The organism is Ruegeria sp. AK11 (assembly GCF_056541095.1).
Window position 1 is genome coordinate 224525 of sequence record NZ_JBQFXU010000003.1, and the last position, 179408, is coordinate 403932.

194 protein-coding genes, 2 tRNA genes, 1 other RNA gene and 1 riboswitch (1 of these 198 cut by a window edge) are annotated in these 179408 nt (G+C 57.3%); of the genes, 96 read left to right on the forward strand and 101 right to left on the reverse strand.

Annotation, left to right across the window (positions count from 1 at the left end):
- The 7 genes from hmgA to ACR0D9_RS10730 all read left to right on the forward strand — a co-directional run.
- Window positions 1-1205, forward strand: the 3' portion of a protein-coding gene (hmgA, locus tag ACR0D9_RS10700; protein ID WP_267365046.1) for a homogentisate 1,2-dioxygenase. The gene continues 151 nt to the left of window position 1, outside the view; the window shows 1205 of its 1356 coding nt (coding positions 152-1356); its start codon lies off the left edge, out of view; it ends in the stop codon at window positions 1203-1205.
- Window positions 1206-1420: 215 nt separating this feature from the next.
- Window positions 1421-2677 carry a fumarylacetoacetase gene (gene fahA, locus ACR0D9_RS10705; protein WP_480483799.1) on the forward strand — a complete coding sequence of 419 codons (1257 nt, stop codon included), beginning with the start codon at window positions 1421-1423 and terminating at the stop codon, window positions 2675-2677.
- An 87-nt stretch (window positions 2678-2764) separates the two neighbouring features.
- The gene (locus ACR0D9_RS10710; RefSeq protein ID WP_480483800.1) at window positions 2765-3715 is read left to right on the forward strand and encodes an MBL fold metallo-hydrolase; all 951 of its coding nucleotides are present in this window, start codon (window positions 2765-2767) and stop codon (window positions 3713-3715) included.
- 134 nt (window positions 3716-3849) lie between these two features.
- Complete coding sequence (locus ACR0D9_RS10715; RefSeq protein WP_480538753.1) at window positions 3850-5460, forward strand: FAD-dependent oxidoreductase; 1611 nt, start codon at window positions 3850-3852, stop codon at window positions 5458-5460.
- Between the two features lie 5 nt (window positions 5461-5465).
- A complete protein-coding gene (locus ACR0D9_RS10720; protein WP_209506076.1) occupies window positions 5466-5663 on the forward strand; it encodes a DUF2783 domain-containing protein in 198 nt (65 codons plus the stop codon).
- A gap of 11 nt (window positions 5664-5674) precedes the next feature.
- Entirely contained in the window at window positions 5675-6313 is a 639-nt protein-coding gene (gene maiA / locus ACR0D9_RS10725; RefSeq protein WP_480538755.1) for a maleylacetoacetate isomerase, read from the forward strand.
- 86 nt (window positions 6314-6399) lie between these two features.
- Complete coding sequence (locus ACR0D9_RS10730; RefSeq protein WP_480473946.1) at window positions 6400-6735, forward strand: DOPA 4,5-dioxygenase family protein; 336 nt, start codon at window positions 6400-6402, stop codon at window positions 6733-6735.
- Here ACR0D9_RS10730 and ACR0D9_RS10735 read toward each other — a convergent pair.
- Entirely contained in the window at window positions 6732-8360 is a 1629-nt protein-coding gene (locus ACR0D9_RS10735) for an acyl-CoA synthetase (RefSeq protein WP_480507306.1), read from the reverse strand. The genes ACR0D9_RS10730 and ACR0D9_RS10735 overlap by 4 nt on opposite strands.
- Before the next feature lie 221 nt (window positions 8361-8581).
- Here ACR0D9_RS10735 and ACR0D9_RS10740 point away from each other — a divergent pair, with 221 nt between their 5' ends.
- Window positions 8582-9973 (forward strand): aminotransferase family protein, encoded by a 1392-nt coding sequence (locus ACR0D9_RS10740; protein ID WP_480487218.1) that lies wholly within the window; start codon window positions 8582-8584, stop codon window positions 9971-9973.
- 92 nt (window positions 9974-10065) lie between these two features.
- Here the strand turns inward: ACR0D9_RS10740 and ACR0D9_RS10745 are convergent, their stop codons facing one another.
- The 6 genes from ACR0D9_RS10745 to ACR0D9_RS10770 form a co-directional block, all read right to left on the reverse strand.
- The gene (locus tag ACR0D9_RS10745; protein ID WP_480538757.1) at window positions 10066-10656 is read right to left on the reverse strand and encodes a YeeE/YedE thiosulfate transporter family protein; all 591 of its coding nucleotides are present in this window, start codon (window positions 10654-10656) and stop codon (window positions 10066-10068) included.
- A 4-nt stretch (window positions 10657-10660) separates the two neighbouring features.
- On the reverse strand, window positions 10661-11209 hold the full coding sequence (locus ACR0D9_RS10750; protein ID WP_480538759.1) for a YeeE/YedE thiosulfate transporter family protein: 549 nt from the start codon (window positions 11207-11209) through the stop codon (window positions 10661-10663).
- A gap of 224 nt (window positions 11210-11433) precedes the next feature.
- Window positions 11434-11799: a 50S ribosomal protein L20 gene (rplT, locus tag ACR0D9_RS10755; RefSeq protein WP_039523695.1), complete on the reverse strand. Its 366-nt coding sequence runs from the start codon at window positions 11797-11799 to the stop codon at window positions 11434-11436.
- A gap of 15 nt (window positions 11800-11814) precedes the next feature.
- Window positions 11815-12015 carry a 50S ribosomal protein L35 gene (gene rpmI, locus ACR0D9_RS10760; protein ID WP_010443552.1) on the reverse strand — a complete coding sequence of 67 codons (201 nt, stop codon included), beginning with the start codon at window positions 12013-12015 and terminating at the stop codon, window positions 11815-11817.
- A gap of 183 nt (window positions 12016-12198) precedes the next feature.
- Complete coding sequence (locus ACR0D9_RS10765) at window positions 12199-13749, reverse strand: alanine/glycine:cation symporter family protein (protein ID WP_480483806.1); 1551 nt, start codon at window positions 13747-13749, stop codon at window positions 12199-12201.
- A gap of 13 nt (window positions 13750-13762) precedes the next feature.
- Window positions 13763-14200: a universal stress protein gene (locus ACR0D9_RS10770; protein ID WP_209506060.1), complete on the reverse strand. Its 438-nt coding sequence runs from the start codon at window positions 14198-14200 to the stop codon at window positions 13763-13765.
- A 208-nt stretch (window positions 14201-14408) separates the two neighbouring features.
- Here ACR0D9_RS10770 and ACR0D9_RS10775 point away from each other — a divergent pair, with 208 nt between their 5' ends.
- Window positions 14409-14843 carry an Lrp/AsnC ligand binding domain-containing protein gene (locus ACR0D9_RS10775; RefSeq protein WP_480483856.1) on the forward strand — a complete coding sequence of 145 codons (435 nt, stop codon included), beginning with the start codon at window positions 14409-14411 and terminating at the stop codon, window positions 14841-14843.
- Window positions 14844-14875: 32 nt separating this feature from the next.
- On the opposite strand, the gene pyk is transcribed toward ACR0D9_RS10775, so the two are convergent.
- On the reverse strand, window positions 14876-16321 hold the full coding sequence (gene pyk, locus ACR0D9_RS10780) for a pyruvate kinase (RefSeq protein ID WP_480483807.1): 1446 nt from the start codon (window positions 16319-16321) through the stop codon (window positions 14876-14878).
- A gap of 143 nt (window positions 16322-16464) precedes the next feature.
- Between pyk and ACR0D9_RS10785 the strand changes: the two genes are divergently transcribed.
- The 3 genes from ACR0D9_RS10785 to ACR0D9_RS10795 all read left to right on the forward strand — a co-directional run bounded on the left by ACR0D9_RS10785 (window position 16465) and on the right by ACR0D9_RS10795 (window position 17931).
- Window positions 16465-17202 (forward strand): N-formylglutamate amidohydrolase, encoded by a 738-nt coding sequence (locus ACR0D9_RS10785; RefSeq protein WP_480538761.1) that lies wholly within the window; start codon window positions 16465-16467, stop codon window positions 17200-17202.
- A gap of 86 nt (window positions 17203-17288) precedes the next feature.
- Complete coding sequence (locus ACR0D9_RS10790) at window positions 17289-17528, forward strand: DUF6868 family protein (protein ID WP_480483809.1); 240 nt, start codon at window positions 17289-17291, stop codon at window positions 17526-17528.
- 88 nt (window positions 17529-17616) lie between these two features.
- Window positions 17617-17931, forward strand: coding sequence for a DUF1244 domain-containing protein (locus tag ACR0D9_RS10795; protein WP_267365127.1), 315 nt, complete (start codon window positions 17617-17619; stop codon window positions 17929-17931).
- A gap of 43 nt (window positions 17932-17974) precedes the next feature.
- Here the strand turns inward: ACR0D9_RS10795 and ACR0D9_RS10800 are convergent, their stop codons facing one another.
- The 3 genes from ACR0D9_RS10800 to dgcN form a co-directional block, all read right to left on the reverse strand.
- The gene (locus tag ACR0D9_RS10800; RefSeq protein ID WP_480538763.1) at window positions 17975-18835 is read right to left on the reverse strand and encodes a D-amino-acid transaminase; all 861 of its coding nucleotides are present in this window, start codon (window positions 18833-18835) and stop codon (window positions 17975-17977) included.
- A gap of 10 nt (window positions 18836-18845) precedes the next feature.
- On the reverse strand, window positions 18846-19811 hold the full coding sequence (dgcA, locus tag ACR0D9_RS10805) for an N-acetyl-D-Glu racemase DgcA (RefSeq protein WP_480483812.1): 966 nt from the start codon (window positions 19809-19811) through the stop codon (window positions 18846-18848).
- Between the two features lie 75 nt (window positions 19812-19886).
- Window positions 19887-20888, reverse strand: coding sequence for an N-acetyltransferase DgcN (dgcN, locus tag ACR0D9_RS10810; RefSeq protein WP_267365121.1), 1002 nt, complete (start codon window positions 20886-20888; stop codon window positions 19887-19889).
- A 295-nt stretch (window positions 20889-21183) separates the two neighbouring features.
- Between dgcN and ACR0D9_RS10815 the strand changes: the two genes are divergently transcribed.
- A complete protein-coding gene (locus ACR0D9_RS10815; protein WP_480483813.1) occupies window positions 21184-22146 on the forward strand; it encodes an L-malyl-CoA/beta-methylmalyl-CoA lyase in 963 nt (320 codons plus the stop codon).
- A gap of 51 nt (window positions 22147-22197) precedes the next feature.
- Here the strand turns inward: ACR0D9_RS10815 and ACR0D9_RS10820 are convergent, their stop codons facing one another.
- Complete coding sequence (locus ACR0D9_RS10820) at window positions 22198-22776, reverse strand: PA14 domain-containing protein (RefSeq protein ID WP_480487229.1); 579 nt, start codon at window positions 22774-22776, stop codon at window positions 22198-22200.
- Window positions 22777-22895: 119 nt separating this feature from the next.
- Complete coding sequence (locus ACR0D9_RS10825) at window positions 22896-23348, reverse strand: Lrp/AsnC family transcriptional regulator (protein WP_480507284.1); 453 nt, start codon at window positions 23346-23348, stop codon at window positions 22896-22898.
- Between the two features lie 73 nt (window positions 23349-23421).
- On the opposite strand from ACR0D9_RS10825, the gene ACR0D9_RS10830 reads away from it, so the two are divergent.
- Both ACR0D9_RS10830 and ACR0D9_RS10835 read left to right on the forward strand, forming a co-directional pair.
- Window positions 23422-24018 carry a LysE family translocator gene (locus ACR0D9_RS10830; protein WP_267366163.1) on the forward strand — a complete coding sequence of 199 codons (597 nt, stop codon included), beginning with the start codon at window positions 23422-23424 and terminating at the stop codon, window positions 24016-24018.
- Window positions 24019-24203: 185 nt separating this feature from the next.
- Window positions 24204-25166, forward strand: a complete 963-nt coding sequence (locus ACR0D9_RS10835; RefSeq protein WP_480538766.1) for an acetyl-CoA carboxylase carboxyltransferase subunit alpha — start codon at window positions 24204-24206, stop codon at window positions 25164-25166.
- A gap of 3 nt (window positions 25167-25169) precedes the next feature.
- On the opposite strand, the gene ACR0D9_RS10840 is transcribed toward ACR0D9_RS10835, so the two are convergent.
- The 3 genes from ACR0D9_RS10840 to ACR0D9_RS10850 all read right to left on the reverse strand — a co-directional run bounded on the left by ACR0D9_RS10840 (window position 25170) and on the right by ACR0D9_RS10850 (window position 27787).
- On the reverse strand, window positions 25170-26300 hold the full coding sequence (locus ACR0D9_RS10840; protein WP_480538767.1) for a lytic murein transglycosylase: 1131 nt from the start codon (window positions 26298-26300) through the stop codon (window positions 25170-25172).
- A 113-nt stretch (window positions 26301-26413) separates the two neighbouring features.
- Window positions 26414-27061, reverse strand: a complete 648-nt coding sequence (locus ACR0D9_RS10845) for a GntR family transcriptional regulator (protein WP_480473964.1) — start codon at window positions 27059-27061, stop codon at window positions 26414-26416.
- Between the two features lie 30 nt (window positions 27062-27091).
- Window positions 27092-27787: a M48 family metallopeptidase gene (locus tag ACR0D9_RS10850; protein WP_480483820.1), complete on the reverse strand. Its 696-nt coding sequence runs from the start codon at window positions 27785-27787 to the stop codon at window positions 27092-27094.
- A 100-nt stretch (window positions 27788-27887) separates the two neighbouring features.
- Here ACR0D9_RS10850 and ACR0D9_RS10855 point away from each other — a divergent pair, with 100 nt between their 5' ends.
- The 7 genes from ACR0D9_RS10855 (at window position 27888) to ACR0D9_RS10885 (ending at window position 31753) form a co-directional block, all read left to right on the forward strand.
- A complete protein-coding gene (locus ACR0D9_RS10855) occupies window positions 27888-28214 on the forward strand; it encodes a TIGR02300 family protein (RefSeq protein ID WP_267366159.1) in 327 nt (108 codons plus the stop codon).
- A gap of 143 nt (window positions 28215-28357) precedes the next feature.
- Window positions 28358-28433, forward strand: a tRNA-Ala gene (locus tag ACR0D9_RS10860).
- A gap of 784 nt (window positions 28434-29217) precedes the next feature.
- Window positions 29218-29559, forward strand: a complete 342-nt coding sequence (locus ACR0D9_RS10865) for a hypothetical protein (RefSeq protein WP_480487238.1) — start codon at window positions 29218-29220, stop codon at window positions 29557-29559.
- A gap of 95 nt (window positions 29560-29654) precedes the next feature.
- A complete protein-coding gene (locus ACR0D9_RS10870) occupies window positions 29655-30086 on the forward strand; it encodes a c-type cytochrome (protein ID WP_480483822.1) in 432 nt (143 codons plus the stop codon).
- 10 nt (window positions 30087-30096) lie between these two features.
- A complete protein-coding gene (locus ACR0D9_RS10875) occupies window positions 30097-30438 on the forward strand; it encodes a copper resistance CopC family protein (protein WP_480483823.1) in 342 nt (113 codons plus the stop codon).
- Window positions 30435-31307, forward strand: coding sequence for a copper resistance D family protein (locus tag ACR0D9_RS10880; protein ID WP_480538769.1), 873 nt, complete (start codon window positions 30435-30437; stop codon window positions 31305-31307). Before ACR0D9_RS10875 ends, ACR0D9_RS10880 begins: the two co-directional genes overlap by 4 nt.
- A gap of 11 nt (window positions 31308-31318) precedes the next feature.
- Window positions 31319-31753 (forward strand): c-type cytochrome, encoded by a 435-nt coding sequence (locus tag ACR0D9_RS10885; RefSeq protein ID WP_480483825.1) that lies wholly within the window; start codon window positions 31319-31321, stop codon window positions 31751-31753.
- Between the two features lie 338 nt (window positions 31754-32091).
- Here the strand turns inward: ACR0D9_RS10885 and ACR0D9_RS10890 are convergent, their stop codons facing one another.
- From ACR0D9_RS10890 to ACR0D9_RS10915, 6 genes are all read right to left on the reverse strand, one after another.
- A complete protein-coding gene (locus tag ACR0D9_RS10890; protein ID WP_480483826.1) occupies window positions 32092-32751 on the reverse strand; it encodes a DUF2461 domain-containing protein in 660 nt (219 codons plus the stop codon).
- A 12-nt stretch (window positions 32752-32763) separates the two neighbouring features.
- Window positions 32764-33108: a TfoX/Sxy family protein gene (locus ACR0D9_RS10895; RefSeq protein ID WP_480487243.1), complete on the reverse strand. Its 345-nt coding sequence runs from the start codon at window positions 33106-33108 to the stop codon at window positions 32764-32766.
- Complete coding sequence (locus ACR0D9_RS10900) at window positions 33108-33329, reverse strand: MAPEG family protein (RefSeq protein ID WP_480487245.1); 222 nt, start codon at window positions 33327-33329, stop codon at window positions 33108-33110. Before ACR0D9_RS10900 ends, ACR0D9_RS10895 begins: the two co-directional genes overlap by 1 nt.
- Before the next feature lie 24 nt (window positions 33330-33353).
- Window positions 33354-33740 (reverse strand): VOC family protein, encoded by a 387-nt coding sequence (locus ACR0D9_RS10905; protein WP_480483829.1) that lies wholly within the window; start codon window positions 33738-33740, stop codon window positions 33354-33356.
- 68 nt (window positions 33741-33808) lie between these two features.
- Window positions 33809-35044 carry an RNA polymerase sigma factor gene (locus ACR0D9_RS10910; RefSeq protein ID WP_480487247.1) on the reverse strand — a complete coding sequence of 412 codons (1236 nt, stop codon included), beginning with the start codon at window positions 35042-35044 and terminating at the stop codon, window positions 33809-33811.
- Window positions 35045-35047: 3 nt separating this feature from the next.
- The gene (locus ACR0D9_RS10915; protein ID WP_480483831.1) at window positions 35048-35419 is read right to left on the reverse strand and encodes a YciI family protein; all 372 of its coding nucleotides are present in this window, start codon (window positions 35417-35419) and stop codon (window positions 35048-35050) included.
- A 227-nt stretch (window positions 35420-35646) separates the two neighbouring features.
- On the opposite strand from ACR0D9_RS10915, the gene ACR0D9_RS10920 reads away from it, so the two are divergent.
- Complete coding sequence (locus ACR0D9_RS10920) at window positions 35647-37869, forward strand: HEAT repeat domain-containing protein (RefSeq protein WP_480538771.1); 2223 nt, start codon at window positions 35647-35649, stop codon at window positions 37867-37869.
- Between the two features lie 99 nt (window positions 37870-37968).
- On the opposite strand, the gene ACR0D9_RS10925 is transcribed toward ACR0D9_RS10920, so the two are convergent.
- On the reverse strand, window positions 37969-38874 hold the full coding sequence (locus ACR0D9_RS10925) for a LysR substrate-binding domain-containing protein (protein ID WP_209598847.1): 906 nt from the start codon (window positions 38872-38874) through the stop codon (window positions 37969-37971).
- A gap of 178 nt (window positions 38875-39052) precedes the next feature.
- On the opposite strand from ACR0D9_RS10925, the gene ugpB reads away from it, so the two are divergent.
- From ugpB to ACR0D9_RS10950, 5 genes are all read left to right on the forward strand, one after another.
- A complete protein-coding gene (gene ugpB, locus ACR0D9_RS10930) occupies window positions 39053-40363 on the forward strand; it encodes a sn-glycerol-3-phosphate ABC transporter substrate-binding protein UgpB (RefSeq protein ID WP_480538772.1) in 1311 nt (436 codons plus the stop codon).
- Window positions 40364-40426: 63 nt separating this feature from the next.
- Window positions 40427-41308, forward strand: a complete 882-nt coding sequence (gene ugpA, locus ACR0D9_RS10935; protein WP_209505975.1) for a sn-glycerol-3-phosphate ABC transporter permease UgpA — start codon at window positions 40427-40429, stop codon at window positions 41306-41308.
- 20 nt (window positions 41309-41328) lie between these two features.
- Window positions 41329-42165 (forward strand): sn-glycerol-3-phosphate ABC transporter permease UgpE, encoded by an 837-nt coding sequence (gene ugpE, locus ACR0D9_RS10940; RefSeq protein ID WP_267365578.1) that lies wholly within the window; start codon window positions 41329-41331, stop codon window positions 42163-42165.
- Window positions 42166-42168: 3 nt separating this feature from the next.
- Window positions 42169-43224: a sn-glycerol-3-phosphate ABC transporter ATP-binding protein UgpC gene (gene ugpC / locus ACR0D9_RS10945; RefSeq protein ID WP_480487253.1), complete on the forward strand. Its 1056-nt coding sequence runs from the start codon at window positions 42169-42171 to the stop codon at window positions 43222-43224.
- The gene (locus ACR0D9_RS10950; protein WP_480483835.1) at window positions 43224-44159 is read left to right on the forward strand and encodes a glycerophosphodiester phosphodiesterase family protein; all 936 of its coding nucleotides are present in this window, start codon (window positions 43224-43226) and stop codon (window positions 44157-44159) included. Before ugpC ends, ACR0D9_RS10950 begins: the two co-directional genes overlap by 1 nt.
- A gap of 73 nt (window positions 44160-44232) precedes the next feature.
- Here ACR0D9_RS10950 and ACR0D9_RS10955 read toward each other — a convergent pair whose 3' ends face one another.
- Together ACR0D9_RS10955 and ACR0D9_RS10960 are read right to left on the reverse strand one after the other, a co-directional pair.
- Window positions 44233-45918 carry a tryptophan halogenase family protein gene (locus ACR0D9_RS10955; protein ID WP_267365576.1) on the reverse strand — a complete coding sequence of 562 codons (1686 nt, stop codon included), beginning with the start codon at window positions 45916-45918 and terminating at the stop codon, window positions 44233-44235.
- Between the two features lie 65 nt (window positions 45919-45983).
- The gene (locus tag ACR0D9_RS10960; RefSeq protein ID WP_480538774.1) at window positions 45984-47510 is read right to left on the reverse strand and encodes a malonate--CoA ligase; all 1527 of its coding nucleotides are present in this window, start codon (window positions 47508-47510) and stop codon (window positions 45984-45986) included.
- Window positions 47511-47790: 280 nt separating this feature from the next.
- Here ACR0D9_RS10960 and ACR0D9_RS10965 point away from each other — a divergent pair, with 280 nt between their 5' ends.
- From ACR0D9_RS10965 to ACR0D9_RS10975, 3 genes are read left to right on the forward strand one after another with little or no spacing between them, the layout of a single operon-like run.
- On the forward strand, window positions 47791-49317 hold the full coding sequence (locus ACR0D9_RS10965; protein WP_480538776.1) for a DUF4153 domain-containing protein: 1527 nt from the start codon (window positions 47791-47793) through the stop codon (window positions 49315-49317).
- A 13-nt stretch (window positions 49318-49330) separates the two neighbouring features.
- Window positions 49331-50023, forward strand: a complete 693-nt coding sequence (locus tag ACR0D9_RS10970) for a response regulator (RefSeq protein WP_480538778.1) — start codon at window positions 49331-49333, stop codon at window positions 50021-50023.
- Window positions 50008-51540 (forward strand): sensor histidine kinase, encoded by a 1533-nt coding sequence (locus ACR0D9_RS10975; RefSeq protein WP_480483838.1) that lies wholly within the window; start codon window positions 50008-50010, stop codon window positions 51538-51540. Before ACR0D9_RS10970 ends, ACR0D9_RS10975 begins: the two co-directional genes overlap by 16 nt.
- A gap of 366 nt (window positions 51541-51906) precedes the next feature.
- Here ACR0D9_RS10975 and ACR0D9_RS10980 read toward each other — a convergent pair whose 3' ends face one another.
- Together ACR0D9_RS10980 and ACR0D9_RS10985 are read right to left on the reverse strand one after the other, a co-directional pair.
- Window positions 51907-52464: a DUF3604 domain-containing protein gene (locus tag ACR0D9_RS10980; RefSeq protein ID WP_480483839.1), complete on the reverse strand. Its 558-nt coding sequence runs from the start codon at window positions 52462-52464 to the stop codon at window positions 51907-51909.
- Complete coding sequence (locus ACR0D9_RS10985; protein ID WP_480483840.1) at window positions 52461-53321, reverse strand: DMT family transporter; 861 nt, start codon at window positions 53319-53321, stop codon at window positions 52461-52463. The genes ACR0D9_RS10980 and ACR0D9_RS10985 overlap by 4 nt, the downstream gene beginning before the upstream one ends.
- A gap of 146 nt (window positions 53322-53467) precedes the next feature.
- Here ACR0D9_RS10985 and ACR0D9_RS10990 point away from each other — a divergent pair, with 146 nt between their 5' ends.
- A complete protein-coding gene (locus ACR0D9_RS10990) occupies window positions 53468-54826 on the forward strand; it encodes an aminotransferase-like domain-containing protein (RefSeq protein WP_480538780.1) in 1359 nt (452 codons plus the stop codon).
- Between the two features lie 83 nt (window positions 54827-54909).
- Here the strand turns inward: ACR0D9_RS10990 and ACR0D9_RS10995 are convergent, their stop codons facing one another.
- Both ACR0D9_RS10995 and ACR0D9_RS11000 read right to left on the reverse strand, forming a co-directional pair.
- A complete protein-coding gene (locus ACR0D9_RS10995; protein WP_480492723.1) occupies window positions 54910-55311 on the reverse strand; it encodes a VOC family protein in 402 nt (133 codons plus the stop codon).
- Window positions 55312-55417: 106 nt separating this feature from the next.
- Window positions 55418-55894 carry a cupin domain-containing protein gene (locus tag ACR0D9_RS11000; RefSeq protein WP_480538782.1) on the reverse strand — a complete coding sequence of 159 codons (477 nt, stop codon included), beginning with the start codon at window positions 55892-55894 and terminating at the stop codon, window positions 55418-55420.
- Window positions 55895-55984: 90 nt separating this feature from the next.
- Here ACR0D9_RS11000 and ACR0D9_RS11005 point away from each other — a divergent pair, with 90 nt between their 5' ends.
- On the forward strand, window positions 55985-56560 hold the full coding sequence (locus ACR0D9_RS11005; RefSeq protein WP_480483844.1) for a hypothetical protein: 576 nt from the start codon (window positions 55985-55987) through the stop codon (window positions 56558-56560).
- Window positions 56561-56894: 334 nt separating this feature from the next.
- Here the strand turns inward: ACR0D9_RS11005 and ACR0D9_RS11010 are convergent, their stop codons facing one another.
- Window positions 56895-57227 carry a GlcG/HbpS family heme-binding protein gene (locus ACR0D9_RS11010; RefSeq protein WP_480483845.1) on the reverse strand — a complete coding sequence of 111 codons (333 nt, stop codon included), beginning with the start codon at window positions 57225-57227 and terminating at the stop codon, window positions 56895-56897.
- 737 nt (window positions 57228-57964) lie between these two features.
- Here ACR0D9_RS11010 and ACR0D9_RS11015 point away from each other — a divergent pair.
- The 8 genes from ACR0D9_RS11015 (at window position 57965) to ACR0D9_RS11050 (ending at window position 64240) form a co-directional block, all read left to right on the forward strand.
- Window positions 57965-59281 carry a tyrosine-type recombinase/integrase gene (locus tag ACR0D9_RS11015; protein ID WP_480538784.1) on the forward strand — a complete coding sequence of 439 codons (1317 nt, stop codon included), beginning with the start codon at window positions 57965-57967 and terminating at the stop codon, window positions 59279-59281.
- Entirely contained in the window at window positions 59278-60192 is a 915-nt protein-coding gene (locus ACR0D9_RS11020; RefSeq protein WP_480538786.1) for a hypothetical protein, read from the forward strand. Before ACR0D9_RS11015 ends, ACR0D9_RS11020 begins: the two co-directional genes overlap by 4 nt.
- A gap of 91 nt (window positions 60193-60283) precedes the next feature.
- Window positions 60284-60484, forward strand: a complete 201-nt coding sequence (locus ACR0D9_RS11025) for a helix-turn-helix transcriptional regulator (RefSeq protein ID WP_480538788.1) — start codon at window positions 60284-60286, stop codon at window positions 60482-60484.
- A gap of 279 nt (window positions 60485-60763) precedes the next feature.
- Entirely contained in the window at window positions 60764-61012 is a 249-nt protein-coding gene (locus ACR0D9_RS11030; protein ID WP_480538790.1) for a hypothetical protein, read from the forward strand.
- Between the two features lie 478 nt (window positions 61013-61490).
- Window positions 61491-62021 (forward strand): hypothetical protein, encoded by a 531-nt coding sequence (locus ACR0D9_RS11035; RefSeq protein ID WP_480538792.1) that lies wholly within the window; start codon window positions 61491-61493, stop codon window positions 62019-62021.
- 373 nt (window positions 62022-62394) lie between these two features.
- On the forward strand, window positions 62395-62640 hold the full coding sequence (locus ACR0D9_RS11040; protein WP_480538794.1) for a hypothetical protein: 246 nt from the start codon (window positions 62395-62397) through the stop codon (window positions 62638-62640).
- Window positions 62641-62716: 76 nt separating this feature from the next.
- Window positions 62717-63442 carry a hypothetical protein gene (locus ACR0D9_RS11045; RefSeq protein WP_480538796.1) on the forward strand — a complete coding sequence of 242 codons (726 nt, stop codon included), beginning with the start codon at window positions 62717-62719 and terminating at the stop codon, window positions 63440-63442.
- A 42-nt stretch (window positions 63443-63484) separates the two neighbouring features.
- Window positions 63485-64240 (forward strand): hypothetical protein, encoded by a 756-nt coding sequence (locus tag ACR0D9_RS11050; RefSeq protein ID WP_480538798.1) that lies wholly within the window; start codon window positions 63485-63487, stop codon window positions 64238-64240.
- A 113-nt stretch (window positions 64241-64353) separates the two neighbouring features.
- Here ACR0D9_RS11050 and ACR0D9_RS11055 read toward each other — a convergent pair whose 3' ends face one another.
- Complete coding sequence (locus ACR0D9_RS11055; RefSeq protein ID WP_480538800.1) at window positions 64354-64851, reverse strand: hypothetical protein; 498 nt, start codon at window positions 64849-64851, stop codon at window positions 64354-64356.
- A complete protein-coding gene (locus tag ACR0D9_RS11060; RefSeq protein ID WP_480538802.1) occupies window positions 64835-65776 on the reverse strand; it encodes a hypothetical protein in 942 nt (313 codons plus the stop codon). The genes ACR0D9_RS11055 and ACR0D9_RS11060 overlap by 17 nt, the downstream gene beginning before the upstream one ends.
- 206 nt (window positions 65777-65982) lie before the next feature.
- Between ACR0D9_RS11060 and ACR0D9_RS11065 the strand changes: the two genes are divergently transcribed.
- Together ACR0D9_RS11065 and ACR0D9_RS11070 are read left to right on the forward strand one after the other, a co-directional pair.
- A complete protein-coding gene (locus ACR0D9_RS11065) occupies window positions 65983-66576 on the forward strand; it encodes a hypothetical protein (protein WP_480538804.1) in 594 nt (197 codons plus the stop codon).
- A gap of 467 nt (window positions 66577-67043) precedes the next feature.
- The gene (locus ACR0D9_RS11070; protein ID WP_480538806.1) at window positions 67044-68054 is read left to right on the forward strand and encodes a reverse transcriptase domain-containing protein; all 1011 of its coding nucleotides are present in this window, start codon (window positions 67044-67046) and stop codon (window positions 68052-68054) included.
- A 273-nt stretch (window positions 68055-68327) separates the two neighbouring features.
- Here the strand turns inward: ACR0D9_RS11070 and ACR0D9_RS11075 are convergent.
- From ACR0D9_RS11075 to ACR0D9_RS11090, 4 genes are all read right to left on the reverse strand, one after another.
- Window positions 68328-68404: transfer RNA gene (locus tag ACR0D9_RS11075), tRNA-Arg, on the reverse strand.
- Window positions 68405-68468: 64 nt separating this feature from the next.
- Window positions 68469-69851: an ATP-binding protein gene (locus tag ACR0D9_RS11080; RefSeq protein ID WP_480484751.1), complete on the reverse strand. Its 1383-nt coding sequence runs from the start codon at window positions 69849-69851 to the stop codon at window positions 68469-68471.
- An 18-nt stretch (window positions 69852-69869) separates the two neighbouring features.
- Entirely contained in the window at window positions 69870-71288 is a 1419-nt protein-coding gene (locus tag ACR0D9_RS11085) for a dihydrolipoyl dehydrogenase family protein (protein ID WP_480538808.1), read from the reverse strand.
- A 3-nt stretch (window positions 71289-71291) separates the two neighbouring features.
- Window positions 71292-72023, reverse strand: coding sequence for a TVP38/TMEM64 family protein (locus tag ACR0D9_RS11090; protein WP_480487299.1), 732 nt, complete (start codon window positions 72021-72023; stop codon window positions 71292-71294).
- Between the two features lie 296 nt (window positions 72024-72319).
- Here ACR0D9_RS11090 and rpmH point away from each other — a divergent pair, with 296 nt between their 5' ends.
- Genes rpmH through yidD form a run of 3 tightly spaced genes read left to right on the forward strand, consistent with a single transcriptional unit; the run spans window position 72320 to window position 73136 of the window.
- Entirely contained in the window at window positions 72320-72454 is a 135-nt protein-coding gene (gene rpmH / locus ACR0D9_RS11095; RefSeq protein WP_005980833.1) for a 50S ribosomal protein L34, read from the forward strand.
- Between the two features lie 26 nt (window positions 72455-72480).
- Window positions 72481-72906, forward strand: a complete 426-nt coding sequence (gene rnpA / locus ACR0D9_RS11100) for a ribonuclease P protein component (protein ID WP_480538810.1) — start codon at window positions 72481-72483, stop codon at window positions 72904-72906.
- On the forward strand, window positions 72903-73136 hold the full coding sequence (yidD, locus tag ACR0D9_RS11105; protein WP_209505895.1) for a membrane protein insertion efficiency factor YidD: 234 nt from the start codon (window positions 72903-72905) through the stop codon (window positions 73134-73136). Before rnpA ends, yidD begins: the two co-directional genes overlap by 4 nt.
- Here yidD and ACR0D9_RS11110 read toward each other — a convergent pair.
- Window positions 73133-74068 (reverse strand): alpha/beta fold hydrolase, encoded by a 936-nt coding sequence (locus ACR0D9_RS11110; RefSeq protein ID WP_480538812.1) that lies wholly within the window; start codon window positions 74066-74068, stop codon window positions 73133-73135. The genes yidD and ACR0D9_RS11110 overlap by 4 nt on opposite strands.
- A gap of 114 nt (window positions 74069-74182) precedes the next feature.
- On the opposite strand from ACR0D9_RS11110, the gene ttcA reads away from it, so the two are divergent.
- The 8 genes from ttcA (at window position 74183) to ACR0D9_RS11150 (ending at window position 82144) form a co-directional block, all read left to right on the forward strand.
- On the forward strand, window positions 74183-75076 hold the full coding sequence (ttcA, locus tag ACR0D9_RS11115) for a tRNA 2-thiocytidine(32) synthetase TtcA (RefSeq protein ID WP_480484755.1): 894 nt from the start codon (window positions 74183-74185) through the stop codon (window positions 75074-75076).
- Between the two features lie 44 nt (window positions 75077-75120).
- Window positions 75121-76677 (forward strand): putative bifunctional diguanylate cyclase/phosphodiesterase, encoded by a 1557-nt coding sequence (locus ACR0D9_RS11120; protein ID WP_480484756.1) that lies wholly within the window; start codon window positions 75121-75123, stop codon window positions 76675-76677.
- 126 nt (window positions 76678-76803) lie between these two features.
- Complete coding sequence (yidC, locus tag ACR0D9_RS11125) at window positions 76804-78633, forward strand: membrane protein insertase YidC (RefSeq protein ID WP_480484757.1); 1830 nt, start codon at window positions 76804-76806, stop codon at window positions 78631-78633.
- On the forward strand, window positions 78630-79367 hold the full coding sequence (locus ACR0D9_RS11130; protein ID WP_480484758.1) for an MOSC domain-containing protein: 738 nt from the start codon (window positions 78630-78632) through the stop codon (window positions 79365-79367). The genes yidC and ACR0D9_RS11130 overlap by 4 nt, the downstream gene beginning before the upstream one ends.
- Complete coding sequence (gene yihA, locus ACR0D9_RS11135) at window positions 79364-80017, forward strand: ribosome biogenesis GTP-binding protein YihA/YsxC (protein WP_480484759.1); 654 nt, start codon at window positions 79364-79366, stop codon at window positions 80015-80017. Before ACR0D9_RS11130 ends, yihA begins: the two co-directional genes overlap by 4 nt.
- 60 nt (window positions 80018-80077) lie before the next feature.
- A complete protein-coding gene (gene argB / locus ACR0D9_RS11140; protein ID WP_209505885.1) occupies window positions 80078-80941 on the forward strand; it encodes an acetylglutamate kinase in 864 nt (287 codons plus the stop codon).
- A 22-nt stretch (window positions 80942-80963) separates the two neighbouring features.
- Complete coding sequence (locus ACR0D9_RS11145) at window positions 80964-81650, forward strand: ferredoxin (protein ID WP_480538814.1); 687 nt, start codon at window positions 80964-80966, stop codon at window positions 81648-81650.
- On the forward strand, window positions 81647-82144 hold the full coding sequence (locus tag ACR0D9_RS11150) for a SixA phosphatase family protein (RefSeq protein ID WP_480538816.1): 498 nt from the start codon (window positions 81647-81649) through the stop codon (window positions 82142-82144). The genes ACR0D9_RS11145 and ACR0D9_RS11150 overlap by 4 nt, the downstream gene beginning before the upstream one ends.
- A gap of 44 nt (window positions 82145-82188) precedes the next feature.
- Here ACR0D9_RS11150 and ACR0D9_RS11155 read toward each other — a convergent pair whose 3' ends face one another.
- The 17 genes from ACR0D9_RS11155 to rplO form a co-directional block, all read right to left on the reverse strand.
- On the reverse strand, window positions 82189-82980 hold the full coding sequence (locus ACR0D9_RS11155) for an amino acid ABC transporter ATP-binding protein (RefSeq protein WP_480484762.1): 792 nt from the start codon (window positions 82978-82980) through the stop codon (window positions 82189-82191).
- Window positions 82981-82992: 12 nt separating this feature from the next.
- Window positions 82993-84297, reverse strand: coding sequence for an amino acid ABC transporter permease (locus ACR0D9_RS11160; RefSeq protein WP_480538818.1), 1305 nt, complete (start codon window positions 84295-84297; stop codon window positions 82993-82995).
- A 1-nt stretch (window position 84298) separates the two neighbouring features.
- Window positions 84299-85567 carry an amino acid ABC transporter permease gene (locus tag ACR0D9_RS11165; RefSeq protein ID WP_480474035.1) on the reverse strand — a complete coding sequence of 423 codons (1269 nt, stop codon included), beginning with the start codon at window positions 85565-85567 and terminating at the stop codon, window positions 84299-84301.
- A gap of 128 nt (window positions 85568-85695) precedes the next feature.
- Complete coding sequence (locus ACR0D9_RS11170) at window positions 85696-86712, reverse strand: amino acid ABC transporter substrate-binding protein (RefSeq protein ID WP_480474036.1); 1017 nt, start codon at window positions 86710-86712, stop codon at window positions 85696-85698.
- Between the two features lie 205 nt (window positions 86713-86917).
- Window positions 86918-87625, reverse strand: a complete 708-nt coding sequence (locus ACR0D9_RS11175; protein WP_480484764.1) for an ATP12 family chaperone protein — start codon at window positions 87623-87625, stop codon at window positions 86918-86920.
- Window positions 87626-87628: 3 nt separating this feature from the next.
- Window positions 87629-88300, reverse strand: coding sequence for an HAD-IA family hydrolase (locus ACR0D9_RS11180; protein WP_480487312.1), 672 nt, complete (start codon window positions 88298-88300; stop codon window positions 87629-87631).
- On the reverse strand, window positions 88297-89340 hold the full coding sequence (locus ACR0D9_RS11185) for an RluA family pseudouridine synthase (protein WP_480487339.1): 1044 nt from the start codon (window positions 89338-89340) through the stop codon (window positions 88297-88299). The genes ACR0D9_RS11180 and ACR0D9_RS11185 overlap by 4 nt, the downstream gene beginning before the upstream one ends.
- Before the next feature lie 185 nt (window positions 89341-89525).
- The gene (locus ACR0D9_RS11190) at window positions 89526-90836 is read right to left on the reverse strand and encodes a replication-associated recombination protein A (protein WP_480484766.1); all 1311 of its coding nucleotides are present in this window, start codon (window positions 90834-90836) and stop codon (window positions 89526-89528) included.
- A 3-nt stretch (window positions 90837-90839) separates the two neighbouring features.
- Window positions 90840-92225: a trypsin-like peptidase domain-containing protein gene (locus ACR0D9_RS11195; RefSeq protein WP_480538820.1), complete on the reverse strand. Its 1386-nt coding sequence runs from the start codon at window positions 92223-92225 to the stop codon at window positions 90840-90842.
- Between the two features lie 65 nt (window positions 92226-92290).
- Window positions 92291-92698, reverse strand: a complete 408-nt coding sequence (locus ACR0D9_RS11200; protein WP_480538822.1) for a hypothetical protein — start codon at window positions 92696-92698, stop codon at window positions 92291-92293.
- Window positions 92699-92807: 109 nt separating this feature from the next.
- Window positions 92808-93230 carry a 50S ribosomal protein L17 gene (rplQ, locus tag ACR0D9_RS11205; RefSeq protein ID WP_480474043.1) on the reverse strand — a complete coding sequence of 141 codons (423 nt, stop codon included), beginning with the start codon at window positions 93228-93230 and terminating at the stop codon, window positions 92808-92810.
- Between the two features lie 175 nt (window positions 93231-93405).
- Window positions 93406-94422, reverse strand: coding sequence for a DNA-directed RNA polymerase subunit alpha (locus tag ACR0D9_RS11210; RefSeq protein WP_480474044.1), 1017 nt, complete (start codon window positions 94420-94422; stop codon window positions 93406-93408).
- A 114-nt stretch (window positions 94423-94536) separates the two neighbouring features.
- Complete coding sequence (gene rpsK / locus ACR0D9_RS11215) at window positions 94537-94926, reverse strand: 30S ribosomal protein S11 (RefSeq protein WP_170462414.1); 390 nt, start codon at window positions 94924-94926, stop codon at window positions 94537-94539.
- Window positions 94927-94941: 15 nt separating this feature from the next.
- Window positions 94942-95310 (reverse strand): 30S ribosomal protein S13, encoded by a 369-nt coding sequence (gene rpsM, locus ACR0D9_RS11220; protein WP_209505862.1) that lies wholly within the window; start codon window positions 95308-95310, stop codon window positions 94942-94944.
- Window positions 95311-95511: 201 nt separating this feature from the next.
- The gene (locus ACR0D9_RS11225) at window positions 95512-96156 is read right to left on the reverse strand and encodes an adenylate kinase (protein ID WP_209505861.1); all 645 of its coding nucleotides are present in this window, start codon (window positions 96154-96156) and stop codon (window positions 95512-95514) included.
- The gene (gene secY, locus ACR0D9_RS11230) at window positions 96153-97517 is read right to left on the reverse strand and encodes a preprotein translocase subunit SecY (protein WP_209505860.1); all 1365 of its coding nucleotides are present in this window, start codon (window positions 97515-97517) and stop codon (window positions 96153-96155) included. Before secY ends, ACR0D9_RS11225 begins: the two co-directional genes overlap by 4 nt.
- Window positions 97518-97627: 110 nt before the next feature.
- Window positions 97628-98101 (reverse strand): 50S ribosomal protein L15, encoded by a 474-nt coding sequence (gene rplO / locus ACR0D9_RS11235; protein ID WP_480484771.1) that lies wholly within the window; start codon window positions 98099-98101, stop codon window positions 97628-97630.
- Window positions 98102-98421: 320 nt separating this feature from the next.
- On the opposite strand from rplO, the gene ACR0D9_RS11240 reads away from it, so the two are divergent.
- The 20 genes from ACR0D9_RS11240 to rpmD all read left to right on the forward strand — a co-directional run bounded on the left by ACR0D9_RS11240 (window position 98422) and on the right by rpmD (window position 109610).
- Window positions 98422-99456, forward strand: coding sequence for a fatty acid desaturase (locus ACR0D9_RS11240; RefSeq protein WP_480538824.1), 1035 nt, complete (start codon window positions 98422-98424; stop codon window positions 99454-99456).
- Between the two features lie 327 nt (window positions 99457-99783).
- The gene (locus tag ACR0D9_RS11245) at window positions 99784-100788 is read left to right on the forward strand and encodes a hypothetical protein (RefSeq protein ID WP_480538826.1); all 1005 of its coding nucleotides are present in this window, start codon (window positions 99784-99786) and stop codon (window positions 100786-100788) included.
- A gap of 235 nt (window positions 100789-101023) precedes the next feature.
- Window positions 101024-101866 (forward strand): 50S ribosomal protein L2, encoded by an 843-nt coding sequence (rplB, locus tag ACR0D9_RS11250; protein ID WP_170531634.1) that lies wholly within the window; start codon window positions 101024-101026, stop codon window positions 101864-101866.
- A gap of 3 nt (window positions 101867-101869) precedes the next feature.
- Window positions 101870-102148, forward strand: a complete 279-nt coding sequence (gene rpsS, locus ACR0D9_RS11255; protein WP_005980699.1) for a 30S ribosomal protein S19 — start codon at window positions 101870-101872, stop codon at window positions 102146-102148.
- A gap of 3 nt (window positions 102149-102151) precedes the next feature.
- The gene (gene rplV / locus ACR0D9_RS11260) at window positions 102152-102532 is read left to right on the forward strand and encodes a 50S ribosomal protein L22 (RefSeq protein WP_209505855.1); all 381 of its coding nucleotides are present in this window, start codon (window positions 102152-102154) and stop codon (window positions 102530-102532) included.
- Window positions 102532-103242 (forward strand): 30S ribosomal protein S3, encoded by a 711-nt coding sequence (rpsC, locus tag ACR0D9_RS11265; protein WP_209505853.1) that lies wholly within the window; start codon window positions 102532-102534, stop codon window positions 103240-103242. Before rplV ends, rpsC begins: the two co-directional genes overlap by 1 nt.
- 12 nt (window positions 103243-103254) lie before the next feature.
- Window positions 103255-103668: a 50S ribosomal protein L16 gene (gene rplP / locus ACR0D9_RS11270; RefSeq protein ID WP_267364819.1), complete on the forward strand. Its 414-nt coding sequence runs from the start codon at window positions 103255-103257 to the stop codon at window positions 103666-103668.
- A gap of 146 nt (window positions 103669-103814) precedes the next feature.
- Window positions 103815-104435: a 2OG-Fe(II) oxygenase family protein gene (locus ACR0D9_RS11275; RefSeq protein ID WP_480538828.1), complete on the forward strand. Its 621-nt coding sequence runs from the start codon at window positions 103815-103817 to the stop codon at window positions 104433-104435.
- Between the two features lie 149 nt (window positions 104436-104584).
- On the forward strand, window positions 104585-105088 hold the full coding sequence (locus ACR0D9_RS11280; protein WP_480538830.1) for a hypothetical protein: 504 nt from the start codon (window positions 104585-104587) through the stop codon (window positions 105086-105088).
- A gap of 203 nt (window positions 105089-105291) precedes the next feature.
- Window positions 105292-105498: a 50S ribosomal protein L29 gene (gene rpmC, locus ACR0D9_RS11285; RefSeq protein WP_209505847.1), complete on the forward strand. Its 207-nt coding sequence runs from the start codon at window positions 105292-105294 to the stop codon at window positions 105496-105498.
- A gap of 4 nt (window positions 105499-105502) precedes the next feature.
- On the forward strand, window positions 105503-105733 hold the full coding sequence (gene rpsQ / locus ACR0D9_RS11290; RefSeq protein ID WP_209505845.1) for a 30S ribosomal protein S17: 231 nt from the start codon (window positions 105503-105505) through the stop codon (window positions 105731-105733).
- Between the two features lie 75 nt (window positions 105734-105808).
- A complete protein-coding gene (rplN, locus tag ACR0D9_RS11295; RefSeq protein ID WP_005621870.1) occupies window positions 105809-106177 on the forward strand; it encodes a 50S ribosomal protein L14 in 369 nt (122 codons plus the stop codon).
- Between the two features lie 2 nt (window positions 106178-106179).
- Complete coding sequence (rplX, locus tag ACR0D9_RS11300) at window positions 106180-106491, forward strand: 50S ribosomal protein L24 (protein ID WP_480474055.1); 312 nt, start codon at window positions 106180-106182, stop codon at window positions 106489-106491.
- Window positions 106484-107044, forward strand: a complete 561-nt coding sequence (gene rplE, locus ACR0D9_RS11305; RefSeq protein ID WP_480484777.1) for a 50S ribosomal protein L5 — start codon at window positions 106484-106486, stop codon at window positions 107042-107044. The genes rplX and rplE overlap by 8 nt, the downstream gene beginning before the upstream one ends.
- A gap of 19 nt (window positions 107045-107063) precedes the next feature.
- Complete coding sequence (rpsN, locus tag ACR0D9_RS11310) at window positions 107064-107369, forward strand: 30S ribosomal protein S14 (protein ID WP_142639784.1); 306 nt, start codon at window positions 107064-107066, stop codon at window positions 107367-107369.
- Between the two features lie 13 nt (window positions 107370-107382).
- Entirely contained in the window at window positions 107383-107775 is a 393-nt protein-coding gene (gene rpsH, locus ACR0D9_RS11315) for a 30S ribosomal protein S8 (RefSeq protein WP_209505841.1), read from the forward strand.
- 11 nt (window positions 107776-107786) lie between these two features.
- The gene (rplF, locus tag ACR0D9_RS11320) at window positions 107787-108320 is read left to right on the forward strand and encodes a 50S ribosomal protein L6 (RefSeq protein ID WP_039523384.1); all 534 of its coding nucleotides are present in this window, start codon (window positions 107787-107789) and stop codon (window positions 108318-108320) included.
- An 11-nt stretch (window positions 108321-108331) separates the two neighbouring features.
- Complete coding sequence (gene rplR, locus ACR0D9_RS11325) at window positions 108332-108691, forward strand: 50S ribosomal protein L18 (protein ID WP_010437103.1); 360 nt, start codon at window positions 108332-108334, stop codon at window positions 108689-108691.
- A 148-nt stretch (window positions 108692-108839) separates the two neighbouring features.
- Complete coding sequence (gene rpsE / locus ACR0D9_RS11330; RefSeq protein WP_480474056.1) at window positions 108840-109409, forward strand: 30S ribosomal protein S5; 570 nt, start codon at window positions 108840-108842, stop codon at window positions 109407-109409.
- A 12-nt stretch (window positions 109410-109421) separates the two neighbouring features.
- Window positions 109422-109610 carry a 50S ribosomal protein L30 gene (gene rpmD, locus ACR0D9_RS11335; RefSeq protein WP_267364815.1) on the forward strand — a complete coding sequence of 63 codons (189 nt, stop codon included), beginning with the start codon at window positions 109422-109424 and terminating at the stop codon, window positions 109608-109610.
- A 101-nt stretch (window positions 109611-109711) separates the two neighbouring features.
- Here rpmD and ACR0D9_RS11340 read toward each other — a convergent pair whose 3' ends face one another.
- A complete protein-coding gene (locus ACR0D9_RS11340; protein WP_267364814.1) occupies window positions 109712-110143 on the reverse strand; it encodes a MarR family winged helix-turn-helix transcriptional regulator in 432 nt (143 codons plus the stop codon).
- A gap of 77 nt (window positions 110144-110220) precedes the next feature.
- Here ACR0D9_RS11340 and ACR0D9_RS11345 point away from each other — a divergent pair, with 77 nt between their 5' ends.
- The 3 genes from ACR0D9_RS11345 to ACR0D9_RS11355 all read left to right on the forward strand — a co-directional run bounded on the left by ACR0D9_RS11345 (window position 110221) and on the right by ACR0D9_RS11355 (window position 111450).
- On the forward strand, window positions 110221-110589 hold the full coding sequence (locus tag ACR0D9_RS11345; protein WP_171638091.1) for an antibiotic biosynthesis monooxygenase family protein: 369 nt from the start codon (window positions 110221-110223) through the stop codon (window positions 110587-110589).
- 21 nt (window positions 110590-110610) lie between these two features.
- Complete coding sequence (locus ACR0D9_RS11350) at window positions 110611-111072, forward strand: hypothetical protein (protein ID WP_480484780.1); 462 nt, start codon at window positions 110611-110613, stop codon at window positions 111070-111072.
- 165 nt (window positions 111073-111237) lie between these two features.
- Window positions 111238-111450, forward strand: a complete 213-nt coding sequence (locus tag ACR0D9_RS11355) for a DUF1127 domain-containing protein (RefSeq protein WP_480538832.1) — start codon at window positions 111238-111240, stop codon at window positions 111448-111450.
- 281 nt (window positions 111451-111731) lie between these two features.
- On the opposite strand, the gene ACR0D9_RS11360 is transcribed toward ACR0D9_RS11355, so the two are convergent.
- From ACR0D9_RS11360 to rplJ, 15 genes are all read right to left on the reverse strand, one after another.
- Entirely contained in the window at window positions 111732-112028 is a 297-nt protein-coding gene (locus ACR0D9_RS11360; RefSeq protein ID WP_170609990.1) for a 50S ribosomal protein L23, read from the reverse strand.
- Window positions 112025-112642 (reverse strand): 50S ribosomal protein L4, encoded by a 618-nt coding sequence (rplD, locus tag ACR0D9_RS11365; RefSeq protein WP_480474058.1) that lies wholly within the window; start codon window positions 112640-112642, stop codon window positions 112025-112027. The genes ACR0D9_RS11360 and rplD overlap by 4 nt, the downstream gene beginning before the upstream one ends.
- The gene (rplC, locus tag ACR0D9_RS11370; RefSeq protein ID WP_171638102.1) at window positions 112639-113364 is read right to left on the reverse strand and encodes a 50S ribosomal protein L3; all 726 of its coding nucleotides are present in this window, start codon (window positions 113362-113364) and stop codon (window positions 112639-112641) included. Before rplC ends, rplD begins: the two co-directional genes overlap by 4 nt.
- An 18-nt stretch (window positions 113365-113382) precedes the next feature.
- Complete coding sequence (gene rpsJ, locus ACR0D9_RS11375) at window positions 113383-113697, reverse strand: 30S ribosomal protein S10 (protein ID WP_008756422.1); 315 nt, start codon at window positions 113695-113697, stop codon at window positions 113383-113385.
- Window positions 113698-113872: 175 nt separating this feature from the next.
- Complete coding sequence (locus ACR0D9_RS11380; RefSeq protein ID WP_480484782.1) at window positions 113873-115600, reverse strand: amidohydrolase; 1728 nt, start codon at window positions 115598-115600, stop codon at window positions 113873-113875.
- A gap of 240 nt (window positions 115601-115840) precedes the next feature.
- Window positions 115841-117016: an elongation factor Tu gene (tuf, locus tag ACR0D9_RS11385; RefSeq protein ID WP_480538834.1), complete on the reverse strand. Its 1176-nt coding sequence runs from the start codon at window positions 117014-117016 to the stop codon at window positions 115841-115843.
- A gap of 60 nt (window positions 117017-117076) precedes the next feature.
- Window positions 117077-119194 (reverse strand): elongation factor G, encoded by a 2118-nt coding sequence (gene fusA / locus ACR0D9_RS11390; protein ID WP_480484702.1) that lies wholly within the window; start codon window positions 119192-119194, stop codon window positions 117077-117079.
- Between the two features lie 18 nt (window positions 119195-119212).
- Entirely contained in the window at window positions 119213-119683 is a 471-nt protein-coding gene (gene rpsG / locus ACR0D9_RS11395; protein ID WP_039529242.1) for a 30S ribosomal protein S7, read from the reverse strand.
- A gap of 15 nt (window positions 119684-119698) precedes the next feature.
- Window positions 119699-120070, reverse strand: coding sequence for a 30S ribosomal protein S12 (rpsL, locus tag ACR0D9_RS11400; RefSeq protein ID WP_005621086.1), 372 nt, complete (start codon window positions 120068-120070; stop codon window positions 119699-119701).
- Window positions 120071-120505: 435 nt separating this feature from the next.
- The gene (locus ACR0D9_RS11405; protein ID WP_480538836.1) at window positions 120506-121375 is read right to left on the reverse strand and encodes a DMT family transporter; all 870 of its coding nucleotides are present in this window, start codon (window positions 121373-121375) and stop codon (window positions 120506-120508) included.
- A gap of 138 nt (window positions 121376-121513) precedes the next feature.
- On the reverse strand, window positions 121514-122293 hold the full coding sequence (locus ACR0D9_RS11410; protein ID WP_480508591.1) for a hypothetical protein: 780 nt from the start codon (window positions 122291-122293) through the stop codon (window positions 121514-121516).
- A gap of 211 nt (window positions 122294-122504) precedes the next feature.
- Window positions 122505-126746, reverse strand: coding sequence for a DNA-directed RNA polymerase subunit beta' (rpoC, locus tag ACR0D9_RS11415; protein WP_480488900.1), 4242 nt, complete (start codon window positions 126744-126746; stop codon window positions 122505-122507).
- Window positions 126747-126852: 106 nt separating this feature from the next.
- Window positions 126853-130989, reverse strand: coding sequence for a DNA-directed RNA polymerase subunit beta (gene rpoB / locus ACR0D9_RS11420; RefSeq protein ID WP_480488898.1), 4137 nt, complete (start codon window positions 130987-130989; stop codon window positions 126853-126855).
- Between the two features lie 250 nt (window positions 130990-131239).
- Complete coding sequence (gene rplL / locus ACR0D9_RS11425; RefSeq protein WP_209507787.1) at window positions 131240-131617, reverse strand: 50S ribosomal protein L7/L12; 378 nt, start codon at window positions 131615-131617, stop codon at window positions 131240-131242.
- A 79-nt stretch (window positions 131618-131696) separates the two neighbouring features.
- Window positions 131697-132215 carry a 50S ribosomal protein L10 gene (gene rplJ / locus ACR0D9_RS11430; RefSeq protein ID WP_209507785.1) on the reverse strand — a complete coding sequence of 173 codons (519 nt, stop codon included), beginning with the start codon at window positions 132213-132215 and terminating at the stop codon, window positions 131697-131699.
- Between the two features lie 447 nt (window positions 132216-132662).
- On the opposite strand from rplJ, the gene ACR0D9_RS11435 reads away from it, so the two are divergent.
- The gene (locus ACR0D9_RS11435; protein ID WP_480488896.1) at window positions 132663-133433 is read left to right on the forward strand and encodes a class II glutamine amidotransferase; all 771 of its coding nucleotides are present in this window, start codon (window positions 132663-132665) and stop codon (window positions 133431-133433) included.
- A gap of 57 nt (window positions 133434-133490) precedes the next feature.
- On the opposite strand, the gene rplA is transcribed toward ACR0D9_RS11435, so the two are convergent.
- Together rplA and rplK are read right to left on the reverse strand one after the other, a co-directional pair.
- Complete coding sequence (gene rplA / locus ACR0D9_RS11440; protein WP_209507781.1) at window positions 133491-134189, reverse strand: 50S ribosomal protein L1; 699 nt, start codon at window positions 134187-134189, stop codon at window positions 133491-133493.
- A 1-nt stretch (window position 134190) separates the two neighbouring features.
- The gene (gene rplK, locus ACR0D9_RS11445; protein WP_010440985.1) at window positions 134191-134640 is read right to left on the reverse strand and encodes a 50S ribosomal protein L11; all 450 of its coding nucleotides are present in this window, start codon (window positions 134638-134640) and stop codon (window positions 134191-134193) included.
- Window positions 134641-134777: 137 nt separating this feature from the next.
- On the opposite strand from rplK, the gene ACR0D9_RS11450 reads away from it, so the two are divergent.
- Window positions 134778-134990, forward strand: coding sequence for a hypothetical protein (locus ACR0D9_RS11450; RefSeq protein WP_480484696.1), 213 nt, complete (start codon window positions 134778-134780; stop codon window positions 134988-134990).
- Between the two features lie 97 nt (window positions 134991-135087).
- On the forward strand, window positions 135088-136299 hold the full coding sequence (locus tag ACR0D9_RS11455; RefSeq protein WP_480484695.1) for a peptidoglycan-binding domain-containing protein: 1212 nt from the start codon (window positions 135088-135090) through the stop codon (window positions 136297-136299).
- A 281-nt stretch (window positions 136300-136580) separates the two neighbouring features.
- Here ACR0D9_RS11455 and ACR0D9_RS11460 read toward each other — a convergent pair whose 3' ends face one another.
- From ACR0D9_RS11460 to ACR0D9_RS11495, 8 genes are all read right to left on the reverse strand, one after another.
- Window positions 136581-137690 carry a sugar-transfer associated ATP-grasp domain-containing protein gene (locus ACR0D9_RS11460; RefSeq protein ID WP_480538839.1) on the reverse strand — a complete coding sequence of 370 codons (1110 nt, stop codon included), beginning with the start codon at window positions 137688-137690 and terminating at the stop codon, window positions 136581-136583.
- A gap of 156 nt (window positions 137691-137846) precedes the next feature.
- Window positions 137847-138380: a transcription termination/antitermination protein NusG gene (gene nusG / locus ACR0D9_RS11465; protein WP_209507773.1), complete on the reverse strand. Its 534-nt coding sequence runs from the start codon at window positions 138378-138380 to the stop codon at window positions 137847-137849.
- Window positions 138381-138575: 195 nt separating this feature from the next.
- Window positions 138576-138773, reverse strand: coding sequence for a preprotein translocase subunit SecE (gene secE, locus ACR0D9_RS11470; protein WP_170427365.1), 198 nt, complete (start codon window positions 138771-138773; stop codon window positions 138576-138578).
- Between the two features lie 99 nt (window positions 138774-138872).
- The gene (gene ccoS / locus ACR0D9_RS11475; RefSeq protein WP_209507770.1) at window positions 138873-139031 is read right to left on the reverse strand and encodes a cbb3-type cytochrome oxidase assembly protein CcoS; all 159 of its coding nucleotides are present in this window, start codon (window positions 139029-139031) and stop codon (window positions 138873-138875) included.
- Window positions 139032-139036: 5 nt separating this feature from the next.
- Window positions 139037-141214, reverse strand: a complete 2178-nt coding sequence (locus ACR0D9_RS11480) for a heavy metal translocating P-type ATPase (protein ID WP_480538841.1) — start codon at window positions 141212-141214, stop codon at window positions 139037-139039.
- Between the two features lie 3 nt (window positions 141215-141217).
- Window positions 141218-141676 (reverse strand): FixH family protein, encoded by a 459-nt coding sequence (locus tag ACR0D9_RS11485; RefSeq protein WP_209507766.1) that lies wholly within the window; start codon window positions 141674-141676, stop codon window positions 141218-141220.
- Window positions 141677-141678: 2 nt separating this feature from the next.
- A complete protein-coding gene (ccoG, locus tag ACR0D9_RS11490; RefSeq protein WP_267363520.1) occupies window positions 141679-143106 on the reverse strand; it encodes a cytochrome c oxidase accessory protein CcoG in 1428 nt (475 codons plus the stop codon).
- A gap of 102 nt (window positions 143107-143208) precedes the next feature.
- Window positions 143209-144084 carry a LysR family transcriptional regulator gene (locus ACR0D9_RS11495; RefSeq protein WP_480538843.1) on the reverse strand — a complete coding sequence of 292 codons (876 nt, stop codon included), beginning with the start codon at window positions 144082-144084 and terminating at the stop codon, window positions 143209-143211.
- 100 nt (window positions 144085-144184) lie between these two features.
- Between ACR0D9_RS11495 and ACR0D9_RS11500 the strand changes: the two genes are divergently transcribed.
- A complete protein-coding gene (locus ACR0D9_RS11500) occupies window positions 144185-144343 on the forward strand; it encodes a hypothetical protein (protein WP_480484690.1) in 159 nt (52 codons plus the stop codon).
- 152 nt (window positions 144344-144495) lie between these two features.
- Here ACR0D9_RS11500 and ccoP read toward each other — a convergent pair whose 3' ends face one another.
- The 4 genes from ccoP to ccoN are packed head-to-tail and all read right to left on the reverse strand — an operon-like array spanning window position 144496 to window position 147906.
- Window positions 144496-145359 (reverse strand): cytochrome-c oxidase, cbb3-type subunit III, encoded by an 864-nt coding sequence (gene ccoP / locus ACR0D9_RS11505; RefSeq protein WP_480488888.1) that lies wholly within the window; start codon window positions 145357-145359, stop codon window positions 144496-144498.
- Complete coding sequence (locus ACR0D9_RS11510; protein WP_209507756.1) at window positions 145356-145541, reverse strand: cbb3-type cytochrome c oxidase subunit 3; 186 nt, start codon at window positions 145539-145541, stop codon at window positions 145356-145358. Before ACR0D9_RS11510 ends, ccoP begins: the two co-directional genes overlap by 4 nt.
- A 12-nt stretch (window positions 145542-145553) precedes the next feature.
- On the reverse strand, window positions 145554-146282 hold the full coding sequence (gene ccoO, locus ACR0D9_RS11515; protein ID WP_209507754.1) for a cytochrome-c oxidase, cbb3-type subunit II: 729 nt from the start codon (window positions 146280-146282) through the stop codon (window positions 145554-145556).
- 16 nt (window positions 146283-146298) lie between these two features.
- Complete coding sequence (gene ccoN, locus ACR0D9_RS11520) at window positions 146299-147906, reverse strand: cytochrome-c oxidase, cbb3-type subunit I (RefSeq protein ID WP_480488886.1); 1608 nt, start codon at window positions 147904-147906, stop codon at window positions 146299-146301.
- A 201-nt stretch (window positions 147907-148107) separates the two neighbouring features.
- Between ccoN and ACR0D9_RS11525 the strand changes: the two genes are divergently transcribed.
- Window positions 148108-148947 (forward strand): universal stress protein, encoded by an 840-nt coding sequence (locus tag ACR0D9_RS11525; RefSeq protein WP_480538845.1) that lies wholly within the window; start codon window positions 148108-148110, stop codon window positions 148945-148947.
- A 40-nt stretch (window positions 148948-148987) separates the two neighbouring features.
- Here the strand turns inward: ACR0D9_RS11525 and ACR0D9_RS11530 are convergent, their stop codons facing one another.
- Both ACR0D9_RS11530 and fnrL read right to left on the reverse strand, forming a co-directional pair.
- Window positions 148988-149242 (reverse strand): GlsB/YeaQ/YmgE family stress response membrane protein, encoded by a 255-nt coding sequence (locus tag ACR0D9_RS11530; RefSeq protein WP_209598278.1) that lies wholly within the window; start codon window positions 149240-149242, stop codon window positions 148988-148990.
- A 73-nt stretch (window positions 149243-149315) separates the two neighbouring features.
- Window positions 149316-150059, reverse strand: coding sequence for a transcriptional regulator FnrL (gene fnrL / locus ACR0D9_RS11535; RefSeq protein ID WP_267363531.1), 744 nt, complete (start codon window positions 150057-150059; stop codon window positions 149316-149318).
- Window positions 150060-150120: 61 nt separating this feature from the next.
- On the opposite strand from fnrL, the gene hemN reads away from it, so the two are divergent.
- The gene (gene hemN / locus ACR0D9_RS11540; protein WP_480538847.1) at window positions 150121-151476 is read left to right on the forward strand and encodes an oxygen-independent coproporphyrinogen III oxidase; all 1356 of its coding nucleotides are present in this window, start codon (window positions 150121-150123) and stop codon (window positions 151474-151476) included.
- A gap of 213 nt (window positions 151477-151689) precedes the next feature.
- Window positions 151690-153618, forward strand: coding sequence for an elongation factor G (locus ACR0D9_RS11545; RefSeq protein ID WP_480538849.1), 1929 nt, complete (start codon window positions 151690-151692; stop codon window positions 153616-153618).
- A 24-nt stretch (window positions 153619-153642) separates the two neighbouring features.
- Here the strand turns inward: ACR0D9_RS11545 and ACR0D9_RS11550 are convergent, their stop codons facing one another.
- From ACR0D9_RS11550 to ACR0D9_RS11570, 5 genes are all read right to left on the reverse strand, one after another.
- Window positions 153643-155220 (reverse strand): ABC transporter ATP-binding protein, encoded by a 1578-nt coding sequence (locus ACR0D9_RS11550; protein ID WP_480538851.1) that lies wholly within the window; start codon window positions 155218-155220, stop codon window positions 153643-153645.
- Complete coding sequence (locus tag ACR0D9_RS11555) at window positions 155217-156323, reverse strand: ABC transporter permease (protein WP_267363535.1); 1107 nt, start codon at window positions 156321-156323, stop codon at window positions 155217-155219. The genes ACR0D9_RS11550 and ACR0D9_RS11555 overlap by 4 nt, the downstream gene beginning before the upstream one ends.
- A complete protein-coding gene (locus ACR0D9_RS11560; protein ID WP_209507735.1) occupies window positions 156324-157418 on the reverse strand; it encodes a microcin C ABC transporter permease YejB in 1095 nt (364 codons plus the stop codon).
- Between the two features lies 1 nt (window position 157419).
- The gene (locus ACR0D9_RS11565) at window positions 157420-159324 is read right to left on the reverse strand and encodes an extracellular solute-binding protein (RefSeq protein WP_480538853.1); all 1905 of its coding nucleotides are present in this window, start codon (window positions 159322-159324) and stop codon (window positions 157420-157422) included.
- 170 nt (window positions 159325-159494) lie between these two features.
- The gene (locus ACR0D9_RS11570; protein ID WP_480538875.1) at window positions 159495-160007 is read right to left on the reverse strand and encodes a c-type cytochrome; all 513 of its coding nucleotides are present in this window, start codon (window positions 160005-160007) and stop codon (window positions 159495-159497) included.
- A gap of 120 nt (window positions 160008-160127) precedes the next feature.
- Between ACR0D9_RS11570 and ACR0D9_RS11575 the strand changes: the two genes are divergently transcribed.
- Window positions 160128-160961 (forward strand): prephenate dehydratase, encoded by an 834-nt coding sequence (locus ACR0D9_RS11575; protein WP_209507731.1) that lies wholly within the window; start codon window positions 160128-160130, stop codon window positions 160959-160961.
- A gap of 118 nt (window positions 160962-161079) precedes the next feature.
- Here the strand turns inward: ACR0D9_RS11575 and ACR0D9_RS11580 are convergent, their stop codons facing one another.
- Genes ACR0D9_RS11580 through nudC form a run of 3 tightly spaced genes read right to left on the reverse strand, consistent with a single transcriptional unit; the run spans window position 161080 to window position 163074 of the window.
- A complete protein-coding gene (locus ACR0D9_RS11580; RefSeq protein ID WP_480538855.1) occupies window positions 161080-161595 on the reverse strand; it encodes an N-acetyltransferase family protein in 516 nt (171 codons plus the stop codon).
- On the reverse strand, window positions 161585-162052 hold the full coding sequence (locus tag ACR0D9_RS11585; RefSeq protein WP_480538857.1) for an SRPBCC family protein: 468 nt from the start codon (window positions 162050-162052) through the stop codon (window positions 161585-161587). Before ACR0D9_RS11585 ends, ACR0D9_RS11580 begins: the two co-directional genes overlap by 11 nt.
- A gap of 38 nt (window positions 162053-162090) precedes the next feature.
- The gene (gene nudC / locus ACR0D9_RS11590) at window positions 162091-163074 is read right to left on the reverse strand and encodes an NAD(+) diphosphatase (protein WP_480538859.1); all 984 of its coding nucleotides are present in this window, start codon (window positions 163072-163074) and stop codon (window positions 162091-162093) included.
- 183 nt (window positions 163075-163257) lie between these two features.
- Here nudC and ACR0D9_RS11595 point away from each other — a divergent pair, with 183 nt between their 5' ends.
- The 3 genes from ACR0D9_RS11595 (at window position 163258) to rsgA (ending at window position 166452) form a co-directional block, all read left to right on the forward strand.
- Window positions 163258-165126, forward strand: a complete 1869-nt coding sequence (locus ACR0D9_RS11595) for a bifunctional 2',3'-cyclic-nucleotide 2'-phosphodiesterase/3'-nucleotidase (protein ID WP_480538860.1) — start codon at window positions 163258-163260, stop codon at window positions 165124-165126.
- Window positions 165127-165166: 40 nt separating this feature from the next.
- Window positions 165167-165265, forward strand: an RNA gene (gene ffs / locus ACR0D9_RS11600) — signal recognition particle sRNA small type.
- 158 nt (window positions 165266-165423) lie between these two features.
- Window positions 165424-166452, forward strand: a complete 1029-nt coding sequence (gene rsgA / locus ACR0D9_RS11605) for a ribosome small subunit-dependent GTPase A (RefSeq protein WP_480488868.1) — start codon at window positions 165424-165426, stop codon at window positions 166450-166452.
- 35 nt (window positions 166453-166487) lie between these two features.
- On the opposite strand, the gene ACR0D9_RS11610 is transcribed toward rsgA, so the two are convergent.
- A complete protein-coding gene (locus tag ACR0D9_RS11610) occupies window positions 166488-167345 on the reverse strand; it encodes an alpha/beta hydrolase family protein (protein WP_480488866.1) in 858 nt (285 codons plus the stop codon).
- 132 nt (window positions 167346-167477) lie between these two features.
- A riboswitch (cobalamin riboswitch) is annotated at window positions 167478-167696 on the forward strand.
- A 90-nt stretch (window positions 167697-167786) separates the two neighbouring features.
- Between ACR0D9_RS11610 and ACR0D9_RS11615 the strand changes: the two genes are divergently transcribed.
- On the forward strand, window positions 167787-168194 hold the full coding sequence (locus ACR0D9_RS11615) for a hypothetical protein (RefSeq protein WP_480484675.1): 408 nt from the start codon (window positions 167787-167789) through the stop codon (window positions 168192-168194).
- On the opposite strand, the gene ACR0D9_RS11620 is transcribed toward ACR0D9_RS11615, so the two are convergent.
- Window positions 168186-168698, reverse strand: a complete 513-nt coding sequence (locus tag ACR0D9_RS11620) for a protein-tyrosine phosphatase family protein (protein ID WP_480488864.1) — start codon at window positions 168696-168698, stop codon at window positions 168186-168188. The genes ACR0D9_RS11615 and ACR0D9_RS11620 overlap by 9 nt on opposite strands.
- 172 nt (window positions 168699-168870) lie before the next feature.
- Between ACR0D9_RS11620 and ACR0D9_RS11625 the strand changes: the two genes are divergently transcribed.
- The 3 genes from ACR0D9_RS11625 to recR all read left to right on the forward strand — a co-directional run bounded on the left by ACR0D9_RS11625 (window position 168871) and on the right by recR (window position 171832).
- A complete protein-coding gene (locus ACR0D9_RS11625) occupies window positions 168871-170634 on the forward strand; it encodes a DNA polymerase III subunit gamma/tau (RefSeq protein ID WP_480484673.1) in 1764 nt (587 codons plus the stop codon).
- 189 nt (window positions 170635-170823) lie between these two features.
- Window positions 170824-171177, forward strand: coding sequence for a YbaB/EbfC family nucleoid-associated protein (locus ACR0D9_RS11630; RefSeq protein ID WP_209507712.1), 354 nt, complete (start codon window positions 170824-170826; stop codon window positions 171175-171177).
- A 61-nt stretch (window positions 171178-171238) separates the two neighbouring features.
- The gene (gene recR, locus ACR0D9_RS11635; RefSeq protein ID WP_480538862.1) at window positions 171239-171832 is read left to right on the forward strand and encodes a recombination mediator RecR; all 594 of its coding nucleotides are present in this window, start codon (window positions 171239-171241) and stop codon (window positions 171830-171832) included.
- Between the two features lie 29 nt (window positions 171833-171861).
- On the opposite strand, the gene ACR0D9_RS11640 is transcribed toward recR, so the two are convergent.
- A protein-coding gene (locus ACR0D9_RS11640; protein ID WP_480538864.1) for an IS630 family transposase occupies window positions 171862-172820 on the reverse strand; the annotation gives its coding sequence in 2 pieces (ribosomal slippage) (window positions 171862-172476 and window positions 172479-172820; 957 coding nt in all).
- Window positions 172821-172908: 88 nt separating this feature from the next.
- Complete coding sequence (locus tag ACR0D9_RS11645) at window positions 172909-173577, reverse strand: hypothetical protein (protein ID WP_480538865.1); 669 nt, start codon at window positions 173575-173577, stop codon at window positions 172909-172911.
- A 195-nt stretch (window positions 173578-173772) separates the two neighbouring features.
- Between ACR0D9_RS11645 and ACR0D9_RS11650 the strand changes: the two genes are divergently transcribed.
- Complete coding sequence (locus tag ACR0D9_RS11650) at window positions 173773-174261, forward strand: hypothetical protein (RefSeq protein WP_480538867.1); 489 nt, start codon at window positions 173773-173775, stop codon at window positions 174259-174261.
- On the opposite strand, the gene ACR0D9_RS11655 is transcribed toward ACR0D9_RS11650, so the two are convergent.
- Window positions 174258-174887, reverse strand: coding sequence for a ribonuclease T2 family protein (locus tag ACR0D9_RS11655; RefSeq protein WP_480538869.1), 630 nt, complete (start codon window positions 174885-174887; stop codon window positions 174258-174260). The two genes, ACR0D9_RS11650 and ACR0D9_RS11655, sit on opposite strands and share 4 nt — an antisense overlap.
- 130 nt (window positions 174888-175017) lie before the next feature.
- On the opposite strand from ACR0D9_RS11655, the gene ACR0D9_RS11660 reads away from it, so the two are divergent.
- Window positions 175018-175779, forward strand: coding sequence for a DUF1013 domain-containing protein (locus ACR0D9_RS11660; RefSeq protein WP_480484669.1), 762 nt, complete (start codon window positions 175018-175020; stop codon window positions 175777-175779).
- Between the two features lie 51 nt (window positions 175780-175830).
- Window positions 175831-176220 (forward strand): hypothetical protein, encoded by a 390-nt coding sequence (locus tag ACR0D9_RS11665; protein WP_267363610.1) that lies wholly within the window; start codon window positions 175831-175833, stop codon window positions 176218-176220.
- Between the two features lie 54 nt (window positions 176221-176274).
- Here ACR0D9_RS11665 and ACR0D9_RS11670 read toward each other — a convergent pair whose 3' ends face one another.
- A complete protein-coding gene (locus ACR0D9_RS11670; RefSeq protein WP_480488856.1) occupies window positions 176275-177306 on the reverse strand; it encodes a permease in 1032 nt (343 codons plus the stop codon).
- A complete protein-coding gene (locus ACR0D9_RS11675) occupies window positions 177299-177607 on the reverse strand; it encodes an ArsR/SmtB family transcription factor (RefSeq protein ID WP_209507696.1) in 309 nt (102 codons plus the stop codon). The genes ACR0D9_RS11670 and ACR0D9_RS11675 overlap by 8 nt, the downstream gene beginning before the upstream one ends.
- 133 nt (window positions 177608-177740) lie before the next feature.
- On the opposite strand from ACR0D9_RS11675, the gene pdxR reads away from it, so the two are divergent.
- The gene (pdxR, locus tag ACR0D9_RS11680; RefSeq protein WP_267363605.1) at window positions 177741-179201 is read left to right on the forward strand and encodes a MocR-like pyridoxine biosynthesis transcription factor PdxR; all 1461 of its coding nucleotides are present in this window, start codon (window positions 177741-177743) and stop codon (window positions 179199-179201) included.
- Window positions 179202-179408: the final 207 nt, after the last annotated feature.

A 179408-nucleotide genomic window follows, 5' to 3' on the forward strand; every position in this document is an offset into this window, starting at 1 on the left:
ACTACGGGCTTTACGGTGAACAGCTGAGCGGCACGGCCTTTACCGCCAACCCGCCTGAACGCACCTGGTGCTATCGTATTCGCCCGTCGGTAAAGCATTCGCACCGTTACGAAAAAATCGACTTGCCCTATTGGAAATCGGCCCCCTGCATCGACCCGGATGTGATCAGCCTGGGCCAGTATCGCTGGGATCCGGTGCCGCATTCCGATGAAGGTCTGAACTGGATGACCGGGATGCGGACCATGACGACGGCGGGGGACGTGAACACCCAGGTTGGCATGGCCTGCCATATCTATCTGGTCACCGAATCCATGGTCGACGACTATTTCTTCTCGGCCGATTCCGAGTTGCTGGTGGTGCCACAGGAAGGACGCCTGCGCTTTGCGACTGAACTGGGAATCATTGACCTTGAGCCCAAGGAAATCGCGATCATCCCGCGTGGACTGCTCTACCGGGTTGAAGTTCTGGAAGGCCCGGCACGCGGCTTTGTGTGCGAGAATTACGGCCAGAAGTTTGAACTTCCGGGTCGCGGTCCGATCGGGGCCAACTGCATGGCCAACCCGCGCGATTTCAAAGCTCCGGTCGCTGCCTATGAGGATCGTGAAACCCCGTCGACCGTGACGATCAAATGGTGCGGCCAGTTTCATACCACTAAAATCGGACACAGCCCGTTGGATGTGGTGGCGTGGCACGGCAATTATGCACCCTACAAATACGATCTGCGCAACTATTGCCCGGTTGGCGCGATCCTGTTTGACCATCCCGACCCGTCGATCTTTACCGTTCTGACGGCACCCTCTGGCCAGCCCGGCACCGCAAATATCGACTTTGTCCTGTTCCGCGAACGCTGGATGGTGATGGAGGATACGTTCCGCCCGCCCTGGTATCACAAGAACATCATGTCCGAGCTGATGGGCAACATCTACGGTCAATACGATGCGAAACCGCAGGGCTTCGTTCCCGGTGGCACCAGCCTGCACAACATGATGATCCCGCATGGCCCCGACAGGGAAGCCTTTGACAAGGCGTCCTATTCCAATCTGGGGCCGGAAAAGCTGGACCAGACGATGTCGTTCATGTTCGAAACCCGGTTCCCCCAGCACCTGACACCGTTTGCCGCCAATGAGGCACCGCTGCAGGACGACTATATCGACTGCTGGACATCGCTTGAGAAGAAGTTCGACGGCACACCGGGCAAGAAATGACCCTCAGACCGGGTTCGCCAGACGGCACCCGTCCTGACGGCGATGAACATACCCATTCCGGTTGCAGACGTCTTGTCGCCGCAACCGGAAAACAAAGACGGGACCCTGGCAGTCGACATGCTGCAACTGCGCCCGCTGTGGGCTTTGGCGCCTGTCTATTCGGGGTTATGATCGTTTCGAACCACGTACCAAATATAGCAAAATAGGGGCAAAATATGCCTTTGATGAAGTCCTGGGTGGCCTCGGCCAATGACGCGGCGCATCCGTTTCCACTGAACAACCTGCCTTACGGTGTCTTCTCGACCGAAGGCAATGATCCGCGCTGCGGCGTGGCCATCGGTGACATGATCCTCGACGTTACCGCCGCCGAAGCCGAGGGGTTAATCACCCTAAGCGATGAGCCGCTGTTCGATCTGCCGTTCTGGAACCCTTTGATGGAGGAAGGCCCCGCCGTCTGGGCGGCCCTGCGTGAGCGGCTGATCAGCATTCTGGCCGAGGGCTCGGACGAGCAAAGCAAGATCGAACCGCTGCTTGTACCGCAGGCCGAAGCCCAGATGCACTTGCCCTTCGCGGTCAGCGAATACACCGATTTCTACGCCGGGCGAAACCATGCCTTCAACGTGGGCACCATGTTCCGTGGCCCGGAAAACGCGCTGCCGCCGAACTGGTTGCACATTCCGATTGGCTATAACGGACGGGCGTCCTCGGTCGTGGTGTCCGGCACGGATATCCGCCGCCCGTGGGGACAGCTGAAATCCCCCGATCAGGACCTGCCCGCCTTCCTGCCCTGCCGCCGCTTTGATATCGAGTTGGAGATGGGCGCCATCGTGGGCACGCCCTCGGATGGCCCGATAACCGTGCAGGAAGCTGACGACCATATCTTCGGCTACGTTCTGCTGAACGACTGGTCGGCACGTGATATACAAGCCTGGGAATACCAGCCGCTGGGCCCGTTTCAGGCCAAGGCAACCGCAACCTCGATCAGCCCCTGGATCGTGACCAAGGCTGCACTCGAGCCGTTCCGCTGTGACACGCCAGCCCGCGAGTTCGCGCTGCTGGACCACCTCAAGGATTGCGGCCCGATGCTGTATGACATCGATTTGGCCGTCTCCATGGCACCCGAAGGCCAAGACGCCACGACCATCGCGCGAACCAACTACAACCAGATGTACTATTCCGCCGCGCAACAACTGGCCCACCACACCACATCGGGATGCCCGATGAACACGGGCGACCTGCTGGGGTCAGGCACCATATCCGGCCCAACCAAGCCCGAACGCGGATCACTTCTGGAACTCAGCTGGGGCGGGAAAGAGCCGCTGACGCTGGACACAGGTGAAACCCGAAGCTTCATCGAAGACGGCGACACGATGACCCTGACCGGCGCTGCCAGGGGCGACGGCTATACTATCGGGTTCGGCGACTGTACCGGCACCGTTCTGCCTGCACTCAACTCCCCATTCGAACGATGACGCACTGAGCTTCATCTTTTTCCAAATACTCCCGCCGGAGGCATCCAACCCCTGCCTTCCGCGCAACCGCAAAAGGACAAAACCAAGATGGCCAAAGCATTCGCGTCCCAGGGGGACATGTCGGAAAAGAAAATCTCGTTCACTGAAGTGGGCGAAGGGCTTTATGCCTTTACCGCCGAGGGCGACCCGAACTCGGGTGTGATCATTGGCGATGACAGCGTGATGATCGTCGAGGCGCAGGCGACCCCGCGCCTGGCCAACAAGGTGATCGAATGCGTGCGGTCTGTGACCGACAAGCCGATCACCCATGTGGCGCTGACCCATTACCACGCTGTGCGGGTCTTGGGTGCCAGCGCTTTTGGCGCGCAACAGATTCTGATGTCCGACATGGCCCGTGCCATGGTGGTGGAACGCGGTCAGGAAGACTGGGACAGCGAATTCCAGCGCTTCCCGCGCCTGTTCGAAGGGCATGAAAGCATCCCCGGCCTGACCTTGCCCACCACCACCTTCAGCGACACGATGACCGTTTATCTGGGCAATCGCCGGATCGACCTGATGCATCTGGGGCGCGCCCATACCGCCGGTGATATCGTCATCCACGTGCCAGACCAGAACGTGATGTTCACCGGCGACATCGTCGAATATCACTCGGCCTGCTATTGCGGTGACGGGCATTTCAACGACTGGGGAGACACGCTGGACGAGATCAAGTGGTTCGATGTCGACGCCATCGCACCGGGTCGCGGCGATGCGCTGGTTGGCAAGGACATGGTCAATGCCGCCATCGAAAACACTCGCGATTTCGTCGAAAGCACCTACCGCCCGGCGGCCAGGGTTGCGGCGCGCGGTGGCAGCCTGAAAGAGGCATGGGATGCAGTCCGCGCCGAATGTGACCCGAAATTCGCCAGTTACGCGATCTACGAACACTGCCTGCCGTTCAACGTCGCCCGCGCCTACGACGAAGCCCGTGGCATCGACACACCCCGCATCTGGACCGCACAGCGCGATCTTGAGATGTGGGAGGCCCTGCAGGGGTAAGGAAAAACGACCCAGTTTGATCCAGATCGTTTTAGGCGGCGGGATTCAATGAAACCATATGCCAAAGGCTTCGGCACATGTTGCCGGGGCACAGGACATGCAGCACTTTGGCGCATCTGCTTGGGGGGAAGCCCATGAACAAGATCTTTGAAACTCCGCTTTACGGCTATGAACGCAGTCCGGATCAGGACAGCCCGACGCCAGTTCGGCGCAAGGTTATCGTGATCGGCGCGGGCCCGGTTGGTCTGGCCGCCGCGATTGATCTGGCGCAGAAAGGGGTTGACGTCGTGGTTCTGGACGAGAATGACAAGGTCAGTTTCGGCAGCCGCGCCATCTGTTTCTCGCAACGCACGCTGGAAATTGCCGACCGGCTGGGATGCGGGCGCCGACTGGTCGACAAGGGCGTCCTGTGGGATCGGGGCAAGGTCTTCTTCGATGATCGGCAGGTCTATGACTTCAACCTGCAACCGGATGAAGGTTATGCCAACCCTGCCTTCATCAACCTTCAGCAATACCATTTTGAGAACTATTTCGTTGAACGGGTCCGCGAGTTGCAGGCAGAAGGCGCACCGATTGAGATACGCGGGCGCAACAAGGTCGAGGCGATTGGCACGCATGACGATCACGTGCGGCTGGAGGTCGAGACGCCTGAAGGACCTTACACAATCGAAGCCGATTGGCTGATTGCCTGTGATGGCGCGACATCGCCCGCCCGGCGGATGTTGGGCATTGATTTCGAAGGACGGATATTTGAAGACAACTTCCTGATTGCAGACGTGATCATGGATGCGGATTTTCCGTCTGAACGCTGGTTCTGGTTCGATCCGCCGTTCAATCGCGGGCAATCCGCGTTGTTGCACAAACAGCCCGACAATGTGTGGCGCATCGACCTGCAACTGGGTTGGGACATCGACAAGGAACGCGAAAAGCGCCCCGAGAACGTGATCCCCCGCCTCAAGGCGATGCTTGGGGATGATGTCGAATTTGAGCTGGAATGGGTCTCGATCTATACGTTCCAGTGCCGTCGCATGGAAAGCTTCCGCAAGGGCCGTGTCCTGTTTGCGGGCGACAGCGCGCATCAGGTCAGCCCCTTTGGCGCGCGCGGGGCCAATTCCGGCCTTCAGGACACCGACAACCTGTGTTGGAAACTGAAGCTGGTTCTGGACGGGAAAGCACCTGAAACTCTGCTGGACAGCTACAACGCCGAACGCGTGTACGGGGCGGACGAGAACATCCTGAATTCCAGCCGGTCGACCGATTTCATCACCCCGAAATCCGAGATGTCGCGGATCCTGCGCGATGCGGTACTGGACCTGAGCGAGCATTATGACTTCGCGCGCCCGCTGGTGAATTCTGGCCGCCTGAGCCAGCCCTGCACCTATGATGGATCTTCGCTGAATTCTGCGGACGCGCTGAACGGCCCCGCCGGAACGCGCCCGGGTTCGGCCTGTCCAGACGCTCCGCTTGGTGACGAGTTTCTGCTGCCCAAGCTTGCAGGCAAGTTCACGCTTTTGACTATCGATGCAGACGCCCCAGATACCCTGGAAGAAGATGGGATCGAGGTCACGCGACTGGCGCTGTCGGTCAAGGATGATATGACGCTGGCCCTCAAACGCCGCTATCTGGGCGACGCGACCAGCGCAGTCTACCTGATCCGCCCGGACCAGCATGTGGCCGCCCGGCGTGACAGTTACGAAGAAAACACCTTCCGGCACGCGATCCGCAGAGCCTGCGGTAAGGAGTAAGCCCCATGTCAGACCTGATCCTAACCCCGAACATCAAAAACGCCGATGACTTCTATGCCGAACTTCTGGCCGCGCATGAAGGCCTGGAAAAAGCAGACAGCGACGCGCTGAATGCGCGGCTGGTACTGGTGTTGGCCAACCACATCGGTGACAGTACGGTGCTGACGGACGCCCTTCGCGCTGCCGCTTTGACTGACAGTTGACAGGCCCGGACGTGAGCGACGTCGTCCTTTATGACTATTGGCGATCCTCGGCCAGTTACCGGGTGCGGATCGCCCTGAATCTGGCCGGGATCGCGTATCGCCCGGTTGTTGTCGATCTGGTGGGCGGCGCACAAAAGGGCGATGAACATATCGCCCGAAACCCGCAGGGCTTTGTGCCGGTTCTGGATATTGACGAGCTGCGGTTGACGCAATCGCTGGCCATCCTCGACTATCTGGACCGGACCCGGCAGTTGAACCTTCTGCCTGATGATCCGGCGGAACGTGCGCGTGTTCAGGCGCTGGCTTATGCGATCGCCGTCGACATCCACCCAGTCTGCAACCTGTCGGTTGCGCGCTATGCCACGACCCTAAGCCACAACGCCCCCGACATGCCCGGCGACTGGATGCGGCATTTCATCCAACCCGGGTTGCAGGCGTTCGAAACCATGTTGGGGGATTTCGAACAGACCCCCTATTGTGTTGGGTCAAAGCCCGGTCTCGCCGACCTCTGCCTGATCCCGCAGATCTATAACGCACGCCGGTGGCAGGTTGATCTGTCGGATATGCCCCGCCTGCTGCGGGTTGAAGAGGCCTGCGCCGATCACCCCGCCTTTGTCGCGGCGCATCCCGACGCACATGCGCCGCACTAAACCTGCACAGACCCTGTTTGCATGTGCAGCTAGGTTTTTATCGTTTTGAGCCTTAGCTTTGAGCCAACAAAGCAGATGAGGTTTCTATGCCCGAGATCACCGGCTATCACGCCCATATCTATTTCGATGCCGACACGCAGGACACCGCGCAGCAGGTCTGTGAAGAGGCGACCCGCCTGTTCCCTGTTCAAATGGGCCGGATGCACGCCCGAAACGTCGGCCCCCATCCGCGCTGGAGCTGCCAGCTGGGCTTTGCCGCTGGGGCGTTCGATCAGGTCATCCCATGGCTGATGCTGAACCGGCAGGGTCTGACGGTCTTCACGCACCCGGAAACCGGTGAACATCTGGAGGATCACCGCGACCGCGCGATCTGGATGGGTGAGATGCTGGCGTTGGACCTGTCGATATTCGACAATCTTTAACCCAGCGCCCGTGCCTGATCCCGCAGAACAAATTTCTGCACCTTGCCGGTTGATGTCTTGGGCAGGGTGCCGAACACCACCGTTTTGGGTGCCTTGAAGTGGGCCATGTGGTCGCGACAGAAGGCGATAAGCTCTGCCTCGGTTGCGGCTGCGCCGGGTTTCAACTCGACAAAGGCGCAGGGCGTTTCGCCCCATTTCTCATCGGGACGGGCCACCACGGCGGCCTCCATCACCGCCGGATGCTTGTAGAGGATGCCTTCGACCTCGACAGATGAGATATTTTCGCCGCCCGAGATGATGATGTCCTTTGAACGGTCCTTGAGCGCGATATAGCCATCGGGGTGCATGACACCCAGATCACCGGACGCGAACCAGCCACCGTGAAAGGCCTTGTCGGTAGCGTCGGGATTCTTGAGGTATCCTTTCATCACCACGTTGCCCTGCATGAATATCTCACCCATGGTTTCGCCATCAGCCGGAACCGGTTCCAGCGTTTCCGGGTCGGCCACCATCAGTCCGGACAACGCTGTATAGCGCACCCCTTGCCGCACCTTGAGGGCCGCGCGGTCTTCAGGCCCTTTGCTGTTCCATTCGTCTTTCCATGCGCAGACAACCGAAGGCCCATAGGTTTCGGTCAGGCCATAGACATGCGTGACCTCGACACCCATCGCCTCCATCGCTTCGATCACGGCCGCAGGCGGCGGGGCACCTGCCGTCATCACCTTGATCTGGTGGTCAAAGTCCTTCAACTTATCCGGAGCGTGGGCCAGCATGTTCAGAACGATCGGCGCACCGCAGAAATGGGTCACTTTCTCGTCCCGGAAAGCAGCATAGATCGGTTCGGCCCGCACCGCGCGCAAGCAAACGGAAACACCTGCATTGGCTGCCATGGCCCACGGGAAGCACCAGCCATTGCAGTGGAACATCGGCAGGGTCCAAAGATAGACCGAATGCTTGGGCATATCCCAGTCCAGCAAATCCGACTGTGCGTTCAGGGTCGCGCCGCGATGGTGGTAAACCACGCCCTTGGGGTTGCCCGTGGTGCCCGAGGTATAATTCAATGTGATCGCGTCCCATTCGTCCGCTGGCAGTGACCAGTCAAACGCGGGGTCGCCTTCGGCCAGCAGGGCATCATAGGTCAGGCGGCCCAGCTTTTCACCGCCGTCGAAGGTGGGGTCTTCGATATCGATGACCAGAATGTCATGATCGACCTGTTGCAGCGCATCTTTCACCACATCCGAAAACTCGGGGTCGACCAGCAGCGCCTTGGCTTCGGCATGGTTCAGGATGAATGCGACAATCGGCGCATCCAGCCGCGTGTTGATTGCGTTCAGAACAGCGCCCGTCATGGGCACGCCAAAATGCGCCTCGTACATTTCCGGGATGTTGGCCGCGATTATCGAAACGGTATCGCCCCGTCCAATCCCACGCGCTGTCAACGCACTCGCCAGACGCCGGCAACGGGCATAGGTTTCAGCCCAGGAATACCGGCGATCCCCATAAACCACGGATGGATAATCCGGGTAGACCTGCGCCGTCCGTTCAATGAACGTAAGGGGCGACAGGGGTGTGTAATTTGCCCGGCATTTGTCCAAATGACGCTCGTAGATATGTGTCGCTGCCATCCGCTGTCCTCCCGAAACGCAGTTTGGGCGAATTGAGCACAAAGTTCGCGTTCTGACAAACCCGTAGAAATACGGCGGCAAAACTGACTGGCGATACGGGATGATACGATCTGGCCCTATCTACATCCGGGCTTTCGCGGTGATCTGAAGCATCTTAAACACATGCCGGGATGAGGCATTTCCATATCCCGTGCACCGCTTCCTCACTGAAAGGACATGTCATGGACGGCACGTTCAACGAAAACGATCTTTCCCGCGTGGTCGAGGCCGACCGCGCCCATATCTGGCACCATCTGATCCAGCATAAACCCTTTGAAACCAATGACCCACGCATCATTGTCGAGGGCAAGGGCATGCGTGTCTGGGACCAGAAAGGCAAAGAGCACCTGGATGCGGTTTCCGGCGGCGTCTGGACCGTCAACGTCGGCTATGGCCGCGAATCGATCTGCAAGGCGGTTTACGACCAGCTGATGAAGCTGTGCTATTTCGCCAATTCGGCCGGTTCGATCCCGGGTGCGCTGTTTGCCGAGCAACTGATCGACAAGATGCCGGGCATGAGCCGCGTCTATTACACCAACTCGGGATCCGAGGCGAACGAGAAGGCGTTCAAGATGGTGCGCCAGATCGCGCACAAAAAATACGGCGGCAAAAAAACCAAGATCCTTTACCGTGATCGGGACTATCACGGCTCGACGCTGGCGACCATGTCGGCAGGCGGTCAGGACGAGCGCACAGCGCAGTACGGTCCCTTCGCACCTGATTTCGTGCGCGTGCCGCATTGCATGGAATATCGCAAGCACGAGCTGGACGGCGCACCCGAAGAGAATTTCGGCGAATGGGCCGCAGATCAGATTGAAGCCGTCATCCTGCGCGAAGGCCCCGATACCGTAGGTGCGCTGTGCCTTGAGCCTGTAACAGCGGGTGGTGGTGTAATCGAAGCGCCTGAAGGATACTGGCAACGCGTGCAGGAGATCTGCAAGAAATACGATGTGCTGCTGCATATCGACGAGGTTGTCTGTGGCGTGGGCCGCACCGGCACGTGGTTCGGCTACCAGCAATACGGTATCAAACCCGATTTCGTGACCATGGCCAAGGGCGTAGCGTCAGGCTATGCCGCGATTGCCTGCATGGTCACCACCGAGGAAGTCTTTGACTTGTTCAAAGACGATGCCGCGGACCCGATGAACTATTTCCGCGATATCTCGACCTTTGGTGGGTGCACCGCCGGTCCGGCAGCGGCCATCGAGAACATGCGCATCATTCAGGATGAAAACCTGTTGCAGAACTGCACGGACATGGGCGCGCGTATGACGAACAACCTTCTGGCGCTGATGGACAAGCACAAGGTCATCGGCGATGTGCGCGGCAAAGGCCTGTTCCTGGGGGCCGAACTGGTTGTGGATCGTGGCACCAAAGAGCCGGTGGACGAGAAACTGGCGCAGGCGGTTGTGGCCGACTGTATGGCGCAGGGTGTGATCATCGGCGTGACCAACCGCTCGATCCCCGGTCGCAACAACACGCTGTGCTTCTCGCCTGCGCTGATAGCTACAGCCGATGACATTGACCAGATCACCGACGCGGTTGACGGCGCGCTGGGGCGTGTGTTCGGGTAAGATCACCGATATTGGCTAAAAAGAAACCGGCGCGTGTTGCGCCGGTTTTTTTTGTCGGGATGCTGGTCGTGAATGTGTACGTTCAGCCGTGATTATTCGGCCGCAACACCAACCTTTTCGCCGGTTGCGATCAGGCTGTCCGGAAGAACGAAAGCAACCAGAACAAAGACGGCACCCAGTGCGATACCGAGAATATCGCCGGACATTAACAAAACACCCTCGTAAGCGGATCCCGGAACTGTACCCAGGGTGACTTTGCCGCCAGCAATTCCATCGAGCAGACCCGTGGCCTTCCAGGCCGGATATGTCGCCATGTAGGCCGCAGCACCCAACAAACCACCGACGATGAAGAACAAGGCGTCACGGCGACCGGACGCAGCGGCGCAGACCCCTGTTCCCGGACAGTAGCCCGATGCAGCCCAGCCCGCACCCAGTAACAATCCGCCAATGAAGACACCAACATAGGCCGATTTCACCGACATATGGCCGACATCCACAAACCCCAGCATCTGCCCGCCGAACATGAGGATCGAACCGGTTCCGATTGCCAGGAGGATCGTTTTCATCAGGTGGAGTCGACGCAGTGTCAACATGCGCACAATCCAATTTGGATTCGCCGCGCCAATCCGGTCAAGTACGGCTCCGAAAGCGGCACCAATGATGATCGCAAGAATGATTTCCATCGCCTTATCCTTTCCGGTAGATCAGCATTGCCGTGGGAATTGCCGCCGCAAATGCCCCGGCTGCAAAGATGTAACCTGACAGGGCTGTCTGCATCATACCGGACATCATGTGACCGGATGTGCACCCACCCGCCAACCTGGCGCCATAGAGGACGACAAAGCCGCCCAATAGCGCGACCAGGTTTCGGGCCAAGGGCGTATCGCCATAGTTTTCGCGCCAGATCATGGGCAGCTTGCCCTCACCGCGTTCCAGACCACCGCGCGCCTTGACCGACAAGAACGCCCCCGCGGCCATAGCCAAAACGAAAACAAAGCTGTAATTCAACGGATTGGATACGTATTTGGCGTATTTACCATTGGATTTCGCCATGTATGCGTTGGTTGAACTGTAACCGTCATCCGTCTGCGTCACGAATTCTGAATTGACGGTGTCCGCGATAATTCCGTCAAGGATGACGAATTGGGTCGAAACACCGATCGGCTTCACCAGAAGAACTGCCCCGAAGAACACGAGCCCTAGCAGAACACCTCCAACTTTCCAGTTTAGTGTCATGATTTCACCCTTCTCACTTATATTCATAAAATCATATATAATGTGATCCGGGGATTGTTACATGATCTAGATCAAACCGGTCATGCCTGAAACTGGTTGGCGTCATCCCAATGCAGAAGGGGTGGATGTCCTGATCCAAGAAGCGCCTGGAATGCGCCGCATGTTGCAACAAAAAAGACCGCCCCAAGGGGACGGCCTTTCTTTCACTGTCTCTTTTCAGAGGTTCAGGCAGCCAGAGCAGCCTGAGCTTTGGCGACGATCGCGCCGAACGCTTCCGGTTCGTGCACGGCCAGGTCGGCCAGAACTTTGCGGTCCACTTCGATACCGGCCAGGTTCAGACCGTTGATGAAGCGGGAATATGTCAGAGCCTCGTCATGGCTGCGCACAGCAGCGTTGATCCGCTGGATCCACAGCGCGCGGAAGTTGCGCTTGCGGTTCTTGCGGTCGCGGGTCGCGTACTGGTTGGCCTTGTCGACGGCCTGAGTTGCGACTTTGAAGTTGCTCTTGCGACGACCATAATAGCCTTTTGCGGCCTTGATGATCTTCTTGTGACGGGCGTGAGTTACGGTTCCACCTTTAACGCGGGACATCTCTTACATCTCCTCTTAGCGGTCGTAGGGCATGTAGCCCTTGACGATCTTTGCGTCGGGGGCGGACAGGGTGGTGTTGCCACGGGCATCGCGGATGAATTTCTTGGTCCGCTTGATCATGCCGTGCCGTTTGCCGGCCTGGCCAGCAAGGACCTTACCGGTCGCAGTCACCTTGAAGCGCTTCTTGGCGCTTGATTTGGTCTTCATCTTAGGCATTTCCGTCTCCTTTTTCGGGTTCGGTTTCAGACGCGACTCGGCATGCCATCTCGGCCGGTCACGCGATCAGAAGCGCCGTTTACGCAAGTTCGGTCATACTGGCAAGGGGGTTTGGACCAGAATCTACGCTTTTTGCAGGCTGGTCAGGCACCGGGGCGACACAGGCCGCCCCGGTGATTGGATTTAGTGTTCGAATTTGCGGATTTCACCGCTTTTCAGCCTTGCGGAGTAGGACGCCAGTTCCTGCCGCACCACTTTCATCAGGAAGTAGAGGGCAAAGACGTTCACAACCGCCATCGCAAAGATCGCCGCATCCGAGAAGTCGATAACCGGGCCGAGGTTGGCCGCAGCGCCGATCACCACGAAGACGCAGAAGATGACCTTGAAGATCAGCTCTTTTGTGTGTCCTTCTCCGAACAGGTAGGTCCAGGCCTTGAGGCCATAGTAGGACCAGCTGATCATGGTCGAGAAGGCAAACAGGATCACCGCGATCGCAAGGATGTACGGGAACCAGCTGAACGCGCTGGCAAAGGCGGCAGAGGTCAGGCTGACGCCGGAATTGCCATCCACCGTTGCGATGGCGGAACCCGCCTCGTTCAGCATGTAGTTTCCGGTTTCGGGATCGATGATCAGCTGTTGCGTAATGATGATCACCAGCGCCGTCATGGTACAGATCACGACGGTATCGATGAACGGTTCAAGCAGCGATACAAAACCCTCGGTGATCGGTTCCTTGGTCCGAACCGCCGAGTGAGCGATAGCTGCAGAGCCCACGCCCGCCTCGTTCGAGAATGCCGCGCGCTTGAAGCCCTGGATCAGCGCGCCGACCATGCCCCCTGCAACGCCCAGCCCCGTGAAGGCACCGGCAAAGATCTGACCAAAGGCCCAGCCGATCATGTCCGCATTCATCGCGATGATGACCAGTGCGGTTGCGACATACAGCACACCCATGAACGGCACGACTTTTTCAGTCACCCGAGCGATGGATTTCAGACCGCCAACAATGACCATGAACACGACCGCAGCAAAAACAATGCCAGTAATCCAGCCCGGATAGTCGCCAACGATACCCGCGATCTGCTGATGTGCCTGGTTGGCCTGGAACATGTTCCCGCCGCCCAATGCGCCCAGAATACAGAAGATCGAGAACAGCACCGCCAGGATCTTACCGCCCGGCAGGCCCAGCTCGTCAAAGCCCTTGGACATGTAGTACATCGGGCCACCTGAAACGGTGCCATCTTCGTATTCGTTGCGGTATTTCACGCCCAGCGTACATTCGGTGAACTTTGATGCCATACCCAGAAGGCCCGCAAGGATCATCCAGAAGGTTGCACCCGGCCCACCGATGCCAATGGCAACGGCCACACCTGCGATATTCCCCAAGCCCACAGTGCCGGACAGCGCCGTGGCCAATGCCTGAAAGTGGCTGACCTCGCCCGCGTCGTTGGGATCGGAATAGTCACCTTTGACAAGGCTGATCGCGTGACCAAAGAACCGCAACTGCACAAGCGCGAAATACAGTGTGAAAACCGATGCAGCAATCACCAGCCACATGACGATCCACGGAAAGCTGGTTCCGGGCAGCGGTGCAAAGATGAAGCTGACAAACGGTCCGGTCAGGTTTGCAAAGGCCTGATTGATTTTTTCATCCAGTCCCGGCGCCTCTTGTGCAAGGGCAGGGCTGGCGGCAATGGTGGCGGCCGTTACGGCGCCAAGTGTTTTTAGCGTTCTCATTTTAGCCCTCCCCTCAGTTCACGACCGTAACCGGAACGTCGGCATGCATTACCAGATATTGCGTCGAACTGCCGAACAGGCGTTTCTTGATCCCGTCCGCAGATGCCCGACCCACGACGATTTGCGAGCCTCCGTTTTCGACCGTGATGGCGTTCAGCGTTTCCGCAACATCGCCATGGCGCACAATGCCCTGCGCTTCGAATCCCGCAGCCCTGAGGGCCTCAACAGCAGGTGTCACGACACGCGACATTGCCAGATCAACCTCTTCTTCGCGGCGCTTGTGGCGCTGGGCGTTTTCTTCAGGTGTCTGGAATGTGTAAGGTGACCATTCGATCACATAAGCGACCAGCAAATCGCACGTTCCGATCAGCTTTGCCAAATCCTTGGCAAAGGCAATCGCACGCTCGCCGGTTTCAGTCCCGTCGAGTCCTATGACAATCTTTGTTGTCATTTCGTTCCTCCGTTTTTGTTGTTAAGGCCGGGGCCCACGCCCCCGGCAGGGCGGCCGGAACTTGGAACTTTTCAACAAGACCGCCCTTTGGTAAGTATTAGGAAATTTCACTAGGAATTGGAGATTTTTTTGGGCCAATTTCAGTGTAATTTATCGTATTACGCCAAAAATACAGGGAATTTTACTGATTAGCAGAGATTTAGACAATATCGATCAACGCATCCTGCACGAGCTGGAGGCCAATGGACGGCTCTCGATAGTTGAGTTGGCGGCGCGCGTGAACCTGACCAATACACCCTGTTCCGAGCGTGTAAAACGACTTGAGAAGAATGGCTATATCAAAGGGTACAGAGCCGTTGTCGACAAGGAAAGAATGGGGCTGGCACTGCTGACCGTGGTGCAGGTATCCCTGGTCGCAACTGCGGAACAATCCCTTGTGAAATTCAATGAAGCCGTTCGGAGTGTTCAGGAAATCGAAAGCTGCCTGATGGTGGCGGGCTCGTTTGATTATCTTCTGACCGTTCGAACGCGCGATATTGCGCATTTCCGGCTGGTGCTGGGCGAGAAGATCAACAAGCTGCCGGGGATACACCAGACCAGCTCTTTTACAGTTATGGAGATTGTAAAAGAGCCGGTTGGCTGACACGACACTCGGGCCCGAGTGTCGGCCTTCCGTTATTCCGGATCCGTGCTGTAGATCAGCCGTTCATCACACGGGGCCACGCGCAGAATGTTAGTCGTGCCCGGTACGTTGAAGGGGACACCGGCCGTAACCACGATCTGATCGGTTTCGGTTGCAAACCCCCCTGCCCGCGCCGCGCGGGCTGCGTTGACAACGGCGCTTTTGAACCGCTGGAGTTCGGGCGTCATGACGCAATTGCATCCCCAGCTCAGGCAAAGCCTGCGCGCGGTCCCCATCAACGATGTCATCGCGATGATCGGAACACCGGGACGTTCGCGGGCTGTCAATGAGGCGGTCGTTCCGCTTTGCGTAAAGCAACAGATGGCTTTGATATCGGTCTTTTCCGCAATCTCTCGGGCGGCCGCGACGATGGCATCGGCCACAGTGCTTCCTTTTGCCGTCCGGGACGCGGCGATGATCTGGGAATAGGTCGGGTCGGCCTCGACCTCGATGGCTACCTTATTCATGGTCTGCACGGCCTCAACCGGATAAGCACCTGCCGCCGATTCCGCGCTGAGCATAATGGCGTCAGTGCCCTCATAGATCGCGGTGGCCACATCCGACACCTCGGCGCGGGTGGGCATCGGGCTTTCGATCATGCTTTCCAGCATCTGGGTGGCGACAATGACCGGCTTGGCGGCACTACGGCACTTGCGGACCAGCCTCTTCTGAATGGGCGGCACCGCTGATACCGGCAGCTCCACTCCCAGATCGCCCCGCGCCACCATGATACCGTCCGAGGCATCGAGGATGTCGTCGAACGCCTCGACCGCCGCCGGCTTTTCGATCTTCGACAGGATCGCGGCGCGTCCATCAGCCAGCGCGCGGGCCTCGAACACATCCTTGGCGCGTTGCACGAAACTCAGCGCCAGCCAGTCAACGCCCAACTGGCAGACAAACTCCAGATCACCACGGTCCTTTTCCGACAAGGCCGCCAGCGGCAGCACCACATCCGGGACGTTCACACCTTTGCGGTTCGAGATCGTACCGCCGACCTCAACTGTGCAATTGGCAAAGTCCTGACCACAATCCTCAACGATCAGACGGATCTTGCCGTCATTGACCAGAAGGCGCGCGCCCGGTTCAAGGGCCGCGAAAATCTCGGGGTGCGGCAGGCACACGCGGGTGGTGTCGCCGGGGGCTGGATCAAGGTCCAGACGGAACGCCGCGCCCTCTTCCAGTTCCTCAGCATCATTTGCAAAAACACCAACCCGCAGCTTGGGGCCCTGAAGATCAGCCAGAATGGCAATCGGGCTGTCCAGATCCTTTTCAACCTGCCGAATGATCCTGTGGCGTTCGCGAATCTCATCATGGCTGCCGTGGCTCATGTTCAGACGGAACACATCCGCCCCGGCCTCGTGCAGGGCGCGAATGGTGTCATAGTCACTGGACGCCGGTCCCAGCGTCGCCACGATTTTTACATTTCTCAGGCGTCGCATTGGTCTTGACCTCCTCATGCCGGTTCAGATTGCGCAGATCAGCTTTTGCAAAATGTTACCGCAAACACTGCTGTGGCGCTTATTGCGCAATTCCCTTTTTAAAGCAACTGCCCTACACCTGCGACAAACTAGATGACAGGCTTATGACTTACACCCCGTTTTTCGTTCACGGCGCGGATCGCCCGTCCCGATGGCTGATCACATGCGACCACGCAACCAACATCGTTCCCCCCGAGGTCAATGACGGAGACCTTGGCCTGCCGCGCGAGGATATGGAGCGCCATATCGCCTATGATGTCGGCGCGTATGAGGTATCAAAACATCTGGGCGAGATTCTGAACGCGCCGGTGATTGCCGCCAATTTCTCGCGCCTCGTAATCGACCCGAACCGAGGGGAAGATGACCCCACGCTGTTGATGAAACTGTATGACGGGTCGATCATTCCCGGCAACCGCAATGCCGATGCCGCCGAACGCGAACGCCGCCTGAACATGTGCTATCGCCCCTACCACACAGCGTTGGCCGAGTTGGCGGCACTGCCACATGCGGTAATTGTGTCGATGCACTCCTTCACGCGCCAGTTGCGTGGACGTGACCCCCGACCATGGCACATTGGCGTATTGCACACCCCGGACGAGCGGTTCTCGCGTCCTTTGATCGAACGGCTGCAACAGGAAGATGACCTGTGCGTTGGTGTCAATGAACCCTATACCGGCGTTTTGCCGGGTGATGCGATTGACAAGCACTGCACCGCTTTTGGCCGTCCCAATGCATTGATCGAGCTACGCAATGATCTGATCGCCGATCATGCCGGACAACGGCATTGGGCCGAGCGGTTGGCGATAATCCTGCAAGAAGCGTTGGACGCCAGCGACCTTTGACCGCAAGGTTTGCAGGGACGTTCCACCCCTCACGCCATTGTGAGCAATGCCTCTGATCCCCATATATTGCGGGAAAGGGGATCGTCATGACACATGAGTTTCTGACAACGTTTTTCGGTTGGGTGGCCGCGCTTAATATCGCGGTTTTGCTGTTCACCACCGTCATGATTCTGCTTTTGCAGGACTGGATCGCTGGCATTCACGGCAGGATGTTTCAGATGGATCGCGCCGACGTGAAACGTGCCTATTTCAGATACCTTGCCAACTACAAGATCCTGACACTGATCTTTTGCATCGTGCCCTGGCTAGCCTTGAAACTGATGTAGGTAGCGCTGACCACGAGCGCCGTTGTTGTAACGACACGGCAGGATTGTTAGGTCAAACGCAACACACACTGCCTTCCGGAGCCACATGATGGACAAGCAAACCGAAATCGAACTTCAGGCTGCCGCCTTTCGTCGGCTGCAAAAGCACCTGATGGAAGACCGCACCGATGTGCAGAACATCGACATGATGAATCTGGCCGGGTTCTGCCGAAACTGCCTGTCACGGTGGTATCAGGAAGCGGCCAATGAAAAGGGGATCGAGATGGGCAAGGACGAGGCCCGAGAACTTTTCTACGGCATGACCATGGATGAATGGAAAGCCAATTATCAAACCGAGGCCAGCGCTGAAAAACAGGCCGCTTTCAAGGTCGCGTTTGAAGAGAATGTAACGAAAAAGGGCTAGGCCCAATACGAAAAAGGCCCGCCAGATTGGCGGGCCTTTTTCTTTAGATCGCCGCCTTGCGGCTTTCGTCCAGATAAATCTCGCGCAAGCGTTTTGCAATCGGCCCCGGCGTACCGTCACCCAGCGCAACTCCGTCGATTTCAACCACCGGCATCACAAAGGCACTGGCCGAGGTGGTGAATGCTTCGTCCGCCTCTTTGGCTTCGTCGATGGTGAACAGACGCTCTTCGATTTCCATCTGCGCCTCAGCCGCCATGCGCAGCACGGCCTTTCGGGTGATGCCGTGCAGGATGTCGTTGGACAGCGGGCGGGTGACAATCTTGCCGTTTTTGACGAAATAGGCGTTGTTGCTGGTGCCCTCGGTCACAAAGCCATCCTCGACCAGCCATGCGTCGTCGCAACCTGCCTTCTTGGCCATCATCTTACCCATAGACGGGTAGAGCAATTGCACCGTTTTGATGTCGCGGCGGCCCCAGCGGATGTCTTCGATCGAGATGATCTTGGCACCTTTCCTTGCCGCCGGGCTGTCAGCCAGCCCGGGCTTGTTCTGCGTGAACAGAACGAGGCTGGGCTTGGTATCTGCCGGCGGAAACACGAAATCCCGGTCGCCATCGCTGCCGCGCGAGACCTGCAAATAGACCAGACCTTCCTCGATGCCGTTCAGCTCGATCAGCTTGCGGTGGATCTCCAGCAGTTCATCCTTGGTGCAGGGCTCGGCCATCTCCAGCTCGTTCAGCGAGCGCTTCAGACGGACTGAGTGACCTTCGAAGTCGATCAGCTTGCCGTCCAGCACACTGGTGACTTCGTAGACCGCGTCCGCAAACAGGAAGCCACGGTCAAAAATGGAAACCTTGGCCTCGGTCTCCGGCAGATATTCGCCATTTACGTAAACGGTGCGGGTCATGTTCGTCTCCTCAACCCCAAAGTGCGGCCGCAGGCGGGTGCACTCCGGCGTCGTCAAAATCCAGCGGGGTGTCGCGGTCTTCGGCCAACAGAAGCGGGCCGTCAAGGTCCGTTACCATCGCACCCTGTGCCAGCAATGTCGCAGGTGCCATGGCTAGCGAGCTGCCGACCATGCATCCCACCATAATGTCATAGCCTTCGGCAATCGCCGCTTTGCGCAACTCCAGCGCCTCGGTCAGGCCCCCGGTCTTGTCGAGCTTGATGTTGATGACATCATATTTGCCCTTCAACTTGGGCAGGCTGGCGCGGTCATGGCAGGACTCGTCAGCACAGACTGGCACCGGGCGCTTCATCCCGATCAATGCGTCGTCATCTCCTGCGGGCAAGGGCTGTTCCACCAACGCCACGCCCAGCCGCACCAGATGCGGGGCGAGGTCGGCGTAAACCTCGGCCGACCAGCCTTCGTTTGCATCCACAATGATCTTGGAGTTCGGCGCCCCTGCTCGCACTGCCTCAAGTCGGGGCATATCATCGGGCGTGCCCAGCTTGATCTTCAGAAGCGGGCGATGCGCGTTCCCGGCGGCCTGCGCCTGCATTGCCTCGGGGGTGTCCAGCGACAATGTATAGGCGGTGATCTCGGGGCCGGGCTTGGGCAGACCTGCCAGGTCCCAGGCGCGTTTGCCGGTTCGTTTGCACTCCAGATCCCACAAGGCGCAATCCACGGCGTTTCGCGCGGCACCTGCTGGCAGCAGACCCATCAGCGACCGGCGGTTGACATCCGCGGGCAGACCGGCAATCTCGGCCTCTACGGACTCCAGCGTTTCGTCATAACGCGCATAAGGAACGCATTCGCCCCAGCCCTGATGAGTTCCGTCCGACACCCGAACCGTCAGCACCTTTGCTTCGGTCCGCGACCCGCGCGAGATGGTGAAGACCTGCGCCAGCCGGAACACATCGCGAGAAACCTCAATCTGCACGCACCCGTTCCTTCATCTTTTCCCAAATACTCACGCCGGAGGCGAAACAGCCCCGCCTCCGGCGCATTGTTCAGATCACATTGCGGCCAGCGCGTCCACCAGCTTGCCCGAACCAAAGCGGAACGGGTCGGTCGCAGGCAGGCCCATATCCGCTTCGATCTTGGCCAGGTAGGCGGTCGCGTCAGCCTCGGACATGTGCTGCGTGTTGACCGAAACGCCAACAACCTGACAATCCGGGTTTGCCACTTTGGCCAGTGCCAGCGCGGTGTCGCGCAGGGCCTCCAATGTCGGCAGTTGATAGGTTGGCAAGCCGCGCATATGCGCACGGGTCGGTTCATGGCTCAGGATCAGGGCGTCCGGCTGGCCGCCATGGATCAGTGCCATGGTCACGCCGGAATAGGATACGTGGAACAATGATCCCTGCCCTTCGATCAGATCCCAGTGATCCTCGTCATTGTCCGGTGTCAGCCATTCGACCGAACCAGCCATGAAATCGGCAATGACTGCGTCCAGCGGCACACCGTCACCGGTGATCAGGATGCCGGTCTGGCCGGTCGCGCGGAAGGTCGATTTCATCCCGCGCTCACGCATCTCGGCGTCCATCGCCAGCGCGGTGTACATCTTGCCAACCGAACAGTCTGTTCCGACGGCCAGACACCGCTTGCCCTTGCGCTTGATCCCGTTTGCGATCGGATAATCGATCTCGGGCACCCGTACATCATGCAGTTTTCGCCCGGTTGCTTCGGCAACCGCTACCAGGTCGGGCTCATCCCGCAGCAGGTTATGCAACCCCGAGGCTAGGTCGAACCCTTCCTCAAGCGCCATAACCAGAACCTTTTTCCAGTCCTGGCTGATCACACCGCCGCGGTTTGCCACGCCGATCACCAGCGTCTTGGCTCCGGCTTCTTTCGCTTCGGTCAGGGTCATGTCAGTCAGGCCCAGATCGGCCTTGCAGCCATCCATTCGATACTGGCCCACGGCGTTTTCCGGACGCCAGTCCTTGATCCCAACAGCCACTTTGGCCGCCAATTGGTCGGGCGCATCGCCCAGGAACAGCAGGTACGGTGTCTCGATCATTGCGGTCACTCCTTTGATTCCGGGGCAGGCTAGAGAAGCGGCAAAACGAGCGCTTCGCGTTTTGGCCCGTCAACCACGACCTATGCGCGAGTTTCTTGTGCAATATTCGCAATGTGTGCAAAAATCTTCGAAGTTTTCAAAATGATTAAACTTTAATCGCCCCAGCCGGGCAGTTTTGAAGCCGCTTTCTGCAACCGCATTGCCGCAGATGCACAATCGCTCTTGCGCCGTACCACGCAATTTAATACCTCATTGAGCAGAAAAATCGTAATTTCATTACTCAGACGAGGTCCAGATGAGCTTTCGCATCCAACCTGCCGCACCGGCGCGCCCCAATCGCTGTCAGCTGTTTGGCCCGGGGTCGAACACCAAACTGTTCCCGAAGATGGCAGCATCCGCCGCAGATGTGATCAACCTCGATCTTGAAGACTCGGTTGCACCTTCGGACAAGGATGCGGCCCGCGCCAATGTCATCGAAGCACTGAACACCGTGGATTGGGGCAACAAATACATGTCCGTTCGCATCAACGGATTGGACACCCCGTACTGGTATCGCGACGTTGTCGATGTACTGGAACAGGCGGGCGACCGTCTGGATCAGATCATGATCCCCAAAGTCGGCTGCGCGGCGGATGTCTATGCGGTAGACGCACTGGTCACTGCCATTGAACGCGCCAAAGGTCGTGCCAAACCGATCAGCTTCGAGGTTATCATCGAATCCGCAGCTGGCATCGCCCATGCCGAAGAAATCGCGGCCTCCTCGCCCCGTTTGCAGGCTATGAGCCTGGGAGCTGCGGATTTTGCTGCCTCGATGGGGATGCAGACAACCGGCATCGGCGGCACGCAGGAAAATTATTACATGCTGCACGAGGGTGCGAAACACTGGTCCGACCCATGGCATTGGGCACAGGCCGCCATCGTTGCCGCGTGCCGCACCCATGGCGTGCTGCCAGTCGACGGGCCCTTCGGTGATTTCAGCGATGACGAGGGGTACATTGCGCAGGCCAAACGCTCGGCCACGCTGGGCATGGTCGGTAAATGGGCGATCCACCCCAAGCAGATCGCGCTGGCCAATCAGGTGTTCACCCCATCAGAAGAAGCCGTGTCAGAGGCCCGAGAAATTCTCGCCGCGATGGAACAGGCCAAAGCCAATGGCGAAGGTGCGACAGTTTACAAAGGACGTCTGGTCGACATCGCGTCGATCAAGCAGGCCGAAGTGATCGTGGCACAGGCCGAACTGATCGCGGCCAACGGCTGAGAAACAAAAAAAGGCGCCTGCCCTGGCGCCTTTTTCAGGTGTTTTCTGGCGTCACCGCCCAAAGACAGCATTCGGCGTCCAGGTGAACCTTTCGCCTTTTTTACCCGACTTCATCATCAGGCAGGATGTTCCAAGCTTCTGGAAATAGATAATCTTGAGCGGGTACCACCCGGCCTTGGGCACTTCGACTTCGGTCCGCTGGTTGGCCTCGCAGCCCTGAATACCCGTGACATAGCCGATATTCTGGCCTCCGACGAATGCTTCTATCCCGTCATTCGACCAGGTTTCCAACTCGTAAACCCCAGGCGAGTCGAACCGCATATATCCCGTAATCTCGGCGGCAACATTGTAAGCTCCGTCAAATGTCATGACATTGTCACCCTGATTGGTGTCCCTGTAATCCAATCCCTGCAACGGTTGCCCAGGCTGTGCTTTGGACAGCATGCTTTTTGCCTGACTCAGATCGCGGATCTTCTTGTGTTGATTGCCCGTGCCAATGTATTTCACATTCAGCCCCGCCTTCGGAGAAGGCTGCGGGTTGGCAGGTTGCAGTTTCAGCGGGGCAGACAAGGCGGCCCCGGCAACCACTGACAAGGCAACTGCGGCCGCCACTGTTCGAACGCGTTTCATCGTAATCTCCCTGTTTGCGTGCCGTTATGGCTGTGCATATCCACTGGCAACGTCATTTCCACGACATTAGGCCGTGAGTTTTCGCCCTGCAAGTGAGTGTGCCTTCACAATTCAAGACGTCACGCCCGTAAATTCTTGGGCGAACCCATAACCACATAGGATGTGATCGAGGTGACATGCGGCAGCGTCCCCAGCACCTCGGTATGGAAGGTCTTGTAAGACGGCAGGTCTGCACATTCGACCCGCAGCAAGTATTCGATTGTTCCCGTGATGTTGTGGCACTCAACAACTTCCGGGGCTTGCTGGAGCGCGCGTTCAAACCCCTCCTGCGCGGCCTTCGTATGCTCGCCCAGCCCTACACCAATATAAGCGACAAAGCCGATACCCATCGCCGCCGGGTCCAGCACCGCGCGATACCCCGTGATCACCCCGGCCCGCTCAAGTTCTTGCACGCGGCGCAGGCAGGCCGAAGGGGAAAGGCCCACACGCTCGGCCAGGTCGAGATTGCTGATCCGTCCGTCACGGGTCAGTTCCTGCAATATATGGCGGTTTATTCTGTCATTTTTCATCATTGATTGCACAGCTACAGGAAACACGCACAAAAAAGCAATTTCATTTGCCGCAGAGCGGACAATACTTCGCTCCATGACTTATGACATCCTGATGGCCCTGATCGCCTTTGCCTTCGTAACCTCGATCACACCGGGGCCGAACAACCTGATGCTGATGGCTTCGGGGGCGAATTTCGGCTTCCGACGCTCGATCCCGCATATGTTGGGCATTGGGCTTGGCTTTACCTTCATGGTGCTGCTTGTCGGGGCCGGTCTGGTGCAGGTCTTTGACCGGTATCCCGTCAGCTATACGGTGTTGAAAGTCCTGTCGGTGATCTATCTGCTCTATCTGGCCTGGAAGATCGCGCATGCCGCGCCGGCAAACAGCGCCGAAGCCACCGGCGTGCCCATGACATTTCTGCAAGCCGCAGCGTTTCAATGGGTAAACCCAAAAGCCTGGGCCATGGCCCTGACCGCCACCACGGCCTATACGCCAGATCGGACGATGTATGCGATTGCCATCGTTGCGTTTGTCTTCGGAGCCGTCAATTTACCGTCCGTCAGCACATGGACCGTTCTGGGACAGCAGATGGCCCGGATGCTGACGAACCCGCGCCGATTGGTCGTATTCAACTGGACAATGGCTGTGCTGCTTGTGGTTTCGCTCTATCCCGTGCTTTGGCCGGGGTGAGTTTCCTCAAAGGTCGATTTCAGCGATTGTTTTGTTGGGCATGTCGGGAATGTGCTGACAAGCAAGCGAATCTCTTAATCTGATCAACGGCTTTTGACATGAAAGATGCCGCTTCCGTGTCATCTAGTTGCATCTGAGGCCAGCCAGCGGCATATAGCTAGGAAATTTCACGCAGATGAGGCGTCATGACCCAGTATCTGGATTTCGAAAAACCGCTGGCCGAGATCGAAGGCAAAGCTGAAGAGCTGCGCGCGCTGGCCCGTGCCAACGAAGAAATGGATGTGGCCGAAGAAGCCGCCGCGCTGGATGCCAAAGCCTCCAAGCTGCTGGATGAACTCTATCGCGACCTGACACCCTGGCGGAAGTGCCAGGTGGCGCGTCACCCGGAACGCCCGCATTGCAAGGATTACGTGGACGCATTGTTCACCGAGTTCACACCGCTGGCCGGGGATCGCAATTTTGCCGATGATTTGGCCGTTATCGGTGGTCTTGCGCGCTTTAACGATCAGCCGGTAATGGTGATCGGCCACGAAAAGGGCAGCGATACCAAGTCGCGGATCGAACGCAATTTCGGGATGGCCCGCCCCGAGGGGTATCGCAAGGCCGTGCGCCTGATGGAGATGGCGGGGCGTTTTGGCCTGCCCGTCATTACCCTGATCGACACCGCTGGTGCCTATCCTGGCAAAGGAGCCGAGGAGCGCGGTCAATCCGAGGCGATTGCCCGGTCGACCGAGATGTGCCTGAAAATCGGCGTGCCGCTGGTTTCGGTCATCATCGGCGAAGGCGGCTCGGGCGGCGCTGTGGCGTTTGCGACCGCTAACCGTGTGGCGATGCTGGAGCATTCGGTCTATTCGGTGATCTCGCCAGAAGGCTGCGCATCGATCCTGTGGAAAGATGCCGAAAAGATGCGTGAAGCGGCCGAGGCGCTGCGTTTAACCGCTCAGGATTTACACAAGCTGGGCGTATGTGACCGGATCATCCCGGAACCCAAGGGTGGCGCACATCGCGATCGCCCGTCTACGGTTGAGTCGGTGCGCGCGGCCATCACCGCCATGTTGGCGGAAATGGACGGCAAGGATGGGGCGGCCCTGATAAAAGACCGCCGTCAGAAATTCCTTGATATCGGGTCGAAAGGGCTGGCGGCGTAACCGTCAGCCACCCAACCTGCGCAGCAAAGCAACCGAAGGCTCACCTGTCACGGGCAGACCGTTGGCGCTTTGATAAGCGCTGATGGCTGTGGTGGTGTTGTTTCCGATCACGCCATCTGCGCCTTGCGTGTCATACCCCGCAGATGTCAGGCGGCGCTGCAATTCCTTGCGGTCGTCCAGCGTCAGCCCACTTGCGTCCGGCCCAAACGAGGCCTGAAACGGCGCGCCGCCCGCGATCCTGTCCGCCAGATGACCGACACCAATCGCGTAGCTGTCCGAGTTGTTGTAGCGTTTGATTACCTGGAAATTGCGGAACACGGCGATGCGGGGGCCCGGTATTTGCGGCTGCAACACGGCTACCGGAGCACCGGATACACGCCCCGCCTCTCCGCCCCACAGTTGGCCCCACACCCAACCTGCACGCGCCAGATAAGCTGCCGTCGAGGCCAGCGCATCTGTCGGATCATCTGACCAGATGTCGCGCCGCCCGTCGCCGGTGAAATCCACGGCATAGGCAAGATACGAGGTCGGAATGAACTGCGTGTGCCCCATCGCCCCGGCCCAACTGCCGGTCATGTTGGCAGGCGTGGTATCGCCGTTCTGGAGGATCTTCATCGCCGCGATCAGCTGGCTTTCAAAGAACTGCCCGCGCCGGCCATCATAAGCCAGCGTAGACAGCGCCGATACAACGGGCACATCACCGCGGCGCGCGCCATAGCGGCTTTCCAGCCCCCAGACGGCCACGACGATTTCCTTATCAACGCCATATTGCGCCTCGATCCGCGACAGAGTGCCGTTATGTTGCCGCAGCATCTGCTGGCCGGTGCTGATCCGCTCGTCCGACGCCGCGATGGCTAGGTAATCTTCGAGGCTGCGCTTGAATTCGACCTGATTTCGATCGCGTTCGATTACGTCGGGCAAATACCCGGCCCCCTGAAAGGCGCGGTCAACGGTTGTCCGGGAAATCCCCTGCGACACTGCCCTGCCCTTGAAACCGGCAACCCAGGCATCCCACCCGGCATTGGGAACAGCCCGCATCCGGGTTGCAGGCGTGCCGGACGGAGCGGCACCGCCCGTGCAGGCGGCCAAAAGCGTTGATCCGAGGCAAATGGAAAAGGTCCGGCGAGTGATCATGGTTTGGGTCTGCTCTTGTTTGTGATTTGCCGCAAGAGTAACCCAGCCGGGTTGCACAGGCCAGAACAGTGACACCTTGGAAGGGCGCTTTGACGATGTCGGCAGGAAGCCGCTCAGCTGACCAGCAAACGCAGCCCTTGTGTCACATCCGAGCGCACTGCCAGCCGCAATCCCGGCTCGTCCCCGGCCTTAAGCGCGGCGATGATCAGCTTGTGGTAATGTGGCGGCTCTGCGCGTCTGAGGCGTCCGTAAAGAGCCCGCATCGTCGGCCCAAGCTGCAGCCAGACAGTTTCGGCAATGGCCAGCATCGCAGGAGCCTGAGCGCGCAGATACAGGGTTCTGTGAAATTCCAGGTTCGAACGGATATAGCCAACCGCATCCCGTTTGGTCACCATCTCGGCAACTGTCATGTTGATGCTCTGCAACCTATCGATCAGGGCCATGTGTGCCCTGGGCAAGGCCCGGCTTGCCAGTTCGACCTCAAGCAAGGCGCGCAAGGCAGCCAGTTCCTCAATCCGGTCATTCGTCAGCTCCGGGGTCGATACCCGGCCCGATGTAGACAGGAACAATGCCCCTTCTGCGGCCAGGCGGCGCACCGCCTCTCGCGCCGGGGTCATTGAGACGCCGAACTCCTTGCCGATGCCCCGCAGGGTCAGGGCCTGCCCCGGTGCCATCTCACCATGCATGATCCGGGATCGCAGTGCCCGGTACACCCGGTCATGTGTTGCGGTCTGGGTTTCGGAAGGGCGCGCGGTCAACATATGCTCATGTGATCACAAAAAGGCGCCACGTCAACTCGGCTCGGTATCAAATCTGTAGCGATGCAACTCGGCCCCGTTGTCGCGCAACCAGCGGCGGGGCGGCTTATACGGGCCAAATATCTTTTCGACCTGCGCCCAGAAGGCAGGTGAGTGGTTCATCTCGGCAAGATGTGCCACCTCATGCGCCGCAACATAGTGCAACACATCAGGAGGCGCCAGAATAAGGCGCCACGAAAACATCAATCCGCCATGCGAGCTGCACGACCCCCAACGCGACCGCGTGTCACGCAGGCTGAGTGTCGTGTACGAACGCCCCAGCATGGCTGCATAATCATCACAGGCTCCGGTCAACCGGTCCCGCGCCAGTTCCTTCAGGAACCGGCCCAACCTGCGGGCCTCGGCTCCTGTGGGCACGGCAACCTCATCTGCATTCAGCAGAACCCGCCGCCCGGTTGCAGGAACGATTCGGCGCGCTTTCCCTTCGATCGGGATCACTTGCCCAAACTGCACGGTGGTCATATCGGGCCGACCCTGAAGATGCTGCCGGATCCACCCTTCTTTGGTGCGCGCAAAACTCAAGGCCTCAGATTCCGGCACGCCATTCGGGTAAGTCAACGTGACGCGCCCATCCAGCTGGGAGATTCGCAGGCTGATACGCCGCGCCCGAGCCGATTTGCGCAATCTCAGTGGCACCGGCGGTGTCCCTGGCAATGCGTGCTCTCCCATATCGCGACCTCTCTTGCGCAAAGACTTTGACAGTGCCCTCTGCCTGTGGCAGGTGAGCTGAATCATTTAGACGACTCACCTGATATCAAGGGGATTTGACATGCCCAAGGAAGAATGGGGCGTAAAGCGTGTTTGCCCGACAACCGGTAAGCGGTTTTACGACCTGAACAAGGACCCGATCATCAGCCCCTACACTGGCGAGATCGTGGAGCTTGAAACATCCAAAAGCCGTATGATCTCGGCGGATGCAGAAGACGCAGCTTCGGTCAAAGCACGTGAAAACACGGCGGATGACGATCTGGTTCTGGACGATGATGACAACGTCGACGTGGATTTGGATGACGATCTGCTGGACGATGATGATGACGACAATGATGATGTTTCTCTGGACGACATCACCGACATGTCATCAGACGACGACAACTGACCAAGTAAAAGGCGATCCCCAGGGTCGCCTTTTTCACCTGAGGGGCAGCTCGGGTGAAAATTCGCGCCCGATTCAAACTTTGGACTTGCACTCGCTGCCGCTGTCTCCTAAACGTCCGTCCACCGTACCGATGGTACAATGATGGGGCCTTAGCTCAGTTGGGAGAGCGCTTGCATGGCATGCAAGAGGTCAGGGGTTCGACTCCCCTAGGCTCCACCAAAACCTAACAATACAACCAGATAGCAAGCATTAGAGCGGTGTGACACACAGGTGTGACACAAAATGAAGCTGTATGCATATCTCTCTCTGTCCCGACACGGCATCTACTACTTCCGTTGGCCCTTGCCCGACACAAGACCAAGCACCAAACGTCGGGCAGTGCATTGATCTGTCGCCCACCAGCCCCGGAAAACATCCTTCCAACGGATCAGAGGCCGACGATGCACTAACAATCAAACTGGACCAGTCAGATGAGGCTGTTCACTATCAACAGCGGCCTCGTGATCACCAAACATAAACTGGCTAAACTGGTTGTTTGCGAGTGCGCCTTTGCTAAGTAGCTTACTCAAACGCCCCACAACGAGCTTCGCCGATAGCGTCATGGTGAGGTCCATAGCAACCCTCTGCACCATGGCCGTGCCAGTCACCGTGGTGATGCCTGTCCGTGCATGCGGCCATAGCTATGAGTATAGCCAAAAACGCCACCGTTCCCCGGGTTGCTTTTATGCTTATGCTCTGACCCATTTGCGAAGCACCTTGCCAACAACTTGGCAAACTACGCTTTGACACATGTCAACACTCAACCACAGCGTCGCCCAAATCACTGCAGTTAGGGGGGTATTAAGACGGTCCTTCTCGTGTTGCTGTCTAGGAAAAGGGGAAGCTTCAATCAATTGTCCGAACAAAAAACTGGTCGTGATCCGAAAAACCAAAGGGCTGGCGTTGTCATGCTTGGTCTACTGCAGTAGCGTCCTGAACCATGGTCATCCGACGATACTCACTATTGGTACTCGCTGGCATTCTGGTCATCCTGACCGGGCTTGTTGGCGTTGCTCACGCGCGATCGGATGGCTGCATCGGTCTTGGCTGTGAAAGCCACATGCAATCGGCAGAACACATTTTCGTGGCGAATAACAGCATCGCCAAATCGACCCTACACAGCCACCACGACCCGGACAATTCAGGAACCGGCGAGTGTAATCCCACTATCTGCCAAGCAGTTGTTTTGCTCGCCCAAATCGGGGAAGCCGCGAAGAGTCAACGTGAAATTGCACCCGAGTTCCAGGTTGGAGCCCAAGCCAAGCCGATTGAGCCGGATAACCCTTACAAGCCCCCTGACTTTTGAAGCAGCGTAAATCCTTGCGAAATTCTGCGACCTGCGCGTGCCGCTGTTCGCAGTGAATCGCAGCACTACCAGCTTCCAAAAGTCAGGATCAACTCATGAGAAAAAGTCTCTTATTCATCGGCGCAGGCACCGTCGCAGCCGTCGCCGCTTTCATAACCCTTCGGCCCGGCCCAATCGAAGAGGCCACATCGCCAGAGACAGGCACAGGCGGCGCCATAGTCGCAATTCAGATGCCGCCAATCGAGGGCAACGCAGTAATCGGTCAGCGTGTCTTTGATGTCTCTTGCGCTGCTTGCCACGGCGTCAATGCGGTCGGTGTAGAAGGCGCGGGACCGCCTCTGATCCACAAGATATACGAGCCCAGCCACCACGCTGACGAAGCCTTTCAGAGGGCGGTTTCACAAGGTGTAAGAAGCCATCATTGGCAGTTTGGTGACATGCCGCCGGTCGAGGGATTGACGCGAGGTGACGTTGCCATGGTGATCGCGTACATTCGTGAAATTCAACGTGCCAACGGAATAAATTGAGGACAGGACCATGAAAAAGATCGTAACTCTCGCAATCATGGCTGCTATTCCCAGCGGGGTACTGGCGCATTCCAAGGCCGAAGAAACGACACCTGCCAATGGGGCGACTGTAACCTCTGTGCCCGCTGAAATTGGCCTCAGCTTCACCAAGGACATCCGGCTGACGCGGATAGAGATGGCCCATGAAGAACACTCGGCAGTAAGCCTAGATTTGGGGGACCAGACAAGTTTTAGTCAGGAGTTCACGATCCCACTGCCGGGCAATGGAACCGGCACCTATGTCATCGAGTGGCGTGGTTTAGGTAAAGACGGCCATGCGATGCAGGGCGAGTTTTCCTTTTCCGTGGAATGAGCATGCCAGACATTTGGGGAGTTGTCGCAATCCTCGCAAAGCTGGTGCTCTACATCGGCTTTGCTGGGTCCACCGGGCTTGTCGCCGTTAAGTGCCTTTTTTCCGAACTAGTCGCGCCGGTAAGCCTTGCGATGAAACGCCAAGCCTTGGTCTTGGCGTGGCTTTCCCTCGCAGCAACGGTATTTGGTTTCATGCTCCGAGGAGCCGCCTTAACGGGCGGAGTTGACGGCATGGTCGATCCAGAGATGCTTGGCTTGCTTTGGCAGACCTCCGTAGGCGACGTACTTGCTTATCGCCTTTCAGGCGCAGTTTTGATCCTTGTGGGACTGTCTGTTCCTCGCTTTGGTCTATGGATCGCGCTGTTGGGTGGCACATTGGCCATGTGGTCCTTTGCACAGATCGGACATGTACCGGAACTGGAGAGTGTTGGCGTCCAATTGTTGCTGCTGTTGCACCTGCTGTGTGTGGCCTTTTGGGTGGGTATATTTGGCCCGCTGCGGAGTATGGCTCTCATGCCTGAACACCTGACAGATGCAGCAGTGTTAGGGCACAGGTTTGGACAGGCTGCTGCACTTATTGTGCCAACGCTAGTCGCGGCGGGTCTGTGGATGGCTTGGTTGCTTGTCGGCAATCTCCAAGGGCTCTTTTTCACCGGCTACGGGCAGACGCTTTTGATCAAGGTGTTTCTTGTGGCACTGCTGTTGATCCTCGCCGCTGCCAACAAGCTCCGATTTGTTCCGGCCATGCAAAGTGGAGAGGCAATAGCAGCGCAACGCCTCGCCCGATCCATCGAGGTTGAGGCAATAATCGTATTAGTGGTGCTGGCGACAACGGCGACACTCACGAGCGTACTAACGCTTCCGAGTTAAGGTAGGTAGAGATGAACAATCACCTTTGCGCACTGGCTATATGCAGCATTGGTACGAGCCTTGCTGCAGATCATGAGTTGATAGATAGAGACCTAGCGAATGGGCAGGAACTCTACGCAGTGCACTGTGCCTCATGCCATGGAGTGAATCTGGAAGGACAACCTGACTGGCAAACACCCAACGATGACGGGGTGTTGCCCGCGCCACCACATGACGTGACAGGGCACACTTGGCACCACGACAACCAGCTACTGTTCGAGTACACCAGACTAGGTGGGGCAGACGCATTGGCAGCACGCGGCATTAAAGACTTCAACAGTGGTATGCCGGGTTTCGAGGGCACGCTGACTAACGAAGATATTTTGGACGTGCTGGGTTACATACGCTCCACATGGCCCGACGATGTTCAGCAAATGCAGGCCAGCCGCAACCTTCCCCACCAGTAAAAGACAGCTGGCCTCGTAAAGGTTTGGACGTACACAGTACACCGTAGCAGGTTGTGCAACTTCAAGTGTGACTTCAAGAGAAGCCACAGTGCAAACAAGAAATCTACAATAGTATTTACGATCAGTGTATCAGGCGTTCGGCGGCGTTTCCCGCAGGCTCCACCATATCCAAACAGAAAAAACAGAGGGCAAACACTGGAGCGGCGTGGCACACAGGTGCGACCCAAAATGAAGCTGCATACTTATCTCTCACTTTTCAGACACAGCGTTGAACGATTGAGGTCGGCACCTTGGCGATATCCATCGAGCCTATGTTCCCCGCATATGGAAAGATGGGGTTACTCGACCCGAGAAAGCAGCAGAAAAACAGGTAAGAGGTCGTCGAACAATTCTATAGTTCTTTCAATGAGGTTTGGTTCGATTGCAAAGGCGGGATTTCCCAGATCCGTCCAGACGGTAAAGCCTTTGCGGCGCAATGCTTCTTCATTTGGATGATCTTTGTCAAAAGCGGAGGGAACACGTTTCAATTCAGGATCCCCGACCCGGAATCCACGCTTTCGCATCTCAGCGGCAAGCTGTATCACCACTGCCCCCTTGGGGCCTGCCATCTCTGTTCGAAAGGCATCCAACGCTTCCTTTTCGTACTGAAACACCCCGCAGCCAAGCGCCAGATCGTCAGGTGAGAGCCCAAAGAACCACATCGGTGGCTGATCCGCATTCCCGTCAGGGATAAACGCAATATGCAGGTGTGCGTTGTAAGGTGTTTTGTCCTTGGAAAATCGGACATCCCGATGAACACGAAAAATCTTGCTGCTGTGGGTCTGGCCAGTCAGATCACGCAAGGCATCCGCCATGTTATCCGCGAAGTGCCTGCTGGCCTCCTTCAAATGGGTCTCGTAAACTGCCTTGTTGGCTGCAAACCATTCCTTCGTGTTATTGGCCCGCAAGTCCCTTAGAAAACCAAGCGCTGCGGGTGAGAAACTTTCAAATTTGGCCATTGATTTCTCCGTTCAGTCTTTCGCGGGAAGGGCTGCGGCGTGTTCGAGACAAAGGTGTAACCAGCGCAGCAAAGCGGCGTCATCGCAATCACTCTCATCCACGCGGATAAAACCACCCAGTTTGCGTGCGCCGTGAATCACTTCCTGAGCCTCAGGGTCCGCCAGCGCAATGCTTTCGTTGTCCTTGCCCACCCGGAACATGAAACGGCCCAGCCCGTCGTTATGCCGCCGCGCCCCGCACAGCATGTTGCCGTTCAAGAAAAAGCAATTGCCACCCATCATGCGCTTTTCTGAAATGCCCACATGCGCGGCCAAAGCGTCACGAATGCGTGCGTTGAGGGTTTCATCCACCGGCATCAGCTGGATGCCTCAGGCTGCCGGTGGATCGACGGCGTGAACGAAACATATTCGACGAAGTTTCCATGTGACCGCATTACGCGCAAGAGCCTGTTGCCCCCATCCCATAACGGATGGATACCCGCCCTGGACCGACGCAGGCCAAAAGCAGTCGCCAGTGGAACGGTTACCCAGACAAATACCGCCGCAATAACCTGCACGATGTGCGAATATTGTTCCATCTGCGCCCTCCTTTCAGGCAGTTCTCAGGGTCTCATGCTTTCATAAGTGATCAATGCAAAGCGGGCACCTTGCGGGTCGTTCAGCGTGGCCATGCGCCCGACACCCGGCATATCCATCGCGGGTTGAAGAACTGTGGCGCCTTTGGCTTCGGCCTTTGCAACACTCGCATCCACGTCGGCCACTGTGAAGAAGATCGTCCAGCTTCCACGCTCTTCCGGCATTGGTGAAAAGCCTCCGATAGCGGTCTCGCCCACAACTGCGGCCGAATAACTTGACCCATCCTGCATCGGCATATCGCTGATCGTCCAGCCCAGCACATCCTGATAAAAGGATTTGGCCTTGCTCTGATCCGGCCCGGAATGCCCGATCCATCCTGAATTTCCGACAGCCGTCATCTCAAGTATACTCATGGGTACCTCCGTTGGTTACGCCCGCCACATACGGGTCTGACCCAAGGACGTATGAGGAGTGTGTTTTCCTACAGGCCCTCCAATTCTTCTTTGCTAATTTTGATTTTTTCGTTGATCACGTCGCATTCCAACGCGGTGGGAGAAAGCGCCAACACGGTTTCAAAGGCGGAAATGGCGTCTTTATGATCCCCCGCTTCTTGCAAAAGGCCACCTCGCATCGCGTGAAACCAACGATAGTTGGACAGCTCCTGTGACAGAGGATCCATTGCCTTCAAAGCATATTGTGCGCCGTGTAGCTTGGCCTGTGCGGCAATCTGGTTGAGCCGGATCACAGGTGTCGGCTGCAATGCGTAAAGGGCGGCGTAGTGGCTTTCGATTAACGCCCAGTTGGTTTCTTCGGACGAGGTTGAACAGGCATGTGCCTGGGCGATTGCAGCCTGGATGACATAGACCCCGCGGTGGCCAATCCGCTGGGCTTTTTGCAACAGGGATGTAGCCTCAGCGATATTCGAGCGATCCCAAAGATCGCGGTTCTGATCGTCGAGTGCGACGAGCTTGCCTTCCGCGTCAATCCGGGCCCGGCGCCGGGCGTGTTGAAACAACAACAGCGCCAGCAATGCGGCCTGCTCGCCCATTGCAGGGAACAATGCGGCAAGAAGGCGGGCAAGCCGGATCGCTTCTTTGCACAGCGTGAGCTTGATTTGCTGCGGCCCGGCCGAGGTCGACCACCCTTCGCTGAACATCAGATAAACCATTGTCGAGACTTCGCCCAACCGGGCTTGTCTTTCAGCCGGGCTTGGCGTTTCAAAGGCGACCGGGTTATTTGCTATTTTCTTTTTGGCGCGGGTAATGCGCTGTTCCATGGTCTTGGACTTGACCAGAAATCCGCTGGCGATCTCATCGACGCTCAGCCCCGCGACCACCCGCAAGGCGATGGCGATCTGATCCCGCCGGTCCAGTTCCGGGTGACAACAGATGAACAGCAAGCGCAGGACATCATCCCGCATCTCGTCAGGGTCGGGTGTTTCCGCCGGCATCGGTTGAAACTCCTCTGCGTGGCGCGACAGGATTGCCGCGCGCCGCCGGGATTTGCGTAAATCATCCAGACCCGCATTCCGGGCCGTGGCCAGAAGCCATGCCAATGGATCACGAGGCGCCCCGTCCTGAGGCCAAACCGCCAAGGCTTTCAGGCAGGCGTCGGCAAAGGCCTCCTCTGCGGTGTCCAGATCCCGAAAAGCCCGCGTCAGGGCAGCAATGGCGCGCGGGCGTTGTTCAGCAAATGTGGCCTCCAGCCAGTCTGACATGATCTATTCCGACGATATGGCACCCCCGGCCCAGGCCACAGGCCGAACTTCCAGCCGCGCGACCGGTGAAGAGATCAGTTTTGCATGTTCCAACGCTTCTTCAAGATCTTTGAAATCAGCGGCGTAAAACCCAAGGAAGTTTTCCTTGGTCTCGGAAAACGGGCCATCGGTGATCAGGGGGGCAGCACCTTCGGACGCCGCCGGTTCGACCATTACCGCTGACGTTGGCGGCATCAGTTTTATCGACACAAACTCTCCGCGTTCCGACAAAACCGCTTGCAGGGCGCGATGGCCTGACATCACTTCGTCCTGGCGATCTTTCGGCAATGCCTCGAACACGCCCGGTTCCCCATAAATTGTGATTGCGTAGATCATTTTCGCCTCCATGCGTTGGTCGCATTGTGCAAGGACGCGCGACGCCATGCAAATCCGACAACACGCAGAGCCGACAGATTGCCCAGACCGCTTTTGTCTAAAAACCCAGCAGTCCGGGCTTCCATTGCCATCCAGATAACAGGTCGGGGGATTTCAAAAACCGGAGCAAAACCGGTACCTTGAAAACCGGTTCCCAGAAAAATGGCTAAATGGTAGGCTGCGAGACTATGGAAAGCCGGCCAAATCGTCGATTAGCAGCCATCTTAGCCGCCGATATCGCAGGCTATTCAAGATTGGTTGGCTTGGATGAAGAAGGCACCATCGACAAGCTGCGCCGGATCCGCGCTGAAGTTATCGAGCCCTTGATCGCCGGGTATTCAGGGCGCATTGCGAACACAGCCGGTGATAGTTTTCTGATCGAATTCCCCAGCGCAGTCGATGCGGTTCGCGCTGCAGTCGAGATACAGGCCGAACTGTCGAAAAGAAACTCGGATACCGAACCTGATCGCGCAATCGTTTTTCGGATCGGTTTGAATGTCGGCGATGTCGTCTCGAACGCCGATGACATCCTGGGTGATGGTGTCAACGTTGCCGCACGGCTTGAGGCGCTGGCAGAACCTGGGGGGATTATCGCCTCGCAGGCGATTGTCGGATACGCGCGCAACAAGGTGCCCTTCGCCTTTACGCCAATTGGCCCGCAATCCGTCAAGAATATCGCGGACCCCATTGAGGCGTTCCGCGTCGAAACAGATGCGTTGACCCCGGCGGTAAAGCAAAAAACGAAGAAAGCGCCGCGTTTAATGAAGCTAGCTGCAATCCTGATCGTGTTGGGCGCGACCGGGTATATCGGGACAAAGACATGGGAAAAGGGTCAGTTGCGCGCTTCTGAAGCACAGATGGCTTACCCTCTGCCGGACCTGCCCTCGATCGCCGTGCTTCCCTTGACGAATTTCACCAGCGACGCGTCCAACAAGATGTTGATAGATGGCGTTTCCGAGGATCTGATAACGGACTTGTCCCGCATATCAGGGTTATTTGTCATCGCCGGAAACACATCCTTTGCATTTCAGGACCGCGACATTGATGTGGCAGGTTTTGCCGAGAAACTGGGCGTTCGCTATGTCGTTGATGGAAGCCTTAGACGTAGCGGAGAAGGTTTTCGGGTCAACATCCGCCTGACGGACACGTTGAACGGCAGATTGATCTGGGCGGAACGTTTCGACGGTGAAATCGATGAGATCTTCGACCTGCAAAACAACATTGTACTGGCGATTGCGCGCGAGTTGGATGTCCCGCTCGACACGCAAAGCCGGATTGCTATCGAAAACATAGAGACTGAAAAGATCGAGGCGCGCGAAGCGTTCCAGCGCGGGTGGGCGCTTTATTCACGCTTCAATGAACAGGACAATCTGGCCGCAATTCCGCATTTTGAGCGGGCTGTCGAGTTGGACCCGAATTATGCGCGCGCCTGGGCGATGTTAGCTATGGTACATTTGCGACCGCACATCTTCCACCACTGGTCAGGCTTTGCGAATGCTGAAGAGCAGATGCATATCGGGCTGTTCTATAAATACTACCGTGAACTGACGCATCAGGACACCTCGCTTATCCACGTCATCAGGGCAATAGTCGCTCTCAACCTTCCGGACTGGGACAGCGCCGAGGGTGTAAGTCGGGGAACAGAAGAAGCGAGACAAGAAGCCGCGAAAGCCATTGCCCTGCAACCAAGCGACCCTGAAGCGCATGTGACAATGGGATGGGCCTTGATCGCGGGTGGCGAGCCAGAAGAAGGGCTGGCATTTGTACAGGCTGCAATGCGCCTCGACCCGGAATACCCCAGCCACTACGCGCTATTTCAAGGTGCTGCGCTGTTTGCGATGAATGATCTGAAAGGTGCAGAGGCCGTTATTAGGTCTGAGCTGGACCGAAACCCGCAGGCAGTTGAGTTGATGCCATTTTCAGCGTCGGTTCTGGCCTTGAATGGCGATCGAAGCAGCGCGCGTGCAATGATCGAACAATGGCAGAATGGAAAAAACGAGAACGTTCTGGGCGAAGCGGTGCGCGATTATTTCTTTATCGTGCGATGGATCGGCGAGCATCAGCATTTGAACAATCGCTTGAAAAACGGCCTTCAATTGGCCGCGCTTCCGCCGAGCACGACAGTTGCGAGCCTCAAAGCTGATCTGATGCGCGGAGATGCCAAGGAACAACGTGACGCGGCTCAGTCTTTGGCGCTCTTTGGAGCTGACGCAGCCCCAGCCGTTCCGGAACTGATCATGCTGTTGGGCAGCCCTTCGGTTTTTGTCAGAAAAGAAGCCGCCAACGCATTGGGTGAAATCGGCGGGAAAGCATCCCCCGCTTTGCCTGCATTGGAAGCAGCCGCAGACGGGTCTTTGTCGGGTAGATTTGCCGCCCGAGCCATTGAACAGATACGCGGAGCCTCACAATAACGACGACTTTGGGCGTATTCGATCCCTTGGCTCCTGCTTTTTCTGGAGAGTGTTGGCTGGAAACGCGGGCAGGTATCCTTCGTCCCGGTGACCGCAGCCTCACGCAAGTGTTCTGAACGCATTCAGACTTTCGCTGAAATGCTCGATGAACTCCAGTGTTATCAAAGACGGCTGCTTCAGAACCGGGCGTACCAGCGAAAGTGTATGCGGCAAAAACGGCTTGAATGGCCTGTAGCTTAGCCCCCGGTCTGTGTAATGGACAGCGTCCAGTTCGCTGACGATTGAGACACCAACGCCTTTTATGGCCAATTCACATGCCGCCGTGAATTGCCGGACTTCGATATGAGAGTTGAGTGTAACATTGGCCTGCTGAAATGCCTTCGAAAGCCGTCCGAAAAAGTCGCTGTCGCGCCGCGTATGTATGATGTTCTCATCTGCAAGATCGGATGGCGTCACCTCCGAGAGGTTCTCAAGCGCGTGATTTTTCGGGAAAACGCAAACCGTGCGCACATCTACATTTCTGCTTTCGACCCCCGGATGACCGTTAAAGCCATCGGTGATTCCAAAGTCATATTGTTCGCCAACCATCCATTCCAATATCCGTTCCGGCCTGTCCGGTTCGATCGTCATGGTGACACCTGGCCGGTCTTTCAGAAAACTTGCCACAACATCCGGCAGATGGCTGGTGGCGAAACCGGGCAGGCAGGCGACGCGGATATGCCCGGCTTTACGCTGTGTGATATTCTGACTCGCGTCCGATATCTGCTTCATCAATTCCAGGACACGGTCCACGCTGGGTTGCAGATAGCGAACTTCCTGGGTTGGCACCAATCGCCCTTTGCGGCGATCAAAAAGTTGAAAACCAAACGATTTTTCAAGATCCGACAGCAACCTGCTGACAGCTGGTTGGCTCACCCCCAAATCGGCGGCCGCTGCTGTGACCGAACCATTGGTGGTCACCGCCATGAGTGCTTCCAATTGCCGAATTCTCAAAGTTTGTCTCATTGCAGACCCAGTTCCGCTTTTTCATTCACGATCTATAACATTGCATTATGTTTTTTGCCAATAAGTAGGGCTTGAATTATATTTCTGTAACGGTAACGTCGTGAAATCGTCATGTGTGTCGAATACGCGTTGCGGTCGTCACTCAACGAAGCATCAAACCTGATGCATGGGAGGAATCATGAAAAAGAATTTGCTTGGCGCTCTTGCCGTTACAACTGCCTTGTCACCCTTGGCGGCAATGGCGCAAACCGAAGTTCAATTCTGGCATGCCTTCACCGGCCGCCTTGGCGAACTTGTCAAAGCGCAGGTTGAAGAGTTCAACGCCAGTCAGGATGAGTTTGTCGTGGTCGAAAGCCACAAGGGCAACTATTCGGAAACCCTGAACGCTGGCATTGCCGCGTTCCGTGCTGGCGAACAGCCACACATCCTGATGGTTTTCGAAGTTGGCACCGCAACGATGATGTCGGCAAAAGGCGCGATTAAGCCGGTCTACGAAGTCATGGCTGAAAGTGGCGCGTCTTTTGATCCCGACGCCTATATCGGTGCGGTGAAAGGTTACTACACCACCACCGACGGAGATATGTTGTCGCTGCCGTTCAACTCTTCCACGCCGGTCTTGTGGGTCAACCGAGATGCCATGCAGGCAGCAGGCGTTGATCCCGACACCGACCTGTCGACTTGGGAAAAGGTTGGCGACGTTCTGGAGCAACTCAAAGCCGGAGGCGAGGACTGCCCGCTGGTGACGGCATGGCAAAGCTGGATCCACCTGGAAAACCTGTCTGCGTACCACAACGTTCCGTTTGCATCGCAGGACAATGGTTTTGCCGGTCTGGACACAGAACTGATGCTGAACGGCCCGGTACAGGTCGCGCACCTGAGCGCCATGGGCGACTGGGCCAAGGATGGTAAATTCATCTATACCGGTCGCAGAAATGAAGGCGGCGCAAACTTCCGGGCCGGTGAGTGTGCCTTGTTCACCGAAAGCTCGGCCGGGTATGCCGGGATCAAAGCCGAGGCCGAGTTCGACTTTGATGTGCGCCCGCTGCCGTATTGGGAAGCGGTCACAAGCGAGCCGCAGAATACCATCATCGGCGGTGCATCCCTTTGGGTGATGGAAGGTCATAATCCCGAAGAATACAAAGGCGTTGGTGAGTTCCTGAGCTTCTTGTCTTCGTCTGACGTTCAGGCGGCATGGCACCAGAATACCGGGTATCTTCCGATTACCGCAGAAGCCGGTGAAGCAACCCGTGCGGCAGGTTTCTATGATGAAAACCCGGGCACCGATATCGCTGTGATCCAGATGACCGCGAAAGAGCCGACAGCAAATTCGAAAGGTCTGCGTCTGGGATCGTTCGATCAAATTCGCGGTATCATCGATGAGGAACTTGAGGCCATCTGGGCCGGCGAGAAAACTGCCCAGGAAGCCATGGACAGCGCAAAAGAACGTGGTGACGCGCTTCTGCGCAGGTTCGAATCGGCGAATCAATAAACCTCTGAAATCCGGTGCGGGCTCGGCAGAGCCCGCATCCACTTTTCCCGGCGGGTCATCAGGATGGAAAAACGCGTCACATTCCGCGGCTGGCTGTTGCCATTGGCGCTGATCGCACCACAGGTCGTCATTTCTGCCGTATTCTTCTTTTATCCCGCTGCACAAGCTGTGTGGCAGTCGCTGTTCATCCCAGATCCGTTTGGGTTGTCGTCCAAGTTCGTAGGTCTGGGCAATTTTGAGTTTCTGCTAAGCGACAAGTTTTATCGCGCATCCTTTGTAACCACGGCCGTGTTTTCGACGCTTGTTACGCTCTGTTCCATGATCCCGGCCCTGTTTCTGGCAGTCATTGCAGATCGGCTGATCAAAGGATCCGGAGCTTATCGGACGTTGCTGATTTGGCCTTATGCAGTCGCACCGGCGGTTGCGGGTGTGCTATGGCTGTTCATGTTCAACACGCGCGTCGGTGTCGTGTCGTGGTATCTTGGACAGCTGGGCTATGACTGGAACCACGTCTTGAATGGCACCGAGGCGATGGGGCTTGTGGTCGTCGCTTCGGCCTGGGGGCGCATCAGTTATAACTTTTTGTTCTTCTTCGCCGCACTCCAGTCGGTTCCGCGGTCGGTCATCGAGGCCGCAGCGATCGATGGCGCACGGTTCTGGCGCAGGTTTTTCACGATTGTCCTGCCGTTGCTGTCACCGACAGCGTTTTTCCTGCTTGTAGTGAATGTGGTCTATGCGTTCTTTGAAACTTTCGGCGTAATCCACACAATCACCGGTGGCGGTCCGCAGCAGGCCACGACCATTCTGGTTTACAAAGTCTTTTCAGACGGGTTCGTCGGTCAGGATCTGGGCTCGTCTTCGGCGCAATCGGTCATTTTGCTGATTGTCGTCGGCCTTCTGACCGTCATTCAGTTCAAGTACGTGGAAAAGAGGGTGCATTACTGATGGCAGCCCAACAGCACGGAATGGTCGAAAAGCGCGGAGCGGGTATCTGGCTGACACATGCCCTGATGATCCTTGGCGTCCTGGTCATCTTCTTTCCGATTTGGCTGGCATTTGTCGCCTCAACCGTTACCCAGCCGGAAGTTGTATCACCACCCATGCCGCTTTTGCCGGGTGATCAGTTCTGGGAGAACTACAAGGCAGCCTTGTTTTCCGGCGTGAATGTCCCCGTCGCAACGATGCTGTTCAACAGCCTTGTGATGGCCATCGGGATCGCAGTGGGCAAGATCGTCATTTCACTGCTGTCGGCATTTGCAATCGTCTATTTCCGCTTTCCCGGTCGAACAACGTTCTTTTGGCTGATCTTCCTGACCCTTATGTTGCCGGTCGAAGTGCGCATCGTTCCGACATTTGAGGTCGTGGCCGGGTTCGGCATGCTCAACAGCTATTACGGGCTGATCTTTCCGCTGATCGCCTCGGCCACGGCGACCTTCCTGTTCCGTCAGTTCTTTCTGACAATCCCGGACGAGCTGGCCGAAGCTGCGCGTGTGGATGGTGCCCGGCCTATGCGGTTTTTCATCGATATCGTCGTACCGATGAGCCGGACAAACATCGCGGCACTGTTCGTCATCCTGTTTATCTATGGGTGGAACCAGTATCTGTGGCCGCTGCTTATCACCACCGACCCTGAAATGAACACCATTGTGATGGGCATCAAGCAGATGTTCCCGTCTGGCGATGATGTAGCTGATTGGCCGGTCATCATGGCAACCTCCATTCTGGCGATGATCCCGCCGGTCATCGTGGTGGTGTCGATGCAAAAGCTTTTTGTCCGCGGCCTTGTTGATAGCGAGAAATAGAAAATGGCAACAGTAACCCTGGAGAATGTCAAGAAGAGCTTTGGCCCGACAGATGTCATACATGGCATCGACATCCACATCGAAGATGGCGAGTTTATTGTCATCGTCGGCCCTTCGGGCTGCGGAAAATCCACGCTGTTGCGGATGGTGGCAGGGCTTGAGACCGTGACCGCGGGTGAAATCCGGATTGGTGCGGAACGGGCCAACGAAAAAGAGCCGATGGATCGCGACATTGCCATGGTGTTCCAGAACTATGCGCTCTACCCGCATATGTCGGTCCGGCAGAACATGGGCTATGGCCTGAAGATCGCAGGGTTGCCCAAGGCCCAGATCGATCAAAAAGTGACCGAGGCGGCCAGGCTATTGCAGCTTGAACCATTGCTGGATCGCAAACCCAGACAATTGTCAGGCGGCCAACGTCAGAGAGTGGCTATGGGTCGCGCGATTGTCCGTGAACCTGCGGTGTTCCTGTTTGACGAGCCTCTTTCGAACCTGGACGCAAAGCTTCGCGTGCAGATGCGGCTTGAGATTCGTGAACTACAGGAAAAACTGGGGATCACGTCGCTTTATGTAACCCACGATCAGGTTGAAGCCATGACAATGGCCGACAGGATGATCGTCATGAACGGCGGTATCGCCGAACAGGTTGGCACACCGCTAGAGGTATACGAAACGCCAAGAACCCTGTTTGCGGCACAGTTCATCGGCAGCCCCGCGATGAATGTCTTTGAGGCCCAACGCGAAAACGGAACCGTCATGATTGGTGGGGTCGCGGTTGGTTCGTCGCAGGGCCCTGATACTGCCTTCAAGCTGGGGGTACGACCCGAGCATCTATTGCTGGATGACAATGGCACAATTGAGGCTACGATTCAGATGGCAGAGCCACTGGGGGCAAACACGCTGTTGCACGGTCAACTGACCGGCTTGGGCGATCCGATCACGATCAGCCTTCCGGGTGTGCACCCGATCGAAGGCCGACATCCGAACATGCGGTTTTCTGTGTCCTCAGACCATATGCATATGTTTGACCGATCCACCGGTGAAAGGCTGGAAGGCTGATGGCATTCCCTCAGGTCGAGGCTTTCCGGGGGGGCGACAACCTGATCCGCATCGTAGGCCACCGGGGTGCGCGAGGTGTGTTGCCTGAAAACAGCATGATTGGCTTCGACTTTTCGCTGTCCATTGGCGTGCCGCTTCTGGAGTTTGATGTTGTCCTCACGGCTGACGACATCCCCGCCATAACCCATAATCACCGGCTGCACGCCCCCAGTTTTCGCGATGCTGACGGTCAGTTTTTGACCGGGGAAGAGCCGAAGGTTTCAACTCTGACGTTTGAGCAGATTCAGAAGTTCGATATCGGGCGGTTGGATGGGAACTCTGCCTATGGTCGGCGATTTCCAGATCAGGCGCTAATGGATGGCGTTCGCGTTCCAAGACTGCTTGACCTGCTGGATCTGGTGAGTGACCCCCAACATAGCGATGCCTGTCTGATGCTCGAGCTGAAATCGGACTCCGATTTGGCCCATGACGCGCGCTACAGAGAGAAGTTTGTCAGTCTTGTCCTGCAAGAGGTTCGTTCCAAGGCCGTGTCGTCGCGTGTGGTGCTGCACAGTTTCGACTGGAATCTGTTAGAAGAATGTCAGCGGCAAGCGCCGGATATACCATCTTCTTATCTGACCCAACTTCCCGAAAACGCCGAGGATTTAGGGGAGGATTCGTCCAAAGCAGTCTGCCCGGATTTTCGCGGCCGCGAAGGCGATATTCCGCGATTGGTTAAGCAAGCGGGTGGCTCACTGTGGTGCCCGTATTATGCGGATGTAACTGCTGAAAACGTCGAACTGGCCAAAGATTTGGGCCTTTGCGTTGCGGTCTGGACGGTCAATGACCCTGAAGATATTGCCAGGATGATCGACCTGCGTGTGGATGCCATTGTTTCTGATTATCCGGGTCGGGTTCAAAGGCACTTGTCTGACCGGGGTAAAAACTGGCGCTAAACCGCCCTGAAGGCCGGGGCTGAATGCCTCGTCCTTCAGTTTCTTAAATTTCCTTCGTAAGGGCAGAGAACCGCTAGAACAGTTGCAAATCCTTCGCGCCGCTTTGGATTTCAGCAAAGTTCGGCATGTTCTGGATCGTAACAGGTGCGGGTTTCGTGCCCGGCATCGCAACCGTCGGTTTCGCCACGTTCGCCATCCCAAAGACCGGTTTTTCCAGCTCACCCCGGATATCGCGCAGCAGCGTTTTATGATCCGGCATCACTTTGACTATCTGCGCAAGATCCTCTTTCGCACGCTGCATGCCCTGGAACCAGATCACTTTCTTCAACGGTCGCAAACGATCTCGGATGCCGGTACCGTAACCCGTATCATAGACCTGTTTACCCAACAGAACCGTTTGATAAACACGATGGTCAAACAGCGTGGCAAATTCCACATCGTGATCCATCGGCAGACGGTGCTGCCACAGCTCCAGATTCTCGGCCAGCCGATCCGGTATCTTCATCTCTGTCCGCGCGTCGATCCAATAGGGATCATCCTTTCGGTTGCCCAATCGGTAGTGCAGGCAGATGAATTCCAGAACCTCGTTATAAAGCTTGTCCATCTGCCGGTTGTATCTTGCCCGCAGTGACGGTGCGACGTCGCGCGTCGGCAAGTGTTCTGCAAACCAGCGCACTGCGTGGTCAATCATGTGGATCGCGGTACTTTCCAACGGCTCGATAAACCCGCCGGACAGACCAATTGCCACACAATTCTTGACCCAGGCATTGCGCACGCGCCCGACGCGCATCGGGATGATCCGCGGTGTCAAACCCTTGCCGCTGTCACCCAGCCATTCAAGATATTCGTCGGCCGCCTGATCATCCGTTCGATGCGCCGAGGAGAACACATAGCCTGTACCCACACGATTGTAGAGCGGCACCCGCCACGTCCACCCCGCGCCCAGCGCGGTCGACCGCGTGAGGCTTTCGATTTTATTGGGATTGCGGTGTTCAACCTGCAACGCCATGGCGCGGTCATTGGGCAGATAGTCCGAATAATCCAAAAACGGCTCGCCCAGTGCCTGATTGATGATCAGGCCGCGGAACCCGGTGCAATCGATGACCATTTCGATGTCATGACGTCCTGCCCGCTCCAGCATCAGATGGCTGACGTTGCCTTGTTCATCCAGCTCGACCTTCTGTACCTCGTCCTGGATATGCTCGACGCCGCGCTTTGTGCAGACCGTGGTAAGCATACCCGCAAACTTCACCGCATCCAGATGATAGGCATAGCCAAAACGCTGTTCAAACTCGGGCTGACCCAGCTGCCGCGCGCCTTTGCACAGACGTCCCAGATGATCGTGAGGCGAGATGGACTGTGTAAAGTCCCGCTCTCCGTTGCCAAAGCGCAGGAAATACTCGGCGGCGTCCAACCCTTCCAGCATCTGGCCATGGGCAAAGGGGTTCACGTAATCGATGCGTTTTCCTTTGGGGTCTTTGTTCCAGTTGCAGAACTTCACACCCAGCTTGAAGGACGCGTTTGTCTCGCGGAAAAAATCCCGTTCGGAAATGCCCGCCTGACGCAGCGTGACCGGCATGCGCGGCACCGTAGCCTCACCAACACCCACGGTCGAGATATTGGGGCTTTCGATCAGGCAGATATGTGGTCGGTCTTTTGTTGCTGAAGTGCGTGAAAACACCATGTCCAGGATCAACGCGGTCATCCAGCCTGCCGTGCCGCCACCTACGATGGTGATTTTGCGCAAACGATTGTTCATATTCTTCTGTCCCCATTGGTTTTGAGGACTATATCAAGTTTCCGACGCTTATCTAGGCTCTGCCATTATGTGCCTTGTGACCCGGCTTTGAACATGTCCCTAAACTGGTCACGCAAGATGTTCTTTTGGACTTTTCCCATTGTATTGCGGGGCAATTCACCCAGTTGAATAAGCGTGCGGGGATGTTTGAACCGCGCCAGGCTGTCGCGCACTGCAACCATGACCGCGTCGAGATCCGGAGACTGCCCGGGTTCCGCTACAATCAGGCCCAGCACGGTTTCACCGAAGTCGGGATGCGGCACGCCGATCACTGCGCTCTCCAGAACACCGGGGTGGCTGTCCAGAACCAGCTCAATTTCCTTGGGGTAGATATTGTAGCCACCCGAGATGATCAGGTCCTTGTTGCGCCCGACGATATGGACATACCCATCTTCGTCGACCCGTCCCAGATCACCGGTGATGAAAAACCCGTTTTCGCGCAGCTCGGCAGCCGTCTTTTCCGGCATCTGCCAATATCCCTTGAACACGTTTGGGCCACGCACTTCGATCTCACCGATTTCACCCTTCGGCAAGGGGTCGCCGACTGCATCGCATATCTTCAGTTCGACCCCCGGCAAGGGAAACCCGACCGTGCCCGCGCGACGTTCGCCGTCATAGGGGTTTGAGGTGTTCATATTGGTTTCAGTCATGCCATAGCGTTCTAGGATACGATGCCCGGTACGCTCCTGGAATTGTGCATGGGTATCCGCCAGCAATGGGGCCGAACCCGATACGAACAGGCGCATATGTTTGGTCAGCTCGCTGGTAAAACGCGCGTCTGCCAGCAGGCGCGTATAGAAGGTCGGAACGCCCATCATCGACGTGGCTCCGGGCATTCTGTTAATGATCTGATCCGGGTCGAATTTTGGCAGCCAGATCATGCTTCCGCCGACAGCCAGAATGATATTGGTGGCCACAAACAGCCCATGCGTGTGAAAGATCGGCAGCGCGTGCAACAGAACGTCTTCCGACGTGAACCGCCACTCTTTGACCAGTGTCCGTGCATTGGACAACAGGTTGTTCTGGGTCAGCATCGCGCCCTTTGAACGTCCGGTGGTGCCCGACGTATAAAGAAACGCCGCCAGATCCTCACCATCCCGATCCACAGTCGCAAAGCTGTCTGGCATTGCTGCCGCCAGATCCATCAGCGAGCCCGAGCCATCCGCATTCAGCGTTTCCACCCTGCCCCCGAAACGCGCGGCAATCGGGGTCAGTTGGTCTTTGCTTCGGCCGTCGCAGACAACAAGTGACGCGCCGCTGTTTTCGATGAAATACGTCAGTTCGTCCACGGTATAGGCGGTGTTCAGCGGCAGGAAAACCAGACCGGCCTGCGCGCATGCTGCGTATAGCGCCAGCGCCTCAGGCGATTTATCGACCTGAGCCGCAACCCGGTCCCCGGGTTTTAGGCCCAGTTGCGTGGCCACATGGGCGATCCGGGCGGCTGTGCTCAGAAAGTTTTGATAGGTGACGGTCGTCCCGTCTGTCAGGTGCAGGAAAGCCGTATCTTTGTCGGCGTGAATGCCAAACAGATCATCATAGAGAGGGTTAGCCATGTTCGATCCTCCGTTTCCCCAGCCATAACGGCGAACCGCTTCTCAGGGGAAGGTTCAACTGTGTCACACTGCGCTTTTGCTTGCAGTTCAATGTCTGGACACGTCGCATTTATTGCGCGGCGCGAGTTGCAGCTCGGAAATCGTGGTTGGTAATGCCTTTCACCGCCTCTGCACATTTTCTGCACGAAAGCCCCATGAAGGCTGCGGATACGTCGCGCCAAAGATGCAAGCGCCGCAGGCAATCTGCCGGGAAAGGAAACCTGCAAGCAGGAGACAGGACATGAGGCAGGAACTGACAATTCGCGGCGTGCCGGACAGCATCGTACTGGACGCGTGGTGGCTGGGAAAGATGGACGAAGCCCCCCGATGGGGAGGCAACAGACGACAGCAAAGTGGTTCTCTGATGTCCACGCTGAAAATGCGCCATGCGATCCCACTTCTTGCATCGCTGGTTGCACTTGCAGATTGGCTGTTTTGGGAACAGCCGCTAGGCATTTCTGTCTCAGTCTTCGCGCTGGTCTTGTCCGCCGCGATCATGGCGATGAAGCCCCGGCGGGCGACTGCAACGGAATGGCTCATAGCCGCCGCATTTGCCTTGTTCACCAACCTGCCGGTGGCCATCGATTTGCAGCTTCTATCGTTATTGTTCAGCCTTGCTGGTTTGGTCAGTCTGGCCACCTGGGCGCTATTCGGTCAGGCCGTAAACGAACGTCTGCTGCTGCGCTCCGCCCTGCGCCTGCCTTCCATCGGCGCGACGCTTTTGCTGCGCGACACATGTCGCACCGCAGTGGCCGCCGATCTTGGGTCCGACACCCGCCGCCACGCAGCCTCGCTGGCCTTGCCGCTGCTATTGGGTACGGTCTTCCTTGCCTTACTGGCCGCCGCCAATCCGGTGCTGGAAGACCTTCTGGCAGAGCTGGACCCAAGTCTTCTGTTCGAAGGGTACTTTTGGCTGCGGCTTCTGTTCTGGGGTGTTATGGCCTCGCTGCTGTGGCCGTTCCTTAACCTCAGCGATCCATGGCTGGGCGGCATTGCCCGCCCCGCCACCATGCCAAAGACAGGCCCAAGCCGGGCCGCATTTCTGATCAATCCAATCTCGGTGCGCAATTCGCTGTTGCTGTTCAACCTGATGTTTCTTGTACAAACCGTGATGGACCTCGGTATCCTGACCGGCGGAGTATCCCTGCCTCAAGGGATGAGCTATGCCGCTTATGCTCATCGGGGCGCTTATCCGCTGGTGGTGACGGCCCTGTTGGCGGGCGTATTCACTCTGGTCACTCACAGCATGATCGGCGCGGACCGGACCTTGCGCATTCTGATCTACATGTGGTTGGCGCAAAACGTGTTCCTGGTGCTGACAGCTACCATCCGGCTGCATCATTACGTCGACGCCTATGCGCTTACCTATTTGCGGGTGGCCGCCTTCATATGGATGGCGCTGGTTTTCACCGGTTTGCTGCTGATCGTGGTGCAAATCCATCGCGGCTTCGGTACAACCTGGCTTCTGCGGCGTTGTTTTGCAGCGCTTCTGGTGGTCTTGTATATCTGCAACTTTGTGAATTTCGCATCAGTCATTGCCAGCTACAATCTGAGCCACGGCAGCGCTCTGACGCAACAGGATACCGGTTACATATGCAGCCTTGGTGCTGATGCTTACCCCGCTATCCGTGATCATGAAACCAGAACCGGACAGCAGGTCTGTGACGTATGGATGCGATATGATCTGAATAAGGATGCAATCACCAACTGGCGCGAATGGGGCTTTCGGAGATGGCGGATCCGAGCCTATTATCGGCAGCAGAGTTGAAGGACCCCATTTTATGCCTGCACGCATTCTTGTTGTCGACGATGATCCGGATATCCTTGCGGTGACGAGGTTCGCGATTGAAAAGGCAGGTTATGCGCCACTTCTGGCCAGCGACGGCCTGACCGCGCTTGATACAAACCGTCAGGAAAGCCCCGATCTGATCGTGCTGGATATCGGGCTGCCCGAAAAGGATGGTCTGGAAGTATGCAGGGAAATCCGCAAATCCTCGGACGTGCCAATCCTGTTCCTGACCGCCCGCGATGACGAGGTCGACCGTATCGTCGGGCTGGAGCTGGGCGCCGATGATTATCTGACCAAACCCTTTTCCCCGCGCGAATTGGTGGCCCGGATCAAGGCCATCCTGAAACGCAGCGCTCCGACACCTGCCCAGCCCGACCCGGTGCTGTCGCAAGGCAGCCTGCACCTGGATGCAGAGCGTCACCTGTGCAGGTTCGCGTCAACCCCTGTGACGCTGACCGGTTCGGAATTTCGGCTGCTGGCAACTCTGATGGCCCGTCCCGACCGCGTTCTGTCAAGGGCGCAGCTGATCGATGCGCTTTACGGCTACAACATCCACGTCTCGGACCGCACCATTGACAGCCATATACGCAATGTCCGTGCCAAACTGGCCCAGGCCGGCTGTGCCGAAGGGATCGTGACCATTCACGGTGTCGGCCTCAGGATGGGCGCATGCACGCCCGGCTGAACCGCAAATGGCGCCCCAGATTGTGGACCATCGTTCTGCTGGTGCTGGGTATTGTCTTGTGCCTGCCCTTTGCCGGGTTGATCCTGTTCCGTTTTTACGACAGTCAACTGGTGCAACAGACCGAAGAAAGCCTGCTGACACAGGCTGCGGTCATGTCAGCGGCGTATGCCGAGCTTTATGCAGATGCAGCCGGGATCAAGCCGCCCCGCCCGAGTGCAATCTCAACCGAGCACGCGGTGTTCCCGTCACTGTCGGTCAATCGCGAAACGGTTCTGCCGCCGCGCCCGGACGCGCGACCCGCAACCGTCCGACCCGGCTCGGTCTATCAGGCAATCGCCGCCCCACTTAGCCGCATCGCCAACGCTGCCCAGGCGCAAACCCTTGCGGGTTACCGGATGCTGGACGTCGATGGGAACGTGTTTGCCGGTACTGCGGAAATCGGCCAAAAGCTGGGCCATGTTGACGAGGTTCGCGAGGCCCTTTCAGGGAAAACCGTCTCGGTCGCGCGCACCCGCGTGCGAGAGGATGCAACGCCTGCGCTTTATACCCTCAGCCGCGGTGCCCGCGTGCGCGTTTTCGTGGCGATGCCAGTGTTCGTGGATCAGACCCTTATCGGGGCGGTTTACCTAAGCCGTACCCCGAACCATATTTTCCGCTTTCTGTACGGCGAACGTTTCAACCTTGCCAAAGCCGCGGCATTTGTTGCTTTGTCCACGGCGCTAATCGGGTACGTGTTCTGGCGGTTCATCACCCGGCCGATCCACCTGTTGATCCAGCGCAGCCAGATGGCGGGCCACGGTGGTCAGGCATGGGAACCACCAGACCAGCTTGGCACGCGGGAAATTGCGGATCTGAGCCAGAGTTTTCAATCGCTGACGGAACGCTTGCAGGACAAGCAGGACGGATTGAAAACGTACACCGCCCATGTCACCCACGAGCTGAAGTCACCCCTCACCGCCTTGAAAGGCGCGGCAGAGCTGCTGCGCGACGATGATTTGTCACCAGCGCAGAAACACCGCCTGCTGGACACTGTGGACAAGGGCGGAAAGCGGATGGAGGATCTGCTGGCCAACATGCGCGCCTTCAGCCTGGCCGATCAGAGCGCCATTAACGGTACATGCTGTCTGAACGACATCACTGATCAGGTCGTCCAGACTTTCCCCGCGCTTGCGATCAAGACTGAGAACGATCACCTGCCCTTGCCCGTCGCGGCACCCACCCTGCACATCATGCTGACACATATGCTTGAGAACGCTCAGCAACACGGCGCGCAGAATGCCGTGCTGACAGCCTATCAGGTCGACGGTGTCATCTGCCTAAAAATCGCAGATAATGGCGCCGGTATCAGTGAAGGGAACAAGGACAAGGTTTTGCAGCCCTTCTTTACGACAAAAAGAGAGGCCGGTGGCACAGGTATGGGCCTGAATATTGTCAAAGCGACCATGGAAGCAATTGGTGGGCAACTCAGTGTTGTGCCAAGCAACCAAGGCGCTTGTTTTCTTCTGATTTTTAATTAATCGGGCGCGCAAGCCGCCTGTAAAAGGGGCAACATTCGCTGTTCAGAAGCTCGGAGGTTCTGTCTATCGAACCGCAGTCGCAGACTTTGCGCTTAGCCGCCATTCGCTCTGACACCGCTGCGCGTTTTGGCACATCAATGTCCGAGTGGCGTCAACTTTGCTAAGGATTAGTTCGGGTTGATCACCAAAAGTGAGACAGGTCCGACGCTTTCCAAATGGCTCTTTCCGAACGCCGCCGCCAGCATATTGTTCAGGTTGTGTCGTGTCTTTCCACCGAGACCTGTTTTCGCACGAGAGGCGGTACCACTCTCAACCGCACCATCGAACAGTCGATCGCGTTATTTTCAACCCAAACTTGGCAATCAGTCAGCCTTGCGGCGTGTACCAGATTGGAGACGTGTAGGCACGCTCCTGCTGCGAAGTAGGAGCGCCTTCAGGGATGTCGATACCGTAGCGGTATGCGTCGTAGACGTACCAGGGTGGTGTCGGAATCTCGAGCACACGCGCGTAATAGAATGCCGGGCGCGCCGGGTCGAATTCAGGATCAATCCAGATTGTCGCAAGTTCCGCGGCACCAATGGTGTTGGTCCAGGTTGCGGAAGCAACATCCACAGTATCACCAACGGGCGGAACCTTTCCGTCGCTGCCAGTTTCGCGTTCGTCTGACCAGGCGACGTCAAAGACTTTCTCATCGGTCGTCCCGTCCTCATTGAGCCAACCTTTCACGATTTGCACGCGGTCGAGGTTAGCGCCAATTGGATCACGAAGGGCTGCCACCATGAACCTTGGTGCCTGTGCACCTTCGGAGGGGGCCCTAAGGTCGGCACCCATCGGTACGCCTTTTGCATATCCAACCGTCGCCGGAATGCGGGCTGCGACCGCGGCTTCCGACTTGGGCAGTGGATGGCAGGAGTGGGCCGTCACGCGAAACGCTTTGCCCCCGCAACGCAAATCACCACAAAGATCGTGACACTGATCATGGATGGCGCAACGGGCTCGGCGAGCAAAAGAGCCGCAAGAGTCAAACCGAAGAACGGCTGAAGAAGCTGAAGCTGTCCAACGCCTGCTGTGCCGCCAAGTGCAAGGCCACGATACCAGAATATGAAACCGATTAGCATCGAAAAGATCGAGACGTAGCCTAGACTGAACCAGACCGGCAAGGTCAGCTCGTTTAACGTGGGTGGCCATGTCAGAATCGCGAAAGCAGCCATAATAGGTAAGGATAGAACCAGCGCCCAGGAAATCACCTGCCATCCGCCCAATCGGCGCGACAACTGCGCTCCCTCAGCATAGCCCAACCCGCATGCCACGATCGCCGCTACCATAAAGAAACCGCCAATGAGCGAACCGCCAGCGCCTTGGGAGAGCGCGAAACCAACGACGGCGGAGCTGCCAAGGATTGAGAATACCCAGAACAACGCGGTCGGACGCTCACCACCACGCAGCACGCCAAAAGCAGCGGTGCTCAAGGGCAATAAGCCGATAAAGACGATCGAATGCGCAGCTGTGATGTGTTGCAGTGCCAGTGCCGTCAAAAGCGGAAAGCCGATCACCACACCGAAGGCAACTACAACAAGAGAAATCAGATCCGTGCGCAAGGGTCGCTTCTCTCTGAAAAGGGCCAACAAGAAAATTGCAAGAACCGCCGCCAGAACCGCACGGGCTGATGTCAGGAAGAGCGGGTCTAGGCTACTTACAGCCACCCGCGTGGCGGGTAGTGATCCGCTGAAGATCAACACACCGAGTAGTCCGCTGCCCCAGCCAGAAAACGAGGAGTTCATAAAGAAAGATCCCTTTTGGGACCTTGTAGCTGGAGTGGTGGGAAAAATGCAGATACAAAGCGATACAATTCACGTAAACTGTACTGTTCATCAGTCCCATACAAAGGCAATCTTATATGGCCGTTGCAACCCGTAGAGCTCTTGTGATGGAACACATAACGCGTCTCATCCGATCGCGGGCACTGGGTGCGGGTGAAAAACTTCCCTCGGTCCGGGGCCTCGCAACGCGCTTGGGCGTGTCACCTTCGACAGTGGTTGAGGCCTATGATGTCTTGGCTGCAAAAGGAGCTATTTTTGCTCGACGCGGCTCAGGTTTCTATGTGTCAGACCGCGTACAGCCGTTCGAGGTTTCACAGACCGGGCCGCTGCTTGAGCGCGAGATTGATCCGCTCTGGGTTGCGCGACAATCGATTGACGCCAGCGAGGGCATGGCAAAGCCTGGATGTGGCTGGATGCCTGCCGATTGGATGCCTGTCGAGTCGCTCCGGCGAGCGATGCGCCGAGTGGCACGTGGCAACGACATTATGCTTACAGATTACAGCTGTGCACAGGGCCATTCTGGTCTGCGCCAGCATGTGGCACGAATGCTGTGCGACCAGAACATAGAGGTAGATCCCGATACTGTTTTGCTCACCAATTCCGGATCGCTGGCGCTGGACTTGATTTGTAGATTGCTTCTCAAGCCCGGTGATACCGTTTTGGTAGATGATCCTTGTTATTTCAACTTTCAGGCCCTTCTAAGAGCGCACCAGATTTCCATTGTCAGTGTGCCCTACACGCCTATCGGCCCCGACCTTGCCGCATTTGAAAACGTGCTTTTGAGAGAGCGCCCACGGCTCTACCTGACCAACTCGGCATTGCACAACCCAACGGGCGCGACACTCACTGCAGCGACTGCACACCGTGTGCTGTCTTTGGCCGAAACCTATGATTTGCAGATCGTGGAAGATGCTATTTTCTCTGAGTTCGAACCTAATCTTTCGCCAAGGCTGGCTTCACTGGATGGGCTGAATAGGGTTCTCACGATTGGGAGCTTCTCCAAAACCCTTTCTGCATCGTTGCGATGTGGATACATAGCAGCGCGCCCTGACTGGATTGCGTCTCTGACTGAGCTTCAGGTTGCGATCAGCTTCGGAGGCCCCAGCCCAATGGTGACAGAATTGCTACATTCAGCGCTCACTGATGGCAGCTATCGCAAACACATGGAGGCGCTTAGGGACAAATTGGATCGCGTCCGCGCGCGTTCAATCGAAGAATTAAATACGCTGGACATAAGGCCTTTCGTGAAGCCCAGAGGTGGATTTTATCTATGGTGCGAACTGCCCAACGGGCAGGATGCTGCTGCGATGGCGCGAAAAGCTCTTAAGAAAAATGTTGTTTTGGCACCCGGAAATGTCTTTAGCCCAACTCAATCAAAGAACTCGTTTCTACGTTTTAACGTAAGCCAGATGGCCGGAAAGACACTATCGCAAGTACTTCGTGATCTGATGAGTGACGCTCAATAAGAACGTCTGCTTCAAGGAACGGTCAAAGACTTTGCCCCTCTAGGTAAATGTCCGGTTAGGGCCGCAAGGAGTTCGGCCTTGGGTTAATCGGTATTGGCAGCAATGACTTCTATTACATTACCGTCCGGATCCTGAGCAAAGAACGACCGACCATTCCAGGGCAGACTGTCGGGCCATGAGCGTTCGCGAATGATCATTTTCAGGCCTTCGAAACGGGACCGCTCCAGATCGTATTGGGCGTCGGGAACCTCAAAGGCGATGTGGTCGAGCGTTGAAAGCGAAGCATCGATGGAGTGTCCTCTCTCGAATAGAGCGAGAAGTTGCGGGTGCCCGACTTTGCCCAGCGGCGAATTCAGTGCGCCGACTTCCAGAAAAACCACACCGGCTTCGCGGTGATGGAATTTGAAGCCCAGAAAATTTTGATAGAACGCAATTGCCCGGTCCAAGTATTCAACACGAATGGCGATTTCTGCGATGCGAAACATGGTAGTGGTCCTCTCTTGCGGGCGCACACGCGATGCCATTGTGACATTCAAAAAAAACGAAGCATTGACCATAAGCAGCCGCTGATAGCCGTCGATTCATCGCTCTTTAGGCGCGGTGATCTGCAACCTCCGGCGCGAGTATCGTCATGCCCAAGGAAGATGCTTTTGCAACCAGGGCCGGGATATCTGGAGGACCGCTCGGCGGCAAAGGCCGCGTTGCGCCCTCGGGCAATTCGGATCCGACGGACGTAAAGAACCGCTCGTGCATCACGCCGGGGGCGTTCACTATCATTAGTTTCGCTTCCTCTGAGACACCGGAAAAGGCGTGTATCGCTCCATCAGGGACTGTTAGAAACATGCCTTTCTTCGCAACGATGTCTTCTCCATCGACGTGAAAAGCAACTTCACCATCCAGTACGTAGAATGCTTCCATTTCGCCGGCGTGCATATTTGGTGGGGCACCTGCGCCCTTTGGAACAATGCACTCTATGACGCAGTACTTGCCGTCGGTTTCGTCAGGATACGCCAGAAATTTAACGACATTTCCCAAGACATCGTAGGTGCGGTGACGTTGGACGTTCATTGGCTTCTCCTTGTTGATTCTAGTTCGCATATACGTAATTATGATACATATGTCTCATTTTGAGGCAAGTGTCTTATTTTGGAGTGCTTGATGGCGCCAAGTCTCAGCAAACGATCCAGAACCCGCGAAGCGATTCTTGAGGGCGCGCGAAGTCTGATGTTGCGTGGCGAAACCGTAACCGTTGCGGCCGCAGCGGCAGAGAAAGGAATTTCGCGCGCGACTGCGTACCGGTATTTTTCGGACCCGCAGATTTTGGCCAACGAAGCAGGACTTGCCGTGGCTGTGCGTCCTTACGAAGAGGTGGTCGCAGGACATGAGGGCGCACGGAAAAAAACGATTGCGGTCGCTCTGTATATTTTCGACCTCTCAGTCGAAAATGAAGCGGCCTTCCGTCAGTTCCTTGCGCGTAGCTTGGATGCCTGGCTCGTGCATGGTCCCGGCGACAGGCGCGGCGCGCGGCGGGTCGAAATGTTCAGAAACGCCCTTTGCTCGGCAAATCTTTCACCCACTGAGAAGACCCGTTTGGTGAACGGGCTGACAGCAGCATCAGGTTCGGAGGCCATGATAGCTTTGTATGATATTGCCAAAACCGACCCAAAAGCGGCGCGCGCTGCAATCCGCGATGTCGCCGAGGCGCTCCTAGACAAGTTCGGAGTCACCGAATGAAGTGCGCCGCTTCCGACCGCCAAACGTGATCGAGCTAAAGACTGCGCGCCAGGCAAGACATCAACGCCAAACCAAATTGACCATCTTCCGCACAAGCTGCGCGGTGTTCAACGAAGTACTGAGCGCACAGCCAAGGTCTGCGAGACTGGCTGCGGTCGCAGCGTCAGACCAGAGCGCTGAGTGTCTGTTGGGGGCCGCGAGTGATGGTGTTGCGCAGTGCACAAATATCCACTTCTTGAATAATGTCGCCCAGGGCAAACGCCTTTTGATTGACGCACAACCGCGGCCCATTGCGCTGCAAACAGCTCCGCATGCCGTGGCGGTAAAACTCGATTCAATCGCCCAGACCAATAGCCACCAAACCAGCCAGAACGCACTGAATATCATCAGGACCGGCTGCGCCGGACACACCCATAGCACCGATCAATACACCGTCTTCAAAAATGGGAACTCCGCCATCCCAAGCACACAGGCCCGGACGGTTCAGCAGACCCATCTCCAAATTCGGATGCGAGGACATGCGTTCAGCAAACGCCCGCGTGGTTTTTCCCAGACCTCGAATACCATGGACAGGTGCCATGTCTTGAACCCGATGTAGCTGGCCAAAATAGATGCTGTGATAGATGTCATCCCGGTCGCCCCCAAAGATCCAACTTTCATCACCCAAATCTGGCGCGCCGATTTCATACCCCCGCGGCCGTCACCGCCGCGACACGCCGCGCAGTTTTCCTCGAAAATCAATCCATCGGCTTTAGCCGCCGTCGCATCATGTTGCTGTCCAGACAGGGACAAATCAAATTCCTTGACACCTTTTACCTGCTGTTTTCGATCATGCCATCCGCTCCAAAGGCAAGCATCTGTGCAATCCTTGTACCGTCATGACGCGCGTTACTGTCCCCTTGTGGGCCAGTGGGATTTGGGCAAGCCAAACGCCCCTGCCCATCAGGGGTAAGACGCTGCCTTCCCCCTCGGGCAACCTATTAGACAAAACCGTGTCCTCGGCTGTGCCTGCGGGCCGCACCACTATTGTCGAATAGCATTGCCTCGCCCCCATCCGCGTCGCCATGTGGCAGATCAGCAGGAACAGGCGCTTTCGGCGCCTTATCTGCAAATCAGTCCTGATTTTCCCAATAGGAAGTCAGGATCAATGAAATCGGTCTAAGTGCTGGCTGAAGGAAGTGAGGCGAAAATGGCAAGGTCCTGTCGCTGGTGCAGAACTAATGTCGCCTTTTAGGGAAACCAGTGGCGGACCGAGGAACCGCCATGATAGCGTCGCGATCCGTGGTATTAAATCGCAATTTTTCAGCAGGTTATGCAGATAGTACGCAACATTGATGTCGCACTACGTCTCAAGTTGTAGTACAAGATAATATAATTTTAGGCGGGTAAGTAGGAGGGTGTAGTATGCCGCGCGTATCCAAGGAACTGTCTGCGCTTGATGTCAAACGGATGCAACACGATGGAAGAACCTCCCGCAACGGCAAATCGCTCAATATGAACGTAGCAGTTGGTGGCGTAAGTGGGCTGCTCCTGCAAATTACCCCAAACAACGGCAAGACATGGTTGCTGCGCACTACTGTCGGCGACCGACGCCGCGAAATCGGCCTTGGCGGCTATCCTGACGTTCCTCTCGCCAAGGCACGAGAAATCGCTCGCGAACAAAAAGACAAAATTCAAAACGGCATTGATCCAGTGGAAGAACGAAAAGCCCAAAAGGCTGCCCTTGTCGCCGCCCAGCGCAGAGGTCTGTCCTTCTCAGACGCAGTTGATCGGTACTTGGACGCTAAATTGGATGCGCACAAAAACGCGAAACACCGGCAACAATGGAGAAACACTCTGACCACACACGCCGTACCTGAAATTGGGTCCATGCTTGTGGATGACATCACCGTTCAGGATGTATTGCGCGTGCTCGAACCGATCTGGCGAACAAAAACTGAGACAGCATCCCGCTTGCGGGGTCGCATCGAAGCGGTCCTGTCATGGGCCACCGTTGCGGGGCATCGGTCTGGCGATAATCCGGCGCGTTGGGCGAACAATCTGAAAGAACTACTCCCCGCCCCTTCCAAAATCGCAAAAACCCACAATCAACCCGCGCTGAAAGTCGAGGATGCGCAGCGTTGGCTTTCTGATCTTCAAGATAGAGACGGGCTTGGCAGCCGCGCGTTGGAGTTCCTGACCCTGACGGCGACCCGTTCACAAGAAGTGCGAGGTGCGCGATGGAGTGAATTGGATTTAGATATCGGAATGTGGATCATTCCGGCGGATCGAACAAAGATGAAGCGTGAGCATCGTGTTCCATTGTCCAAAGCTGCAATGAAATTGCTGCACGCCATCCCGCGTTTCTCGGATAGTGATTTGGTGTTCCCTGCGCCAAAGGGCGGCCAAATGTCAGATATGACGTTAAGCGCTACCATGAAACGTTTGCACGAAACCGACGTGAAACATGACGGCCCGGGGTTTCTTGACCGAGTGAGCAAACGGCCAGCGGTTCCTCATGGTTTGCGCAGCACATTTCGAGATTGGGTGGCTGAGTGCACAAATTTCCCCGGGGACATGGCCGAAGTCGCTTTAGCACACAAGATAAACAATAGCGTAGAGGCCGCATACAGGCGCGGAGATATGTTGGAAAAACGACGAGCCATGATGGATGCTTGGGCCGATTTCTTGGCTGGAAAACAGCATTTGAACAACGTCATAGCATTGGGAACGCGCAAATGACGTTTCCCAAGGGTTGCATATCACTTAGTGAATTAGAAAAGCACATGCAGAAGATAGTCCTTAAGGACAAGAAATTTGCGAAATTTAAGCCCTTTGGCAAGCGCTCGAAGTCGTATTGGGAGAAGATAGGCGGCGCTGAATATCGGGCTGAAACAGAAACACGTCGACAACTAACAAATGAGACACCCGACCTGTTTCAGATCGCACGTGGAATTGCAGTTTACCTATTTGAAACGCTTATTTTGACCGATGAAGACAACAACGGAATTTTTTTGTATCACAACAACTCGTTAACACCGGTTTCCAGTGGAGACGGCCTTGGTTCTCCAAAGAGACTATTGCTAGTTGAAGATGCTGCTGTCGCTCCGGAAGCTTGTGCCAGCAAAGAAGACGCCCTTGGTTTTGCCGAGTTTGGGTATAACAGGTTGAACAATCAGGTTTTTGTTGAACCCCGCACATGGACAGTCCGAGACCACCCCCGGTTTGATCTATGCATTGATCACAAAAGCAGGGATTATTGCAATCAAATCTGGAACAATTTGCACGGTTTCAGTGGCGCAATTTTTGTTTATCGCCAGCGTTCAAACTCACTTAATGAAGGCTGGGTAACAAAGAGCAAGATCGACTGGGAAGCTAGTCACAAAATGAATAAACTGTTGAACCCTCTCCCGACACCTAAACGAGATAGAAAAAACTTTAATCAGTTGGTGGATCAAGCCACAGCGCATTATCTCAGCTTGGGAGAAACGGAGAAACTTAAGTTCAGCAAGTCAACGCTCGCTGAAGTTCTTGGATACCCCGGGATGCCGACAGATAACAGCGGCCTTCGTACAATTATGAATGCTGTACTTCAAAGCCTTCCAGTTGAGGACAGGGAGCGCTTGAAGATTGCGGGTAGAAAACCAAATTAATCTGTTACTTTCCCCAATTCTACAAATTGCTGACCCACTCACCTTACTGGTTAATAAGACTGTACACGACGTATTAACCAGCGAGGCGACAATGAGACAAAAAACTGAATTTTTACTGAGCGATAAGAATGTCGCTAGCCGATTGGATGTCCATCGCGGCACCATATGGCATTGGCTCAAACACGACCCGACATTCCCCAAACCCTTTAAACTTTCTGAGCGCTGCACACGTTGGCGATTGTCGGAAATTGAGGCGTGGGAAAACGCTAAACAGCGGGGCGCGGCAGCATGAAACGTATCCCGCGCATCAATGAAATCACAGCATGCGCATTGACTGATCCGGAACCGAGTTTCGCATCCCTCGTAAAGGGTGGCGCAAACCAGCGGCCATTCAGGTCTGTCAAAAACGCACAGGCCAAGGACGAAACACGATCCGTATCTCTGTCCAAACGCTGGGGTCTTCCTACGAGCGAAACCGCATCGACGCCTGAAGTAACCCGCGCCCAGCGCTGCAATCAACTAGCATCCGCGCTTGGCGGGCGCATCACTTCCTTCAACGATGAGTAAGACCATGAACGAGAATGCAACCCTCCGCTACGGCAGAACCTACACCCTAATGCCAATTGGCCCTGAAATGGCAAACCCCATTCTGTTCAAGAACGGCGAACCAGTTCCCGTGACGCAAGAAATACGGAAGCATTTGGAACAGCACGCGACCTTCGATCAGGAAGCGCGATACTCTGACGGTCGGATTGAAAGGACCAAGGTTTGTTCTTTTGAATTCAATCCGACGAGTGAACAACTCAACGATCAGAAATAAAAACGACCTCACCCAGTTGTCCGGGAAGAGGCCGTTCTGTTGTAGCTGACTGAATTTACCATCTTCCCGGCTAATGGGTAAAGCCCAAAGGCCCCGCAAATGAAAACAGAGATTGTACCCGGGTTCACCGGAAGAATTCCTGCGCCATCACGTTATGGATTTGCCGAAAGCAGTGAACACTACGTCTTCGAGATAACGCGACTTGGTAAGTTTAGGATCATAGAATGCTCCGACAGAGTTCAGTGGATCATTCAAAGACGCATATCACCCCAAAACGAGCGTGCTGGAACACGATGGAAGGCAATAGGGTACTTCATGACCCGCGACGCGCTTGCACGCCTGTGGCACGCTAAAACAGGCGCTGCGCTAAACGCATTCGACTACGCCAATTCACACGCTCAGAACGCAACCCAACAAACTGGAAATTCTGGGCCACCGTCCATCGCTCCGTCGAGATACCTCGGTCAGGATAATCACCATGGGGCGTGACAAAAACAATGAGAACCGGACCCGCCAATTTGCAATGTGGGAACCCTATGAAGTCAGGCTACCTGCATGGAAGGCGCTAAGCGCTACGGCCCAAGCGGCATACATGCACTTCAAAATCCGATGCCGAATTGATCGCAAGAAGTCCAAGTTCAACAACAACGGGTTTGTCGGTCTTTCCGGAAGGAAACTGGCAGAGGAAATGGGCATAAATCCAAGAACCGCGATGTCTGCAATGGCCGATCTGCAAGCGAAGGGTTGGATCATATGCGAAAAGCGCGGACACCTCGGGATTGGCGGTAAGGCGGTCGCGCCTGAATGGCGTTTAACTATGTTGCCTACTCAGAAAGGCACCAAAATCGTGACGGCAACATATGAGCCAAAATACTGGGAAAAGGGAAAAGACTATCAAATAATTGAATACCCAAAATGCAAAAAACCCGGTCATTCATCAGGTGACGAAAGTCGTTTTCGGAAAGGCCCGAAAGCGAACGACAATGTTGTTAGATTTCGAAGTGGATAAAAAAACCCGACGCAATCTCTGCGGCAGCATTGATGCAAGCTCTGCATCAAGAACCGAAATCAGGAGGCCAGACTGCCGCAAGGTCTGCATCAAAAAACACCCCTTTTTACCCACTGCCTGCTGCAATGTTTGCTGCACATCTAATTACCATATCCCACGCACCGCTTGATCCGACATCTCCACAAGCGAACTAGTATCCAGATCGAGAAAAGAAGTGTCCCGAGCACTGGCGACAGGACCGAAATCGGAGATTTTGCAAAGTGCGTTTCTTGGGGTCTGTTGGGGTCAATACAGAAGACCTGTCAGAGAAAGTGTCCGAATTGCACCCGGGTTCAAAGTTCCATCAAAGCGACTACCAAGTTCGGAGAAAACCATGAATGCCTTGATAGCAATTGCCACATTTTCGTATTTTCTGGTCGGCCATGCAGCATACTGCAAGATCATCATTCCGCGCACATATCGCGAAGCGCTCGACGGCGATGAAGACGCGATGTTGTCGCTTATCCACCGGAATGAAAAGTCGCTGGTCCATTACCTGACTTATGGGGGTTGGTTGTTGTTCTATCCGGTGTTCTTCGCATTGGGTTGGATCATCGCCCGTTTGGACATCGATTTTTGAACCCGGGTGCAATTTTGAGCGCGGCTCAAAGGCGAAATCCCATCTGACAACACGCACTGAACACGGAGAGCGCGACATGGGCAACACAAACCAAGAACGAGACCCAACTTCAGGTCAAATCCCTCACAGGAGAACACCGAAAGGCGGTTTCACTGAAGGTCGGCGTATGCAGCATATACGCAAACAAATACAATGCTCCGTCAGGCAGTATCCCGAACGGCCAACGGAAGCGTTAGACGGCATAGACAGAGAAATCGAAGCCGCCATCCGGGAAGATCGACCAATTCGTTTGGACCACGCATTTCCCCACGCTGCTATTCACCCTAGACGGATGGCCACAAGTTCTTCGCGTTCCGATTTGAACCCGGGTGCAAACCACGTGGTAACTGAAACCGCAGATCAACTGGAGATGGGCGACTGGGACGGCACCGAATACATCAACGAGTATAGATTGGTTATTGTCCACCGAATGTCGCTGAGGGGCGCACCTCTCGGGCAGATTGGGGCATTGCTGGGAATATCTTCCAAGCAAGCCCAGCGCCTTTCCGACAAGCTGACAGATCGGCTTCTGTCGGAAGCAAATCACGTGGACGTCGCGGCATTGGTCGGTGAAACACTCGCATTTTATCACGCTGTCAGAACCGATTGCATGGAGATCGCAGCAACCAGCGACGACGCGTCGGTTCGCCTATTGGCCATGGACACTGCCTTGAAGGCAGAAGCGGACAAACACCGCTTTCTTAAGGCTTGTGGTTTTTACACCGATGCAAGATATGTCCCACAAAGCGGCCTCAACCACTGACAGCGAAATGACCCCTGATCAAAGTAAGCGAGCAAAATCTGTGTGCAAAGACGTGTAACTTCCAAAAAGCATTCCAGATGCGAACGCTGCGAGCGTGTCACCCAACTCAGCAAGTCACATGCGATCCCTGATGCTTTTTTTCGTGACCTTAAGCATGGTGCTGGTGGTAAAGTAACCAAAATCCACCAAGACTTTGGCACCAGACCAAGCGCCGAAAGCGGGTGGTCGTATATTCTATGTGCCGATTGCGAAGCCCACTTTAATACTGCGTGTGATGAAGTTGCTATACAATTTGTAAGAAATTCGCTTTTTGAAAAATCGCCAAAAGATTACGTGGATCATAGTATAATTGCTTACTTCATCTGCAGCGTTTTGTGGCGAGCTCAACTGTCCTCTGCCTCAATGTACAATGGCTACAAGATATCCAGATCGGATGCTGCACAATTGTCTGATGCAGCTCTTGAGCGTCGTGACCCATTTCAGGATTTTTCCTTTGAGGTTTCGCAACTGTTTGACGAAGTCGGCAGTATCACCGCCGGTCAGATCAGGAAGACCATTGCCGCTCCATATAAAGCAGAAATAAAAATTGGTTCTCAATACCATACGATCCATTTTTTTGTGGCCGGGGGAGTGTTTTTTGCTGCGCTGAACCCTAGGGTTCCCGCACTAATCGCTTGCCAACGGTATCTAGTTCCGAAAGGTCGAAACGCCCCGACAACTAAGAGAGCGCTTTCTTCGTTATCAAATTTCCGAAAAATCGAGACTATGGCTCGTCGTGAAGCAACCCGGCAAAGATGAGGCGGGTAGAATGATCAGCCCAAAGTTTCCTTTGGCCCAGCCTAGTTGTTGGCACACAGTTTGCGGAAGCTCGCCGCAATACTCCAAGGCGGATTTCAGAACAGACTATCCAGTCAACGTTGGCCAGAAGATCGGAAGTAACGGTCTCTTCGAATGGTATTGGAAATTGAAAATGGCAGAACAAACGAGATGGCGAACGAAAGTGTTGTAAAAAAAGAAAAAACTGCTCCAATAGAATAGTAAACTACCGAACCGGGTGAAAATTCTGCCAATGCAATAAACACTATTCCAAGGACAACGGAGAGCATCAGAATGAACACGGAAATCTTTTGTCTGAGTATAGTACGTTCATTTTCCCATTCGATGTCGTTCTCGATGCCACGGCGAGTTTCAGCCCTTGGCACGGCGTCCTCAGAAACCTTCACATGACCAGAAGCCAGTGTGATCAAAGAAAGAGAAAGACCAAAAATGATGCTAATCGATGTGACCACTGTACCTGCAACCGCCAATACTGTCTTGGGTGAGAAGTAGGCAAAAACACCGACTGCTAACGCCACGATCATGACAGCAACGAACACTAGCAAATTTCGGATATCAGCGCTCGGATTCATTCAATAGCTCTCTCTGAAGATCATAGTAGTATGCGACCATTTTTGCGTGTGCATCCGCGACGTCAAAGGTTGAGCCCTCAATAGCTACATCAATACCTCGGCTCATAAATAGAGAGCCGCTCTTGATCGGTCGATCATCGTTTAGAACGATGGTGTAGGAGTTTACGTCATCGTCCTGTACCACTTCGACGGCAACCGCGTCCAGCCATTTGTTCTTGTCTTGTTCTTCAAAGCCTATTGCTCGCTTTCTCCAAAAACGGCTATTCTTTACTGAGAGGGTTGCGATGTTTTCTCGACGCCTTTTTATGGCATCTCCGGTGCTATCTGAACCAAACACCGCTCCTAGAACGTTGCTCTGAACGGATTTAGGCAAAGACCCAATCAAAGTTGTGGCATCGAAATCAACTTGCTTTACACCCACCCGATTGATGCTTTCCAGTACGTCTCCTCTGGGTATATCCGCAAAGTTAAAGGACGTGGTGTGAGGCAAAACTCCAGCATTCACTGCAAGATGGTAAATCGCACTGCAAAGGTAGTTTCTGCGTTTTCCCAACCCGCAGGCAATCACCATATCACCGACCCCAAACAGTAGAATATTCTGGTCTAGGTATTCCTCTCCTTCCGACGCTGATTGGGTATTGAACTCAAGCTCTTCGCCTGAATCCGTGAAAGAAATAGTGCTGATCTCGGCATCTTTATGAAACATGCTGAACACTGCAGCCGTTCCCGCATTACTTGGGTGAGTAAGGAATTTTGAAATTGCTACTGAAGCGTCCTGAGAGCTTGGAGCTGAAAAAATCCGGTCTGCGTGAAGAGGTAGGCTCTTGTTCAGTTGGTCCAAAACCTCCTCAAACGTAATTTTTGTGTGATCAGTAAAGACCACGCGGTAGGCTACTAGTTTCATTTTCCGTGTCTTGGCGGCCATTATTTAATTCCAAATCAGTCTAAACACTCTGACAACCCTAGGGCGAAATGCATTGATTACACAAGGGGTTACGCACTCTATAGAACGCAAGGGCATTCGGTGGCAGTGTCCGTGTGTCGCCTTCGCATCAAACGGGTACGTTGGTAATTTTGGTAAATGAAATTGTTTATCTTGAGAAGAAAGGGAATTTGTGTGAGCGGTAGAGTATGACAAGTTTTGAGAAAATGAGACGTTACCGGACTGCTGAAGCCCGAGACGCAGCGATCCGCGCAGCTAGAACGCTGGATGTTTTTCTTGCGGGGCCATTCATTGACGTTAGAGAGGCATCGACTCATGCCGACAATTCGTCATCGGCGGCCAAAAAGTTGCGTTTCTTCCTTTATGAGAGATTTGAACAACTCCACCATGTTGTCTACTTAGGCGAAGATGCCGAAATGCGCACTAACGGGGTGGCAAATTTTGGAGCGCTGGCGAATGCTGTGGTTTACGAGCGATCCCACATCAAGCGGCACCTTAACGCCGTTGTCGTGTTGCCAGATAGTCCGGGGTCCTTCTGCGAAATCGGCGATTGGGCTTCTGATCCTGATATCTGCAAAAGCCTAATCTTGATAATCGATGCCTCTCACGAAGGGAAACTTAATTACATCAACGAAGGAATAGTGAGACTTGCTAGGTCGAACGGAGCCGAAGTGCGATACTTAGATTATTCAGATCACGCTGGAATCGCGGCCGAATGCGAGAGTTTCTTGACGCAGGTGTCACAGAAGTTGGAAGTGGATGAGCTTTATGGCCGCCGTTAGGAAATCTTTGGCATCCGACTATATTTTGATTTTACGGTTGATACAGCCTGCTCGAATACAGGACATCAAGCGGTACTACCCAGAAATTGTTGGAGTGGAACTGAACGATGAGATTTCGGCTAGCTTGGATCGCATCCACCAAAAGATGAAGTTGGACTCGCGCATCATACCAGTCAGGCGCGGAACCTATATTTTGGACGCTCAAGGGATGCAGATCGCCGCCAATCAAGCGAAGGAACGCGACATCGACAATGCACGAATGTTCTTGATGAAGAAGCAGCGTAGGGAGTACCATCGCCTCGCGAGGTGGTCTGGATAGAGAGCTGCACCAGCTACTCTGCCTTTCAGGTCTACTAAGTAAGAGCGTGTGATTTGTAGGAGCCTAATGCGCTCTGACTGACACTCAGTCAAATCACATTAGGCTCCTACAAATCACACTTTTAAGTAATCTTCGGATTAGCCAAGCCATGCCACCTCGCTCCTACTATATTGAACCCCGCGCTAAGGATTATGTGGTTTTTGCAAAATCCTATTTCGGGGATGTTTCGCAGGAAGCTGTAGATTTTATTGAACGCAGCGGACTTCCATTTATACAAAACGCTGACCATTTAGCAGCCTACGTCGGAGTTTCATCATCGCTGATCAGGCAAATCTTGCATAAAAAGAGCTACCACTATCGGCAATTTGACTTGCCGAAACCGGACGGAACGAGTCGCCAAATCTCGACCCCCAAGACTTACCTGAAAGTTCTGCAATGGTGGATTGCGGACAACGTGCTTTGTTCTGTGCCGATAGACGATTGCGTGCATGGATTTGTCCGTGGTCGTAGCTACGTTACGAACGCAAATGTTCACCTAGGCGCGAGGCACTTGCTCAATGTCGACATCAAAGGTTTCTTCCCCTCGTTAACACAAGACATGATAAGCTCGATGTTTTTGTCTTTAGGCTATGGCGATGACGGAGCACGGCTTCTAGCTGATATTTGTTCCCTTGACGGAGTTGCACCAACGGGCGCACCAACCAGTCCAACTATAGGCAATGCGATCTTGTCCGACTTCGATGATGCAATGGTTGATATCGCAAAAGGCGCGGGCCTGACTTATACTCGTTATGCAGACGATCTAACTTTTTCGTCTCGGGACTTCATCGGACAAGAGTTTGTCGAAACGGTATCGGCACTGATGTTACCGTTCGGATTTGAATTAAACGACCGGAAGACACGGTTTATGGGGTCTGGGGACCGAATGGAGGTAACGGGCGTTACTATCAACAAGTCCCCTAATCTGAGCCGAGGCTGGCGCAACTTCGCGCGTGGATATTTGCATAGAGTACTGAACAACCCGCTTCACTATCGATCCGAGTGGAAGAGGGTTGCTGGCATCTATGGCACCTTGAAGGCACTGGACCCAAACGGCGAGCGTAAGTTGACCCGAAATGCTCGCCAAGCACTTAGACTAGTGAAGCCCAAAGCCAAGTGACATCCGTGCAGATATCGGCTGAGCGCATCTTCAAGCTTGAATCTTGGACGGACCGAAACGGAACTGTGAACACAATTCTTAGGTCTCTGAACCACACGGGATTTATCGATCAATGTCCGCGTTGAGGCTGTGACTTGCCGACTGCACGCGCAGGATCAGTCAATGACATCTGATTTTCTGTAGCAAACTATCCCAAGGCCAACCACGATTGGAGGGTAGGTTGGCGGGTAGCTGGTAAAAACCGCCATTTTTTCCAATGAATTCAAAGGAAAGTGGCGGACCGAGGAGGATTCGAACCCCCGACCCCTTGATTCGTAGTCAAGTACTCTATCCAGCTGAGCTATCGGTCCGCGTTGGTGAGGCGCTGTTTAGACCTGTGGTCAAAGACGTGCAAGCCGATTCTTCAAAAAAAAATCAAAAAGTCATGTCTCCACGCGGAAGCCTGATTTCAAAGATCGTTCCATCGGGTCCGGTCTCCTTCAGTGTCAGGTTACCGCCATGCCCGCGCACCAGTTCCTGTGAGATTGCAAGGCCCAGGCCAGAGCCTCCTTTGCGGACCCCACCCTGAAACGGTGTGAACAGGTTTTCACGTGCTTTTGGCGGAAGACCCGGCCCGGTGTCGCGAATTTCAAGACACCAGGCATCCTGATATTCACACCCGACGATGGTGATGTGACCCGGCTTACCCGAGGCTTCCAACGCCTGTCTTGCGTTACGCACGAGGTTCATGATGACACGAAACAACTGCTCGGGGTCGGCGCGGGCGATCAGATCTTCCGGCACTTCGTTCACGATCTCGACGCAGCCCCCTGCGACCGCCAGCTGTTCGCTGGTGGCGACATCAGCCGCAATTGTCCGCAGGGGCACCATCGTCAAGGTGGGCGCAGGTTCTTCTGCACGGCCGAATGCCAATGTGCTTTCACACAGCGATACAGCACGGGTGATCGAATTCACCAACTTCGGAGCCATTCGCCGGACCAGCGGGTCATCACTGGATTCGATCCTGTCCGTGAACAGCTGCGCCGATGTCAGAATGTTGCGCAGGTCATGGCTTACCTTTGCAACCGCCCCACCCAGTTGCGCCAACCGCTCGCGCTGCTTGAGAGCCTGCGTCAGTTCCGTTTGCAGCATCTTCAGCGCTTCTTCCGCCTCGCGCAATTCTGTCACTCTGGAATTCGGAGAGATGATGCCGCGCGCATCCTCGGGTGCGCTGGCATAGCGCTGCATATATCCAACCACGCTTTTGATGGGCCGAACAAGAACCACGCGCACCGCAAGGAACAGTAAGGACGCCGTGATGATCGAGATGACAAAGGACAGCCCCAGAATGCGCAGGCCGTAATCAACCATCGCCATACGCAGGGGAGCGCTGTCGATGGTGACCTCGATCAGCAGCCCCGCGCCCTTGACCGGCTCGCCAATGATACGAATGACTTCGTTTTCGGGTATGAATATCCGGCTCACCGCATCCCGGATCAAAATCCATGGACCGGCATCCCGTAGATCAAATGTTTTGGTGATTGCCTCTGGAATCGGAGACGACAGCATGAGTTGGCGGACTTCATCCCGACGCAATACCACGTTGTAGACACCGGCATTCGCCAGCAATTCCGCCTCAAGATCTTCGGCCAGCATATCATCTGCCAACAAAGCCAGCGATGCGATCTGAGCGCGTTCCAGACGGTTCAGCAGGAAATCCTCGCGGAACCGGGCAATCGACGGGACAAAGATCAGGATTTCGGCCAACATAACGAAGACCGTCGTCAGGATCAGAAATCGGCCCGACAGCGAGTTCAATTTACGCTCCTTTACAGGTCAGGGAATCCAGCGCTGGATGAACCTGACCACACGTTTAACTGTCTGATTCTCAAACAGCCTTGGAGAGAAATAAGCGCCAGCAACGCGTTTGTTAAGCTCTCCGATTGTCGGATAGGGTGAAACCATAGCAGCTATCTGCCCCATCTTCAGATTATTGGCCAAAGCCAGCGACCACATGTTTATCAACTCGCCCGCCTGATGGCCCACAATCGTGGCGCCGACGGGCCTGCCCTTCACCACCATGACCTTTATGAACCCTTTGGTTTTGCGCTCGGCCAAAGCGCGGTCATTGTGGTGATAATCAAAGCGCGCAACCTCCAGCCTGTCGCCATGCCGGTCGCGGGCCTGAGCTTCGGTCAAACCTACCTGTGCCAGTTCAGGATCGGTGAACGTTGCCCATGGGATATGCGCCGTTTTCGCCCTGGAGGGCAGGCCGAACAAGGCGGATCGAATGATGATACCCGCATGATACCCGGCAACATGGGTGAATTGCAGCCCCCCCACGACATCGCCAATCGCATAGACCCGGCGGTTTGACGTCCGCAAGCTGTCATCCGTCTTGATTCCGGTTCTGGTGCGGTCAATTCCCGCCGCAGTCAGTTTCAGACGCTCGATATTGGCTTTGCGCCCTGCGGCGATCAAAAGGTGAGAGCCCCGGTGAATATCGCCGTTCTCGGTCACGACCTCCACAACGCCATCCTTTCCGCGAATCTGGGCCACCACGGCGTTTTCGTGGATCACGACACCTTCACTGCGCAAAGCCTCCAGCACAATGGAAGCGGCCTCGGGGTCGTCTTTGCCCAACGCCTTCTGCCCTTCAACGACTGTTACTTTATTGCCCAAACGGACATGAGCCTGCGCCATTTCCATACCCACCGGACCACCGCCAATGATCAGCAGGTGTTCCGGACGCTCGCGCAGGTCGAAGATGGTTTCGTTTGTTTGATAAGGTACAGTGTCCAGACCAGGGATTGGCGGAACCATTGGCGACGACCCGGTCGCAATCACGATCCGGCGCGCGGTGATGACATGATCTCCGGCCTGCACTTTCGTCGGGGAGATAAAGCTGCCATATTCGCGGATCACCTGGACACCCAAACTTTCGAAGCGCTCCTGGCTGTCCATCGGTTCGATCTGGGCAATCACATCCCGCACATGATCCTTCGCCGCCGCATAGTCGATCTGAGGGTTTACATCGGCCACGCCAAACGCGGCGGAATGCGCCTGACCAAAGGCCGCTTTGCCGCTTGCGATCAGCGCTTTCGACGGGACGCAGCCGAAGTTCAGGCAGTCGCCACCCATCTTGTGCCCTTCCAGAAGGATCACCTTCGCACCCATCTGGCTGGCACCGGCCGCAACCGATAACCCACCGGACCCGGCCCCAATGACCAGGATATCTGTCTTGAGGTGTTGCATGGGTCAGGCGTCCTTTCCGCCACGCAGGGACTTGATGACAATCGGCAAAGCAGCCAGCACACACAAGCCGACAATGGGGCCAATGACGAAGGGTTCCCACAACAAAGATACGTCCGGTGTTTCGCCACGGTCGAACACACCGCCCAGCCCAACGCCGATCCAGGTGTAAACGATACCCCCCGGAATAATGCCCAGCGCCGTCGTGATCAGAAAATTGCGAAATTTGACGCCCACCAGCGCAGGCACCAGATTGGCCACAAAGAACGGCACAACCGGGACAAGCCGCAGCAGGAACAGCACCGAGATTTCGTTCTCGCGCAACCTGTCTTTCAGCTTCCCAATCGTCCCCTTTGAAGCATCCAGCCGGGCCGTCAAAGCATTGCCCAACCCCCAGCGGGCAGCCAAAAAGATGGCCGATGCGCCAATAGTGGCCGAAAATACATTGAACACCGTTCCGGCAAACAGTCCAAACAGGAACCCACCTGTCATCGAGGCGACGGCAGCTCCGGGCAGCGAAAACGCGACGATTACGATATAGACGGCAACAAACCCGGCCACCATGGCCCAATAGTTTGCGTCCCGCCACGCCAGCAACGCTTCGCGGTTGTCGCGCAGGGTTTCGAAAGTCAGGTAATCACCCAGCGTGAAAAACCCCACCGCGGCGACACCGAGAATCACCAGCAAGGGGATATGACGCGCCAACCCGTTTCGTGGAGCGTGGCTTGTTTCGGACATCTGGCCTTCCGGTTCTTCTTGCTTCATCTTACGCCCAACATGCGCTGCTTGCGCTTTTGGCAACAGGGGGTTCACGGGGCCTTGATCTATGTGGCCGCGAACGTGACAGTTTCAGACGATAATCGACCGATTTGAAATCTTTTCTGCATCCGGTTTACAGAATTGTTGCAAAAGCCGCGAAAACCGGACCGTTGGGGTTTGACTTACACTTCGCTTGGCAGTAGAGGACGGGCTTCGAACACTAGGGCCAGGCGAATCCGCGCCGCACCCGACCGCTATAGATTGGAGACGGAGCGATGAAACGCACCTATCAGCCTTCGAACCTGGTTCGCAAACGCCGCCACGGTTTCCGCGCGCGCATGGCCACCAAAGCCGGCCGCAAGATCCTGAACGCACGCCGCGCCCGCGGCCGCAAATCGCTGAGCGCGTAAAACCGCCCGCCGATCAGGGTATGAACATGACGCCGCCGGAGGCCCCTGAGGATGGTAAGAACCACCCCGGGAATACGCCCCCGGCGGCTTCTGTTTGTCCGCCCAAATCTCTGACGATCCTGAAAAAACGAACCGATTTCCTGAAAGCCGCCCGCGCGCGCAGGCAGGGAACGTCTTCGATGATGGTGCAGGCCCGCAGACGCGATCCGGATGAAGCGGTGGGGCTGCGCGTTGGCTTTACCTGCTCAAAGAAAGTCGGCAATGCCGTGGCCCGCAATCGTGCCAAGCGCCGCCTGAGAGAAGTCGCACGGGCCGTCTTGCCTGTGTCTGGTCTTGAAGGTTGGGACTATGTGCTGATCGGGCGGGCTGATGTAACCGCCGATCTTCCTTATAACGTCCTGCTGAGCGACTTGCGGTATGCGCTTCGCAAAGTGCATGCGGATCGCAAATGACCTTCCTGTCCCATATCGTCGCCCTGCCCGTTCGCGCGTACCGGCTGATTTTCAGCCCCTGGGTTGGTTTCAACTGCCGCTATCAGCCCACATGCTCGGCCTATGCGCTGGAAGCATTGGAAAAACATGGCGCGATCCGGGGATCGTGGCTGGCTGCGCACCGGATTTGCCGGTGCCACCCCTGGGGCGGTGACGGTTACGATCCGGTGCCCGACAATACCGACCCTTAAGTCAACGCCAGGTTGCCGCGGTCGGTGAAGCTGCGGGTCGGAATGACCTCTCGGTCCAGTTTTCCCATCAACGTATGGTGCAGGTCTTCGAAAAACCGGGACGAATCAAAATACCAATTGTGTGTCGCCGAAGGCCCGTCCCCGTATTCATCGCGGGTATTCTTGAAATGGGACCCGCAATACAGATTGACCGCTTTCTCAGGCCGGTCGTTTGGCATTCCGACACGGCCCAGTCGGCGCGATACTCCGACACGCTTGACCTCTGAAATCGACAAAACCTCGTCAAAGGGGCTGTAATAGCATGTCAGCCTGGTACAACGTCGCATCAGAGAGGAGGTCTTGGAACTGCCGTCACGGAACGATTTCGCGGATACATCCGCCGCAACAAACGCGATCTGGCTGGTCATCCAGCTGTGTTGCGCGGTTTCATGGTCGTCATCGGCATAATCCATGGCTTCGCGCACCAAGAACGTGCCCATGGAATGCGCCAGAACATGGACGTTATACCGGCAATCCGCGGTCTGCATCCTGGACAGCCGCGTGATCCCGTGACTGAACAATTTTTCTGCCGCACGCCGCGCGTCAGCCCGGTCAACGTTATAGCCCAGAACCGATCCATCGCTTGGCCAATCATAGCTGATGACCACACCGTTAAAGCCATGCGCCTCAAGACCGGTGCGTATTTTGCGGTGACGTTCCAGCATCTGATATTGCTCGGTATTGAACCCGTGCACGAAGACGACAATATGCCCATTCACGGTAGCCGTCGCCCCGGCTTCGGCCTGAATCCGGCTTATCCATTGAGACTGCGGTATTTCATGCTGCCGTGCCGGTTGCCCGACATTTCCCGGAATAGCCAGATATCGCGCGGCACCCATCTTGTTTGAATAGTGATCGCCGCTGCGGGCGCGGACCGAAAAGAAGTAGTCCATAATATACCTCCTGAAAAATACGCGCAGGGTAACACGGGTGCAACTACGCTCCAAACGCGGTTGATCCTGCTTCTACGCCTTGCCCGGGCCTTCGGTCCGCTGTAACCACGGCGCATGTTTGATGATGCAGACGATATCCACCCGCTGTTTGCCGGCGCGCCCTCGACAACCGAGTTCAAGAAGCTGCGCAAACGCATTGTGCGCCAGACCCGTGAAGCGATCGAGCAATACGGGATGGTGGATCCGTCCGCCCACGACAAGGATGGCAAGCCACCCCGCTGGCTGGTCTGTCTTTCGGGTGGCAAGGACAGCTATACATTGCTGGCCGTTCTCTACGAGCTCAAATGGCGGGGCCTGTTGCCTGTCGATCTGCTGGCCTGCAATCTGGATCAGGGCCAGCCGGGCTTTCCGGCCACGGTCCTGCCCGAGTTTCTGGGTCGAATGGACGTACCGCATCGGGTCGAATATCAGGACACATATTCCGTTGTGATGGACAAGGTCCCGCAGGGCCGGACCTTTTGCGCCCTGTGTTCCCGTTTGCGCCGTGGCAACCTCTATCGCATCGCGCGCGAGGAGGGATGCTCGGCGGTCGTTCTGGGGCACCACCGCGACGATATCCTTGAGACGTTTTTTATGAACCTGTTCCACGGCGGTCGTCTTGCCACGATGCCGCCGAAACTGGTGAACGAAGAAGGCGATCTTTTTGTATTCCGCCCGCTCGCCCATGTCGCCGAAGCCGATTGCGAGAAATTTGCAAAGGCGATGCAATACCCGATCATTCCCTGTGACCTGTGCGGCAGTCAGGATGGGTTGCAGCGCCAGCAGGTCAAACAGATTCTGGATCAATGGGAAAAGAACAGCCCGGGTCGGCGACAGGTTATGTTCCGAGCGTTAACAAATGCGCGGCCATCGCACCTTCTGGATGGAAAGCTATTTGATTTCATTAACCTTTCGCTAAATTCCAACGAAAATTCCGGGAATTTGGAAGAGATTCCGCTTCTGCGTTAACGACTGACTCAGACTGGTTTCATAGGCTTTGCCTTGTGCAGATCATGCCCAAGGCCAGAAAGCTGATGCGGAACCATCCCCTTACCGACCGTTTTGTCCATTCGTTGAAAACCGTTCTGGGCGGCCCAGCCGCGCTGGCCTTTGTTCCGGCGCTTTGTCTGAGTGCATTCTGGATTGGGGGTGAACAGGCCCTGGTTGCACTGGCCCTGATTTTGCCTCTGATCGTCGCAGGCATCAATGCGTTCGCAGCCAATCCGTCGCGTAAGGGGCTTTGGCGTCCAGGCGGTCTGCTGTCAAAGGACCAGTTTGAAACAGTTTTGGAGAAGGTATTTGCCGACGCCCGCCTGAAGGGGGAAAACTCGGCCTGTTTCGCGGTGGTTCTGGATGACTTTACGCAATTGCTTGATCTGCACGGACAGGCGGCGGCAAACCACGTTGCACAGCAATTCTGCTCGCGCGTTTTGTCCATGATCCGCTCAAATGATTGCGCAACCCGGATGGGTGGAAACAGGATGATGGTTGTTCTGCACCCGGCACGGCAACTGGATTTGGAAGCTTGTATTCAGATGTCGGGCCGTATGCAAAACGCCGTAGAAGATCCCATCATGCTGAATGGTACCGGCGTGTATATGTCCTGTTCCATCGGCTTTTGCCTGAGCAGCAATATCACTGACGGCTCTGCAATCGATTGGCAGGAGGCCGCAAATAACGCCCTTTTGGAGGCACAACAAAACGGGCCATCCACGATTCGCGCTTTTTCCTCTCAGACGCGCAGACGGGCACAGGTCAGGATCAACTTGCGCAAAGAATTCGAAGCGGCGCTGGACAGCGGTGAGATCCGTCCATGGTTTCAACCCCAGATCTCAACCGATACCGGGCGTATCAGCGGGTTTGAAGCTCTGGCCCGCTGGGAACATCCGAAAAAAGGGGTTCTTGCCCCCAATGTGTTCCTGCCCTTTGCCGAACAGGCCGAACTGATGGACCGGTTGGGTCAGGCCATGCGGCATCATTCCTTTTCCGCAATGCGCGACTGGGATCGGTCCATGCTGTCGGTGCCGCGCATCGGGATCAACTTTTCATCTGACGAACTGCGCAATCCGGGCCTGATCGACCGTCTGAAATGGGAACTGGATCAATTCGATCTGACCCCTGACAGGTTGGCGGTCGAGGTGTTGGAGACCGTGTTCTCCAGACGGCCCGACGATGTCATAACCCGCAACGTCACCGGGCTTGCCGCAATGGGGTGCTGTATTGATCTGGACGATTTCGGGACAGGACATGCCTCGATCGGTTCTATCAAACGGTTCAACGTATCGCGCATCAAGATCGACAGGTCTTTTGTTGCCAAAGCGGATCTGGACCCAAGCCAGCAACAGCTTGCCAGCGCCATTCTGATGATGGCAGAACGTTTGCATCTGGAAACTCTGGCCGAAGGTGTCGAAACGCCGGGTGAGCACGCTTTGATGGCCCAACTGGGTTGCGATCATGTTCAGGGATTTGGCATCGGCAAGCCCATGCCATTCGAAAAAACCAAGGATTGGATCACGTCTTACCGCAACAAGGTCGACGGTGTTCCCAAAATCGGGCGGAAAACGCGGTAGGGAACCGGAAATCGCGGTAAAGAAGACCCCTCCGTGACGAAATGACGGGCGATTCCGCTTGACCTTTGGGTCTGCACTCTGTTGAACCCTGCGGGTGTCTTTCACTGCTCAAGGTGGCTGTCCCCGATGGACGATCAGAACAAGAACCTTATCCTCGCAACCGCGCTCAGCTTTATCGTGATCCTGGTCTGGTTCGTGCTGTTCCCCCCTCCGGAACAGACGACAACCCCGGATCAGGCTGAAGTAACCAGCGTCGAAGGCAGTGAGGTTCAGACGCCCAGTGCGGCCGACACCAGTACTGTCGGAGAGGCAACTGCGGCAGCTGCCGAAGCTGAACCCGAGGCCGAAGCGCCCCGCATCAATATCGACACGCCCCGCCTGACCGGTAGCCTGTCGCTTGCTGGCGGTCGGATCGACGAGCTGTCATTGAAAGACTACAAGGTCTCGCTGGCCGAGGATTCTCCGATTGTCGAGTTGTTGTCGCCAGTCGGATCGCAATCCGCCTATTACGCCCTCTATGGCTGGGCTCCTGGCGCGGGCCTGACCGGTGCAGATGTTCCCGGACCAAATACCATCTGGACGCTTGAGCAGGGCGAAACCCTGGGTGTTGACACACCTGTGACGCTGGCCTGGGAAAACGGCAATGGACTGACGTTCCGCCGCACCATCGCGGTTGACGAGAACTACATGTTCACGGTCACGCAATCTGTCGAAAACGCCACCGGGGTTGAAATTGGATTGGCACCTTATGGCATTCTTGCGCGCCACGGCATTGGCGAAGACGGGGACCTGCCGGACCTGAAGAACTTCTTCATTCTGCATGAGGGTGTGATCGGTATGGCCGACGGCACTCTGACCGAAGTGGACTATGGCGACGTTCGTGATTTCGATATCGACCCGGACGAGCGCGCTCAGGCCGAGGTGTTTCAGGTCAAGGAAAACGGCTGGATCGGGTTCACTGATCACTTCTGGATGACCACGCTGATCCCGGAACCCGGTTCTGCGTTCAAGGCGGCTGCCAAATACGACTCGCGTCGCAAGATTTACCAGACAGAAACGGTACTTCCGACGCTGACCGTGGCACCGGGTGCGACCGAGCAGGTGACAACCCAGCTGTTTGCGGGTGCAAAAGAGTGGGAGACCATCCGCGAATACCAGGCTGACGGTGTGCAGAAATTCATCGACAGCATCGACTGGGGCTGGTTCTTCTTCCTGACCAAGCCGATTTTCTGGCTGCTGCACAACATTCATGCACTGATCGGCAATATGGGTTGGTCCATTATCGGCCTGACGCTGATCATCAAGGCAATCCTGTTCCCGCTGGCCTTCAAATCCTACGTCTCGATGGCGAAGATGAAGGAACTGCAGCCGCAGATGGAAGCCCTGAAGGAAGCCGCGGGCGACGATCGTCAGAAGATGCAACAGGGCATGATGGAGCTGTACAAGAAGGAAAAGGTGAACCCCGCTGCCGGTTGTTTGCCGATCCTGTTACAGATCCCGATCTTCTTTTCACTGTACAAGGTGATCTTCGTCACGATCGAACTGCGTCAGGCACCGTGGTTCGGCCCCTTCCAGGACCTGAGCGCACCTGACCCGACCTCGATCATGAACCTCTTTGGCTTGCTACCCTGGGCCGGCCCGCAGCCGGACACCCTGATGGCGCTTATCTTTATCGGTATTCTGCCGCTGCTGCTGGGAATCTCGATGTGGCTGCAACAGAAATTGAACCCGGCACCAACCGATGCCACACAAGCGATGATCTTCGCGTGGATGCCGTGGGTCTTCATGTTCATGCTGGGCGGTTTTGCCAGCGGTCTGGTCGTGTACTGGATTGCGAACAACACGATCACCTTTACCCAACAGTATCTGATCATGCGCAGTCAGGGCTATACGCCGGACGTGTTCGGAAACATCAAATCCGGATTTAAGCGATTGCCGAACACGGACAAGAAATGAGCGGAACAGTTTCAGGCCTTTGGCGTCACCCGATCAAAAGCCATGGGCGTGAAGCCCTGAGCCAGATTACCCTCAACCCCGGGCAGACCATGCCCGGGGATCGCGTTTGGGCCGTTGCCCATGAAGCGGCCAAGACCGACGGAACGGAATGGGCCCCGTGTGTGAATTTCAGTCGCGGTTCAAAAGCCCCCAAGCTTATGGCGATTTGGGCGAAACTGGACGGCGAGCAGGTCACGTTGCACCACCCGGACCGCCCGAATCTGAGCTTTCATCCTGACACAGAAGAATCGGTTTTCCTGGACTGGGTAAAACCGCTTATGCCCACGGATCGCGCTGCGTCCGCCCGAATTGTCCGGGTGCCCGGGCGCGGCATGACCGATACCGATTTCCCGTCAATCAGCCTGTGCAACATGGCGTCTCATCGCGCTGTTGAACAAAAGCTGGGCCAGTCTTTGTCTGCGGCGCGATGGCGCGGGAACATCTGGTTCGAAGGTCTGCCTGAGTGGGATGAATTCGACTGGCTGGGCCGAGACCTTCGCATTGGCGAAACCGTGCTCCGGGTTCGCGAGCGTATAGTCCGCTGTCTGGCCACCACCGCAAATCCGGAAACCGGCGAACGCGACGCGGATACTCTGGGCGCGCTGAACAGCTGGGATCATCAGGATTTCGGCGTCTATGCCGAGGTTGTTCAGGGTGGTGAAATCCGCCTGAATGATACCCTGGAGGTGTTATGACCACGCTTCCGTTTCCGCTGGCCGAAGAGCCGGATGACTTCGCAAAAGAACGCGGTCGCAAACTGTTTGCCGGCCCGTCTGAATTTGTCAAAGGCGTAGTCGCCATGACGGGCCTGCCCGCTCCTGACCGGCTGGAGGTTTGCTTTGCCGGTCGCTCGAATGTCGGCAAATCCAGCCTGATCAATGCGCTAACCGGAACAAAGGGTCTGGCGCGTGCCTCGAACACACCTGGCCGCACGCAAGAAATCAACTTTTTCACGCAAGGCCCGGACCTCTATCTGGTGGACCTGCCGGGCTATGGGTATGCCAATGCACCGGTTAACGTGGTTGAAAAATGGCAGAAGCTTCTCAAGCAATACCTGAGCGGCCGTCAGACACTGCGCCGTGCCTTTGTCCTGATCGATGCGCGCCACGGGGTAAAACCGGTCGACACTGAAATCATGAAGTTGCTGGATACCAGTGCCGTGACCTTTCAATGCGTTCTCACCAAGGCCGACAAGGTCAAGGCCAACGAGCGCGAGAGGGTTCTGGAACAAACCCGTGCGGCTTTGTCCAAACATCCTGCCGCATTCCCGGAAATCGTCCTGACTTCGTCCGAAAAAGGCGACGGGATTCCGACCCTGCGCTCGATCATTGCACATCTGGAATAGCTTCGCCCTTGGCAGCGCGGTGCAAAGGCCCTAACACGGACGGTCAGAGGGACCTTAGCAATGAAGACACGTGACATGAACCGGGACTGGATCGCCACCGCAGCAACCCTGAACAGCGCATTGCCCTATCTACAACGCTATGATGGGGCCATCGTCGTCATCAAGCTGGGCGGGCATGCCATGGGCAGTGACGAGGCTATGGAGAGCTTTGCGCGCGATGTCGTCTTGATGCGTCAGGTGGGCGTGAACCCGGTTGTTGTGCATGGTGGTGGTCCAATGATCAACGCAATGCTGGACAAGCTGGATATCAAGTCCGACTTTGTGAACGGCAAGCGCGTGACCGACACGGCAACCGTCGAGGTGGTCGAGATGGTTCTGTCTGGCTTGGTGAACAAGCGCATCGTTCAGGCAATCAATGGTCAGGGTGGTTCGGCCGTGGGTTTGTCGGGCAAAGATGCAAACCTGATGATCTGTGACCAGACGGATGCGTCGCTGGGTTATGTCGGCACCCCTTCCGAGATGAACCCGAAAATCCTGCATGATCTGTTCTCACATGATGTGATCCCGGTTATCGCCCCTCTGGGCGCGGGCCGTGAGGGCGAAACGTTCAACGTGAACGGCGATACGGCGGCCGGGGCGATAGCCTCGGCACTAAAAGCAGACCGCCTTCTGCTGCTGACAGATGTCTCGGGCGTCAAGAACGCGGCAGGCGATGTGGTGACTGAGCTGAAAGCCGGCCAGATTCGCGAGATGACCCGCGAAGGCACCATCGCAGGTGGCATGATCCCCAAGACCGAAACTGCCCTCGATGCCCTGCACAGCGGCGTTCGGGCCGTCGTGATACTTGACGGGCGCGCGCCCAATGCGGTTCTGCTTGAACTGTTCACGGAACATGGCGCCGGGTCGCTGATACGGCCAGACTGATCGCAGCAACAGCCGAGGGAAGATGACAGAGCTTGCGCAACCTTCCTCTGTTCCGGATGTGGAAACCTATGGCCGCGTAGAACATGCGGCGCGTCAGGCGGGGTTGATTGTCATGGGCGCGCTGCATCCTCATCGCGTGGCAGCCCGGCAACTTGACACTGGCACTCTGATCTTGCTGGGCGCGGGTCCTGATTTCTGGCCTGCTCTGAAAGCCTCGCCGGAATGGCGGGGGCCTGATCCAGTAGACCGCTGGTCAACCAGAACCGTCGGCCAGATGGCGCATGCGTTCGGTGCACAGGCCTATTTCCCCTTTGGTGGTCCGCCCTATGCGCCATTCATCGACTGGGCCCTGAAATCGGGACGCACTTTCAGCAGCCCGGTGGGGGCCTTGGTACATGACACGGTCGGCATGATGATCTCATATCGCGGCGCACTGCATTTCGCCCATGAGCTTGCGATCCCCGAGGCGTCCGGCGTTTCCCCCTGTGACACCTGCGCCGCACCGTGCACGACGGCCTGCCCTGTCGGCGCGCTGAACGCGCAAAACTTCTATGACATCGCAGCCTGCCACAACCATCTTGATACCGCTAAGGGGCAGTCCTGCATGACGGGCGGCTGTCTGGCCCGCCTCGCTTGCCCGCTCAGCGCGGGCGCAGGGCGCGACCCCGAACAATCAGCCCATCATATGAGGGCTTTTCACCCGTCATGACCCGCACTCTGATCCTGACGCGTCACGCCAAATCCAGCTGGGATAACCCAGGACTTGGCGATCATGAACGCCCCCTGAACAAGCGTGGGCGCAGGTCAGCCCCGGCCATTGGCGAATGGCTGCAAGATAACGGCTGGCTGCCGGAAGAAGTGCTAAGCTCGACGTCAACCCGCACTCGCGAGACATGGGACCGGATGGGGTTAACGGCCGATATGGTCCGCTTTCACAATGTTCTCTACCACGCCGACGCCGAAGACATGTTGCGCGCGTTGGCTAGCGCTACGGAACCGACTGTTTTGATGCTGGGCCATAACCCCGGAATCGCCGAATTCGCCAACCGCCTTGTGCAACGGCCACCGGATCACATGCGCTTTTTCGATTATCCGACTTGTGCAACCACTGTGATGACATTCAACGCCGACAGCTGGTCGGACGTGCGATGGCATATGGGCACCGTGCTGGGCTTCACCACCGCGCGAGAGTTGCTGGAATAGAAAAAGGCGGGGCAAAACCCCGCCTTTCCACCATCTTGAGCCGTTCAGTGTCCCAGAATCTGGCTGAGGAACAGTTTGGTCCGCTCGCTTTGCGGATTATTGAAGAACTCTTCCGGTTCGTTCTGTTCCACGATCTGGCCCGCATCCATGAAGATCACGCGGTTGGCAACCTGACGGGCAAAGCCCATCTCGTGCGTCACGCACAGCATGGTCATGCCTTCCTCGGCCAGCTCGATCATGGTGTCGAGCACCTCTTTGATCATCTCGGGGTCCAACGCCGATGTCGGTTCATCGAACAACATGATCCGCGGCATCATGCACAGCGAGCGGGCAATTGCCACACGCTGCTGCTGACCACCCGAAAGCTGACCAGGATACTTGTCGGCCTGCTCGGGGATTTTCACCTTTTCAAGGAAATGCATCGCGCGCTCTTCGGCCTCTTTCTTAGGCGTCTTGCGCACCCAGATCGGGGCCAGCGTGCAGTTCTCCAAAATGGTCAGGTGCGGGAACAGGTTGAAGTGCTGGAACACCATGCCAACCTCGGACCGGATCTTGTCGATGTTCTTGAGGTCATTCGACAGCTCGGTCCCATCCACGATGATCGTGCCCTGCTGGTGTTCCTCCAGCGCGTTCAGGCAGCGGATCAGGGTAGATTTCCCTGACCCGGACGGACCCGCAATAACAATCCGCTCGCCCTGATTGACGGTCAGATTGATGTCGCGCAGCACGTGAAAGGAACCGTACCACTTGTTCATGTTGGTGATTTCGATGGCGACCTCGTCGCTCACCTGCATTTTGGAACGGTCGATTTCGCGGTCAATTGCAAGTTCAGACATGTGTTGAACTCCTTAACGGTGGCCAGTCTGAAGCTTGCGCTCCAGATACATGGAATAACGGGACATAGAGAAGCAGACGATGAAGAACAGGAACGCGATGAACGCGAACAGTTCCCAATAGATGCCGTTCCAGGCTGTGTCGGCGCGGATAGCAGATGCCAATCCGATCACGTCGAACAACCCGATAATCGACACCAGCGTCGTATCCTTGAAGATCCCGATGAATGTGCTCACGATGCCCGGAATTGAGATTTTCAGGGCTTGTGGCATGATGATCAGCCTTTGCGCCTGCCAGTAATTCAGGCCCAGACTGTCGGCGCCTTCGTACTGTCCTCGTGGCAGGGCAGCCAGACCACCCCGGATCACCTCGGCCATATAGGCCGCCGAGAACAGGGTCATCATGATCATCACCCGCAGGATGATGTCAAAGTTGGTGCCCGGTGGCAGGAACAGGTTCAGAAGCAGCGACGCCACGAACAACAAGGTGATCAGCGGCACACCGCGAATGAACTCGATAAAGCCCACGCACAGGTATTTGACGATCAGCAGGTCCGACTGACGCCCTAGCGCCAGAACGATACCGATCGGAAGTGAGACACCAATGGCCACAACGCCCAGCAGGATCGCCAGCATGAAACCACCGAACTGACGGCTTTCAACAGCTTCGATGCCAATCGGCAGAACCGAGTCCATCGCGCCCGTGAAATAGCTGGATAGCACCAGCCACCAGATCACTGCGGCAACGACCGCACCGATCATACCCACCAGTTCACTCACCTGCTTGCTGAGGACCGAATACACGAACCAACCGACGACAAACCCAAGCGCGGCCGAGATTGGCCCCCAGATGGTTCCGCCCCACATCAGGAACGGCATCAGGAACGGGTAGATTGCCGTGAAGATCAGCATCTTGGTTGGGACGCGGTCCGAATACAGAACCGGCGCCAATGCGACCAGCAACAGAACCAGCGCAAGGATCGGTCTCCAGTACAGATGGCTTGGATAGAAGCCGAACAGCAACTGTAACCATCGGTCATTGATAACCGCCCAGCAGGCGTGCCCATGGGTCGACCCCCAGGTGGCCATCATGATCTCGCGGCACTCGTTGAGAGAGTCGGCATTCCACACGGACTGGAAAATCCATGGCAGAACACCTGACAGCACGTAGTAGATCGCATAAAGCGAAACCACCGTCAGGATCGTGTTAAACCAACTTGAGAACAGGTTGTGCTTGACCCATCCCAGCGCACCGACCTCGGAAGCAGGCGGTGCCTGCTCGGGCAGCATTTCCGTGCGGACAAATGAAACATCACTCATATTACCGCTCCACCAGTTTTACACGGTTGTTGTACCAGTTCATCACCCCTGAGATGCTCAGCGAGATGGACAGATAGACCAGCATCAACAGCAGAACACATTCCAGCTCGCGACCGGTCTGGTTCATGGTGATGCCGCCAAGGGTCCCCGTGATGTCCATATATCCGACCGCGATCGCCAGTGACGAGTTCTTGGTCAGGTTCAGGTAGTTCGAGATCATGGGCGGAATGATCACCCGCAATGCCTGCGGCAGGATCACAAGGCGCATGGTCCGGCCCGGGCGCAGACCCAGCGCCGATGCGGCTTCGGTTTGGCCTTTTGAGATGGCCAGGATACCCGCACGAACGATCTCGGCGATGAAGGCCGCCGTGTAAAGCGACAAGGCCAGCCACAGCGCGATCAACGAGTTACGCAAATGTGTGCCGCCGGTAAAGTTGAAGCCTTTCAGCTCAGGGAAACCAAGGTGAAACCCCAGGATGGTGAGAAGGACAATCATCGGCACAAACAGAATACCCAGTTGGATGTGCCAGATAGTCGGACGATCACCGGATGCCTCTTGCTTGGCTTGTGCCCAGGCGGACACCTTGCGCATCGCAAAGATGCTGCCACCAAGCACGATCAGAATGGCGATCAGGTCCAGCGAGATATCGAACCGCAGGCTCGACGCACCGAAGATGTGTATATCACCCAGGCTGCGCGAGAACAGGAACTCCGGGATATAGACCCCGCGATTGGTCACCGCGACAGAATCGAACAGATTCATCGTGGCTTCTGGGTTTTCTCCGCGGAACGCCCTTGGTGCTGGCAGGCTTTCGATCAGAATGGCCATGGCCAGAACGATCCACAGCAGCACAGGTACGTTGCGGAACATCTCGACATAGACGGTCATGATCCGCGCAACCAGCCAGTTGTTGGACAGGCGCAGAACACCAACCAAAACACCGACTATCGTTGCTGTGATACAACCAAGAACCGCCACAACCAGCGTGTTCAGCAAGCCGATAAAGGCCGCGCGCAAGTGACTGTCGCGCGAATCGTATTCAAGCAAGCGCTGGTTGATATCGTAACTGGCCGGTTCTGCGAAAAAGCCGAACTCAACCGGTTTTCCAAGCGCTTCGAGGTTTTGGATGGTATTGGAGATGATCCAGGCTGCCAGAAGCATAAAACCAATCATTGCAATGACCTGGATGGTCGCAGATCGGTACCGCGTATCATAAAGGAGCATGGACAGCCGGAACTGCTCCTTCGGCGGGTCAGTGAGAGTCGTCATGACCTATGTATATCCCCGTGCATCCCGTAAATATGTCGGCAGAGTTGATCCCTGCTCAAAACCGTACGGGCGTGATTCTTATGGATGGAAAAAGGGCGCAGGTTGCCCTGCGCCCTTCTCCGTCGATATTAGCGGAACGGCGGCGAGTACAGCAGGCCGCCTTCGGTCCACTGTGCGTTCAGGCCGCGTGCCAGACCAATCGGGGTTTCTTCACCGATGTTCTTGGCAAACACTTCGCCATAGTTGCCGCCGGCTTTGATCGCCTTGGCTGCCCAGTCAGCGTTCAGACCCAGCATCTCGCCCAGGGTGCCTTCGGTACCCAGCAGGCGGTTGATTTCGGGGTTTTCGGTGCCAGCGGCCAGTTCATCGATATTGGCCGAGGTTACGCCCAGTTCTTCAGCCGAGATCAGCGCGTTCAGAGTCCAGCGCACAACGTCGCCCCACTCGTGGTCGCCGTGACGGACCAGCGGGCCCAGCGGCTCTTTCGAGATGATTTCAGGCAGCAGGATGTGATCACCGGGGTTTTCGAATGTGGCGCGGGTTGCCGCCAGACCCGAAGCGTCGGTGGTGTAAACGTCACATGCGCCAGCCAGGTACTGCTGCTGTGCTTCGGCGTTGGTTTCGATCGGAACCGGTTCGTAGCTGATGTTGTTCGAACGGAAGAAGTCCGCCAGGTTCAGCTCGGTTGTGGTGCCGGTCTGGATACAAACGGTTGCGCCGTCCAGTTCCTTGGCCGAGCTTACGCCCAGTGCCTTGGGAACCATAAAGCCCTGACCGTCATAGTAGTTCACACCGGTGAATTCGAACTTCAGGTCGACGTCGCGGCTGAAGGTCCAGGTGGTGTTCCGCGCCAGCATGTCGATCTCGCCCGAGGCCAGAGCGGTAAAACGTGTCTTACCGGTGGTCGGAACGAATTCTACCGCGCTTGCATCGCCCAGAACAGCAGCAGCAACGGCACGGCACAGAGATACGTCAAAGCCCTGCCATTCGCCATTGGCGTCAGGAGCAGCAAAGCCAACCAGACCGGTGGTCACACCACAGTTCAGCTTGCCGCGCGCTTTAACGTCGTCAACGGTCCCTGCCACGGCTGCGCCAGCAGCAAGACCGGCAATCGTTGCCGCGCCCAAGATTACGGATTTTTTCATTTTTACCTCTTCCTGATTTCCCGCCCCATCAGAGGCGGCTCTGCCCGGCAAGTGGATGCCGGATAGGTTACTCCAAAGGTGTCTCCCCTTTAGTGGCACTGAGTTTGGGCGTATTCATAAACAAACGTCAAGGGTCGGATCATCGAAAACGATGGATCAGACCCCAACCAATTTGAACATTTGGCCAAAAATCGGAAAATAAGGATCAAACCGACATATCAAAGAAGCGTTTAGCATGCAGAAATGCGGCTTTCTTCGTTTCGGCAACCGCATGGGCCTCGTCATCGTGACCCCATTGTTCGATCTGCCAGGTTTCGTCCAGCCTCGAAATGCGCCATATTTCGGCCGGTTCGCGCCAATCCATGGCCGCCGCAAACCCGAGAATCAATGACCCTGACAAGCTGACCAGATCGTGGAACGCCGCCAGTTGAAACGCATCCAGCGCATGGACGCGAGCACGCAGCGCCGACAGGGCAGCGGCAGATTGCGGCTTGTGCAACACACCTATAACCGGCTGCAAGCGAGCAGACAGCGCAGCCTCGGCCCAGTCCAGTGCCGGATCCCATTCGGCGCTTTGACGTTCCTGCAACTCTGTTGGATGTGTCGCTCGATAGCACAGCAGATCAGAATCGCCGTAATCCGCAAGCATATCGGCAACTTCCCCGTGCTGGGACCGAACCTTGTCGATTGCCGCATTCGCCGAACGGGTGCATGGCATCGTCGACGGATCTACCTCTTTCTGCTGGGCATCCCATTCTGACGCAACTGCTTCGGCCATGGCGCGGGTCGGCAGGATCAACGCCGCTTTGGCAGGGGTCTTGACGCGGCGGCCATCCAGTTCAACCGTAAACCCGCCGTCGACCTCGGTAATCCGGCTTTCTTTCCAGAAGCGTTTCGGTTTCCAGTCACTCATGTTTCAGTTCCATATCCCGGCCAGCGCAGTGGGCAACTGGTCAAAGGTCTCAATCACGCAGAAGGCCGAGGTCAAAGCAGACCGATCATGGTACCCCCATGCCACGCCGATGCCGCGCACCCCGGCAGCGGCAGCCATGTCCATGTCATAGCTTGTATCGCCGACCATCACCGCGCAGTCGGATTCGACACCGGTCTCGGCCAACGCGGCCTGCACCATGGAAGGATGCGGTTTCGACGGATGGTGGTCGGCGACCTGCCGGGTGACGAAGTAGCGCTCAAGCCCATGCACTTCGATCAACGCATCAAGTCCGCGCTTGGATTTGCCGGTTGCCACCCCAAGAAGCACTTCGGGTACGGCGTGCAAGGCTTCAATCGCCTCTCGCGCGCCGGGATAGAGCGGAGAGCTGGCAGCGCCCAAATCCAAGCGATGCGCGTGATAAGCTTCCTTGTACCCTTCAACGAGATCGTTCTGTACCGAGGAAGGTTGGTCCGGCACCAATCGTGCGATGGCATGTGGCAGGGACAGCCCGACAATGGACAGGATCACCTCTCGCGTCGGTACAGGTACCGACGCGGCCTGAAAGCTGGTGGTCATGGCGTGAACGATACTGCCCTGACTGTCGACCAGAGTGCCATCGACATCAAATAGAACCAGCCGCAGGGGTGCGCTCATTGCAGCGCCTCAAACGGGTCGTCGGCGGCCAGATCCTCGGTCCAGCCGAAGGTGTCCCAGCTGTGTTTCATATGTTCTGGCAAGGGCGCTGTCACGGTCACAGGTTTGCGCGTGATCGGATGCAGGAATGACAGTCGCCGCGCGTGCAGATGCAGCTTTTTGCTGATGATCCCACCCAATTGTGCGCCCCAGCCATCACCCAGGTTTTCCTGCCCCGAGCCACCGTATTTGCCGTCGCCTATGATCGGATGCCCGATCGCTGCCATATGCGCGCGCAGTTGGTGGGTGCGGCCCGTGATTGGCTCCATCGCCACCCAAGCGGCGCGCCCGGCCACCCGGTAGAGGGTCGCATAATGTGTATGTGCCCGTTTCGCACCGGGGGTGCTGTCGATCTCGTTCATATGGACGGGGATCATCTTTTCACCCTCGCCGTGGGCGCCATGACCGGCTGCTTTCACAAGACCCGTCTTGATTTCACCCAGATATGGCGTGGGAACACCTGCAACCAGCGCCCAGTAAATCTTGCGTGTATCGCGGTGACGGAAAGCGGCTGTTAGCCCCTTCGCGGCTTCACGCGTGCGGGCCAGCAGCAGAACACCTGACGTATCCTTGTCCAGGCGGTGAACCAGACGCGGGTTTTCGTCATACCCAAACCGCAACGCCTCGGACAGGCTGTCGACATGCCGGGTCTGCCCGCTGCCGCCCTGTACCGGCAGGCCCTGCGGCTTGTTCAGGGCCAGAATGTGATCATCACTGTAGATCACGCAGGACTGGATCATCTTGGCATCCGCATCCGAGATACGATGCTTGACCTCAACCGGTTTGTGATCAGGCCCCGGCAATGGCGGCACACGAACCACCTGCCCGACCTCCAATCGGGTCGAGGCCTTGGCCCGGCTGCCATCCACACGCAGTTCTCCCTTGCGGCACATCTTTTCGATGCGGCCCTGGCTGACATGCGGGAACAGGCGGCGCAACCAGCGGTCCACACGCTGATCGCCGTCCCCTTCAGCGACTGTAATCATCTGTACGCCACTCATGCCATTGCCCCTTGCGCCGCGCGGGTGATCCGCCCGGATTGCGTCTTTGTCCGTGTCCCAGAAATCATGGGGGTCTCTCGCGCGCAACGCGGCAAGAGTCAAGGTATCAGACAGGAACCTTTGGCGTTCGTGGGGCTCAGCGCCACCCGCCACTTCTCGGCGCGGTCAATACATTCCCAGCCAGCCTAGCTGTTGCGCTGGGTCCGAAGCTTGGCGAAGTAATCGAGGCGCTTTTTCAGCTCACGCTCGAACCCGCGCTCGACCGGTTGATACAAAACCGGGCGTTTCATCGTTTCGGGAAAATAGTTCTGACCGGAAAACCCGTCTTCGGCGTCATGGTCATACGCATAGCCAGCACCATATCCCTGATCCTTCATCAGTGATGTGGGGGCATTCAGGATATGTTTGGGTGGTGGCTCGCTGCCTGATTGCTTGGCCAGCCGCATCGCTGCCTTATAGCCGACATAAGCACCGTTGGATTTCGGGGCCAGGGCCAGATAGACCAGCGCCTGCGCCAGCGCCAGCTCACCTTCGGGGGAGCCGAGCCGCTCATACGTTTCCCAGGATTGCAGGCAGATGGCCTGCGCCTGCGGGTCGGCCAGACCGATATCCTCGACCGCCATCCGTGTGATCCGACGCGCCAGATAGCGCGGGTCTTCGCCCCCTGTCAGCATTCGCGCAAACCAGTACAGCGCCGCGTCCGGGTCGGACCCGCGCACCGATTTGTGCAGGGCTGAAATCAGGTTGTAATGTTCATCGCCCGACTTGTCATATTTCGCCGCCCGCCGCATCAGCCGCGTCGACAGCGCGTCCGTGTCCAGTGGCGCATCCACCTTCCAGGCCGAGACCTGTTCGATCAGGTTCAGCAACGCCCGCCCGTCCCCATCGGCCATTTCCTGCAACGCATCGCGGGCTGCGGGTGTCAACGGCAGCGCGCGGTCCAGCTCTTTTTCGGCGCGCTGGGTCAGGCGTTCAAGATCGGAAAGGCCAAGCCGTTCCAGCACCAGAACCTGCGACCGGCTGAGAACCGCGGCGTTCAGCTCAAAGGACGGGTTCTCGGTCGTTGCCCCGACCAGAAGGATCGTGCCGTCCTCCATATGCGGCAGAAACCCGTCCTGTTGCGCCTTGTTGAAGCGGTGTATCTCGTCCACGAACAGCAAGGTCCCCTGCCCGTTCTGGCGCCTGATCTTGGCCGCTTCGAAAACCTTCTTCAAATCCGGAACACCGGTGAAAATCGCACTGATCTGAACGAATTGCAGATCGGTTTCCTGCGCCAGCAACCGTGCGATCGTCGTCTTGCCGACACCGGGCGGCCCCCAGAAGATCAGGCTGGACAGACTGCCTGACGCCAGCATGACCCCCAGCGGTGCATCCGGGCCAAGAACCTGTTCCTGACCGATGACCTCGGCCAGTGACTGCGGGCGCAACCGGTCCGCCAGGGGACGGTGTGGCGCAGCGGTGGGTTCCGTTGGCCCGGTATCGAACAGATCGCTCACGGGTTACAGCCGGAACCGCAATGAGACTGACCGGCCACCGCGCAGAAGACCCATCTGCACACGACGACCCGGATCTGTCAGCGCATTCTCCACATCCCCAGGACGTTCGATGTCATTGGAATTGATGCTTTCAAGAATATCCCCCGATCGCAAACCCGCGCGTCCACCATAGGGGCCGGGATCAACAACAACGACACCTGTCTGGGACAGTGGCAAGCCCATATCGGAGATCACCGCAGGGTTGACGCGGGACACCACCAGCCCCGGCAGGACAGTGTCTTCATCCAATGTCGTCTTTTCAGCGGCGGGGGTTTCCGGCGCTTTGATCAGTGCCACCTCAACCTCTTCGCTCTGGGTGCCGCGCAGCCGTGTCAGAACCGATGTTCCCCCCACCCCCGCTACGGACATGCGAAACTTCATCTCGGCTGGCGAGTTCACTTCGTCCCCGTCCACATGGGTCACGACGTCCCCCACCTTGAGCCCCGCCTCACGCAGCGGGCTAAGGTCATGCAGGTCCGAGATGACAACACCCAGCGGGATGGCAAGACCAAGGGATTCAGCAATGTCCGCGCTCATATGCTGACCGGTCATGCCTGCCCAGGGGCTGACAAAACTGTCATTGCCCTGCTGCGCCTGTTTCAGAAACTCGGCCACAAGATTTGCGGGGATGGCAAAACCAATGCCATTCGACCCGCCCGAGCGTGTCAGAATAGACGTGTTGATCCCGATCAGGTCCCCGTTCACATCAATCAACGCACCGCCAGAGTTGCCCGGGTTGATGGCCGCATCCGTCTGAATGAAATACCCGCGTGCATTGCCTGTCGCCGTACCTGTGCGCGCCAAGCCCGAAATGATACCAGAGGACACCGTCTGCCCCACCCCGAACGGGTTGCCGATGGCAAGGGTCAGTTCGCCAACCTCGACCTGATCGGAATCGCGCAGGGTCAGGTAGGGCAGGTCTTGCGCCTGTTCCAGACGCAGGATCGCAATATCGCTTTCTTCGTGCCCCAGTACGACCGAGGCAGAAAACTCGCGCCGGTCGGTTGTCACGACCCTGATCTCGGTCGCCGAGCCTACAACATGGTAGTTGGACACAACGTAGCCATCTTCAGACAGGATGACCCCGGAGCCCAACGAGTTCTGAACCCGCTGCTGCGGCGTTCCCAGGCTGCCGCCAAAGAAATCCCGAAAGAACGGGTCCGAGTAAAACGGGCTGGCCCGCCCCTGCCGCACGATCTTGGCGTAGATATTCACCACCGCAGGCGAGGCCTTTTTGACCACCGGAGCAAAGCCCAGAGAGATTTCGGACTGCGATTGCGGGACGCGGGTTTCGGCAAATGCTGGCAGGGCCATGACAAGCATAAGAGCGATAAAGGATGCGCGGATCATGGGGGCTCCGGATTAGATTATCCTTGGGATATGCGGGGCAAAGGCGACAAATGCAAGCCGCGCGCTCAGCTTCGGCGGCGCAGGAACTTGAGCCCGGACCAATCGGCATCAACCGCGCAAACCTTCACGTCGACCCAGCCCAGCGGCAGGATTTCACTGCGCAGCATATCCTCGGTCACACCTGCGTGCAGGGGCGAAGATTTCTTGGCCCAGGAGACCCACAGCATTCCTCCGCTCCGTATGTGGGCGATTTGCTCAGCGGCCAATTCGGCGATCTGGTCTGGATGGTTCAGGAACATGTGAACCGCATCCGCAGGATCGGCTGCAGGGTCGAACAGAACACCGTCGGCACCTGCAGTCAGGTTGGGATAATGGGCAGGAGCGTTGAGCGTACGGACCGCATATCCGGGTTTGAAACCCAGTTTCGCCCAGAGCGGTTTGCCCGAGTATCCTGCTGCGGGTTCACTTGCCATAACAGCCTGAACTTATGGCGCAAATCGAATGAAGGCAATTGGTTAGCTGAGGCACAAAAAAGCCCGCCCGATTGCTCGGGCAGGCGCATCAGGTCGATGACCGTCGTGCTTATTCTTCGGCTGCGGCCTCTTCGGCGGCAGCGCGGGCTTTGTCCGCGGCGCCTTTGGCATCGATGTCGCGATCGACGAATTCGATGATCGCCATCGGAGCCATGTCACCATAGCGGAATCCGGCTTTCAGGATGCGGACATAACCGCCCTGACGCTCAGCATAGCGGGGGCCCAGAACTTCGAACAGCTTGGCGACGTCTTTGTCTTCTTTCAGCTGAGCTGCGGCCTGACGGCGGGCGTGCAGGTCGCCGCGCTTGCCCAGGGTGATCAGTTTTTCGATGATCGGGCGCAGTTCTTTTGCTTTGGGCAGAGTTGTCTTGATCTGCTCATGTTCGATGAGCGAGCCAGCCATGTTTGCAAACAGAGCCTTGCGGTGCTCATGAGTACGGTTCAGGCGGCGGTAACCACGTGCGTGACGCATTTTTCAATTCCTTCTTTCGCGTTTTGCTTTGTCCGGCCTCCGATGCGTGTCAGAGGCTCACCTTGGGGCGGGATTGCCCGGATTGTACGTTTTGTACCGGCTTTCAGACCCCATTGGTCCGAAATGTACAAAACCTGCGACGGCAGGTTGGCCCCGCCGCCGCAGCCGAAGATGCTTAGAACGCGTCTTCGAATTTCTTTGCCAGATCTTCGATGTTGTCGGGCGGCCAGTCCTCGACATCCATGCCGAGGTGCAGACCCATGCCGGACAGCACTTCCTTGATCTCGTTCAGCGACTTGCGGCCGAAGTTCGGGGTGCGCAGCATCTCGGCTTCGGTCTTCTGGATCAGGTCGCCGATATAGACGATGTTGTCGTTCTTCAGGCAGTTTGCCGAACGGACCGACAGTTCCAGCTCGTCCACTTTCTTGAGCAGCAGCGGGTTGAACTCCAGACCATCGTCTTCGTCCTGACGGTTTGCCGATTCCGGCTCGTCGAAGTTGACGAAGATCGACAGCTGATCCTGCAGGATGCGCGCGGCGTAGGCCAGTGCGTCATCGGGGGTGATCGAACCGTCGGTGTCGATCTTCAGGGTCAGCTTGTCATAGTCCAGAACCTGACCTTCGCGGGTCGGCTGCACGTCATAGGCGACTTTCTTGACCGGCGAATAGATCGCGTCGATCGGGATCAGGCCGATGGGCGCATCTTCCGGCTTGTTCTTTTCAGCCGAAACGTAACCCTTACCGGTGTTGACGGTCAGCTCCATGAACAGGTCGGCGCCGTCGTCCAGGTGACAGATGACGTGATCGCGGTTCAGAACCTCGATACCTGCGCTTTCGCTGATGTCACCTGCGGTAACGATTGCCGGACCTTTGGCATTGATCGACAGGCGCTTGGGGCCTTCGACTTCCATGCGCAGGGCAACCTGCTTGAGGTTCAGGATGATGTCGGTGACGTCTTCGCGCACGCCCGCAACCGAGGAGAACTCGTGCAGGACGTTGTCGATCTGGACGCTGGTGATGGCCGCGCCTTGCAGCGAGCTCATCAAAACGCGACGCAGGGCGTTGCCCAGGGTCAGACCAAAACCACGCTCCAGCGGTTCGGCAACCAGTGTCGCCTGACGCGCAGGGTCGTTGCCCGGCTTGGCTTCCAGCTGGGTCGGCTTGATCAATTCTGCCCAATTCTTGTGGATCATGTAATCCCTCCATTCCTGCCCGCGCCCCATGACCAACAAGGTGCAGACGCCCGAGGTTCAAAATGACGTGCTGGGGCCGTGTAAAAACACAGCCCCAGCTTAATTCCAGATCGCTTAGACGCGACGACGCTTCGGCGGACGGCAGCCGTTGTGAGCAATCGGTGTCACGTCGCGGATCGACGTGATGTTGAAGCCCACGGCAGCCAGCGCGCGCAGAGCCGATTCACGGCCCGAACCGGGGCCCTGAACTTCGACTTCCAGCGTCTTGACGCCATGTTCCTGCGCTTTCTTGCCTGCGTCTTCCGCAGCCATCTGCGCGGCATACGGAGTAGATTTCCGCGATCCCTTGAAGCCCATGGTACCGGCAGACGACCACGAGATGGCGTTGCCCTGTACGTCCGAGATCAGGATCTTGGTGTTGTTGAAGGTCGAGTTCACATGGGCAACGCCCGATGCGATGTTCTTGCGCTCTTTGCGCTTGATGCGAGTCTTATCGCGTGCCATCGGTCAGACCCTCCCTTATTTCTTCTTACCGGCAATGGCCTTTGCGGGGCCTTTGCGAGTACGAGCGTTGGTGTGGGTACGCTGACCGCGAACCGGCAGGTTGCGGCGGTGACGCAGACCGCGATAGCAGCCCAGGTCCATCAGACGCTTGACGTTCATCTGAACTTCGCGACGCAGGTCACCTTCGACGGTGTAGTTGGCGTCGATATGTTCGCGGATGGCCAGAACTTCGGCATCCGACAGTTCATTGACGCGGCGGTGCGCTTCAATGCCCACGGCTTCGCAGATCGCGTTGGCCGAGGTGTTGCCGATACCGGTGATATATGTGAGGGCGATTGGAACCCGCTTTGCAGTCGGGATGTTTACGCCGGCAATACGTGCCACGTGTCACTTTCCTTTTTGTTGCGGTTCCGTAACTCCGGAACCTTTTTTCACAACACTTTACCGTGGCAGTGACGCCAGAGGGTCCAGTATTATTCGAGGTGGTCGGGGCATTTGGGACGAATCCCGCATGCGGTCTTGATTCCCTTTAGGGATGGGGGTCGATATGGGCTTTTGGTGGGGCCGTCAAGCCCCAACTTTCGGTCAACCCAGTATCGCCTCGATCGAGGCCGTCACTTCCTTGATATCCGCCAGCCCGTTCACGGGGCGCAGATCGCCCTTGGCGTAGTAATAGCCAATCAGCGGAGACGTCTTCTTGTAGTATTCCATCAGGCGCGTGCGCAGGCTGTCTTCGTTGTCATCGGCGCGGCGCTGGAAGTCATTTTCCTTGCCGCAATTGGTGCATTTGCCATCCGCCGGGATCGGCTTGGTGTTGTCGTTATAGACTTCACCACATCCGCCGCAGGTTGAGCGTGCGGTGATCCGGCCCACCAGCGCGTCGTCATCAACGCGCATCTCGATCACGGTGTGCAGCGACTGGCCCAGCTTGGTCAGCAGAGCGGCCAGCGCATCGGCCTGCGCCAGCGTTCGGGGAAAGCCGTCAAAGATGAAACCGGCGCCTGTTTCGGTGGTCAGTTTCTCTTCGATCAGGCCGATCACGATTTCATCGGTGACCAGCTTGCCCGCATCCATGATCGCCGCAACCTTCCGGCCCATCTCCGTGCCCGAGGTTTTGGCTTCGCGCAGCATGTCGCCCGTGCTGAGCTGCACCATGCCGCGTGTTTCAACCAGATGACGCGCCTGCGTTCCTTTCCCTGCCCCCGGGGGGCCCAACAGAATGATATTCATCGACGAGAGGGTCCCTTCCTGCCGCGTTTCTTGCTTTTGCCGCGCAGTTGAGACTTTTCGATAAGCCCTTCGTATTGATGCGCCAGAAGATGGCTCTGAACCTGCTGGATCGTGTCCATGGTCACGGAGACGATAATCAGAACCGAGGTGCCACCGAAATAGAACGGGATGGCAAATTGGCCCCGCAGGATTTCAGGCAGCAGACAGACGGCAGCCAGATAGGCCGACCCCAGCACCAGTACGCGGTTGACCACGTATTCCAGATACTCGGCGGTTTTCTTGCCGGGGCGGATACCGGGCACGAACCCGTTCTGCTTTTTCAGGTTGTCCGCCACATCATCCGGCTTGAACGACACGTTGAACGTGTAGAAATACGCAAAGAACACGATCATCGACGCGAAGAACAGCAGATACAGCGGCTGTCCGGGGCCGAAATTGGCCAGCAGCCACGACATGACCGGCCCGTTTGCAGCGCCCGACGAGAAGGTCGAGATCGTCACCGGCAGCAGCAGCAGCGAGCTGGCAAAGATCGCCGGTATCACGCCCGCGGGGTTGACCTTGACCGGCAGGTGGCTGGAGCCGCCTTCGTAGATTTTCATCCCGGCCTGACGGCGTGGGTACTGGATATGGATCTTTCGCAGCGCCCGTTCCATGAAGACCACGAACATGATGACGGCAATCACCATCACGATCACGCCAACAATCACGGCGGGGCTGATTGCGCCCGAACGGCCCGACGCGAAGAACTGCGCCAGGGCGGCGGGAACCTCGGCGATGATGCCGACGAAAATGATCAGAGAAATACCGTTGCCGATGCCGCGCGCGGTGATCTGCTCACCCAGCCACATCAGGAACATGGTGCCGCCGACCAGCGTGATCATGGTCGACATGCGGAAGAACAGGCCCGGATCGGTCGCCAGATCGCCCGATTCCAGCGACACAGCCAGACCGTAGGCCTGCACGGTGGCCAGTGCCACGGTGCCGAAACGGGTGTATTGGTTGATCTTCTTGCGGCCCTGCTCGCCCTCTTTCTTGAGCTGTTCGAGCGCGGGAACCATCGATGTCAGCAGCTGTACGATGATCGAGGCCGAGATATAGGGCATGATGCCAAGGGCAAAGATGCCCATTCGGCCAAGCGCCCCGCCCGTAAACATCGAAACCATGCCGCCGATGCCCTGCCCCGCCTGTTCCATGAACTCGCGCAAGGCTGCTCCGTCGATCCCCGGCACCGGAATGAAGGTGCCCAGACGATAGACGATCAGCAAACCCAGCGTGAACAGGATGCGGTTGCGCAGATCGGTGGCCTTGCCAAGGGCAGCCCAGCTTGTGTTGGCTGCCATTTGTTCTGCTGCTGATACCATAAAGTCGGTCTCTCTTATGCAAACGCCGCCCGGAACCGTTTTCCGGCTCGGACGGCGTCTTGGAAAACTCTGAAGTCTATGTAAGCGGGTCTTTGCCCGCTCACAAGCGCTTACTCTGCCGCAGCGGCTTTTGTGACTTTCAGTGAACCGCCCGCTTTTTCAACTGCCTCGACAGCAGCTTTCGACGCACCGGTCACTTCCAGATCAACCTTGGCGCTGATCTCGCCTTTGGCCAGAACGCGAATACCATCCAGCTTGCGGCGGACCAGACCGGACGCAACCAGAGCGTCTTCGGTGATCGCAGCGTTGGCGTCCAGCTTGCCGGCTTCGACGAATTTCTGGATCAGGCCCAGGTTGATGACGGCGAATTCCTTGCGGTTGGGCTTGTTGAAGCCACGCTTGGGCAGACGCTGGTACAAGGGCATCTGACCGCCTTCATAGCCGTTGATGGCCACACCCGAGCGGGATTTCTGGCCTTTGATACCACGGCCACCCATTTTACCTTTGCCGGAGCCCGGACCACGGCCAACGCGGGTGCGTTTCGGGGCGGCGCCAGGATTGTCGCGCAATTCGTTCAGTTTCATTTCGCTTCTCCTAAGCCGGATATGACCCCCGAAGCGTGATGGGCCAAACACGGCATTTCTTGGTTTTGATTCTCGCGGCCAAAAAGCCACCGCAGGCGTATAGGCCCGATGATCCCCCTTGGCAAGCCTGTAGATCGCCAGCCGCTCGGCCTGACCGGCCAAAGCCCCGGGACCGGCCCCGCAAGGTGAACCCAAAAGGACACCTTCACCGGGGTCTGACCGAAAATTGAGCACGAAATATGGCGATTTTGGCAAATATCGCTTGCCATGACCGGGCGGTAGTCTATCCGGATTGCCACAAACAAGAACTTGGCAGGCGCATGACTGAAACCACTCATTCGACCCGGACACAGCCGGAAACTACCGCTGCACGTGACTGGGTCACAACGCTTGCCAAATATCGCGAACCCGACCAGCTGCGCAGCGCGTTTGAGCTGGGCGTCAGTATCATCCCCTTCTTCGCGCTTTGGGCTTTGTCCTGGATGTTGCTGTCGGTCAGCTATTGGCTGGCTTTTGCGATTTCCGTTCTCAACGCGGCCTTTCTGTTGCGCCTGTTTGCCATCCAGCATGATTGCGGGCACGGCGCGTTCTTCAAGAACCGCACGGTCAGCGACTGGGTTGGACGCGCGATCGGAGTTCTGACGCTGACACCTTATGATGTCTGGCGCCGCACGCATTCCACACATCACAACAGTTCCGGCAATCTGGGCAAGCGCGGGATGGGCGATATCCACACCCTGACCGTGGCCGAATATCAGGCGAAAACCCCGATGAACCGGTTCTGGTATCGTGTGTATCGAAACCCAATCACCCTGTTTGTCTTTGGCCCCGGTTATCTGTTCCTGTTTCAGAACCGCCTTCCACTGGGCCTGACCGACAGCGTCCGGTTCTGGGTCAGCGCGATGGCCACCAATCTTGCCATTCTGGTTGCGCTTGTGGCCATTTACTATTTTGGCGGGCTGATGCCGATGGTTCTGATCTTCCTGCCCTCGACCCTGATTGCCGCCACCGCCGGGGTATGGCTGTTCTATGTGCAACACCAGTTCGAGGACACGCATTGGGACGCCGATGAAGACTGGCAGTTGCACGAAGCGGCGCTGCACGGAAGCTCTCATTATATATTGCCGTCCGTGTTGCAGTGGTTCACCGCCAATATCGGCATCCACCACGTGCATCATTTGTACAGCCGCATTCCGTTCTATCGCCTGACCGAAGTGCTGCGCGACCATGATGAGCTGGCCAACAGCAACCGGATGACCATCCGCGAAAGCCTCGCCAACGCGCGCCTGCACCTGTGGGATGAGCAAAGCCGCCGACTGCTGTCCTTCGCCGAGGCGCGGGCGCTTTACGGGTGAGGTCCTCTGCGGCGTCGAGCGCAGGCGGAGTTTTCAGAGTTACCGGTCCGTGAGCCGCGCCAGCGACTGCCCGTGGGGTGGCGCTGCAACAGCTGATCAGCGCGCTTTATGGTACCAGATACATCCGAATTCCCAGCGAGGCGCTAACGCCCCCAAAGCGCCAGCCCGCCGGGACGGGCAGTCGCTGGCGCGGCGGCCTTCGGCCTTGTCCCGCGCAAGTTGCTCTTTCAGGTGGGTGTTTTGATAAGCTGCGGCAATATACCAAATCAACTCAGAGCTGCGAATGCTTGATGGTGAGTCTCATTATGAAACTGAAGAGAGGTGGAAATGCCGAGTTGGAAAAAGGGTTTCCGAAAAATCCCTTCTAGGATTGTTAATCAAATTGCGGAGTTGGATAATCAGAGCGTCAAGGTATTAGCTGGCAAGATGATCTCAGTAGATGACGTGGAGAGTGGAGACTACGAGCATTTAGGACTAAACAAACAAACACTTGTCGTTGGCGCGTCTTGGGAGAAGCTTCCGCCGGTATCGGTTGGCAGGAACTCGAAGCGGAATTCTGAAGGTTGGGTTCATGTCCGCAAAGATCTTCCGAAATACACAAAATACTACTATCAAGACATACCAATTTATGGAGACGCTGCGCGCAATGGATGGACCACCGCGGCGATTCCTCGAGAGGTTTACGAACGAGATGAATATCCCCCGAACTTATTCAGTATTGAAATCAAGGTTCAAGAACAGGCGGCAGACAGCAAGTTCGGCGTAGTATTTTCGATAGATGAAGTTTTTGAAGCTGCTAGCTCCAGCTTTGACGACGACCTCTTGTCGGCGCTCAACTTACTGCAAGAGAATACTGGCACTGTCGGAGTCGCTGGCGCAGAGAATCCAAAGTTCGTTTTTACTAGTGAGTTGAATTGGGAGCTTTTCCCACCGGGAAACGTGGAAGAAGTTGTAGCTGCACTTTCTTCTGGTTCTAGAGCTGAAACAAAGGATGTGGTCCGAGAAAGACTTGAGTTATTCGAACAGTTTCAGCCTTTGGAATACTTGCGCGGTATGGGCGGGAATGATCACTACATTGGTGCCAAGTACGCTGACGACCTAGTGGTTTTCGAAAATCTAAAGTATGGAAATGCGCTCTATGTTCTGTATGAGAACTGGCAGGGACTCTCGAAAAAACCCCGTAGCGAGATTTTGAAGTTGCGTGGAAGCCAGTTTGATCGAGTGTTGCATACTCCTGGGTGGGAAACAAAATTCGCCGTACTCATGCAAACGCAGCTTCAAGAAAGGGGAATTAGGGTTCGCATCGGACGAAGCGCTCGGCGGCGGCGCTAGCCACAAGAGGCGTTCATTTAGAAACAAGTTATTTACCTTTCTGCTTTGCTATTACCCTATAGACACCCACCCCCAACACTGCTAAACGCTCCCAATCTTGCGGCCTCGGATTCGTTCCGGGGCCTTAGATATTTTGCAACCGGGGACCTTCGGGGCCCTATACCTTTGGCACCTACGGGGGCCTATCACATAGCGGGGGACCTCCCCTGCACTTGCTAAACGGAAGACAGAAAGCATGGCACTCAAGTCGTACAAGCCGACGACGCCGGGCCAGCGCGGGCTGGTGCTGATCGACCGTTCGGAGCTTTGGAAAGGACGTCCGGTCAAGTCTCTTACAGAGGGTTTGACCAAATCGGGCGGCCGGAACAACACCGGACGGATCACTTCACGCCGCCGCGGCGGTGGCGCAAAGCGTCTCTACCGGATCGTTGACTTCAAACGGAACAAATTTGATGTCGCGGCAACCGTCGAGCGGATCGAATATGACCCGAACCGGACCGCGTTCATCGCACTGGTAAAATACGAAGACGGCGAGCAGGCGTATATCCTGGCTCCGCAGCGTCTGGCTGTTGGTGACAAGGTCATCGCGTCGGCAAAGGCCGATATCAAGCCGGGCAACGCAATGCCGTTCTCGGGCATGCCCATCGGTACCATCGTCCACAACATCGAGATGAAGCCTGGCAAAGGCGGTCAGATCGCACGTGCGGCCGGTACTTACGCGCAATTCGTGGGCCGCGATGGCGGTTACGCTCAGATCCGTCTGAGCTCGGGCGAGCTGCGCATGGTCCGTCAGGAATGCATGGCCACCATCGGTGCCGTGTCCAACCCCGACAACAGCAACCAGAACCTCGGTAAAGCCGGTCGTATGCGCCACAAGGGCGTGCGTCCGTCGGTTCGTGGTGTTGCTATGAACCCGATCGATCACCCGCATGGTGGTGGTGAGGGTCGTACCTCGGGTGGCCGTACGCCGGTTACTCCGTGGGGTAAGGACACCAAGGGTAAGCGTACCCGCAACAAGAACAAAGCGTCCCAGAAGCTGATCATCCGCTCGCGGCACGCCAAGAAGAAGGGACGTTAATCCATGTCTCGCTCTGTTTGGAAGGGTCCTTTCGTCGATGCTTACGTGCTGAAAAAAGCCGAAGCAGCGCGCGAGTCGGGCCGCAACGAAGTCATCAAGATCTGGTCGCGTCGTTCCACCATCCTGCCCCAGTTCGTGGGTCTGACCTTTGGTGTGTACAACGGCCAGAAGCATATCCCGGTAAACGTCTCGGAAGACATGATCGGTCAGAAGTTCGGTGAATATTCGCCGACACGGACCTATTATGGCCACGCCGCAGACAAAAAAGCGAAGCGGAAGTAAGTCATGGGCAAGGAAAAGAACCCCCGCCGCGTGGCTGAAAACGAAGCAATGGCGAAAACGCGCATGCTTCGCACCAGCCCGCAGAAACTGAACCTGGTAGCAGCTATGATCCGCGGCAAGAAAGTCGAGAAGGCCCTGACCGACCTGACTTTCTCGAACAAGCGTGTCGCGCAGGACGTCAAGAAGTGCCTGCAGTCCGCAATCGCGAATGCCGAAAACAACCACAACCTGGACGTTGACGAGCTGATCGTCGCCGAAGCCTGGGTTGGCAAGAACCTGGTCATGAAGCGCGGTCGCCCGCGTGCCCGTGGCCGTTTCGGCAAGATCATGAAGCCGTTCTCGGAGATCACCATCAAGGTGCGTCAAGTTGAGGAGCAAGCCTAATGGGACATAAAGTCAATCCGATCGGCATGCGCCTTCAGGTCAACCGCACCTGGGACAGCCGCTGGTACGCAGATACCAAGGACTACGGTGATCTTCTGCTGGAAGACCTCAAGATCCGTGAGTTCATCCAGAAAGAGTGCAAGCAGGCCGGTGTTGCCCGTGTGATCATCGAACGTCCGCACAAGAAGTGCCGCGTTACGATCCACACCGCACGTCCTGGTGTCATCATCGGCAAGAAAGGTGCGGACATCGAAGTTCTGCGCAAGAAGCTGGCTGCGATGACCGACAGCGAACTGCACCTGAACATCGTCGAAGTGCGCAAGCCCGAGCTTGACGGTCAGCTGGTTGCCGAGTCGATCGCTCAGCAGCTGGAACGCCGTGTTTCGTTCCGCCGCGCGATGAAGCGTGCCGTACAGAACGCCATGCGCATGGGCGCCCTGGGTATCCGGGTGAACGTCGCTGGCCGTCTGGGTGGTGCCGAAATCGCACGGACCGAATGGTACCGCGAAGGCCGTGTGCCGCTGCACACGCTGCGCGCCGACATCGATTACGCACATGCCGAAGCGATGACCCCCTACGGGATCATCGGGATCAAGGTCTGGATCTTCAAGGGGGAGATCATGGAGCACGATCCGCAGGCACGTGACCGTAAAGCACAGGAACTCCAGGACGGCCCTGCACCTCGTGGTGCTGGTGGCGGTCGTCGCTAAGGAGGGAAAGATATGCTTCAACCAAAGCGTACAAAATTCCGCAAGTTGCACAAAGGCCGGATCAAGGGCGAAGCCAAGGGCGGCTCTGATCTGAACTTTGGCACCTACGGCCTGAAAGCGATCGAGCCTGAGCGTGTAACCGCACGCCAGATCGAAGCTGCACGTCGTGCCATGACGCGTCACATGAAGCGTCAGGGTCGTGTCTGGATCCGCATCTTCCCCGACACTCCGGTCACTGCAAAGCCGATCGAAGTTCGTATGGGTAAAGGTAAGGGTTCGGTCGACCGCTGGGTTTGCAAGGTCAAGCCCGGTCGCGTGATGTTCGAGATCGACGGCGTCAATGACGACATCGCCCGCGAGGCCCTGCGCCTGGCTGCGATGAAGCTGCCGATCAAGACCCGCGTCGTGGTTCGCGAAGACTGGTAAGCGATCCGGGGGCACCCCCGCTCGTGACAAGATTGACCCCCGTCGGAACACCGGCGGGGGTTCTTCTATAGGGGGCTCTGCCCCCGTCGCGCGTGCCTCGCAAAACAGCCATCGCCTTCACCGCGCGGCTGGGTTAAGACAGCGCCATGCCACAGATTGAATCACTCTTCGTCACCCGCCTCTATCGCGCCTCCTTGTCCGAATTCGGTCCCCCGATCGATGCGGAGGAGTTGGAAAACTCGTGCCTTGTCATCGCCGAGGATGACGAGGCCGGTCAGGACTGGTGCGAAGAAAACGGCTATCCCGGTTACACCAGCTATGCCTCGCTGACCGACCTGCCCTGGCGGTTTCCGATATTCGCCGATCTGGTCAAGGCGCTGGACAGCCATGTGGCGGCTTTTGCCAAGGATCTGGAGTTTGATCTGGGTGAAGGTGAGCTGAAGCTGGAAGACCTGTGGATCAACATCCTGCCCGAGGGTGGCATGCATTCCAGCCATCTGCACCCGCACAGTGTGATTTCGGGCACCACCTATGTGGCGATGCCCGAAGGCGCGAGTGCGCTGAAACTGGAAGACCCGCGCTCAGGCCGTATGATGGCCGCGCCGACGCGGCTGAAAGGCGGGCGACGCGATTTGCAGCCCTTCATCTATATGAAGCCGCAGGTGGGCGATGTGCTGCTGTGGGAAAGCTGGCTGCGCCACGAGGTGCCGATGAACATGGCCGAGGAAGAGCGGATTTCGGTGAGTTTCAACTATAAGTGGGACTGACCGTTTCTGGCAGGGCTGACTTCTGCACCTGTTTGATTGATCGGGATCAAGCACACTTAAGCCTGCTCGTTGTAGACTCCGCTCCAATGCGTCGGTCTGCCTGATGAGTCGGACCGGAGTGCCGCGTATCTGGTTTGATCGGACACACCGTGCTGAGATTTGTCACATTGATCATAGGGCTACTGGTCTCAAGCGCGACTGGCGTAGTGGGACAGGAGGTCGACCCGCACCGCATCTACGAAAACAGCTGTTCCGGATGCCACGCCCCCCATTCCGGTGATTTCGTTTGGGATGAGCTTAATGTGTCAGATGGCGTGCTGGTCGGAGCCCGGTCCGGACGGGCGGTCGAAATTTACCTGCGCTCCGGTCATGGCGGGGTGACTCCGGACAAGGCCGAGGTTCTGCTTGCTCATTTCCGAATTATCCGGGACTCGGGCGGGATCTTCATCGAGAAATGCCGTATTTGCCATGTGACCGCCGTGGAGCTCGTGCGAAACAATCTGATCCTTGAGGAAGGGAAGCTGACGGGGCGATATACCGGGCGTGACATCGGAGCGTTCCTGGACGGTCATGGCCGTCTTTCACCGGAAGAGGTTTCCGAGATGCTGTCCGTATTGACCAGAGTGGCAAATAGCCAGGGTCTGACACGGTGACACACGCGAGTTTTTGATTTTGGGAATTTCCCTGTTCCCGCATGGCAAACTTTCCCTTGCCACCCCACCCCTAACCCCCTATAGAGCGGCATCTTGCGGTCTCCCGGCGTTGTCGGGCGATTCGTATGTCTATCATTCATCCACCAGGTCAAAGGTGACCCGTGTACGGGGCCTTCTGGTGTTTTGAGCAAAGGAAAAAGGCGATGAACGCCCAAGAACTGCGTGACAAGACCCCTGATCAGCTCCGCGAGGAACTGGTCAACCTGAAGAAAGAAAGCTTTAACCTGCGCTTTCAACAGGCAACCGGTCAGCTGGAAAACACTGCTGGCATCAAAGCGGCCCGCCGCAACGCTGCCCGCGTCAAAACCATCCTGAACGAAAAGGCCGCTGCCGCGGCATCCGAGGAGTAATCAGATGCCCAAGCGTATCCTGCAAGGCACCGTGACCAGCGACGCCAACGAACAGACCATCACCGTGCTGGTCGAGCGCCGTTTCAAGCACCCGCTGCTGCACAAAACCGTTCGTAAGTCCAAGAAATACCGGGCTCATGACGAAAAGAACGCCTTCAAGGTCGGCGACTCTGTACGCATCATCGAATGCGCGCCGAAATCGAAGACGAAACGTTGGGAAGTTCTGGAAGCGTAAGCTTCCGGGATTTTTCATTTGTCGAAACCCTGGGGGATTTAATCAGACCAGCCCCCACAGGTCGGGAGAAACCACATGATCCAGATGCAGACCAATCTGGATGTCGCTGACAACTCTGGCGCACGCCGAGTTCAGTGCATCAAGGTCCTGGGTGGTTCCAAGCGTAAATACGCCTCCGTTGGCGACATCATTGTCGTCTCGGTGAAGGAAGCCATCCCGCGCGGCCGCGTAAAGAAAGGTGACGTCCGCAAGGCCGTCGTCGTACGCACCGCCAAAGAAGTCCGTCGCGAAGACGGCACCGCGATCCGTTTCGATCGCAACGCCGCCGTCATCCTGAACAACAACAACGAGCCCGTAGGTACCCGTATCTTTGGCCCCGTTGTTCGTGAACTGCGCGCGAAGAACTTCATGAAAATCATCTCGCTGGCTCCGGAGGTGCTGTAATTATGGCTGCTAAACTCCGCAAAGGCGACAAGGTCGTCGTGCTGTCCGGCAAGGACAAGGGCAAAGAGGGAACTATCACCTCGGTTGACCCCAAAGCCGGTAAAGCTGTGGTCGATGGCATCAACATCGCCATCCGCCACACCCGCCAGTCGCAAACCTCGCAAGGTGGTCGCCTGCCTCAGGCAAACCCGATCGAGCTGTCGAACCTGGCACTGCTGGACAAGAACGGCAAAGCAACCCGCGTTGGCTTCCGCATGGAAGGTGACAAGAAGGTGCGTTTCGCCAAGACCACAGGGGACGTGATCGATGCTTGATAACGCAACCTACACCCCGCGCCTGAAAGCGCAGTACGCCGAGACCATCCGTGCCGCTCTGAAAGAAGAGTTCGGCTACAAGAACGACATGCAGCTGCCCAAGCTGGAAAAAATCGTTCTGAACATCGGTTGTGGTGCTGAGGCCGTCAAAGACTCGAAGAAAGCGAAAGCTGCTGTCGAGGATCTGACTGCAATTGCCGGTCAACAGGCCGTTTCAACCAAGGCGAAGAAGTCGATCGCGGGTTTCCGCGTCCGGGAAGACATGCCGCTGGGTGCGAAAGTGACCCTGCGCGGTGACCGGATGTACGAATTCCTGGATCGTCTGATCACGATCGCAATGCCGCGCATTCGTGACTTCCGCGGTGTTAAGCCCTCTTTCGATGGTCGTGGCAACTTTGCCATGGGCATGAAAGAGCACATCGTGTTCCCGGAAATCGACTTCGACAAGGTCGACGAGGTCTGGGGCCTGGATATCGTAATTGCCACCACAGCGAAAACCGACGCTGAAGCAAAGGCACTGTTGAAAGCATTCAACATGCCGTTCAACGCGTAAGCGCCGGGAGGATTGAGACATGGCTAAAAAAGCAATGATCGAACGCGAGAAGAAGCGCGAACGCCTGGTGGCCAAATATGCCGCAAAGCGTGCCGAGCTGAAAGAAATCGCGAATGACGAGAGCAAGCCGATGGAAGAGCGTTTCAAAGCGCGTCTGAAACTGGCGAAACTGCCGCGCAACAGCTCGGCTACCCGTCTGCACAACCGTTGTCAGCTGACCGGTCGTCCCCACGCTTACTACCGTAAGCTGAAGGTCAGCCGTATCATGCTGCGCGAGCTGGGTTCTGCTGGTCAGATCCCCGGCATGGTGAAATCGAGCTGGTAAGGGAGACATAGATATGAATGATCCTATCGGCGATATGCTCACCCGTATCCGCAACGCGCAAATGCGCGGCAAGTCCACCGTATCCACTCCGGCGTCGAAGCTGCGTGTTTGGGTTCTGGACGTGCTGGCGGACGAAGGTTACATCCGTGGCTATGAAAAGACGACCGGTGAAAACGGTCATCCGGCCATCGAAATCAGCCTGAAATACTACGAAGGCACCCCTGTCATTCGCGAACTGAAGCGGGTTTCGAAACCCGGTCGCCGCGTATACATGGGCGTCAATGACATCCCGCAGGTCCGTCAGGGTCTGGGCGTGTCGATTGTCAGCACTCCGAAAGGTGTGATGTCGGACGCAAACGCTCGCTCCAACAATGTTGGCGGCGAAGTGCTCTGCACCGTCTTCTAAGGAGGTCTGCAATGTCTCGTATTGGTAAAAAACCGGTCGAGCTGCCCAGCGGCGTTACCGCCTCTGTGTCGGGTCAGACCATCGAAGTCAAAGGTCCGAAAGGCACCCGCAGCTTCACCGCCACCGACGACGTGACGCTGTCGGTTGAAGACAACGTGGTCAAGATCGACCCTCGCGGCATGTCCAAGCGTGCCCGCCAGCAGTGGGGCATGAGCCGCACCATGGTTGCCAACCTGGTAACCGGTGTGACCGAAGGCTTCAAAAAAGAGCTGGAGATTCAGGGTGTGGGTTACCGGGCGCAGATGCAGGGCAACACCCTGAAGCTGAACCTGGGCTATAGCCACGATGTTGATTTCACGGCTCCGGAAGGTGTCACCATCACCGCACCGAAGCAGACCGAAATCGTTGTGGAAGGTATCGACCAGCAGCTGGTGGGCGAAACCGCGGCCAAAATCCGCGAGTGGCGCCGCCCCGAGCCGTACAAAGGCAAGGGCATCCGCTATAAGGGCGAGTTCATCTTCCGCAAGGAAGGCAAGAAGAAGTAAGGACGCAGACAATGGCAAACAGCAAAAGAACCCTGTTTCTGAAGCGCCGCCTGCGCGTTCGGAACAAACTTCGCAAGGTCAACGCGGGTCGTCCGCGCCTGTCCGTACACCGTTCGAACAAGAACATCTCTGTTCAACTGATCGACGACGTACGTGGCGTGACTCTAGCCTCGGCCTCGACCCTGGAAAAAGATCTGGGTGTTGTTGGCAAGAACAACGTCGAAGCGGCGACGAAAGTCGGCGCGGCCATCGCCGAGCGTGCCAAGAAGGCAGGCGTCGAAGAGGCCTATTTCGATCGTGGCGGCTTCCTGTTCCACGGCAAAGTGAAGGCTGTCGCCGACGCTGCGCGTGAAGGTGGTCTGAAGATCTGATGGTGTGCCGGGCTTCAGCCCGGCACCCGGCACTTTGAAGGCGGGTCCGCCCGCCTCGATGATCGGGGAGCCCCGGAATGTCATTCGCGGGTTCACTTCGATTGAGTAATTGGCGCCGCGAGCGCCTCTAGAGGAAAAGGGATGCCAAATGGCAGAACGTGAAAACCGTCGGGGCCGTGGCCGCGACCGTGAAGAAACACCGGAATTTGCAGATCGCCTGGTCGCAATCAACCGCGTGTCGAAAACCGTAAAAGGTGGTAAGCGCTTTGGCTTCGCCGCTCTGGTGGTTGTCGGCGATCAGAAAGGCCGCGTTGGCTTTGGCAAGGGTAAAGCGAAAGAAGTACCTGAAGCCATCCGCAAGGCGACTGAGCAAGCCAAGCGTCAGATGATCCGCGTACAGCTGCGCGAAGGTCGGACCCTGCACCACGACATCGAGGGCCGTCACGGCGCCGGTAAAGTGGTTATGCGCGCTGCGCCTGAAGGTACCGGTATCATCGCCGGTGGTCCGATGCGTGCCGTGTTCGAAATGCTGGGCGTCAAGGACGTTGTGTCCAAGTCGCTGGGCTCGCAGAACCCGTACAACATGATCCGCGCCACCATCGACGGCCTGCAGAAAGAGCAGAGCCCGCGTTCGGTTGCCGCACGTCGTGGCAAAAAGGTTGCTGACATCCTGCCCAAGCGGGACGAAGCACCGGCTGCTGCTGAAGCAGAAGCATAAGGAGAGCACGTCATGGCAAAAACCATCGTCGTCAAACAGGTCGGTTCGCCGATCCGTCGCCCCGCCGAACAGCGCGCAACCCTGATCGGCCTGGGCCTGAACAAGATGCACAGAACCCGTGAGCTGGAGGATACTCCTTCGGTGCGCGGCATGATCCGCAAGATCCCGCATCTGGTAGAGATCATCGAAGAACGCGGCTAAGCCCGCAGCTTCGAAGACTTAGAAACGCCTCCGACCTCGGTCGGGGGCGTTTTTTGTTTAAGGGCTTGCCTGCCGGTGCCGTGAACTGATCCTCCGTCAATTCACCTTGAGCGCATGCCGCCTATGACTCGACGCATATAGTTCATGAATTGTGCGCGCTCAGGGTCATTCAAGACCTGTAATGCATCGGCATTCACGTTCTGAGCTGCCTCGTAGGCGCTGTTGCGAAGTGCTGCGGCCTTCTCGGTCAACCAAATCAATTGAGCCCTGGCGTCAGCAGGGTTCTTCGTTCTTTTGATCAAGCCATCACGTTCCATACGGTTAAGCGTGTTAGCCAATGTCGCCTGTTCGACGTCAATTTTGGTCAGCAGATCCTTTTGCGTCACACCGTCTTTGAGCCAGAGTTCCAGCAAGATTGGGAATTGTCCGACGACGATGCCAAAGGGCGCAATGCGTTGCTGCAACTCCTTTGCGAACAATCGTGCCATGTGATTAACCAGATACCCGGCCGAGTTTTCTTTTTCGAAGTCCATGTCCTGGATTTACACTTGAATAGCATGCTATGCAATTTTATATAGCTTGCTATATTTCAGAATCGAAGGGAACCGAAATGGCTCGTATCAAAGAGTTGGACACGATCGTCACGCTGGCAGATCAGATGCAGACCGAGGAAGGACCGGTGGTGCTGATCAACCTGTTTACGGTGGACGCCGAAGACGAAAAGGCGCTGCTTCGGGCATGGGCGCATGATGCGGATTTCATGAAATCGCAACCGGGATATATCTCGACCCAGCTCCATCAGGGTATCGCGGGCAGTTCGACCTTTGTGAACTACGCGATCTGGCAGAACGTGCAAAGCTTTCGCGACGCATTCACTCATCCCGAGTTCCAGCGTCGGATCGCGGACTATCCAGCAAGCGCAGTGGCCCGGCCACATCTTCTTCGCAAGCTCGCAGTCGAAAACCACTGCGTCGCCTGACCCTCATTTGGGAGTAGCAACATGTTAAGAACCATCCACCCCATCGCCGGAGTAGTAGGCTTTCTTACGATCCTCGTATTCTGGACATCCACTTTGTACAGTGAGCTATTTGCAAACCATGAGACCGTCGCGGCAGTAAAGTCCATGATCGTCAGCGGGCTCTTTGTTCTGGTGCCTGCAATGGTGATTGTCGGTGCATCCGGGGCGACACTTGGGCGTCGTCGAAAAGATGCCCCTGCGCTCGCCAAAAAGAAACGGATGCCGATCATTGCTATGAACGGGCTCATCGTCCTTGTTCCAGCCGCCGTCTACCTGAGCGCAAAGGCAAACGCGGGCTCGTTTGATACCAGCTTCTATATTGTACAGATCATCGAACTGATTGCCGGAGCGACCAATCTGACACTGATGGGGCTGAGCATACGTGATGGTCGGGCGATGGCCGCCCGCAATAAAACGCGCAAAAGAAATGAAAGCGGCGTGTGATTGACGTGGCCCACGACATGTATAGCCATTCAATAGATGCATATCGGCTAGACCAAAATCTGCGTTGTTAGCGATAGCAAACGCTCCTATCTCTGCCTTGTCCAATGAAGGAACTCAAAAGGAAACGTCAGGGAATACGCCCTGATACGAGAAAGGAATACAGAGATGACAACTGCGACACTGACCCATACCGGCTTCAACTTCGGCACCCGGATCGCTGACATGATCACACGGATCAAAACAGCCCGCGCTCGTGCTGCTGAGTATCAGCGCACCTATACCGAGTTGCAGCGTCTGAGCAACCGTGAGCTGGACGATGTCGGCATCCGCCGCTGCGACATCGCAGATATCGCGCACCGGCACGTATATTGCTCATAACCACGCACACAATTAAAACGACCCAAAGGCGCCTTAACGGCGCCTTTTCTATATCCGTTGCAGGCTCTGCCCCGCTTGCAGGCCGCTCAGAGGCCGCCAGAGGGTGCGATGGCTGTTGAGGCGGCCAATGAGCCCGAAACGTCAGAACCGCCCTGAGGCGACCGCTGGAGGGCGTGTGACCGCCCTACCCTGACGCGCGTCCCCAGCTTCGACGCCTGAAACGCAATCGGCCCCGGCGGAGTGATCCACCGGGGCCGTAAAGTGTCGCTGTAAGCGTCGAATCAGAGACCGGTGCTTACGTCGATTGTGTTACCCTCTTCCAGGGTCACATATGCTTTCTTGACGTCTTTCCGACGGCCCAACTGGCCGCGGAAGCGCTTGACCTTGCCTTTGGTCACGGTGGTGTTCACCGCCTTGACCTTCACACCAAACAGTGCCTCAACGGCCTCTTTGATCTGCGGCTTGTTGCTTTCGATCGCCACTTCAAAGACAACCGCGCCATTTTCGGACGCCATGGTCGACTTTTCGGTGATGATCGGCTTGCGGATCACGTCGTAGTGTTCTGCCTTCGCGCTCATTTCAGACGAGCCTCCAGTGCTTCGACAGCCGCTTTGGTGAGCACCAGGGTGTCACGCTTGAGGATGTCATAAACGTTTGCACCCATCGACGGCAGGATATCCAGACCTTCGATGTTACGCGACGCCTTCAGGAACCCTTCGTTCACGGTCGCGCCGTCGATGACCAGAGCGCGTTTCCAGCCCAGGTTTGCAACCTGTTTGGCCAGTGCGGCGGTCTTGCCTTCGGCTTCGGCGTTCTCGATCACAACCAGTTCACCTGCTTTGGCTTTGGCCGACAGAGCGTGGCGCAGGCCAAGCTTGCGGAACTTTTTCGGCAGGTCGTGGCCGTGCGAACGAGGGGTCGGGCCCTTGTAAACACCACCCTTGCGGAAGATCGGTGCGTTACGGTCACCATGGCGTGCGCCACCGGTGCCCTTCTGGCGATAGATCTTCTTGGTCGAGTAGCTGGTTTCCGAGCGGGTCTTGACCTTGTGGGTGCCGGCCTGCGCGTTGTTGCGCTGCCAACGGACCACACGGTGCAGGATGTCCGCGCGCGGCTCGAGGCCGAACAGGTCTGCATCCAGCTCGATGTCGCCGGCCTTGCCGCCGTCCAGTTTGATTACATCAAGTTTCATGCTTCACCACCTTCCGCGGATACTTCTTCCGCAGGTGCTTCGGTTGCAGCCGATTTCACAGCAGCCGGGAAAGGCAGGCCTTCCGGTGCTTTCTTCTTCACGGCGTCCTTGACGGTGACCCAGCCCGATTTCGGCCCAGGAACGGCGCCTTTGATGAAGACCAGACCACGGTCGGCGTCGGTTTTGACAACCTCGAGGTTCTGGGTGGTAACACGGGCAGCACCCATGTGACCGGCCATCTTCTTGCCTTTGAACACCTTGCCCGGGTCCTGACACTGACCGGTCGAGCCGTGCGAACGGTGGCTGATCGAAACACCGTGCGAGGCGCGCAGACCACCGAAGTTGTGGCGCTTCATCGCACCGGCAAAGCCTTTACCGATCGAGGTGCCCGAAACGTCAACCTTCTGACCGGCCAGGAAATGCTCTGCCGAGATTTCGGCACCCACTTCGATCAGGCCATCTTCGGAGACGCGGAACTCGGCCAGCTTGCGCTTGGGCTCGACCTTGGCAGCGGCATAGTGACCGCGCATGGCCTTCGAGGTGCGTTTTGCCTTGGCAGCACCAGCGCCCAGCTGAACGGCGGTGTAGCCGTCTTTTTCAGCGGTCCGCTGTGCAACGACCTGCAGGTTGTCCAGGTGAAGAACGGTCACAGGGATCTGCTTGCCGTCTTCCATGAACAGGCGGGTCATGCCAACTTTTTTTGCGATAATACCAGAGCGCATAATCTATACCCTCCGATCTTACGACTGCAGCTTGATCTCGACATCCACACCAGCAGCCAGGTCGAGCTTCATCAGCGCGTCCACGGTCTGGGGGGTCGGATCAACGATGTCGAGCAGACGCTTGTGCGTGCGGATCTCGAACTGGTCGCGGGATTTCTTGTCAACGTGAGGGCCACGGAGAACCGTGAACTTCTCGATCTTGTTCGGCAGCGGGATCGGGCCGCGCACATTCGCGCCGGTCCGCTTGGCAGTGTTGACGATCTCTTGCGTGCTGGCATCCAGAACGCGATAGTCAAATGCCTTCAGCCGAATACGGATATTTTGGCTTTGCATAGTAACAGCCTTTTATCAGGCGTTGAGGTTGAGAGGAGGACAGACGCGCATCGCCAACCCTCATCGAACCCAAAAGGCGGGAATCATCCCGCCTTGATGTTCTTGTTGAGAACCTGCGCGTATTAGTGGGGTTGGCGGGGTTTGACAAGGGGCAAACGTCACAAAGAACACCGTTTTATTCGCCGCCAGACACGCCATTGGTTAGCCATGCGTCTTCTACCTTCATCCCTTGGTAAACCGCATGCAGATACAGATGGGCAATCACAGGATCATTTGAGAACGGCGAGTAATCCAATTTGCCCTCTCGGACACCCACTTCGGCTTCATAAACAATCTCGTCGCCCTTCACGGTTACAAGCACTTCTAATTCCGCCAGTGTTTCTGGGTCAACGGATGTGGGGTCGTCTGACAGGATCACGAAATCCGCAACTTTGCCAACCTCAATGGACCCCTTTTCATCTTCCTCGAAATGCTGCCAAGCGGGCCAGATTGTCATGGCTTTCAAGGCAGTCATAACATCGACCCTTTGATGCGGCCCCAAAATATCTCCAGAGCGTGTGCGTCTAGTAACCGTCGCAGCAAGAACACGCATGCTATCTGGAAAGGCCACCGGGGCATCGTGGTGTGTGCCAAACATCATGTCCCGCTCGAGCAGCCATCCTGTGGGTGAGATATTGTCTGCATTGACCGGCCCAACGGTGTGATCACGATGCCAATCCCCCCAGTAAAACGTGTGCATCGGGAAAAGCGATGGGAATACGCCGAGGCGTTTAAAACTCGCAACCTGATCCTCTCTTAGAAACTGACCGTGGATCAGAACCGGACGATTCCCCGGGTCGCCATACTTCATCTGTGCCTCTTCGAGAGCTGCTATCAGCATGTCAGAAGCCCCTTCCCCGTTAGAGTGCACAAGGATTTGGAACCCATTTTCGTAACACCAATTAACGGCGTCCTGTAGCTGCTCCATCGTAATAGCAGCATACCCTGAATAACCGGCGGAGTAGCTTCCGACTGGATCATAATAGGGCCGATCCCTCAAAGCCGTGAAACCCTGAGGCGAGCCGTCAATCGTTAGCTTGCAGCCCCCGACCCGAACCCGGTCGTCGTAGTTCTTGGAGGTGTTTGCACCTATATATTCCCTAGCCTCAAGAACATCCGGGAAGGCTACCACGTCAATTGGGAGCCCATCTTCGGCGGCAACTTTCTTGAGAACGTCAACAATTTCTCCTGAGGTTCGGCCTTCTTGTCCGGTCGTGTATCCAAACTGTGCCCAAAGTTCGGTTCCAGCTTTGGCAAATGCCGCCAGGCCTTCTTCACCCAGATTTCCCAACATGGGCACAAGGACCGAAAAGAACGCATACTCTTCCAGAACACCGTTTGGCTCACCGGCGTCATCGCGTTGAATCACTCCGCCCGGAGGGGCTTTTGAAGCGGCTGTGATGCCTGCCAACTCTAGAGCTTTCGAGTTTGCTACTCCCAAATGCCCGGACTGATGAACGATAACGACCGGCAAGTCCTCAGACACAATGTCCAGTTCTTGTCGCGTAGGGTGGCGCAGTTCCTTTAATTGAGCATTGTCGTAACCAAAGCCGATGATCATTTTGACCTGTTCAACGGCTTGCGCATTTTCGTCGGCCCAGTCAGTCAACGTGGCTTGCAGACTGGCGATATCAACGACTTTCCCATCAGGCGGCGCAAGAAGGTTGGCGGACAATGCCTGCAACCCCCCCATGACCACATGACCGTGGCTATCTACAAAACCCGGAAGCATCGCGCGGCCTTCCAGGTCAAACGTTTCGGTTTCTTCACCGCGATGCATCGACAAATCAGACAACGACCCCACAGCAAGAACGCGTCCGTCTTTGACTGCGACCGCTTCAGCGGACGGAGCCTTATCGTTCATCGTTAACACAGGCCCTCCGAGATAAATCCTGTCCGCGATCTGCTGTGCGGACGCTGATGTGGATAAATAAACAAGTGCAGCAACTAGACCAACTGAACGCGCCAATAAGTGCATGCTGTGACCTCTTTCTAATTGTGATGCCTCAATATGAGAGAAGTAGCATTACAATCAGCTTAGGCAAAAACGAAAAAAGGGCGTCCCGAGGGAAGCCCTTTTCGTTGGTTCATTCGCTTGTGCGAATTATTCAGTAATCTTCGACACGACGCCGGCGCCGACGGTGCGGCCGCCTTCGCGGATGGCGAAGCGCAGGCCCTGCTCCATCGCGATCGGTGCGATCAGTTCAACGCCGAACGACACGTTGTCGCCGGGCATGACCATCTCGGTGCCTTCCGCCAGGGTCACGGTGCCGGTCACGTCAGTGGTCCGGAAGTAGAACTGAGGACGGTAGTTCGCGAAGAACGGCGTGTGACGGCCGCCTTCTTCCTTGGTCAGGATGTAGGCTTCGGCTTCGAACTTGGTGTGCGGTGTCACCGAACCCGGCTTACACAGAACCTGGCCACGCTCAACGCCGTCACGGTCCACACCACGCAGCAGGGCGCCGATGTTGTCGCCCGCTTCACCGCGGTCCAGCAGCTTGCGGAACATTTCAACGCCGGTGCAGGTGGTTTTCGCGGTGTCACGGATGCCGACGATTTCGATCTCGTCGCCAACGTTGATCACGCCACGCTCGACACGGCCGGTCACAACGGTACCACGGCCCGAGATCGAGAACACGTCTTCGATCGGCATCAGGAACGGCTGGTCAACAGCACGCTCGGGGGTGTCGATGTAGTCATCAACAGCCGCCATCAGCTCGCGGATCTTGTTCTCGCCGATTTCAGGGTCACGGCCTTCCATCGCGGCCAGAGCCGAACCTGCGATGATCGGAATATCGTCGCCGGGGTATTCATACGAAGACAGCAGCTCGCGGATTTCCATTTCCACCAGTTCCAGCAGCTCTTCGTCGTCAACCTGGTCAACTTTGTTCATGAACACGACCATCTTCGGGATGCCAACCTGGCGGCCCAGCAGGATGTGCTCGCGGGTCTGCGGCATCGGGCCGTCCGCGGCGTTCACAACCAGGATCGCGCCGTCCATCTGAGCAGCACCGGTGATCATGTTCTTGACGTAGTCGGCGTGGCCGGGGCAGTCGACATGCGCATAGTGGCGCGCGTCGGTCTCGTATTCCACATGCGCGGTCGAGATGGTGATGCCGCGGGCTTTCTCTTCCGGCGCGCCGTCAATCTGGTCATACGCCTTGAAGTCACCGAAATACTTGGTGATTGCTGCGGTCAGCGTCGTCTTGCCGTGGTCAACATGCCCAATCGTGCCGATGTTGACGTGCGGCTTATTACGCTCAAACTTTTCCTTTGCCATGATGGCCTCCTTTTTCTGTAATGAAGGGAGCCCCGGAACGGCGCTCCCTCAAATCGTCGCTTATGCGTATTTCGCCTGGATCTCGTCCGAGATGTTCTGCGGAACCGGATCGTAGTGGTCGAACTGCATGGTGAACTGGGCGCGGCCCGACGACATCGAACGCAGGGTGTTGATGTAGCCGAACATGTTCGCCAGCGGAACAAACGCATCGATCGCGATCGCGTTGCCGCGCGGTTCCTGACCAGACACCTGGCCCCGACGCGAGGTCAGGTCGCCGATGATACCGCCGGTATATTCTTCCGGGGTGATCACTTCGACCTTCATGATCGGTTCCAGCAGCTTCGCGCCAGCTTTGCGCATGCCTTCACGCATACACATACGGGCCGCGATTTCGAACGCCAGAACGCTCGAGTCAACGTCGTGGAACTTACCGTCCAGCAGGGCAACCTTGAAGTCGATCACCGGGAAGCCAGCCAGAGGGCCGCTGTCCATGACCGAGTTGATGCCTTTTTCAACACCGGGGATGTATTCCTTCGGAACGGCACCACCAACGATGCGGCTTTCGAACGAGTAACCTTCGCCTGCCTCGGTGGGCTGGATCTCCAGCTTGACTTCGGCGAACTGACCCGAACCACCCGACTGTTTCTTGTGGGTGTAGGTGTGTTCGACCGGCATCGAGATGGTTTCACGATAAGCCACCTGAGGCGCACCGATGTTGGCTTCGACCTTGAACTCGCGCTTGAGACGGTCCACCAGGATGTCCAGGTGAAGTTCGCCCATGCCCTTCATGATGGTCTGACCCGATTCCAGGTCGGTTTCCACGCGGAAGGACGGGTCTTCGGCGGCCAGACGGGCCAGACCCTGAGACATCTTTTCCTGGTCGCCCTTGGTTTTGGGCTCGACCGCGATCTCGATCACCGGATCGGGGAAGGTCATGGTTTCCAGAACCACCGGATCCTTCGCATCGCACAGAGTGTCACCGGTGGTGGTGTCTTTCAGACCCGCCAGCGCGATGATGTCGCCTGCAAACGCTTCTTCGATCTCTTCCCGGTTGTTGGAGTGCATCATCATCATACGACCGATGCGCTCTTTCTTGCCTTTGGTCGAGTTCAGGATCGAGTCGCCCTTGTTCATGGTGCCCGAGTAAACGCGGGTGAAGGTCAGCGAACCAACGAAGGGGTCGTTCATGATTTTGAACGCCAGACCCGAGAAGGCCATGTCGTCATCGGCACGACGTGCGATGTTACGAACTTCTTCCTCGTCGCCGGGTTTGAAGCCCATGTAATCAACAACGTCCAGCGGGCTGGGCAGATAGTCGATCACAGCGTTGAGCAGCGGCTGAACGCCTTTGTTCTTGAACGCCGAGCCACCCAGAACGGGAACGAAATGCAGCGCCAGCGTGCCTTTGCGCAGCAGTTTGCGCAGGGTCGGAACGTCGGGCTCTTCGCCTTCCAGATAGGCCATCATCGCGTCGTCGTCTTCTTCGACGGCCGCTTCGATCATCTTGCCGCGCCATTCGTCAGCCATGTCTTTCAGGCTGTCGCGGATCGGAGCTTTGACCCAGCTTGCACCAAGGTCTTCGCCCTGCCACAGCCACTCTTCCATGGTGACCAGATCAACCAGGCCTTCCAGCTCGGTTTCGGCACCGATCGGAATACCAACCGGAACAGCGCGTGCGCCGGTACGGTCTTCGATCATGCGAACGCAGTTGAAGAAGTCTGCGCCGATCTTGTCCATCTTGTTGACGAAAACCATACGCGGAACCTTGTAGCGGTCAGCCTGACGCCACACAGTTTCGGTCTGGGGTTCAACACCGGCGTTTGCGTCCAGAACGCAGACGGCACCGTCGAGAACCGCCAGCGAGCGTTCGACTTCGATGGTGAAGTCAACGTGGCCCGGGGTGTCGATGATGTTCAGGCGGTGCTTGGGGGTATCGGCGGTCTGACCGTCTTCGGTGCGTTCCCAGAAGGTGGTGGTCGCAGCCGAAGTGATGGTGATGCCGCGTTCCTGCTCCTGCTCCATCCAGTCCATGGTGGCTGCACCATCGTGCACCTCACCGATGTTGTGGGATTTACCAGTGTAATACAGGATACGCTCCGAGCAGGTGGTCTTACCTGCGTCGATGTGCGCCATGATACCGAAGTTACGGTATAGTTCGAGCGGATATTCGCGTGCCATTTGGATAAGCCTCTGGGATTACCAACGGTAATGGCTGAAGGCTTTGTTCGCCTCGGCCATCTTGTGGGTGTCTTCGCGCTTCTTCACGGCGGTACCGCGGGACTGTACAGCGTCCAGCAGTTCACCGGCGAGGCGTTCTTCCATGGTGTTTTCATTGCGGCCGCGCGCAGCGGTGATCAGCCAGCGGATGGCCAGTGCTTCGCGGCGCTCGGGGCGGACTTCGACCGGAACCTGATAGGTTGCACCACCAACCCGGCGCGAGCGAACCTCGACCGACGGTTTGATGTTGTCGAGTGCTTCGTGGAACACTTCGACGGGCGCGCGCTTGATCTTGTTCTCAACGCGGTCAAACGCGTTGTAGACGATGCGCTCGGCGACCGACTTCTTGCCGTCGATCATCAGGTTGTTCATGAATTTGGTCAGAACCTTATCGCCAAACTTGGCGTCAGGCAGGACTTCGCGTTTTTCGGCGGCGTGACGACGTGACATATCAGCCTCTCCTTCTTACTTGGGACGCTTCGCGCCGTATTTCGAACGGCGTTGCTTACGGTCTTTGACGCCCTGAGTATCCAGAACACCGCGCAGGATGTGGTAACGCACACCGGGAAGGTCTTTCACACGGCCGCCACGGATCAGAACAACCGAGTGTTCCTGAAGGTTGTGGCTTTCACCGGGGATGTACGAGATGACCTCGAACCCGTTTGTCAGGCGCACCTTGGCAACCTTACGCATAGCCGAGTTCGGTTTCTTCGGTGTGGTGGTGTAAACACGTGTGCAGACGCCGCGTTTCTGCGGGCACTGCTCCAGGTGCATAGACTTCGAGCGTTTTACTTTGGGCTGCCGCGGTTTGCGGATCAGCTGTTGAATAGTTGGCATTCCGGTTTCTTCCCCGTTTTGCAACACACATGACATGCACGCGGGCTGCGTGCGGCTAACTTCGCTGCGCTTATGCGTCCACAAGCGCAAAACCCACGAGCGTTCCCATTCCGAGGTGAACGTCGCGGTTGTTTCTCAGAGGGCGCGAACTGCAAAATTGTCCGGGCCTTGACCAGCTCATTACTGGAATCGGCTATGGGGCGGCCCCCGGCACCGAGATGACGCGCGTAATAGGGGGAGTCGGCCCGAGTGTCAACACCACGATACCGGTTGCCCGGCAATTGGCTGATCCGGGCCGTGCCGATATGGGTGCGCAGGCTCAACCGGGTTCATAAAACCGCCCTGCACCAGAAGCGCCAATGTTGAGCTGAACCCGCAACCGGAGGCCGGGTTTCGCCTTCGGATAACCAGTGTTCAGAGCTTTGTCACGCAGGTTCACGCCGCTTCCCGACGCGCGCGTTCCCGGAACAGCGTAAACAGTCCGGCGGCTACGATCAGTGTCGCACCCAGCATGGTCAGGCCGTCAGGCCATTCATCGAATACGGCCCAGCCCAACCCCAGGGCCCAGATCAGGCTGGAATAGCGAAACGGCGCGATGAACCCGACATCGCCCTGACGCATGACCATGACGCTGAACAGATAGCCCATCAGGACGAACACGGCCGCCGCTGCAACCAAAGAACCCGCAGCGCCGGAAACCGGAACCCATCCTTCGAACACCGAAGCAATCGCGGCGGCCACCGTGATGGAAAGAGACGTCGCCAGTGTCACCACCATTGACGGAACCTGGGGCGACATGCGTCGCGTCACCAGATCGCGAACCGTGATCGAAGCCACTGCGATCAGCGCGTAGATGGAATACAGGCTGAAGCCGTCAGGTCCGGGCCTGACGATCAGAACCATGCCGCCAAAACCAATGGCAATCGCCAATATGCGCCGCCAGCCGACCTGTTCGGAAAAGACCAGCGCCGCGCCCAGCGTCACGGTCAGAGGCAGCGCCTGCAGAATGGCCGTCACATTGGCAAGCGGCATGTTCTTGAGCGCTGTCAGGAAAAAGAAGGTAGCCGACAGTTCGGCCAGACTGCGCAGCGCAACCAGCCACCGGTCGTGGTGTGAGAAATTGAGGTGCAGCGCCCCCAGATAGCGGGCAAGACCATAGACAAGGAAAACGGCCAGAACGCCCCGCATGGCCACGAGTTGGAACAATGGCAGTTCCCGAAGCGCGACCTTGACCAAAGTGTCGTTCAGGGTGAAGGCCGCCATGCTGCCCATCATCAGCAAGGCACCTTTGGTGTTTGGGTTCATGTCAGATTTGGCCCTGCGCAGAGTGATCGGGCCATTGGCCCAATCGGACAGCCGCCTGTCAACGCATCAAATCAGATCAGCGCAAGAATTACGCTCCGACGCGTTGGGAGCGGGTCGAAAACGCCTTCTGAGCCCCTATCAGAGACCAGAGACCCGACCACCTCCGATCCCTTCCACAGCCACCCCGGCGCTGAGCATGTGCGTTGCGATCAACCCGCCGGACATGTCCAGAACGCCAAGCTGGTTGCCGTTCTGAAGCGCAACATAAAGCTCGCGGCGTTTGGAATTGATGCCAAGGCCAAAGCGTTCGATCTGCACCGCTGCGCCGACCGATGGATTGGTCGCCCGGATTGTCCTAAGCACCGTGCCGTTCAAATCCACCTCGGCGATCAGGCGATTGCGGATGAACAGCACATAAAACGTGCCGGTCGTTTCATCAAAGGCCAGCCCGCCAATCGGCCCTTGCGGTTGGCTGAGGGTTATGTTGCGCACAAATTGCCCGTCGCGGGTCAGTTCCGCGATCATCACCCCGTTCGGATGGTCGAGGAACAGATGCCCGTCGCTTCCCCGAACGGCCAACCCGCATTCTTTGATGGGAAACTCGTCAGGTGTGATGCCACCGCATCCGGCCGGAACCCGCTGTGCCGCAAAGGTACGCAGGACACGGCCATTTCGGTCAAGCTCCTGTAGCTGGGTACCGGGAAGATTGCGCAGGAAGATCCGCCGTCGCGGCTCATCATATGCCAGCCCGACGATCGAGCCGGATATCGGGATCAGGCGCGTCGTGCCGTTCGGGATCACGATCTCACGCGATGGCTGGCCCGGTGGCATCCCCACATAGGCATAGTCCGTGCAGGCGGCCATCAGGCCCAGACCGAAAACCGAAAATACGCGCGACAACTTTGTGACAGCTCTCATCATCCACCCCCGTCACCTGTGTGAACTCATGGCGGATGGTAGCACAGTTTAGGCTAAACCAGAAAAACCCTACTGTTATTGCAGGTCTCATACGGCGAGCGCGATATTCCAGTGGTCTGGAACCGCCTTAAGCGTGGTGCGCGTTTCAGCCCTGCAAATACGAAAGGCCCCGCGAAATCGCGGGGCCTTCCTAAACTTGTCAATCGGGCGATTACTCGCGGCTTTCGGGTGTTTCCACCAGAACGTCCAGCTCATCCCCGACCAGATCATCATCCATGATCGGCGCAGCCAGGGCAGCGGCCGCTTCGGCCTCTTCCCGGCGGGCTTCGATCACCACATTGTCGCGCGACTGGGCGATGTGGCGGACGGCCTGAGTTGCCCCACCGGTACCGGCGGGGATCAGGCGACCAACGATGACGTTCTCTTTCAGGCCGACCAGCTTGTCCTTTTTGCCCTGCACGGACGCTTCGGTCAGTACGCGGGTGGTTTCCTGGAACGACGCCGCCGAGATGAACGAACGCGTCTGCAACGAAGCCTTGGTGATCCCCAGAAGGATCGGCTCGCCCTGTGCCGGACGACCACCGCGGGCGATGGTCTTTTCGTTGGCTGCGTCGAACTCCTGCTTGTCGACATGTTCGCCTTTCAGCAGGGTGGTGTCGCCTGAATCCAGGATCTCCCACTTCTGCAGCATCTGGCGCACGATGACTTCGATGTGCTTGTCGTTGATCTTCACGCCTTGCAGACGATACACGTCCTGCACTTCGTCGATCATGTAGTTCGCCAGCGCCTCGACACCCATGATGGACAGGATGTCATGCGGGGCCGGGTTACCGTCCATGATGTAGTCGCCCTTCTGAACGAAGTCGCCTTCGACAACAGGGATGTGCTTGCCCTTGGGTACCATGTACTCGATGGGTTCCAGCGACTCGTCAGCCGGTTCGATGCTGATGCGGCGCTTGTTCTTGTAGTCGCGGCCAAAGCGCACGTAACCATCAGCTTCTGCGATGATCGCGTGATCTTTCGGACGGCGGGCTTCGAACAGTTCGGCCACACGCGGCAGACCACCGGTGATGTCCTTGGTCTTGGCACCTTCACGCGGAATACGCGCAACAACGTCACCGGCTTCGATCTTCTGGCCATCTTCGACCGACAGGATCGCATCCACCGACATCGGATAGTGAACCGGGTTGCCCGCATCGTTGCGGACCGGTTCGCCATCGTCACCGACCAGAATGATCTCGGGCTTGAGGTCGCTGCCACGGGGGGCGGCGCGCCAGTCGATCACGATCTTCTGGGTCATGCCGGTTGCTTCGTCGGTCTCGTCACGGACGGCAAGGCCCGAAACCAGATCGACGTATTTGGTGGTACCGGCTTTCTCGGCGATGATCGGCAGGGTGTAGGGATCCCATTCGAACAGCTTGTCGCCGCGGGCCACCTTGGTGCCTTCCTTGACGAACAGCTTGGAGCCGTAGCCCAGCTTGTGGCTGGCGCGCTCTTCGCCGTGATCGTCCTTGATCACCAGCTTCATGTTGCGGCCCATGACAAGGCTTTCGCCTGCGGCATTGACCAGGATCTGCGGGTTCTCGAAGGATACGACGCCAGCCTGGCTGGCTTCCTGGAACGACTGCTGACCACCTTGCGCAACACCACCGATGTGGAAGGTCCGCATCGTCAGCTGTGTACCGGGTTCACCGATGGACTGGGCGGCGATGATGCCGACAGCCTCACCCGTGTTCACCATGGTACCGCGAGCAAGGTCACGACCGTAGCAGGTGGCACAGACGCCTTCCTCAGACTCGCAGGTCAGAGGTGAGCGGATGCGGGTCGACTGAACGCCCGCTTCGTCGATGGTGTCTGCCATACGTTCGTCGATCAGCTGACCAGCCGCAACAAGCACCTCATCCGTACCCGGACGCAGGATATCGTCAGCCGCCACACGGCCCAGGATACGCTCGGCCAGCGAGGCGACAACCTCACCGTCGTTGACTGCGGCTTCGGCCGTGATTGCGCGTTCGGTGCCACAATCGATCTCACGAACGATGCAGTCCTGCGCCACGTCCACCAGACGACGGGTCAGGTAACCCGAGTTCGCCGTCTTCAGAGCGGTATCCGACAGACCCTTACGGGCACCGTGGGTCGAGTTGAAGTATTCAAGAACGGTCAGACCTTCCTTGAAGTTCGAGATGATCGGCGTCTCGATGATGTCACCGTTCGGCTTGGCCATCAGGCCGCGCATACCGCCCAGCTGTTTCATCTGAGTGACCGAGCCCCGCGCACCGGAGTGGGCCATCATGTAGACCGAGTTCGGTTCCATGTCAGACCCGTCTTCGGCCTTGGCGACGTTCGAGATGGTGCTCATCATCGCCTCGGTCACACGGTCGTTACACTTCGACCAGGCATCGACAACCTTGTTGTACTTTTCGCCCTGAGTGATCAGGCCGTCCATGTACTGCTGTTCGAAGTCTTTCACCTGATCGCGGGTGTCATCAACGATGCCCCATTTGTCGTCTGGAATGACCATGTCGTCCTTGCCGAACGAGATGCCCGCCCTGAACGCTTCTTTGAAGCCCATCGACATGATCTGGTCACAGAAGATAACCGACTCTTTCTGACCGCAGTAGCGGTAGACGGTGTCGATAACCTGCTGCACTTCTTTCTTCCGCAGCAGGCGGTTGACCAGATCGAACGGTGCCTTGTTGTTCATCGGCAGCAGGGCACCCAGACGCAGACGGCCCGGAGTGGTTTCATAGCGCTTCTGAACTTCGTTGCCTTCTTCGTCGATCTGCGTGATCCGCGCGGTGATTTTGGTGTGCAAATGCACCTCACCCGCATCCAGCGCGTGCTGAACTTCGTCGATCGAACCAAAGACCTTGCCTTCGCCCGGCATGCCCGCACGTTCCAGCGACACATAGTACAGACCCAGGATCATGTCCTGCGACGGAACGATGATCGGCGCGCCGTTTGCAGGCGACAGAACGTTGTTCGTCGACATCATCAGAACACGGGCTTCCAGCTGTGCCTCAAGGCTCAGCGGGACGTGAACGGCCATCTGGTCGCCGTCGAAGTCGGCGTTGAAGGCCGAACAGACCAGCGGGTGCAGCTGGATCGCTTTGCCTTCGATCAGGACCGGTTCGAACGCCTGAATGCCAAGACGGTGCAGTGTCGGCGCACGGTTCAGCATGACAGGGTGTTCGCGGATCACCTCGTCGAGGATATCCCAAACTTCGGGACGCTCTTTCTCGACCAGTTTCTTCGCCTGTTTCACGGTCGAAGACAGACCTTTGGCTTCAAGGCGCGAGTAGATGAACGGCTTGAACAGCTCCAACGCCATCTTCTTGGGCAGACCACACTGGTGCAGCTTAAGCTCCGGTCCGGTCACGATGACCGAACGGCCCGAGAAGTCGACGCGTTTCCCCAGAAGGTTCTGACGGAAGCGACCCTGCTTGCCTTTCAGCATGTCCGACAGCGATTTCAGCGGACGCTTGTTGGCGCCGGTGATCACCCGGCCACGACGGCCGTTGTCAAACAGGGCGTCAACGGATTCCTGCAACATCCGCTTTTCGTTGCGGACGATGATGTCAGGCGCGCGCAGTTCGATCAGACGTTTCAGACGGTTGTTCCGGTTGATCACGCGGCGATAAAGATCGTTCAGATCCGACGTCGCGAAACGGCCACCATCCAGCGGAACCAGCGGACGCAGTTCCGGCGGGATGACCGGGATCACGGTCATGACCATCCATTCGGGACGGTTGCCCGACTCGAGGAAGGATTCAACAACCTTCAGACGCTTGATGATCTTCTTGGGCTTCAACTCGCCTGTGGCTTCGGCCAGATCAGCGCGCAGCTGCTCGGCTTCGGCTTCCAGATCGATCTGGGCCAGCATCTCACGGATGGCTTCGGCACCGATATTGGCGGTGAACGCGTCCATGCCAAAGGCATCCTGCGCATCCATATACTCTTCTTCGGTCAGCATCTGGCCGTAGGTCAGGTCGGTCAGACCGGGCTCGATGACGACGTAGTTTTCAAAGTACAGAACGCGTTCCAGATCGCGCAGCGTCATGTCCAGCATCAGACCGATGCGGGACGGCAGCGATTTCAGGAACCAGATATGTGCAACGGGCGCGGCCAGTTCGATGTGGCCCATACGCTCGCGGCGGACTTTCTGCAGAGTGACTTCCACACCGCATTTCTCGCAGACAACGCCGCGATACTTCATCCGCTTATATTTGCCGCACAGACATTCGTAATCTTTGATCGGGCCAAAGATACGCGCGCAGAACAGACCGTCGCGTTCAGGCTTGAACGTCCGGTAGTTGATGGTTTCAGGTTTCTTGATCTCGCCATAGGACCAAGACAGGATCCGCTCGGGCGACGCCAGCGAGACCTTGATCTCGTCGAAAACCTTCGGGGGCGTCAGCGGGTTGAACGGGTTGTTGGTGATTTCCTGGTTCATCTCTTTACCTCAGAGTTAGAGGGTGCGGGGGTCACGCAAAGCCGGGCTGAAGCCCGGCCTACGCCGGATCAGATGGTAGGCCGGGCTTCAGCCCGGCATCCCTTCGTCACTCATCGACCTCCGCATCCAGGAGTTCCATATTCAGGCCGAGGCCGCGGACTTCTTTCACCAGAACGTTGAACGATTCCGGTACGCCCGCTTCAAAGTTATCCTCGCCCTTGACGATCGACTCATAGACCTTGGTCCGGCCGGCGACGTCATCCGACTTCACCGTCAGCATCTCTTGCAGGGTGTAGGCGGCGCCGTAAGCTTCCAGAGCCCAGACCTCCATCTCACCAAAGCGCTGACCACCGAACTGCGCCTTACCACCCAGCGGCTGCTGGGTAACCAGGCTGTAGGGGCCGGTCGAACGCGCGTGGATCTTATCGTCCACAAGGTGGTGCAGTTTCAGCAGGTACTTGATGCCCACGGTCACCGGACGCGCAAATTGCTCACCCGTACGACCGTCGAACAGAACCGACTGTCCGCTTTCCGAGAAGCCCGCACGCACCAGCGCGTCGTTGACGTCAGCCTCTTTGGCACCGTCAAAGACCGGGGTTGCGATCGGAACACCGCGGGTCACGTTGCCCGCTGCTTCGACCAGCGTTTCCTCGTCCATGCCGGTGATGCCTTCTTCGTAGACATCTTCGCCATAGGCCAGCTTCATCGCCTCGCGCACCGGGGTCAGGTCGCCGGAACGGCGGTATTCACCCAGAGCTTCATCGATGTTCAGACCCAGACCGCGCGCGGCCCAACCCATGTGGGTTTCAAGGATCTGACCAACGTTCATACGCGAAGGCACACCCAGCGGGTTCAGACAGAAGTCGACCGGGGTCCCATCGGCCAGGAACGGCATGTCTTCCATCGGAACAACCTTGGAGATCACACCTTTGTTCCCGTGACGACCGGCCATCTTGTCGCCCGGCTGCAACTTGCGCTTCACGGCGATGAAGACTTTGACCATCTTCATCACACCCGGCGGCAGGTCGTCGCCACGGCGGACTTTCTCGACCTTGTCTTCAAAACGGGCGTCCAGAGCGCGCTTTTGCACTTCGTATTGCTCGTTCAGGGCCTCGACGATCTGTGCGTCCTGCTCGTCTTCCAGCGCCAGCTGCCACCATTGACCACGGGTCAGGGTGTCCAGCAGATCCTCGGTGATCACCGACCCTGCCTTGACACCTTTCGGGCCTTTGACAGCGGTTTTACCCAGGATCAGACCTTGCAGACGCGCATAGATGTTGCGGTCAAGGATCGCCAGCTCGTCGTCCCGGTCACGGGCCAGACGTTCGACTTCCTCACGCTCGATCTGCAGCGCACGCTCGTCTTTCTCGACACCGTGACGGTTGAAGACGCGAACCTCGACGACCGTACCGTAATCGCCCGGCTTCACGCGCAACGAGGTGTCGCGCACATCAGATGCTTTTTCACCAAAGATGGCGCGCAGCAGCTTTTCTTCCGGGGTCATCGGGCTTTCGCCCTTCGGAGTGATCTTGCCGACCAGAATATCGCCCGGCTCAACATCCGCGCCGATGTAAACGATGCCCGCCTCGTCGAGGTTGCGCAGCGCTTCTTCACCGACGTTGGGGATGTCGCGGGTGATCTCTTCCGGGCCCAGCTTGGTGTCACGGGCGGCGACTTCGAATTCCTCGATATGGACCGAGGTAAAGACGTCGTCACGCGCGATACGTTCCGAGATCAGGATCGAGTCTTCGTAGTTGTAACCGTTCCACGGCATGAACGCGACGACCACGTTCTTACCCAAGGCCAGTTCACCCATATCGGTCGACGGACCGTCGGCAATGACCTCGCCCTTCTGGACGGTGTCACCCACCTTGATCAGCGGACGCTGGTTGATGCAGGTGTTCTGGTTCGAGCGCTGGAACTTACGCAGACGATAGATGTCAACGCCAGCGTCACCCAGTTCCAGATCCTCGGTGGCACGGATAACGATACGCTGGGCATCGACCTGGTCGATGATGCCGGCGCGTTTCGCCTGAATCGCAGCGCCTGAGTCGATCGCGACCTTCTCCTCGATCCCGGTACCGACCAGCGGTGCCTCGGCCCGCAGCAGCGGAACCGCCTGACGTTGCATGTTCGAGCCCATCAGAGCGCGGTTGGCGTCGTCATTTTCAAGGAACGGAATCAGCGAAGCCGCGACCGAAACCAGCTGTTTCGGCGACACGTCGATCAGGTCCACATTCTCGCGCGGGGCAAGGGTGTAGTCGCCTGCCTGACGGGTCGAAACCAGATCGTTGATGAACTTGCCGTTCTTGTCCAGCGTCGCGTTCGCCTGCGCCACGGTGTGACGCATTTCCTCGGTCGCGGACATGTAGTGAACCTCATCGGTCACCTCGGCGTCCTTGACGACGCGGTAAGGTGTTTCGATGAAGCCATACTTGTTCACGCGGGCGAAGGTGGCCAGCGAGTTGATCAGACCGATGTTCGGGCCTTCCGGCGTTTCAATCGGGCACATCCGGCCATAGTGGGTCGGGTGCACGTCGCGCACTTCAAAGCCCGCACGCTCACGCGTCAGACCACCGGGGCCAAGCGCCGAAAGACGGCGTTTGTGGGTGACTTCCGACAGCGGGTTGGTCTGGTCCATGAACTGCGACAGCTGCGACGAGCCGAAGAATTCACGCACAGCAGCAGCAGCCGGTTTCGCGTTGATCAGGTCCTGCGGCATGACGGTGTCGATCTCGACCGACGACATACGCTCTTTGATCGCGCGCTCCATGCGCAGCAGACCGACGCGGTACTGGTTTTCCATCAGTTCACCGACCGAACGCACACGACGGTTGCCGAGGTGGTCGATATCGTCCACGTCGCCTTTGCCGTCGCGCAGTTCGACCAGAGCCTTGACGCAGGCCACGATGTCTTCGCGGCGCAGGGTACGCAGGGTATCCGGCGCGTCCAGTGCCAGGCGCATGTTCATCTTCACGCGGCCAACGGCGGACAGGTCATACCGCTCGCTGTCGAAGAACAGGGTGTCGAACAGGGCCGACGCCGCTTCGACGGTGGGCGGTTCACCCGGACGCATGACGCGGTAGATATCCATGAGCGCGCTTTCGCGGTTCATGTTCTTGTCCTGCGCCATGGTGTTGCGCATGTAGGGTCCGACATTGACGTTATCGATGTCGAGAACCGGAATATCGGTGATGCCCGCGTCGATCAGTTCCTTCGCGGTACCGCCGATCAGGTCGCCATCCTTGTCATATTCCAGCGTCAGTTCGTCACCGGCTTCGACATAGATCGCGCCGTTTTCTTCGTTGATGATGTCCTTGGCGACAAACTTGCCAACGATGTGATCGAACGGAACCAGCAGTTCTGTGACGGTGCCCTCGTCGATCAGCTTCTTGACCGCGCGCGGGGTGACTTTTTTGCCTGCCTCGGCAATCACCTCACCTGATTTCGCGTCGATCAGGTCATAGGTCGGACGGGTGCCGCGAACACGCTCGGGGAAGAACGGCGTGACCCAGCCCTTCTTCTTGTCCAGCTTGTAGGACACGGTTTTGTAATACGCGTCCATGATCGCTTCCTGATCCAGACCCAGCGCATAAAGCAGGGTTGTCACAGGCAGTTTGCGGCGGCGGTCGATACGGGCGAACACGATATCCTTGGCATCAAACTCGAAGTCCAGCCAGCTGCCGCGATACGGGATGATGCGGCAGGCAAACAGCAGCTTGCCCGAGGAATGGGTTTTACCCTTGTCGTGGTCAAAGAACACACCGGGCGAGCGGTGCATCTGGGAGACGATCACACGCTCGGTGCCGTTGACGACAAAGGTGCCGTTCGGGGTCATCAGGGGCATGTCGCCCATGAAGACATCCTGTTCCTTGATGTCTTTTACCGATTTCGCGCCGGTGTCCTCATCAACATCGAACACGATCAGGCGCAGGGTAACCTTCAGCGGTGCGCTGTAGGTCATGTCGCGCTGCATGCACTCTTCGACGTCGTATTTGGGTTTCTCCAGATCGTATTTCACGAACTCCAGAACAGAGGTTTCGTTGAAATCCTTGATCGGGAAAACCGATTGGAACACGCCTTTGATGCCTTCGCCGTCTGTGGGCTGTTCTGCATCGCCGGAGCGCAGGAAAAGATCATAAGAAGATTTCTGTACCTCAATGAGGTTCGGCATCTCCAGTACTTCGCGGATTTTGCCGTAATATTTACGAAGACGTTTCTGGCCAAGGAACGTTTGAGCCATGTCAGATGTCACCTTTCGATGTTCTCAGCGGGCAAAGACACCGTCGGGCCCCGGCATCTTGCACAATCGAGACAACACGTCCGGATCAATTCGTGGCCACCGTCCCGAAGGCGGCCTCCCGATCCGAAAACCGTGTCTTAGAAAACGCCCCATTCCGTGAGGCCCTTTCTAAGACAGGTTCGGCTGGACCCGGATTTCTCCGGATCCAGCCAAAATTTTCGGCGCATCAGCGATGCGCCTGAGACCAGGCTTAGGCCAGCTCGACTTCGGCGCCAGCTGCTTCCAGCTTGGCTTTGACGTCTTCGGCTTCGTCTTTCGACACGCCTTCTTTGATCTTGCCGCCGGCTTCGACCAGTTCCTTGGCTTCTTTCAGGCCCAGACCGGTGATGCCGCGAACTTCTTTGATCACGTTGATTTTCGAAGCGCCGGCGTTCTTCAGAACGACGTCGAATTCGGTTTTTTCTTCCTCAGCTGCGCCACCGGCGTCGCCACCAGCTGCTGCGACCATTACGGCGCCGCCAGCTGCGGGCTCGATGCCGTATTCGTCTTTGAGGATGGTTTTCAGTTCTTGTGCTTCCAGCAGGGTCAGACCCACGATGCTTTCTGCGAGTGCTTTCAGATCAGCCATTTTATCAGCTCTTTCCGTTTACAATGTGTGTTCCAACGTCAGGGTAGGTACCCTACGCAGATCATTCAGTGCCAACCGCTTACGCAGCTTCCGCCTTCTCTTCGATGGTGGAAAGGATGCTTGCGATATTGCTTGCAGGTGCGCCAATCGCGCCGGCGATGTTCGAAGCAGGTGCGCCAATGCAGCCCACGATCGAAGCAATAAGCTCCTCGCGAGACGGCATTTTCGAAACGGCTTCAACGCCTTTGCGGTCCAGAGCGTTCTCGCCCATTGCACCGCCGAGGATTTCAAATTTCTTGTTATCCTTGGCGAAGTCCTCGGCCACCTTGGCTGCTGCCACGGGGTCCTCGGAATAGGTCAGAACGGTCATCCCTGTCAGCAGGTCGGCCATGCTTGCACACGGCTTACCCTCGAGGGCGATTTTGGCGAGCCTGTTCTTGGCAACACGCACGGAGCCACCCGCGTCACGGGCACGTGCGCGAAGGTCCTGCATCTCGGCAACTGTCAGACCGGCGTAGTGGGCAACCACTACGACGCCAGAGCTTTCGAAGATTTGGCCGAGTTCCTCGACCACTTTCTCTTTCTGGGCTCTATCCACAGTTCTCTCCAAGTTAGGGGTGAGTTCTCACCCCGGCTCATATTTGCCGCGGCTTGCGCCCCGGCGTTCAGGTCCGTTGTTACGGGATTGGCCAAAACTCGCCCGAGGGTGGGACCCTCAGAATTCTTTGGTCTTACCCGTCTCAGGCAGGGAATTAAGGGGCCATATGGCACCACCCACCGTCTTGGACGAAACAAAATAAAGCGCACGACGAATCGCACGCTTTATTCCGCAGGTCTACTTAGGACAGATGGCCGGGGTTTCCAAGAGGTAAATTGGGATTAATCAGACGCAACAAGGGATGACCAGAACCACAAGATTAAGTGCGGTGACGAGCAATTGATTTGGTCGAATTTCAGGGCTGAGCGCAAAATAGTTCGTGACATTGTTCCAAGTTCAAGACTATAACCCGACAATTTTTCTCAGAAACAAGAAGAATCAGAACAAATGTGCAGAATTGCCGCCTATTGCGGACCAAGTATCCCGCTTGAAAACATCGTCATCCGGCCCCAGCATTCCTTGCTGGAGCAAAGCCAGCACGCGGCCGAAGCTAAACTTGCCGTCAATGGCGATGGCTTTGGTATGGCCTGGTACGCAGACCAGGATCGCCCCGGCCTGTACAGGGATGTCCTGCCCGCGTGGTCGGATGGTAACCTGGTCGATCTTTGCAGGATGATAAAATCCTCGCTGTTTCTGGCCCATGTCCGCGCGTCGACGTTCGGCGAAGTGTCGCGCGCAAACTGCCACCCTTTCACGTTTGGCAAATGGTCCTTCATGCATAATGGCCAGATTGGCGAGTTCGGGCGTTTGCGAAGACGGCTTGAATCCTCACTGCCGGACGAACTTTATGCGGCGCGGCGCGGGTCGACGGATTCAGAGCTTCTGTTTCTGCTCCTGCTGGCAAACGGGCTGGATGATGCGCCGCAGGACGCTGTTGTCGCAACTCTGCGTCAGATCGATGCGCTTGACGGTCATCGGACGCAACCGGATCGCATGGCCGTCGCCTTTTCGGATGGGCAGAACCTGTATGCCTTTCGGTATTCCAGCGATCAGCGCAGCCCGTCCCTGTATTTCGGGGAAGGTCTGGACCACGGCGGCAAGGTCATTGCGTCCGAGCCGCTGGACAAGGGCACAGGAAAATGGACGCCCATTGAAGACCGGAGCTTCTTCACCCTGACCGGAGATACAGCCAGCCACACCGCGTTGCCGTTCAGTTAAACGAAAACGGGCGGTCCGTTTGGACCGCCCGCAACATTGCTTTGACGAAGATCAGACTTATTCGCCCGAAGCTTCTGCCACATCAACGGTCACGCCGGGGCCCATGGTCGAGCTCAGCGCGATTTTCTTCATGTAGGTGCCTTTGGCACCCGACGGCTTGGCCCGGGCAACAGCCGAGACGAAGGCGCGAATGTTTTCGACCAGCTTGGCTTCGTCAAACGACGCTTTACCAACACCTGCGTGTACAACGCCGCCTTTTTCCGCCTTGAACTGAACTTCACCGCCTTTGGCTGCTTCCACGGCTGCTTTCACGTCCATGGTCACGGTGCCAACCTTGGGGTTCGGCATCAGGTTGCGGGGGCCCAGAACCTTACCCAGACGACCGACGATCGGCATCATGTCCGGGGTTGCAATGCAGCGATCAAATTCGATGGTACCGCCCTGAATGGTTTCCATCAGGTCTTCTGCGCCAACGATATCCGCGCCTGCTTCTTTCGCTTCGTCAGCCTTCGCGCCACGTGCGAACACAGCAACGCGCATGTCTTTGCCTGTTCCGTTCGGCAGGCCGACAACGCCGCGCACCATCTGGTCTGCGTGACGGGTGTCAACGCCCAGGTTCATCGCGATTTCGATAGTCTCGTCGAATTTCGAAGTTGCATTGGCTTTGACCAGGGCAACAGCTTCGTCCACCGACAGGTTTTCCTTGCCAGCGACGGCTTCGCGCGCAGCGCGGGTACGTTTACCGAGTTTTGCCATCTTACTTCACCTCGATGCCCATGGAGCGGGCCGAGCCCAGGATGATCTGCATTGCGCCTTCGACGTCGTTGGCGTTCAGATCTTTCATTTTGGCTTCGGCGATTTCACGAACCTGCTTGGAGGTCACGGTTGCCACGGTCTCGCGACCTGGGTTTTCCGCGCCGCGGGGGCGGTTACGCTTACCGACCGGCTTAAGACCAGCAGCTTTTTTCAGGTAATAAGACGCGGGCGGCGTCTTGATGTCCATGGTGAAGGACTTGTCCTGATAGTAGGTGATCACGGTCGGGCACGGCGCGCCGGGCTCCATATCTGCGGTCTTGGCGTTGAACGCCTTGCAGAATTCCATGATGTTGATGCCGCGCTGACCCAGCGCCGGACCAACTGGCGGCGACGGGTTCGCCTGACCTGCAGGAACCTGCAGTTTCATTGTACCAGCAAGCTTCTTGGCCATTTGGTTTTCCTTTCAACTAGGGTGAAACGCGTCTCACCCGGATTTTGTTGCGTGGTCCGGCCCGGGATCGCGACCCCGGTAACCTCCCACGAGAGAATCTCGCCCGAAGACGATAGAGGCGGCGTTTACAGGGGATCATGGGGGTTGGCAAGTGGCCTGCCTTTCAATTCGGGATCACCGAATCGAGTTTAAAGTCGATGACCAACATCATTGAAACCCGTGGGCAAGAAACTGCCACCCTTTCCGGCCAACCCAAGGAGTTACAAGTCGGCATGAACCCCAAGGTATCACTGGATGTTAAAGGCTTAAATCGCTTGAGCAATATCGGCGAATCCGTCGCCTGGCGGTAATCCCCTCAGGGCGTCGATCTTTGAAGTAGTATAAATGACCGAGCCATGCCGTAGCTGTGCTATACTTGGGCAGAACAAATTTGTTCGGAGGTTCGTCATGATATTTCGTTTATTAACTACTCTAATCGCTGCGCTGTCTTTTGCAGCGGCCGTTCCCCAGACCGCGCGGGCCGATGCGGGCGACTTTATCGGCGGTGCTGTCGTTGGCGGGGTCGTCGGATACGCGATCGGCAAAGACCAGCAAAAGAAAAAGTCCCGGTCTTCGAGCCAGACCTACCGGTCGGGCATTCCATCGACCTCGCAAGGGGCGCAAACGCAGACCGCGCTCAACTATTTCGGCTATAACGCCGGGCGTGTCGATGGGCAGGTCGGGCATGGAACCCGGTCGGCGATCGAACGCTACCAGGTGTCCATGGGCTATCCTGTGAATGGCTATGACTTCCAGCCCTATCAGTATGACTTTCTGATGCAGGCCTATTACTGGGCGACAAGCGGTGGGCAGGCGGCAACCCAGCTTTCGGGTCAACCGCTTTTGATGGCCTATCGCCAACAGGTGCAAACCGGCTCTGCCTTGGCGGCTGCACCTCAGACCCAGGCACCGGCCATCCCGGTTATCACGCCTCAACAGGCCGAACCCGCAACAAGCGCCACTGAAACCACGACAGCCAGCCTGCCGAGCCTGTTTTCCGGCGGAACCGGAGGCCCGTCGCTGGCCAATCGGTGCAGCGGGGTCATGCTGCAAACGTCGACCAATGGCGGCTATACGACCCTGTCTAACATGTCCGATCCTGACTTTGCGCTCAGCGAACAATTCTGCCTTGCCCGCAGCTATGCGATGGCACAGGGCGAAGAGCTGATGCAGGGCATTCAGGGTCTTACACCCGATCAGGTCGCAGACCAGTGCGCCGCCTTTGGCGACATGTTGGCACCGCAAGTTGACGCGCTGTCTATCAACTCGAAATCAGAGGCTGAAACCCAGGTGCGCAAGCTTGCCTTGGATTCGGGTCTTAGCCCTGCTGATCTTGCCGCAACCAGCAAGGTCTGCCTTGCGATGGGATATCGTCAGGACAACATGGATACCGCAGTTGGGTCTGCGCTGATGCTGGTTGCCATGGGTGAACCCGCATACGGAGAACTGGTCGGTCACCATCTGCGCGAAGGCTTTGGTGTTCAGGCGCGCCGCGATCTTGCGATGCAATGGTATGATGCAAGCCTTTCGGCGCTGGATGCCGGGTCGCAGGCGGTCTTCCTGCCGTCCCAGACCGACCGCCCGCAGCTTTTGCGCGCAGCCATGGTTCAGTCGCAGTAAGCCCAAACGCGAAACGGCGTCGAGACTCCGCGTCTTAAACTAAACCGCCGCGGTGCCAAATGCACCGCGGTGTTACGCTTCCATAATCAAACAAGAACCCGGCCTACAAAAGGCACTGCGTTCTGGTCGTCAAAAGCTTGCTGGGCGTTCTTTGGGGCGAAACATTGCTGGCTGTACGCCCCTCTGGCTTATCACAATGATCTGACACAAGAATACGAGCCCTGAAATCACGTGCGAGTGGAACTTATCCGACAACGTTGAAGGCCGCATTCGCCAATATTCTAGAATTTCACATTGTGTTTGCTAAAGAACTCTTTCATTTTTTCGTCGAGAAACCCTTTACCAGCCGCAATTTGCACAAGTTCAAAAGCGCAGCCATTGTTCACTTCAACCACAACCGGGCCATTCTCAGTAAGAGCGATATCCGTTGATCCAAAGTGATTTTCTGCGTGCAACAAAGCGATTTCTTGGTTCAGCTTTTTCAGTTCAGCCCAGAATGGCAGTTTTTCACCAATAAGAGTGCGGTCGCATTCCGGCAGAGAGCTAAGTTCAACTCGGCGACCGTCTTCAACTGAGGCTATGGCCTTAACCTCGCCGGTTTCCGGGTTCAGGTTGCAAAGAAGGTTGCCGGGCCGCCAGAAGTTGTCCGCAACATTCCCCGCAAGTGGCAGCTTTAGCATTGTAAACGGAACGGAAAGTTGATTGTCGTCGATAATGTTCAAACTGCGCACGGTCGCAATAGCGTCGGTAATACCGTCAAAAAAACCATGTGGTTTCAGACAGTCCTGAAAGATGTAGGGGATTTCACCAAGTGTCGAATTTGCGAAGTCCTCGTAGGTTTGAGGTTCCTGCCCGTCCAGAATGACATGCGTATCAGTATGCCCCGAAATGCGCATGGCACCTGCGCTCCACATCCCGACGATAGGTTTCGCGAAAGCCGAGCATGACGCGTGGGTCGAAAAGAAGGACTTCAAGTCTTCGGCGTTTGTCAGTTTTGGCGTTCCACCGAACTGGCGCGCGCTGCGATCAAAGACAGCCAAAGTTTTCGGCACGGGCAGCCTGTTGTGTTCGAGGAAACACGCAGACAACCATTTGTCTTCGGTGAGGGCCTGCCATTGACTGTTGTTGCAAGCATTTACAAGCGGCCAGTGGACATGAGATGAAACGAACTCCTCACGCTCAATATCAGACCAACGCTCCCGATCATAAAGCTCGTAAAGAAAGTACTCGTAAAACCTCAGCTTTCCGCGTTTCTTGCGAAGCTTGAAAAAGTCAAAGGCCAGCGAAAATGGACTTCTCCCGGTCCGTCGAGCAACTTCGACAAGAAGACTGGAAACATTGGGTGTTTCTTTGCTTTTGACGGCCAACACATCTTGCGCAAAAGCTGTCATTTTCAAGTAATCCCTCAATTGTCGCCGTTCTGGAAATAATCAACAAATTGTGTCGATACTTTGGCGCAGGTAGATCGTTGTGCTTTCTGCGGCACAGATACGAAAACGCCGCTATGCTTTCACATCGCGGCGTTTCGAATTTCTTTGGAAGCGCGCTTAGCTTTGCTTCGTGACCTGAGTAAAGTCCAGCTCAACTGGCGTTTCGCGGCCGAAGATCGAGACCGATACTTTCAGCTTCTGCGCCTCGTCGTCCACGCCTTCGACCATGCCGTCGAAATCCTCGAACGGGCCGTCGTTGACCTTGACCTTCTCGCCGATCTCGAAGGTGATCATCAGCTTGGGCGCTTCTTCGCCTTCCTGAACGCGGTTGAGGATCTGGTTCACCTCGGCGTCGCGCATCGGCATCGGGCGGCCCTGCGGACCCAGAAAACCGGTGACGCGGTTGATCGAGTTGATCAGGTGATAGCCCTGATCCGACATTTCCATATGCACCAGCACGTAACCCGGCATAAAGCGGCGTTCGGTGGTGACCTTCTTGCCCCGGCGCACTTCGATCACCTCTTCGGTGGGCACCAGAACTTCGTCGATATCGTTCTCAAGGCCCTGTTCAGCCACCGACGTGCGGATCTGCTCTGCGATCTTCTTTTCGAAATTCGAAAGAACGCTGACCGAGTACCACCGTTTCGCCATGAACCTGTCGTCCTTGTTTGTCTTCGGGGCATCACATATTGCGGACACACCCGTCATTTAAATCCTGTCACGTCATCCGGAATAAAAAGCGGCGCGTGACCCGAATCGCCACACGCCCATTCCGAATATGCGTCACCTACTCTGACATCGCGCGAGGTGCAAGGGGCAGTCGTATTTGCCCCCGCCTGAACCGGCTTAGCCGAAAGCGCCCAGAATCAGCTGAAGGCCGCCCCGGATACCCAGATCGACCAAAGCAAAAAACACAGCTGTCAGCGCCGCCATGATGAAGACCATGACCGTGGTCAACAGCACTTCGCGCCGGGTCGGCCAGACGACCTTGGAAACTTCGGCACGGACTTGCTGAATGAACTGGATCGGGTTGGTGGTGGCCATTTGGCGTGTTCTCTCTGCTTGCGGATGGGCCGGACATAGCCGGGCATTGCGGCAATTTCAAGGGCGCTTGGATGAACTCTGCGCGTATCGGGCGATTGGTCAGGGTTTGGGTTTGTCGTCCCACTCGTCACTCAGGATGCGGCGCGCATCGCCATCGGGGTCTTCGTACTGATTGGAACGAACGGTATAGATAAAGGCGACCAGACCAACGCCCCCCAGAAACAGGGAAATCGGGATCAGATAGGCAAGCACTTCCATCAGGGTTACCTCAGCCGCAATGCGTTCAGCGATACGGTAATGGACGAGGTCGACATCGCCAAGGCCGCGATCAGCGGTGTCGCCAGTCCGATCACGGCCAGCGGAACGGCAATCACGTTGTAAACGGTTGCGATCTGGAAGTTCTCGCGAATGCGACGGGTGGCCTTGATGGCCGTATCGCAGGCATCCGCTATGGGCAGAAGGTCATTACCCAGAAGAACGATGTCCGAGGCAACCCGCGCCGCATCCAGCGCCGAGGCCGGAGAGATCGACACATGTGCCGCCGCCAAAGCAGCCGTATCGTTCAGGCCGTCCCCCACCATCAGAACTTTGCGGCCCTGGTCCCTGAGGTCCTGAATGCGCTGTGCCTTGTCCTGCGGCAAAGCCTCGGCGACCCAATCCGTTATTCCCAGCTTCTCGGCCAATGCGCGCACGGCACCTTTCGAATCCCCCGAGATCAACAGCACATGCTTGCCCGACGCGCGCAACGCTTCCACCGCCTCGTCCGCGCCCGGGCGCAACGCGTCCGAGAAGCGGAACGCCAAGGGCGCATCGTCGCCAATTGCAAGCCAGGCGGACGTTTCCGCGCCCTGCTGTGCGCCAACCCATGCGGCCCGGCCCAAACGAACGCGTTGACCGCGGTATTCCCCTTGGGTGCCGTATCCCGGCACTTCGGTTATGTCCCGGACGTTAGCAGGTTTGATCCCGGCCTGCCGCGCGGCCTTTGCCAATGACACGGACAAGGGATGCGCGGAGGCCTCGGCCAAGGCCAGCGCGACCTCGACCTGTGCGCGGGCGTGGTCGCCAAGATTGACCAGTTCCGGCGCACCCGAGGTCAGCGTGCCCGTCTTGTCGAACACCACGGTGTCGGTCTCGGACAACCGTTCGAGCGCGGTTGCGTGCTTGATCAGCATACCCTTGCGGAACAACCGGCCCGAGGCAGCGGTGGTCACTGCCGGAACAGCCAGACCCAAGGCGCAGGGACAGGTGATGATCAGAACCGCCGCGGCAATGTTCAGAGCGGTGCGCAAATCGCCCGAATAGATGTACCACCCCACAAAGCTGAGCGCCGAAAGGATGTGGACACCGGGCGCATAAAGCTTGGCGGCCTTGTCGGCCAGCGAGGTATAGCGGGACCGCCCCGATTCTGCGATGGCCACCAGATCCGCCATCCGGTGCAGCGACGTATCCTGACCCACTGCTGTGGCGCGCAGGGTCAGCGGACCTGTCAGGTTGACCTCGCCCGCGCTGACCAGCTGGCCGGCTTCGGCAAATACCGGCAAGGTTTCCCCCGTCAACAGCGAGCGGTCCAGTTCGGACTGACCAGACACGATCTGACCGTCCACCGGCATTCGGCCACCGGGGCGCACAAGGATCAGATCACCGACCTTCAGATCGGCCACCGCAACTTCGGCCTCCACCCCGTCCACGATGCGGATCGCGCGCGGCACTTCCAGAGCGGTAAGCTCTTCTGCGGCGGATCGGGCTGCGGCGCGGGTGCGGTAGTCCAGATACCGGCCCGCCAGCAGGAAGAATGTCAGGGTCAGCGCGGCATCGAAATAGGCGTGCTCTCCGCTCAGCGCGGTCTCCCACAGGGATGTGACCAGCGCCAGCAGGATCGCCAGCGTGATCGGCACATCCATGTTCAGCCGCCGCACCCGCAGGGCGCTCCAGGCGTTGGCAAAGAACGGTTGAGCCGAGAAGGCAATGGCAGGCAGCGCGATTGCAGCGGAAATCCAGTGGAACATGTCGCGCGTCGCGTCTGTTGCACCGGACCAAACCGACACCGACAACAGCATCACGTTCATGGATGCAAACCCGGCGACGGCCAGTCGCATCAGCAGGTCACGTCCCGCCTTGTCCGCCTGTGTTGCCGACAAAGCGCCGGGGTCAAGCTCATGCGCTTCGAAACCTGCCCGTTCAAGCACCGGGATCAGATCGGCCGCGCGGGTATCCGGCGCGGCTTTGATCATCGCCCGTTTCAAAGTCAGGTTGACGCGCGCGTCTTCGACACCGGGATGGGCGTTCAGTTCGCGTTCGACCGTCGCGATACAGGCCGAGCAGTGGATGCCCGGCAGCGACAAGGCGATCTGCACATCGTCCGGAATCGGGCGCGCGGGCTCTGCCGGGGTTGCCAGACACCCCGGACAGGCCGCCGTACCGGATGAAAGCTGCGCCGTCATCGGCTACCCTTTCACATACAGCGGAACGCGCTGCGAAAACTCGGCACCACTGCCGTCACGCGCGACCAACCGGATGTTCCAGTTGCCCTTGCCCAGCGTGGCAGGCGTGGCATAGGCCGCGCCGTCAAAGGTGAAATCCGGTGCGAAATCGTCCCGCACATGGGTCGCGCGGCCAACCACCGCCTGCAATTCGCTGACCTGAACCGGCGCGCCGGTCGCGTCCGTAATATGCAGGATCAGAAGACCACCTTTGGTTTCTGCGCGAACCGTCCAGCCCAATGCCTGCTGCTCTTTCAGGCGATCGTTGAACTCCTGGCTGGCAACGTAGGAATTCTTGACCTCCAGCCCGGGAAACGTTTTCACCGCATTATAAGCCAGCACGAGGTTCACCGCGATGATCACGCCAAAGGCACCGACAAACACCGCCAGAGCGTGCTTTCCGGTGAATTTACGTTCGGCCATGATCAGTTCCCCCGTCCGTTGAACGTGGTGTCTTTGTAAGCGCGTTCGCCGCTGCTGAGGTCTTCGACCCAGATCCGTACAGGTGTCGCTTCTGCTGCCGCCGGACCGCTGTCACGGGATGCCACGATATATACACGGGTCAATTGTGCCGTATCCGCCGTGACATTCACAGTATCGATCTTGGTTCCCTCAATTTCCAGTCGCATCGACGGATCGCCCGCCAGAGACAATTTGAACAGGCGGTCCTCACCGTGCTTGTTGCGCAGTCTGACGTCATAGGTGTTCCGAATGGTGCCATCCGACAGGGTGACAAAGGTCGGGTTGCGCACGGGCGCTACGGTCAGATCGATGTCAGAGCGAATGAACAGGGCGAACAGCAGCGCAAACCCCACCAGTGACCACAACGAGGTGTACAGGATCGTACGGGGCCGGAAGATGTGTTTCCAGACATTCTTGGGCGGCTGGCCCGAGCGTTCGCGCGGCTCGTCGCTGAGCGCCATATAGTCGATCAGCCCGCGCGGTTTGCCGATCTTGGCCATCATGTCATCACACGCGTCGATACACAGGGCACAGGTGATACATTCAAGCTGCTGACCATCCCGGATATCGATCCCAACAGGGCAGACATTCACGCAGGCCATGCAGTCGATACAATCCCCCAACTCGGAATCAGCTGTCCGCTTGCCTTTGCCGCGCGGCTCACCACGCCATTCGCGGTATCCCACGACCAGCGTGTCTTCGTCCATCATCGCGGCCTGAATGCGCGGCCAAGGACACGCGTAGATACAAATCTGTTCGCGGGCGAACCCGCCGAAGAAGAAGGTCGTACCAGTCAGAACCAGCATCGTCGTGTAAGCGATGGGATGCGCGTTACCCGTCACAAGATCGCGGAGCAGCGTCGGCGCATCCGCAAAATAAAACACCCAGGCGCCGCCGGTGGCCAGACCGATCAGGAACCAGGTCACCCATTTCGTCACCCGGAGCCGTGCCTTGCGGAAATCCAGCTTTTCCTGACGATGCAGGCGCAAACGGGCGTTCCTGTCGCCTTCGATCCAGCGCTCGACCAGAATGAAAAGGTCAGTCCAGACCGTTTGCGGGCAGGCATACCCGCACCAGACCCGCCCCAGCGCAGATGTGAACAGGAACAGACCCAGCCCCGCCATGATCAGCAGGCCCGCCACGAAATAGAACTCGTGCGGCCAGATTTCGATCCAGAAGAAATAGAAGCGCCGGTTTGCCAGATCCAGCAGCACGGCCTGATCCGGCAGGCTGGGGCCACGATCCCATCTGATCCAGGGCGTTACATAGTAAATGCCCAGTGTCACGATAAGGATGATCCATTTCAGGTTCCGAAATGGCCCGGAAACGCGTCTTGGAAAGATCGGTTCTCGTGCGGCGTATAGGCTGGGGGTGGGGTTGGAATCGCTCACAGGCTGGCTCCGGTACTGGCTCTTCTGAGTGTGTGTTCTTCCAGATCACGCGCATAGCAACTTTGACATGGGTCAAAACGCGCATCGTACAGACACCTTTTATCACATTTCCCGTGCCTGACGCCTCAACCACGTCACAAATGTCTTTACTGCGGGTCTAAGTGCCGAATTTGGCGTCACAATATGGTAACCGCGCGTATCCGGCTCTGCATAAAGCTCGACAATACGACCGGCCTTGATGTCCGGCTCGACGAAATGTCGCACTGTGACAGTGACCCCCTGCCCGGCCCTCAGTCCGTCCAGTACCAGGTTTCCCGGCAACTCGGTGCGCCCGGCGCCGCGTTCGGGACCAGCACCATGTTCGGCCAACCAGGTCGTCGCCTCGGTGGTTCCGATTTCCTCAAGCCAGGGCAGCCGGGCCAGCTCGGTCGGAGTCCATGATGTCTTTTCCCCCAGCAGTTTCGGGGCGGCGACGATGACCACGGGCGACTGCAACAGCATTTCAGATTGCACACCGGTCCAACCGCCGGGGCCGTACCGAATGGCAATATCGATCCCACCCGGTCGCAGTTCGACAATTTCCGCAGTAGGATCGAGGATCAGGTTCACCTCGGGGTGGGTTTCGCGAAAGGCAGGTAGGCGCGGCATCAGCCATGAGGCTGCAAAAGAAGATGTCAGCGACACGTGGACCGGGCGATCCTGACCAGACCGCGCCAAATCCCCCACTGCCACCTCGATCGCGCCAAACCCCAGTTGCAGGGCTCGGGCCAGGTGCTCGCCATCGGCGGTCAGGGTCAGGGCCTTGCCCGTTCGATCCAGCAAGGCAGCACCCAGGTGTTTCTCAAGTACACGCAACTGCTGGCTAATTGCCGCATGGCTTACGTTTAACGCAGCCCCAGCTTCGACGACGTTGCGCTTTTCAGCAAATGCCGCAAACGCCCTCAGCGCGGCCAACGGGGGAAGCGACAACCAGTTCATATGTAATCCTGACTTACACTATGGAATGGTATTTGAGTCGCATTCAGCACCGCAAAGGTCAATCTTTATTGCAGAGATACCCTTGCAGAGGAGACCAACCATGCTGACCGTTTTTGCCAGATCTTTCATGACCGCAACCCGGATCAATGCGCCGCATATTCGCGATGCGCCAAAGCCGGGTCACCGCAAACGCCGTTGGCTGCCGGAAGGTCATTGGTGGATTAAAAACCCGCGCGAGGTGGATCCGAGCAACTTTTGACGCAAGGAACAGTAAACCTGAATCTGGACCACAGGTTTAAGTGGCCTTATTGTGGGAAAAAAGCACCGGCTGTTCAGGAAACGCGCGAACAGATGGAACAGCCGGTGCCCCAGCCTTCGGGCGGCGAACCGCCCGAAGGTGTTCTTTAGATCTTACTGACCGCCACCCAACTGGTGGACATAGGCAGATACGGCGCGAATCTGCGCCTCGGTCAGGCGGGTATCCCAGTTCGGCATGACACCAAAGCGGCTGTAAGTTACGGTTTCCGTCAGCGTTTCTTCGCTGCCACCGTAAAGCCAGATCGCGTCAGTCAGGTTCGGCGCACCCTGGAAGATATCGCCTGTGCCATCCTCGCCGTGGCAGGCCGCACAGTTGTCTTCGAAGACAACTTTACCTGCCTGCGCCGCCGCATCGTCGGTCTGGGCATTGCTCAGCGACATGACGTACTGAACCACCTGCGTGATTTCGTCGTGTTCGAGGATTTCGCCAAATGCCGGCATCTCGGAATAGCGCGCATCGTCGCTTTCTTCGTTCCGCACACCGTAGCTGACGGTGTAGACGATATCGTCCAGCGTTCCGCCCCACAGCCAGGCATCATCCAGCAGATTCGGGAAACCCGGCGCACCCTGCGCACCCGAACCATGGCATTGTGCGCACCAGGTCCGGAACACCGCACCGCCCGAGTTCACGGCATATTGCTGAAGCTCTGCATCCTTGGCGATGTCTTCCAGCGAAGTTTCCACCAGCTTGGCGTTCCAGGGCGCGTTTGCCTCTTCGAAGGCAACCATGTCCTGCTGTACGTTTTCACGGGTTGACCATCCCAGCACACCGGCTGTCGCGCCATGGACCAGGGGCCAGGCCGGAAACATGATCGTGTAGATCACGCCCCAGAAGATGGTGGCGTAGAAAGTCCATAGCCACCAGCGCGGCATGGGATTGTCGAATTCCTCGATCCCGTCCCAGCTGTGCCCGGTTGTGTTCGGATCGCCCGGCTGTTTATCAGGTGTCTTGCTCATTGCCGCGCCTCCTTGGGTGTGGCGGGTTTGTCTTGATGCCGGAAGGGGATGTTGGCGGTGTCCTTGTATTCCTTGCTGGCACCGGGGCGGAAAACCCAGATCACGATGCCAACGAAGAAGGCAAACAACACAAGCAGCATCCAGCTATCCGCGAACTGTCGAAGCAGTGTGTATTCTTCCATCACACCCTCCTGTTAACGGCTTGCATCCGGGGTAAAGGTCGAGAAATCGACCAGCGTACCCAGCATCTGCAAATAGGCGATCAGCGCATCGGCTTCGGTCAGTTCAGGCTGACCATCGAAGTTGCGCACGTTGACCTTGTCACCGTACCGCTCGAGCAGACCGTCGTAGTCACTGTCAGGATCGGCCTGCGCGCTGAAATCGGCAACCGCGTTTTCCAGCATCTCCTCGGTATATGGGGTGCCGACAACCGCATTGGTCGCCATGATGTCACCGATATACTTGCCGTCGATCTTGCGATGTTCGAGGAAGCCGTATTTCGGCATCACCGATTCAGGCACCACAGACTGAGGGTCGCGCAGGTGGTCCATCTGCCACTGATCCGAATAGCGACCACCGACACGCGCCAGATCAGGTCCGGTACGCTTTGATCCCCACTGGAACGGGTGATCATACATCGACTCAGCCGCCAGCGAGTAGTGACCGTAACGCTCGACCTCGTCCCGCATCGGGCGGATCATCTGGCTGTGGCAGACATAGCAGCCTTCGCGGATGTAGATCTCACGCCCCGCCATTTCGAGAGGGGTGTAAGGGCGCATGCCCTCCACCTTCTCGATGGTGTTCTCAAGATAGAACAGCGGGGTGATCTGCACCAGGCCACCGATGGTCACGACCAGAAAGCTGAAGATCAGCAGGAGGGTCGCGTTGGTCTCGAGGATCTTATGTTTGTCGAGAATTGCCATTGCTCCGGCCCTCCCTCTATTCAGCCGGGACCGCGACGGTCAGGCTGGCCTCTTTGGCCGGCGCTTTCCGCACAGTCATCCACAGGTTGTAGCACATGATCAGCGCACCAGCGACGAACATCACGCCACCCAGCGCACGCACCACGTACATCGGGAACTTGGCGGCCACGGTGTCAGCGAACGAGTTCACCAGGAAGCCGTTGGCATCCACTTCACGCCACATCAGGCCTTCCATGATACCTGTGACCCACATCGACGCGGCGTAAAGCACGATGCCGATCGTGGCGAGCCAGAAGTGCCAGCTGACCATTTGCAGCGAGTACAGACGCTCGCGTTTCCACAAGACAGGCACCAGGAAGTACAGTGCACCAAAGGTGATCATGCCGTTCCAGCCCAGCGCGCCAGAATGCACGTGACCAATGGTCCAGTCGGTGTAGTGGCTGAGACTGTTCACAGCACGGATCGACATCATCGGACCTTCAAAGGTGGACATGCCGTAGAAGCCGACCGAGATGACCATCATGCGGATGATCGGATCGGTGCGCAGCTTGTCCCAGGCCCCCGACAGGGTCATCAGACCGTTGATCATACCACCCCAGGACGGCATCCACAGGATCACCGAGAACACCATGCCCAGCGTCGACGCCCAGTCAGGCAGCGCGGTATAGTGCAGGTGGTGTGGACCGGCCCAGATATACAGGAAGATCAGCGCCCAGAAGTGGATGATCGACAGCTTGTAGGAAAACACCGGACGTTCGGCCTGTTTCGGGATGAAATAGTACATCATGCCCAGGAAACCCGCGGTCAGGAAGAAGCCCACAGCGTTGTGGCCATACCACCACTGGATCATGGCATCCTGCACGCCTGACCAGACGATGACCGATTTCGAACCCCAGATGCTGACCGGGATGGTCATGTTGTTGACCAGATGCAGCATGGCGACGGTGACGATAAAGGCCAGATAGAACCAGTTGGCCACATAGATGTGGGGTTCTTTCCGCTTGATGATCGTACCCAGGTAGACAGCCAGATAGGCGACCCAAACAATGGTCAGCCACAGATCGACATACCATTCTGGTTCGGCATATTCCTTGGACTGCGTTCCGCCCAGCACATAACCGGTTGCGGCCAGCACGATGAACAGCTGATAGCCCCAGAACACGAACCACGCGAGGTTTCCGCCCCAAAGCCGCGCCGCGCTGGTACGCTGAACCACGTAGAACGAGGTTGCGATCAATGCGTTACCGCCAAAGGCAAAAATGACTGCCGAGGTGTGCAACGGACGCAAACGACCAAAGTTCAGATAACCCTGCGCCCATTCGAAGTTCAGTACCGGAAACGCCAGCTGAAACGCGATAAAGGTCCCGGCGAGGAACCCGATCACGCCCCAGAAGGCAGTTGCGATCACGCCATAGCGGATCACGCCATCCATGTATTCGCCCGAGCGGTCGATCTGATTACCTGGCTCGTCAGTGTTTCGAAGCGTCCAGATGAACAGGCCACCGGCGATGAGCATCACCAGCAGCGCATGTACCTGATACGCCAAATCGCGTGCATAATTGGTTCCGATCGCTGCAAACAGCGCGATCAGACCAAGCACGATCAGCTTGATGTAATTCGACATATTGCGTCCCTTTGCCATGCCCCGCGCGCTTTTGATTCTTATGACGCGCGAAACCCATTTGACTGGCTGCCGTTCTGAAGCACGGCCACCTTCATTGCTTTGATCTGTATCAAGACAGTCCAGCGTTTTCTATGACACGCATGGTAGTAGAAAAGGGCTAACAGGTCACATGAGACCAATTGCCCGAAACATGAGGTCAAAATGGCGTACAAATCTCTTCTCACAGTCATGACCGAAACGCAGACCGCACAGGCTGCTTTGGCGCAGATTGTGGCCCTGGCTGAGGCTCAGGATGCCCATGCCGAAGTCCTGTGTCTGGGCGTCGATCGCAGTCAGACAGGTTACTATTATGCGGGTGCCAATGCTTTGATCGTTCAGGAAACGCTGAACCGGGCCAATGCCGAGGCAAAGGATTTGCTGGCCTTTGCCAATGACTATCTCGGCAAATCCGGTGTGCGTTGGTCCGCCGAACACGGCGTTGCACAAATTGCCGATATCGGGCGCCACGTCGCGCACCGGGCCCGGTTTTCCGACCTTGTGATCCTGCCGCATCCGTATGGTGATGGTCGGGGGGCCGAGGCCGAACCCATTATCGAAGCGGCCATGTTCGAAGGACATTGCCCGGTTCTTGTAGTTCCCGACAGCGGCGCGCCATTGAAAGCGCCGGGCAACATCATGATCGCCTGGAACGAAAGCGTCGAGGCCATGTGCGCCATCCGGCGGGCCCTGCCCTTCCTCAAACAGGCCGAGATCGTCCGTATTGTGGTCATCGACCCGCCACAGCATGGGCCGGACCGGTCAGACCCGGGTGGGATGCTATCCCAGATGCTGGCCCGTCATGGTGTCAAATGCGAGATCGACGTGCTCAGCAAGACCATGACCCGAGTCTCGGATATCCTTAATCGCCACGCGACGGATACCGAATCGGACATGATCGTGATGGGCGCTTATGGCCATTCCCGCTTTCGCGAAGCCATTCTGGGAGGGGCGACCCGGAACATGCTGGAACAATCCTCGGTTCCGGTGTTCCTGGCGCACTGACCCAATCAAGTTAAAAAGCCGCCTCGACAGGCGGCTTTTTTCACCCCCGGCGGATGAGGCCGATCAGGAACAACAGGATCACCGCCCCAATTGTCGCGAAAAGGATCGACGAGAACAGGCCCCCTCCAACGGAAAAACCAAGCGCCGGAAAGATCATGCCCGACAGGAACGCGCCTACGATGCCGACGATGATGTTGCCGATCAGGCCGAACCCACGGCCTTCCATGATCTTTCCCGAAAGCCATCCGGCGATTGCGCCAATGAACAGCATTGCCAACAGACTGCTGAACCCCATGCCACACTCCTATGTTAGTACGTGAACCGACCGGCTGGTCGCGGTAAGCGAACTCTGCCGAACGAAAGACTGGTCAGACCAGAAACCCGCCATCGGAATCGTCGCCTGCTTCTTCCATGAGTCGCCCAAGATCGGGGATGGTCACGTGACGTTTGCCTTCCAGTAAGATCAAACCGTCCTTTTTCAGAGCTGAAATCTGGCGGCTGACCGTCTCAAGCGTAAGTCCCAGATAATCCGCCATGGCTTCTCGGGTCAGGGGCAGATCGAACACGATCGGTCCTGACAGGCCCTTTTGACCAATCGACGCATCCCGCCGGGCAATGATCGAAATCAGGCTGGCAATCTTTTCGCGCGCTGTCTTGCGACCCAGAACCAGCATCCATTCGCGGGCGGCGTCAAGCTCGTCCAATGTCATCTGCAGCAGGCGATGCGCGATGTGAGGCGTTTCGTCCATCAGCTCTTCGAATGGTTTCTTGCGGAAACAGCACATCACGACATCCGTTGTCGCCTGCACATCGTAAGGCGCAACGTCGCGCCCCGGGCGACCGACGAAATCGCTGGGCAGAAGCAGGCCGACCATCTGGGTGCGCCCGTCTTCCATGGTTTGCGTCAGCGAAGCGATCCCCGATACGACCGAGCCGACGAAATTCATCTGGTCACCCGACCAGATGATGGTCTGACCCGCCTCGAAACTGCGGTAATATTTAATGCCGTCAAGCGCTTCCAGCTCGTCCGCGTCACAGCGGGCACAGACCGCGCGATGTCGTATCGGGCAGTCTTCGCAATTTGAGTGATCGAACTGTGCTTTTATTGTCATCTGCGTTTCCACTTGATCTCCGTCAAAGCACCTAAGTCGCCTGCCCCCTAAGGGTATCGTCATGATAGTGAAACCACAATTGGCAAAGCTTGGACTTTTTGACGCGAAAGTACCGCGTTACACAAGCTATCCCACAGCGCCCCATTTCAACAATGACGTGGGGGCGGACATGTTTGGCGACTGGATTTCGGGAATCAAACCCGGCAGCGCCATATCCCTTTATATCCACGTCCCGTTCTGCCGCAGGCTGTGCTGGTTTTGCGCCTGCAGAACGCAAGGCACACAAACCGACAATCCGGTGATTGCCTATGTGGATGTTCTGAAAGCCGAGCTGGACCTGCTGGCGGCGCGCCTGCCCGCGGGTGTGGTCCTGTCGCGCCTGCACTGGGGCGGCGGTACGCCAACGTTGCTGAATGCCCAGCTGATGCGCGATCTGGCACAGCACATTCTGGGGATCGTCCCCATGGGGCCGGATGCCGAATTCTCGGTTGAAATCGATCCAAACGAGATTGACGAGGCACGTCTGGATGCGCTGGCAGAGGCAGGCATGAACCGTGCCTCGATCGGGGTGCAGGATTTCGACGATGAAATCCAGAAAACCATTGGCCGCATTCAAAGCTACGATACCACGCGCGACGCTATCGACATGATCCGCGCACGTGGCATTGCCAGCCTGAACGCGGACATCCTTTACGGGCTGCCACACCAGACGAAGGCCCGGATGACGGAAAGCGTGCAGAAGCTTTTGTCGCTCAGCCCGGATCGCGTGGCGCTTTATGGGTATGCCCATGTGCCGTGGATGGCCAAACGGCAGCAACTGATCCCGTCGGACGCACTGCCAACGCCCGAACAACGGCTGGAACTGTTCGACACCGCCCGCCGCCTGTTCCTGTGGGACAACTACGCCGAGATCGGCATCGACCATTTTGCCACACAGGATGACGGGCTGACCCATGCCCTGCGCGCGGGCCGTCTGAAGCGGAACTTCCAGGGTTATACCGACGATCAGGCCGATGTGCTGATCGGTGTCGGGGCCAGCTCGATCTCGCGCTTTCCACAAGGCTATGCGCAGAATGCCCCGGCTACGTCTGCTCATACCAAGGCCATTCGCAACGGGCAGTTTTCGACGTCCCGCGGGCACCTGTTCAAAGGTCAGGATATTCTGCGCGCCCGTCTGATCGAAGCGCTGATGTGCGATTTCCGGATCGATTCGGCTGAAATCCTGCGCGATCACGATATCTCGGTCGCAGCGCTGAACGACATGTATCGCGCTGCCAACGCCTCATTCGACGGGCTGCTGCAAATCAGCGACGAGGGGCTGTTTATCCCCCCCGAGGCGCGCGCGCTGACCCGGATGGTTGCCCGCAGCTTTGACGCATACGACCTCAGCAAAGCCGGGCACAGCTCGGCGATCTGACCTCTCTTTTTGCGGGCAACATTCAGCCCGGAAAGCACAAAACACATCGGGGGCTTGACGCACGCCTGCGGTTTTTCCCACACTCAAGCTGTGGGGTGATGTTTCGCCCTGCGGCCTGAGGCGGGCAAATTACAGACAGTCCTAGCTGACGCGACTGCGTCGGATGGCCCTTTTCGTGCAGCCATTCTGCAACCTGAAAGAGGGACAACACTCATGCGCGTATTCACCGTCCTCGGGCCCAGCCAGTCGGGCAAATCTACCCTGGTCGAGGCCATCAGCCGCCTCGACGGGCGCCCGACCACATTCGATGTTTCCGGAACCGTGCACTTGCACGGTTTTTCTTACCTGGACGAGCCCTGGTGCGCAGTCGACGTGGATGGGGGTGGCGATTCCCTCGCTTATGTCGGGCCTGCCATGGCAATCTCGGATGCAGCCGTTATCGTGGTACCGCCCGATCCAAATGCCGCCGTGCTGTGCGCGCCTTATCTTCGGCTGGTGGAAGAGGCGGGCATTCCCTGTTTTCTTTTCATCAACCGCATGGATAACCCCAATGGCCGCATCCGCGACATCATCGCGGCGCTGCAAACCTATTGCACGCACCACATCGCCCTGCGTCAGGTTCCGATCCGCGAGGGCGACACGATCATCGGCGCGGTCGATCTGATCTCGGAACGGGCGTGGAAGTATCAGGAGGGCCAGCCGTCGGCCCTGATTGAGCTGCCCAAATCTGTCGAGGATCGCGAGCAGGAAGCCCGGACCGAGTTGCTTGAGACGCTTTCCGATTTCGATGATCACCTGCTGGAACAGTTGATCGAAGACAAACAGCCCCCAAGCGATGAGGTTTATGAGCTGGCCGCGCAAGTTCTACAGAATCATCAGTTGATCCCCGCTTGTCTGGGCGCCGCAAGCCACGGCAACGGGCTGACGCGCCTGATGAAAGCGCTGCGTCATGAGGCCCCCGAGTTTGATATTGCTGCCGGACGGGACGAGGCCGCCGAAAGCGCCCGTGCCATTGCTGGCTTTGCGGATGTCAAAAAGCATATCGGAAAGATCATCGTTCTGCGCGGCCTTGGGGACGGGGTAAAAGCGCATGAGGCGTTGGGCGGTGAAACGGTCGGCAACCTGACAACTCTGGACGCCAAGACCCAGATCGCCACGCTGGAGGCTGGGCAGATCGGACTGGCGGTCAAATCCGATCACCTCAACCCCGGATACATTTATGACAGTTCTTCTGCGACGGAACTGCCGGAATGGGCGTCGTCTCATCCGGTTGCGCATCGTCAGGTCGTCTCGCCCGCGCATGAGCGGGACGATGTGCGCCTGTCAAACGCCCTGAGCCGTCTGGCCGAAATCGATCCGGGCCTGCACCTGCAACAGGATGAGATGAGCGGTCATTCGATTCTGGGCTCGCAGGGACCGCAACATATGCGCCGCGTGACCGCCAAGCTGGCCGAGGATTTCGGGATCGAGATCGAGGCGGAACAGGTGGAAACCGCCTATCGCGAAACCATTCGCACAACGGTTGAGCATCGCCATCGCCATCGCAAACAGTCCGGCGGCGCGGGGCAATTCGCAGATGTGGTGATTTCGGTTGCGCCATTGCCGCGCGGATCGGGGTTCCAGTTCGATGAGGTGGTCAAGGGCGGTGCCGTTCCCAAGAACTACATCCCGTCGGTGGAACACGGGGCCAAGGACGCATTGGAACAAGGCCCCGAGGGCTTTCCGGTGGTTGATGTCAAAGTGACCCTGAGCGATGGCAAACACCACAATGTGGACAGTTCGGATTATGCCTTCCGGACCGCAGGCAAGAACGCCGTGCGCGAGGCATTGCCGCAAGCCAAACCTGTGGTCCTGCAACCGATCCTGAGCGCCGAGATACACTTACCCTCGGCCTTTGTGGGCGATCTCGTACCAACGATCAGCACCCTTCAGGGGCAGGTTCTGGGATTTGAGGGCAACCCGAATGCGACGGGCTGGGAGATATTCAACGCCCAGTTGCCCGCCGTTGCCGAGGACGAACTGCACCGCACCCTTGCCAGTGCCACGCGCGGGACCGGGTGGGTCAAGCTGAGCTTTGATCACTACGAGGAACTGCGCGGGCCTGTGCCCCAGTCATCTGCACGGGAAAAAGCCAGCGCCTGACGCGCGACACCGGGCGGGCTGTTCTCAGCCCGCCGCTGCGATCAATTCGCGGGTATAGTCGGTCTGGGCATTTTCGAACAAATCCTCGGCCGCGCCCATTTCGACCACATCGCCGTTGCGCATGACGACCACGTTGTGCGACATGGCCCGGACCACTTTCAGGTCATGGCTGATGAACAGATAGGCCAGCCCGTATTTCTGTTGCAGATTGCGCAGCAGATCGACGATCTGAACCTGAACGGTCATATCCAGCGCGCTGGTCGGCTCGTCCAAGACCAGCAGTTTGGGCCGCAGAACCATCGCGCGGGCAATGGCGATGCGCTGACGCTGACCGCCGGAAAACTCGTGCGGGTATCGATCCATCGTTGTCGGATCCAGCCCCACTTCGGTCATCACCTCGGCCACAAGTTCGCGTGGCGCACGGTCCGGGTCGACTTTGTGAATGGCCAGACCTTCCGCAATGATCTGCTGACAGGTCATCCGCGGGCTGAGGCTGCCAAACGGGTCCTGAAACACGATCTGCATGTCCTTGCGCAACCGGCGCAGTTCCCGCGTGGACCATTTGCGCACGTCCTGATCGCGAAAGGTGATGCCACCCTCGGACGCAATCAGCCGCATTATGGCCAGTGCCAGTGTGGTCTTGCCCGACCCGCTTTCGCCAACAATCCCCAACGTCTCACCCGCGCGCACGCTGAGGGTCGCGTCGTTCACCGCTTTCACATATCCAACCGTACGCTTCAGAAACCCGCGCTGGATCGGGAACCAGACCTTAAGGTGGTCGGTGCGTGCGACCTCTTCCGCATCTGTGGCAACGGGTTCAGGCTGACCCGACGGTTCTGCCGCCAGTAGTTTGCGGGTATAGGGGTGCTGCGGGTTTTCGAATATCTCGGCCGTCACGCCGGTCTCGACAATCTCGCCGTCTTTCATCACACAGACCCGGTCGGCGATGCGGCGCACGATGCCCAGATCATGAGTGATAAACAGCATCCCCATGTTTTCCGATTTCTGCAATTCAGCCAGCAGCTCGAGGATCTGCGCCTGAATGGTCACATCCAGTGCCGTTGTCGGCTCATCCGCGATCAGGATGTCCGGTTTGTTGGCAAGGGCCATGGCGATCATCACCCGCTGCCGCTGACCGCCTGACAACTGATGCGGATAGCTGTCCAGCCGGTCTTGAGGATCGCGGATACCGACCTTGGTCAGCAATTCGACAATCCTGTCCCGTGCCACATCGCCAGCCACACCCTGATGCAGGGCCAGCGATTCAGCCATCTGTTTCTGGATCGTGTGCAAAGGGTTCAGCGACGTCATCGGCTCTTGAAAGATAAAGCTGATGTCGTTGCCCCGCACATCCATCAGACGCTGTTCCGAGGCGCCAATCATCTCTTGCCCGTCATAGGTGACCGAGCCTTCGACCAAGGCGCTGTCGCCCAGCAGGGAAACGGTCGATAACGCCGTCACGGATTTTCCTGATCCGGATTCACCCACCAGCGCGACGGTTTCCCCGCGGTCCACAGTGAAGGACACGCCTTTGACGGCCGCGTTGACCTGCCCATCCTGACGGAACGAGACCTTGAGGTTTTTCACATCCAGCAAGCTCATGAGAAGGTCTTTCTGGGATCGAACGCATCCCGCACGCCTTCAAAGATGAAGACCAGTAGCGACAGCATGATGGCAAAGGTGAAGAAGGCGGTGAAGGCCAGCCATGGGGCCTGCAGGTTCTGTTTGGCCTGCAAGGTCAGCTCTCCCAGCGAGGGGGCCGAGGATGGCAGGCCAAAGCCCAGATAATCCAGCGAAGCCAGCCCGCCGATGGTTCCGGTGACGATGAACGGCATGAAGGTCAGCGTGGCCACCATCGCATTGGGCAGCATATGGCGGAACATGATCGTCATGTTGCCCACGCCCAGCGCCCGCGCGGCGCGCACATATTCAAGGTTCCGCGCCCGCAGGAACTCGGCGCGCACCACGCCAACCAGCCCGGTCCAGCTGAACAGGATCATCAGCGCGACCAGCAACCAGAAACTTCGCCCCAGCACCGCAAACATGATGATGATGACATAAAGCGACGGGGTTGCGGACCAGATCTCGATGATCCGCTGAAAGATCAGGTCCAGCCACCCACCAAAGAACCCTTGGATGGCGCCCGCGAAAATCCCGATAAGGCTTGCCGCGCCCGTCACAAGCAGCGTGAACAGGATCGAAAGGCGAAAGCCGTAAATCACGCGGGCCAGCACATCGCGCTTGGTATCATCGGTACCCAGCAGGTTCTGGCCGTTGGGCGGCAGGGGCGCCGCGCCGGGCCGGTCCACCGAGGTATTGAAGGAATAAGGGATCAACGGCCAGAGCGACCAGCCGCGTTCAAAACCCTCGGCCTGGAATGTACCGGCGTCGATCTGTTCGATGATGCCTTCGGGATCATCGAAACAGTCTTCCAATCCACCGCTGTCGATCAGGCACTGAACCTCGGGGTCGCGATAGATCGCTTCGGTCTGGAAATCACCGCCAAATTCGGTTTCGGCATAGAAGTTGAAAACCGGCGTAAAGTACTCTCCCCGATACTTTACAAGGATGGGTTTGTCGTTGGCGATGAACTCGGCAAACAACGACAGGCCGAACAATACCGCGAAGATGATCAGCGACCAGAAGGCCCGTCTGTTGCGGCGGAAGTTGCTCCAGCGGCGCTGGTTCAGCGGGGACAAAGCCATTTACCCCTCCCGCTTTTCGAAATCGATGCGCGGGTCGACCAGCACATACATCAGGTCGCTGATAATGCCGACGACCAGCCCCATCAGACCGAAGATGAACAGCGTGCCGAAGATCACCGGGTAATCGCGCGCAACGGCAGCTTCGAACCCCAAACGGCCCAGTCCATCCAGCGAGAAGATTGTCTCGATAATAATCGACCCACCAAAAAACACCCCGATGAACACGGCCGGGAACCCTGCAATCACAATCAGCATCGCGTTGCGGAAGACATGACCGTACAGAACCTTGCGTTCACTCAGCCCTTTGGCGCGGGCTGTCATGACATACTGTTTCTTGATCTCATCCAGAAACGAGTTCTTGGTCAGCAGGGTCAGTGTCGCAAAAGCCGAGATTGTCAGCGCAATCGTCGGCAACGCTATGTGCCAGAAATAATCCGTGATCTTGCCAAAGAAACTCAGGCTGTCCCAATTGTCCGACGTCAGGCCACGCAGCGGGAAGATTTGCCAGTATGACCCGCCAGCAAAAAGCACCAGCAGCAGGATCGCAAACAGAAAGCCCGGAATGGCATAGGCCACAATAATCGCCCCGCTTGTCCAGGTATCGAATTGCGATCCATCCTTGACCGCCTTTCGAATACCCAGCGGGATCGAGACCAGATAGGCAATCAGGGTCGACCACAGCCCCAGCGAGATCGAGACCGGCATCTTTTCAAGCACCAGGTCGATCACGCTGATCGAGCGGAAATAACTCTCGCCGAAATCAAACGTCAGATAGTTGCCCATCATGATCAGGAACCGTTCAAGCGGGGGCTTGTCGAAGCCGAATTCTTTTTCCAGCTCAGCAATAAACTCGGGCGGAAGGCCGCGCGCACCGACATATTTGTCGTCGAAGACACCGCCCGCCGGTTCGGAACCCGCTCCGGCGTCGCCCCCACCGGCGAACCCGGCGAATACGTCACCCTGACCTTCGATTTGCGCGATGATCTGTTCGACCGGCCCGCCCGGTACGAACTGGACCAGCGTGAAGTTGACGATCATGATACCCAGAAGGGTCGGAATGATCAGCAATAAGCGTCTTAGTATATAGGCGCCCATGTTATCGCAGCGCGCCTTTCGCTTTCAACGCAGCCTGTTTTTCCGGATTGATCCACCACAGATCAAGATAACCCAGTGAATAGGGCGGCAGGTTTTCCGGGTATTCGTACATATCGTAATATGCTGTCCAGTATTCTGCGATGTACCCCACGGGGATTACGAAAAACTCGTACCGCAAGGCGCGATCCAAAGCCATCAACGCCGTGTCCTGATCCGCCTGATTGTCCGTTTCAAAGGACGCCTCGATGATCGCGTCGACCAAGGGACTAGCCAGACCTGCCGGGTTGAACAGACTAAAGGCCGCTTCTTCCGATCCGTACATCTGGCTCAGACCGCCCCCGGTAGACAAGAACGATCCGTAGCGCGTGGAATAGACCATGTCATAATCCCGCTCGCGGCTGCGCAAAGTGTATTGCGCCGGATCAACTTTCTCGGTCGAGGCATCCACCCCGATGGATTGCAGGTTCTGGACATAGGTTTCGATCATCGTTGCGGTCGAGGTCGGCAGGTTTGAAGGATATGGAATATTCACCTTCAAAGTCTGCCCGTCGGTATTGCGACGAATATTGCCTTCGCCGACGGACCAGCCTGCCTCGTCCAGCATGTTGGCAGCTTTGCGCAGGTTTTTTCGGTCATTCAGGCGTGCAGGGTTTGATTCGTGCGCCACAACAGCGGGTTCCGTCAGGACATCTTCGGGAACGACGTCGCCAAGCGCCTGCAGGAACGCCAGCTCCGCCCCTTCAGGCAGGCCTTGCGCCTCGATCGGGGTTCCTTGCGTGAAAGAATTCCGCGGCGTGTTAAGGCCGAACAACAATGACTCGTTCGTCCATTCGAAATTGAAGGCCAGGGCCAGGGCCTTGCGAACATTCTTGTCGGCAAATTGCGGCTTTCCAAGGTTGAAGACAAAGCCCGAAGGTGTCGGCGGGCTGCCATCCGCGATCTCATCCCGAATAACTGTGCCTTCATCCAGCTTTGGGAAATCATACCCGGTCGCCCAAAGCTTGGGATCACTTTCGATCCGGAATGTGTATTCACCCGCCTTGAAACCCTCGAACGCTGCCGTCTGATCGGCGAAATACTCAACCCGGATTGTATCGAAGTTGTTGCGCCCGACATTGAAAGGCAGGTCCTTGCCCCAATAATCGTCCCGGCGTTTGTAAACGATGCGGCGATTGATGTCGTAGCTGTCGAGCTTGTAGGGGCCAGAGCCCACCGCCACTTCCAGCCGCGGCTCATCCAGCCGCCGTGTCTCATCCGCCTCGAACCATGCTTTTGAGAAAACAGGAGTTGAGCCGACGGTTTCGATCAGGCTGCGGCGGGTGACTTCGGGATTGAAGGTAAATTTGACGGTATGGTCATCCAACGCCTCGGCCCCTGTCACCATGCGGCCAACGGCCTGCGCGTAAGACGGCAGGCCCTGTTCGATGAACAAACGGTGGCTGTAGACAACATCGTCCGCTGTGACAGGCGTGCCATCCCAAAAAGTTGCTTCGGGGCGCAAATGGAAAATGACGTAGTTGCGTCCTTCATCAAACTCCAGGCTTTCTGCCACTACGCCGTAATACTGCCCGACACTGTCTTCGGCACTTTCAAACAGACGGTCATATTGCAATGTGGTCAGCGCACCGGCGCGCCCTTTGCGTGAATAGGGGTTTAGAGAATCGAACGTTCCAGAGGCTGCCAGCGAAAGCTCGCCACCCTTGGGGGCGTCGGGATTCACATAATTCAGATGCGCATAATCCGCCGGGTAATCCAGATTTCCGAAATACGAATACCCGTGACTGCGGGTGACGCCTTCATCCAGCGCCTGTGCTGCATGCGGAGCAATCAGAGCGGCACAGAGCCCCAAAATGCCAACCCATGGCCTTACCTCAAGATCACGTGCAGCAGGCATCAGGGATATCATATTGCTCATCCTCTCGGTCATTGTCACCGTCAATGTCGTAACCGCTAGCTAAAGTGCCAGCACGTGCAGATTCAAGTTTAGAATGCGTGAGCACTTTGTGAAGGTTTCTTCAGACAAAAAAGCCGCTGCGTTGCGGCAGCGGCTTTGAATGGTTCTGATCGGTCAGGCAATCAGTTGCCGATTGTCTGCAGATAGGCAATCACGTCGGCGCGATCCTGCGGCTTTTTCAGGCCGGCAAAGCTCATCGATGTGCCCGAGATATAGCCGCCGGGCTTGGTCAGGAAGGCATCCAGCGCTTCGGGTGTCCAGTTGCCGCCATGCGCCTGCATACCGGCCGAGTAACCGGTGAAGCCGTTGGCCGAGGCGACGGGGCGATTAACCACACCGTACAGGTAAGGGCCGGTGCCGTTTGCGCCGTCTTCCAGCTTGTGGCACGCGGTGCATTTGCGGAACACTTTTGCGCCGCTCTCGACGTCTGCGGCGGCCAGCAGGTCTTCAAAGACCACTTCTTCACCGTCGGCGCTTTCGCCTGAGCTTTCGGTTTCGATAATGTAGGCGGCCTCAGCCGAGCCATGGCCACCGGAAGAATAGAGGACATCCGCCCCCCACTTGGCCAGAAGCAGCACAAGGAATGTGCCGAACAGGCCTGCGGCGGCCTTGGTTACTGTCATCGTGTCGAACATTGATCGCGAGTCCATTTCAGCTGTCTGGGCAGCTGTCTAAGGCTTCCCCTTGCGAGAGGCAAGGTATAGACACCGCGACGAAACGACCAAATCGCGAACTTGTTGCATGGAATCGACCAAATGACCAATCGCATTGCTTTTCAGGGGGAACCCGGCGCCTACAGTCACGAGGCCTGCCGCAACGCTCGGCCAGATATGGAAGCCCTGCCCTGCCGCACTTTCGAGGATGTGATCGAATCGGTCCGCTCAGGCGATGCGGATCTGGCAATGCTTCCGGTCGAGAACACGACCTATGGGCGGGTGGCCGATATTCACCGGCTGTTACCCCACAGCGGGCTGCATATCATCGATGAGGCCTTTGTCCGGGTTCATATCAACCTTCTTGCCGTGCCGGGTGCAAAACTGGAAGACATAACCGAGGCGCATTCGCATCTGGTGCTGCTGCCGCAATGTGCGGGTTTCCTTAAGGAACACGGCATCCGCGGCCGCGTCAGCCCCGATAACGCCCGCGCCGCCCGCGAAGTGGCCGAGGAAGGCAATCCGCATTCAGCCGCGCTGGCCAGCGAGCTGGCCGGTGAGATCTATAACCTGAACGTGCTGGCCCGCCATATCGAGGATAATGACGACAATACGACCCGCTTTCTTGTCATGTCGCGCGAAACGGATTTGTCCCGCCGGGGCGATCACGGGATGATCACCAGCTTTGTGTTTCAGGTCCGCAACATCCCTGCCGCGCTTTACAAAGCGATGGGCGGCTTTGCCACCAACGGGATCAACATGACCAAGCTGGAAAGCTATATGGTCGACGGCTCCTTCACCGCGACGCAGTTTTACGCGGATATTGTCGGGCATCCCGAAGACCGCAACGTGCAGCTGGCCATGGACGAGCTTGAGCATTTCACGACCAATGTCGAGGTTCTGGGCGTCTATCCGGCAGCACATCCGCGTGGATAATCACGGTTCGCGACGGCATTCCTTTGGGTTTGTTTGGATGTTGCCCGTTTTTTCGAAGCTGTTTGCAATGCCGGTGGCTCCCAACGTCCCGCGCCGCTGCGCCTGGAATCGTCGCTCTCTAGCGGTTAATCCGGTAGACCTTTGACACAGACCCATCTTGCGTGCGGTACGTCCGGAAACCAATGGCTTCGTAATAGGCCAGACCTTCGGTATTGCCTGCACCAATTGTTGCATCAATAGCAGGGAGACCATGCGCAAGGGCCGCGTCCAGAGTGTGCGCGAAAAGTGCACGCCCGATCCCAAGCCGGGCGGCTGACGGTCGGATATGGGTTCCAATCACGCCCCACCCCACTGACACGCCGTAGGGGTGGTTTTCGACCGCATATTTCAGGGACTGGAACCCAAGCACGTGACCACTCGGGTCCGTGGCGATTGTACACCGCAATTGATCCGGGTGGCGAATATAGTGCCTTAAGGCAAAATCGACATCGTGGGCTTTGCGCCGCTTGCCAGCCAGGACCAGATCGTGAAGGACGCCAGCGATCCCTTCGGAATCGCTGTCGGATGCGGATTTGAAACTCAGGTGGTCCGATCCCCTCGCACCTGCTGTGCGATCTCGTGTCTTACCCGCCATGCAGGTGCCTCTGCTCCAACTCGCGTGCGAATTCGCTGAGACGCACCTGGAACTGCTTGCGAAATCTGGATTGCCCCAGTTTCATAGATTGCAACAGCAACCGTGCCGGCAGGGACTTGGCGGCGAGTGACATTTCAACGCTCAGGCGCGTCCGGCGCGGGGACAGGGCCAGAAAATCCACGGTCGTGAACCCGGTGATACCCTTGCTGGCAGCGTCAAATCGCATTTGCGAAGGCCTGTAGAAATCCGTCATCACCACCGACATCTGACGCGGCTTTCCGCGCAGTTTGAACTCCGTATTCCATTCGGTTCCGGCAGTCACCGCCGCGCCACCGCCCAAACGGCGCACATCGATGCCACGGCGCATTGCCATACGCTCGAATCGTTCAAAATCCGACACCATGTCGAACACCGATTGGATGGGGGCCTCGATATCTTCTCGCGCTGAAAACTGCATAATGACCTTTGCTGTTTTATTGCTGAGCCAATGTTTCCTCAGTCCAGAGTATCTGCAAGCCAGTTCTGAAGCAGAAAATGAGCGATAGCCCCTTTGCGCGCTGGCAATAGCCTAGGATGATCACCGGCAAAGGCCTGCATCATTTCGGATTTGCTGACCCACATCGCCTCTTCTATCTCGACCGGGTCGATCTCGATGTCGCGTGACAGCGCCTCACCCGCACATCCAAACATCAATGAGGCCGGGAACGGCCAGGGCTGGCTGGACAGGTACGAAACCGCACCTACCGGCACGCCCGCCTCTTCCATCACTTCGCGGCGCACTGCTGCCTCAAGCGTTTCGCCGGGCTCAACAAATCCCGCCAGCAAGGAGAACATCCCGTCAGGCCAGCCCGGAGACCGGCCCATCAGCACGCTGTCACCATGCGTGATCAACATGATCACAACCGGATCGGTGCGCGGAAAGTGTTGCCCGCCACAGGACAGGCAACTGCGCTGCCATCCCCCCTGCGACACCTCGCTGGCGGCACCACATCGGGCACAGTAGCGATGCGTTTCATGCCAGCCGATTATTGCCTTTGACGTTGCCGCCAGTTCCGCGTCGCGCGCCGACAGCCGTGTCATGATCCGGCGCAGTTCGGCAAACACGTGGCCTTGCGGTAAATCCGGGTGTTGTTGTTCGGACTTGTCCACGAAGGCGCCCAGACTGGTCAGATCCAGCCCCTCGGCTGTCCATGCGGAAATATCAACGGCAAACACGGGGGCGCTGTCAGCGCTCAGACCCAAAAACACTGGGGATTCAATGACGCCACCGGGACCATTGCTGATCAGCGAGTGCGTCATCGGGATCATGGCAAGCTGGTCCAGCCCCTCACCCTGTACCAGCAGTTTTCCACGCCACAGCAAGACACAGCGGGCGGCCGGGTTGTGCATCGCCTCGGCCAGCTTGTCCGCATCTCCGCGATACTGCGCCGCCCGGTCAAGGCCCGAACCGCCGAAGGTTACCTGCTCTGCGTTTTTCATTGGATTTCCTTTTGATCTTGCGCACAGGGCTGCCACGTCTCGGCCTGTGTTGCAATGGCTATTCAGGGGTAGAAAATCCACCACCCTGCCGCTGAAAAGCCGCATGGTGGCCTCGGAAAAATCATCTAGAATGAATTTTGATGGATTTAATCAATACACACATTCAATAGCAGAATACTCAAAGTGAAGATCCCCTTCTCGACGCAGGTACAGCCCATTGGTGACAGTGGGAAAATTCGCATTCTGGCCACAACCGACCTGCATATGAACCTGACCGGTTTTGACTATTACACCGACACGCCAGACCAGACGATTGGATTAACGCGCACTGCCAGCCTGATCCGCGCTGCCCGACAAGAGGCCGAACGCGCGCTGGTGCTGATGTTTGACAACGGGGATTCGTTGCAGGGAACCCCAATGGGCGATTGGGCAGCCAATAGTGGCACCGCCCATCCGATGATGAAAGCGTTCCAAGCCCTGGATTATGACGCAATCGGACTGGGCAACCATGATTTCGGGTTCGGGCTGGCGTCATTGGGCAACATCCTGACGCAAGCCCCCTGTCCGGTCGTTTGCAGCAACCTGTATCGCACGCACGGCCCACAGCCCTGGCAGCGACACACCGTTCTGGACCGCACTGTGTCTTTGAACGGTGAAGACATTCCCGTTTGCATCGGCGCCTTCTCGGTTCTTCCGCCGCAAACGGCTTGTTGGGAGGCGCATAATCTGGATGACGATATCGTCGTCGAGGATATCCTGGTTGCGGCAAAGTCCCTGACGCAGACATTGCGCGACGAGGGGTGTGATATCATCGTCGCGCTTGCTCATTCCGGCCTTGGGGGCAGCGAGCCGGTAGCGGGGATGGAAAACGCCGTGATACCCTTGGCCGCGATCAAAGGCATCGATGCCATTGTGGCCGGGCACACTCACCTGACACTTCCAGGAGAGGGCCATGCCATTACCCCGATGGTCGATCACCTGACGGGGCTGGTACATGGAACGCCCGTTGTCATGCCGGGATCAGCGGGCTCTTACCTGGGGGTTATCGATTTGGCCGTGACCGCCGGGCCGGACGGCAAAGTGCAAATCCGGGATTGCTGCGTCGAACTGCGCCCGGTTATCAGCAACGGCACAGCCGTCGGGGAAGACAGTGAAATTGCGGGCTTGTGTGAGGTGGCACATCGTATGACCCTTCAATCCGTTGCCGCACCGGTGGCACATATCCCGGATACATTGCACAGCTATTTCAGTTGCTGTGCGCCGGATCGCGGGCTGACCCTTGTAGCTGCGGCGCAAGCCGCCGCACTGCGCCCGTTTTTGCAGGGAACAGACCTGGCGGATCTGCCGATTTTGTCGGTTGTTTCGCCAGCCAAATCCGGCGGACGCTCAGGCCCGCGCCATTATACCGAGGTACCCGCCGGAGAAATATGTTTGCGCCATGTCGCGGATCTGCATGTGTTTCCCAACGAGTTGCGTGCAATCCGGATCAGCGGCGCGCATTTGCTGGACTGGTTGGAGATGTCGGCCAGCGTATTCAACCAGTTAAAGCCCGGTTCCGAACCCGAGCTGATCAACCCTGAACGGGCCGGGTACAATTTCGACATCGTGTTTGGACTGTCTTATCAGATCGATCCCACGCGGCCGCCTCGTTACGATGCGCAGGGGAAAATAATCCGCCCCGACCAAAAGCGGATCAGCGATCTGACATATGCAGGCCGTCCCGTACGACCGGAGCAGATGTTCGTTATGGCGCTGAACAATTACCGCGCCAGCGGAGGCGGGCATTTCCCGCATGCGACAACGTCTGAGCTGATCAGCCTGCCACCGCTGAGCATCAAGGACCTTGTGCAGGTTTACCTGGCGCAGCACCTTCCGCCCGACCCGATCGCCACGCAGCCCTACCCGTTCTCGCTGATGCCGCAACGGGGCGTGACAACAATTCTTCGCACAGGTCCGGGTGCCCTGAAATATCTGGATGAGTTGCACAGGTTCGATCCCGTGTCGCTGGGCTCGGATGGCAGGGGATTTGAACGCATTCGCCTGACGCTCTGATGGGTTGTCTTTTCCCGATGCCTTCCCTATATCTCGGACTCGAGAGGTTGGCGCGGGCGAGCGCCTCGCCAACCTGGTCAGGTCCGGAAGGAAGCAGCCACAACGAGCCCCGCTTGGGTCGATGTCCAACCTCTCACTTCGTGAACCACAGCCGCAGGAGGGCTTTATGATTGTAGTGAAAACCCTTCGGGCAGACTGGTTCTGATTCACCGGAATCACCGGACTGCCTGAACACACGACCTGCGGATGCGCGATTGCCATCCGTTGGCATTGCTGTTTCTGAAAACAGGCAGATAAATGTCTTATACGCTTTCGGACCTGGGATGGTCCTCTCACTTTGCCGCGCAACACGCGGCTTTTCCTTCCGACACGCCCTTTCGCGTTACCTCGGTTCATCGGGACCGTCTGATCGGGCTGAGCCCGAATGGTGAAATCCCTTTGCTGACACCGGATAGTCCGACCGGTTCATATGCCGTCGGGGATTGGATTCTTGCGGACGCCGAATACCGCGTACGTCGCCTTCTGGACCGGCGCAGCCTGCTGCAACGCAGGGCTGCCGGTACAGGTGCCACAACACAACTGATTGCCGCTAATGTCGATGTGTTGTTCATCGTCAGCTCGTGCAACGCCGATTTCAACCTGCCTCGGCTGGAACGTTATCTGGCGCTGGCGCATCAGGCCGGATGTTATCCGGTCGTCGTCCTGACGAAAGCTGACCAGTCGGATGACCCCGGCAGTTTCTCGGGACAAGTGCAATCTCTGGACCCTTTTCTGTCGGTGCTGGCGATCAATGCGCTGGACCCGGCAGATGTCGAAAAGGTTCTGGCATGGTGCCCCAAAGGCCAGACCGGCGCGCTGGTCGGGTCGTCGGGCGTAGGTAAAACGACGCTCAGCAACGCCATGACGGATCAAAACCTCGCCACGTCTGGAATTCGCGAAGACGACGCACGGGGCAGACACACGACAACGGTGCGCGCGTTGCACGGGATGGGTAACGGTGGCTGGCTGATCGACACGCCGGGAATGCGCGCACTGCGTTTGCTAGACGCTCAGGACGGGATCGACAACGTGTTCTCGGACATCACGGAGCTTGGCCAAAGCTGTCGCTTTTCGGATTGTCAGCACGAGACCGAGCCCGGCTGTACCGTGCAGAACGCAATCGACGAAGGCGTTCTTGATCCGGCGCGGCTGGACCGTTGGCGCAAGCTGCGGCGTGAAGATCAGCGAAACTCGGAAACCGTTGCCCAATCGCGGGCGCGGGACAAGGCGTTCGGCAAGATGGTGCGCGGTGTCATGCAGGACAAGAAGCTTCGCAAACGGCCATAACTGCAAGGTGTTAGGAAAACCTGCGTCGCGTCTGATCAGGCGATCAGGCGCGGCCAGACCGCTGCATTGCGACGGGCAAATGCTCCGATATGGCCTATTTCCGGCAGTCCGAATTCAGCAGGCTTCAGAAGGTGGCGTCTGGCCTCGGGGCCATACAAATCAGCAAGGCGCCAAACCGCCTCGGGCGGAGCCATCTGGTCATCTTCGAACGTGAACAGATCCACTGGTGTTCCAGAACTGCCCCAATGCGCATCAGGCAAATTCTGCCCGATCTCGGGAACGTAGCTAAGAGGGGCTGTACACCATTTGCGCCATTGCCAGTAGACCGAGGCGGGCAGGTCCGAACCAAACCCGATTGCTTTGCCGGGTAGATAGCCAAGTGCCCGCACCATCAGCGGTGCATGGCCATACCAGAACAGCCCTGCCAACCCCCGATAGGGCCATGGGTGATCTTTCAAAGTCACCAGCCCCGAACACACACCGATCATTCGGTCGATCTGGTCGATATCCGGCTGCACCGGCCCCAGCATCGCACCGACGGAATGGCCGATGGTCCACTGCTGCGCCTTTGGAAACCGCCTGCGCATTTCGGCCCGTGCCGCTGGCATATCGATCAACGCCCAATCCGCCATTGTTGCAGTTGCGTCTTTCAGGCGGCCGACCAAAGAAAGCCCGTAGTCCCGATAGTCATAGGTCAGGCAAGCTATCCCCCGCTCGGTAGCCAGCCATCGCGCAAAGTGTTGATAATAGTCACGCGGCACACCCGTGGCACTGTTAAGTACGACAACGGTTTCCGGCTCACCCACTGGCCGGTACAGCCGTGCCGACAAGGTCACGGACCCTGACGGAAAGCGGAAATCTTCGATCAACACCGTCTGTTCCGTATCCAACATGATCCCCGGCTTTCGCTGAAACAATGGTTTGCCTGCCTTCGATGCCGACGAAACTAAGCCGGAACGTAAACCGCATCCAGCATGACCAAACGTCCGGCCTAAAGATCGGCTTGACTCGGAACGCGATCAGGCGCTAGCGGTTGTGTGATGGTTTCCGGCCCCCACAAGAGGTCGGGATGAAAAGGGAACACGGTGCGGTTTGTCTGGTCACACAGATATCAACCAAGTCCGCGACTGCCCCCGCAACTGTAAGCGGTAAGCAATGCCGAAATACCACTGGCCCACGGGCTGGGAAGGTCGGCAGAGCAATGACCCGCAAGTCAGGAGACCTGCCATCGGAACTGAAACCGAAACTCGGGCGGGGTGTCCGGGCAGGTCCTGACAGCGAGATGCTGTCCCACCTGCCCCAATATCCAGCCCACCACGCGCGGAGGGCGCAGGATGATCTGGAAGACAAAGTCACACGAATACAGCGCAACTGTGTGCCAGCGGACGGGCAATACCTGCCCGGCTTTGGCGCGACTGGCCCGCTCGATTTCCGAAGCCATGGCGCAGGCGGTTTCGGCCACCAGCGAAGATTTCGAATTTGAAGGCAACAGCGCGCTGTCACATTGCGCGGAAGGGTGCATGGCAACGATCCGAGCGCGATCCGACAGCGTTCGCGTTTTCTGCGGGGCGCACCCTGATACGGCAATTCGGGACCTTGATGCCTATGCCGATTTGATCTTCGGACCTACATTCAGCACGCTGCCCTCGGGCATTGTCGCGAACCCGCCTTGCGCCATGATCGAGGTTTCAACGATCCGGCCCCGGAAAACCGGCTACGCACCCCAGCAGCTGTCAGCTTGATCCCACTTCCACCTGTGCCGGGGTGATCCGGGACGCCCAGGCCAGCTGCGCATCGGTTTCGACAGCGCAGGGGCGCACGGCCCGCAGGCGGTCCAGTGCGTCGCTGGCGCGTTCACCGCATTCAACCATCAGTCGCAGAACAATCATCCCGGATCTGCCGCACCCCCCACGGCAATGCACAAGAACCCGGCCACCGCCCGACAGCGCATGTCGGGCCGTGGCGCTGACCTCTGGCCAGGCCTTCTGAACCGCCTGCGTCGGTGCTCCAAAATCTTCGATCGGCAGGTGAACCCACCGGCTGGCACGGCTTTGGATGTCGCTGCCAAAGTGCTGCGCGCCATCCTGAAGCATTTCAACATCCGTCGTCATTGAAATCACAAGGCCCGGTTTCCAAGCCGCAATCATATCCAGATCGCCGACGTAATCCCCGCCACGCCCGGGCATTGAAGTAAGGGCAAGCGTTCCGCCTCCGACCTGCAGAGCAAAAATGACCAGCTGCGACATGAAGTGCGTCCTCCCCCAAGGTACTCTTTAAGAAATGAGTCATTAAATCCGCTGGACCAGTTTAGTTGGAAACCAGCCCGTTTCTGAAACAAAAAATCATCACGCCCCACAGTGGACGCGGAGTGCCGCCGCCACTACGCTGTGCCGAAGCACCGAATCCGAGCGAGAAGACATGACAGACACACCAAGCCCCGCCTATCAGGTTCTCGCCCGCAAATACCGCCCGGAAACCTTTGCCGACCTGGTGGGTCAAGATGCTATGGTGCGCACCCTAAAAAACGCCTTCGAGGCCGACCGGATTGCGCAGGCCTTTATCATGACCGGCATTCGCGGAACGGGAAAAACCACCACGGCGCGGATCATCGCCAAAGGCATGAACTGCATCGGACCGGATGGAACCGGAGGACCGACAACCGAGCCTTGCGGTCAGTGCGAGCATTGCGTCGCAATCATGGAAGGTCGCCATGTCGATGTGATGGAAATGGATGCGGCCAGCCGTACCGGCGTCAACGATATCCGCGAGATCATCGACAGTGTCCGCTATCGCGCCGCCAGTGCACGCTACAAGATCTACATCATCGACGAGGTTCACATGCTCTCGACCAGCGCATTCAACGCGCTGCTCAAGACGCTCGAGGAACCGCCCGCACATGTGAAATTCATCTTCGCGACCACCGAGATTCGCAAAGTGCCGGTCACGGTTCTGTCGCGGTGTCAGCGCTTTGACCTGCGCCGGATCGAGCCCGAAGACATGATCGGCCTGCTGCGCAAGATCGCCGGGGCCGAGAGCGCGCAGATCGCTGACGATGCGCTGGCGTTGATCACCCGCGCCGCAGAAGGATCGGCCCGCGACGCGACCTCATTGCTGGATCAGGCAATCTCGCACGGGGCCGGAGAGACGACGGCAGATCAGGTCCGTGCGATGCTGGGTCTGGCCGATCGTGGACGGGTTCTGGACCTGATGGACATGATCCTGCGCGGTGACGCGGCAGGGGCGCTCACTGAACTGAGCGGTCAATATGCGGAAGGCGCAGACCCTCTGGCCGTGCTGCGCGATCTGGCCGAAATCACGCATTGGGTGTCCGTCGTAAAGATCACACCTGACGCGGCCCAGGACCCGACGGTTTCCCCCGACGAACGCACACGGGGCCAGCACATGGCCGAGGCCTTGCCAATGCGGGTTCTGACCCGGATGTGGCAAATGCTGCTGAAGGCGCTGGAGGAAGTCTCTGCCGCGCCCAACGCGATGATGGCCGCCGAAATGGCTGTTATCCGACTGACGCATGTCGCCGATTTGCCCAGCCCCGAAGAGCTGATCAAACGGCTGCAAGACGCCCCACCTTCGCCACCCGGCGGGCCGGGCGGGGGCATGTCACCGTCCCGGCAGGCCCCGGTGGCAACGCAATCCAACGCGACCCCGCCGCCTGCCTATACATCGCCCCCGCGCGGCGCGGGTGGCGCACCGGTTGCTGCACTGGCGCAGGATGCACAGACGGCCCTGGCCCGCTATCCAACCTTCGGGCATGTGGTGGAACTGATCCGCACAAACCGCGATGTGAAACTGCTTGTCGAGGTGGAAAGCGGCGTGCGCCTTGTGTCGTACCAGCCTGGCCGGATCGAATTCACCCAGACACCTCAGGCACCGTCGGATCTGGCGTCGCGATTGGGCTCTGCCCTGCAACGCTGGACCGGCAATCGATGGGCCGTCTCCATTGTCTCGGACGGGGATGCCGCGACCATCGCGGAAGTGCGGGACCGGGCCGAGCTGGCCCTGAAAGCCGAGGCCGAAGAACACCCGCTGGTTCAGGCCGTGCTGACGCAATTCCCCAAGGCAAAGATCATTCGGATCGAAACACCGGAGCAGCGCGCCGCCAAGGTTGTGACCGAAGCCCTTCCCGAAGTCGAAGAGGAATGGGACCCGTTCGAAGAGGATTAGGCCTCAGCCCGTGGGTCCACGTTTCAAGAAACCGGCATACTCACGCCCCTCCACCATGCAACTGAGGGAGGGATTGCAGGCACATAAATGATCGGTCCGCGACGCTCTGATCTGGACAGGCGGGAGACCTCTTGTGCCACCTGCCTGCGGTCCGTATTTAGAACCAAACAGAAACACAGGAGACGACTGATGCTGAAAGGACTCGGCGGGCTTGGCGGACTGGGCGACATGGCAAAGATGATGAAATCCGCACAAGACCTGCAAACCAAGATGACCGAAATGCAGGAAGAGCTGAACAACATGATGGTTGTCGGCGAATCCGGTGCAGGGCTGGTCAAGGCAACGGCCACAGCCAAGGGTGAACTCAAGGGGCTGGACATCGACCCGTCGATCTTCAACGGCGATGACAAGGAAGTGGTCGAAGACCTGATCCTGGCTGCCATCAAGGATGCTCAGGCCAAAGCCGCCGAACGTTCACAGGAAGAGATGGGCAAGCTGACCGAAAGCATGGGCCTGCCCAAAGACATCAAGCTACCGTTCTGAGCTTCATCTTTTCCCAAATACTCCCGCCGGAGGCTCCCTCCGGCGCAAAGCAGGACAGGCCATGGGCACGAACAGCGAAATCGACAATCTGATCGACCTGATGGCCAAACTGCCGGGGTTGGGCCCGCGCTCGGCCCGCCGCGCGGTGCTGCACCTGATCCGCAAACGCGCTCTGCTGCTGACGCCCCTGTCAGACGCCATGCAGCAAGTGGCCGTCACCGCCCGCGAATGCCTGAATTGCGGCAATGTGGGCACCACGGATATCTGTGACATATGCAATAGCGAGGCCCGAGCGACCGGCGAACTCTGCGTGGTCGAGGACGTCGCCGACCTTTGGGCGATGGAACGGTCAGGGGTCTTCAAAGGCCGCTATCACGTGCTGGGTGGCACACTGTCTGCACTGGACGGTATCGGCCCGGACGAGCTGCGCATTCCTCGCCTCAGGGATCGGGTCCTGGCCGAAGGGATCACCGAAGTGATCCTTGCCCTGAACGCCACCGTCGACGGCCAGACCACCGCCCATTACATCGCCGATCAGCTGGAAGGCCAGGTGCGCCTGACCTCACTGGCGCAAGGCGTGCCCATCGGCGGAGAGTTGGATTATCTGGATGACGGAACGATCACGGCGGCGCTCAGGGCGCGAAAGGAATTGTAGCCGGTTGTAGACACTAAAGCACTCGACCTTTAACCTGAGACATATCCGGCAGCCTTGAAGTAGTTCCAACACTCTTCGGGTGAGAAGAGGTCACAGATTTCCGTGAGAGCGTGGAACATGTCGGTGAATGTTCGCGCCCCGATCCTGCGCAGGTGCGCTTTGAGTTTCGAAAACGCCATCTCGATGGGGCTGAGATCGGGGCTGTAGGGCGGCAGGAACAGGAACCAGCATCCGGCGTTGCGCATGGCTTTGGCAGCGGCGGCATTCTTGTGCGTGGCAAGGTTGTCCAGAATGACAACGGTGCCTGGCTCCAGTTCCGGTACCAGCACCTGCTCGACGTAGGCCGCAAAAGCTTCGCCATCCATTGCGCCCTTGATGACCCAAGGTGCAATCAGCGCGTCGGCGCTGAGGCCTGCGATGAAGGTCTGTGTGCTCCATGACCCAAAGGGCGCATCCATGACCAGCCGCTCGCCTCTCTGAGACCAGCCACGCTGGCGGGTCAGATTGGTTTTGACAGAAGTCTCGTCAATAAAGACAACGTGATCCGGTCGGGCCGACACGGCTGGCAGGCGGTGTTTGAACCAATGGTCGCGCTGCTTTCTTACCCTTGCGCGGCGTCGCTCCGTCGCGACCAATGTCTTTTTTTGTACGTGAAGCCCAGCTTACGAAGGAACCGGCCAATTGCATCGGGGTGCGCCTGAACGCCAGTCGCATCCGCCAGCGCACCGGCCAGTTCGGGCATGGTCATATCGCCGTTCTGGTCAATCAGTTCGATCAGAAAGGTGCGATGCGGATCAAGCTTACCATTGCCGCGCGGACGACCCTGAGGCGCAGCTCTGGCTTGTCCGGTTCGTCGGATCGCAAGACCCCAACGTGCCCCGGTGGCCGGCGAGAGCTTCAAGCGCAACGCCGCCGCGCGACCACTTAACCCTTCTTCAACCAACTTCTGAAACCGAGCCCGCAGCGCATTCGGTAAAGGTGCTGACATGATCCATCCTCCCAAACAGGATGAATCACAAATCAGCGCTTTTGGGAATCCCTCACGATTCAGGTTTTGCGTCGGACGCTTTAGCACATCAATAAAGCCCGTCAGTTTCGTCAATCAGCACCGGCGGCCCCCAATAGTCCGCTTCAAACCGGACGCGCGCTCCACTGTAGTTTTCGAAATGAATCGTTAGACCGAGAGCATCACTCCTAAATAGTCCTTTCAGGTACCCGGTGAAGCTTTCGATGCTTCCGACCCATCCTTCCTCCTTTGTCAGCCTGAACTCGACCCACTTTTTCAGTTCTGTGCTGCGCTCGGCGTCCAGCTTGTATTCAGGCTGGCTCGTAGTTTCGCACTGAAAAACCCCATATTCGGAATATGGGCTGGCGGCATCTATGGGAGGCCAGTCGAAGATGTGAACCCGCGCCAAGAAATCGCCTAAGACTACATAGATCCCATGTTTGTCGCCAACTTTGTCTTCTGTCATGCCGCCATTCCACGCGCTCTCATCTTTGGTCAGAAAATACCCGAGACAAACGTCCGCGCCCCAAACCAACAGGTCTGAGCTTTCAAAAGGTTGCCACTCATGATCCAAGATTGGTGGATCAAAAAGTGATGGGCCTTTCTTACACCCATGCGTTTCGCAGTAGGATTCGGCGTCAAATTGGAACTTGCCGCTGACTTCAGCGAACCCCGCCCTGTCCAGAATGACCGAAGAGGTTAAGAAACAAGCTACAAATAGACTTTTGAATGCTGACATCCAGTATTGTCTCGTCAAAGTATCGAGAGGCATTGATCGGAACAAATGGCTTTGGATTTCATTTTAGCAAATGTAAATCTGAGCGGGTAGGATCAAAAGAAAATTAGTAATTTCTAAGGCAGATGACCCCTTTGTTTGGTCCAGCACGTCAAATAGGGTTGCGGCAAACAAGTTACTCAATACTGGAGACCAATTGTGACCCGACTTCTCGCCTTCACCCTCGCCGCCTTCACCGCAACCGCTGGCCTGTCGCAGGACCTTGTGGACAAGGGCTTTGTTGAAGGCTGGAACATCATGATGGACCCCGCGCTTGGGAACGGGTGTCTGATCCAGACGGTGTATCAGGATCTCTCGGTAGTGCGGCTGGGCTATGACGCATTGGATAATCGCGGGTATTTCGCCGTTTACAACAAGGCCTGGGGCGACATTAAGCAAGGTGAGAGCTATCCCATCCGGTTCGAACTGGACGGCAAGAGCTTTGATGCCACCGCTATCGGGTTCAATGAACGCAAAGTGCCCGGTGCGACGGTGTTTTTTACCGACCGGAATTTCGTCACCGCGATTGCCCAGAACAAGACGATGACGGTTTACAATCCCGCAGGCGAGGTGGTGATGGCGATTGATCTGAAAGGCACCGCCAAGGCGCTGGACTATGCGCGGGACTGCCAGAACAAGAAGCTCTAGCGAATCGGATCGAACAGCGCGTCCTTGGCGGTGCAGTCGCGAATTACATCGCGGCCGCATGGCACCGGATCAAGGTCGCGCGACAGGCATAGGCGGACCTCTTCGATATAGCCCTGTTTGCAGGTGACCGTGATCATATCGCGCTCCAGTTCCGGATTGGCTTTCAAAAACGCATCCTCGACCACCGAAGCCGGCAGTTTAACGGATGCGTCCAGCTTGCGGAAGACCTGCGGGCGTTCGACAGCGTCATAGGCACGCCGGGACAGGGCGAAATAGTCGGGCGCAGATAGCCCCGAACAGGTGCCGTGTTTCTTCCACTGATGCCATGCAAGGCCCGCACTACCCTGAATATCTTCCATTTCCCGCGTCATGCGGCGTGTTGGCGGCGCCTCGGGCGAGCGGCAGAAGGATGGCCAGCCCTGATGAAATTGCGGCCAGAGCCCGTGCAGGATCCATCCGTGGTCGTGCCGGTCGTCACATTGGTCTGACCCGCGCGCGTCCCCTTCACGGGCGCACCAGTTGGGCGACCAGCTGAGAGACAGGACGTAATAGTCGAACTCACCTGCTTTTTCACCTTCGGCCAGCGCTATCATCGCGCTGAAGACCCACAATACGACCCAGCGCATTCGCCTCTTCCCTTCTTGCTGCGTGGCGACTATATACGGGCCAAGTTCCCCGACAACGGAAACCTGCCCCAAGACCAAGGGGCCGCCGAATTCCGGCGACGGGAAAGATGTATGTATAGGAGACGGGCTGATGGCAAAACCGCTTATGGCCAAGGCAACCGCCGTATGGCTGGTGGACAACACCACGATCAGCTTCAAGCAGATCGCGGATTTCGTAGGGATGCACGAACTGGAAGTGCAGGGCATCGCCGATGGCGATGTGGCCGCAGGCGTAAAGGGCTTTGACCCGATCGCAAACAACCAGCTGACTCAGGATGAGATCGACGCCGCGCAGAACAACCCGCTGCACAAGCTGAAGCTCAAGTTCAACCCGGCGGCATCCGGCGAAGAAAAGCGCCGTGGCCCGCGGTATACCCCGCTGTCCAAGCGTCAGGACCGTCCGAACTCGATCCTGTGGCTGGTCAAGTTCCACCCCGAACTCAGCGACGGCCAGATCGCCAAGCTGGTTGGCACCACCAAGCCGACCATCCAGTCGATCCGCGAGCGCACGCACTGGAACATCTCAAACATGCAGCCGATCGACCCGGTTGCGTTGGGCCTGTGCAAACAGTCCGAACTGGATGCGATCGTGCAGAAGGCCGCTGCCAAGAAAGCGGCCGAAGGCGGCGTGATGAGCGATGACGAGCGTCGCAAGCTGGTTTCGACCGAGCAGTCGCTGGAAATGGACGCTGCGCCGAAAATCCCGACCGCGATCGAAGGTCTGGAAACCTTCTCGCTGTCCGATGATCGGTCGGATGAAAAAGACGACGAGCCTATCATCGACGCCGACAGTTTCTTCAACCTGCCCAAAGGCGGGGCGGATGATGAAGACGAGGATGATCCTCGTCTGTAACAGACAATCAGCCCCGGTCGGAACGGCTGGGGCTTTTTGGACGGACTTGTCATGCTGAGCATTCTTTCTGCGATTTTCGGCCCGCACCGCGCCGTAACGATCTACGCCTTTCTCAGGACATGGGGGCTGGGTCTGGCGGGTGGTGTTGTCATGATCGCCATCGTCACCACCTTGTTTCTGCTGGGGGACGAAGGCGAACACGAACACGAGGCTTTCCTGATCGTACCGGTTCTGTCCGCAACCCCGGTGAACGGGGACCTGAAGAACGGCGTCGTAGCCTCGGTTCGCTTGCCCGATGGATCGGCCACGTCGATTACGTCGACCGAGTCGCAGATTTCACAAACCGTTGGAACGACGGCCTGCGTGGAAAAACGCATTTACGTCAAAAGCGGCGAAGCCCGGTATCGGTTCAAACTGCCCCGTCTCTGCGAATCCGGTTGATCGAGATATCCAACGAAAAAGCCGCCCGATGCTGACACCGGGCGGCTTTTTCGTTCATACCACCTGAAAGATGATGCCTGCGATTATTGCGCCCCCCACACCAAGGCTCAGGTAAGTCGCAAACACGCGCGGTTTGACCAATGACCAGACTGCGGCCATCGCCGGTATGGAACTGACGGCACCGGCAACCATGAACGACATCGCAGCCCCCGCGGTCATGCCCTGATCGATCAGACCCGCCAGCAGCGGCGGCGCGACGTAAGAGTTCAGATAGGCCGGCATCCCCACCAGAGAAGCAACGATGATCGGCAGCACGCCTTCTCCGCCAACGACGCCAGCGATCAGGTCCGCAGGCACATAGTTGACCAACAAAGCTTCGAGCACATAGGCCAGTGCCAGCCACTTCAGCAGGAACAGCCCGTTGTGTACGAATTCCGAACGAAACCGAACGCGACGCTCGGGCTCTTGCCAGAACTTCCAGACCGGCTTGTCATCCGCTTTCGGACCACATCCGCAACACCCGGCAGGTTTGTATTCGCGCAAGGGCTGGGCAAATGCCCCCTGCCGCATCAGTAACCGAACCGCGAACCCGCCGAACAGGCCAAGCGCAACGGCGGCAACCGCCTTACCGATGGCAAAGGGCCATCCCAGCGCGGCAGCCGTAATCAAAAGCGTCGGCGGGTCGATCAACGGCGAGCTGAGCCAGAACGCCATCACGGCCGACAGCGGCGCTCCGAGTGCAAGCAAGCCCGCAATAAAGGGAATGACTTCGCAAGAACAAAATGGTGCAAGTCCGCCGAACAGGGCGGCCAGAAAGATCATCCGGGTTTCGCGCCCTTCAAAAGCGCGCGCCACCATCACCTCGGCCCCGGTTGCCTTGAGATATGACAACAGAAGCACAGCAAACAGGATGTATTGTCCTGTATGCGCCAAGGCCCTGACTGCAAAACTCGCAACCTCACGCAGGTTGCCGGGGTCGAGAACGGCCACCGCCACAAAAATGACCATGATCAATGCCCAGGGTGTCTTGATCATCTCAAGCGCACCTTTGGCGGTCAGTCGGGGCGATTGCGTCAATTCAGCCATCGTTGGCCGCCTTTCCAACCGCGTCAGCGCAGCATTCGCTAAGAATGAACTGCGCCAGCGTCTTCAATTCGTCATAACAGGCCCGGTTGATCGTGGTGCGACCGATCTTTTCCTGCTCAACCACACCTCCGGCTGCAAGAAACCGCAGGTGGTGCGCCAAAGTCGACGGGGCAATCCCCGTCCGGTTCTGGATTTCGCCAACGGTCAGACCGGCCTCACCAGCCCGCACTAGCGTCTTGAGGACTTTCAGCCGGGCTTCCGAACCCATGGCGGAAAATCCGGCAGCAGCAGTTTCCCACATGAGTTGCCTCCATTAAACTAGATCTCTAGTTTTGTAGTTTCACAAAGGACCCTGGTCAACCCACCTTGGGAAAATTATTCATGACACTGTAAGTCCAGATTGCCCCTGCCTTAAGTCCAACCTATAAGCAGGCATGGGGATATCGGTCGAAACATTCTTTCTTGAGCTCAACGGTCAGGGCACGTTGCAGGCCCAGATCCAGCAGATGATTGCCGAGGGCATTCTGTCCGGTCGCTTTCACGTGGGGGAAAAACTGCCATCCTCGCGAAAGCTGGCCGCACATCTGGGCGTCAGCCGCATCACGGTGACGCTTGCCTATACCGAGTTGCTGGCCAATGATTATCTGACGGCAAAGGGCCGGTCAGGATATTACGTCTCGCAAAACGCACCGGTTCCGCCCAAATACTCGCCCGTGCAGCGCGGCACAGAATCTGTCGACTGGGACAGGGCATTGGCGCGCCGCTTTCTGGACAGCGACGTCCTGCCGAAACCCAGCAATTGGCGCGAATACCGCTATCCGTTCATCTACGGTCAGGCCGACCGAACCCTGTTTGATCACGCCAACTGGAGATTATGCGCGGTTCGCGCATTGGGGCACAAAGACTTCGATTCGCTGACAGGGGATTACGTGGATCAGGATGATCCGTTGCTAATCGAATTCATCGCGCGCCACACCCTGCCGCGCCGTGGTATCGTCGCCCGCCCCGAAGAGATCTTGATCACCCTGGGCGCGCAGAACGCGCTTTGGCTGGCCTCACGCATCTTGCTGACACACAAACGCACGGCCGTAATCGAAGATCCCTGCTACTACGCGCTGCGAAGCCTTTTGAACCACTGGGACTGCGCTGTGACCCCCCTGAGCGTCGATCGCGACGGCTTGCCACCAGAAGCGATCCCCGACGAAGCAGATGTCATCTTTACCACCCCCAGCCATCAAAGCCCGACAACCGCGACGATGCCGATCGACCGCCGCAACAAGCTACTGGATCGGGCACGCGATCTGGATGCAATGGTTGTCGAGGACGACTATGAATTCGAAATGGCCTTTCGCAGCGCACCTTCGCCTGCACTCAAGTCCATGGATCGGGATGGGCGCGTGATTTACGTCGGCAGTTTTTCCAAGTCGCTGTTTCCGGGATTGCGGCTTGGATACATGGTCGGATCCGAGCCTTTCATCCGCGAAGCACGTGCTCTTCGCTCGTTGGTCCTGCGCCACCCTCCGGGTCATATTCAGCGCACGGCAGCGTATTTTCTGTCATTGGGCCATTACGACGCTCAGATCCGACGTATGTCGAAAGCCCTGCAAGAGCGGCGCGATGCGATGGACAAAGCCATCGAAGAAAGCGGGCTGACAGTGGCCGGGCGGGGCGTAATGGGTGGCTCATCAATGTGGATGTCGGCCCCCGAGCACGTCAACACAACGCAGCTTGCGCTAAAGCTGCAGAACCAGGGTGTTCATATCGAACCGGGTGCTCCGTTTTTCTCGGGGCCCGACAGGCCGCAGAATTTCTACCGCCTCGGGTACTCTTCTATTTCGACCAACCGCATAGGCCCCGGCGTCGAACTGATCGCGGATGCCATCCGGTCTGCCTGAGATCGCACTGGACATATTCCGCAGACGCGTCTGGCCCTAACGCAGGTCGCACCCTTACGCCAAAACCATATCAACCCCCGGGTCCCGGTGCCCGGTTTTCTCACTCTTGCTTGGAGAACACCCCTATGAAGATGACGACGGAAGAGGCCTTTGTTAAGGTTTTGCAGATGCATGGTATTGAACATGCGTTTGGGATCATTGGCTCTG

Bases quoted from the DNA above. Each gene is read 5' to 3' on its own strand.
- fahA (WP_480483799.1), top strand. From the start codon at position 1,421: ATGCCTTTGATGAAGTCCTGGGTGGCCTCGGCCAATGACGCGGCGCAT.
- ACR0D9_RS10710 (WP_480483800.1), top strand. From the start codon at position 2,765: ATGGCCAAAGCATTCGCGTCCCAGGGGGACATGTCGGAAAAGAAAATC.
- ACR0D9_RS10715 (WP_480538753.1), top strand. From the start codon at position 3,850: ATGAACAAGATCTTTGAAACTCCGCTTTACGGCTATGAACGCAGTCCG.
- ACR0D9_RS10720 (WP_209506076.1), top strand. From the start codon at position 5,466: ATGTCAGACCTGATCCTAACCCCGAACATCAAAAACGCCGATGACTTC.
- ACR0D9_RS10730 (WP_480473946.1), top strand. From the start codon at position 6,400: ATGCCCGAGATCACCGGCTATCACGCCCATATCTATTTCGATGCCGAC.
- ACR0D9_RS10735 (WP_480507306.1), bottom strand. From the start codon at position 8,360: ATGGCAGCGACACATATCTACGAGCGTCATTTGGACAAATGCCGGGCA.
- ACR0D9_RS10740 (WP_480487218.1), top strand. From the start codon at position 8,582: ATGGACGGCACGTTCAACGAAAACGATCTTTCCCGCGTGGTCGAGGCC.
- ACR0D9_RS10745 (WP_480538757.1), bottom strand. From the start codon at position 10,656: ATGGAAATCATTCTTGCGATCATCATTGGTGCCGCTTTCGGAGCCGTA.
- ACR0D9_RS10750 (WP_480538759.1), bottom strand. From the start codon at position 11,209: ATGACACTAAACTGGAAAGTTGGAGGTGTTCTGCTAGGGCTCGTGTTC.
- rplT (WP_039523695.1), bottom strand. From the start codon at position 11,799: ATGTCCCGCGTTAAAGGTGGAACCGTAACTCACGCCCGTCACAAGAAG.
- rpmI (WP_010443552.1), bottom strand. From the start codon at position 12,015: ATGCCTAAGATGAAGACCAAATCAAGCGCCAAGAAGCGCTTCAAGGTG.
- ACR0D9_RS10765 (WP_480483806.1), bottom strand. From the start codon at position 13,749: ATGAGAACGCTAAAAACACTTGGCGCCGTAACGGCCGCCACCATTGCC.
- ACR0D9_RS10770 (WP_209506060.1), bottom strand. From the start codon at position 14,200: ATGACAACAAAGATTGTCATAGGACTCGACGGGACTGAAACCGGCGAG.
- pyk (WP_480483807.1), bottom strand. From the start codon at position 16,321: ATGCGACGCCTGAGAAATGTAAAAATCGTGGCGACGCTGGGACCGGCG.
- ACR0D9_RS10785 (WP_480538761.1), top strand. From the start codon at position 16,465: ATGACTTACACCCCGTTTTTCGTTCACGGCGCGGATCGCCCGTCCCGA.
- ACR0D9_RS10790 (WP_480483809.1), top strand. From the start codon at position 17,289: ATGACACATGAGTTTCTGACAACGTTTTTCGGTTGGGTGGCCGCGCTT.
- ACR0D9_RS10795 (WP_267365127.1), top strand. From the start codon at position 17,617: ATGGACAAGCAAACCGAAATCGAACTTCAGGCTGCCGCCTTTCGTCGG.
- ACR0D9_RS10800 (WP_480538763.1), bottom strand. From the start codon at position 18,835: ATGACCCGCACCGTTTACGTAAATGGCGAATATCTGCCGGAGACCGAG.
- dgcN (WP_267365121.1), bottom strand. From the start codon at position 20,888: ATGATCGAGACACCGTACCTGCTGTTCCTGGGCGATGCGCCCGACCAA.
- ACR0D9_RS10815 (WP_480483813.1), top strand. From the start codon at position 21,184: ATGAGCTTTCGCATCCAACCTGCCGCACCGGCGCGCCCCAATCGCTGT.
- ACR0D9_RS10820 (WP_480487229.1), bottom strand. From the start codon at position 22,776: ATGAAACGCGTTCGAACAGTGGCGGCCGCAGTTGCCTTGTCAGTGGTT.
- ACR0D9_RS10825 (WP_480507284.1), bottom strand. From the start codon at position 23,348: ATGATGAAAAATGACAGAATAAACCGCCATATATTGCAGGAACTGACC.
- ACR0D9_RS10830 (WP_267366163.1), top strand. From the start codon at position 23,422: ATGACTTATGACATCCTGATGGCCCTGATCGCCTTTGCCTTCGTAACC.
- ACR0D9_RS10835 (WP_480538766.1), top strand. From the start codon at position 24,204: ATGACCCAGTATCTGGATTTCGAAAAACCGCTGGCCGAGATCGAAGGC.
- ACR0D9_RS10840 (WP_480538767.1), bottom strand. From the start codon at position 26,300: ATGATCACTCGCCGGACCTTTTCCATTTGCCTCGGATCAACGCTTTTG.
- ACR0D9_RS10845 (WP_480473964.1), bottom strand. From the start codon at position 27,061: ATGTTGACCGCGCGCCCTTCCGAAACCCAGACCGCAACACATGACCGG.
- ACR0D9_RS10850 (WP_480483820.1), bottom strand. From the start codon at position 27,787: ATGGGAGAGCACGCATTGCCAGGGACACCGCCGGTGCCACTGAGATTG.
- ACR0D9_RS10855 (WP_267366159.1), top strand. From the start codon at position 27,888: ATGCCCAAGGAAGAATGGGGCGTAAAGCGTGTTTGCCCGACAACCGGT.
- ACR0D9_RS10870 (WP_480483822.1), top strand. From the start codon at position 29,655: ATGAGAAAAAGTCTCTTATTCATCGGCGCAGGCACCGTCGCAGCCGTC.
- ACR0D9_RS10875 (WP_480483823.1), top strand. From the start codon at position 30,097: ATGAAAAAGATCGTAACTCTCGCAATCATGGCTGCTATTCCCAGCGGG.
- ACR0D9_RS10880 (WP_480538769.1), top strand. From the start codon at position 30,435: ATGAGCATGCCAGACATTTGGGGAGTTGTCGCAATCCTCGCAAAGCTG.
- ACR0D9_RS10885 (WP_480483825.1), top strand. From the start codon at position 31,319: ATGAACAATCACCTTTGCGCACTGGCTATATGCAGCATTGGTACGAGC.
- ACR0D9_RS10890 (WP_480483826.1), bottom strand. From the start codon at position 32,751: ATGGCCAAATTTGAAAGTTTCTCACCCGCAGCGCTTGGTTTTCTAAGG.
- ACR0D9_RS10895 (WP_480487243.1), bottom strand. From the start codon at position 33,108: ATGCCGGTGGATGAAACCCTCAACGCACGCATTCGTGACGCTTTGGCC.
- ACR0D9_RS10900 (WP_480487245.1), bottom strand. From the start codon at position 33,329: ATGGAACAATATTCGCACATCGTGCAGGTTATTGCGGCGGTATTTGTC.
- ACR0D9_RS10905 (WP_480483829.1), bottom strand. From the start codon at position 33,740: ATGAGTATACTTGAGATGACGGCTGTCGGAAATTCAGGATGGATCGGG.
- ACR0D9_RS10910 (WP_480487247.1), bottom strand. From the start codon at position 35,044: ATGTCAGACTGGCTGGAGGCCACATTTGCTGAACAACGCCCGCGCGCC.
- ACR0D9_RS10915 (WP_480483831.1), bottom strand. From the start codon at position 35,419: ATGATCTACGCAATCACAATTTATGGGGAACCGGGCGTGTTCGAGGCA.
- ACR0D9_RS10920 (WP_480538771.1), top strand. From the start codon at position 35,647: ATGGAAAGCCGGCCAAATCGTCGATTAGCAGCCATCTTAGCCGCCGAT.
- ACR0D9_RS10925 (WP_209598847.1), bottom strand. From the start codon at position 38,874: ATGAGACAAACTTTGAGAATTCGGCAATTGGAAGCACTCATGGCGGTG.
- ugpB (WP_480538772.1), top strand. From the start codon at position 39,053: ATGAAAAAGAATTTGCTTGGCGCTCTTGCCGTTACAACTGCCTTGTCA.
- ugpA (WP_209505975.1), top strand. From the start codon at position 40,427: ATGGAAAAACGCGTCACATTCCGCGGCTGGCTGTTGCCATTGGCGCTG.
- ugpE (WP_267365578.1), top strand. From the start codon at position 41,329: ATGGTCGAAAAGCGCGGAGCGGGTATCTGGCTGACACATGCCCTGATG.
- ugpC (WP_480487253.1), top strand. From the start codon at position 42,169: ATGGCAACAGTAACCCTGGAGAATGTCAAGAAGAGCTTTGGCCCGACA.
- ACR0D9_RS10950 (WP_480483835.1), top strand. From the start codon at position 43,224: ATGGCATTCCCTCAGGTCGAGGCTTTCCGGGGGGGCGACAACCTGATC.
- ACR0D9_RS10955 (WP_267365576.1), bottom strand. From the start codon at position 45,918: ATGAACAATCGTTTGCGCAAAATCACCATCGTAGGTGGCGGCACGGCA.
- ACR0D9_RS10960 (WP_480538774.1), bottom strand. From the start codon at position 47,510: ATGGCTAACCCTCTCTATGATGATCTGTTTGGCATTCACGCCGACAAA.
- ACR0D9_RS10965 (WP_480538776.1), top strand. From the start codon at position 47,791: ATGAGGCAGGAACTGACAATTCGCGGCGTGCCGGACAGCATCGTACTG.
- ACR0D9_RS10970 (WP_480538778.1), top strand. From the start codon at position 49,331: ATGCCTGCACGCATTCTTGTTGTCGACGATGATCCGGATATCCTTGCG.
- ACR0D9_RS10975 (WP_480483838.1), top strand. From the start codon at position 50,008: ATGCACGCCCGGCTGAACCGCAAATGGCGCCCCAGATTGTGGACCATC.
- ACR0D9_RS10985 (WP_480483840.1), bottom strand. From the start codon at position 53,321: ATGAACTCCTCGTTTTCTGGCTGGGGCAGCGGACTACTCGGTGTGTTG.
- ACR0D9_RS10990 (WP_480538780.1), top strand. From the start codon at position 53,468: ATGGAACACATAACGCGTCTCATCCGATCGCGGGCACTGGGTGCGGGT.
- ACR0D9_RS10995 (WP_480492723.1), bottom strand. From the start codon at position 55,311: ATGTTTCGCATCGCAGAAATCGCCATTCGTGTTGAATACTTGGACCGG.
- ACR0D9_RS11000 (WP_480538782.1), bottom strand. From the start codon at position 55,894: ATGAACGTCCAACGTCACCGCACCTACGATGTCTTGGGAAATGTCGTT.
- ACR0D9_RS11005 (WP_480483844.1), top strand. From the start codon at position 55,985: ATGGCGCCAAGTCTCAGCAAACGATCCAGAACCCGCGAAGCGATTCTT.
- ACR0D9_RS11015 (WP_480538784.1), top strand. From the start codon at position 57,965: ATGCCGCGCGTATCCAAGGAACTGTCTGCGCTTGATGTCAAACGGATG.
- ACR0D9_RS11020 (WP_480538786.1), top strand. From the start codon at position 59,278: ATGACGTTTCCCAAGGGTTGCATATCACTTAGTGAATTAGAAAAGCAC.
- ACR0D9_RS11025 (WP_480538788.1), top strand. From the start codon at position 60,284: ATGAGACAAAAAACTGAATTTTTACTGAGCGATAAGAATGTCGCTAGC.
- ACR0D9_RS11030 (WP_480538790.1), top strand. From the start codon at position 60,764: ATGAACGAGAATGCAACCCTCCGCTACGGCAGAACCTACACCCTAATG.
- ACR0D9_RS11035 (WP_480538792.1), top strand. From the start codon at position 61,491: ATGGGGCGTGACAAAAACAATGAGAACCGGACCCGCCAATTTGCAATG.
- ACR0D9_RS11040 (WP_480538794.1), top strand. From the start codon at position 62,395: ATGAATGCCTTGATAGCAATTGCCACATTTTCGTATTTTCTGGTCGGC.
- ACR0D9_RS11045 (WP_480538796.1), top strand. From the start codon at position 62,717: ATGGGCAACACAAACCAAGAACGAGACCCAACTTCAGGTCAAATCCCT.
- ACR0D9_RS11055 (WP_480538800.1), bottom strand. From the start codon at position 64,851: ATGAATCCGAGCGCTGATATCCGAAATTTGCTAGTGTTCGTTGCTGTC.
- ACR0D9_RS11060 (WP_480538802.1), bottom strand. From the start codon at position 65,776: ATGGCCGCCAAGACACGGAAAATGAAACTAGTAGCCTACCGCGTGGTC.
- ACR0D9_RS11065 (WP_480538804.1), top strand. From the start codon at position 65,983: ATGACAAGTTTTGAGAAAATGAGACGTTACCGGACTGCTGAAGCCCGA.
- ACR0D9_RS11070 (WP_480538806.1), top strand. From the start codon at position 67,044: ATGCCACCTCGCTCCTACTATATTGAACCCCGCGCTAAGGATTATGTG.
- ACR0D9_RS11085 (WP_480538808.1), bottom strand. From the start codon at position 71,288: ATGCAACACCTCAAGACAGATATCCTGGTCATTGGGGCCGGGTCCGGT.
- ACR0D9_RS11090 (WP_480487299.1), bottom strand. From the start codon at position 72,023: ATGTCCGAAACAAGCCACGCTCCACGAAACGGGTTGGCGCGTCATATC.
- rpmH (WP_005980833.1), top strand. From the start codon at position 72,320: ATGAAACGCACCTATCAGCCTTCGAACCTGGTTCGCAAACGCCGCCAC.
- rnpA (WP_480538810.1), top strand. From the start codon at position 72,481: ATGACGCCGCCGGAGGCCCCTGAGGATGGTAAGAACCACCCCGGGAAT.
- yidD (WP_209505895.1), top strand. From the start codon at position 72,903: ATGACCTTCCTGTCCCATATCGTCGCCCTGCCCGTTCGCGCGTACCGG.
- ACR0D9_RS11110 (WP_480538812.1), bottom strand. From the start codon at position 74,068: ATGGACTACTTCTTTTCGGTCCGCGCCCGCAGCGGCGATCACTATTCA.
- ttcA (WP_480484755.1), top strand. From the start codon at position 74,183: ATGTTTGATGATGCAGACGATATCCACCCGCTGTTTGCCGGCGCGCCC.
- ACR0D9_RS11120 (WP_480484756.1), top strand. From the start codon at position 75,121: ATGCCCAAGGCCAGAAAGCTGATGCGGAACCATCCCCTTACCGACCGT.
- yidC (WP_480484757.1), top strand. From the start codon at position 76,804: ATGGACGATCAGAACAAGAACCTTATCCTCGCAACCGCGCTCAGCTTT.
- ACR0D9_RS11130 (WP_480484758.1), top strand. From the start codon at position 78,630: ATGAGCGGAACAGTTTCAGGCCTTTGGCGTCACCCGATCAAAAGCCAT.
- yihA (WP_480484759.1), top strand. From the start codon at position 79,364: ATGACCACGCTTCCGTTTCCGCTGGCCGAAGAGCCGGATGACTTCGCA.
- argB (WP_209505885.1), top strand. From the start codon at position 80,078: ATGAAGACACGTGACATGAACCGGGACTGGATCGCCACCGCAGCAACC.
- ACR0D9_RS11145 (WP_480538814.1), top strand. From the start codon at position 80,964: ATGACAGAGCTTGCGCAACCTTCCTCTGTTCCGGATGTGGAAACCTAT.
- ACR0D9_RS11150 (WP_480538816.1), top strand. From the start codon at position 81,647: ATGACCCGCACTCTGATCCTGACGCGTCACGCCAAATCCAGCTGGGAT.
- ACR0D9_RS11155 (WP_480484762.1), bottom strand. From the start codon at position 82,980: ATGTCTGAACTTGCAATTGACCGCGAAATCGACCGTTCCAAAATGCAG.
- ACR0D9_RS11160 (WP_480538818.1), bottom strand. From the start codon at position 84,297: ATGAGTGATGTTTCATTTGTCCGCACGGAAATGCTGCCCGAGCAGGCA.
- ACR0D9_RS11165 (WP_480474035.1), bottom strand. From the start codon at position 85,567: ATGACGACTCTCACTGACCCGCCGAAGGAGCAGTTCCGGCTGTCCATG.
- ACR0D9_RS11170 (WP_480474036.1), bottom strand. From the start codon at position 86,712: ATGAAAAAATCCGTAATCTTGGGCGCGGCAACGATTGCCGGTCTTGCT.
- ACR0D9_RS11175 (WP_480484764.1), bottom strand. From the start codon at position 87,625: ATGAGTGACTGGAAACCGAAACGCTTCTGGAAAGAAAGCCGGATTACC.
- ACR0D9_RS11180 (WP_480487312.1), bottom strand. From the start codon at position 88,300: ATGAGCGCACCCCTGCGGCTGGTTCTATTTGATGTCGATGGCACTCTG.
- ACR0D9_RS11185 (WP_480487339.1), bottom strand. From the start codon at position 89,340: ATGAGTGGCGTACAGATGATTACAGTCGCTGAAGGGGACGGCGATCAG.
- ACR0D9_RS11195 (WP_480538820.1), bottom strand. From the start codon at position 92,225: ATGATCCGCGCATCCTTTATCGCTCTTATGCTTGTCATGGCCCTGCCA.
- ACR0D9_RS11200 (WP_480538822.1), bottom strand. From the start codon at position 92,698: ATGGCAAGTGAACCCGCAGCAGGATACTCGGGCAAACCGCTCTGGGCG.
- rplQ (WP_480474043.1), bottom strand. From the start codon at position 93,230: ATGCGTCACGCACGTGGTTACCGCCGCCTGAACCGTACTCATGAGCAC.
- ACR0D9_RS11210 (WP_480474044.1), bottom strand. From the start codon at position 94,422: ATGATCCACAAGAATTGGGCAGAATTGATCAAGCCGACCCAGCTGGAA.
- rpsK (WP_170462414.1), bottom strand. From the start codon at position 94,926: ATGGCACGCGATAAGACTCGCATCAAGCGCAAAGAGCGCAAGAACATC.
- ACR0D9_RS11225 (WP_209505861.1), bottom strand. From the start codon at position 96,156: ATGAATATCATTCTGTTGGGCCCCCCGGGGGCAGGGAAAGGAACGCAG.
- secY (WP_209505860.1), bottom strand. From the start codon at position 97,517: ATGGTATCAGCAGCAGAACAAATGGCAGCCAACACAAGCTGGGCTGCC.
- rplO (WP_480484771.1), bottom strand. From the start codon at position 98,101: ATGAAACTGAACGAATTGCGCGACAATCCTGGCGCCGCCCCGAAACGC.
- ACR0D9_RS11240 (WP_480538824.1), top strand. From the start codon at position 98,422: ATGACTGAAACCACTCATTCGACCCGGACACAGCCGGAAACTACCGCT.
- ACR0D9_RS11245 (WP_480538826.1), top strand. From the start codon at position 99,784: ATGCCGAGTTGGAAAAAGGGTTTCCGAAAAATCCCTTCTAGGATTGTT.
- rplB (WP_170531634.1), top strand. From the start codon at position 101,024: ATGGCACTCAAGTCGTACAAGCCGACGACGCCGGGCCAGCGCGGGCTG.
- rpsS (WP_005980699.1), top strand. From the start codon at position 101,870: ATGTCTCGCTCTGTTTGGAAGGGTCCTTTCGTCGATGCTTACGTGCTG.
- rplV (WP_209505855.1), top strand. From the start codon at position 102,152: ATGGGCAAGGAAAAGAACCCCCGCCGCGTGGCTGAAAACGAAGCAATG.
- rpsC (WP_209505853.1), top strand. From the start codon at position 102,532: ATGGGACATAAAGTCAATCCGATCGGCATGCGCCTTCAGGTCAACCGC.
- rplP (WP_267364819.1), top strand. From the start codon at position 103,255: ATGCTTCAACCAAAGCGTACAAAATTCCGCAAGTTGCACAAAGGCCGG.
- ACR0D9_RS11275 (WP_480538828.1), top strand. From the start codon at position 103,815: ATGCCACAGATTGAATCACTCTTCGTCACCCGCCTCTATCGCGCCTCC.
- rpmC (WP_209505847.1), top strand. From the start codon at position 105,292: ATGAACGCCCAAGAACTGCGTGACAAGACCCCTGATCAGCTCCGCGAG.
- rpsQ (WP_209505845.1), top strand. From the start codon at position 105,503: ATGCCCAAGCGTATCCTGCAAGGCACCGTGACCAGCGACGCCAACGAA.
- rplN (WP_005621870.1), top strand. From the start codon at position 105,809: ATGATCCAGATGCAGACCAATCTGGATGTCGCTGACAACTCTGGCGCA.
- rplX (WP_480474055.1), top strand. From the start codon at position 106,180: ATGGCTGCTAAACTCCGCAAAGGCGACAAGGTCGTCGTGCTGTCCGGC.
- rplE (WP_480484777.1), top strand. From the start codon at position 106,484: ATGCTTGATAACGCAACCTACACCCCGCGCCTGAAAGCGCAGTACGCC.
- rpsN (WP_142639784.1), top strand. From the start codon at position 107,064: ATGGCTAAAAAAGCAATGATCGAACGCGAGAAGAAGCGCGAACGCCTG.
- rpsH (WP_209505841.1), top strand. From the start codon at position 107,383: ATGAATGATCCTATCGGCGATATGCTCACCCGTATCCGCAACGCGCAA.
- rplF (WP_039523384.1), top strand. From the start codon at position 107,787: ATGTCTCGTATTGGTAAAAAACCGGTCGAGCTGCCCAGCGGCGTTACC.
- rplR (WP_010437103.1), top strand. From the start codon at position 108,332: ATGGCAAACAGCAAAAGAACCCTGTTTCTGAAGCGCCGCCTGCGCGTT.
- rpsE (WP_480474056.1), top strand. From the start codon at position 108,840: ATGGCAGAACGTGAAAACCGTCGGGGCCGTGGCCGCGACCGTGAAGAA.
- rpmD (WP_267364815.1), top strand. From the start codon at position 109,422: ATGGCAAAAACCATCGTCGTCAAACAGGTCGGTTCGCCGATCCGTCGC.
- ACR0D9_RS11340 (WP_267364814.1), bottom strand. From the start codon at position 110,143: ATGGACTTCGAAAAAGAAAACTCGGCCGGGTATCTGGTTAATCACATG.
- ACR0D9_RS11345 (WP_171638091.1), top strand. From the start codon at position 110,221: ATGGCTCGTATCAAAGAGTTGGACACGATCGTCACGCTGGCAGATCAG.
- ACR0D9_RS11350 (WP_480484780.1), top strand. From the start codon at position 110,611: ATGTTAAGAACCATCCACCCCATCGCCGGAGTAGTAGGCTTTCTTACG.
- ACR0D9_RS11355 (WP_480538832.1), top strand. From the start codon at position 111,238: ATGACAACTGCGACACTGACCCATACCGGCTTCAACTTCGGCACCCGG.
- ACR0D9_RS11360 (WP_170609990.1), bottom strand. From the start codon at position 112,028: ATGAGCGCGAAGGCAGAACACTACGACGTGATCCGCAAGCCGATCATC.
- rplD (WP_480474058.1), bottom strand. From the start codon at position 112,642: ATGAAACTTGATGTAATCAAACTGGACGGCGGCAAGGCCGGCGACATC.
- rplC (WP_171638102.1), bottom strand. From the start codon at position 113,364: ATGCGCTCTGGTATTATCGCAAAAAAAGTTGGCATGACCCGCCTGTTC.
- rpsJ (WP_008756422.1), bottom strand. From the start codon at position 113,697: ATGCAAAGCCAAAATATCCGTATTCGGCTGAAGGCATTTGACTATCGC.
- ACR0D9_RS11380 (WP_480484782.1), bottom strand. From the start codon at position 115,600: ATGAACGATAAGGCTCCGTCCGCTGAAGCGGTCGCAGTCAAAGACGGA.
- tuf (WP_480538834.1), bottom strand. From the start codon at position 117,016: ATGGCAAAGGAAAAGTTTGAGCGTAATAAGCCGCACGTCAACATCGGC.
- fusA (WP_480484702.1), bottom strand. From the start codon at position 119,194: ATGGCACGCGAATATCCGCTCGAACTATACCGTAACTTCGGTATCATG.
- rpsG (WP_039529242.1), bottom strand. From the start codon at position 119,683: ATGTCACGTCGTCACGCCGCCGAAAAACGCGAAGTCCTGCCTGACGCC.
- rpsL (WP_005621086.1), bottom strand. From the start codon at position 120,070: ATGCCAACTATTCAACAGCTGATCCGCAAACCGCGGCAGCCCAAAGTA.
- ACR0D9_RS11405 (WP_480538836.1), bottom strand. From the start codon at position 121,375: ATGAACCCAAACACCAAAGGTGCCTTGCTGATGATGGGCAGCATGGCG.
- ACR0D9_RS11410 (WP_480508591.1), bottom strand. From the start codon at position 122,293: ATGAGAGCTGTCACAAAGTTGTCGCGCGTATTTTCGGTTTTCGGTCTG.
- rpoC (WP_480488900.1), bottom strand. From the start codon at position 126,746: ATGAACCAGGAAATCACCAACAACCCGTTCAACCCGCTGACGCCCCCG.
- rpoB (WP_480488898.1), bottom strand. From the start codon at position 130,989: ATGGCTCAAACGTTCCTTGGCCAGAAACGTCTTCGTAAATATTACGGC.
- rplL (WP_209507787.1), bottom strand. From the start codon at position 131,617: ATGGCTGATCTGAAAGCACTCGCAGAAAGCATCGTGGGTCTGACCCTG.
- ACR0D9_RS11435 (WP_480488896.1), top strand. From the start codon at position 132,663: ATGTGCAGAATTGCCGCCTATTGCGGACCAAGTATCCCGCTTGAAAAC.
- rplA (WP_209507781.1), bottom strand. From the start codon at position 134,189: ATGGCAAAACTCGGTAAACGTACCCGCGCTGCGCGCGAAGCCGTCGCT.
- rplK (WP_010440985.1), bottom strand. From the start codon at position 134,640: ATGGCCAAGAAGCTTGCTGGTACAATGAAACTGCAGGTTCCTGCAGGT.
- ACR0D9_RS11450 (WP_480484696.1), top strand. From the start codon at position 134,778: ATGGGGGTTGGCAAGTGGCCTGCCTTTCAATTCGGGATCACCGAATCG.
- ACR0D9_RS11455 (WP_480484695.1), top strand. From the start codon at position 135,088: ATGATATTTCGTTTATTAACTACTCTAATCGCTGCGCTGTCTTTTGCA.
- ACR0D9_RS11460 (WP_480538839.1), bottom strand. From the start codon at position 137,690: ATGACAGCTTTTGCGCAAGATGTGTTGGCCGTCAAAAGCAAAGAAACA.
- nusG (WP_209507773.1), bottom strand. From the start codon at position 138,380: ATGGCGAAACGGTGGTACTCGGTCAGCGTTCTTTCGAATTTCGAAAAG.
- secE (WP_170427365.1), bottom strand. From the start codon at position 138,773: ATGGCCACCACCAACCCGATCCAGTTCATTCAGCAAGTCCGTGCCGAA.
- ccoS (WP_209507770.1), bottom strand. From the start codon at position 139,031: ATGGAAGTGCTTGCCTATCTGATCCCGATTTCCCTGTTTCTGGGGGGC.
- ACR0D9_RS11480 (WP_480538841.1), bottom strand. From the start codon at position 141,214: ATGACGGCGCAGCTTTCATCCGGTACGGCGGCCTGTCCGGGGTGTCTG.
- ACR0D9_RS11485 (WP_209507766.1), bottom strand. From the start codon at position 141,676: ATGGCCGAACGTAAATTCACCGGAAAGCACGCTCTGGCGGTGTTTGTC.
- ACR0D9_RS11495 (WP_480538843.1), bottom strand. From the start codon at position 144,084: ATGAACTGGTTGTCGCTTCCCCCGTTGGCCGCGCTGAGGGCGTTTGCG.
- ACR0D9_RS11500 (WP_480484690.1), top strand. From the start codon at position 144,185: ATGCTGACCGTTTTTGCCAGATCTTTCATGACCGCAACCCGGATCAAT.
- ccoP (WP_480488888.1), bottom strand. From the start codon at position 145,359: ATGAGCAAGACACCTGATAAACAGCCGGGCGATCCGAACACAACCGGG.
- ACR0D9_RS11510 (WP_209507756.1), bottom strand. From the start codon at position 145,541: ATGGAAGAATACACACTGCTTCGACAGTTCGCGGATAGCTGGATGCTG.
- ccoO (WP_209507754.1), bottom strand. From the start codon at position 146,282: ATGGCAATTCTCGACAAACATAAGATCCTCGAGACCAACGCGACCCTC.
- ccoN (WP_480488886.1), bottom strand. From the start codon at position 147,906: ATGTCGAATTACATCAAGCTGATCGTGCTTGGTCTGATCGCGCTGTTT.
- ACR0D9_RS11525 (WP_480538845.1), top strand. From the start codon at position 148,108: ATGGCGTACAAATCTCTTCTCACAGTCATGACCGAAACGCAGACCGCA.
- ACR0D9_RS11530 (WP_209598278.1), bottom strand. From the start codon at position 149,242: ATGGGGTTCAGCAGTCTGTTGGCAATGCTGTTCATTGGCGCAATCGCC.
- fnrL (WP_267363531.1), bottom strand. From the start codon at position 150,059: ATGACAATAAAAGCACAGTTCGATCACTCAAATTGCGAAGACTGCCCG.
- hemN (WP_480538847.1), top strand. From the start codon at position 150,121: ATGATAGTGAAACCACAATTGGCAAAGCTTGGACTTTTTGACGCGAAA.
- ACR0D9_RS11545 (WP_480538849.1), top strand. From the start codon at position 151,690: ATGCGCGTATTCACCGTCCTCGGGCCCAGCCAGTCGGGCAAATCTACC.
- ACR0D9_RS11550 (WP_480538851.1), bottom strand. From the start codon at position 155,220: ATGAGCTTGCTGGATGTGAAAAACCTCAAGGTCTCGTTCCGTCAGGAT.
- ACR0D9_RS11555 (WP_267363535.1), bottom strand. From the start codon at position 156,323: ATGGCTTTGTCCCCGCTGAACCAGCGCCGCTGGAGCAACTTCCGCCGC.
- ACR0D9_RS11560 (WP_209507735.1), bottom strand. From the start codon at position 157,418: ATGGGCGCCTATATACTAAGACGCTTATTGCTGATCATTCCGACCCTT.
- ACR0D9_RS11565 (WP_480538853.1), bottom strand. From the start codon at position 159,324: ATGATATCCCTGATGCCTGCTGCACGTGATCTTGAGGTAAGGCCATGG.
- ACR0D9_RS11570 (WP_480538875.1), bottom strand. From the start codon at position 160,007: ATGTTCGACACGATGACAGTAACCAAGGCCGCCGCAGGCCTGTTCGGC.
- ACR0D9_RS11575 (WP_209507731.1), top strand. From the start codon at position 160,128: ATGACCAATCGCATTGCTTTTCAGGGGGAACCCGGCGCCTACAGTCAC.
- ACR0D9_RS11580 (WP_480538855.1), bottom strand. From the start codon at position 161,595: ATGGCGGGTAAGACACGAGATCGCACAGCAGGTGCGAGGGGATCGGAC.
- ACR0D9_RS11585 (WP_480538857.1), bottom strand. From the start codon at position 162,052: ATGCAGTTTTCAGCGCGAGAAGATATCGAGGCCCCCATCCAATCGGTG.
- nudC (WP_480538859.1), bottom strand. From the start codon at position 163,074: ATGAAAAACGCAGAGCAGGTAACCTTCGGCGGTTCGGGCCTTGACCGG.
- rsgA (WP_480488868.1), top strand. From the start codon at position 165,424: ATGTCTTATACGCTTTCGGACCTGGGATGGTCCTCTCACTTTGCCGCG.
- ACR0D9_RS11610 (WP_480488866.1), bottom strand. From the start codon at position 167,345: ATGTTGGATACGGAACAGACGGTGTTGATCGAAGATTTCCGCTTTCCG.
- ACR0D9_RS11615 (WP_480484675.1), top strand. From the start codon at position 167,787: ATGATCTGGAAGACAAAGTCACACGAATACAGCGCAACTGTGTGCCAG.
- ACR0D9_RS11620 (WP_480488864.1), bottom strand. From the start codon at position 168,698: ATGTCGCAGCTGGTCATTTTTGCTCTGCAGGTCGGAGGCGGAACGCTT.
- ACR0D9_RS11625 (WP_480484673.1), top strand. From the start codon at position 168,871: ATGACAGACACACCAAGCCCCGCCTATCAGGTTCTCGCCCGCAAATAC.
- ACR0D9_RS11630 (WP_209507712.1), top strand. From the start codon at position 170,824: ATGCTGAAAGGACTCGGCGGGCTTGGCGGACTGGGCGACATGGCAAAG.
- recR (WP_480538862.1), top strand. From the start codon at position 171,239: ATGGGCACGAACAGCGAAATCGACAATCTGATCGACCTGATGGCCAAA.
- ACR0D9_RS11645 (WP_480538865.1), bottom strand. From the start codon at position 173,577: ATGTCAGCATTCAAAAGTCTATTTGTAGCTTGTTTCTTAACCTCTTCG.
- ACR0D9_RS11655 (WP_480538869.1), bottom strand. From the start codon at position 174,887: ATGCGCTGGGTCGTATTGTGGGTCTTCAGCGCGATGATAGCGCTGGCC.
- ACR0D9_RS11660 (WP_480484669.1), top strand. From the start codon at position 175,018: ATGGCAAAACCGCTTATGGCCAAGGCAACCGCCGTATGGCTGGTGGAC.
- ACR0D9_RS11665 (WP_267363610.1), top strand. From the start codon at position 175,831: ATGCTGAGCATTCTTTCTGCGATTTTCGGCCCGCACCGCGCCGTAACG.
- ACR0D9_RS11670 (WP_480488856.1), bottom strand. From the start codon at position 177,306: ATGGCTGAATTGACGCAATCGCCCCGACTGACCGCCAAAGGTGCGCTT.
- ACR0D9_RS11675 (WP_209507696.1), bottom strand. From the start codon at position 177,607: ATGTGGGAAACTGCTGCTGCCGGATTTTCCGCCATGGGTTCGGAAGCC.
- pdxR (WP_267363605.1), top strand. From the start codon at position 177,741: ATGGGGATATCGGTCGAAACATTCTTTCTTGAGCTCAACGGTCAGGGC.